This is a genomic window from Ruegeria sp. K11 (assembly GCF_056531905.1).
In genome coordinates, this window is the sequence record NZ_JBQFMP010000002.1 from 1 (window position 1) to 222,080 (window position 222,080).

Here is a 222,080-nt window from a genome sequence, read left to right on the forward strand (position 1 = left end):
CCGATGGCAGCAGATCGCAGCGGTCAAACGCGTTGGTGTTTTCGCGATACGTCACCTCATCATCGGCACCGCCGTCGATATAGTTGAAGATCGGCCCCGGCAGGCGGCGCTTGGCCAGTGTCCGGAAATCATGGAAGTTATGACAATCTTTAAGACGCATGTCTCCTCCTCCTCAATACGCGACGGATGGCAGCCAGGTGGCAAGCGTGGGCCACAGGAACACAAGCGCCAGTCCTGTCAGCTGCAGCAGCACAAAGGGGATGATCCCTTTGTAAATATGCGTCAGCTTGATCTCTGGCGGGCACACGCCCTTGAGGTAGAACAGGGCAAAGCCAACTGGCGGGGTCAGGAAACTGGTTTGCAGCGTCACAGCCACCAGGATCACGAACCAGACCAGCGCGGGTTCGTCCAGAACGCCAAAGCCCGGAATGTCGATGCCCAGCCCGTTCACGATGGGGCGCATCAGGGGCAGGACGATCAGCGTGATCTCAATCCAGTCCAGCACGAACCCAAGCAGAAAGACGATGAACAGGATGAACAGGATCGTGCCATTGGCGCCGAAACCGGTGGATTGCACCACATGTTCAATCAACTCGTCGCCGCCCAGTTCGCGCAACACGTATGAGAACACGGTCGCGCCAAGGAAGATCGCGAAGATGTAGGCGGTGGTGTTGAAAGTCGAGACCAGCACGTTCCACAGCTTGGCGAATGTCAGCTTACGATACCCAAGCGCCAGCAGAGTCGCACCCAATGCACCTATGCCTGAAGCTTCGGTTGGGGTCGTCAGACCCGCGAAGATCGAACCCAGTACCGCGAGGATCAGCAGCAGCGTCGGGATGACGGCGATCAGCACGTCTTTGACGGCAGCCCAATCCGGGGCTTTTGCGCCTTCGGGCACTGGGGCCGCGTCCCGCTTCACCAGCGCGAGGATGAAGATATAGGTCAAGTACAGCCCGCCGATGATGACACCGGGGAAGACGGCGGCCATGAAAAGGTCTCCGACAGACAGCGCCATCTGGTCAGCCATGATCACCAGCATGATCGAGGGTGGGATCAGGATACCCAGCGTACCCGAGGCCGAAACCACGCCCGCCGCCAGCGTCGGCTGGTACTTTTGCTGCATCATCGAGGGCAGCGACAGTACACCCAGCAGCACGACCGAAGCTCCGATGATGCCTGTCGAGGCCGCCAAAATGATCCCGATCAGTGTGACGGTGATCGCCAAACCGCCGCGTACCGTGCCAAACAGGCGCTGCATCGAGGACATCAGGCGTTCAGCCACGCCGCTTTCGTCCAGCATCAGGCCCATGAAGATGAACATCGGCAGGGCCACCAGAACTGCGTTGGACATGGTCGCGTAGACCCGGTTCACAACCGCGCCCAGCGTCAGATAGTCGAGCCCTGTAAAGGTGCTTTCCAGCCCGGTCCACAACATCAGGTCGTTGTCGAACAGATAGGCCAGCCCGCAATAGGCCACGCCAACACCGGCCAGCACCCAAGCCACCGGGTAACCGGTGAAGAGCAGCGCGATAAAGGTCAGGAACATCGCGATGACCAGCTTTTCCTCGGTCGTCTCGACCAGGAATGTCAGGCCAACGCAGACAGCAGCAAATACGGCCAGCACCAACAGAATGCGGCGCAGCGGCGCGCCTTCGCGTTCCGAGACAGGTCCGTAGATCAGCGCGTGCCCGTCATGGATCAGCCGCGCAAGGGCGGCTAGCGCCAGCAGCACAAAGCTGACCGGAATGACCGCCTTGAACGCCCAACGGGCCGGCAGACCGGTGGGGCTGTCCGAGCGTTCATTGACGCGGAAACTTTCGTAGAAATAATCATAGCCCTGATCGATCATCAGGTAGATGAACGGGGTCAGCAGGGTCAGAATGCCGATCACTTCGATCACACGTTGTGCCCGGCGGGAAAGCTGCATATGCAGCACGTCCACACGCACATGGCTGTCGGTGATCAGGGCATAAGAGATACCGATCATCGTGACGATGCCGTAGAAATGCCACTGGATTTCGTCCAGTTTGGGATAGTTCTGGCTGAACAGATAGCGCAACGAGACCTGACTGAAGATCGCGGCCATGAGCAACACGTTGGCCCACATCACCACATGCCCAACGGCCTTCACGCCCGTGTCTATGGCAACGGCAATCTTCTGGCGGTCTGTATCGGGGTGTTCCAGGAGGCCCTCATAGGCTTCGACCGGATCGTTGAGGTTGTTTTGCGTGGCCATGGGAAATCCTCGCTCGGTTGACCGGCGCGGGCGCGATCAAGATTTGGCAGGTTCAGTACCTGAGAAAACCGGGGCGGAGGAATTCTCCGCCCCGGACGTGTCAGCAGATCAGTTTACTGACGCGGAAGGAACGCGTTGGTTTTCCACAGGTCATAGCCTTCGCGGAACTGGGTCATGTCGTCCATGACCTTGGCAAAGAAGGCATCGTTTGCGGCTTCTTCAGCAGCAACTTCTTCCCAGGTCGTGCGGAAGGTATCCAGCATCTCGGGCGACCACTGCTTGATGGTGACGCCGTTGTTTTCAACGTTGTCGATCAGGGCAGCATGCTGAATGGCCTCGCCTTCGGCAAAGCTGTCGGTCATCGAAGCTTTGCACGCGTTCTCGATGATCGCCTTGTGCTGGTCGCTGGCTTCGTTCCAGACGTCCTTGTTGACCATCAGCTCAAACACAGTTGCCTGCTGGTGCCAGCCGGGGAAGTAGTTGTACTTGACCAGCTTGTGGAATCCCAGACGGGCGTCGATGGCAGGCATCGAGAACTCGGTCGCGTCAATCGCGCCTTTTTCCAGCGCCGGGAAGATCTCACCGCCCGGCAGCAGTGACGTGGCCACGCCCAGTTTCTGCATGACTTTGCCACCCAGGCCAAAGAAGCGCATCTTAAGGCCGTTCAGATCTTCGGGTGAGTTGATCTCGTTGGCGAACCAGCCCGAAGTTTCTGGGGCGATCACGGCGCAGGGAATGACGTGGACGTTGTAACCCGCCTGGTCGTACATCTCCTGATACAGCGACATGCCGTTGCCATAGTAGAGCCACGCCATGTATTCGCCGGCTTCCGGTCCAAACGGCACGGCCGAGAACAGCGGTGCGGCGGGGATTTTTCCGGCCCAGTAACCCGCAGTGGTGTAGCCTGAGTTGATCTTGCCGGTCGAGACGGCGTCGAGGATTTCGAACGGCGGAACAAGTTTGCCCGGCTCATAGACCTTCATCTTGAGCGTACCGCCGGACATCAGTTCCAGCTGTTCGGCCACGCGTGGGATGGGCGAACCCAGACCGGGCAGCTCGGTCGAGAACGCGATGGGCGTCTTGAGCAGCAATTTGTCCGCCGCAACGGCAGGGGCGGCGATGAGGCTGGCGGCCACGGCAAGGCTCGTCAGGGTCTTTTTCATGAATTCTCCTCCGGGGTCGTTCGAACGCTTGGGTCCGATCAATTCGTGACGCCAGGGCATCTGGCGCCTTGTCTGGTCAATAAAGTTTACCAAGATGATCAGTCAACAATTTAATTTACCACTGGCTCAGATTGTGATCGCCCAAGTTTTTAGGCATACGCACGAGGTTAACGCAGGCGTAATTTCCGAATTGTCGAAGTTTTCTCGAAAAAAATATTTAAAGACAGGTGGTTGTGGTTTGGAATTCGCCACGCCCTATCAGATTACTCGCGCTTGATTTCTTCTGAAATATGGTTATCTTTGTTTACCAGCGCGTGCACCCTTTCTTCCTCAATACGGTGACCTTTTATGACCCCAACAGCGATATTTGAACCGATCGGGCACGAATCGCTGGCGGATGCGGTGGTGGCCCAGATCGAGGACCTGATTGCGTCAGGCATCCTCAAACAAGGGCGCAAACTGCCGTCCGAGCGTGATTTGGCAGAGATGCTGCGCGTATCTCGCCCCAAACTGCGCGAGGCCCTGCATGTTCTGGAACAACGCGGTCTGGTGACGACACAACATGGCGAGGGGACATTTGTCGCAGCGTTGACAGGGCAGGCGATGCTGCCCGCATTGCTGGCCTTGTACGAGCGGCATGAACCTGCCTTTTTCGACTATCTTGAATACCGCCGCGAACAGGAGGGCTTTGCGGCCCGACTGGCCGCGCGCCGGGCCACCAAGGCGGACAAGAAACGGATTACCGATATTCTGGCCGAGAACGAACGGGCCTGGAACGAGAAGGATGCGATGGCCGCCCGTGAAGCCGATTTTGCGCTGCACGCGGCCATAGTGGACGCAAGCCAAAACGCAACGCTGATCCACATGATGGCCTCGATCTATGAACTGACGCGGCAGGGCGTATTCTACAATCGGGAGTTTCTTAAGACGATCGACGGAACCGGCGAAAGGTTGTTGCAGCAACATAAGGAACTTGGTGCGGCAGTTATTGCAGGCGATGAAGAACGTGCCGAACAAGCCGCATTCGACCATATCGACTTTGTAGAAGAATCCTTCCGCCTGGGTATCGAACAACGCCGCCGGGAAGCCATGGCCGAAAAACGCCGCCTGTTGTCTCAATAGATTTCCACGATACAGCGCCCGCAAGCCTGCGCAGGACCGGGGCGACCAAAATAGAAAGCCCTCCACCAGAGTTCCGGTGGAGGGCTTTTTTTGTTGAGAAAAGATTTCTCTTTCTTACCAGTCTTCGCGAACCACGACGCGGGTCTTGATCGGCAGCTTCATCGCAGCCAGGCGCAGAGCCTCGCGGGCGATGTCGTCATTGACGCCGTCGATCTCGAACATTACGCGGCCAGGCTTGACTTTGCAGGCCCAGCGATCGACCGAACCTTTACCTTTACCCATACGAACTTCGATCGGCTTGGCCGTGACCGGAGTGTCGGGGAAGATGCGGATCCAGACACGGCCCTGACGCTTCATGTGACGCGTCATGGCACGACGTGCAGCTTCGATCTGGCGTGCAGTTACACGCTCAGGCTCAAGAGCTTTCAGGCCGTAAGTGCCAAAGTTCAGATCAGAGCCGCCTTTGGCGAGACCCTTGATCCGGCCTTTGTGCATCTTGCGGAATTTAGTACGCTTTGGTTGAAGCATATCTTTCCCTCCTTAGCGACGACCGCCACCAGCACCACGAGGTGCAGGGCCGTCTTGGAGTTCCTGTGCTTTACGGTCACGTGCCTGCGGATCGTGCTCCATGATCTCACCTTTGAAGATCCAGACCTTGATCCCGATGATCCCGTACGGGGTCATCGCTTCGGCATGTGCGTAATCGATGTCGGCACGCAGGGTGTGCAGAGGCACGCGGCCTTCGCGGTACCACTCGGTCCGTGCGATTTCGGCGCCGCCCAGACGACCAGCGACGTTCACCCGGATACCCAGGGCGCCCATGCGCATGGCGTTCTGAACCGAGCGCTTCATTGCGCGACGGAACGAAACACGACGTTCCAGCTGCTGAGCGATGGACTCGGCAACCAGCTGCGCGTCAAGCTCGGGCTTGCGCACTTCGACGATGTTCAGGTGCAGTTCGCTGTCGGTCATCCGCGCAAGCTTTTTGCGCAGAACTTCGATGTCCGCACCTTTCTTGCCGATGATGACACCGGGACGAGCCGTGTGGATCGTAACGCGGCACTTCTTGTGCGGACGTTCGATGATCACACGGGCAACACCGGCCTGCTTGCACTCTTTGTTGATGAACTCACGGATCTTGAGGTCTTCCAGCAGAAGATCACCGTAGTCCTTGGTGTCGGCGTACCAGCGGCTGTCCCAGGTGCGGTTGACCTGCAGGCGCATGCCGATCGGATTGACTTTATGACCCATTAGGCTTGCTCCTCAACTTGACGCACCTTGATGGTGATCTCCGAGAACGGCTTCATGATCTTGCCGAAACGGCCACGGGCACGCGGGCGACCGCGCTTCATGACAAGGTTCTTGCCAACCCATGCTTCGGCGACGATCAGCTCGTCAACGTCCAGGTTGTGGTTGTTTTCGGCATTCGCGATTGCGGATTGCAGGCACTTCTTGACGTCCTGCGCGACACGCTTGTTCGAGAAAGTCAGGTCGGTCAGAGCCTTTTCGACTTTCTTGCCGCGGATCATTTGCGCAACCAGGTTCAGTTTCTGCGGGCTGGTGCGAAGCATACGGGTTTTCGCCATTGCTTCGTTTTCAGCCACGCGGCGGGGGTTCTTTTCCTTGCCCATGACTTACTTCCGCTTCGCTTTTTTGTCTGCGGCGTGGCCATAATAGGTACGGGTCGGCGAGTATTCACCGAACTTCTGACCGATCATGTCTTCCGAGACGTTGACGGGAATGTGCTTCTGGCCGTTGTACACACCAAAGGTCAGACCCACGAACTGGGGCAGAATGGTGGAACGACGCGACCAGATTTTGATGACTTCGTTGCGGCCCGACTCGCGCGCTGCTTCGGCTTTTTTCAGCACGTAAGCATCGACGAAAGGACCCTTCCAAACAGAGCGAGACATGGATTAACGTCCCTTCTTCTTGGCGTGCCGCGAGCGGATGATCAGCTTCTGGGACGCTTTGTTCTTGTTGCGGGTACGCTTACCCTTGGTGTCCTTACCCCACGGAGTAACCGGTGTACGGCCACCCGAGGTACGACCTTCACCACCACCGTGCGGGTGATCGATCGGGTTCATTGCAACACCACGAACCGACGGACGCACGCCCTTGTGGCGCATACGACCGGCTTTACCGAGGTTCTGGTTGCTGTTGTCGGGGTTGGACACGGCACCAACGGTGGCCATGCATTCCTGACGGACCATGCGCAGCTCGCCCGAGCTCAGACGGATCTGAGCGTAGCCGCCATCGCGACCAACGAATTGCGCGTAAGTACCGGCCGCACGTGCGATCTGACCGCCTTTGCCGGGCTTCATCTCGATGTTGTGGACGATGGTACCGATGGGCATGCCCGAGAACGGCATTGCGTTGCCCGGCTTGATGTCGGCCTTGGCGGATGCCACGACTTTGTCACCAACAGCCAGACGCTGCGGAGCCAGGATATATGCCTGCTCGCCGTCTTCGTATTTTACCAGTGCGATGAATGCGGTCCGGTTCGGATCATATTCGATCCGCTCGACGGTTGCCGCGACATCAAATTTGTTCCGTTTGAAGTCAACGATCCGGTAGAGACGCTTTGCGCCACCGCCGCGGCGGCGTGAAGTGATCCGTCCGGTGTTGTTCCGGCCGCCCGATTTGGTCAAACCCTCTGTGAGAGACTTGACCGGACGTCCTTTCCAAAGCTCCGAACGGTCGATCAGCACCAGCCCGCGCTGGCCCGGCGTCGTCGGCTTGTACGACTTGAGTGCCATGCTTTCTGTCTTCCGTTTAGCAAGTGCAGGGATTTCCCCGCTATGTGATAGGCCCCCGTAGGTGCCAAGGGTATAGGGCCCCGAAGGTCCCCGGTTACAAATATCAGAGGCCCCGGAACGAATCCGAGGCCGCAAGATTGGGAGCGTTTAGCAGTGTTGGGGGTGGGTGTCTATAGGGTTTATGAGCAAACCCAAGCAAGAAAAGATGTCCGCTCAATCAACACCGAACGAGCTAAAATCATTTTTGGAGATTTCTTCAAAAAGCTCGCTTACAATATCGGGATTGCCATCGCAAGCATCGCTCTCTGAAAGAAGAACCCTTACCAATACCCTTCCATCCACGAGAACTTCGATACTCGTTCCTTCTATGTGTTCCCTACCAACGAATCTCTCGGTTTTTCGCCTTACATACGAGCCGGTTTTCCGCCCGTCTGCGCCCCCTGCTTCAATCCACTTCGCTTCACGAATAGTCCGTTCCCCAGCAGATAAGACAATCAGAACTTTGCAGCCTTTAACATCTAGGGTCGCGCGCGCCGACGGGCTGGCCCCTAACTCAATCGCCAACGGAAACATTTGCCAAGGTATAAAATCAGATGGCGTTAGCCGAACGTGACCTGCCGTATTCTTTCCCTGCGATGGGATAAAAGCTGCAAGTGCCTCGGATTGCGCTTTCAGCAGCGCAACGAGTCTCTGCGTGGCGTCTTGATGCTGCCCGTAAGTTTCGGAACTGATGAGGTCATCAATCGTCATTCCAAGTATTGCTCGGCCGTACTCGTCAATGAGATCGAACCCCGCATCTATGGAGCTTTGGCTACGCGAACCGTTCACCGAAAACGCAAGAGCGTTACGAGAACATCCGCGTAAATCCACCGACACACGCATCAAACTCCAAGAGTCGGTCTCAAAAAATCGGAAAAGGGACGGCTTGACGCGCCCATCGGATATCCCCGTTTTCTTCAAGCCGACAGAATTGCAGAGTAACTCCGCATGTGCTGTTTCAAGAATGAAGCTCACTGAAAGAACCTGATGGTTCTTGCTACACGTCAAAAAAACAGCAGGTACAGCGCGGAGCATTGGGGCATCAAACTCTTCATTTTGAAAACTCCTTTTGCACGTCCAACCCTCGGCATATGGAAGACTAATAAATAGCTGCTCTTCCAAAATTGACGCAAGCGCAGCAGCCTCATTTGCCACGGCAGAAACCTCGTCTCTAGGCGCAAATCCCGCTTGACTTTCCTGTGCCATCGCACTGGTGAACAAGCCAGATATGAAGATCAGAAACACTGAAAAAACGGGCTTCAATACACTTCTCCGCACTTCACCTGCAATCTCATGAACACAGGCTTCCTAGCAGAACTCCGGAACTAAAAAAGCCCCCGCTTGCGCGGGGGCTCTTATCTCTCTCCGAAGACAGAGCCGATCAGAGACCGGTGCTCACGTCGATGGTGTTGCCCTCTTCCAGGGTCACATATGCTTTTTGACGTATTTCCGACGACCCGGCTGGCCGACGCGCCCTCCGCCAAAGTTGGATGGCATTGCTTAATTCTTGGTCCTTGCTGGCCATGGTCGCCGTGTTTCGTGCTGGGGAGGGGGCCGTTCGGAACCTGCGCGCAACAAGTTCTGGCCCAAAGTCCACGCTTGGGCTATGCCCGGCCCATGGCACAGATTGAATCACTCTTCGTTACCCGTCTTTATCGCGCGTCTCTGTCCGAGTTCGATCCCAAGATCGATGCGGAGGAACTGGAAAGTTCTTGCCTTGTCATTGCCGAGGATGACGAGGCCGGGCAGGAATGGTGCGAAGAGAACGGCTATCCCGGTTATACCAGCTATGCCTCGCTGACCGATCTGCCCTGGCGCTTCCCGATCTTCGCCGATCTGGTTGCGGCGCTGGACCAGCACGTCGCGGCCTTTGCCAAGGATCTGGAGTTCGATCTGGGTGAGGGAGAGTTGAAGCTGGAAGACCTCTGGATCAACATCCTGCCCGAGGGCGGCATGCACTCCAGCCACCTGCATCCGCACAGCGTGATCTCGGGCACGACCTATGTGGCGATGCCCGAAGGGGCGAGTGCGCTGAAGCTGGAAGACCCCCGCTCAGGCCGCATGATGGCAGCGCCGACGCGAGTGAAGGGCGGGCGGCGGGATTTGCAGCCGTTCATCTATATGAAACCGCAGGTGGGTGATGTTCTGCTGTGGGAAAGCTGGCTACGCCATGAGGTGCCGATGAACATGGCCGAGGACGAGAGGATTTCGGTGAGTTTTAACTATAAGTGGGAGTAAGCCCCTATCCGCGCAGCGGCAATCGCTCCGGTGGAGTGATTGAGGGGGCTAACGGGCGGAGCCTTGCGCGTCAGTAACAAGACAACGTTAACGAACTCTTCATCACTTTGGCCTAAGTGTTACGATCTTGCGAATGCGATGAACGCCGTCCATATTATAGCTATGTCGAGGAAAGTTTTATGGCTGCCAGCGCAAAGAAAACATCTGTAAAGGGCGGGTACATATCCCGTAGCGCTGAAACCGGGCGCTTTGTCAGCGTGAAGTCGTCATCGGGTGTCAAATGGGCCGCGCCAAAGTCGGTATCGGTGGTCAAGGAGGCTTCGAAAAAACGCCACTCAGCGTTGAAGCGTTTGGCCGATCGGTAGAACGCATTACCGCGTGACCCTCGCAGACGCAATCGCTGCGCATGATGAGGCACTGACTTATGGAGGTCGCGACGGAGTAACGAGCCTTGACCTCATCGAGTCGGCTCTGGGGCGACCGTATTCGGGATATCACCGTTCTATTTCTCGCAAGGCGGCAGCGCTTTTGCAAAGTATGGTGGGCAACCACGGCTTTGTGGATGGTAACAAGCGCACTGCATGGTTGCTGGTGGAAATTCTCATAGAAAGAAGCGGGTATTTTCTGGATGTCAGTGATGATGAGCCAATCGACGATCTTGTTGTTGCGGTTGCCGCAAGAGAAATGGATTTCGTTGACTTGCATCTCTGGTTCAAGGCGCGGCTGATCGCAAATTCCTGACATGCGCTGAAAGCGTTTCGGCCAGTACCAAACTTCCTCTTGCCACCCACCCCCCAAACCCTTATACGGCGGCATCCTGCGGTCTCCCGGCGTTGTCGGGCGATTCGTATGTCTATCATTCATCCACCAGGTCAAAGGTGACCCTGTAAGGGGGCCTTCTGGTGTTTTGAGCAAAGGAAAAAGGCGATGAACGCCCAAGAACTGCGTGACAAGACCCCGGACCAGCTCCGCGAGGAACTGGCCAACCTGAAGAAAGAAAGCTTTAACCTGCGCTTTCAACAGGCAACCGGTCAGCTGGAAAACACAGCCGGCATCAAAGCGGCCCGCCGCAATGCTGCCCGTGTCAAAACCATTCTGAACGAAAAGGCCGCTGCAGCGGCATCCGAGGAGTAATCAGATGCCCAAGCGTATCCTGCAAGGCACCGTGACCAGCGACGCCAACGAACAGACCGTAACCGTATCCGTCGAGCGCCGCTTTACGCATCCGGTTCTGAAGAAAACCATCCGTAAGTCCAAGAAATACCGGGCTCACGATGAAAAGAACGCCTTCAAGGTCGGCGATACAGTCCGCATCATCGAATGCGCGCCGAAATCGAAGACGAAACGTTGGGAGGTTCTGGAGGCGTAAGCCCCCGGGACTTTTCCATTTGTCGAAACCCTGGGGGATTTAACAAGACCAGCCCCCACAGGTCGGGAGAAACCACATGATCCAGATGCAGACCAATCTGGATGTCGCTGACAACTCCGGCGCACGCCGAGTTCAGTGCATCAAGGTCCTGGGTGGTTCCAAGCGTAAATACGCCTCCGTTGGCGACATCATTGTCGTCTCGGTGAAGGAAGCCATCCCGCGCGGCCGCGTAAAGAAAGGTGACGTCCGCAAGGCCGTCGTCGTACGCACCGCCAAAGAAGTCCGTCGCGAAGACGGCACCGCGATCCGTTTTGATCGCAACGCCGCCGTCATCCTGAACAACAACAACGAGCCCGTCGGTACCCGTATCTTTGGCCCCGTTGTTCGCGAACTGCGCGGCAAGAACTTCATGAAAATCATCTCGCTGGCTCCGGAGGTGCTATAATCATGGCTGCTAAACTCCGCAAAGGCGACAAGGTCGTCGTGCTGGCCGGCAAGGACAAGGGCAAAGAGGGAACCATTTCCTCGGTTGACCCCAAAGCCGGTAAAGCTGTTGTCGACGGCATCAACATCGCCATCCGCCACACCCGCCAGACCCAGAACAGCCAGGGTGGCCGCCTGCCTCAGGCAAACCCGATCGAGCTGTCGAACCTGGCTCTGCTGGACGCAAACGGCAAAGCAACCCGCGTTGGCTTCCGCATGGAAGGTGACAAGAAGGTGCGTTTCGCCAAGACCACAGGGGACGTGATCGATGCTTGATACCGCAACCTACACCCCGCGTCTGAAGGCTCAGTACGTTGAAACCATCCGTGCCGCTCTGAAAGAAGAGTTCGGCTATAAGAACGACATGCAGCTGCCCAAGCTGGAAAAAATCGTTCTGAACATCGGTTGTGGTGCTGAGGCTGTCAAAGACTCGAAGAAAGCGAAAGCTGCTGTCGAGGATCTGACTGCGATTGCCGGTCAGCAGGCCGTGTCCACCAAGGCGAAGAAGTCGATCGCGGGTTTCCGCGTCCGTGAAGACATGCCGCTGGGTGCGAAAGTGACCCTGCGCGGTGACCGGATGTACGAATTCCTGGATCGTCTGATCACCATCGCGATGCCGCGTATTCGTGACTTCCGCGGTGTGAAACCGTCTTTCGATGGTCGTGGCAACTTTGCCATGGGCATGAAAGAGCACATCGTGTTCCCCGAGATTGACTTCGACAAGGTCGATGAAGTCTGGGGCCTGGATATCGTAATTGCCACCACAGCGAAGACCGACGCTGAAGCGAAGAGCCTGTTGAAAGCGTTCAACATGCCGTTCAACGCGTAAGCGCCGGAAGGATAGAGACATGGCTAAAAAAGCAATGATCGAACGCGAAAAGAAGCGCGAACGCCTGGTGGCCAAATATGCCGCAAAGCGTGCCGAGCTGAAAGAAATCGCGAATGACGAGAGCCGCCCGATGGAAGAGCGTTTCAAAGCGCGTCTGAAACTGGCGAAACTGCCGCGCAACAGCTCGGCAACCCGTCTGCACAACCGCTGTCAGCTGACCGGTCGTCCCCACGCTTACTACCGTAAGCTGAAGGTCAGCCGTATCGCGCTGCGCGAGCTGGGTTCTGCTGGTCAGATCCCCGGCATGGTGAAATCGAGCTGGTAAGGGAGACATAGATATGAATGATCCTATCGGCGATATGCTCACCCGTATCCGCAACGCGCAAATGCGCGGCAAGTCCACCGTTTCCACCCCCGCATCCAAACTGCGCGGCTGGGTTCTGGACGTGCTGGCGGACGAAGGTTACATCCGTGGCTACGAAGCGACGACCGGTGAAAACGGTCATCCGGCCATCGAAATCAGCCTGAAATACTACGAAGGCACCCCTGTTATTCGCGAGTTGAAGCGGGTCTCGAAGCCCGGTCGCCGCGTCTACATGGGCGTCAATGACATCCCGCAGGTCCGTCAGGGTCTGGGCGTGTCGATTGTCAGCACTCCGAAAGGTGTGATGTCGGACGCAAACGCTCGCTCCAACAACGTTGGCGGCGAAGTGCTCTGCACCGTCTTCTAAGGAGGTCTGCAATGTCTCGTATTGGTAAAAAACCGGTCGAGCTGCCCAGCGGCGTTTCCGCCTCTGTGTCGGGTCAGACCATCGAAGTGAAAGGTCCGAAAGGCACCCGCAGCTTCACCGCAACCGATGACGTCACGCTGTCGGTCGAAGACAATGTCGTGCAAATCAACCCTCGTGGCATGTCCAAGCGTGCCCGCCAGCAGTGGGGCATGAGCCGCACCATGGTTGCCAACCTGGTAACCGGTGTGACCGAAGGCTTCAAAAAAGAGCTGGAGATCCAGGGTGTTGGTTACCGGGCGCAGATGCAGGGCAACACCCTGAAGCTGAACCTGGGTTACAGCCACGATGTTGATTTCACTGCTCCGGAAGGTGTCACCATCACCGCGCCGAAGCAGACCGAGATCGTTGTGGAAGGTATCGACCAGCAGCAGGTGGGCGAAGTCGCGGCCAAAATCCGCGAATGGCGCCGTCCCGAGCCGTACAAAGGCAAGGGCATCCGCTACAAGGGCGAGTTCATCTTCCGCAAGGAAGGCAAGAAGAAGTAAGGACGCAAACAATGGCAAACAGCAAAAGAACCCTGTTTCTGAAGCGCCGCCTGCGCGTTCGGAACAAACTTCGCAAAGTCAACGCCGGCCGTGTACGCCTGTCGGTTCACCGTTCGAACAAGAACATCAGCGTTCAGCTGATCGACGACGTTCGTGGCGTGACCCTGGCCTCGGCCTCGACCCTGGAAAAGGATCTGGGCGTCGTTGGCAAGAACAACGTCGAAGCGGCCACCAAAGTGGGCGCGGCCATCGCCGAGCGTGCCAAGAAGGCAGGCGTCGAAGAGGCCTATTTCGATCGTGGCGGCTTCCTGTTCCACGGCAAGGTGAAGGCAGTTGCCGACGCCGCGCGTGAAGGTGGCCTGAAGATCTAAGACTTGCGGGCAGCTTTGCGGCTGCCCCGATGATCCGGGGGCCTCGGCAACAGTCGGGGCTCACTTGGATTGAAGAAAACGGCGTCACAACGCCACATGAGAAAAGGGATGCCAAATGGCAGAACGTGAAAACCGTCGGGGCCGTGGCCGCGACCGTGAAGAGGCACCGGAATTTGCCGATCGTCTGGTCGCAATCAACCGCGTGTCGAAAACCGTAAAAGGTGGTAAACGCTTTGGCTTCGCCGCTCTGGTGGTTGTCGGCGATCAGAAAGGCCGCGTCGGCTTTGGCAAGGGGAAAGCGAAAGAAGTACCCGAGGCCATCCGCAAGGCGACTGAACAAGCCAAGCGCCAAATGATCCGCGTTCAACTGCGCGAAGGTCGGACCCTGCACCACGACATCGAGGGCCGTCACGGCGCCGGTAAAGTGGTTATGCGCACCGCGCCAGAAGGTACTGGTATCATCGCCGGTGGTCCGATGCGTGCCGTGTTCGAAATGCTGGGCGTCAAGGACGTTGTGTCCAAGTCGCTGGGCTCGCAGAACCCGTACAACATGATCCGCGCCACCATCAACGGCCTGCAGAAAGAGCAGAGCCCGCGTTCGGTTGCACAGCGTCGTGGCAAAAAAGTTGCTGACATCCTGCCCAAGCGGGAAGAAGCACCGGCCGAAGCCGAAGCGTAAGGAGTAGCGAACAATGGCAAAAACCATCGTCGTCAAGCAGATCGGTTCCCCGATCCGCCGCCCCGCCGAACAGCGCGCAACCCTGATCGGTCTGGGCCTGAACAAGATGCACAAAACCCGCGAACTGGAAGACACGCCTTCGGTTCGCGGCATGGTCAACAAGATCCCGCATCTGGTTGAGATCATCGAAGAACGCGGCTAACCGCGGTTTCCTTGTAGAACTTGGAACGCCCTCGACGATGTCGGGGGCGTTTTTTTTGGACACGTTGGCGACATCTCCTCAGAAATTGATCCAAGTGGATTCAAAGACTAATAGAAAATCGTCAAGCGCATCATGTGAGACAATAGAATTTCTGAAATACCAACTTGGAGCGGAGTATTGGGTTCAGACCAGATTGTCGCCTTGATTAACTCAGGTCCAAGTCGATCACCGAAGTATTGATTGTTATAAAACAAAACGATCTCGGATATGGTTTGATCATCAATAACGTGACCCGCTCGAAATCCTGACAGAATGCCTGCCCTCATGCGAACGCGTTGGAAATCGAGACATCGACCTACACGTTGTATCACCAAGTTTGCACAAAAAACTCTACGTTCAGAAAGGTACCTGTCTTCAAAAGAGGTAAATCCACCAACCTCATAGGGTGAGATCACGGTGAGTTCCGCTTCCACTTCTCCGGCGCAAGTAATGCAGCGATACGTTAGTCTGTCTTCAGCGAAACTGAGTTTCCAATCGCTGTTATCTTGCATCTGGTCCATTACTGGCGAGTTAAGAAGTATGTCAAATCGACCTTCTTCAGCGAATGCTGATCCAATACTCAGCAAGACGATCAGCATCGAACCAGAAATTTTTGCTCTCACCGCGCCGCCTTGATTATTGGTCTAAGTAATAGTTTCTAAAAGAAAGTATGGCGCTGTCCTCAAGGCACTGCCTGATCGCGCCAACACTTATGTTGTAAGCGGCACCAAACCGGTTATTCCCTTCGCAACCCCAACAGGCACCGAACGCTTGTTACTCTCACTCAAAGACTGTCTCTATAACCCGTACTTTGCCGCCCAGCCCGCTGCCCGCTCTCCAAACAATTCAGCGGACTTACGAATTTCATCTGCGTAGGTATCTATCAGCCGCGCCTTGATATCGCCCTCGAGTGCGACCTGTGCCTTGCTGCCTTTGTCGTTGGGCGGCGAGACAAGATTGCTGTCCTTAGCCAGGCATTTGTCCAGCGACCAATCCGTCCCGGAGCCGTTTGCGCCCGTCACCGCAGCATGGATTTCGTCGCTGATCCCTTTGGGACTTGAGATAATCTCGTCCAGCGAGAACACACGCATGGCATCTTCGCCAAAAACACCGCTCCACACCTTATAAATCTCGGAAGGTTGCGAATTCAGCGGGGGTGAGACGGCTTCTTGGTCGATTATCTTTTGCCCGGCCGGCGTGGTCAGAAACGCAACCATACGGGCTTGTTGCTGTGAGGTTATCCTGAGCCAGTCCCTGCGTGTCTCTTTGCGCAGGCGCATGTTGATCGCAGACCATGCCCGGGAAATGGGATCGCGCAACAACAGGACGATCTTGGCCTGCGGCACAAGCGCATGAACGCGCTGAACCTGAGACACATCAAGCCGCGAATACCCGGGAGTTATGTCGCCGGTGATTGTCCCATCGGGTTTCAGAGAAAACATGTCCAGGTAATCGGCATCCCGACAGCCGTTTTTCAGGTATTGTTGACTCTTGTACAAAAATTGCAGGTCGCGCTCATCGACTTTTCGCTCGCAGTCCCGCACGCGGCGCGTGTTCAACAGCGACAGCCGGACACCGCCCGCAGACAGCGCGTCAAACAGCTTTTGCTGGCGTTCGTGGCGTTTTGCAATCTCACTGCCATCGAAATGGTGAAACTCCTTGACCAGAGGCATCCAATACCGGCCGTCCAGTGCGAGGATTTGCTGCAGAGTCCGCGTTCCGGCCTTTTGCAACCCGATACACAAGAAATCCGGCCCTGCCGCCTGTGATGACCAACCTGCCAAATTCTGCTCCGCGTTTCTTTAGGAGGGACACTTCCAAGCTCATCTAACTACGTATGACCCCTGCAGGCAATCGCTCTTGCGATCACGTTCCGACTTGGTGCCGGTGGCGCCGGGCCTTACGCGCGGATGGCCGGACAGGCGTATACAAGGCCAGTTCCTCCCGTGAAAGCTATGCAAGATTACGCAGGCAACTTGTGGGCAGCCATTCGCCCAACGCATAGCGGCTAGACGGATTTCAACGTTGTTGGCGATATCCGTTGCGCCTATCTGAGCCGTGTCCCGATACGGAACAGAACAGCAAAGACCGGGGAATTCGCCTCGGTAGCAGAAAGGACTAAAGATATGGCACATGTAGCAACACACACCCATGGCGGTCTGACCCTGAACGACCGCATCGTCGCGTTCATCTCGAAGGTGAAAGCCAACCACGCGCTGCGGGTTGAATACAACCGGACTTATTCGGAGCTTCAGAATCTCAGCGACCGCGAACTGAACGACATTGGCGTCCGTCGCTGTGACATTGGGGATATTGTTCGCAATCACGTCTACTGCGCTTAAACCCAATTGTCGGAACCTGACCCGTGAGGCGCCTCAGGCGCCTCTTTTGGGTTCTGGTCGCACCACCCTGCCGGATCGCCACCGATTCCGTTGCAATAAGAAACCTTGCAACCAAAAGCCCAACGCTGTAGAGCGCTCCGGTGGCATTGCGCCATGAGAATCAAAACCAAGAAATGCCGTGTCTGACCCATCACGCTTCGGGGTCATTTCCGGCGAAGGAGAAGCGATATGAAACTGCACGAATTGCGCGACAATCCTGGCGCAGCACCGAAACGCACCCGCGTTGGCCGCGGTCCGGGTTCCGGCAAAGGTAAAATGGGTGGCCGTGGTATCAAAGGCCAGAAATCCCGTTCGGGTGTGGCCATCAATGGCTATGAAGGCGGCCAGATGCCGCTGTACCAGCGCCTGCCCAAGCGTGGCTTCAACAAGCCGAACCGCAAGGCATTCGCCGTTATCAACCTCGGTCTGATCCAGAAATTCGTCGACGCTGGCAAGCTGGACGCCAACGCTGCGATCACCGAGGATGCACTGGTTGCCTCCGGTCTGGTGCGTCGCAAGCTGGACGGTGTCCGCGTACTGGCCAAGGGCGAAATCAGCGCCAAAGTGAACCTGGAAGTGACCGGTGCTTCGAAAGCTGCTGTTGAGGCAGTCGAAAAAGCGGGCGGTTCGCTGACGGTCACAAAAGCTGCTGCGGCAGAGTAAGCGCTTGTGAGCGGGCTCCGACCCGCTTACATAGACCTCAGAGTTTTCCAAGACGCCGCCCGAGCCGGAAAACGGTTCCGGGCGGTGTTTGCATAAGAGAGACCGATTTATGGTATCAGCAGCAGAACAAATGGCAGCCAACACAAGCTGGGCTGCCCTTGGTAAAGCCACCGATCTGCGCAACCGCATCCTGTTCACGCTGGCCTTGCTGATCGTCTATCGTCTGGGCACCTTCATTCCGGTGCCGGGCATTGACGGGCAGGCCCTGCGCGAGTTCATGGAACAAGCGGGGCAGGGCATCGGCGGCATGGTTTCGATGTTCACCGGCGGGGCGCTGGGGCGGATGGGTATCTTTGCCCTTGGTATCATGCCCTACATCTCGGCCTCGATCATCGTGCAGCTGCTGACCTCGATGGTTCCCGCGCTCGAACAGCTCAAGAAAGAGGGCGAGCAGGGGCGCAAGAAGATCAACCAATACACCCGTTTCGGCACCGTGGCCTTGGCGACCGTACAGGCCTATGGTCTGGCTGTGTCGCTGGAATCGGGCGATCTGGCCACCGATCCGGGCCTGTTCTTCCGCATGTCGACCATGATCACGCTGGTTGGTGGCACCATGTTCCTGATGTGGCTGGGTGAGCAGATCACCGCGCGCGGCATCGGCAACGGTATCTCTCTGATCATCTTCGTCGGCATCATCGCCGAGGTTCCGGCGGCGCTGGCGCAGTTCTTCGCCTCTGGCCGTTCCGGTGCGATCAGCCCCGCCGTGATCGTGGGTGTGATCATCATGGTCATCGCCGTGATCACCTTCGTGGTGTTCATGGAACGGGCCCTGCGCAAGATCCATATCCAGTACCCGCGCCGTCAGGCCGGTATGAAAGTCTATGAAGGCGGCTCCAGCCACTTGCCGGTCAAGGTCAACCCCGCGGGCGTTATCCCGGCGATCTTTGCCAGCTCGCTGCTGTTGCTGCCGGTGACGATCTCGACCTTCTCGTCGGGCGCGACCAATGGCCCGATCATGTCGTGGCTGCTGGCCAACTTTGGCCCCGGACAGCCGCTCTACCTGCTGTTCTTCGCCTCGATGATCGTGTTCTTTGCGTATTTCTACACGTTCAATGTCTCGTTCAAACCGGACGATGTGGCGGACAACCTGAAAAAGCAGAACGGTTTTGTGCCGGGTATCCGTCCGGGCAAGAAAACCGCCGAATATCTGGAATACGTGGTCAACCGCGTGCTGGTTCTGGGTTCTGCCTATCTGGCCGCCGTCTGCCTGCTGCCGGAAATTCTGCGCGGCCAGTTCGCCATCCCGTTCTATTTCGGCGGCACCTCGGTTCTGATTATCGTCTCGGTGACCATGGACACGATCCAACAGGTCCAAAGTCACTTGCTGGCGCATCAATATGAGGGGCTGATCGAAAAGTCCCAGCTGCGCGGCAAAAGCAAGAAACGCGGCAGAAAGGCACCGACCCGTCGATGAACATCATTCTTCTCGGCCCCCCGGGGGCAGGCAAAGGTACGCAGGCGCGGCATCTGGTTGACACCCGCGGCATGGTGCAGCTCAGCACCGGAGATATGCTGCGCGCCGCCAAGACCAGCGGCACCGAGATGGGCAACCGCGTGGCCGAGGTGATGGCAAAGGGGCAACTGGTCACGGATGAAATCGTGATCGGCCTGATCGAAGAGAAGCTGACCTCGGAAACCGGCGCGGGCTTCATCTTTGACGGTTTCCCCCGCACGCTGGCACAGGCCGATGCGCTGGCCGCCCTGCTGACCAAGCTGGGCCAGTCCCTGCATACGGTGATCGAGATGCGGGTGGATGACGACGCACTGGTCGACCGGATCACCGCGCGGTCGACCTGCGGCGGCTGTGGTGAGGTCTATAACGACAACACCAAGCCTATCCCGGCCGATGGCAAATGCACCAATTGCGGCAAGGAAAATGACTTTGTCCGTCGCGCCGACGACAACGAAGACAGCCTGCGCACGCGGTTGATGGAATACTACAAGAAGACCTCGCCGCTGATTGGATACTACTACGCCAAGGGTGATCTGCGCCCGGTGAACGGGCTGGCGGATATCAAAGAGGTCACAGCGTCGATCGAGGCGGTTCTTGGCTAAACGTCAGGTATTTTGTGTTCTGGAATGACTACAACAAAGCTTCTGCTGCGTTCTTGGCTGGGCTTGTTGCCGGCCTTGTCGGCGGACTGTTGTTGGGCGGTTTCGCCGTGATGAGCATGGATAGCCTTAATGCTCACATGGACTTTTGCAACGACCAAACCAGCAAGCACTTCATCTTCGATCAATACGTCAGAGAGAAGGTTTGCTGGCCAGATTGAATATGGGCTTGACGGCGTTGCCAAAAGCCCATATCGACCCCCATCCCTAAAGGGAATCAAGACCGCGTGCGGGATTCGTCCCAACCGCCCCGACCACCTCGAATAATGCTGGACCCTCTGGCCACACTGCCACGGTCAAGCGTTGTGAAAAAAGGTTCTGGAGTTACGGAACCGCAACGAAAAGGAAAGTGACACGTGGCACGTATTGCCGGCGTAAACATCCCGACTGCAAAGCGGGTACCAATCGCCCTCACATATATCACCGGTATCGGCAACACCTCGGCCAAAGCGATCTGCGAAGCCGTGGGCATTGAAGCGCACCGTCGCGTCAACGAACTGTCCGACGCCGAAGTTCTGGCCATCCGTGAACACATCGACGCGAACTTCACCGTTGAAGGTGATCTGCGTCGTGAAGTTCAGATGAACGTCAAGCGTCTGATGGACCTGGGCTGCTATCGCGGTCTGCGTCACCGCCGCAACCTGCCGGTTCGCGGTCAGCGCACCCACACCAATGCTCGTACCCGCAAAGGCCCCGCAAAGGCCATCGCTGGTAAGAAGAAATAAGGGAGGGTCTGACCGATGGCACGTGACAAGACTCGCGTTAAGCGCAAAGAGCGCAAGAACATCGCATCGGGCGTTGCCCATGTGAATTCGACCTTCAACAACACCAAGATCCTGATCTCGGACGTACAGGGCAACGCCATCTCGTGGTCGTCTGCCGGTACCATGGGCTTCAAGGGTTCGCGGAAGTCGACGCCTTATGCGGCTCAGATGGCTGCAGAAGACGCAGGCAAGAAGGCGCAGGAACATGGCGTCAAGACGCTGGAAGTCGAAGTTCAGGGCCCCGGTTCGGGTCGTGAATCGGCTCTGCGCGCGCTGGCTGCCGTGGGCTTCAACATCACGTCGATCCGCGACGTGACCCCGATCGCTCACAACGGCTGCCGCCCGCCGAAGCGCCGCCGCGTCTAAGCGATTTCGAATTTGGCTGGGGCCCGTGTTTTTGCACGGCCCCAGCACGTCATTTTGAACCTCGGGCGTCTGCACCTTGTTGGTCATGGGGCGCGGACAGGAATGGAGGGATTACATGATCCACAAGAATTGGGCAGAATTGATCAAGCCGACCCAACTGGACGGCAAGCCGGGCAACGATCCGGCACGTCAGGCAACCCTGGTCGCTGAACCGCTGGAGCGTGGCTTTGGTCTGACCCTGGGCAACGCCCTGCGTCGCGTTCTGATGAGCAGCCTGCAAGGCGCGGCCATCACCAGTGTTCAGATCGACAACGTGCTGCACGAGTTCTCGTCCGTCGCGGGCGTGCGTGAAGACGTCACCGACATCATCCTGAACCTCAAGGGCGTGTCGCTGCGCATGGAAGTCGAAGGCCCCAAGCGCCTGTCGATCAATGCCAAAGGTCCCGCAGTTGTCACCGCTGGCGACATCAGCGAAAGCGCCGGTATCGAGGTTCTGAACCGCGATCACGTCATCTGTCACCTGGACGATGGCGCCGACCTGTTCATGGAACTGACCGTCAACACTGGCAAAGGCTACGTTTCGGCTGAAAAGAACAAGCCCGAAGACGCGCCCATCGGCCTGATCCCGATCGACGCGATCTATTCGCCGGTCAAAAAGGTTGCCTATGACGTTCAGCCGACCCGTGAAGGTCAGGTTCTGGACTATGACAAGCTGACCCTGAAAATCGACACCGACGGTTCGATCACGCCCGAGGATGCGCTGGCCTATGCCGCGCGTATCCTGCAGGACCAGCTGTCGATCTTCGTCAACTTTGACGAGCCGGAATCGGCTGGCCGTCAGGACGAGGATGACGGTCTGGAGTTCAACCCGCTGCTGCTGAAGAAAGTCGACGAGCTGGAACTGTCGGTCCGTTCGGCAAACTGCCTGAAGAACGACAACATCGTTTATATCGGCGATCTGATCCAGAAGACCGAAGCCGAGATGCTGCGCACCCCGAACTTCGGCCGCAAGTCGCTGAACGAGATCAAAGAAGTGCTGTCCGGTATGGGTCTGCACCTCGGCATGGACGTCGAGGATTGGCCGCCCGACAACATCGAAGATCTGGCGAAGAAATTCGAAGACGCGTTCTAAACGCGTCTTCCTCAATGCCCGGGCTGCCGGGGAATACACGGGCGATGATGCCCCAAGGAGAGCCGGTGACACGCATCGCCGGCCAGACAAAGCAAAAACGCAAGATAGGAATTGAACAATGCGTCACGCACGTGGTTATCGCCGCCTGAACCGTACTCATGAGCACCGCAAGGCGCTCTTTGCGAACATGGCTGGCTCGCTCATCGAACATGAGCAGATCAAGACAACTCTGCCCAAGGCAAAAGAACTGCGCCCGATCATCGAGAAGCTGGTCACTCTGGGCAAGCGCGGCGACCTACATGCCCGCCGTCAGGCCGCAGCACAGCTGAAAGAAGACAAAGACGTCGCCAAGCTGTTCGAAGTTCTGGGCCCCCGCTACGCCGAGCGTCAGGGCGGTTACGTCCGCATCCTGAAAGCCGGTTTCCGCTATGGTGACATGGCCCCGATGGCGATCATCGAATTCGTGGATCGGGACGCCGACGCCAAAGGCGCAGCCGACAAGGCCCGCGTTGCTGCCGAAGAGGCTGCAGAAGAATAAGATCAGGGACAGTGCTGATCAGAAACCTCCGTTCGGGCAACCGGGCGGAGGTTTTCTTTTGGCGCATCGCCTGCTTGCAATCGGGTGGCGCGGCCCGCATATCTGGGCTGATCCAAATCCCCGGAGCCCCCATGATACGCGCCTTTCTGACCCTGATTTTTTTCGCAATTGCGACCCAAGGCAGCGCCCAGACGCGAGTGCCGCAGTCGCAAGCCGAAATCAGCCTCGGCTTCGCCCCGGTGGTCAAACAGGCCTCGCCTGCCGTGGTGAATATCTATGCCAAGATCGTGCGCGAGGGGCGGGCTAATCCGCTGTTTTCAGACCCGTTCTTTCAGGATTTCTTTGGTCGAGGGTTTAACGAACCGCGAAAGCGCGTGCAAAACTCGTTGGGGTCGGGGGTGATCCTTTCGGCAGATGGCTATGTGGTTTCGAATTATCATGTGGTCGGTACGGCCACCGAAATCCGTGTGGTGACGACGGACCGGCGCGAATACTCGGCACAGGTGGTGCTAGGGGACAAGGAAAGCGATATTGCGATCCTGCGGCTGGAAGAGGCCGAAGACCTGCCGTTTCTGACGCTGCGCGACTCGGATCATGTTGAAGTGGGCGAACTGGCGCTGGCCATCGGCAACCCGTTTGGCGTGGGCCAAACCGTGTCGTCGGGCATCATTTCAGGGCTGGCGCGCACTGGGACAGCGACCGGCAACGCGCGCGGGTATTTCATTCAGACGGACGCGGCGATCAATCCGGGAAATTCGGGCGGTGCTCTGATCGATGTGAACGGTGATCTGATCGGGATCAACACCTCGATCCTGACACGTTCGGGCGGGTCAAACGGAATCGGGTTTGCCATCCCGGCCAATCTGGTGGCCGAGTTTCTGCGGCAGGCGCAGGCGGGCAATGACAGTTTCATCAGCCCCTGGGCCGGTATGTCCGGCCAACACATGAGCGCGGATATCGCGGAGTCCCTTGGGCTTGTCTTCCCCATGGGGGTCGTGATCTCCAACCTGCATCCGCTCAGCCCTTTGACAGCGGCGGGTCTGCGGGTCGGAGACGTGGTGACGCATGTGGATGGGGATGAGGTGAATTCGCCCGCCGAGATGAAATTCCGAATGTCCATCGCGGGCGTTGGCGGGACCTCGGTCCTGACCCGGTTGCGCGGAGATGACAGCGCGGATGTCGATGTGGCGCTGATCAGGGCTCCGGACACGCCCGCTGCGGATGAGACGATTTTGGATGACCGTACCGTAATGCCGGGGTTGGCTGTATCGCGGATCAATCCTGCGGTGATCCTGAAGCTGCAGCTGTCCTTGTCGCAGACCGGTGTCGTTGTGGTGGATACCGGGCGCTATGGCGGTCGATCCGGGTTACGTGTCGGCGATGTTGTCAGCCGCATCAATGGGGCCGAGATCAGCGATCCTGCGGATGTGGTCGACGCCCTGACAAACCCGGGGCGCAGTCTTCAGTTTGACCTGCAACGCAAAGGTCGGCCTGTATCATTGCGGTTCAGGTTGTAACCCTTGGCGGACCTGTTCGATACCGGCGCATCCCAGCCAGCCGCTGCACCGCACCGTCCCCTGGCGGATCGGCTACGGCCGCAAGCGCTGTCCGAGGTGATCGGGCAGGCACAGGTTCTGGGACCGGATGCACCTTTGGGCGTCATGCTGACCTCGGGCAGCTTGTCGAGCCTGATTTTCTGGGGGCCGCCGGGGGTGGGAAAGACGACCATCGCGCGTCTTCTGGCGCAAGAGACGGACCTGCATTTCGTCCAGATCAGCGCGATTTTTACTGGTGTTCCCGATCTGAAGAAGGTATTCGAGGCGGCGAAAATCCGGCGTCAGAACGGGCAGGGGACTCTGCTGTTCGTGGATGAGATACACCGCTTCAACAAGGCGCAGCAGGACGGGTTCCTGCCTCATATGGAGGATGGCACCATCCTTCTGGTGGGGGCCACCACGGAAAACCCTTCGTTCGAGTTGAACGCGGCTCTGCTCAGCCGGTCGCAGGTGCTGGTGCTGGAACGGCTCAGCCTTGATGACCTGGAGCGCCTGACCCAACGCGCTGAGACAGAGCTTGAGCAGACTCTGCATTTGACGACAGCAGCACGTGAGGCCCTGCAGGAGATGGCGGATGGTGACGGGCGCGCTCTGCTTAACCTGATCGAACAGGTGGCGGCCTGGTCCGTCAAAGACCCGCTGGGCCCGGACGACCTGTCGACACGTCTGATGCGACGCGCCGCAAAATACGACAAGTCGGGTGAGGAGCATTACAACCTGATCTCGGCGCTGCATAAATCGGTGCGGGGATCTGACCCGGATGCGGCGCTTTACTGGTTTGCGCGGATGCTAACCGGCGGGGAAGACCCGCGCTTTCTGGCGCGCCGCCTGACCCGCATGGCGGTCGAAGATATCGGCTTGGCGGACCCGCAGGCGCAGGCGATTTGCCTGCAGGGTTGGGAAACCTACGAACGGTTGGGATCGCCCGAGGGCGAACTGGCGCTGGCGCAGGCGGTTGTGTATCTGGCATTGGCTCCGAAATCGAACGGTGCCTATGTGGGGTATAAAGCGGCGATGAAGCTGGCCAAGCAGTCGGGCAGCGAACCCCCGCCCAAGCATATCCTGAACGCCCCGACATCGCTGATGAAAGATCAGGGATATGGCGCAGGCTATGCTTATGATCATGACGCTGAAGATGGGTTTTCCGGTCAGAATTATTTTCCCGATGGGATGAAACGGCCCGATCTTTATCAGCCGGTGGAACGTGGGTTCGAGCGTGAGTTGAAAAAGCGGCTGGAGTATTTTGCCAAACTTCGCGCGCAGCGAAACCGGCAGTAAGGTCGGCTTGACTCTTGCAGTTGGGCACGCCACAGACGCGCATGTTTTCAAAGGCACTTACTCGGACGCGATGCGCAGGGTCCACCTGTGTGGCGCGGAGGATATCGATATGAGCGGCGTACAGATGATCACCGTGGCAGACGGGGACGGAGACCAGCGGGTGGACCGCTGGCTGCGCCGTCTGTTCCCGCATGTCAGCCAGGGCCGTATCGAAAAGATGTGCCGAAAGGGTGAATTGCGGGTGGATGGCGGCCGGGTGAAAGCCGCGACCCGGCTTGAGGCCGGTCAGGTTGTGCGGGTGCCCCCTTTGCCCAATGCCGATCACAAACCCGCAGAGATGACACGTCGCGTCTCGGATGCGGATGCGAAGATGATCCGGTCCTGCGTGATCTATCGCGATGACCACGTTCTGGCGCTGAACAAACCGCATGGCCTGCCGGTTCAGGGCGGCAGCGGCCAGACGCGCCATGTGGACGGATTGTCCGACGCTTTGCGGTTCGGGTACGAGGAAAATCCGCGTCTGGTGCATCGCCTCGACAAGGATACATCTGGTGTTCTGCTGATGGCCCGCACGCGCGAGGCCGCCAAGGGCCTGACCGCAGCTTTCCGGCACCGGGACACGCGCAAGATTTACTGGGCATTGGTCGCGGGCGTCCCGACCCCTTATCTGGGCGAGATCAAGACCGGTCTGGTCAAAGCCAGTGGTCACGGCAAGCAGGGCGAGGGCGAAAAGATGATCGCCCTGCACCTGAACGAGATCGATGAGACGCCGGGAGCCAAGCGGGCACATACGCTCTATGCCACGCTGTACCGTGTTGCAGGTCGTGCCGCCTGGGTCGCGATGGAGCCGATCACTGGCCGGACGCATCAGTTGCGGGCACATATGGCCGCGATCGGGCATCCGATTGTGGGCGACGGCAAATATGGCGGTTCGGGGCAAGAGAACCTTGGCGACGGCTGGGGCGCGCAATTGGGCGGCATCATCAGTAAAAAGCTGCACCTGCATGCGCGTCAGGCTTCGTTCCAGCACCCAGTGACGCGCAAGACAATCACAGTCACCGCACCTCTGCCCGATCATATGAAACACAGCTGGGACACGTTTGGCTGGACGGAAGATCTGGCCACAGATGACCCGTTCGAGGCTCTGCAATGAGCGCACCCCTGCGTCTGGTGCTGTTCGATGTTGACGGCACTCTGGTCGACAGCCAGGGCAGCATTGTCGCGGCAATGACGGCCGGTTTCGACGCGCTTTCCCTGCCGGTGCCCGACCGCAAGGCCATTTTGTCCATCGTTGGATTGTCTCTGCCCAAGGCCATATCGCAGCTTGCGCCCGAACGGTCTGAGGCGGATCAGTCCAGACTGGTCGAGGCATACAAACAGGCCTACCACGCCCAACGTCTGCAGGACGGGGTTGCCAGCACTCCGCTTTATCCCGGCGCGCGTCAGACGATTGAAGCGCTGCATGCCATACCCGAGGTGCTGTTGGGCGTGGCCACCGGCAAATCGCAGCGCGGGCTGGATGCGCTGATTGAAGGTCATGGGCTGGAGCGATATTTCATCACCCGTCAGGTCGCTGATCATCATCCGTCGAAGCCGCATCCATCGATGATTGAAGCAGCGCGCAACGAAACCGGCGTGGATGCTGCGCAAACCGCCATGATCGGCGATACCCGGTTTGACATGGAGATGGCAGCCGCCGCCGGTGTGGCGGGAATCGGCGTGACCTGGGGGTATCATCCGCGTTCAGCATTGGACGCGGCGACGACCATTATCGAATCTTTTGATCAGCTGCACGGCGCGCTTGGCGACATCTGGACCTGAACATATGAGTGAATGGAAACCGAAACGATTTTGGACTGAAAGCACCGTTGTTGAAACCGATGGGGGCTATACCGTCGCACTGGACGGTCGTCTGGTAAAAACACCGGCCAAGGCGGATCTGATTGTCCCAAGCCGGACCATGGCACAGGAAATTGCCGCCGAATGGGACGCACAACAAGAGGTGGTTGATCCAGTTGTGATGCCCTTCACGCGTTCGGCCAATGCCGCAATCGACAAGGTGCGTCATCAGCACGCCGAGGTTGCGGATATGCTGGCCGACTATGGAGATTCGGATTTATTGTGCTATCGCGCAACGCATCCACAGGAGTTGCAGCAACGGCAGGCTGACCAATGGGACCCGGCTTTGGAATGGGCGGCCGAGGAGCTGTCGGCGCGTTTGCTGCCTGTTGCAGGTGTTTTGCACCAGCCACAACCAAAGGCAGCGCTGGCTTTGCTCAGAAAACGGGTTCATGCGCTCAACGATTTCCAGATGGCCGCCTTTCACGATCTGGTCAGCTTGTCTGGATCTTTGATCCTGGGATTTGCCGCCGCCCAAAACTGGCGCACAGCCGACGAAATCTGGCGCATTTCCAGATTGGACGAACTTTGGCAGATTGAACAATGGGGCCATGACGACGATGCCCACGCTGCCGCCGAGGTCAAACACGCAGCGTTTCTGCACGCCAAACGATTCTTTGACATCTCGGTTTGAGCCTTACTTACGGCTTTTTCAAAACTTGGCACGGTGATCTGCCAGCAGACTCATCGTTTTCGCTGATCCGGCCCTTGACGTTTGTTTATGAATGCGACCAAACTCAAGCCCACTAAAGGGGAGACACCTTTGGGGTAACCTTTCCGGTGCCAAAGGTGCCGGACAGAACCGCCTCTGGACAGGGGTGGACAATCAGGAAGAGGTAAAAATGAAAAAATCCGTAATCTTGGGCGTGGCAACGATTGCTGGCCTGGCTGCTGGCGCGGCTGCGGCGGGGACTGTTGACGATGTCAAAGCACGCGGCAAGCTGAACTGCGGTGTGACCACTGGTCTGGTCGGCTTTGCTGCACCCGACGCCAATGGCGAATGGCAAGGCTTTGATGTCTCGCTGTGCCGCGCTGTTGCAGCTGCCGTTCTGGGCGACGCAAACGCAGTTGAATTTGTACCGACCACCGGTAAGACCCGCTTTACCGCGCTTGCATCCGGCGAAATCGACATGCTGGCCCGCAACACCACCTGGACCTTCAGCCGCGACGTCGACCTAAAGTTCGAATTCACCGGTATCAACTACTATGATGGTCAGGGTTTCCTGGCACCTAAGGCCTTGGGTGTAAGCTCGGCCAAGGAACTGGACGGGGCAACCGTCTGTGTTCAGACCGGTACCACAACCGAGCTGAACCTGGCGGATTTCTTCCGTTCGAACAACATCAGCTACGAGCCGGTTCCGGTGGAAACCAATGCCGAAGGGCAGCAGCAGTATCTGGCCGGTGCCTGTGACGTTTACACCACCGACGCGTCCGGTCTGGCCGCGACCCGCGCTACCTTCGAGAACCCGGGCGATCACGTCATTCTGCCCGAAATCATCTCGAAAGAGCCGCTGGGCCCGCTGGTTCGTCACGGCGACCATGAATGGGGTGATGTTGTCCGCTGGACTCTGAACGCACTTGTTGCGGCAGAAGAGCTGGGCGTAACATCGGTGAACCTGGAAGAAATGTCCGGAAACGCTGATGCCAATCCTGAGATCAAGCGTCTTTTGGGTGCTGAAGGCACGCTGGGCGAAATGCTGGGCCTGGATGCCGACTGGGCCGCGCGTGCGATCGCCGCGGATGGCAACTATGGTGAAATCTTCGCGAAGAACATCGGTGAAGAGACCCCGATTGGTCTTGCGCGCGGTCTGAACGCGCAATGGACCGATGGCGGTCTTCTGTACGCACCGCCGTTCCGCTAAGACATCCAAAGAAGAGGGCGCGGCTTACCCCGCGCCCTCTTTCTCATCATAATGCTGCGGATAGCTCATGAGCGGGGAAAACCTCGCCGGTAACGAAGCGTCCGAAAAGCACGGGGATTCCAAAATATGTCAACTATGACTGACCCACCGAAAGCTGACTTTCGGTTGTCTATGCTCATAAACGACACCCGCTATCGTTCACTGACATTCCAAGTGATTGCGGCCGTCGTTATTGCGCTTTCCATCTGGTATCTTGGCAACAACCTGATCCAGAACCTCAGAGCCGCCGGTCTTAACATTTCCTATACCTTTCTGGGTGATCCCGCCGGGTACGATATCAACCAGGTTCTGATTGACTACGACAGCCAGTCGTCGCATGCGCGCGCTGCTGTGGTTGGGCTTCTGAATACTCTGCTGGTGGCGTTTCTCGCTTGCATCACCGCCACGTTTTTCGGAGTGATCGCGGGCGTATTGCGTCTGTCGAACAACTGGCTCGTTTCAAAACTGATGTCGGTGTATGTCGAGATTTTCCGGAATATTCCGGTACTGATCTGGATCATTATCATTTTCACCATCATGACGGCAGTGATGCCGGGTCCGCGCGATTTCCGGGGTGACAATCCGACGTCAAGCATGGTTCTGGACCTTTTCGCTTTCACCAACCGTGGTGTGTATATTCCGCGACCGGACTTCGCCAACGGGTTCTTCAGCTCGACCTTCCTGAACTGGATCGTGGTTCTTGCAGTGCTTGTCGGGTCTTGGTTCGTCTCGAAAGAAATCGAAAAACGAGCCACGCAGAAGCAAGAGGCAACGGGTGAACGTCCGAAAACCATGTTGCCCAAATTGGCTGTTTGGCTGGGCCCCCTTGTCATCGTGATGTTCCTGATGGGGCTGACTTGGAATATTCCCGAACTGAAAGGCTTTAACTTCAGCGGCGGGATCAAGGTCGGCGGCCCGCTGATTGCACTATGGTTTGCGTTGTCGATCTATACCGGCGCGTTTATCGCGGAAAACGTGCGGGCAGGTATTCAGGCGATCAGCAAAGGTCAGACCGAGGCTGCTGCTGCGCTGGGTCTTCGTCCCGGTCGGATCATGAACCTTGTGATCCTGCCTCAGGCCCTGCGGGTGATCATCCCGCCGCTGATTTCACAGTATCTGAACATCACCAAGAACTCGTCTCTGGCGATTGCGGTGGGCTATGCTGACATCACTGCGACCCTGGGTGGTATCACGCTGAACCAGACCGGTCGCGCGATCGAATGTGTTCTGTTGCTGATGCTGTTTTATCTGACAGCCTCGCTGCTGATCTCGATGGTGATGAACGTCTATAACGCGTCCGTCAAGTTGAAGGAGCGCTGAGCCATGGCTGATCAAACAACCAATCCGATCGCATTCGTGGCCGATGGCACCATCCCGCCGTCTCCGCCACCTGCAAATGAAACGGGTATCGTCAAATGGCTGCGCGAGAACCTGTTCTCGGGCGTGACAAACACGATCCTGACCCTTGCCTCGCTGGTGCTGATCTACCTCATTCTGAAGAACACCTTACCGTGGATTCTGAATGGGGTTTGGAATGCGAACTCTCTGGCGGAATGCCGTGAGATTCTCGCGGGCAAGACCGGCGCGTGTTTCGCGGTTCTAACGGAACGCTGGCCGCAGCTGATCTATGGGTTCAAATACCCGGTCGATGCCTATTGGCGCCCCAATCTGGCCTTTGTGCTGATGCTTGTTGCGATTGCACCGGTCCTGTTCTTTGACCTGCCGCGCAAACTGCTGATTTTTACAGCACTCTATCCCTTTGTCGCCTTCTGGCTGATTTGGGGCGGCACGATCTTTGTGCCCATCGTTGCGTTGCTTGGCTGTGTTGCAGCCGGTGCTGTTTTCCAGAAATTCGGCAAGAACAGTTTTGCTGCCGGGTTCTTTGGGGCCATCATCGTTGCGCTGGTTGTCTGGAAGCTCGGCGGAGCTTTGATCCCCGAGAATGCGTCCGAAAGCGCATGGCTTTCCGCTGTTCCCAGCCGCGATCTTGGGGGCTTCATGCTCAACATGATGCTGGGGCTGACCTGCGTGTCACTGTCTGTGCCGTTAGGCATTGCATTGGCGCTGGGCCGTCAGTCGAACATGCCGCTGATCAAATGGGTTTGTGTCATCTTCATCGAATTCATCCGCGGCGTGCCTCTGATCACGCTGCTGTTCGTGGCTTCGGTGATGTTGTCGTACTTCTTCCCGCCCGACAGCACGGTCGATCTGTTCCTGCGCGTTGTGATCATGATCACCATGTTCTCGGCCGCCTATATCGCCGAGGTGATCCGCGGCGGTCTGGCAGCGCTTCCACGTGGACAGTACGAGGCAGCAGATAGTCTGGGTCTGGATTACCCGCAGGCGATGCGTCTGATCATCCTGCCGCAGGCTCTGAAGATTTCGATCCCGGGTATCGTGAACGTGGCCGTGGGCCTCTTCAAGGATACCACACTGGTTTCGGTCATCTCGATGTTCGATCTGGTGGGCATGATCCGGGGCCCCATCCTGGCGTCAACCGAATGGAACGGCGTCTATTGGGAGCTTCTGGGCTTTGCCGCGCTTCTGTTCTTCGTCGTCTGTTACGGCATTTCTCAATATTCCCAGTGGCTCGAGCGTCGCCTTGCCACGGATCACCATTAAGGAGTTCAACATATGTCTGAACTTGCAGTAGAACGCGATATTGACCGCTCGAAGATGCAGGTGAGCGACGAGGTCGCCATCGAAATCAACGGCATGAACAAGTGGTACGGATCCTTCCACGTGCTGCGCGACATCAATCTGACCGTCAATCAGGGCGAACGGATCGTGATCGCGGGTCCGTCTGGGTCGGGCAAATCCACCCTGATCCGCTGCCTGAACGCGCTGGAGGAACACCAGCAGGGCACGATCGTTGTGGATGGGACAGAGTTGTCTAATGACCTCAAGAACATCGACAAGATCCGGTCCGAGGTTGGCATGGTGTTCCAGCACTTCAACCTGTTCCCGCATCTGACCATTCTGGAAAACTGCACGCTGGCCCCGATCTGGGTGCGCAAGACGCCCAAGAAAGAGGCCGAAGAGCGCGCGATGCATTTCCTTGAAAAGGTGAAAATCCCGGATCAGGCGCTGAAATATCCCGGCCAGTTGTCCGGTGGTCAGCAGCAGCGTGTGGCAATCGCCCGCTCGCTCTGCATGATGCCGCGGATCATGTTGTTCGATGAACCGACCTCGGCGCTGGACCCCGAGATGATCAAAGAGGTGCTCGACACCATGATCGAACTGGCCGAGGAAGGCATGACCATGCTGTGCGTGACGCACGAGATGGGCTTTGCCCGTCAGGTCGCCAACCGCGTGATCTTTATGGATGCCGGTCAGATCGTGGAACAGAACGAACCGGAAGAGTTCTTCAACAACCCGCAAAGCGAGCGGACCAAGCTGTTCCTCAGCCAGATCCTGGGTCACTGAACCGGACTGACATTGACATGGAAGGGGCGGGAGTTTTCCCGCCTTTTTCTATTCCAGTAACTCGCGTGGAATAGCGAAGCCCTGAACCTCACCGCTGCGCCATTCCAAGCCCGCCCAATCCGTGATGTCGAACTGGATCACCGTCGTCGCGCAGGTCGGATAGTCAAAGAACCGGTCGTGGTCCGGGGCCTGCCGCACCAGTCGTTCCGCGAACTTTGCAATACCGAGGTTGTGGCCCAGCATCAGCACGGTCTGTCCGGTGGCCTGTCGCAACTGCGTCAGCATGGCCTGAGCACTCGCATGGTACAGGTTTTGGTGAAACGAGACTTTATCGGCCTGTAATCCCATTCGATCCCATGTCTCGCGCGTGCGCGCAGATGTTGAGCTTTGGACCTCATCCGGTAGCCAGTAATTTTCCCGCAGCCACGCGCCGATTACAGGAGCGGATTTTCGGCCGCGTTTGTTGAGCGGCCGGTCATGATCGCCAAGGGCGGGGTCGTCCCAACTGGATTTCGCGTGGCGGGTCAGGATCAGGGTGCGGGTCACGACGGATGAAACGCCTTCATATGATGGGCGGATTGCTCCGGATCGCGCCCGGCCCCGGCGCTGAGCGGGCAGGCAAGGCGGGCAAGGCAGCCCCCCGTCATACAGGTCTGCCCCTCATCCGTGTCCAGATGGCCATGGCAGGCGGCCACATCATAAAAACTGTGCGTATTAAGGGCGCTGATCGGGCAGGCCGTGGCGCAAGGCGCCGGGCAGGTGGAGCAGGGCGATGCGGTTGCGACCTCGGGCACTGCGAATTCTTCGGTGAAATGCAGCGCGCCACGATAGGAAATCAGCATGCCCACCGTGTCATGCACCAGCGCGCCCACGGGGCTGCTGAAGCTACGTCCAGATTTGAGCGCCCAGTCGATGAAGGGCGCATAGGGCGGCCCGCCAAAGGGGAAATGCGCCTGCGCGCCAAGCTCTTGCGCCATCTGTCCGATCACCCGCGTTGACCAGCGATCCACCGGATCAGGTCCTTGCCATTCCGGGGCGGCCTTTAGGGCCGGCCAGAACGCGCCCGCAGTGCCCAGCAGAATAAGCGTGCCGCTATCCAACTGCTTGGTTTCGGTCGTGCGAGGATGCAAAGCCCCCATAACGATCAGGCCGACAGACTGAGCCGCTTGTTCAACGCGAGCGAATTCGGGGCTTGGGTTTGCTGGGGTGTTCGTTTGATCCATGCCACGCCCTCCGCGCCAGTCAGTCGGGTCGGATCAGCGAACCCGCACCGTGCTCGGTAAACAATTCCAGCAGCACGGCATTGGGCGCACGCCCATCGAGGATCACAACCGCTCTCACACCGCTGTGCAGGGCATCCAGAGCGGTTTCCGTCTTGGGGATCATGCCGCCTGCAATGGTGCCTTCCAGCGTCATCTCGCGGATTTGCCCGGCTTTCAGCTCGGTCACCACTTCCCCTGCAGCATTCTTGACACCCGACACATCGGTGAGCAACAGCAGGCGATCCGCCTTCAATGCCGAGGCAATCGCCCCCGCAGCCGTGTCGCCATTGACGTTGAATGTCTCTCCATCCCGGCCAGCACCCAAAGGCGCAATCACCGGGATCACGTCGTGCGAGAACAAGTCATGCAGCACCTTGGGGTTCATCTGCGACGGAGAGCCAACGAAGCCCAGCGACGGATCGGTCTGGTCGCAGATCATCAGGTTGGCATCCTTGCCCGACAGCCCCACAGCAGACCCACCCTGACCGTTGATCGCCTGCACGATGCGCTTGTTCACAAGGCCGGACAGGACCATCTCGACCACTTCAACGGTGGCTTTGTCGGTCACGCGCTTGCCGCCTACAAATTCGGATTGGATGTCCAGTTTGTCCAGCATCGCGTTGATCATCGGCCCGCCGCCATGAACCACCACCGGGTTCACACCCACCTGACGCATCAGCACCACGTCGCGGGCAAAGCTCTCCATCGCTTCGTCGCTGCCCATGGCGTGCCCGCCCAGCTTGATGACGACAATCGCGCCATCGTAGCGCTGCAGATAAGGCAACGCGCTGTTGAGTGTGGCTGCGGTGGCGATCCAGTCCCGGTTCATGTCTCTTGTCTTCATGGCTAAGGTCCCTCTGGCCCACCGTGTTAGGGCGTTTGGGCGGTGCTGCCAAGGGCCAAGCTATTCCAGATGCGCGATAATCGAGCGAAGGGTCGGGATGCCATCCCCTTTTTCGGACGAGGTCAGCACGATCTCTGGGAAGGCCGCGGGGTGTTTCGACAGTGCCCCGCGCACCTGACCCAGCACCTTGTCGCGATCCTTGGCCTTGACCTTGTCGGCCTTGGTCAGCACGACCTGAAAGGTTACGGCGCTGGTGTCGAGCAGCTTCATGATCTCGGCATCGACCGGCTTTACCCCATGGCGCGCATCGATCAGGACGAAGGCCCGACGCAGGGTCTGACGGCCGCTCAGATACTGTTTTAACAGCCGCTGCCACTTTTCCACCACCTTGACCGGCGCGTTCGCATAGCCATAGCCGGGCAGGTCGACCAGATAGAGCTCGGGTCCCTGGGTGAAAAAGTTGATCTCTTGCGTGCGGCCTGGCGTGTTCGAGGCGCGTGCCAGCCCCTTGGTGCCGGTCAGCGCATTGATCAGGCTGGATTTGCCCACGTTTGACCGGCCTGCAAAGCAGACTTCCAGCCGATCCGGGGCGGGCAGACCATCCATGGCCACGACGCCTTTGACGAACTCGGATTCACCCGCAAACAGCTTTCGCCCGGTTTCTTTGGCCAGCGCGTCGGGGTCTTCGGCCAAGGGGAAGGGCAGCGTGGTCATAGTACCTGCACCTTGTCACCAGTTCGTACGGTTCCGCCTTCCAGCACTTCGGCATAGACACCAAAATCCTGATGGCTCCAGCTATTGAGCGCGCCCAAAGTATCCGCGTCACGCTCGCCCGTTTCGGGGCTGGCAGTCGTCGCAAGACAACGTGTGATACGCTCACGGACGTGGAACACGGCTTCGCCGATGCGGATATCGCGGTCCAGCCAGTCGAACTCTTCCCACAAAGGCAGGCCATCGAACCAGATGTTGCCGCGCCAGCGGGCGATGGACAGGTCGCGCCCCAGCTTTTGCTCAACCGCCCGGTGCGAGGCCATGTTGCACAGGCTGATCGACGGAAAATCGCTGTCCGTCATGCCGCGCCCGGGGACGCGGATAATGCGGGCCGAGGCCGCGCGGTCAGCGGGCATCAAGGGTTGGACCCAGTCCAGAAACGCATCCTGCTGGGTATCAGGCTGGAAACTCAGATCGGGTCGGTTGGGATGGTGCAGTGTGACGCTGTCGCCTTGTAGCTCTGCCGAGATTGCCATCAACTGAGGGGCCTTCGCGCCCCGACTGAAATTGGGGCAGGGCACCCATGCTGATCCATCTGCCTTGGATGCCTCATGCGCAACGGCCCAAACACGATCCCCGGGCATGGTCTGCCCGGGGGTCATGGTAACGTGATCAAGGCTTTCGCGCCCGTGACTTTTGATCGGGTGCCGCCACAGGCTGGTGACTGCGCCGCTCATTTGCCGTCTGTCTTTGGTGTTTTCTTGAAGCCGGATTTGATGTTGCCAAACACATCCGGCGTATATCCTTGGCTGCGCATGATCAGATATTGCTGCGTGAAGGTGATCGTGTTGTTCGCAATCCAGTAGACCACCAGCCCGCTGGCAAAGCTGCCCAGCATGAACATGAAGACCCACGGCATCCACGCGAAAATCATCGCCTGCGTCGGATCGGTTGGTGCCGGGTTCAGTTTTTGCTGCAACCACATCGAGATGCCCAACAGGATTGGCAGAATGCCCAGGAAAATCAGCGCGAGGAAGGTTTCGGGCTGCGGACCGGCCCAGGGTAGCAGGCCAAAGAAGTTCATGATCGACGTCGGGTCAGGCGCGCTGAGGTCCTGGAACGGACCGAACCACGGGGCCTGACGCAGTTCGATGGTGACGAAAATCACCTTGTACAGTGAGAAGAAGATCGGGATCTGCATCAAGATCGGCAAACAGCCTGCGGCCGGGTTCACCTTTTCTTTCTTGTACAGTTCCATCATCCCCTGCTGCATCTTCTGGCGGTCGTCGCCAGCGGCCTCTTTCAGGGCTTCCATCTGCGGCTGAAGTTCCTTCATCTTCGCCATCGAGACGTAGGATTTGAACGCCAGCGGGAACAGGATCGCCTTGATGATCAGGGTCAGGCCGATGATCGACCAGCCCATGTTGCCGATCAGGACATTGATGTTATGCAACAGCCAAAAGATCGGTTTGGTCAGGAAGAAAAACCAGCCCCAATCGATGCTGTCGATGAATTTCTGAACGCCGTCTGCCTGATATTCGCGAATGGCCTCCCATTCTTTGGCGCCGGCGAACAGGCGTGTGGTGACCTGCTCGGTGGCGCCCGGCGCGACGGTCAACGTCGGCAGAACCGTCTCAGTCTGGTAGATTTTCCGGCGCGAGTCATATTTGGCGGCAGCCTTGAACGCCGATCCGGGTTCGGGAATCAACGTGGTCATCCAATAGTGGTCTGTGAAGCCGATCCAGCCATCTTGCTTGACCTGATACACTTCTGCCTGCGCCCGCTCGTTGGGGTCGATATCGAAATCGCGAACATCACCATAGTCGACCTCGGTCAAAGTGCCATCGGACATGCCGATGACGCCCTCGTGCAGGATAAAAAAGTTCTTCAGACCGGGCAGGTCGCCATCTTCTCCGACCCCGTGCCGGGCAAGGATGCCGTAAGGTGCCATGGCAACTTCGGACCCCGTTGCGTTTTCAACCGATTGCGTGACGGTGAACATATAGTCGGCATCGACCTCGATCGTGCGGCGGAAGGTCAGACCCTTGCCATTATCCCATGCCAGCGTGACCGGTGTATCCACACCCAAAGCTTCGCCTTGTTCGAGCGACCAGATTGTATTGGGGCCGGGCACGTCCTCACCAACCAGGCCCGCACCCGGAGCCCAGCCGTATAGGGCATAATAGGCGGATTCAGAGCCGACCGGCGACAGCAATTCCACGACGGGTGCGCCTTCGGCAATCGAGGTTTTGTAGTCCTTCAGAAACAGCTCATCGATCCGGCCACCAGACAGGGACAGGCTGCCCGACAGGCGCGGCGTGTCAATCTGCACACGTGGTGCCTGCGCTTCGGCCTCAACCTCTTCCGCGGCGACGGTTGCTTCGCCGACCGAACCGGCGTCAGCCGCGCTGGGGGTTTGCAGCGCTTCGCCTTCTGCTGCACTGATTTCGGCCTGATCCGGCACAGGGGTTTGCTCTGGCGGTGGGAACAAAACGAACCATACGAGGATCACCAGAAAACTGAGCACGGTTGCGAGGATGAGGTTCTTGTTCTGATCGTCCATCTGGGACAGCCACCTTGAGCAGGGAAACACACCCGGTGGGTTCAACAGAGTGCAGCCCGAAAGGTCAAGTGGATTCGCCTTCGATTTGACCAGGACATGATGATCGAATGGCGGATTTAGTGTATTTATCCGGTTTTTCGCCCGATTTTCGGCGCATTCTTGATATTGTTGCGATGCGCGGCGATCCAGTCCTGCGTTTTGTCAAACGGCATGGGTTTACCGATGCCGAAGCCCTGGACGTGGTTACACCCCAATTGCGCCATCAATGCATGCTCGCCCGGGGATTCCACCCCTTCGGCCAGAGTTTCCAGATTCAGTCTTTCCGCCATAGTCAGAATTGCGCTAACCAGTTGCTGCTGGCCGGGGTCCTGATCCGATTTAGCAACAAATGTACGATCGATCTTCAGGCGGGACACATTGAAACGCTTGATGGAAGCAATCGAAGCATGTCCGGTGCCAAAATCATCCAGATCAATACAACTGCCCAAACTGGCCAAGCCGGTGACGTTTCGCGTTATGACATCCTCGGGCCCGCGCGAGAATACCGTCTCGAGGATTTCAACCGCCAACCTGTCCGGGGTCAGATCGAATTGATCCAGTTCCCATTTCAGCCGGTCGATCAGGCCGGGATTTCGCAATTCGTTGGACGAAAAGTTCACGCCAATCCGAGGCACGCGTTGCCCGGCGGCATCCCAGGCGCACATTGCCTCGAACGCGTGGTGACGCATGGCCTGACCCAGCCGGTCCATCAATTCCGCCTGTTCAGCAAAGGGAAGAAACACACCGGGCGCAAGCACACCCTTGGTCGGATGTTCCCACCGGGCCAATGCTTCGAAACCGGTGATGTCGCCAGTATCGGTCGAGATTTGGGGTTGAAACCAAGGCCGGATCTGGCCGTTGTCCAGTGCGGTTTCAAATTCCTTGCGCAGGTTGACGCGCACCATTGATCTGCGCCGTGTGTCAGAGGAATACGCGCGAATGGTGGAGGGCCCGCTTCGTTGCGCTTCGCACAAAGCCGCTGTTGCCGCATCAATCCATTCTGCAGCCTCGGTGTCAGGCAAGAGCGACTTTTGACAAAATCCGACGCAGCACGTGAGGTAGACACTGGTGCCGTTCACCATGACAGGCTCTTCAATTACGCTGTGGATGCGGCCAGCCATCTGGATACAGGCCTCAAGGTCCAGATTGGGCGACGGGGCCAGGCCGATCAGGAATTTGTTCCGTCCGATCTGGGTAAACAGGTCCTGGTTGCGGATGATCGAAAGAATGCGCTCGCCGAATTGTACTGTCAGATGATTGGCGGCGGCGTGGCCATGAAGGTCCATAACTTCCGCGTAATCATCCAGCGCTACGGCAACACAGGCGGCGTCTTCGCCCTTATGCTGCGCCGCGGTTTGCAGACCCTGCAATTCGGCTTCGAACACGTCGTTGGGGACCTGTCCACTGGGGCCAATGCCCGAACTTGTGGCGGTATAAGATCGCCCGGCCCAAAGGCCCGTGATCGCTGCCGCCAGTGGCAATCCCAATGCCGTGCCCAACAACGCGACCTCGCCCCCCAGCCAAAAGGCGCCCAGACAGATCGCAGGCACAAATGCCAAGGCCTGCGGTCCTGACAGGACGACGCGCGATGTGTTCACAATACCTGCGACAGAGATTGGTTTCCGCATGGGTTCCGACGGCCTTTGACTTGGGCGGGGATCGCTCGGGTCAACCGTAGGTCAGCATTCTGAGTCAGTCGTTAACGCAGCCGTGGAATTTCTTCCGAATTTTCGTCTATTTGACTCGGACTTATCGCCAGGTTGGCAAAATCGAATAGTTTCGGGTCAAGCAGATGCGAGGGCCGGGCGTTGGTCAAAGCCCGGAACATCACCTGTCGCCGCCCGGGCGCGTTCTTTTCCCACTGGTCAAGGATTTGCTTGACCTGTTGCCGCTGCAAGCCATCCTGGCTGCCGCACAGATCGCAGGGAATGATCGGATAATTCATCGCCTTGGCGAATTTCTCGCAATCGGCCTCGGCCACATGCGCCAGCGGGCGGAATACGAACAGATCGCCTTCTTCATTCACCAGTTTTGGTGGCATGGTTGCCAGCCGACCCCCGTGGAAGAGGTTCATGAAGAAGGTTTCCAGAATGTCATCACGATGATGGCCCAGAACCACGGCGCTGCAGCCCTCTTCGCGGGCAATCCGGTACAAATTGCCTCGACGCAAGCGCGAACAGAGCGCGCAATAGGTCCGGCCTTGCGGAACCTTGTCGACAACGATCGAATAGGTGTCCTGATATTCAATGCGATGCGGGACCTGCATACGTTCCAGAAATTCCGGCAGCACGGTTGCGGGAAACCCAGGCTGACCCTGGTCCAGATTGCAGGCCAGCAGATCGACGGGCAGCAGCCCACGCCATTTCAACTCATGCAACACAGCCAGCAGAGTATAGCTGTCCTTGCCCCCGGACAGACAAACCAGCCATCGCGGCGGCTTGGCGTCTTTGTCATGGGCAGACGGATCGACCATCCCGTATTGTTCGATGGCTTCGCGGGTCTGGCGCACGATGCGTTTGCGCAGCTTCTTGAACTCGGTGGTCGAAGGGGCGCCCGCAAAGAGCGGGTGAATATCATCAGCGTCGTCAAACATGGGCCGTGGTTACAGCGGTCGGCACCTACGGGCAAGCGTGATTGGCGGATTTTGGAGCATCGGGAAGCTGTGTTAAAACATCGCCATTCATCAAGGAGCTTATTATGGACTATGCCTTTGTTGCCCGCGGCAAAAGCGGAAATGGGTTTTCGAACGAACCGGCGGCCAGCCATTTTCTGGAAATCCCGGAAAACGCGCCTGATATGGAATTGTCGCATAAGATCACGAAACGGGAGTGGCGTGAAAAGGTTATGATTGCCGCGCAGGGCGGCGCACCCAACCCGAACACCGAAGGTGATATCGTGTTCTATGTGCATGGGTTCAATAATTCGCAGGCCGAGGTTCTGGTACGGCACCGTAAGATCAAAGCGGGGCTTGAAGCCCATGGATTTCGCGGCGTGGTTGTCAGTTTTGACTGGCCCAGCGCCGATTCCGCGCTGAATTATCTGGAAGATCGCATGGACGCAAAACAATCGGCCTTTCGTCTGGTCAAGGACGGTGTTGCGATGTTCTCTGAGATGCAAAAGCCGGATTGTCGGATTGATCTGCACGTTCTGGCGCATTCCATGGGCAGCTACGTGGTCAGAGAAGCATTTGACGACGCTGATGATCGCGCCCGGATTGCCAGCAAAAGCTGGTCGGTCAGTCAGGTGATGCTGGTTGCCGCGGATCTTTCGGTTGCATCGCTGGATCCAGACAGTTCAAAATCCTCGTCGCTGTACCGGCACTGCGTGCGGCTGACGAATTACTACAACACGATGGATGATGTGCTGTCGATCTCGGCAGTCAAGCGCATCGGGGTAGCACCGCGCGTGGGGCGCAATGGGATGAACAGACCGCTGCACAGCAAGGCGGCCAATGTCTATTGCGGCGCGCGGTTCAAGGAAGGCGGCTTTGACGACGGCATAAACGCGGGCCACACGTTCTATTTCGACGATCCGATGTTTCTGGAGGATGTGTTCCACACCATTTCCGGCAAACTGGATCGAGAGGAAATCCCGACCAGAGGGATTACGACGCGGGGAAACCTGTCGTTGAAGCCGGGCTGACCTTTGGGGTCATGAATTCCGGCGCGGCTTAGTGTTCTGGCTTTGAGTCCGGCACAGGATCATACCCGTCGCCGCCCCAGGGATGGCACCGACCGATTCGCCGGGCGGCCAGCCATGCGCCTTTGATGGCCCCATGCTTTTCCAGCGCTTCCAGCGCATAAGCCGAGCAGGTTGGCTGATACCGGCAGTTGAATCCCACCCAGGGACTGAACACCAGCCGGTAGGCGCGCACGGGCAGGGCGAACAGATGCGACAACCACGTCATGAGCGGCCTTGATGCACCTTGCGCAGGGCATAGCGCAGGTCGTCCAGCAACGCGTCGAAAGTACGGTTTGCAGTGGCCTCGGCACGCCCGATCAGAACATAATCCCAACCATCGCGGCCCGAAACAGGCAACACGGCCCGCGCCGCTTCGCGCAAACGTCGTTTGGCCCGATTTCGCGCGACTGCATTTCCAACTTTCTTGGAGCAGGTAAAACCGACGCGGATGCCCTCCGCTTCGGTCGGAGCACGTTTGCGGGCCTGCACCATCATCGACGATGTACCCTGCCTGCGCGCGCGCGCTGCCTTCAGGAAATCCGAGCGCTTGCGAAGAACAATCAATGTTTTGGGTGCGCAAACAGAAGCCGCCGGGGGCATTTCCCCGGGTTGGTTTATACCATCCTCAGGGGCCTCCGGCGGCGTCATGTTCATAACCTGAAAGGTCGAGCGGTTTACGCGCTCAGCGATTTGCGGCCACGTGCGCGGCGCGCGTTCAGGATTTTGCGGCCGGCTTTGGTAGCCATGCGCGCGCGGAAACCGTGGCGGCGTTTGCGAACCAGGTTCGAAGGCTGATAGGTGCGTTTCATCGCTCCGTCTCCATTCAATAGCGGTGGGGTGCGGCGCGGATTCGCCTGGCCCGAGTATTCGAAGCCCGTCCTCTACTGGGTGGCGGGGGGTAAGTCAAACCCCTAGGTGGGGGTTTTGCCCGCTTTTGCAACAATTCTGTAACCGCGTAGGTCAAAAAGTTTCAAAATGAGCGTTTTGCTGGCCCCGACACTCACATTCCCTGCCGTAAACATCAACGCGGCGTGAGGTCCCTGTTGCCGCGCCGCCAGACATCGCATGTTGGGTGCAGATGAAACGCACAAAACCGGACAGCCCCATGAGCGATGCAACTCAGGCCCCGCGCAACGGACTTGCGCGTCATATTCCTTTGATGGTGATCCTTGCGGTTGCCGTGCTGGGATTTTTCACACTGGGCGACTACCTGACATTTGAGACGCTGCGGGACAACCGCGAAGCGCTTTTGGCATGGCGGGACGCAAATTATTGGGCGATGGTCGGTGCCTTTGTCGCGATCTATATCGTGATCGTTGCGTTTTCGCTGCCTGGTGCGGCCGTGGCCTCAATGACCGGCGGGTTCTTGTTCGGGTTGTTCGCCGGAACTGTGTTCAACGTCTTTGCCGCCACCATTGGTGCGTCGGCTATCTTTCTGGCGGCGCGTTGGGGATTGGGCGAATCCCTAACCGCGCGGCTCGAATCTTCGGAGGGCACCGTCAAAAAGCTCAAGGACGGGCTGCGCGAGAACGAGATCTCGGTGCTCTTTCTGTTGCGACTTGTTCCGGTGGTTCCGTTCTTTGTTGCAAATCTTGTGCCTGCGCTTGTGGGTGTAAGGTTCCGCAATTTTCTGATCACGACCGCGCTGGGCATTATCCCCGGCGGCATCGTCTATACCTGGATAGGTGTTGGTCTGGGCGGTGTTTTCGACCGAGGTGAGACGCCGGATGTCTCTCTCCTGTGGGAGCCGTTTGTCATCGGGCCAATCATCGGCTTGTGTGTGCTGGCCGCGTTGCCCATTGTGATCAAAACTCTGCGTGGCCGAAAGGACGGCTGACCTCATGCAAGAACTCAAGACCGATATCCTGGTGATTGGCGCCGGGTCAGGGGGGCTGTCCGTTGCGGCGGGTGCCAGCCAGATGGGCGCAAAGGTGATCCTGCTGGAAGGCCACAAGATGGGCGGCGATTGCCTGAACTTCGGGTGCGTGCCGTCCAAGGCGCTGATCGCCAGCGGCAAGGCGGCGTATGGTCAGGCCCACGCCTCGGCGCTGGGGATTGCGGACGTGATGCCTCAGGTGGACTACGCCGCGGCCAAGGACCATGTGCATGATGTCATCGCGCAGATCGAACCGATGGACAGTCAGGAACGGTTCGAAGGGTTCGGCGTCAAGGTGATCCGCGAATACGGCAGCTTTGTCTCTCCGACGCAGGTGCAGGCGGGTGATACTCTGATCACCGCGCGCCGTGTCGTGATTGCAACCGGTTCGTCGCCGCTGGTTCCACCGATCCCCGGTCTGGATCAGGTGCCGTATTATACAAACGAGACGATTTTTGACCTGCGCGACAAACCTGACCATCTGTTGATCATCGGCGGTGGCCCGATTGGCATGGAAATGGCGCAGGCGCATATTCGGCTGGGCTGCAAGGTCACTGTCATCGAAGGTCTGCAGGCGCTGGGCAAAGACGATCCCGAAGCCGCCGCAGTCGTTTTGGATATCCTTCGCGCCGAAGGGGTCGAGATTCACGAACAGGCCATGGTCGCCCAGATTCGCGGGTCGGACGGCAAGATCGACGTCGTTACGGAAACGGGGCAGATTTACTCTGGCTCGCATCTTCTGCTGGCAGCAGGGCGCAAGGCGAATACCGACCGGCTCAACCTCGAGGCCGCCGGGATCGAGCCGACGCGAACCGGTATCAAGGTTGATGACACGTTGCGGACGACAAACCGCAAAGTCTATGCCATCGGCGATGTTGCCGGAGGGCTGCAATTCACCCATGTGGCCGGATACCACGCGGGGATCATCATCCGGTCTGCCCTGTTCGGCCTGCCGTCCAAGGCGAAAACCGCGCATATCCCCTGGGCGACCTATACCGACCCCGAATTGGCGCAAGTGGGACTGACCGAGGCGCAGGCGCGTGCTCAGCATGGCGACAGGGTCGAAGTCGCGCGGTTTGAGTATCACCACAATGATCGCGCAATTTCCGAGCGTAAGACGAAAGGCTTCATTAAGGTCATGGTCGTAAAAGGCCGCCCTGTCGGGGCTACAATCGTAGGTCACCAGGCGGGCGAACTGATCAACTTGTGGTCGCTGGCGTTGGCCAATAACCTGAAGATGGGTCAGATCGCCGCAATGGTTTCGCCCTATCCGACGATCGGAGAGCTTAACAAACGCGTGGCGGGTGCCTATTTCTCGCCAAGGCTGTTTGAGAATCAAACAGTTAAACGAGTGGTCGGGTTGGTCCAGCGCTGGATGCCCTGACCTGAGGAGGAGCGCAAAGTGAACTCGCTTTCGGGCCGATTTCTGATCCTGACCACGGTCTTCGTCATGTTGGCCGAGGTTTTGATCTTTGTGCCGTCGATTGCACGCTTTCGCGAAGATTTCCTGCTGAACAGGCTGGAACGGGCGCAAATCGCCTCGTTGGCTTTGCTGGCCGATGACATGCTGGCCGATGATCTTGAGGCTGAATTGCTGGCCAATGCGGGTGTCTACAATGTGGTTCTGCGCCGGGATGAGGTGCGTCAGCTGATGCTGTCCTCGGCTATTCCCGACCAGATCACCAAAACCTATGACCTGCGGGATGCCAGTCCCTGGGTGCTGATCCGGGACGCCACGATTCGTCTGTTTACGCCGGGAAATGAAATCATTCGCGTCATCGGTGCCCCGGTGAAAGAGGCCGGTTTGTTGATCGAGGTGACGACCGACAGTGATCCGTTGCGCTCGGCGATGACCGATTACGGGCTGCGCATTCTGTTTTTGTCTTTTGTCATTTCGATCATCACCGCGTTCTTCCTGTTCCTGGCTGTACGGGTCGTTCTGGTGAAGCCGATCAAGGGCGTGGTCGGCTATATGCAGCGCTATGCCAGCGCGCCCGAGGATGCCCGCGGCATCATCTCGCCCAATTCCAAAGTGACCGAACTGCGCGAGGCCGAAGAGGCGCTGCAGACCTTGCAGACCGATCTGACGCAGGCCTTGAAACAACGCGAGCGCTTGGCACAGTTGGGAGGGGCCGTGGCCAAGGTCAGCCACGATCTGCGTAACATTCTGACTTCGGCCCAGCTGTTCACGGACCGGATTGAGGCCAGCAATGACCCGTTGGTGAACCGTATGGCGCCAAAGCTGGTCAACTCGATCACCCGCGCGGTGTCCCTTTGCGAAAGCACTTTGGCTTTTGGGCGGGCCGAAGAACCCGCGCCGACCCTGACGATGGTTCCGGTTCGCGACGTCGCATCAGACGTGGTTGCCAGCGAGCAGCTCGCGGTTGCCGACGCTTGCGTCGAGCTGATCAATGACGTGCCCGAGGATCTGGTTGCCCGCGCCGACCCCGAGCAACTGTTCCGTGTGATCATGAACCTTGTACGCAATGCCCGACAAGCGCTGGTGGCCGCAGGCAAACCGGGCAGGATCACGGTTTCGGCCGTCGAGCACGAGGCGGATTGGCGCATCGAGATCAGCGACACCGGCCCCGGCCTGCCTCCTAAGGCCCGCGAGAATCTGTTTACCCCGTTTCAAGGCGGTGTCCGCAAAGGCGGCTCGGGCCTCGGCCTTGCGATTTCTCAGGAACTGGTGCGCGGTCATGGCGGCGATCTGCTGCTGAAAGACACGGGCCCTAAGGGTACGACCTTTGAAATAAGGCTTCCCAGAGGCGACGGGACTTTTTGAATTATTTTTGCAGAATCCGCTTGCACGCACCCGGCCCCGGGTCTACATAGCGCCTCACCAACGCGGACCGATAGCTCAGCTGGATAGAGTACTTGACTACGAATCAAGGGGTCGGGGGTTCGAATCCTCCTCGGTCCGCCACTTGGTAAATTCATTTGAAATCAGAATCTTGGCCAGCTGCTGCGAAGATCTGCCTTGGCTGTCAAGAAGCCCGTTCCCTAGGCATCGCCAAGACACACTCGGTTCTTCGCGCAAAGGATGATCGACTGCTTTGCCGCCCGAATGTGATCTGGGAAATTCTCCGTAAGATAAATGGCGCGCAGACGACGCCCGATTTCCGAGGCTAATCCGTGGAACCAGTTGTGAGCAGGCGATTGAAGCGACATATCGCCTGTTCACCCATCATCCAAGATCAACCGTTTGACCAAGTCGCAGTGACTCTTGCGCGGCCAGTCCCATTCTGACGGCCCATACCCCATCGCTTAGAGACACGTCAGGGGCGGAGCGTTCACCGCGCACCAGATCCAGAAAACCCTGATGCTGGAAATAGGTCGAGCCATTGTGATCGCCGGCCGCCAATAATTTGGGGTCGACGGGGATGTCGCGGGTCACAGGGCCCTTGGGGTCGCGCGGGCTGATGATCAGTTGCGGCACAGGGGGCGTGCCCAGATGTTCGGGCCAGAACCGACCGGGGCCGGGGATCAGTGCTTCGACCTTGGCATCGGGTCCGATGGCGCTGAGTTCTTCCTGATACCGCGCGCCCTCGGCGAACATGCAAAGCTCCAGCATGGCGCGCGCGCCCGAGGCGAACTCGGCGATGACATAGCCGTTGTCCAGAATGTCGGGGGTCTCTCCGTCATAGGTCTCGTCCAGATGGTTAACCGACTGATCGCCGATTGCGGTGATCCGCACCGGATCAGAATTCAGGATGAGACGCATGAGATCGAAGAAATGGCAGCACTTTTCGACAAATGTTCCGCCGGTGTTGCGGCTGAACCGGTTCCAGTTGCCGACCTTTTCAAGAAATGGAAAACGATGTTCGCGGATGGACAGCATCTTGATACCGCCGGTCGTGTCTTGTGCCTCGGCGATCAACGCCGCGATGGGCGGCATATAGCGGTATTCCATCGCAACCCAGATCGGGTGAGGGTAGGTCTTGTCCAATTCTGCCAGGCGATCCGCGTCAGCCGCATCGGTGAAGAGCGGTTTTTCGACCAGCAAGGGCAAGGGGCGGGTGGCTGCGATTTCCGTCACCTGGCGGACATGCAGATGGTTCGGGCTGGCAATGACGATGCAATCCAGGTCCTCAACTCGCAGCAGTGCCTGAATGTCAGGAACGATCAATGCATCCGGGGCAATCTGCGCGGCCTTTTCAGCCATACCCGGATCTGGCTCGACAATGGCTGCGACATGGGTTCCTTCCAGCAAGGCAATGTTGTGCAGGTGCTCTTGCCCCATCATGCCGCATCCGATCAGCCCGTAGTTGATGGTCCGGGTCATGCGCGTTTCCTTTTACTTCAGACGTTGGACGTAGGTGGCCCGATCCGGATCGAACCAGGTTCTTGAGAATTCGACGGGCTCTGGCCTTTCCGACCAGCTGAACCGTTCAATAAATCCGGCTGTTTCACCGGCCTGTTTGGTAAAGCCAGGTGGGGTCCAGTCGGGCAGACGGGCAACCGAAACCCTGTCTTCGGCCCGCGTGATCCAGAAGCCCAGTTGTTGCTGGTAATAACGGTACAGCGAGTCGGACAGCAGCGCCCGGTTGATCTGTCCGGCCGATTCGTCCAGCCAGATTTCCTCGACCGCGATGATTGTGTCATTCAGATAGCGCATGCGGCGCACCCGTGATCCGCGATGTGTCGCTCCAAATTGCGGCAGGTCAGCGGTCTTTCCCAACTGGTCGACCGACAGGATATCCGCGCGGGGCAGGCCCCCGCCTTCGGGCAGCTCCAGCCGAAACATGGCATAGACGCTGTTCTGGGTTCCGGTCTCGCGAATGTAGTTTCCCGAGCCCTGAATGCGCTCCAGCATCCCTTTTTTCTCAAGCTCGGCCAGCGATTTTCGCAGGGTCCCGACCGAGACATTCAGGTTGGCCGCCATGTCCCTTTCCGGTGGCAAACGTTCGCCATCGATCAGACGCCCGGCAGCGATGTCGCGGATCAGAAGTTCCGCGATCTGAACATAGATCGGCAAGGCGTTGGGATTGCGGTGGGTTGTTGCCATCAGAGCGCGCTTCACTGAGTCGCAGAAATAATTGATACACTATTGATCTACATCAATGTGCTTGCTACGCAAGAGGAAAGTCAAAAGATGCACGGAGAACGAATCAAATGACCATCGTCCCCATCACATCGCCCGATCTGGATGCGGCGGAAGTGTCTTGGTTCGCGGCGCTGTGTTCGGACGATTATCAGTTTCTGGGTGTGCCCGATGGCGATTTGCGGTCAAGCTGGGACCATTGTTCTGGCATCGTGAAAGAGGCCGAGGCGCAGGGCTTTCGCAACATCCTCTGCCCCTCTTCCTATCAGGTCGGTCAGGACACGCTGAGCTTTGTGGCAGGCTGTGCGCCGATCACCGACAAGATCAACCTTTTGGCCGCCGTGCGCTGTGGCGAGATGCAGCCGATCATGCTGGCGCGCACCATCGCGACATTGGATCACATGCTGAAAGGAAGGCTGACGGTGAATATCATTTCGTCGGATTTCCCGGGCGAAAAAGCCGAAAGCGCCTATCGTTACCAGCGGTCACGCGAAGTGGTCGAGATTCTGAAACAGGCATGGACGCAGGACGAGATCAATCATTTCGGTGAGGTCTACAATTTCTCGGGTCTGACGACAGATCCTGCCAAACCTTATCAGACTGGCGGTCCCTTGTTGTATTTCGGAGGCTATTCGCCGTCCGCACTGGAGCTGTGCGGCGAGCATTGTGACGTCTATCTGATGTGGCCCGAGACCAAGGATCAACTGGCCGAGCGGATGAAAGCGGTCCATGCGGTTGCCGAGAATTACAACCGCACGCTGGATTACGGTCTACGCGTCCACATGATCGTCCGCGATACCGAGGCCGAGGCGCAGGAATATGCGGACTATATCGTATCGAAACTGGACGACGAATATGGCCGCGCCATTCGCGAGCGGGCTTTGGATGCCACCTCGCTGGGTGTGGCGCACCAGTCCAAGAACCGGGATCTGGCGGATGAGTATGGCTATGTCGAACCCGGGCTTTGGACCGGTGTCGGGCGGGCGCGGTCAGGATGCGGTGCAGCCCTCGTCGGCTCCACGGATCAGGTCATGAGCAAGATTGAAGAATACCAGAAGATGGGCATTCGCGCTTTCATCTTCTCGGGCTATCCGCATGTCGATGAGGCCCGCCATTTCGGCGCGCGCGTGCTGCCGAACCTGAAAACATGTTCCCTGCCACAGGCTTACGGGCGAGTCCCCGCTGACGTGCCGGCGACACCGTTGGGCAACGGGGTGCGCCGCTGATGCAACGTGTAGCGCTTTCCGACACTTTGGACCTGAGCCGCCTTGTCTATGGCATGTGGCGCTTGGGCGATGACCACGACACGTCGGCCGGACATGTCGAAGCAAAGATTCACGCCTGTCTGGATCAGGGCATCACCACCTTCGATCAGGCGGACATCTACGGTGATTACAACGCCGAGGCCGTGCTGGGCGCTGCCCTTCGGGCCAACCCTGCATTGCGCACGAAAATGGAGATCGTGACCAAATGCGATATCGTCGCGCCTTGCGGGCGCTATGCGCATGCCAGGGTCAAATACTATGATACGTCACGCGCGCATATCCTGAACTCGGTCGAGACATCGCTGACCGAAATGGCGATCGACCATATCGATCTGCTGCTGCTGCATCGCCCCGATCCGTTCATGGATCATCACGAAACCGGTGCTACGCTGGATGATGTTGTGGCCAGTGGCAAGGTCCGCGCGGTGGGCGTGTCGAATTTCCGCCCCTGGGATTGGGAATTGCTGCAATCGGGCATGAAAACCCGGCTGGTGACAAACCAGATCGAAGTGTCGCTGGGCCAGATCAGCCCTTTCACCAATGGCGATCTGGCCTTTCACCAGCGGCACGGACATCCGGTTATGGCGTGGTCGCCGCTGGGTGGCGGCGTGCTGATGGCGGGAAACCCGCCAGTCGGTGTCGTGGCGGATGAGATTGCGGCGGATTTCGGCGTTGACCGCGCCGCTGTCGCCATTGCGTTTCTGATGGCGCACCCGGCTGGCATCCTGCCGGTTCTGGGCACCAATAATCTGGACCGGATCAAACGCATTTCCGATGCGCTCAAAGTCAATCTGGATCGCGAAAGCTGGTTCCGCCTGTATGAGGCGGCGCTGGGACTAGAGGTACCATGATGAATGCCATTTCAAAGATGACACCGCACACATTCGTCCCGCACAAGGATGACACGCGTCGTTTGCGCGACGCCTTTGGCCGCTTTGCCACCGGCGTTACCATCGTCACTTGCGACAGCGAAGACGGGCCGATCTGCATTACGGCCAACAGTTTCTCATCCCTGTCGCTGGACCCGCCTTTGGTGATGTGGGCCGGTGATCGCAACTCGCGCCGGTTCCCGTATTTCCACAAAGCCAGCCATTTCAGCGTGCATGTCCTGTCAGCCGAACAGGCCGAGCTGTGTTTTGGCTGCTCGAAAAATGCTCATGCCTTGCGCGAGATCGAGCATGAGCGCTGTGTGAATGGCACGCCGCTGCTGCCGGACTGCCTTGCGCGGTTCGAATGCGAACAACATGCGTATCACAATGCGGGCGATCACGTTATCGTCGTGGGTAAAGTTCTGAAGGCCAGCATGTGGGACGGAGACGCGCTGACCTTTTACGCCGGTAAACTCGGCCAATTCGCGCAGCCCTAAGCGCGATTTGACGACCGCGGGGCCAAACCTGCGGCTGAACAAGGGAGGATCCGCATGGGCGGACTGGCGTCGGCGTTAGCGCCGATTGCATTCGTGAACGAAACCGTGCTGCGTTTTGGCCGCGCGGTTGGCGTCGTTGCGATTGCATTGATGGTGATCGCAATCCTGATTCAGGTGTTCTTTCGATATGTTCTGGGCAACGCTTTGCCATGGCCCGATGAAGCGGCCCGGTTCTGCATGTTGTGGATGACCGGTCTTATGGCCCCGACGGCGTTTCGCCGTGGCGGGTTCGTGGCCATAGACATGGTGCCGATGATGTTGCCCAAGGCAATCGGGCAGGTGTTGATGCTGTTCCTGCTATTCGTTTCGCTGGCGGTTTTGCTGGTTGCGGTGACTATCGGTTGGTCCGAAGTGACCGGCTTTGGCGGAAAATTCGCAACCGCCGCGCTGTATCTGCCGACCTCATTTGGTTTCGACGAATGGTTTCGCATCCCGCGCAGCTGGATGATGGCGTCTTTGCTTGTCGGCGTCGTCCTGCTGATTTCGGTCAATGTCGAGTTGATCCTGCGGTCGATCGTGACCCTGATGGGCGGTGGGGATCTGCTGCCTGAAATCGCGGATGCGCCGGTGGGGGCTGAATAAATGTTGATATGGTTCCTGCCCACTTTCCTAATTTTCCTGATGATCGGCCTGCCGGTCTTTTTCGCCTTGCTGGCGGCGCCCGGTATTCTGCTGTGGCTGAACGGCCAGACCAACGACATCACGCTGCTCTATCGCAATGTCTATAACGGCATGGACAGCTTTCCGCTGATGGCAATCCCCTTCTTTATGCTGGCCGGAGAGTTGATGAACCGCGGCGGCATCACCATTCGATTGGTCGAGTTCAGCCAGGCCCTGATGGGCCACCTGCGGGGCGGCCTTGCGCATGTGAACGTGCTGAGCTCCATCCTGTTCGCGGGGCTTTCGGGTTCGGCGGTGGCGGATACCTCGGCGCTGGGGTCGATGCTGATCCCGGCGATGGAGAAACAGGGCTATACCCGCAAATTCGCCGCCGCGATCACCGCGGCCAGTTCGGTAATCGGGCCGATCATTCCGCCCTCGGGCATCATGATCATCTATGCCTATGTCATGGGCGAAAGCGTGGCGGCCCTGTTCCTTGCCGGCATCGTGCCCGGCGTGATGGTGGGCGTCGGGTTGATGCTGATGATCAAGGTCATGGCCGACAAGTACGATTTCCCTGTCGCCAGCCGCAAATACACATGGGGCGAGCGGCGTCAGGCCAGCCTCAAGGCGTTCTTCCCGCTGCTGACCCCTGTCATCATTCTGGGCGGTATTCTGGGTGGTGTCTTCACGCCGACCGAGGCGGCCGCGGTCGCCGTTGCCTATGCGTTCATCATCGGATTTTTCGTTCTGCGGACGCTCACTTTCAAGGAAGTCCCGGAAATTCTCAGCAATGCGGGACTGACCTCGGCGGTGGTTCTGCTGCTGGTGGGGGCGGCGATGGCGTTCAAGACGGTGGTCAGCCTCAGCCATGCGCCGGAACAACTGGCTGCGCTGATCCTCGGTCTGTCGGAAAACCCGCTGATCCTGCTGTTCCTGATCAACCTGCTGCTGTTCGTTGTCGGCATGTTTCTGGATGCAGGTCCCGCGATCATCATTCTGGGCCCGATCCTGGGGCCAATCTTCACCAGCCTGGGTGTGGACCCGATCCATTTCGCCATTATCATGAGCGTCAACCTGACCGTTGGCCTTGCGACGCCACCAATGGGGCTTGTGCTGTTCGTGGCGGCCGCCGTGTCGCGTGAGAAAGTGGAAACCATAGCCAAGGCGATCCTGCCGTTCCTGGCTGTCGAAATCATAGTGATCTTTTTGATCACCTATGTCCCCGCAATATCCATGACGATCCCGAGGATAACGGGATTTGCAAACTGAACTGAGTATCACAGGGAGGAAACGAATGCTCAGAAGATTTATGAAAACCGCCGCGGTGGCGACCTCGCTTGTGGCCGTATCGGCCCTGGCGGCGACGGCTGCCGACTTTACGTTGCGCGCGACCGCGAACTCGAATGAGAACGACGAAGACTATGATGGTCTGATCGTGTTCAAGAACTATGTCGAGGCCGCGTCGAACGGCGCGATCGAGGTGGAGCTATTCATCGGGACGCAGCTGTGTTCAAACGGTGCGGAATGTCTGCAGGGTGTGGCCGAAGGTCAGATCGATATCGTGATCCAGACCTCGGGCGGGACATCTGGTATTTTCCCCTTTGTTCAGGTGCTTGATCTGCCTTACCTGATGTCGGATGACCGGGTGGCCGAGGCAGCGCTTGCCAACGGATCGCCCTTTGTCACCAAGATGCAAGAGATGGTCGCCGAAAACTCGGGCGGCGCGTTGCGTCTGATGACCATCGGGAACACCGGCGGATGGCGCAATTTTGCCAACACCCAGCGCCGCATCCAAAGCCCGGGCGATATGGAAGGGCTCAAGATCCGGACCGTGGTCGCGGACCTGCCGCAGGAGCTGGTCAAGGCTCTTGGCGCGGCCCCGACCCCGATCCCGTGGCCTGAACTGTTCACCTCGTTCCAAACCGGCGTGGTTGAGGGCTCCAAAAACGGCATTACCGACATCATGAGCATGAAGTTCCCCGATGCCGGTCTGAAATATGTCACTCTGGACGGGCACGCGTATATGGGCGCGCTGTGGTTCATGAACAACGAAAAGTTCCTGTCGCTGCCGCCGGAACTGCGCAGTGTCGTGGTCGACGGGTTCTATCAGCTGCAGCAGGCGACATTCGCGTCGCCCAAGCGCAAGTCGATTCAGGCCTATGAAGAGTTCGTGGCTGAAGGTGGCGATCTTTATGTGCCGACACCGGAAGAAAAAGCAGCGTTCAAAGAAGCGGCCGCTCCGGTTTACGATTGGTTCAAATCCAATGTGGATGGCGGAGAAGCGGCCTTTGATGCGCTGGTTGCAGCCGTGACCGAAGCGGAAGAGTCAATTGCGGCCACCCGCGCTGCCGAAACACAGTAAGGCGGCTTAATCAAAAAGACGTCGCGCGCGGATCACACCGCGCGCGATTTACCCAAAATCCCATTACAACATTCAAACCCTGCGCCAATGAGGCTCACATGCTCGACCAGACCGATGCATTCCGTCGCCAAGGCTACTTGGTATTTGAAAATGCGCTGAGCGACGATGAACTGCAGATGCTTCGCGGCACCTGCGACACACTGTTAGAGGAACCCGCCCACGACGGCGGAGGAGACTTGCACAAGATCGGCCTCGGTGACGCGCGCCGTTTTCTGCGGCACCGGCATCCGGATTTTCCGCCGTTGGAGGATTTCCTGCTGGGCGACAAGATCGCCGACATCACCAGAGCCTGCGGGATTGAGGACGCGATGCTGTTCAATGAACAATTCGTGGTCAAGGGTGCGGGCAAAGGCGCGAGTTTTGCGTGGCATCAGGATGGCGCATATGTCGGATTTGACCACGTCCCTTACCTTACTGTTTGGATCGCAGTGGACGATGCAACCGAACAGAACGGCTGTGTCTACATTCTGCCTCGCGACCTAGATGCGCAGCCGGATCTGGACCGCCACGAATGGCAGGAAGGCAGCAATGAGCTGAACGGCTATTTCGGTGACGAAACAGGCACGCCCATGACCTGCAAGGCTGGCACCATCGTGGCCTTCTCAAGCCTGACGCTTCACAGCTCGGGCGCGAATTCGACGACCGATCCGAGGCGGGCTTTCGTGTGCCAATACTCCTCGGGCCCGATCATTGACCCCGAAACCAACGCACCAAAGCGATTTGCCAAACCGCTACGGGCCTGAGGCATCAGCGGAACGGATACATCCACGGGCGGTAATCATTGACCAGCACATGAGCTCTTGCAATTTCTTCAGGCGTCATCTTCTTGACCACCTCTTCAAGGCTGATCGCCGCGTCAGGGTCGCCACCGATGGCGCTGAGCGTGTACCACATGTAGGCCCGGACCAGATCGGGCGCGGGCATGCCAAGGCCCAGTTCATAATACCAGCCCACCCCGGACTGCGCCCCGGGATGCCCTTTGAGCGACGCGCGCAGATACCATTCGAACGCCCGCTCATAATCCTGTTCAACCCCAAGGCCCAACCCGTACATCACGCCGATCAGCTCTTCGGCCTCGGCATTGCCGGACCGGGCGGCTGGCAGCAATTCCTGACGCGCGGCCTCAAACTCTCCGGCTTCCATAAGGTCGCGCGCCTCTTCCAGCTCGGCCAACGCCGGGGTCGCAAAAAGGCAAAGGGCAAATACAAGCTGGCGCATGGGGCGATGGCTCTCCTCTGGGTCGGTACGGCGGTGGCGCAGGACGTGCCGCGCGCGCTGACCGATGATGACTTCATCTCCTTTGATAGGGAACAGGCCGCCATCGGTCATCAACTGTTTTACGATCCGATCCTGTCGGGGAACAACAACATCGCCTGCGCCCATTGCCATCACCCGGATTTCGGCACATCAGACGGGCTGTCGCTGGGCATCGGCGAAGGCGGGCAGGGGCTGGGGCCGGATCGCACACCAGGGGTCGGAGAGGACAGAATCCGCAAGCGCATCCCCCGGAACTCGCCCGGGTTGTGGAACCTTGGCGCCAAGGAAATCCACACGATTTTCCACGATGGCCGCCTGAGCGTCTCGGATGTTTACGGCAACGGGTTCAACTCGCCCGCGCAGGAATGGTTGCCCGAGGGGCTGAATTCGCTGCTGGCCGCGCAGGCGTTGTTCCCGCTGACCTCGCAGTTCGAAATGGCCGGGAATGTCGGCGAAAATCAGGTCACGGGCGCGGTGCATGACCGGATCGACCGGGGCTGGCCCATTCTGGCCAAGCGTGTCCGCACCGATCCGCGATACGGGCCCGCCATGGTTGACGCCTTTGCCGAGGTCGACACCACCGAAGACATCACCATCACGCAGATCGCGAACGCGCTGGCGGCTTTCATGGCAATCGAGTGGCGCAGCACCGACAGCCCGTTCGATCAGTATCTGGCCGGAGACGGGGATGCCCTGTTGCCGGAGCAAAAAGAGGGGATGGAGCTGTTCTATGGCAAGGCGCAATGTTCCACCTGCCATTCTGGGTCACTGCTGTCGGATCAGGATTTTCACGCCTTGTCCCTGCCGCCGTTCGGGCCCGGACGCACGCGGCAATGGGACCCATACGTCCGTGACGTGGGTCGAATGGGGGAAAGCAACCGGCTGGAGGATGCCTATCGTTTCCGCACGCCGATGTTGCGCAACGTCGCGCTGACCGCACCTTATGGCCATAATGGCGCATTTCCTGATCTCGAAAGCATGATCCGACATCATCTGAGCCCCACCGAAAGCCTGAGCGGCTGGACGCAGGACATGGCGCGTCTGCCAAAAGTTCCCTGGCTGGAGAAGGTGGATTTTATCGTCTGGCAGGACAAGCCCGAATTGCAGCGACAGCTAGACAAGATCGATATCCAACCGCTCAGCCTGTCGGATCAGGAAATCGATAACCTTGTTGCCTTCATGCATGCGCTCACAGGCACCGGTGTTGATCATCCGCCATTTGGCGTGCCGGATACGTTCTCTCCCTGAAGGCGGACTGTGCAGGCGACGGCTCGTCATCCGCACGTCAAAAAGGAATGGTGTATTCGGCTCGACGATATACACAGATGACGCGTTGCGCCGATCAAAACTGACGCTCCGGCGAAATCCCAAGCGCGCGTCGCCGGCGGGACCGAAAGAGGATTGCAGCATTGGTTTTTCGCTCAATTGCCCCTAAACCTCGGGCACGCGTCAGCCGGTCCGGAACATCCGGTGCCATGTGCGCGAAGCCCGCTCTGGCCCTCACCAACTGAGAAGATTCATGCGCTATCACAACAAAACATACGACCAACTGCAGATCGGTGACAGCGCCGAGCTTTCTCGGATTTGTACCGAGGACGACTTTTTCGTCTTTGCCTCGAACTCGGGCAACCACAACCCGCTGCACCTGTCGACCGAAGACGGCGACGGGGATTCCGTGAATGAGGCGATCGCTCCGGCATTGTTTATCGGTGCTCTGATCTCGGCGGTGCTGGGAAACATTCTTCCCGGCGCTGGCACGCTTTACAAATCGCAGAATCTTGAATTCGGCAATCGTGCCCATGCGGGCGAGGAATTGTTGGCCCGGGTCGAAGTGATCGAAAAGCGCCAAGATCGCGAAGTACTTATGGACACCCGCGTCACACGGCCCAGTGATGGCGCGGTTATCGTGACCGGGCAAGCGGTGGTGATCGCGCCGGAAAAAGAGCTGTTCTTTCGGGAAATCGAGCTGCCCGGCCTCGTTGTCCAGCGTCATCGTCATTTCGACGCATTGCTTGAACGATCCCGCCCGTTGGATGCGGTGCCCACAGCCGTCGTCGCGCCGGAAGAGCCGAACTCGCTGGGCGGCGCGCTGCTGGCGGCACAAGAAACGATCATTGACCCGATCCTGATCGGTGATCCCGACAAGATTGCCGCAGCTGCGCGGGAAACCGGGATGGAACTGGGTGACATCGAGATCATCCCGGTCAGCGGTCATTTCGATGCGGCCAACACGGCGGTGGATCTGGTGGCAGATGGCCGGGCGCAAGCGCTGATGAAAGGGCATTTGCACACGGATGACCTGTTGCGCGCAGCCTTGCGGCGCGACCGGGGTCTGCGCGCGGGGCGGCGGTTTACTCATGTGTTCGTGATGGATGTTCCGGGCCAGCCGCACCCGTTGCTGGTGACCGATGCCGCCATCAATATCGAGCCTGACCTGGAGACCAAGATCGACATCACCCAGAACGCCATCGATGTGGCGATCTCGATCGGGATCGGCGCGCCCAAAGTGGGTGTGTTGTCGGCCGTTGAAACGGTGAACCCTTCGATCCGGTCATCAATTGATGCAGCCCTGTTGTCGAAAATGGCCGAACGCGGGCAGATCAAAGGTGGGCTGGTAGATGGCCCGCTGGCCATGGACAACGCAGTCAGCCTGGCGGCGGCCCGCACCAAGGGGATCGTGTCCGAAGTGGCGGGGCGCGCGGATATTCTGGTCGTACCCAATCTGGACGCTGGCAATATGCTGGCCAAACAGCTGACCTATATTGCCCATGCAGAAGGCGCGGGTGTTGTGCTTGGGGCAAAGGTTCCGATCATTCTCAACAGCCGTGCGGATGATGACAAGGCCCGTTTGGCCTCATGCGCGGTTGCGGCGCTGCACGCGGCGCGTTTGTCCGGGACGATTTGATGACGCATATCATAACCCTGAACGCTGGGTCTTCTTCGCTGAAGTTCGGGTTGTTTTCAACGATTGGCGCAGACCCCGAACCCGTCTGCACCGGCCTGGTCGAGCGGATTGGCAGCTCTGACGCGCGTATCAAGGCGCGAATGGCCGATGACACTGTTCTGACGGATGAGGTCTCGGATGTGGTCCGAGACCACACCGACGCGCTGGACCGGGTTCTGTCCCTGCTGCAAAGCGCTTTTCCCGGCGCTCGGATCGGCGCGGTCGGGCATCGGATCGTACATGGTGGACCTGACAATGACCGCCCATTGGTTCTGACAACGGAAACTCTGTCTGCGCTTCGGCAACTGGAGCCGTTTGCACCTTTGCATCAACCTTATAACCTTGCCGGAGCCATGGCCGCGATCAAGCGGTTTCCCGATGCCGCTCAGGTGGCTTGTTTCGACACGGCGTTTCACCGCAATCACCCCTGGGTCAACGATACATTTGCTTTGCCGACCGAGTATTACGACATGGGTGTCCGGCGGTACGGCTTTCACGGGTTAAGCTATGACTATATCGCTGGTCATCTGGCGCAAACCGAACCCGCGCTGCATCGTGGCCGCGTGGTGGTGGCGCATCTGGGCAACGGGGCGTCCATGTGTGGAATGAAGGCGGGACAATCCATCGGTTCCAGCATGGGGTTCTCGGCGCTGGATGGGTTGCCAATGGGTACACGGTGCGGGCAGCTTGATCCGGGTGTGATGCTGTTTCTGATGGATCAGAAAGGAATGGGTCCGTCCGAGATTTCGGATCTGCTGTATCGGCAATCAGGTTTGTTGGGCCTGTCGAGCCTGTCCAACGACATGCGTACTCTGGAGCAAGCCAACACGCCCGCAGCGCAACGGGCCATCGCTTATTTCACGTTTCGTGCGCGACGCGAGGTAGGTGCACTGGCCGCTGTTCTTGGCGGTCTGGATGCGCTGGTCTTTACCGGAGGGATTGGAGAGAACTCGGTTCTGGTGCGGGAACAGATTTGCAGCGATATGGGATGGCTGGGCCTGGATTTGGACGCTGAGGCCAATGCCGGAAATGCCCGCGTGATCTCGACCGGAGAATCCCAGGTGCAGGTAATGGTGATCCCCACCAATGAAGAGCTTGTGATCGCCAGGGCTGCGGCTGAACTGGTCGTCTGAGTCATCGCAGATCGACGCGCAAGGATCGCGATGACACCAAAAAACCCACCCACTACGGGAAACCCCCAATTTCGTGATCAGGCGTGATTCGTTAACTTCTGGTTAATGAATGGGCCAATGAGCCACTACCACTTTCATTAATTTCCCCCGAAAGAGGGGCTGGCTTCTACCCCCTCAGCCGGCCCCTCTAACCTTTTAGGGGCCTTCGATCTCATTGGGTCTGCCGAACGATATCCTGCACCAGTCGGGGCAACAGGGCGCTGTCGTCGTAACTGACCGTATGGGGAATCTGGTCGATGGGGGACTTTCGGTAGCCCTGGGTGAATAGAAGAAATGGCACCTGCGCACGGTGTGCGGTTTCAGCATCCACCTCGCTGTCGCCCACAAAAATGCGTGGCCCCGCCGAAGGCAGTGCGTCAAAACTGGCGAATAGGTGATTGGGGTCGGGTTTTCGGGTCTGCAATGAATCTCCGCCAATTACAGAGTCAAAGTACCCGGACAGGTTCAGAGCGGTCAGGATATGCCGTGCCGGGTCTTCCGGTTTGTTTGTGCAAACACCCAGCACACACCCCATATCGCGCAACTGCGAAAGTGCTTCAGGAACGCCGGGATAAACGACCGTATTCTCACTGGAAGATGCGTTGTAATGCGCCAATGTGGTTTGCGTCAGGACCTCGTGCCTGTCCATCGGCAAGCCACAGTGCACGATTGTGCGCTCGACCAGTTTGGGCAGGCCGTTGCCTACGAAGTGTTGCACCGTTTCGCGGGGCAGGGGGGTCATCCCCTCGCCGGCGAGCATGCGATTCACGGCACCGGCAAGATCAGCGAGGCTGTCGATCAGAGTTCCGTCCAGATCAAAAACTACAACGGCGGTCATCTGGCGGTTTCCTTCCATGTTAACAACCTCAAAGCCTTAAAATGCTGCGGATTTGGGCGCAACTGATACTTAAATCCATTGGTCTGGTTTCTCTGGCTTGACAAATCTTAGTGTTTTTATCAGATTATTGTTCACGACCAATCAGCCACCCCTGTTCAGGGTCAGCCAGATCGATGAAATCAAAAGAAAACCGGCCCATATGCCTAATACGTTCTGGAGATGACCCGATGAACATGCAGACACCGACCCGCACAGACAGCTACGCAGTTTCCATGCTGCCCGCGCACAAGGCCGAAGACCTGACTAAGGGCGGAAATCTGGCCCATATCGCGCTGGGCGATCAGCTGTATACTCTGCGCATCACCCGCGCCGGTAAATTGATCCTCACGAAATGAGTGCGTCATCAGCCCGCGGCGGCGCGCCGGTGGGCCATTTGGCAGACCTTGGACCGGTCGAGGCAGCCGCTGTCATGTGTCTGCGGATGTGGAGCGCAGGTGCCAGCGGACGAGAACAGGCAGCGCGGGATTTCGACATCGCCTTCGGCTCTGCTCAGGGTCAGGCCGTGATGCTGACGCTCGAGCGGTTGTGTATGCTATGTGCCCATCATGGTCGGCGTCCCCTTATCAGCCACGGAATGCGTTGTAACTGTCTGGGAGCGGACGAAAACTGTTTCGCCCAGATGATTGCTGCCGCGGCCGAGGGTGCGCGGGAAGATGCGATGATGATGGCCACTTTGATCGTGCGGCCGGATTTTGCACCCGCGCTTGCCTCGCTTTCACAAGAACTTGGCCTGACGCTGCACCGCATGACAACTGCCATTCCCATACCGACGACTGGGCACCACACCCCAAACCTGGTGTTCCACTAATCGGTAAAAGCCAGAATCCCGGCGTTTCTTGCGTCGGGGTTCTGGTGAATCAGCAACATCCGCAGCCAGGGGTATGTTGTGCGTGGTCGCCGTTGTGCTCGGGCGCGTAATCGCCGACTTCTGTCAATACCGACTCAAGCGCCCACAAGATCATGTCGATGTCCTCGGCGTCGATTGTCAAAGGCGGCCGGATTTTCAGAATATTGTCCTTTGGCCCCTCACTTCCGATCAGAATGCGATGATCCCGCATACGGTTCTTGACATAGCTGCAGATCTCAGTGCCTTCGGACCCGTCCGGGTTGACAAGTTCAACCCCCACGAACAGACCCATGCCCCGCACATCACCGACGCAATCAAAATCGGCTTCGATCTTGCGCAGCCCTTCCATCAGCCGCGCGCCCATGACCGTTGCGTTGTCCTGCAGTCCTTCGTCATCAACAATGTCCAGAACCTCTTTCCCGATGCGACAGGACAAGGTCGAACCGCCAAAGGTCGAGAAGAACTCGATCCCATTGTCAAAGCTTTTCGCGATTTCCCTGGTGGTGACCAGCACGCCCAACGGGTGCCCGTTGCCGATAGGTTTTCCCAGAACCACAATGTCAGGCAGCGCGCCCTGATGTTCAAAACCGAAATAGTGCTGACCCAATCGGCCAAGCCCTGTTTGTACCTCATCGGCGATGCAGACCCCGCCCGCTGCACGAATCTTATCGTAAACTGCGGGCAGATACCCTTTTGGAGGGATGATCTGCCCACCGACCGAGGGGAAGGTCTCGGCAATGAATCCAGCGACGCCGTGGCCTTTTTCCTGCAGCGCGGCAATGGCCGGGTCGACAAAATTCGCGAATTTTGTGGCGCGCTCGGGATCATCTCGCCGAAACGATCCACGGTAGTCATCCGCCACTTCGACAAGTTCGACCCAATCTGCCTGACCGATTCCACCGGGTTTGTTGAACTTATAAGCCGAGATGGCAACGGCCGCATTGGTGTTGCCGTGATAGCCATGATCCGGGGTCACGATTCCCTTGGCCCCGGTATGCGCTCGAGCCAGCCGCAAGGCCAGTTCATTTGCTTCGGTTCCGGAATTGACGAAGAAACAGACCTGCAGGTGATCCGGCATTTTCGACAGAATCCTGTCGGCAAATGCCGTTTGCGCCGGATGCAGATACCGCGTGTTCGAATTCATTCTTTTCAATTGTTCGGCGGCGACCGCCTGAATACGCGGATGTGCATGACCGACATGTGGCACATTGTTATAGGCATCCAGATATGGGCGGCCCCATTCGTCAAACAGATGGTGTTTCCACCCGCGCACCAGCATGACCGGATCGTCATAGGTCAGGCTCAGATTGCCACCAAAGTGCTCCTGTCTTCCCTTCAGGATCGCCTCTTTATCCGTGGGCCGATAGAACACTTTGTCATCGGGCAGATTTAGCATCGCAGCCGGATTCGGGCAGACCGCCTGCCACAGCTCGACCTCATCCGGGTCGCCCACACCGGGCCAGTCGTTTTGCATGCCGTCCGTTGTCAGAGCTAACTGGAAGTGCACATGTGGGGCCCAGCCGCCATTCTGCGATGCATTCCCAAGCCGCGCAAAAGCCGCACCCTGAGCCACGGGGTCACCGGGCTTCAGCCGGTCGCAAACTTCCGGGTCAAGATGCCCATAAAGGGAATAGAACGCATCACCCTCCGGGGTCTCATGATGCAAAATGACGACGCCGCCATAATCCAGATGCGCGTCACGATTTTCAATCGCTTCGACCCGCCCGCTCATCGGTGCGTGCAGCACCGTTCCCGCCGGGGCAAACACGTCCACCGCCAAATGCACCGTGCGCCTGTCCGAAGCCTTCCAAGGCCCTTTGCGGAACCCCGGCTCAGCGTAGATCAACCGGGGTTCGTTGTAATACCCCAGCCACAGACCTTCCCCAAATTCTGCACCTACACGCGCGGCCTCCGTCAGCGGCATGTGAAACGGGTTCTGCGGCCAGGTACAGTTTTCCACAGACAGCGATCCCATCGGTGCATCGCTCAGGTCCTGATCAAACATCTGGGCGAACCGCCCGCGATGAGCTGACAAATAGCTGTGAATTCGCGCAGCCCCCTCCGTCACAGGCAGACCGCAGGCCACCCGCAAGCGCGCGGACATCAGGCCACCATTGACCGCGCCGTTTTCCAGAAACCGCCAGGCCGGGGCCTGGCTGATGGTGATATAGGGATCGTCCGGGTTGTCTTGCGCCATCAGTGTCGAGTTCACAACCGAGACCGCCAACCGCATCCGCAGCAAGGGCCAGATCAGATCGACCTCGTCCGCAGTCAGGCGATTGGCAGCATGATACCCTTGCACAAGGCAGGCCAGTGCGCGTTCGGGCTTGGGATGATCCAGAACAATATACGCCGCGGCAATGGCCAGATCACAAACGCGCGGCGCTGCGCACATATCCCCCAGATCGATCAGCCCCGAGACGCTCTGACGCTCATCCAAAGCGCCTTCGACAAGAATGTTGTAGTCATTTGCGTCATTGTGGATCGCCTGTTTGGGCAACGCCGCAAGTCGCCCCTGAATGCGCTCATAGTCCGATACGATCTGCGCCAACAGATTACGCTGTTCGGCGTTTTCAATGACCCGGAGTTCCGGGCCCACCCAGCCTGCTTGGGTCAAATCCCATTTGAACACGCCGCGATGCAAATGCGGATGCGAAAACTGCTCCAATACGCGACCGGTTGCGCCGAGAACCCGGCCAAGCTTCAGGATCAGTGCGTCCGTCTTGCGTGGCGTTTTCGCGTAGCACGTGCCCGGTAGCCGTTGCAGCAGCCAAACCAGCCGAGGTTGCCCGTGTTCGTCAGCGATCTCGACCAGTTGCGCCCCTTTCAAATCGCGCATGACTTTTGGCAGGGGCAGTCCCGGGGCCTGCGTCAAGATATGATCCAATGCGCTGATCTGCAGATCGACCAACCCCTGATCGCAACCGGGCCGCATGACTTTCAGAACGTAATCCTGGCCATTCCGGGCCTCGACCAGAAAGTTCAGATCAAATTCGCCATCCAGCCGCGTCAACCGCGCCGCAAGGCCCCAATGCTGATGCAGGGCATGCGCCCAAAACGACGTCAATTCACTCATGCAACCCCTTTCCCGGCTGCGACCGGGATCCACTTCATCTGGCCAAAAATATCCTCGGGGGGAATCGCGCCTTGCGCGATGGGGGGCAGAAAGCCCCCCTTTGACTTCAGCCCATCGCGCGCAGACGTTTGATCAACGAAGATGTATCCCAGCGCCCGCCGCCCAATTTTTGCACGTCCTTATAGAACTGATCGACCAGAGCCGTCAGCGGAAGTGACGCGGTGGTTTCGTCCGCTGTATCCAGGCAAATCCCAAGATCCTTGCGCATCCAGTCCACGGCGAATCCGTGTTCGAAATGATCGTCCAGCATGGTTTCGTAGCGATTTGCCATCTGCCAACTGCCGGCAGCACCCTGGCTGATAACCTCAACCACGGCCCGGCCATCCAACCCGGCTTTCTCGGCAAAATGCAATGCTTCGCTGAGGCCCTGAACCACTCCGGCAATAGCAATCTGGTTGCACATCTTGGTCATCTGGCCCGCCCCGCTGTCACCGATGCGCCGGCAGATCTTCGAATAGACCTGCATCACCGGTTCGGCGGCATCATAAGCTGCCTGTTCCCCGCCGCACATGATCGACAAAACGGCGTTCTCGGCCCCGGCCTGCCCGCCCGAGATCGGGGCATCCACGAAATTCAGCCCGGCATCTTTTGCCGTCTCAAACAGCTCGCGCGTCACTTTTGCCGACACGGTTGTATGATCGACAAAAATCGCCCCTTCGGCCATGCCGTGAAAAGCACCCTCATCGCCCGTACAAACCATGCGCAGATCGTCGTCATTGCCGACGCAGGCCATTACAAAATCAGCCCCCTGCGCCGCCTGCTTGGGCGTAGGCGCCATTGCCCCGCCGTGCTCGGTCACCCATTTCTCTGCTTTGGCCGTGGTGCGGTTGTAAACCGTAACCTGATGGCCTGCCGCCTGAAGATGTCCGGCCATGGGATACCCCATGACGCCCAAGCCCAGAAATGCGATTTTTGCCATTGTTGCGTTCCTCTCCGCTGTCCAGCCCTGCGCCGGGTTGCGCGGGTCGCCGGATTGTTTAGCAGAGACAAAGCAAAGCGCGGCCCAAAGGGCAACCCCAGCTTACGACTTGCGGCTCAGATCCTTCAGGATCGGACAATCGGGCCGGTCATCTCCGGCGCAGGCGTCAACCAGATGGCTCAGCGTATCGCGCATGGATTGCAGATCTGCGATCTTGGCGTCGATCTGACCCAGATGATCCCGCGCCACACGTTTTACATCTGCGCTGGCACGGGTTTCATCCTCATAAAGCGCCATCAGGGTGCGGCAATCCTCGATGGTGAAGCCCAAGGCCCGGGCGCGGCCCAGAAAGTTCAGCTTGTGCACATCCTGCGCCCGGAACCGACGATAGCCATTGTCGTCGCGCAGGGGTTTGATCAAGTCGATCTCCTCATAATAGCGGATTGTCTTGGCCGGCAGGCCGGTCTGGGCGGCGACATCTCCGATATTCATGCAGTTGCCTCTTGTACGGATGCGGTCGCGCCGTTTTCGGCTGCGCTGGCCTGTACACGGCGCAGCCGCAGGGCGTTGGTTACGACAAAGACGCTGGACAATGCCATGGCTCCAGCCGCCAGAGCTGGCGAAAGCATATGCCCACCAAACGGATAGAGGACGCCCGCCGCCACCGGGATCAACAGGGTATTGTAGCCAAAGGCCCAGCCCAGATTCTGCCTGATGTTGCGCATGGTTCTGCGGCTGATCTCGATCGCATTGGCCACTCCGCGCAGATCGCCGGACATCAAAACAACATCGGCTGTTTCGATGGCCACGTCCGTGCCGGTGCCAATCGCGATGCCGGTGTCCGCCGTTGCCAGCGCGGGCGCGTCATTGATGCCGTCGCCCACAAAGGCCAGTGTGCCAAAATCCTTTTGCAATGCATTTATGGCAGCCACTTTGCCATCCGGCAGAACCTCAGATGTGACGTGGTCAATGCCCAGACGATCGGCCAGCGCCCGTGCCGTGCGCGCGTTATCTCCGGTGATCATCGCCAGTTTGAGCCCCATCTGATGCAGGCGGGTCAAAGCCTCCTCTGTGCCGGGCTTGATCAGGTCCGAGACAGTCAGTACCGCCGCCGCCACGTTGTCGATGGCCACATAGACAGGTGTCGCGCCCTCGGCCGCGCGCTGGTCTGCCGCCGGTTTGAGTTGCGACAGATCGAGCCCGTGCTGCTCCATCAACCGGTCAGAGCCGATCAAAACTTCATGACCTTCGACCGAGGCGGTCAATCCAAGCCCGGTCAGTGACTCGAAAGCGTCGATGCCAGGCAATTCGGACGGCCCGGCCCGGGTTATCGCCCGGGCGATGGGGTGTTCTGAGCGCGCTTCGGCGGCTGCGGCAAGGCGCAGAACCCGGGCATGATCAAAGCCGCTGGTCAAAATGACGTCGTCCAGCTCAGGGCGGCCCCGAGTGAGGGTGCCGGTTTTGTCCAGTGCAACGACCCTGGCCTGTTGCAACTGTTGCAACGCGTCGCCCTTGCGAAAAAGCACTCCAAGTTCAGCGGCGCGGCCGGTTCCGACCATGATCGAGGTCGGCGTGGCCAGCCCCATCGCGCAGGGGCAGGCGATGATCAGCACCGAAACGCCAGCAACCAAGGCCAGCGGCAGGGCAGGCGCGGGCCCAAAGGTCAGCCAGATCAGAACGGTCAAAAGGGCCGTTCCGATAACCGCCGGGACAAAATAGAAGGTAAGCCGGTCCACCACCCCCTGAATCGGCAGCTTCGCGCCCTGCGCCTGTTCAACCAGCGAGATGACTTGCGCCAGCACCGTATCGGCCCCCACCCGGGTTGCACGCATACGAAGCGCACCGGTGCCATTCACCGTTCCGCCGACGACCGGATCCCCGGCGGATTTGCCAACCGGAACGGGTTCACCGGTGATCATGCTCTCGTCGATGTAAGAGGCGCCGTCCAGAACGTCTCCGTCCACCGGAGCGCGTTCGCCCGGACGGATTTGAAGAACGTCGCCGACGGTGATGTCAGAGATCGGGCGGTCCACGATCTGTCCATCCCGCTCAACCCGGGCAGTTTTGGGTTGCAGCCCCACCAATTTGCGGATGGCGGCTCCGGTCCGGCCTTTGGCACGGGCTTCCATAAACCGGCCCAGAAGGATCAGTACGACAATGACCGCGGCTGCTTCGAAATACACATTTGCAGTGCCCGCAGGCAGCGCGTTGGGTGCAAAGGTGGCGACTACCGAATACAGATACGCCGCGCCTGTTCCCATTGCGACCAGCGCGTTCATATCGGGAGCACCCCGCAGTAGCGACGGTATGCCTTTGGAATAGAACTGACGTCCGGGGCCAAGAAGCAACGCCGAGGTCAAAGCAAACTGGATCAGGTGGCTCAGCTGACTGCCCAATGTGGCCTGGACCCAATGGTGGAATGCAGGCACCATATGACCGCCCATCTCCAGCACAAACACCGGCAGAGCCAATACAGCCGCAAGGATGGTGGCACGCCGCAGGGATGTGATTTCTGTTTCCCGCATGTCTGTTTCAACTGTCGCACTATCCTGAGCGACCACGTGCGCGGGATAGCCCGCGCTCGTCAGTAAGCTGGCAATTGCGGCGGGGTCGGTCGCCGCGTCCAGATAGGTCACATGCGCCTTGCCGGTCGCCAGATTGACCTGCGCGGAAACGACACTGGCCTCGTTGGTTAACAGTCGCTCGATGCGGGCCACGCATGACGCACAGCTGATGCCGTCAACCTCCAGAATCGCTGTGTGTGTGACCGCACGGTATCCCGCTGCCTCCAGCACGCTGACTAGATCGGGACAAGCCCCGTCATAGACCACCTGAGCCGTCTCGGTGGCCAGATTGACCGAAGCCCCGGTCACGCCTTCCACGGAAGCCAGTGCCGTCTCAACCCGGCCCACGCATGAGGCGCACCCCATGCCGTTGATCCTGATCCGAACCTGTTGATCCTGTGCCATGCGTGTCTTCCCGGCTATGAAATACACACCTCAAATAAGGGTTCCAGTCACGGGAAGGTCAAGGGATTAGGCGCGACCTGCGACCATATGTTTGCCGCGGTTTTGCGCGAACTGTGGATGGCGCGGCTTCAGGGGGATTTCAACGCGTTCAGTTCTTGTAGCAAGCGTTTGTTTTCGGCCTGCAAATGCGCAAGTTGTTGGCCCAGCTTGTTCAAATGCGGGCGCAATTCCGCCTCGGTAAAGCGCGGTGTGATATGGCGCGGGCAATTCCAGTCCAGTGCTTCAACAGTCAGAAAAGCCGCGCGTTCAGCCGGAGTGTCTGTGCCTTGAGGGGCAAGCCCTGCCGCAGCATCGACGCCTTCTGCAAAGGTCATGCGTCCCAGAACCTTCAACCGTCTTTGATTGGCATAATCCATCAGAATCAGCGCAACCCGGTCGTTGCCATCCAGATTCCCACGCGAAATATATTGCTTGTTTCCCGTCAGATCCGCATACGCGATTGTGCGCGGGTCCAGCACCTTCAGGAAACCGACAGGTCCGCCGCGATATTGTACATAGGGCCATCCGGTTTCGGACACGGTGGCCTGATAGAAGCCGTCGCACGCGTGAATGAAGGCTTCTTCGGCGGGTCCGATTTCATGGCCAACACGCGTGTCGCCGTCGAGAGCTTTTGCATAGGTGCCAGATGACCCCTGACGTTCCTGGTGCGCGCGGACAGAGGGTGTAAATGTCAGTTCTGCAAAGGCGCGGGGCATAGGAATTCCTTTCGCGGGTCACTTGGGTTTTGGCGGCGGGCGGCACAACCACAGGCCAGTCTAGGGGAAAAGTGTCCTTTCCGGAAAGCACAAGAACAAAAGCGTGAAGCCGGGGCCTTTGCCCGATCGATTTATGAGATTACGCAGCGTTCTTTTGCGCGACGATCCCTGACGCATTGGCAGTCCGATCCGCCACACGTAGCGTTGCGCCAACGGTTTCGGAGGGTTTGAGATGTCTCTGTTCACAAGCACAGCCGCATGGGTCACCGACGAACATCGCATGTTCGCTGATATGGCCGGGCGGTTCATGGATGATGCACTTGTGCCCAAAGTGGAAGCCTGGGTGGCAAATGGCGTCGTGGATCGTGATTTCTGGCGACAGGCAGGTCAGACGGGGCTGATGGCAGGGTCGATTTCCGAAGACTATGGTGGCGTTGGCGGAGGGATGGGGTTCGACTCGATCACACTGTACGAACAAGCCGCGCGCGGAGATATCGGATGGGGCTACGGCATTCAATCCATCGTCACGCATTACCTTTCGGCCTATGGCAGCGAGGAACAAAAGCAAAAATGGCTGCCGGGTCTCGCCTCGGGCGAGATCGTTGGGGCGATCGCAATGACCGAACCGGGGACCGGGTCCGATCTCCAGTCGGTGCGCACCACGGCTGAGAAGGACGGAAATTCCTACCGCCTCAACGGCTCCAAGATATTCATCACCAATGGCCAGACGGCGGATCTGGTCATCGTGGTTGCGAAAACCGACAAGTCGCAGGGCTCCAGGGGGATATCCCTGATCGTCGTCGAAGTGGATCAGGCAGACGGCTTTCGCCGGGGGCGCAATCTCAAAAAGCTGGGCATGAAGGGCAATGACACGGCCGAGTTGTTTTTTGAGGACGTGAAGGTCCCGATGACGAACCTGATCGGTCCGGACGAGGGGCAGGGTTTCTACCAGTTGATGAAGCAGTTGCCATGGGAGCGTCTGACGATCGGGATCATGGCGCTGGGCGCGATTGACTTCGCGATTGCCGAGACCGTCCGATACACGCAGGAGCGCAAAGCGTTTGGTCAGCGCGTGATGGATTTTCAGAACACGCGGTTCAAACTGGCCGAGTGCAAGACCAAGGCCGAGGTGTTGCGGAGTTTCGTCAACGATTGCATCGGCAAGTTGGAGGCCGGAGAGCTGGATGCGGCGACAGCTTCGATGGTGAAGTACTGGGGTTCGGAGGTGCAGAACGAGATCATGCACGAATGCCTGCAGCTCTTTGGCGGTTATGGCTTCATGATGGAGTATCCGATCGCGCGGCTCTATGCGGATGCGCGGGTGCAGATGATCTATGGCGGCACCAATGAGGTGATGAAAGAGCTCATCGCCCGTTCGCTGGACGTCTGAGGCAAAGCGCTCCCGCCCGTCGTCGACATTCCTTGCGGAACGTCTCCTCCCGTTGGGCCGGGCAGCTTTCTGTCGTTTCCGGATTTGCTCATCTGCAGCCCACCTGCCATGATCGCCGCAACTGGTCTGATGAGAAGGAGCCCGCCCTTGGCCGCGTCGAACAAATCCCGCATATGCGCCTTACTCAAAAGCATTGAAACCGGTGATACCGGTCCGGTCTCGATTGTGAACGAGGCGCGCTATATCCAGCACAACCCGCAGACTCATGAAGGCAGCGAAGGCTTGGCGGCGCTGTTCAAACGCCTGTCCGAGACCTCTCCGCGCGTGAACATTGCCCGCGCGTTCGAAGACGGGGCCTTTGTCTTTGCCCATACCGAGTATGATTTCTCGCGCCGCAATATCGGGTTCGAGGTGTTCCGGTTTGAGGATGGTCAGGCGGTGGAGCATTGGGACAATATTCAGCCCCGCCAAGGCCCCAATGCCGCGGGCCATAGCATGGTTGATGGGATGACAGAGGCGGGCGACCTCGCCCTGACCGAGCAAAACCGCGCCTTCGTGCGGTCGTTTGTCGAAACGGCTCTGATCGCGGGTGATCTGGATCAGATCGCGGCCTGCATTGATGCGGAGACCTATGTCGAGCATAACCCGCGCCTGTCCGATGACGTCAGTGCCCTGCGTGCTGAATTGTCGGATGCCAATACGGTGAACTACCAGCGTCTGCATCGTGTGCTGGCCGAGGGTGATTTTGTCTTAACCGTCTGCGAAGGTGCATTTCAGGGCCGACACAGCGCATTCTATGATCTGTTCCGCGTCGCAGACGGCAAGATTGTCGAGCACTGGGATACGGTCGAGGCCATCGCTCCGCGCGCGCAATGGAAAAACGACAATGGCAAGTTTTGACCTATCCTGATGCCAGTTGGTCCTGCAGCCAATCTTTGAAGGATTTCAGCGGCTCGGGCATGGCACGGTCGGTGGGCCAGACCAGATAATAGTCACCCAGACTGACGGGCGGCCCCTGCCAGGCGGTCACCAGGCGCCCCGTTTCCAGATCATCGTGCACCAGATACGAGGGTAGCAAACTCACGCCCAGCCCGTGGATGGTCGCCTGTATCATGGTGGAAAACTGGTCAAACAGCATTCCTCGCAGGCCCGAGACCAGCGCACCCTGCATTTCAAACCATCTCTCCCAAGCGTCCGGGCGCGAGTCGAGATGCAGCAGGGGGGCGCTACGCAAGGCGTCCAGTGTCTCATGCGCGGTCTCTTTCAACCCCGGCGCACAAACCGGCAGAACCTGTTCTCGCATGATCGGCAGGTAGTGGACGCCGGCCCAGTCCTTCTGGCCGAAATGGATGGCTGCATCAAACGGTTCAGCCGAGAAATCGAACGGTTTCAGCCGGGTGCCCAGATTGACCGTGACCTCGGGGTGGCGGCGCGCAAAATCCTGCAACCGGGGGGCCAGCCAATGCATGCCAAAGGCGGGTAGTATCGACAGATCAAGCGATCCACCCGCCGGGTTTGCCTTGAGCGTTAGCGCGGCTTGCGCCAGATCCTGCACCGCAGATCTTGCGATTTGCACATACACTTTGGCCGCAGGCGTCAAATGCAGCCGCATCTGGCTGCGCTCGATCAGTTGAACGCCCAGCTGATCCTCCATCGTTTTTAGCTGGCGGCTGATGGCGCTTTGCGTCAAGGATAACTCTTCCGCCGCAGCCGAGGCGCTGCCGAGCCTGTCCACGGCCTCGAGCGCCAGCAGGGATGAGATCGAGGGCAGGAAGCGGCGTGGCGCGATCATATGACAAATCCTCATATCTTTTACATGCAATAGCACTGGTTTTTTCCAGCGACCAGAGACATGAGTGCAAGATGGCCCCTGTGCCCGTGCCTCTGGCGACCTTGAAATCCATGGCGTGGCACGTGACAAATCCGTCAAAGGCCGATGACACAGACCACATAAGGCAAGCCCCATGGACCGCGCCCAGATCGTACATGAGAACTTCCTGACCCGCGTAGCGCGCCGCGACCTGCCCGAAGGTGCGCCGCCGCGGCCGGGGCTGAGCGATACGGATGCGGTGTCGTTGTTTCGCTCGCAGGTGCTGAGCCGGGCCTTGGACAGGACCAGCCGCGCCATGCAGAAGGCAGGGCAGGGGTTCTATACGATCGGGTCTTCGGGGCATGAAGGCATGGCGGCTGTTGCCCACGCGCTGCGCCCGACGGATATCGCTTTTCTGCACTACCGCGATGCAGCCTTCCAGATCGCCCGCGCCGAACAGGTTCCGGGCCAGCAGATCGCCTGGGACATGCTGCTGAGTTTCGCCTGCTCGAAAGAAGACCCGACCTCGGGCGGGCGCCACAAGGTTCTGGGATCAAAGGCGCTGACCATCCCGCCGCAAACCTCGACCATTGCCAGCCATCTGCCCAAAGCGGTCGGTGCGGCCTATAGCCTGGGCGCGGCACGGCGGCATGATCCGGAGCATCGCGAATTGCCCGAAGACGGGATTGCAATGTGTTCCTTTGGCGATGCCTCTGCCAACCATTCCACTGCGCAAGGTGCGATCAACACGGCCGGCTGGACCAGTGTGCAATCGACGCCGCTGCCGCTGCTGTTTGTCTGCGAGGACAACGGCATCGGGATCTCGGTCAAAACGCCGAAAGGGTGGATTCAGGCCTCGATGGAGCATCGGCCCGGGATCAAATATTTTCAGGCCAATGGTCTGGATATCTATGAGACGTTTGCCGTGGCGCAGCAGGCTGCCGATTACGTCCGCACGCGCCGCAAACCGGCCTTCCTGCATCTGAAAACTGTGCGCCTTTATGGTCATGCCGGGGCGGATGTGCCCACAACCTATCTGCCTAAATCCGAGGTCGAGGCGGATGAGGCCAATGATCCCCTGCTGCATTCCGTGCGGCTGCTGGATCAGGCCGGAGCGCTGGCTCCGGATCAGGCGCTGAAAATCTACGAAGAGACCTGTGCGCGGACCGACCGCGTCGCGGCTGAGGCGGCCTCGCGTCCGCATCTTGCCAATGCAACCGAGGTTATGGCCAGCCTGATCCCGCCCAAACGCGCTTGCCGCCCGACCAACGGACCCAGCGCTGAGGCGCGGGCCAGGGCCTTTGGCGGCGATATGCGCGCGATGGATGAGCCGCAGCCCATGAGCCGCCTGATCAACTGGGCGCTGACCGATCTGATGCTGGAACATGGCGAGGTCGTCTGTATGGGCGAGGATGTGGGCCGCAAGGGCGGCGTCTATGGCGTGACGCAGAAGCTGCAGCAGCGCTTTGGCCCGGACCGGGTGATCGACACCTTGCTGGACGAGCAATCCATTCTGGGCCTCGCCATCGGCATGGGCCATAACGGGTTCATTCCGATCCCCGAGATCCAGTTCCTCGCCTATCTGCACAACGCCGAGGATCAGATAAGGGGTGAGGCGGCGACCTTACCCTTCTTCTCGAACGGCCAGTTCACCAACCCGATGGTGCTGCGGATCGCGGGATTGGGATATCAGAAGGGCTTTGGCGGGCATTTTCACAACGACAATTCTCTGGCGGTTCTGCGGGATATTCCCGGCGTCATCATCGCCTGCCCATCGACCGGAGCGGATGCGGCGCAGATGTTGCGCGAATGTGCGCGGCTGGCGCGTGAGGAGCAGCGGGTCGTGGTGTTTCTGGAACCCATCGCGCTCTATCCCATGCGCGATCTGCACGCGTCGCAGGATGCGGGGTGGATGAACCGCTATCCTTCACCGGATCAGCGCATTACGTTGGGCGAGGTGGGCGTGCATGGGGACGGCACCGATCTGGCCATCGTGACCTATGGAAACGGGCATTACCTGTCACAACAGGCATTGCCCGAGTTACAGGCGGCAGGCCTGAAGACACGGATCATCGACCTGCGCTGGCTGGCCCCTATGCCGGTCGAGGCTCTGCGCGAAGCCACCAAAACATGCGCGCATGTTTTGATTGTTGACGAATGCCGTCGCACCGGAAGTCAGTCCGAGGCGCTGATGACTTTCTTCGACGAAGAAAGTCCCGCCACTCCAACCGCCCGTGTGGTGGCCGAGGATTGTTTCATCGCAACCGGCCCGGCCTATGCCGCGCCGTTGCCGTCGAAAGACGGCATTGTCGCCGCCGCGCTCAAACTGACCGGAGGCGCCGCATGACCCGTACCGCCGTTGTGATCTGCCCGGGCCGGGGCACGTATAACAAGCCCGAACTGGGTTATCTGCACCGTCACCACGCCGACCGGATGCAGATGTTCCACGACTTCGACGCCATCCGCAGTGAGGCTGGCCAGGAGCCTGTTACCTCTCTGGACAGCGCCAACCGCTTCACCGTCAGCAAGTATTCGCGTGGCGATGTGGCCTCGCCCCTGATCTACGCGGCATCCCTGGCCGATGCGCAGGCGCTGGCGAGTGACATTGAGGTGGTCGCTGTAACCGGCAACTCGATGGGCTGGTATATCGCATTGGCTGCCGGGGGCGCGTTGTCGCCCGAGAACGGGTTCCGTGTGGTGAACACGATGGGCACGCTGATGCAGGAGCATCTGATCGGCGGGCAGCTTGTGTATCCGTTTACGAATGACGACTGGGTCAGTGATCCTGCTCATAAGGCCGACCTGCTGGCCGAAGTGGACGGGATCAATCAGGCCGAAGGCCACGCTCTGGCGCTGTCGATTGATCTGGGCGGGATGCTGGTTCTGGCGGGCAATAAGGACGGGCTCAAAGCTTTCGAGGCGTCTCAGCCAAATGTGCAGGACCGCTTTCCCATGCGCTTGGCCAACCACGCCGCGTTCCACACCGCCCTGCAGGCTCCGGTCGCGGCAGAGGGGCGGGCGCGGCTGGGCGCTGAGCTGTTCGCTCAGCCCGAGCACCCCCTGATCGATGGGCGCGGCAAGATCTGGTGGCCCGGTGCGACGGACACGCAGGCTCTGTGGGACTATACTCTGGGCCATCAGGTGACCGAGTCCTATAATTTTACCCGCGCGATCCAGACCGCGGCGCGCGAGTTCGCACCTGATCTGTTCATCGTCACCGGCCCCGGTGCGACGCTGAGCGGAGCCGTGGCCCAATCGTTGGTCCTGTCGAACTGGCGTGGTATGGGCGGCAAGTCCGCCTTTCAGGCCCGGCAGGAGACGCAGCCGTTCCTGATCGCCATGGGCCGAGACGATCAGCGCGCGCTTGCAACCGCCTGATCGCTGGCCCTATTGGACTGTGACCACGTAGGGAGTCTGACGTGAGCGACCACAACAATTCCCTTTGGCTGAATACCTGCCGCGAGCAAGTGGACAGCCATGCTTTGACTCGCGACGTAACCGTCGATCTCGCGGTCATCGGCGGCGGCTATACCGGTTGTTCCGCCGCCTTGACAGCGGCGCAGGCAGGGGCCTCGGTCTGCCTGCTTGAGGCCAAGGAGATCGGGCACGGAGGGTCAGGCCGCAATGTGGGGCTGGCCAATGCCGGCCTTTGGTTGCCTCCTGCGGAGATACGGGCGCATCTGGGCGATGAGGTCGGAAACCGTCTGATCAAACTTTTGGCTGCTGCCCCGGGGGATGTGTTCGATCTGATCGACGCGCATGGGATCGCTTGCGAACCTGTCCGAAGCGGCACCCTGCATTGCGCGCATTCTGCCGCTGGACTGCGCGACCTGCAGGCCCGCCATACGCAACTCAGCGCCGCAGGCGCGCCTGTTGAATTGCTGTCGCCGGATCAGACCCGGACCCGCACGGGCAGTGCAGCGTTTCATGGGGCGTTGTTCGATCCGCGCGCTGGAACCATTCAGCCTTTGGCATATGTGAGTGGCCTTGCGCGGGCTGCGCAAGAGGCCGGGGCGAAGATCTGCACGCAAAGCCCGGTTCAGGCCATGCAGCGCGACGGTGAGGGCTGGGTTCTGGAAACACCACAGGGCACGGTGCGTGCCAGATCGGTCATCCAAGCCACCAACGCCTATCATCAGAGCCTATCCGAAACGGCCCCCGTTTACGTCCCGGTCTACTACTTCCAATACGCAACCGCGCCTCTGACCGACAACCTGCGGGCTAGCATACTGCCGGGCGGAGAGGGCTGCTGGGATACCGGCCTGATCATGACGTCGTTCCGTGTGGATCAGCAGGGTCGATTCATTTTGGGCGCGATGGGAGATTTGGGTCATGCGGGCAGCACAGCGCATACGGCGTGGATCAAACGCAAGCTGGCGGTGCTTTACCCGCAACTCGCCGATCAGCCCTTTGAGCAAGGCTGGCATGGGCGCATCGCTATGACCTCGGACCATATCCCCAAGATAACAAGGATCGGGCCGAACGCGCTGTCGGTCCACGGCTATTCCGGCCGTGGCATCGGACCGGGCACGGTGTTTGGCCGCCTATGCGCGCAGAGCCTGTTGCAGGACGACCCCGCGCTGTTGCCGGTTCCGGCGGTCGAGGGTTACAGCGAACGCTGGACCGGACTGCGCCGCGCCTATTTCGAGACCGGCGCGGCGCTGACGCATTTCGTCAAGGCGCGGTTCTGAACCTCAGACCGACCGGGTGATGCCACCATCAACCCGGATGTTCTGCCCGGTGATATACCCGCCGCCTTCCGAAGCCAGCATTGCCACGACCGAGGCAATCTCATCATAGCTGCGCCCGTAGCGCCCCATCGGGATGCGGGCGCGGAATTCCTCTTTCTCGGGCAGGCTATCGATGAAGCCGGGCAGGACGTTATTCATGCGGATGTTGTCAGTGGCGTATTTGTCCGAGAACAGCTTGGTGAACGCCGCCAGCCCCGCGCGGAACACGCCCGAGGTCGGAAACACCGGATCGGGCTCGAACGCGGCGAAGGTCGAGATATTGATGATCGACCCGCCGCCCTGCGCCTGCATGATCGGGGTGACCAGCCGTGTGGGGCGCACGGCGTTCATGAAATAGACATCCATGCCAGCGTGCCAGTCATCATCGGTCAACTCCAGCACCGGGGCGCGCGGCCCGTGGCCTGCCGAGTTCACCAAGACGTCGATCCGCCCCCAATGGGCCATCGCCGCATCGACCAGCTTTTGCAGGTCGTCCGTGGACTGGTTCGACCCGGTGATGCCCACGCCGCCCAGTTCGTGGGCAAGCGCCTCACCCTTGCCGGACGAGGACAGGATGCCGACCTTGAACCCATCCGCCGCCAACCTGCGCGCACTGTCCGCCCCCATGCCGCTGCCGCCTGCGGTGATCAAAGCTACTTTTCCCATCTCGGTGATCCTTTGTGTTGTCTGGCGGTAAGATGGGGTGGTGCGACCCGTTTGACCAATCAGTTCTGCTGCGCTAAAGATGTAGAAAATCTACTGTCTTTGTGATGCCCGCACTCCCGCCACTCAACGCGATACGCGCCTTTGAGGCCTCGGCCCGGCATCTGAATTTCCGCCTCGCCGCCGAGGAGCTGGGCGTTACTCAGGGCGCTGTTGCCCAACAGGTGCGCGGACTTGAGGCTCGACTGGGCACACCGTTGTTCGAACGTCTGCCGCGCGGTTTGCGCCTGACTGAGGCCGGGCGCAGGTTCCACGCGCCCCTGCGCCGGGCGTTCCGGCTGATTGAAGAGGCTGTTGATGATCTCTCGGGTCAGCGTCAGATCACCATCTCGGTCACGCCCAGTTTTGCATCAAAATGGCTGGTGCCGCGTTTGAATGATTTTGTAATGCTCTATCCCGATATCTCGGTGCAGATCGACGCGCGCGAGCGGTTGGCCGATTTCCGGTCGGACGGCGTTGATATCGCAGTGCGCCAAAGTCGGGCGCCTCTGTCGCAGGGGCTGACCTCTACCCCATTGTTTTCAAATGAGTTCGTTGTTGTGGGCAACCCGGGTCTGGCCGCGCAGGTATCCAAGCCAGGCGATTTGATGCAGCATGTACTGCTCAGCGACACACATGGGCTATGGCCGCTGTTTCTGGACCGTGCTGGCGTCGAGGGGCGGCCCCGAATGATGAGTTTCAGCCAGACCAGTCTTGCGATTGATGCCGCAATCGCCGGGCAGGGTTTTGCGCTGGCCCACGCGCCGCTGGTGTCGTCAGAACTGGCCTCGGGGCGGCTGGTGCAACCGCTGTCCGAAGTGCTGGTCGATGACCTGAGCTTTTTCATCGTCATGCCACAGAAGCCGCGGCAGCCGGACCTGGTGAACCAGATGCGCGACTGGTTGCTGTCTCAAGTCTGAAGCGCTGTGGTAATGACCTCGATCCGTTCCCGCAGCCAACGATGCGCCGGATCGTTGGCCGAGCGCTGATGCCAGACCATATAGATCGACACCGGCTCGCATCTGAACGGCAGGGGGGCGCAATCCAGCATGGCCAGCGGCCCGCGTTTCATCAGCGCGGTATCGGTCGAAATCAGAGTGCTGTCTTTCACAAAGGGCGGGATGGCGTTGAAATGCGGCAGGGTCACGACGGGCGGTCTGATCTGGCTTTGATCCACGCCACGCATCACGGCGCGGGCGTTGCGGCCATCGGCAAAACGCACCTCGACATGGTCGCTGTTGCAATAGGTTTGCCAATCCGGCGGCGGGTCGCGTCGGGCTGCGTCATAGAACACCATCAACGGGCTGGTGATCAGCCGTTTCTGAAAGATATCCGGCCCGTCCGGGGGCAGCGGCGTCACCATCAACTGACACCGATCGCTGCGCAACAGGTCCGGGTCGGGCACGCCCGAGGGGATGAACTCCAGCCGCAGGCGCACACCCTCGGCGCGGGTTGTGCGAAGCAGGTCGGGAAAGATCAACTCGCGCGGCATGTCGTTGGTGGCGATCTGAACGTCGATCTGCTCGGATAGCGGATCAAAGGGTCGCCCCTGCGTCAGTGCCCGCATCCCGTCCAATACCTGCTGCACCGGCTCTTTCAGTGACAGCGCGCGTTCGGTCGGGGTCAGGCCCTGACCGGATCGCACAAACAGCGGATCGCCCAGCACCTGCCGCAGTTTACCCAGCGTGTGGCTGATCGCCGATTGTGTCACGCCCAGCCGGTCGGCGGCTTTTGAAACCGAGCTTTCTTCGAGTATCGTCAGGAACACCCGCAGGACCTTGCCGTCAAGATCGGTGAAATCAGTTTTGCTCATGCCGTATATGACTATTCATGAATGGATTTGGTGACATTGCAGGTTTAGATGGTCGGTAGCAAGCAGGAGGCGCGCGATGGGGATCCGTTTTTTCTCGGACAAGAACCGGCCGGTTCATATGGGGTCTTACCCGTTGGAGCGGTTGGCCCGGCAGGACGGGATGCCTGATCTGACACGCGTTGCGTCGATGCCGCCGCTCAGCTTTCAGCGACCGGATCAACCCCAAAGCATTGTGAATGCGATGGGTGAGTTTCAGGCGATGATGGACGCCATCCGCGACGGGTTTGTGAACCCTGCGATGGCCGAGATTCCGGCAGACCCGCAGGAACGCGCGGATCACCTTAAGGCGTTTGGTTATTTCAACGATGCGTCGATGATGGGGTGTGGGCCTTTGCCAGCCGAGGCGATGCTGCCCGAGCCGCGCCGCAACCCCGATATCGACCGGTTGGCGCATGCCCTGAAGACACGTCAAACCAAGACGCTGGCCTCGGGTATCGACGTGATCATGGCGGACCTGAAGGAAAGCATGGAGGCCGCGCCGCGCCCGATGGATAGCCATCGCCATGCGATTGTCTTCCTCTATGAACACAATCGCGACCCTGATCCGGCGGAGCCCGGGGCCGAGTGGATCATGGATGCACAGGACCATCGCGCCTGTCTGCTGGCCACCGAGAACGCAGTGGTCATTGCCAACTATATCCGGCTGTTGGGCTTCGATGCGCGCGCCCATACGGCAATGTCGTCCGAGGTCGATCTGGGCAAGCTGGCCATTGCGGCGGGGCTGGCCTCGGTCGAGGATGGCGCGGTTGTGGTGCCCTGGTTGGGTCAGCGGTTCGGTCTGGCCGCTGTGACCACCGAGATGGAGATTGCGCATGATCGCCCCCTGTGCCCGATGGCCGACCAGCCGTGGTTCCGCACGCAAGGTCCGGCGTGGTGGCTGGGCGCGGGCTTTGCCAAGAACGCGCTGAACCGGGATGCCTATGCCAAGCGGCGATACGTGGACGGGGCGCATCCGTTTGAAAAACTGAAACGGGTCGAACAGCCGACCACCTATATCGACGAGGAAAACGTCGCCCGCGTGCCAAAACGTGCGGATATGTTCGCCCGTGCGCAGTTCGGCGATATGGGCAAGGCACTGCAGGACGGGGCCAAGGGCGGGCACTATGCCCGCAAGGCCGCGCCCAGCTTTGCGCAACGGCGTGCGTTGGGGGCGTTTGTGCTGCTGCAGGACGGCGACAGTGCCGAGGTTAAACGGCCCACCGATGCGCAGCGCAATGCCGCCAATATCAAGGCCGCGACCTATTTCCTTGGGGTGGATGCGGTGGGCCTCAGCCGGTGTCCCGAGTGGAGTTGGTATTCCCACGACGCCACCGGCGAAGAGATCATCCCGCCCCATGATCAGGCGATCAGCATGATCATCGATCAGGGCTATGAGACCATGGAGGGGGCCAGTGGAGATGACTGGATTAGCGTCGCTCAATCCATGCGTGCTTATCTGCGTTTTTCGCTGCTGGGGGGCGTGATCGCGCAGCAGATCCGCAACCTCGGCTACAAGGCCAAGGCGCATACGGTTATGGATGGCGAGGTGCTGCAGCCTCCGCTGTTATTGCTGTCCGGCTTGGGCGAAGTCAGCCGGATAGGAGAGGTGATCCTGAACCCCTATCTCGGCCCGCGTCTGAAATCGGGTGTGGTGACGACCGACATGCCGATGGCGCATGACAAGCCGATTGATTTCGGCCTGCAGACGTTTTGCGAAAGCTGTAACAAATGCGCCCGCGAGTGCCCCTCGGGGGCGATCACCGCCGGGCCGAAGCTGATGTTCAATGGCTATGAAATCTGGAAGTCCGACAGCCAGAAATGCGCTACTTACCGGATCACCACGCCGGGTGGGGCGATGTGCGGACGCTGTATGAAAACCTGCCCGTGGAATCTGGAGGGTATCTTTAAGGAACGTCCCTTCCGGTGGGCCGCGATGAATATCCCCTCAGCGGCCCCGGCATTGGCAAAGCTGGACGATGCGGTTGGCAATGGCGGGCTCAACGATGTCAAGAAATGGTGGTGGGATATCGAGTTGCGGGCGGACGGGGCTTATCGGCCCTCAGTCCATCCGCTGAACCGACGCGATCTGCAAACCGATCTGGACCTGAAATACGAAGATCAAACGCTGGCCGTCTATCCCGCGCCGCTTGCGCCGCACCCGTGGCCATACCCGTTCCACATGGACCGCGAGGCCGGGATCGCCGCTTATGAGGCGATGGTCACGGCGGATGACTACAAGGCGCGTAAGGACGCGGGGGATATGTCGGTCATTCACCGCTATCAGATCGCCGGTGACGCGCCGGTGATGCGGGTGGAACTGACCAAGGTCGACAAGATGACCTCGGATGTCACGAAATACGAGTTCTCGACACTGGACGGCGCGCCGCTGCCAGAATGGACGGCTGGCGCGCATCTGGACGTGCTGGTTGCGCCCGAGTTTCTGCGGCAATATTCGATGTCCGGTGATCCCTCGGATCGCGCGACCTATCAGATTGGCGTGCTGCGCGAAGATGAGGGGCGCGGTGGTTCGGCCCTGTTGCATCGGATCTTTGACGAAGGGCGCAAGGTTTTCATCTCGAAACCGATCAACCATTTCGAGCTGGATGAGACCGCCACCAAAACCTTTCTGATGGGCGGCGGCATCGGCATCACGCCGATGATCGCCTTTGCCCATCGATTGCACGCCTTGGGCAAACCGTTCGAGATGCATTACTCGGCCAGCACGCGTGCGGGTGCAGGATATCTGGGCGATCTTGCGGCGATGCCCTGGTCTGACCGCGTGCACTACCATTTTTCGGATGAAGGTACGCGCGCTGATCTGGACGCAATCCTGCAAGGGTATCAGCCCGGCTGGCATGTTTACACCTGCGGGCCGGACCGGTTCATGGACGGGGTCATGCAGGCGGCTGAGGCGCAGGGCTTTCCGGAAGGGGCCCGGCATCTGGAGTATTTTTCGGTTCCTGAACAGCCGGACTATGAAAATCATCCGTTTACCCTGCGCCTCGCCCGTTCGGGGCGCGAGTTGCACGTTCCGGCGGACAAAGACGCCGCTCAGGTGCTGAATGAAGCCGGTATTCATGTGGACGTGAAATGCGCTGATGGCATTTGCGGGGTCTGCAAATGTGGCGTGGTATCAGGCGAAATAGAGCATCGGGATTTTGTGCTGTCCAACAAGCAACGCGAAGGCGCGATCATTCTGTGTCAAAGCCGGGCGGCGGAATCGGATGGCATGATCGAGATTGACCTCTGATTGATATCTGGAAACGATAACGCTGATCACAAAAATTGGTCGTTCCACCCATGGACGCGGTAGGGTTGCTGCACTAACGTCCACTGCGATCCCTAATGAATCCTGATCGACAGGTGCGAGGTATTTTCATGGATTATCACAGCCCCGCCAGCTTTGCCGAAGCCTCGGCGCTGGCCGCAAACGCAACGGGTATCACGCGGTTTCTGGCTGGTGGAACCGATGTTCTGGTGCAACTGCGCTCGGAACTGGTGACGCCAGATACGCTGATCGACATCAAGAAGATCGACGGCGTCAGCGACATCGCCCGGAATGCTGATGGCAGTTGGACGCTGGGCGTCGCCGTGACCGGCGCCGAGATGAGTGAACATGCTGATCTGAGCCGCGACTGGCCCGGATTGGTCGAGGCGATGGACCTGATTGGCTCGACCCAGATACAGGGTCGGGCGACCCTGACCGGTAACCTGTGCAATGGCTCTCCGGCGGCGGACTCGGTTCCAGCGATGGTGGCCGCTGGTGTGACTTTGACGGTCACGGGTCCCGATGGCGCGCGTTCGGTCGCGGTTGAGGATATCCCGACCGGCCCCGGCAAAACATCGTTGGCCAAGGGCGAGTTGATCTCGGCTGTGAATGTTCCGGCGCGCGGTGACAATGCGGGCGATGCGTACCTGCGTTTCATTCCGCGCACTGAGATGGATATCGCCGTAGTCGGCGTTGGCGTTAGCCTGCGTCTGGACGGCGACACGGTGAGCGAAGCCCGCGTCTCGTTGGGGGCCGTCGCGCCAACCGTCTTGCTGGTTGAGGACTGTGCCAAGGCGATCATCGGCAGCACGCTGGATGATGCCGCGCTGGATGCGCTGGCCGCCGCGGCCTCGGCCGCCTGCAACCCGATCGACGACAAACGCGGCACCATCGCCTTCCGCACCGAAGTGGCCGGGGTGCTGGCCAAACGCGCCGCAAAAATCGCCTATGCCCGCGCGAAGGGAGAGTAAGCCATGAGCAAGTTCCACGTATCCACCACCGTCAACGGCGACGCGGTCGAATACCTCTGTGATCCGCGCGAAACCCTGCTGGATTGTCTGCGCGACAAGCTGAACCTGACCGGCGCGAAAGAGGGCTGCGGCACCGGCGATTGCGGAGCCTGTTCCGTCAGCGTCGATGGCCGTCTGGTCTGTTCCTGCCTGATGCTGGGGGTCGAGGCCGAGGGTAAGCAGATCGAAACCGTCGAAGGGATTGCCGACGGCGACGTTCTGCATCCGTTGCAAAAGAAGATGATCGAATATGCAGCCCTGCAATGCGGCATCTGCACCCCGGGTATTCTGGTGGCGGCCAAATCGCTGCTTGAGAAAAACCCCAACCCGACCGAAGAGGAAACCCGGTATTGGCTGGCAGGTAACCTGTGCCGCTGCACCGGATACGACAAGATCATTCGCGCCGTGATGGATACGGCGGCTGAAATGCGGGAGGCGTCATAATGGCTCTGGACGATCGCAAATCCGAATTCACCTTTGTCGGCACACGGCCCGACCGCCCCGATGGTTTGGACAAGGTCACAGGCCGCGCCAAATTCGGGGCCGATGCCTATGCGCCCGGTATGTTGCACGGTGCCATCCTGCGCTCACCCCATGCTCATGCGCGGATCGTGAAGATCGACACCTCGAAGGCCGAAGCCCACAAGGACGTCAAAGCCGTCGTCACCCGTGCCGATTTTGCCGATGTGCCGTTCTTTCCCGGTCTGGATGGCGAATTCTGGAGCGTTCTGGAAAACGTCATGGCGGGCGAAAAGGCGCTTTATGACGGTCACGCGATTGCCGCCGTGGCTGCGACTTCGGCGCTGGCTGCCCGCGACGCGCTGAAACTGATCGAGGTCGAATACGAAGCCCTGCCCCATGTCACAGATGTGGACAAGGCGATGGCCCCGGATGCGCCGGTGATCCGCGAAGGCGCGGCAGACTATTCGGTGCCCGAAGGGATGCATCCCAACGTCGTGCGCTATCACGAAAGCGGACACGGCGATGTCGAGGCCGGGTTCGCCGAGGCCGATCTGGTCATCGAAGACAGCTTTACGACCGAGGCCACCCATCAGGGTTACATCGAACCCCACGCCTGCCTGGGATCACTGGGCGCTGATGGCAAGGGTGAGCTGTGGTGCTGCACTCAAGGGCACTGGATCGTGCAGAAGACCTGCGCGGCACTTCTGGGGATCGAAACCTCGCAACTGCGCGTCACCGCCTCCGAGATCGGCGGCGGGTTCGGCGGCAAGACCACTGTGTTCATCGAGCCGGTGTCTCTGGCGCTGAGCCGCAAGGCCAACCGTCCGGTCAAGATCGTGATGTCCCGCTCCGAGGTGTTCCGGGCGACCGGCCCGACCTCGTCGGCGTCGATGGATATCAAGATCGGTATGAAGAAAGACGGCACGATCACGGCAGCCGAGGGCACATTTCGCCTTCAAGGCGGCGCTTTCCCCGGTGCCCCCGGTGATTTAACCGCAATGTGTGCCTTCGCGCCCTACAACCTGACCAATGTGCGGCAGGTGGGATATGATGTGCTGGCCAACCGTCCGAAACAGGCGGCGTATCGCGCGCCCGGCGCGCCGATGGGGGCCTTTGCGGTCGAATCCGTTCTGGATGAGCTGTGCAACAAGCTGGGTCTCGACCCGGTGGATGTGCGCTTGAAGAACGCCGCGCATGAGGGCACCAAGGCCAGCTATGGCCCAACCTACGAACGCATCGGTCTGGTCGAAACACTGGAAGCGGCCAAAGCGCATCCGCATTATTCTGCTCCGTTGAAACCGGGGCAGGGGCGCGGCATTTCCTGCGGTTTCTGGTTCAACCATGGCGGCGAGACATCCGTGTCGTTGGCCCTGTCTCAGGACGGCTCGGCGCAGGTCATGGTCGGTACGCCTGATATTGGCGGCTCGCGCGCATCAATGGCGCTGATGGCGGCTGAGGTGCTGGGTATTCCCTACGAGAACATCCGCGTCACCGTCGCGGATACGGCGACTCTGGGCTATAACGATGTCAGCCACGGCAGCCGTGTGACTTATGCCTCGGGTCTGGCCACCATCAAGGCGGCCAAACATGCGGTGGAACGTCTGTGTGAACGCGCGGCGACCAAATGGGGTATTCCTGTGGATGCGGTGAAATGGGAAAACGGCTGCGCGGTGCCTTCGGGCCCCAATGCAGGTGATTTTGATCCGCTGCCATTGGCCGATATCACGGCGAATATGGGCGCGACCGGAGGGCCCATCTCGGGTCATTTCGAAGCTACGCCTGAAGGCGCGGGCGTGTCCTTCGGCACCCATATCGTCGATGCCGAAGTCGATCCGGAAACGGGCAAGACCAGCATCACCCGTTACACGGTCATTCAGGACGCTGGCAAAGCAATCCACCCGACCTATGTCGAGGGTCAGTTTCAGGGCGGTGCCGCGCAAGGCATCGGCTGGGCGCTGAACGAAGAATACATCTATGGCGAGGATGGTCGGTTGCAGAATTCGATTTTCCTCGACTATCGCGTTCCCGTTGCCAGCGACCTGCCGATGATCGACACGGTGATTGTCGAGGTTCCGAACCCAGGCCATCCATTCGGTGTGCGCGGCGTGGGCGAGACGGGCATTGTGCCTCCATTGGCCGCCATTGCCAACGCGGTGTCCAATGCTGCAGGTGTGCGAATGAAGCAATTGCCGATGTCCCCGCCGCGCATTCTGGCGGCGCTCAAGGACAATGGTTGAGGTTCACCTATGGTCTGGCCTCCGGTCTCTGACCGGGGGCCAGCAGGTGGTGGCGGTCGAGGCCCGGACCACGGGCGAGATGTTGCAGGAGCTGGTTCGTGCGCATCCGCAACTTCAGGCCCCGATAGATGCAGGCGTGTCCATCGCCATCAATGGTCGTGTCATCGCCACTGGACTAACCGAACCGATCCCGGAGGGCAGCGAGGTCTATCTGATGCAACGCCTGCGGGGCGGTTAGCCGGTTTTCAGTACCGGTGGTAGCGATTGGATTTATAGCGGTAATGATGTCCGCGATATGATTTGCCTTTGTATTTGGAGCGGCCAAACTTGGAGTATGGGGTGTAGTATCCCTTCTGTTTCTTCACAGGTTTGACTTTGTGCTTCTTCGATTTGTGCTTTTTGAATGAGCCGTATTTGAACTTGTAGCTGAATTTGCTTTTGATGCTGCTCGCCTTGACGACGGGCACCTTAGCGACCGCCGTGGTGGGTAGGTCTTGCGGTACAATGCCAAAGTGGCGGTGAATCTGTGGCGTTCCACTCGCATCCTGCACTGCAACGGCAGGAACTGATTTAAAGCCTGTGTCATGAATGATGGGCTGATCGTCGTGCTGTGTCGCATGTCCTGCGACACCGCTGGCAAGCAAAATTGCGGTGGCCAGCAGATGAGCTGTTTTGATCCGTTTCATCATGCCTCCTTAATCTGACCCGTTTGGGGCCTGAAACCAAGGTGGGGATTATGGCGCAAATTCCCCAATAAACCCTGATAACAGGTCAGCTATGTCGCGAGAGGGGTGCCCGTTGTCTGTCGATCCAAAAGCGCAGTATTCACAAAACGATTCTTCCGTGGCCGTTAACTGTTTTGGTAAAAGAACGACAGTTTTCGGCTGACTCCACCGGGCGGGGGCGGGAAGGGGGCGGCTGCCCGGACCTGATCTTTGGCGGCGCGGTCGATCTCGCGCGAGCCTGAACTGTCGATGATATCGACCCATGCCAGCGACCCGTCCGGGCTGATCTCAAAAAACACGCGGGCAAAGCCGCGCGATGACACAAAAATGGTAGGCGCCCGGTTCAAGTGAACCAGAACACGCCCCGCGTAATTGGTCCGGTCCGAATTTCCGGTGCTCCGTCCGCCCGAACTGTTGCCGGTATTGCCACCAATAAAGGTATCGACACCCTCGCGCCGATAGGTGGTCAGTGGCGATTCAATCACCTGACTGGGAAAGCGCAGGCTGGCAAATTCATCGGACCCGTTGGGTGCGCCCGCCCGTTCCGTCGAAGGAGGACGCTCGGGCAGACGAGGGCGCAGTGAGGCCGTCACAGCCTGTTCCGTCGCTTCGGCGTCTTCCTGGGGCTCCACGATCTCGGGCTCGACCTGTGTCTGCTCAAGCGGCACTACGGGGATGGTCGCTTCGGGTGTCGGTGTCACGACCGGAGCAGGCAAGGCCGCGATCTGTTGCGCAGGCTCGGCAACCGGGTTGTCCTGCGCCGTGTCGATGGGTTCGGTGGTCTCGACGCTCGTTCCCTGCGGAACTTCAGTGACAGTGTCGGGCTCAACTGGGGGTGTTTCCGACACATCGTCGCTTGCAGCGCCGTCCCCGTCCGTCGGATCCACCGCTTGCGTTTCTTCAGCCTCGGAAGTGACCGGTTGCACCACATCGCTTTCCCCGAAATCCGGCGAGGGAACATTTTGCGGGTTTTCGGCGGCGACCAGCGCCTCGCTGACGGGGATTTCCGCCGGTTCGGGTTCCGGCTGCGGCGCCTCTTCCACCGGCGGCTCGGGGGCTTCGGCTGTTTCAGGCTCGACCGGCTCGGGGGCGGTATCTGCCAGATCTTCAAACGCGCTGCCGAGCTCAACAGCGTCGGAATTGCCGGTGTTCGACGCCTCTTCGGATCGGGGCGTCGCGGTCATTGTCAGGCCGTAAACATGTGCCACGACCGATAGCAATACGGCCAGCATGGCAACAAAGACCGACCCGCGTATCATTGCAGCGCCTTTTCGGTCACCAGAAACACCGACGCTGCCCCATTGCGGCGAAGCTCGCTGGTCACCTCGATCAGGCGCGGACCCGGAACATCCCGGTCGGGAACAATGCGGACGGGCCCGGTTTCATGATCCGCCATATAGGCCAGCGGGTCCGTCTGTACCCCGCGAAAGCTCAGCGTGCCGTCTTTGTGCAGGACCAGTGCGTCCGGCGGCTCTCGGCCGTCCAGATCATCTGTGCTGACAAGCTCCAGTTCGGGATCCAAAGGCACAGCGACGGTTCCGGCAATCAGAAAGAAAACGAGCATCAGAAACACGACGTTGATCAATGCAATCGTCGAATCGCGTTTGCGCCGTTTTTGCGTCTGACGGATCATCGGCTCATTCCAACACCAGTACGCTCAGACCCTCGCGCCCGCGCAACCTGACCAGCAGGTCAACAACCCGTTGGGCGGATGTGTCAGGGTCTAGACTGACCAGAACCTGTCCTTGCGTGAGCTCATCCGCCAGCGCGTCAAGCTCCAACGGAGCGCCGTTCAGCGTCAGGCGCTCGGCCCCAAGCTGTACGAACACACGCTCGGCGGGTTCGTCCGAGGTTGCGGTTCCGGCGGTCGCGTTGCTCAGCTCGATTTCGGCAAATCTTGAGAATGTCGATGTCAGCATGAAGAACAGCAACAACAGGAAAATGACATCGATGAGAGGGGTCATCGACAGGGGCCGTCGAACAAACGGGGCCCTGTTACGCATGGCTCGGCGTGGCTGTGGCGGGCTGCATCTCGGCCGCAGTTATGGTCTGGCCCGGCACCAGAATGGTGCGCAACGCCTTGTCGGCGAACACCCGTTCACGTGCGGTTCGGCTTTCAAACCATGACAATACCATAGAAGTCGGCATGGCCACCGCAAGCCCCACTGCCGTCGTTACCAGTGCCACCCAGATGCCGCCCGCCAACAGCGACGGATCAACCGATGATCCGGCGGATTGCAGGCTTTGGAAGGCTTCGATCATGCCCAGAACTGTCCCGAACAACCCCAGCAGCGGGGCCAGCTGCGCGACGGTGTCCAGCAGGCGAAAGCCGCGTTCAAGGCCCGCAAGCGCAAGCCCGGCCTCGGCATCCAGCCGGTCATTCAGGCCCGGTGTCTGCGGCGCGTCCATCGCGGCTGCCACCAGCGGCGCAAGATAGCTGTGGCTATCCGACAGGCGCGCGCGGGCGGTCTGGCGATCGCCTGCGTCCCACGCGTCCAGCGCCTGGGACAGAACACGGTGCCGCCCGACCCCCGAGGCCGCAAATTGCCAGAGTTTGTAAAGCGTGACCGCCAGCGTCAGAACTGACATCACGATGAGGATAGCAACAACCGGCCCGCCCAGGGCCAGAATTTCGCGCAGGGCGTCCAAAAAGCTCATCCGATCAGCTCCACTTTGACCCGGCTGCGCAGGGTAAGCGCTTCGCGGCAGACCGAGCTGTCGGCCCCGCCGACGATGCAGGTGCTGGCCCCGTTGATCAGGGTCTGCCCGACGGCGTCGCAGGACATGCCCGCAAGATCAAACTGCCGAACGCGAGGCCGGTCCGCTGGCAAATCGCGAAAGTCGAACAGCGACAGGCTGACCACACTGCCGGCGGCGTCGAATATCACGGTTTCGAACACGGCCTTGTCGATGGATGTGCCCGTGTCGTTTCGGGCCAGAAAGGTCAGGCGGCAGGCCCCGTTGACATCCTGCACAGTGTTCAGCTCAAGATTGAGACCCGGTGGCGACGCCTCCTGCGCGTGAAGGATTGCGGGGAACGCACCTGCAAGGAGGGCGAAAAGAGCGAGGCGGCGAAACAACATACGAAAGGCTCCGGTTGGCTCTGCGCTAGATGTGGATGGTTGCCGGGCTTGGCAACCTCTGTAACCGACATATCCCAGTCCCTGTGACGGTGAAAGGGTCACAGACGGCAATGTGAAGGCTGCGTGCGCAGGCACTTGCCGATAAACCTAGCGTTTTTCTGATAGCTGAATAGGGACGTGGGCACAGCCGTCGCTTTCCCGCGCCTAAAATCTCACGCAGAGTAACGTCGCGATCACCCCGTCAAATGGGCCGATCATTCGCCATTTTTCCGATGCCAGCCGTAGGCGGGTGCAACCCGTTTGATCTGGCCGGTCTATTGTATCGGCGGGCGGCATGTACGCGCGCGACCGTTAAAGCCGCGCGCCCTGTCCCTCAATATGCCGCTGGAAAATCAGCTGGATGGTGCTTGAGTCTCAGATGTTCCCGCAGGTTCCGACATTTGGGTCTCGCGCGCGTATTCATTGTCAAATGCCATGACGGGTGGGCTTGGCTTGTTGTTGAACATCAATCGGAACACATCCGGGCGCGAATAGTGGCCACAGGGGTCTGCGGCGGCTTTGCCAATGGCGATCATGTTCAGATCGATATCTGCGATGACCAGCCCTTCCTGGTCCGGAGCAAGGTCTTCGCCCAGCGGGGACCCATCCGGCCCGAAGATGCGGGCATAACCCCCGCCGGGCTTCAGCAATTGCTGCTTGACCGGAGTGTCACACAGAAATTCGATCATTTTATCCGACACGGTGGCGCAGGCTGCCAGCACGAAACATTGACCCTCCACGGCGTACATCCGGCTGGCGGCCGTGTTCACCTCGGGTCCCAACGCGTAAGCACCGCCTTCGTAGACCGAGAAACTGGGCCAGGCAGCAACGTGGATCTGTTCGTTCTGGGCATACATCGCGTATTTGTTCAACGGTTGGATATGTTCCCAGCAGCACAGCGCACCGACCCGGCCAAGCTCTGTGTCATACACGACCATGTCGCTGCCATCACCCTCACCATAAACGGTGCGTTCCACATGAGTGGGTTTCAGCTTGCGACGGCGCGAGATAACCTCGCCATCCGAGCCATAGTGCCACTGCCCCATGTAAAGCGTGCCGCCCACATTCCACGACAGGCCCATGACGACATGAATGCTGTTGTCTTTTGCAGCTTTGGCCAGCCGCTTGTCCTGTTCGCTGCCCGCAACCATCGAGTTGGCCACATATTGCGGAACAAGCGGCATATACATCGCGGTGGCGTCCAGCCAGATGTACCACGGGTAGCCCGGCAACCAAGTTTCAGGAAACGCGATAATTTTCGCGCCTTGGGCAGCGGCGTCTTCGATCAGTTTGATCGCCTTGTCGACACCCGCGTCCAAATCCAGAAACTCGGGCGCTGCCTGAACCGCGGCGGCCTTGAACGGTGCAATCATCTTGATGTCCTCCCACCTTCAATCTGTCAGGTGGGAGTTTGCCATATCACGGATTTGCCCGGGTTTCAGTTCGGGCGGAAAAAGCACTCAGATTGAGCGGTGGAGCGGTCGGTTCTGCCGTTCACAAGGCCTGACCTAGTCCCTTTGATACATCGATTCATAGATCGGTGTCAGCGTTTTGTCCTCGAACAGAGACGAGACACTGGTGCCGTTCCAGATATTCAGGATTGCCTGCGTGAAGATCGGCGCAGTCGGCACGATACGGATGTTCTTGGCTTGCGCGACTTCTTTGGTGGGCAAAATCGTGTCGGACAGGACCAGCGATTTCATCACCGAACTGGTGACACGTTCGACTGCGGGTCCGCTCATGACGCCATGGGTGATATAGGAATGAACTTCCTTCGCTCCGTTATCCATCAGCACCTGTGCCGCTTTGCACAGGGTTCCGGCAGTGTCGCAGATGTCGTCGATGATCAGGCAGATCTTGTCCTTCACGTCGCCGATTACCGTCATCTCGGCCACTTCGCCCGCTTTCTCGCGACGTTTGTCCACGATTGACAAGGGTGCGTTGATCCGCTTCGCCAATTCGCGTGCGCGGGCGACACCGCCTACATCCGGTGAGACCACCATAATCTCGTCCATTTGGCCCTTGAACTGGTTTTTCACGTCCAGCGCAAAGATCGGCGAGGCATAAAGATTGTCGACCGGCATATCGAAAAAGCCCTGAATCTGGGCCGCGTGCAGATCCATGGTCAGGATACGCTCGATCCCGGCTCCGGTCAGCATGTTGGCAACCAGTTTGGCACTGATCGGCGTGCGCGCTTTGGTGCGCCGATCCTGACGGGCATAACCGAAATACGGGATCACGGCAGTGATGCGCTGGGCCGACGATCTGCGCAACGCGTCGGCGATGATCAGAAGTTCCATCAGGTTGTCATTGGCCGGGTTCGAGGTCGGCTGGACGATGAACATATCCTCGCCGCGCACATTCTCGAAAACCTCGACGAAAATCTCGCCGTCATTGAACCGTTCAACCCGTGCATCGACCAATCCCTGATCGACGCCACGATACAGGCTCATACGGCGGGCAATGGTTTCGGCAAGCGGAAGATTGGCGTTCCCAGCGATAAGCTTGGGTTCGTTGAGTGTCGGCATCGGCTGATATCCCCGGGCAGCAAAGGCTAATGTGACAGATTCGTGATGTTGACACCGCTTAGCATGGCCTTACCGTCCCGCAAAGATAACGAAGCGGAGAAAGTGAAGATGGCCCATATCGACTATTATTTTGCGACAATCTCGCCATATACCTACCTTGCGGGAACCCGGCTTGAGGAGGTCGCGGCCAAACACGGTGCCACGATCACCTACAAACCGCTGGATATCATGGGATTGTTCGCACGCACCGGCGGCACCGCGCCGAAGGACCGGCATGTGTCGCGGGTCGAGTACCGGGCGCAGGAATTGCAGCGTCAGGCAAAGAACCTGGGGATGGAATTCAACATTCAACCGGCGCATTGGCCCACCAATATGGCCCCATCTTCCTATGCCGTGATCGCGGCGGCCAGGGACGGGTCGGGCGATGTGGGTGAGCTTGTGCATTCCCTGCTGCGCGCCTGCTGGGCCGAAGAAAAAGACATCGCTGAGGATACCGTGATCCGGGATTGTCTCAGCCAGGCCGGCTTTGATCCAAACCTTGCTGATAGTGGTTTGCTGGAGGGCGCGGAAACCTATGCCGCCAATCTGGAAGAGGCCGTGGATCGCGGCGCTTTTGGTGCGCCGTTCTATATCACCGAGGACGGTCAGCGTTTTTGGGGGCAGGACAAGCTGCAGGATCTGGATCGTCATCTGACCGAAACTAAGGCCTGACGATCTGTATGGACGTCCCTGACGCACCGTTCGTCAGAACATTGGGACAGGGCGGGCGCACGGCGCTTGCCCTGCATTGCACATTGGCGCATTCCGGCGCCTGGGTCGGTCTGGCCACCGCGATGCGGGATCAGGTCACACTCATCGCGCCGGATATGCCGTCTCATGGGCGAAGCCGGGATTGGGACGGGCAGGGCGACGTTTTAGACCTCATTACCGCTCAATTCGCTGCGCATCTGAATGAACCCATGGATGTTATCGGGCATTCATTCGGCGCGGTGGTGGCCCTTTCGCTTGCGATTAGGCACCCTGACCTGATCCGCACCCTGACCCTGATCGAGCCGGTCTTTTTCGCAATCGCCGCCGCCGACGCGCCAGAGCTTATGGCGCAACATGATGCCGATGCCCGGCCTTATATTGAGGCGTTGGAGAGGGCAGATATGACACTTGCCGCCAGACTGTTCAACCGAATGTGGAGCGCAGGCGACAGCCCGCGCTGGTCCGGTCTGTCCGACAGAACCCGCGCCGCGATGTCGCGAGGCATGGCCATCGTGCCAGCGGTCGATAAAGTTTTGTTCAAGGATCACAAAGGTATGCTCAACCCCGGGGTTTTTGATCGCATAACCATGCCGGTCCTGATTCTGCACGGCAGCCTGACGCACCCGGACATCCCCGCAATCTGTCAGGGTCTTGGCCGCCGTCTACTCAAAGCGCACGTGGCAACCATTGCCGGCGCGGGACATATGCTGCCGATTTCGCACCCGGTGCTTGCGGCAGAAAAGATCCGGAATGTCTGGGCCACCCGCCCCCCTTCTTCTGTTTAAAAATACCTCGGGGGAGACGCGGCTTGCCGCGGCGGGGGCAGAGCCCCCATACCGCTCACAACAAAGCTATAAAGCGGTCGATTTCGTCTGTCGCAAGCGACCAGTCACAGACCATTCGACAGGTCAGCAATTCATCCTCATCCGCACCTTCCAATGACCCGCCCCACAGATGATAGGCCACGCCAGCATCATGCAGCACCTTGTGCTGGCGGCGCGGCAGGTCAGCAAATACGATGTTGGCCTGCGGCTCATGTGCGAATTTTGCCCCGGCCGCGCGCAGACCCTCAACAAGTCTTGCACAATTGGCATTGGCTTTGCGCGCGGATCTCAGCCACAGATCATCGCGCAGATAAGCAGCCATCTGCGCCGACAGATACCGGTGTTTTGAAAACAGATGCGCCGCCCGCTTGCGCCGCAACTCAAACTCCCAGGCCTTGCTTTGATCGAAGAACACAACGGCCTCGACCCCCATCAACCCATTCTTGGTGCCGCCGAAACTCACCGCATCGACGCCTGCTTTCCATGTCATCTCCGCCGCCGAGCAATTCAGCGTCACCAGAGCGTTTGCAAATCGCGCACCGTCCAGATGCACCGGCAGGCCATAGTCCTTGGCGACGCCACAGACGGCTTGTAACTCGGACAGGGAATAGACCGATCCGCGTTCGGTCACTTGTGTAATCGATACCGGGCCACGCTGAGGTCCATGCACACCGCGGGTTTCTTCCGCCAATATGCAACCGCGCAAGGCGTCCGGGTCCATCTTGTCTCTGCCCGGAACCAACGTAAGCTTGGCGCCGCTGTAAAACTCAGGCGCGTTACACTCATCTTCATGAATATGGGATACCGGCGAACAGAATACAGTCTCCCACGGCTGAGCCAGCGTCGCCAAAACCAGTGAGTTGGCTGCTGTTCCCGTCGCCACCAGATATACAGCGGCGTCCGGTGCCTCGAATATCGTCCGAATGCGCTCCCGCACCTCATCCATCAGCGTGTCGGCACCGTAAGCCATCTGATAGCCCGAGTTGGCCTCGGTCAGTGCGGCCAGCACTTCGGGATGAACAGGCCCGGAATTGTCAGAGGCAAAGTGCATCAGAACGGCTCCTCAATGATATAGTCTTCCCATTCTTCCATGGGAGTTTCGAACTCGGACACCGTGCGTCCCTGAACCGAGACCCCGGCGGCGTGCACACTGTCCGGCGTACCAGATATCAACGGATGCCAGTCGTAAAGCGGTTTCCCCTCCCACAGCAACCGATAGGCGCAGGTTTGGGGCAACCAATAGGCGTGGTTGTCGATGTTATCGGGCTTCATCACGATGCATTCCGGCACGAACTGGTGACGGATGTCGTATTGGGTGCAGCGACAGGACTCGTCATCCAGCAAACGGCAGGCCACACAGGTCAGTGCAACCTCACCCGAGTCCTCGTCTTCCAGTTTGTTAAGGCAGCATTTTCCGCAGCCGTCGCACAGCGCTTCCCATTCCTGCTGGTTCATCTTTCGCAGGGGTTTGCGTTCCCAGAAGCGAGGGCTCAGACCGGTGCGGTCGATCGGGTCACGTGTCATGACGCGGCCAGTATCGCGCGCGCCTTGACACAGTCGGCATCCATTTGCGCGACCAGCCCGCCCAGCCCGTCAAAGGTCTGTTCCGGGCGCAGGTATTCGACCAGACCAACCGAAAGTGTCGCGCCATAAAGATCGCCAGAGAAATCGAAAAGGAACGTCTCGATATTGGGCACTTCACCCTGAAACATCGGTCGGGTTCCGATCGACGCCGCCCCTTGGTAGCTGCCCTGATGGGGCCCATCCAATACATCGACCAGAACGGCATAGACGCCATATTTGGGCGGATGCAGCCCTTCGATGGACATGTTCGCAGTGGGATAGCCCAGTTCACGTCCCATCTGCTCGCCACCAATCACTTTGCCTTCGATCCGGTGCCAATGCCCCAGCATCGACGCCGCATCGCGCGGGCGGCCTTCGGAAAGTGCGGTGCGGATTGCGGTGGAAGACACAACATTCAAGGACCGCTCCATCAAGGGCGCAATTGTCACCCCAAACCCCATGTCCTGTCCAAACCGGGCCATATCCTGCGCAGTTCCGCTGCGGCCTTTGCCAAAGCAGAAGTCTGAACCGACCACAACATGCGACAACCCCAACCCGCTACAAATCACGTTTCGGGCAAATTCCTGCGGCGTGAGCCCCGCCAGAGCAGCGTTGAACGGTAATTCATAAAGCTTCTGAACGCCCAGCTTCTCAAGTCGGTGCGCCCGTGCATTGCCCCGCATCAACCGGAAGGGCGGGGTCTCGGGGGCAAAAAACTCGCGCGGATGCGGTTCAAATGTCATCACTCCCAAAGGCGCATCAGGGGCTGCGATGCGGGCCAGATCGATGACGGATTGGTGCCCGATGTGAACGCCATCGAAATTCCCGATCGCGACGCTTGCGCCACGGTCTTCAGGGTCGACAAACTGAAAATCCCGGATGATTTGCATAAGCCTGTGGGTAGCCGGGCTATGCAACGAGTTCAAGGCCTTCTCAGGCCATCGGACTTAGTCGAACTTGCGGGATGGGGCCAATACCATAGCTTCGCCCACCAGCACTTTTTTACCTCCGACGGCACAATGGCAATCCAGCTTCACGCGCCGCTTGGAAAAGTCGATGTCGATCACCTTGACTTCGGCATAAACCATGTCCCCGGGACGTACGGGCGCCAGGAATTTCAACGACTGGCCCATGTAAACCGTTCCATGTCCCGGCAGTTGTTCACCGATGACGGCCGAGATCAGCCCCGCGGTCAGCATCCCATGCGCGATGCGGCCTTCAAAGATCGTGTCGCGGGCGTAATCATCATCCAGATGCACTGGGTTCCGGTCGGTCGAAACCTGCGCGAACATCTCTATATCTTCGTCCGTCACCACTTTGCGCAAGTGGCGGGTCATGCCCATTTCGATGTCTTCGATGCAGATCGTGCCGCGCGGAAGATTGTCCAACATGTCACCCTCACTCAGATTGCAATGAGCAACAAAAAGTCATTAGTTGCCCATATTGGGTAACTTTATTACTTTGCAACTGCAGAAAATCAAGAGTTTTCTGACTACCGCAAGCGACCAATCGTGTAGGTCGGATTGATATTCTCTCTTTCGATATAGGAGGTTAAGGAGTCGTGGTGCGGGTGGTGCGACGTTTTGGTCTCGGCGGCGGCCAGCCCGCCAGAGATGAAAAGAGAATCAATCCCTTCGCCCATACCCCCCAGAATGTCCGTGTGTGGCCCGTCGCCGATCACCAGAATATCGTCATCAGAGATATCATGGCCCAATTCCTGCAACCTGCGCCGCGCCAGATCGTAGATCGGTGGATGTGGCTTGCCGAAATACAGGCTCTCGCCACCCATCTCGGTGTAAAGCCGCGCCAGAGCCCCGGCGCACCATTCCCGTACCTCGCCGCGATCAACGACAATATCGGGGTTGGCACAAAGCAGCTTCATGCCTTTTTGCTTTGCGTACAGGAAATCAGCACGATTGATTTCTGGGTCAGCCATGGGATCAAAGGGGCCGCAACAGACGATCCCTTCGGCCTGGTCCAGCGGGACACGCTCAATCCGGATCGGATGATGTAGCAGCTTCAGGGGTTCAAAAAAACCGGCGTCCCGAGTCCATTCTCCCATGAAATAGACCTTTTCGCCCACCGCACCCCGAAACATGGCGGACCTTGCAGAATCCCCGCTGGTGGCAATGGTGTCATAGGCATCCACCGGTACGCCGAACTGCTGCAATTGCTCGCTCACACCAGCTCTCGGTTTCGGAGAATTGGTAACCAGAACCACGATTCCACCTGCGCGGCGATAGTCTTGCAAGGCCGCCACAGCCTCGGGATAGGCTGTGATGCCGTTGTGAACACAACCCCAAAGATCAACAAAAAGCGCTTTGTAGCGGTTGGAAATTTCGGACAGCGCGTGAATGATCTGAGTCATGTTTGGCCTCTGTTGACGCGGAAGCAATATCCCATCAGCCTATGACAGAGGACGTCCGGTTTGGCCAGTAGGGGGCTTTGCCCCCCGCCGCCCTGCGGGCGACTCCCCCAGGATATTTTGGGCCAGATGAAGCAGGGAATCCTTCATTCATCTGGCTTCAAATATCCCGGAGCGCGAGGCAGAGCCTCGCAAAAAGTTGCGCCCGAACCGGGCACTGTTGATCGGGATCAGACCTTAAGGTTGGGGATGATCTGTTTTTTCCGGCTCATGATACCCGGCAGAACCACGGCGTCACCTTCGACTGATGCGCCAAAGCTTTTCTCGGCGACGGATTTTACCAGATCATTGGGCACCAGCAGTGTCGCCTCTTCGTTCAGGATGTCGACAACGAACAGAAGAACCTGATCCACGCCATCTTCTTTGGCAACATCCACCATCGATTCTGCCAGGCTGTCTTTGCGGTCCAGCACAACGCCCGGGGCAGTGGTTTCCAGAACTGAGACGCGGAACTTGGTGCCGTCGACTTCGTATTCTTTGCTGTCCATGCGGATCAGTTCCGCGTCCGAGAATGTCGAGACGTCGGACTTGGCCGCAAACATCTCAGCGGCATAAGTTGGAATATCGAGCTCAAGCTCAGCGGCCAGTTTCTCGGCAACAGTGCGGTCGTGGGCAGTTGTGGTCGGAGACCGGAATTCCAGCGTATCGGACAGGATGCATGTCAGGGCCGCGCCTTTGATGGCGTCGGGCATTTTCGCGACATCAGCGCCGATCATGTCGATCATGATGGTTGCGGTGCAGGCCAGCGGGCGCACGGTGATATCGATCGGTCCTTTGGTTTCCAGCCCACCGACCAGTTTGTGGTGGTCGATGATGGCGCGGATGTCGGCATTGTTGATGTTGTCGGGCAGTTCGGCGGGGTTGTTGGTGTCAACGATAACAACAGCCGTATCTTCGGCCAGGTCCGAGATGATGCGGGGCTTTGGCAGGTCCCATTCCTGCAGCATAAAAGCGGCTTCTGTGTTGGGCTCGCCCAGCAATACAGGCTCGGTCGTCTGACCTTTGATTTCATTCAGATACCAGGACCACAGGATCGGGGACCCAGTGGAATCGGTGTCGGGGGATTTGTGGCCAAATACGAGAGTTGTCATGTCAGCGTCCTGAGGAAGGTAGATTTGCGCGCCTTATAGGGACGTCTGGCACGGATGTCACCTGTACTTGCGCCCCCTGCGACGAAGGGTGTTTTTTTAACTGTTGCGCTCAGAAGGGTGCGCGTTGCAGGTCGTACCCGGCATGCCGCAACAGGTTCAGCAATCCGTGGTCTCCGGCCAGATGCCCGGCCCCGACAGCGATCACAGCCGTCTGATTCTGAATTTCCAGAATGTGGGCCATCCAGTTGTTGTTGCGTTGCACCAGCAATTGCTGTTCGAAGCCGTCCCATTCGGCGTCAAATTCGGCCTGGGTCAGTCCGGACTGCCCGGCCCCTTGCAGGCGGACCAGTTGAATGATCTCGGCGTGTTTCTCTTCGAGATAGGCGTTTGCCATTGTCGCCAGCTGATCCTCGCCAGCCTGCAGAGCTCCGGCCAGACGGATCAGCGATTGCACCTGATCCTCCAGCGAATGGCTGTCGAACATAGCCATCAGATCATCGATCTGTTCCAGCGAGCGCTGCGGGATACCGCGCGCTTTGGCCAGTTCGGTCAGGCGGGCATCCATACCGCGATCCGCTTCCGGGTTTTGCATCATGCAAGGTGGGATACCCAGCATCATGCTGAGAAACCAGGGACGCATTTTGGCGGCCATCCAGCCCGGTATGCCGCGCTCGGCCAAAGTGGCGGACAGGGCAGCCCAGTCCTTTTCGGGCATCATGTCGATCAGGGTAGGGCCCGAGGTGATCATGACTGGGCTGAGATCCTTGGCCAGTCCCTGTTCAAAATCGGCCATCTGTTCCTGGGTCACTTCGAAATAGAATGTGTCAGCCGTACCAAGAACGGGGGCGAGCCGCTCAACAACCGCATCCATGCGCGCGTCGTTGGTGTGGAGCGTTCCGACCAGATGCAAGACCGTGTCGCCTTTACGCGCCACCCAGTGATTGCCCTCGGGAAACGGGATGTCGGTCAGTGCGGCTTGCAACTCGGCGTGTTCATCCGGCGTCATGTCCAGTCGCAGGTCGCGCCCTTCGCAAGCGGCGTGCACGCAGACCGGTAAAACAAGAAAGATAAAGCTGAGTAGAAAACGCATGCGGATATCCCGGCAACATCAGGTTTGCTTAAACATTGCCCGGCCCCGTGCCGGGGTTCAAGGCCAGTCTGTCATCAGGGTCGCTGGCATTTCCCGCCAAATGGCCTAGCATGGCCGCATGGAGCGTGAGCAGGATCTATATCCGCCCATCAAGGCGCTGTTAGAACGCCAGGGCTACACTGTCAAAGGCGAGGTCGGCGCCGCTGATATTGTCGCCGTCCGGGGTGAAGATGAGCCGGTGATCGTAGAATTGAAGCTCCGGTTCTCGTTGGCTTTGTTTCATCAGGCGATCGCGCGTCTGAAATTGACGGATCAGGTATATATCGGTGTATGCAAGCCCAAAGGGCGCTCGGCGCGCCGGGCGCTCAGGGACAATCTGGCGCTCTGCCGCAGGTTGGGCCTGGGCCTGATTACCGTGCGCGCCGATGGTGTTGTCGAGGTGCAGTGCGACCCCGGTCCGTTTGCGCCGCGCAAAAGTAAAGAAAAGGCGGCGCGATTGCTGCGCGCGTTCGAGCGCCTTGAGGGCGATCCCAACGCGGGCGGCGCGACACGGCACGGAATTGTCACCGCCTACCGTCAGGATGCATTGAAATGCGCGGCTCATCTTGCGGAAAGCGGTGCCTGCAGGGGGGCGGATGTCGCCCGCGCGACGGGCGTTTCCGTAGCTACCCGTTTGATGCGCGAGAACCACTACGGGTGGTTCGAAAAAGTGGAAAAGGGCGTCTATGCTCTGTCAGATGCAGGGTCGGAAGGCTTGAAACACTGGGCCTATAGCTGGGACCAGCCCGACGAGACCGGTTTATAAAAATATTTCTATCACAGCTTGTTGACTCGGCACTTTCCACCCCCTAGCTATGCGTCGTTATCACTCGGCAAGCATGAGTGCTAACGCCTCGCCGGTTGGCGAGGGGAGGATAAACAAACTTTGAGCCCAAGGAGCTGCAAAGATGGCATTGAAACCGCTTCATGACCGTGTGCTGGTTCGTCGCGTAGAAAGCGAAGAGAAAACCGCTGGTGGTCTGATCATTCCCGATAGCGCAAAAGAAAAGCCCAGCGAAGGCGAAGTCGTTGCAACCGGCGAAGGCGCACGCAAGGACAGCGGCGAACTGATCGCAATGGCTGTAAAAGCCGGCGACAAGATCCTGTTCGGCAAATGGTCGGGCACCGAGGTTCAGGTTGGCGGCGAAGAGCTGCTGATGATGAAAGAAAGCGACATCATGGGGATCATCGAGTAAGCGCACCCGCTTTCTCTGATCTTCATTCCAATACATTTTCTCAAGGAGAAACGACATGGCTGCAAAGGACGTCAAGTTCGACACCGATGCCCGTAACCGCATGCTGGCAGGCGTAAATGTTCTGGCCGATGCTGTTAAAGTGACCCTGGGCCCCAAAGGCCGCAACGTGGTTCTGGACAAATCCTTCGGCGCACCGCGCATCACCAAAGATGGTGTTTCGGTTGCCAAGGAAATCGAACTGGAAGACAAGTTCGAAAACATGGGCGCGCAGATGGTGAAAGAAGTCGCCAGCCGCACCAACGACGAAGCCGGTGACGGCACCACCACCGCGACCGTTCTGGCACAAGCCATCGTTCGCGAAGGTCTGAAGCAGGTTGCTGCTGGCCTGAACCCGATGGACCTGAAGCGCGGCATCGACCTGGCGACCGCCAAGGTTGTTGAAGGCATCAAGTCGGCTTCGCGTGAAGTCAAAGACTCGGCCGAAGTTGCTCAGGTTGGCACCATCTCGGCCAACGGCGAAGCTGAAATCGGCCAGCAGATCGCAGACGCGATGCAGAAGGTTGGCAACGAAGGCGTCATCACCGTCGAAGAAAACAAAGGTCTGGAAACCGAGACCGATGTTGTCGAAGGTATGCAGTTCGACCGTGGCTACCTGTCGCCTTACTTCGTCACCAACGCAGACAAGATGATCGCAGAACTCGACGACTGCATGATCCTGCTGCACGAAAAGAAACTGTCCTCGCTGCAGCCGATGGTTCCGCTGCTCGAGCAGGTGATCCAGTCGCAAAAGCCGCTGCTGATCATCGCGGAAGACGTTGAAGGCGAAGCGCTGGCGACTCTGGTTGTCAACAAACTGCGCGGCGGCCTGAAAATTGCCGCTGTCAAAGCACCGGGCTTCGGCGATCGCCGCAAAGCCATGCTGCAGGACATCGCGATCCTGACCGGCGGTCAGGTCATCTCGGAAGATCTGGGCATGAAGCTCGAGTCCGTGACCATGGACATGCTGGGCACCGCCAAAAAAATCGAAATCACCAAAGACGAAACCACCATCGTCGACGGTGCTGGCGAGAAAGCCGAGATCGAAGCACGTGTTGCTCAGATCCGCACTCAGATCGAAGAAACCTCGTCGGACTACGACCGTGAGAAGCTGCAAGAGCGCGTTGCCAAACTGGCAGGCGGTGTTGCCGTTATCCGCGTCGGCGGCATGACCGAAGTTGAAGTGAAAGAGCGTAAGGACCGTGTGGACGATGCTCTGAACGCAACGCGCGCTGCTGTGCAGGAAGGCGTTGTTGTGGGCGGCGGTGTTGCTCTGGTTCAGGCCGGTAAAGCACTGGACGATCTGGAAGGCGCAAATGCGGACCAGAACGCAGGCATCAACATCGTGCGCAAGGCCATCGAATCGCCGCTGCGCCAGATCGCCGAGAACGCGGGTGTTGACGGTGCGGTTGTTGCGGGCAAGGTCCGCGAGTCTTCGGACGCAGCCTTTGGTTTCAACGCGCAGACCGAAGAATATGGCGACATGTTCTCGTTCGGCGTGATTGACCCAGCCAAAGTTGTCCGTACCGCTCTGGAAGACGCAGCCTCGGTTGCTGGCCTGCTGGTCACCACCGAAGCCATGGTTGCCGACAAGCCCGCCAAAGAAGGCGCGGCACCTGCCGGCGGCATGCCCGACATGGGCGGCATGGGCGGCATGATGTAAGCACGGCGAATTTCCGTCAGGAAATTCTGCCGATCCCGACAGGCGCGTGGCCAATATGGCCACGCTGCCGAGAGGGACGCCATGAAGCTTGTTGATGGGGTCGCCTTCGGGCGGCCCCGTTTCGTTTGGCCCGTTTTACATGGAATGCCCGCTGCGCGGTCATGCCTCCGGCAGGAGTATTTTTGAAAAGATGAAGAGTTGGGTGGGCTCAGAGGAATGTGAGTGTGCAAAACGTCCGGAAACGGATATGGGGCTGATATGAGGTTATTTCTTCTCACCACCCTGACGATGTGCGCCTTTGCTGCGAATTCTATTTTGAACCGTCTGGCCGTTGAAAGCGGTGCTAGTGATCCGGCGGGGTTTGCAGTTGTACGCGTGCTTGCGGGTGCCTTGGTTCTGGCTGGATTGGTCGCGCTGCGGGCGGGGTCTTTGCCTGTGCGAAGCCGGCGTCGGATTGCAGGGGCCGGATCTTTGTCCTTGTATATGATCGGCTTTTCCATTGCGTATTTGACGCTGGACGCTGGTCTGGGCGCGCTGATCCTGTTTGGCGTGGTCCAGATCACGATGTTCGCTGTGACATCGACGACGGGGAACGCTCCTGATCTGCGTCAGGTCGCCGGTGCAACGATTGCTCTGGCAGGGTTGGCCTGGGTTCTTTGGCCTACGGGTGACGTACAGGTCAATCCGGCGGGGGCTGCGTTGATGTGTGCGGCTGGGATCGGCTGGGCCATCTACTCTCTGGTGGGACGGTCCGAGCCGGATGCGCTGGCCGGGACAGCGGCCAATTTCGTTGTAGCGTTGCCGGTGACGGCTTTGGCATTATTGTTGTTCGGCGGAGATTGGCACATGACTGCTGCCGGGTATCTTTGGGCGGGTCTGTCGGGCGGTGTGACATCGGGCATGGGATATGCGCTGTGGTATCGGGTGCTGCCCCAACTGGCACCAACCACAGCGGCGGTGGTGCAGTTGAGCGTTCCGGTAATAGCCATCGCTGGCGGTGTCATTCTATTGGGAGAAACTGCCAGCGTGCGGCTGATCCTTGGGGCAACACTCGTTCTTGGCGGTATTGCGCTGGCCGTTCTGCGGTTGCGGGCGCAGTAGGGGTTTCATCACATTTGGTTTAGACTTATCTGGCGGGTATGAGATTTCTGCTTGCCCTCTTTCTGTTTTGCACGCCCTTTGCGGCCCATGCGAAATGCGTTGTGCTTTTGCACGGCCTGGCGCGGACTGACGCTTCATTTGCGGTCATGGACCAACTGTTCAAGGCGCATGGGTACCAGGTGGTGCGTCCGGGGTATCCCTCGACTGATCTTCCGATTCCGGAACTGGCAGATCAGACCTTGCCCGAAGCATTTGCCGAGTGCGGCGATGACAAGATCAATGTCGTAGCGCACTCGATGGGCGGTATTCTGTTGCGTTATTGGTTGCAGGATAACCATCCTGAGAACCTGGGCCGTGTGGTCATGCTCGGGCCGCCAAACCAGGGCAGCCAATTGGTGGATGAGCTGAGCGCCTTTGAAGTGTTCGGAATGCTGAATGGCCCCGCCGGTCTGGCCTTGGGCACGGGCCCCGAAGGTATTCCACGCCAATTGCCGCCGGTCGATTTCGAGCTTGGTGTTATCGCGGGCGAGCACTCACTGAACCTGCTGTTTTCGTCGCTGATCGACGGCAAGGATGACGGTAAGGTTTCGGTCGAGTCCACCAAGGTTGATGGGATGAAAGACCACATCGTCATGCCTGTCACCCATACTTTCATGATGAACAATCCGCGCGTGATGGCGCAGGCGTTGCACTTCATCGAATTTGGCCGTTTTGACCCTCAGATCACATGGTTGGACGGGGTGTTGGATATCATCGACGAAATCTGCATCGGTCAGGATTGCTCGGAACCCGTGTCGGAGCCGTCTCAGTGACCGGCTTGAGCCTGACACTAACGGGCGCGGATGCGTTGTTGCCCGGGCACGGCTTGACTGGGGCTTCTGTTTCCCTGGCTGATGGTGTGTTTCAGACCGCTCCGGCAGGGCGGCAGATTGACCTCTCTGGCTATCTTGTTCTGCCTGGTATCATTGACCTGCACGGCGATGGTTTCGAACGCCATATCGCACCGCGCCGTGGGGCTATGAAACAGATGGACGAAGGCATCTTATCCGTCGAGGCTGAACTGGCCGCAAACGGCATCACAACCGCAGTTCTGGCGCAGTTCTACAGCTGGGAAGGCGGCGTGCGCGGGCCTGACTTTGCCGGGCAGGTCTTTGGTGCTATTGCTGCGGTCAAGGATCAGGTGGTCACCGATCTGAGGCCTCAGCTCAGGTTCGAGACGCATATGTTGGGCGACTATTCCCGCTTACCTGAACGGATCGCTGAATGGCAGGTTCCATACGTCGTCTTCAACGATCACCTGCCGCATGAACGGCTGGCCGAGGGGCGCAAACCGCCCCGGCTGACAGGGCAGGCTCTGAAGGCCGGTCGTAACCCTGATCGTCACTTTGAGATGCTGCTTTCCATGCACAGACAACGGGATGAAGTGCCCGCCGCTCTGGATAAACTCTGCGCCAGGCTGGCCGGACAGGGTATTCGAATGGGCAGCCATGATGATGCCACTGCTCAAACCCGTGATATTTGGCGTAAACGTGGTGTGCAAATTTCGGAATTCCCGGAAACTCTCGAGGCGGCCGAAGCCGCGCGCGCGTCCGGGGATCATATCATCCTCGGCTCTCCCAACGTCGTGCGCGGGGGATCCCACAAAGGCAATGTCAGCGCATTGGACTTGATTGCCATGGGGCTGTGTGATGCCCTGGCCTCGGATTATCACTACCCCAGTCCGCGCCGCGCGGCACTCCTGCTGGCCAATTCCGGCCTTCTGGATTTTGAAGCGGCGTGGGCGCTGGTTTCTTCGGGGCCCGCACGTGTACTGGGCCTGTCGGATCGGGGTAGCATTTCTCCGGGCAAGCGCGCTGACCTTGTCATACTGGATGCCTCCAGCCACCGCGTTGCAGCCACTCTGTCCGCAGGTTGCGTCAGCTACATGTCCGGGGACATCGCGGCCCGTTTCGTCAGCTAGCCACAATCATCCCGCTTCATCTTTTCCCAAATACTCCCGCCGGAGGCATTGCGCGGCACGCGCAATTTTCCTCAGCGCACGATGCGGTTGAAATGCCCCATCTTGCGCCCAGGCTTGATCTCGGACTTACCATAGAGATGCAGGGCGACATCACGTTCGGTCGCCAGCACCGGCACCCGCGCCATATCGGCGCCGATCAGGTTTTCCATAACCACGTCGGTATGCCGCTGGCCATCGCCCAAAGGCCATCCGGCGACGGCGCGGATGTGCTGCTCGAACTGGTCCACCACGCAGCCATTCTGTGTCCAGTGCCCCGAATTATGCACCCGCGGTGCGATCTCGTTCACGATCAGACCCTGCGGTGTCACAAAAAGTTCGACTCCCATGACACCCACATAATTCAGCGCATTCAGGATGTTGGCAGCCAACAAAACCGCATCTGTACGCTGGGCGGGTGCCAAGCGGGCCGGAACCGTCGTGGTGTGCAAGATACCGTCTCGATGCACGTTCTCGCCGGGATCAAAGCAGGCGACCTGACCGTCCAGCCCCCGGGCTGCGATGATCGAGATCTCGTGACTGAAGTTCACAAAGCCTTCCAGAACGGCTGGTGCCCCAGACATATCCCTTAGGGCCGTTGCTGCATCTTCTGGCGACCGCAGCCGCACCTGCCCCTTGCCATCATACCCGAACCGACGGGTTTTCAGAATCGCGGGCGTTCCGATTTCTTCGATTGCCGCGTTCAGGCTGTCCAGATCGGTGATATCTGCAAACGGTGCTGTGGTCAGGCCCAAACTCTCGAGAAAGGTTTTTTCGGTCAGCCTATCCTGACTGACACGCAACGCCTCGCGGCCGGGGCGGATTGGTCGATGCGCTTCCAGCAGATCAAGCGCCTCGGTCGGGATGTTTTCGAACTCGTAGGTGATGACATCGACCGAGTCAGCGAAAGCTTTCAAAGCCTCAGCATCATCATAAGCTGCCGTCGTCAAACGATGGGCCACCTGTCCGGCTGGTGGATTTGCGCCGGGTTCGTAAATATGCGTTGCAAAGCCCAATCGAGCGGCAGCTACGGACAGCATCCGCCCCAGTTGACCACCGCCCAGAATTCCAATCGTTGCACCAGGGGCGAGAATGTCGGTCATCGTGCTGTCTCCAATCGCTTGCCGATGGCTGTCAGGGCAGTACGCAGCGCGTCATGAGCCTGACCAGACCGCAGGCCCTCAGTCATCTGCAGGCTTAACGTGCCGTCAGTTGCCAGCGCATCGCGTTCGGTGGCCAACCGTCCGGCTGTTCCGGTCTTCATGGTGGCCAGAAACCCTGCCAAAAGTTGCGTGGTGTAAAATTCGGCCCCATCTGCATCCCCGGTCTGCTCGGCCAGCCAGCCTGCGCCGGTTGCCATCAGGTCCAGCATACCGGGAACCATCGCGCAAATCGCAAAATGCGCGTTCAATGCCGCCTCGTCGGCGACTTTGATGACCGGGTTTTCCGGCGCGAAAAGATCTGCCAGCAAGCCATCATTCCCGAATGCAGCCAACGGGCATCCGCCCTGTTGTAAGAACCCCAACGGAATTGTCTGTACGAAATCCGTGACCGGAGCGCAGAGCGACGCCAATTGCGCGGTCGACACTGAGGCCATGACCGAGATGATGCGCTGATCGGCACGAAACCGTAACGGGTGTAGAACGTCCTCTGCCACTTGAGGGCGCAGACACAGGATCACGATGTCAGAGGTATCGATGACCGCCCGCGGCCCGGCAACCTGTACGCCCAGTTCCGCCTGCAGTGCCGCCGATATCTCGGCATTCCGCTCGGTCACGGCAACCGTGAAACCCTTTGCCACCAGATGCCGGACCATCGGAGCCGCGATATGTCCGGTTCCGATAACGCCGATCCGGTTCATCCCTGCGGCTCCTGAGGGATCGACGCGGACAACGCGTCGCGCCACGCCTCCAAACGTTGCGCCAGTGCACCGTCCTGCAACGCCAGAATGCCGGCGGCCATCAGGCCCGCATTCGCCCCGCCAGCCGCGCCAATTGCCATAGTGGCGACTGGAAAGCCCTTGGGCATTTGTACAATGGAATACAGCGAGTCGACCCCCGACAGCGCCCGGGTCTGCACCGGAACACCAATCACCGGAACCCGCGTTTTCGATGCCATCATGCCCGGCAAATGCGCGGCCCCACCGGCACCGGCAATGATCACCTGCAACCCCCGCGACACGGCGGTTTTTCCATAGTCCCACAAACGATCCGGAGTGCGGTGCGCGGAAACGATGCGTTTTTCAAACGCAACATCCAATTCATCCAGAATATCCGCGGCTTCCTTCATCGTGGGCCAGTCCGATTGACTGCCCATGATGATCCCCACTTTCACGTCGCTCATTCGCTTGCATCCCTGCCTTCGGAAAGAGCGCGCACTATAGCCAAATCCGACTTCGTGGCAATGAGGTATAGTCGTGTCTTCCGCCTATTGGCCCGCGGCTGTGGACGCATCAATCAACCATCTATACAGCGCGAACCCTAAAGCGCCTAAGCACGACAGCAACATGGCTTTTTTCAATGCAGAATGTGTAAAATACAGGAAGCTCGAAATTGGAACCCAGCTGCCAGGGTCACCTCGCAATGCTACATGGTTCTGTTCACCTGCGCCTCTATAAGAAACCACCGCATCGCCGATGATCAAATGAACTGCGATCGACGCCAGTAAAACGCCCCAAAACACAATGAAAAAGGTGTTTGGCGCTCAATCTCGCAGGGCTTTAGGTTAAAGGCTCCACATCTTTCAGGCGATGATGTCAGGGGTCAGACGGTCTTCGATCAAACGAATGATGTCCTTGAGCCGCAGTTTTTGCTTTTTCAAACGTTTGACGGTCAGTTGATCTGCCGTTCCGGTCGATTGCAGTGCTGCGATGGCTTCATCCAGATCACGGTGCTGGCGGCGAAAAACCTCCAATTCAACCCGCAGAACTTCGTCTGTTTTCATCGAAATATCAGTGGGGGCGTTCATCGGCGACTCGGGCTTGTTGTGGTGCTTGTCACACAAGATAGTGTGTCAGGGTTTATCCCGCCAGACCTTGTGGACATCCTGCCATATTCCCATATTCTATTCTACGTGGTTGCCGAGAACGGGGCCGCAAAACACGTCGCTTTGACAATAAAGGACGAACACAAGTGTCGAAACTTACCTTGGGCTCATACCCGCATCTTTTGGGGTTCGAGCAATTGGAACGTCTTCTGGAACGGTCTGCAAAGGCCGGAAATGAAGGATACCCGCCTTATAATATCGAGCAGACCTCGGATTTTTCCTATCGCATCACCTTGGCCGTGGCCGGGTTCGCGGAAGAAGACCTGTCGATCACCATCGAGGATCGCCAACTGGTCATCCGGGGGCGTCAACGCGACGACAGCGAGGGGCGCATATTCCTGCATCGCGGCATCGCGGCGCGTCAGTTCCAGCGCATGTTCGTGCTGGCTGACGGGGTCGAAGTGGGCGAGGCGATCATGGAAAACGGTCTTCTGCATGTGGACCTGACCCGCGCCGTACCTGAAACCGTGGTGCAAACGATCAATATCAAGAAGGGGTAAGAGCAATGAATACACCGATTGAAATCAACGCCGAAGGCGACCGGATCGTTTATGTCAAGAAAGTAGAAGTAGCCGATCTGCCGTGGGAAGTGCGCGAGCAGGCAGGCGATTTGGATGAGCTGTACGCCGTCCATGATTCGGACGGTCAGCAACTGGCGCTTGTCGCCGACCGCAAGCTGGCGTTCAATCTTGCGCGTGAGCATGATTTCTCGCCGGTGGCCGTGCACTGACACGGCCCCGCTATTTTCCTCGTGACATCTTCAGCCCACCGGGCAAGCTATGCGAACCTGTAACGGATCGCATGGTGGAGGGCGCGCGGAATGAGCTGGTTCGACTTTGATTGGGTAGACGCTTTTACGGATCGGGCGTTCGGCGGCAATGGGTGCGCTGTGGTGCATGGCGGTGCCAGCTTGTCCCAGGATACCTGCATGGCTTATGTGCGCGAAACCTCTCTGGTTGAATGCACATTTACCGGCCCTTCCCAAGTGGCCGACGTCCGCGTGCGGTACTTTCTGGCCAGCCGTGAGATTCCCTTCGCCGGACATCCCACCATCGCAACGGTCGCGGCAATGCGGTCGCGTGGTCTGTTTCAGGGCAACGCGCTGACGCTGGAAACCGGGGCCGGGATCGTCACGATCAATTTGAACGGTAACCAGATCGAGATGACACAGGTGGCCCCGCAATTTGGTGCTTTGGTTCCGGTAGATTTGGTCGCATCCACGATTGGACTGCCTGAAGACGCAATAGTGTCTCCTCCGCAATTTGTTTCAACCGGTCTGCCATTCTGTATCACCGTCTTGCGGGATCACGACGCGCTACGTGCCGCCAGACTGGCGGAGGACCCGCTGCGGGAATTGGCCGCAAAGGCCGGTTTTTCGGGTTCCGACATGGCCGAACCGTTCCTTGTGACGCTGAAAGGCGCAACCGAGGCGGGGGATACCTTCTCGCGGCTTCTGCTCGCGCCGCCCAGCCCGCCAGAGGACCCGTTTACCGGCTCTGCGACCGGAGCGATGGCAGCGTATTTGTGGAAATACGGGCTGATGCCAAAAGATTCTTTCGTCGCGGAACAGGGCCATGACATGGGGCGTCCCGGACAGGCGATCGTCTCACGCGTCGGGCCGCCGGATGCGATGACAGGGATCAAGGTCGCAGGGCGCGGACACATCCTGATGCGCGGGCAGGTTGACCTCCCGGATTGAGGCATTCCGAGCGCAGACAAAAAAGGCCCCCGGAGTTCCGAGGGCCTGTGTGTTTTTGAAATCTGAAATCAGGACCCGGCGATCAGGCCCATGCTTTCCAGTTTCAGCAGAACCTGATGGGCGCAGTTGTCGACCTCGACATTCTCGGTCTCGACGCTCAGTTCAGGGTTCGCGGGAACATCATACGGGTCCGAAATACCGGTGAATTCCTTGATCTTGCCTTCGCGGGCCAGCTTATACAGGCCTTTGCGGTCGCGGCGTTCGCATTCCTCGATACTGGTGGCCACGTGGACCTCGCAAAAGGCACCGAACTGTTCGATGTCTTCACGTACCGCACGCCGGGTCGAAGCATAGGGCGCGATCGGAGCACAGATGGCAATGCCGCCGTTCTTGGTGATTTCAGACGCCACATAACCGATGCGACGGATGTTCAGATCGCGGTGCTCTTTCGAAAAGCCCAGCTCGGAAGACAGGTTTTTCCGCACGATGTCGCCATCCAGCAGCGTCACGGGACGGCCACCCATTTCCATCAGCTTGACCATCAGAGCGTTGGCGATGGTGGATTTGCCCGAGCCCGAGAAACCGGTGAAGAACACGGTAAAACCCTGCTGGCTGCGTGGCGGTTTGGTCTTGCGCAGCTCGGTCACGACCTCTGGGAAGCTGAACCATTCGGGGATTTCCAGACCTTCGGCCAGACGGCGACGCAGTTCGGTGCCCGAGATGTTCAGGATCGTGACGTTATCCTTGTCTTCGATCTCGTCATTGGGTTCGTACTGGGCGCGTTCCTGCACGTAGACCATGTGTTTAAAATCGACCATTTCGATGCCGATTTCATCCTGGAATTTGCGGAACAGGTCCTGCGCGTCGTAGGGACCATAGAAGTCCTCACCAGCCGAGTTCTTGCCAGGGCCAGCATGGTCACGACCGACGATGAAATGTGTGCAGCCATGGTTGGCGCGGATCAGGCCGTGCCAGACCGCCTCGCGCGGGCCAGCCATGCGCATTGCCAGGTTCAGAAGGCTCATCGAAGTGGTTGAGGCAGGGTATTTGTCCAGAACCGCCTCGTAGCAGCGCACGCGGGTGAAGTGATCGACGTCGCCGGGTTTGGTCATGCCGACAACAGGGTGGATCAGCAGGTTGGCCTGGGCTTCCTTGGCTGCGCGGAAGGTCAGCTCCTGATGCGCGCGGTGCAGTGGGTTGCGGGTCTGGAAAGCCACGATGCGACGCCAGCCCAGCTTGCGGAAATACGCGCGCAGCTCGTTGGGCGTGTCGCGACGGGCGCGGAAGTCATAATGCACCGGCTGCTGGATGCCGACCACGGGGCCGCCCAGATAGACCTTACCTGCGACATTGTGCAGATAGTTTACGGCCGGATGCGCGTCATCATCCGCGCCGAACACTTTTTCTGCCTCGCGGGCTTTGTCAGGCGTCCAGCGGTCGGTCACGGTCATGGTGCCCAGAATCACGCCCTCTTGGTCGCGCAGGGCGATATCCTGACCCAGCTCGATCTTGTCGGCGAAGTCTTCGCTGACGTCCAGCGTGATCGGCATCGGCCAAAGTGTTCCATCAGCCAGTCGCATGTTTTCGACAACGTTGTCGTAGTCGGCTTCGCTCAGGAACCCTTTCAACGGGTTGAACCCGCCATTCATCAGCAATTCCAGATCGCAAATCTGACGGGGGCTGAGATCCCAGCTGGTCAGATCGGCGGCTTCGACCTTCAGCTTTTGGGCAGATTCGTATGAGACATACAATTCAGGAATAGGGGCGAGATTGGCTAGCATCGTCATCGGAATACTCGTGTCACTGTGTCGTTTTGATAGTGAATGTCGGGTGTTTGCAGGGCATGTGCCCCGGTAAATGTCAGATGTCCAGAGGCGGACGAAAACAAAGGACGATATGCGGCGTTTTCGACCGAAATGGAAGGAAATTTCACCGATTGTCCGATTTGGAAACCAAAATCCCGGATTTGGTGCGCATTGGCCCTGATTAAGCGACCTCTTCCTCGGCTTGGAAGCGATCTGCCAGAGTCGCCGCGCGCCGGACAGGCAGAGCCGCGACAGGTTGTGAGACGCCCCGCAGGGTAAAGTCGCGCAGATCGTTCATCCCGGATGTCACGCCCGCAGCCAGCAACAGGTCTTGGGAAACCAGAAGCTCGACGCTCAGCGCCTTGGTTTCCGCTTCAAGACGGCTGGCCACGTTGACCGCGTCTCCGATGATGGTGCGTGGGGCGTGCTTGTCCGCGCCGATCTCGCCCAGCACCAGATCACCCAGATGCAACCCCATGCCGATGCGAATGGCGGGGCTGCCCTCGGCGGCGAGCTGTTTGTTGAAAAGCTCCAATGCGCGCCCGATTGCGACAGCGGCGGCCAGCCCGGCACGGGCCGAGCTGACCTCGTCTTTGGTTTCAAACATCGCCAGCAGCCCGTCGCCCATATATTTGTCGACGATACCGCCATGTTCGATGATGGCCGGGACAATCGCGTCAAAGAAACGGTTCAGCAGGAACACGATATCATAGGGCAGTTGACCCGCCGTGCGGGCCGTGAACCCGCGCATGTCCAGAAACAGAACGGCCAGCTTACGCTCCTCGCCCTGGCTGGCATGTGCACGACCGCGCAGCCCATCCGGGCGAAACACGCGGTAGATCGTGACCGGATCCATCGGACGCACCTGACAAGCCAGTCGCATACCTTGCGGGGCACCAACGGCGGACAGGCTGCGGGCCTCGATCTCGCTGGGGGGATGCAGATGATCCGCGCCTTCTTCGACGATCACCCGGCATGTCGTGCAGCGTCCCTTGCCCCCACACAGGGCCGTATGCGGGATGCCATTGGCATTCGACATCTCAAGCAGGGTCATCCCCTTTTCCGAGATGATCTCGGGCCCGTTCACATAGCTCACCCGAACAGAATGCCGTCGCCGCCACAGTTTTCGCCCCACGTAAATCAGGGCCGTCAGGGCAAGGGCAGCCCAAAACGCCGTCATCGCGTGGTCTTTGACGGTAAACAAATTTGCTGCGGCGTCGGGTGAGGGCCAGTTGTAATGCTCGATGTACTGCGCACGCAGCGCCGGGTCGGCAAAATCTGCCCAAATGCGCCGCCCCTCGGTCAAAAGACCCGCCAGCGCGAAAGCTGGAATAAACACGGACACGCCGATAAGGTAGGGCACCGTCTTTTGCCACCAATCGGTTAGCCGCAGCCACATATGCAGGCCAATACAACCGTGAACCCAAACGACGAGCAACAGAAGGCTTTGCATCCAGATGGCGGTGCTGGGCCACATCTGAAGGATGATATATCCCATTTCGTCATTGACGCCGAAAACCTCATGCGCATAGCGGGTCTGCACCAGATGTGAGATCAGCTGGATCGGGATCAGCAACCCCAAAACGACTTGCAGCCCCCGACTGAACGGCATGCGCAGGGTGCGGCTTTGTGCGATCGACACAAAGGCCAAGCCAGCGTGAACCAGTAATGCCGCATAGAGGATGATCGCACCCAGATTGTGACGGGTCACAACGTGCCTGCCGTCCTGCATCCCGTGCAGCAGATCGGTATGAAACAGGCCAAGGCCAATATTGATGAAATGGAAAAACGAAAAGACGAACAGCACAAGGCCGCTTGCGATTCTCAGCCGGCTGACCCATCCGCCACGCCAAAGAGTGTTATTCAATAAAATCACCTGCTTTGCACTTTGTCGTGTGTGATCCTGATACGGCTGCGCCAAGCGGTCAAGGCAGGGGCCGTCACCTTTCAGCGACCCAGTCGTGGGGATCACTTTCGGCGCAGATCAGGCCAGTGCATGCGCTGAACAATACCAGATGGCTGAGGTCAGGACGGGATCGTGAGCTGTAAATCAACCCGTCCGAACCGGAATCGCGGGCCTGATCGGAATACTGCCACGTTGGGGACAGGCGACCGGATTCCCGAATGTCCTGCCAGACGATCGATACCTCGGTGCGACCGCGAAAATCCATCAGTCTTGCGCCTGACACCCTCAGCCGCTGGATAACACGAACAGGATCGCTGGCCGAGACGTAGCGTTTGATGGCAATCCCGGCGCCCTCGGCGCTAAGCGATGCATAGATCGCGAACTGGCCTGAATGATGAAAGCGACCTTCGGGCGCGCGGGCAGGGGCCAGCGGTGTGTCAGCTTGTGTGCGGAACAGAATTCTCCAGACCGGGCCAGAGAATTCCGTGATCATGTCAGTCGTTCTCGGCCAGGAACCGTTCGGCATCCAATGCCGCCATGCATCCCATTCCGGCACTGGTGACGGCCTGACGATAGACATGGTCTGTCAGGTCACCGGCGGCAAACACGCCCGGCACCGAGGTTTCGGTGGTTCCCGGTTTGGTGACGACATACCCGCCCATATGGGTTTCCAGTGTGTCCTTGACCAACTCGTTCGCCGGCGCATGGCCGATGGCGACGAAGACGCCTTTGCAGGGGATTTCTCTAATCTCACCGGTTTTGACGTGTTTGACTCGGACACCTTCCACACCCAGCGGTGCGTCGGTACCGACGACCTCTTCCAACTGATGGAACCACAAGGGTTCAATTTTCTCGTTCTTCAGCAGCCGGTCCTGCAGGATTTTTTCAGCCCGCAATTCATCGCGGCGGTGGATCAGAGTCACTTTGCTGGCGAAATTGGTCAGGAACAGTGCTTCTTCCACAGCCGTGTTGCCACCGCCGATCACGACGATTTCTTGCCCACGATAAAAGAAACCGTCGCAGGTGGCGCAGGCAGACACGCCGAAGCCTTTGAATTTCTCTTCCGAGGGCAAACCCAGCCATTTCGCACGCGCGCCGGTGGCCAGAATGACGGCATCGGCGGTGTACACTGTGCCACTGTCACCCGTTGCAGTGAACGGGCGCTGGCTCAGGTCCAGATCATTGATGATATCGCCGATGACCTCACAGCCCATTGCCTTGGCATGGTCCTGCATCCGCACCATCAGATCGGGGCCTTGTACTTCGGTGTCACCGGGCCAGTTCTCGACCTCGGTTGTGGTGGTCAATTGGCCACCGGGTTCGATGCCCTGGACCAGAATGGGCTCCAGCATGGCGCGGCTTGCGTAAACGCCAGCCGTGTATCCGGCTGGTCCCGATCCGATGATCAGAACCTTGGTATGTCTTGTGTCGGCCATGGTACCCCCAACTCGATCTGCCTTGCGGGCATGTTTGCCCGGTGCGGATGGATATAGCGATGGCAAGGCGGGGCTTAAAGCCCCTTCCTGCGGCTCGTTGACTTTCATGCGGGAGGCAAATGAAACGGCGAAATCCGTCAGTGAAATAAAGAATATTGCGCGGCTGTGAAATATAATTGCGTCTGTAACCGCTGCTGCTATAACAACTGAAAAAAACAGGAGCTCCCAATGGTCACGACCCGGCTGGATGAAATTGACCGCAAAATTCTGGCGGAATTGCAGGCGGATGGTCGGATGACCAATGTTGAGCTTGCAAAGCGCGTCGGAATCTCAGCGCCCCCGTGTTTGCGTCGCGTGCGTACTTTAGAGGAATCCGGGTATATTCGCGGCTACCACGCCGAGGTAAATGCCCGCGAACTGGGGTTCGAGGTTCAGGTCTTTGCGATGGTCGGGCTTGAAAGCCAGGCGGAATCCGAACTCAGCGCGTTCGAAGACCGTTGTCGCGATTGGCCGCTGGTCCGCGAATGCCATATGCTGAACGGCGAGGTCGACTTCATCCTGAAATGCGTCGCCCCTGACTTGTCCAGCTTTCAGCAATTTCTGACGGGCGAATTGCTGACCACGCCAAACGTGGCCAGCGTCAAGACGTCGCTTGTTATCCGAGGCGCAAAAGACGAGCCAGGCGTACCATTTGACGTATTGGAAGAGCGGATGAACCGGTCGGCCTGAGGCCAACTGACTGAACACCGGTCGCTGATGGTGGCAATATCGCGACCACCATCAGGAAAAACACCCAACATAGTAATATCTGCATGATGCCCCCACATTTGCAGCAATAGTTACAAAATCACGCTAGAATCGCGTCCACCTCTCCATCTCCGGCGCGCGGCATCAGCAGCGGGCCAAAATCATTTAGCGATTCTACATGTGAGAATAGATTCAAATAGATGGATCGCAAAGAGTGACTGATCATCCGAACCGCATTTATACCGGGATGATAGGTCTCAAATTGCAGTCCATCGACCCGAATAACCGCATGGCGCTTGAGACAGATGTGAAACAACTCGACCGGTGTCGGCGGCAGGGTTTCAATCACGCTCATTCCATCCTGAAACTCACGGACCGGGGTCAGCATCGGTGCGCCATCGTTGAGATGTCGCAGATGCGCAGGTGTTCCCAGCAATCGCGCGGCAGGGCCCGCGATGACGCCTGACATCGGCTTTTGCATGCCAAACGTGTCGGCCATGATCCGGGTCAGCGGTCGGGTCCGACCACGCGAATCCTCGCGTCCCGGAATCAGCGTGACCGAGCCTTTCCAGACCACGGTTTCAGATCCGCCATCCTGCGTCAGCACCTGATCGCCGGGAAGCAGATCCTCGATTGCCATCGGCCCTTGTGGTGTTTCAACAAGTGAGCCACGGGTGAAGGCGCAGAACGCGTCTTCAAACATCGGCAAGGCCGGTGCAATATGACGCGTCTGGGACACTTCCCCATTGGCCAGCAGCGTTGACACTTCATAGCGCCGCAACTGCGCCTTTGATTTGGTTGCCGGTCTCGGCGCGTCGCGTAATATTACGGACGTCTCGACCGCATTTCTGGCCGCACGGGCCAGAGAATTTGGAATAGTCATCGACTTTCCACCCCTCTAATAACCAACAAGGCGGGTTGAACCCCCGTGCATTCCGCCTGATGGATGTGTTCTTTGCCTTTAATAAACAGGGCAATCGCAGGGCAGTCGTCGAACAGACGCCGCGCCGCGAAAGAAAACAGCTGCATTTTGGTCAAAACCATGACCCCCCAGACAAACTCGTTAATCGCAGGCGAAAAATGCCTGCGCAGACACACTTCGAAAAAACTGCCGCAAACCCATCTGCGACGTCACATATCAACCCTCGAAGCAACGGCTGACATGGATCTTGCCCCTTGAAGCCGGCAGCTGGCCTCGCGGGATTTCTGCGTCAGCGTCGTGCCGCCAACCGGCGCGCAACTCTGACAGAGCGACTTGAAACACGTTTCCAGGGCATTTCTGGTTCCTGAGCCTTTACAGTGGCCACAACTGCGCAAAGAAAGCGTGATTTCGTCTTCATTGTTTCTGTCCTGCTCATCTGGGGCCTTGAGGCCCTTGTTCCCGTTATCATCTATTCCTGATGCCGGTTTGCGGCGCGGATAAGGCTGATCCGAGATGAATTGAGGACAAATTGAAGGTTTTATTTTCCTTTTTGTTAAGAAAATCAGCCGAAACGCATGCAAACAGCAGGTAAACGTCTGAGATTCGTTGATAATTTGAAACGATTCTAATTCAGGTAAACACAATAAATGTGGCGGAAAGTGGGCAGAACTGCCTTAATTCGGGCCAGATTTACAATCTGATGGCTGAAATCAGACGGCCGTAATCGGCCTCTTTCGCGTGTGTTGCGCGGCGGTAGGAATAGAACCTGTCCGGGTCGGAATACGTACAGTGCCGCGTCCATTCTGCCTGCCCGATACCTGCCTCGCGAAGCCTGTGCAGTCCAAAGGCGGGCAGGTCGAATTGCAGCCTGTCAGTGTTGCCATTTGCAAAGAAACGGGCGTTTTCCGGCGCGTTCATCAGGAAGTCATCCAGAAACTCGGGACCCACCTCATAAGCGCGTTGCGAGATTGTCGGGCCGATAACGGCGACCGTGTTTGCGCGGCTTGCGCCCAGGGCTTCCATGGCCTCCAGCGTGGCCTCAAGAACACCGTCCAGCGCGCCTCTCCAACCCGCATGTGCGGCCCCGATCACATTAGCGTCAGGATCGGAAAACAGAACGGGCTGGCAGTCGGCTGTCAGAATGGTCAGCGCCAATCCCGGTGTGTTTGTGACAACAGCGTCGGCCTTGGGCTTTTCACCATTAACAGGCGCGTCAATGGTCAGGACAGTGGGGGAATGGACCTGATGCACGCCAACCAGCGCGTCATGGGGTACATCCATGGCATCCGCGACCCGACGCCGATTCAGCGCGACGGCCTCGGTCAGGTCAGACGATCCCAGACCGCAATTCAAGCCCGAAAATATCCCGGAAGAGGCCCCGCCGCGACGGGTGAAAAAGCCGTGGCGCACCGGCGACAAGATCTCTGAGGTCAGAATTTCCAGTGTCATGCTTCCAGTCCCGGCGGTGGTGAGGCGTATGATGGGTAGAGGCCCAGCACTTTGAACAGGTTTCCCATTTCCTCTGGATGCGTCAACCGGCGATGTGCTGCGATCAGCGTTTCAAGCACGGGACCGCCCAGGGGTTTCGCCAAAGCCTGTGCTCGGGCCGTGATCCCGAGGCGTTCCAGAAATACCCCTTGCGGGGTCAGCCGAGAATGCCTGCAGCCGGCGGCGCGCGCCGCGGTTGCCAGAGGTTCGAAATCCACATGCGCGGTCAGATCCGCACACCCGGGGGAAGACAGTGGGTCTGTGGGTTCATGGGCGCGCATTGCCTGAAACGTGTCGCCCAGAGAGCGCCAGTCGCCATAGTCGACAATCAACCCCGCCCCGCCATGCGTGGCGATCCGACCGGCGACCACTGTCAGAATTGGAATGGCGGCGGCACATAGTTCGACCAGATCGCCGTCATTTGTATCCTGCAGCCGGTCGTTCAGTGCCACCTGAGTTGTGCGGGGACCCAGTCCAAAGGTGAGAGCCGCACCCTCTGCGCCGATCAAACGCTCACGCCAACCCGAGCCATCGCGCAGGAACTGGCGTATGGGCAGGGCGTCAAAGAACTCGTTCGCGACCAGAAACAATGGTGCATCGGGCAAGTCAGTGACAGACTCGACCCAGCGAGGCGCGTGACCCTTCAACGTCCGGGCCTGAATATCGCGCAGAGTTGGTGATGCCTCGAACAGCACGATGTCGGCTGCATCGTGAAACCCCGCGACGCCGCGCGTCGCGCGCAGGATATCCGCCATCAGGGTACCGCGACCGGGCCCCAGTTCGGCAAGGGTGAAAGGCGTGGGACGACCCTGATCCACCCAGCTTTGCGCAAGGCTGAGCCCGATCAACTCGCCAAACATCTGGCTGATTTCCGGAGCGGTGACAAAGTCGCCCTGCGCCCCCAAGGGGTCCCGGGTCGTGTAATACCCGTGAACCGGATGCAGCAGACATTCGGTCATGTAATCGGCCACGCTCATCGGGCCGTCTTGGGCGATGAGTTTCAGCAGATGGTCGGTCAAGGTCATTTGGCTGACCGTGCGCGCAGGGCAAACCACAGGCCCAACCCGATCATGGGCAATGACAACACTTGTCCCATGGTCAGGCCGTAGCCGCCAATGTGCCAGGCCAGACCAAGCGGATTGCCGGGCGCGACGAACTGGGCATCCGGTTGCCGGAAGAATTCGACAATGAAACGTGAAGCTCCGTATCCGGCCAAAAATACGCCCATCACCAGACCGGGGCGTTTGAACGCGCCGCGCCGATATACCAGCCACAGCACAAGCGCGCCTAGAAAAACGCCTTCCAACGCCGCTTCGTACAGTTGCGAGGGGTGGCGCGCGCATAGGCCGACGATGTCTGGACAATCCTGCGCCGCCGCACCGGGGAAAATCACGGCCCATGGTACATCACTGGGACGACCCCATAGTTCTGCATTGATGAAATTCGCCAGACGTCCCAGCAACAACCCCGGCGGAACAGTATGTGCAATCAAGTCAGCCAGCGACAGGGCCGGGATCTGGTGGCGTCTTGCGTAAAGGTATGACGCAATCACCACACCCAACAAGCCACCATGAAACGCCATGCCTCCTTGCCAGACCTTCAGGATCTCAAGTGGGTAGGTCAGGTAATAGGCGGGTTGATAGAACAGAACAAATCCCAAACGGCCGCCCAGGATAACGCCCAGAATGATCCAAGTCAGCAAATCTTCAAGCTGATCGGCCTTCATCGGGGCTGCTTGCCCCGGCCACAAGGCCGGCCGGTTCAACGCCATGACACCCATCCGCCATGCAATCAGAATGCCGGCGATATACGCCAGCGCGTACCACCTGAGCGCGAACTCCATCCCCATAAGCGAGATCGAGAACAATTCGGGCGACAGATCGGGGAAATTCAGAACAGCCTGCATGTGCGTCTCATTGCCCGGGCTTTGCAGGACAAGTCAACCTTGAGCCTGCGCCGATCTTTCCCCATATAGAGACCAACCGCGAAATCGGAGAAAGCCCATGCAAACCCGCAACAAGATTCTGGATGATGTTTCCCAACTGATGACCAACGCCATGGGCGTGGCGCAAGGCGCGCGGGAAGAAGCCGAAAATGCGATGAAATCCATGATCGACCGCTGGCTGGCCGATCGCGATTTTGTCACGCGTGAGGAATTTGATGCCGTTCGCGCGATGGCGCAGAAAGCCCGCGAAGAAAATGCGGCGCTTGAAGCGCGCATCGCCGCGCTTGAGGCAAAACTGGACAAATAACACCAGATTTCAGCTTTGTAGGAAAATTCACGCACCGTCCAGTCCGTGCCCCGGGTTGGACGGTGTCGTGCATTTTGCTGCTTCCCGGGCTTTAATCAAGACAAAGCTGCAAGGGACGCCGATATTTTGAGCTCCGTTGCCATTCGTCCACAACTTATTGCTGTTATCCCCAATAAATAGGGTTGTCACAGCGCGCCTCGCATCGCACCATATTTAGTACAGGCCTAAGGGGGAAGCCCGGCTTGTAGTGCAGGCAACTAGCGCTGGGGCGCTGCCAGCCCCAAATTGCTAGAGATTAGTGAGGTGGCATTATGGCCCTTTCCGAGCAGTTTCTCGAAGAAGATCTTCATCCGATTGATATTGTTGAACACTTGGCCGAGCACCATGATTGGGATTTCGACCGGATCGGAGATGACCAGATTGCCATGGCTGTGGAAGGGCAGTGGCGCACATACTCGATCACTCTGGCCTGGTCCAATTTTGACGAAACTCTGCGCATGGTGTGTTCGTTCGAGATGGAGCCTCCGTCCGAGCGCGAAACCGAGTTGTATGAGCTGCTGAACCGGATGAACGATCAGTGCTGGGCCGGGGCGTTCACCTATTGGGCGAACCAGAAACTTATGGTCTATCGCTATGGTCTGGTTTTGGCGGGTGGTCAGATGGCCAGCCCGGAACAGATCGATACGATGATCAACGCCGCCGTACTGAGCGCCGAGCGCTATTACCCCGCAATTCAACTGGTGACCTGGGGCAACCGCACCCCCGAAGACGCAATGCAAGTCGCCATTGCAGAGGCCTACGGCCGCGCGTAAAGCTTTGCCCCGAACCAAAGGGGAGGGGCAATCATGGATATGTCGCGCGTCGCGGAACAGGGGCTGGTTCTTCTGGGATGCGGCAAGATGGGATCGGCCATGCTCGCCGGATGGCTCGAGCATGGCCTTTCTGCCTCGTCTGTCTGGGTGATTGACCCGTACCCGTCGGATTGGCTGAAGGCGTTGGGCGTCAACATCAACACGCCGTTGCCCGAATCCCCTGCAGTGGTGCTTGTCGCGGTTAAACCGCAGATGATGGGAGACGCTCTGCCTGCCATCGCGGCGCTGGGCGGCGGTGACAGCCTGTTCATTTCGGTTGCGGCGGGGACGTCGATTGCGACATTCGAATCCGTGTTGGGCGCTGATACCCCGATTGTGCGCGCGATGCCGAACACTCCGGCAGCGATTCGGCAAGGGATCACGGCCCTCATTGGCAACGCTGTGGCCTCGGACGCGGATGTGGCTTTGGCCCAAACACTTTTGTCCGCAATCGGGGAGACCGTACGGCTGAGTGACGAGGGGCAGATGGATGCGGTTACCGGGGTCAGTGGCTCCGGGCCGGCATATGTTTTTCACCTGATCGAAACGCTGGCCGCCGCCGGTGAGGCGCAGGGTTTGCCGCAAGCCCTGGCAATGAAACTGGCCAAATCGACAGTGGCCGGGGCAGGGGCTTTGGCGATGACTTCCGAGGATGATCCGGCGCAATTGCGCGTCAACGTCACCTCGCCCAATGGCACAACGCAAGCCGCGCTTGAGGTGCTGATGGATGAGAAAGACGGATTTCCTGATTTGCTGAATCGCGCCGTCAAAGCGGCCACTGACCGATCCAAGGAGCTGTCCCGTGAGTGACATTACATTTGACGACTTTCTAAAGGTCGATATCCGTGTGGGCGAGGTCCTGCGCGCCGAACCCTATCCCGAGGCCCGCAAACCCGCGATCAAGATGTGGATCGATTTTGGGGATGAGATTGGCGAGCGCAAAACCTCGGCGCAGGTCACCGCCCATTACGATCCGGTCTCGCTGGTGGGCAAGCAGGTGATGGCGGTGGTGAATTTCCCGCCGCGCCAGATCGGCAGGTTCATGTCCGAGGTTCTGGTGCTGGGTCTGCCCGACGAAAATGGCGAGATCGTGCTGATTGGCCCGGATTCCCGGGTTCCAACCGGCGGGCGGATGCACTGATGAAGCTGTTGATTGCCCGCCCGATGACCGCCGCAGTCGAGGCCCGCGCTCGTGCCGAGTTCGACGTCGAATTCCGGACCGAGACACAGCCGATGACGCAGGATGAGATGCGCCGAGCGCTGTCCGAATTCGATGTGGTGGTTCCGACCCTCGGCGACCTCTTCTCGGCGCAGGTCTTTGCGGACGTGGCCGCGCCCCGGTGCAAACTGCTGGCCAATTTCGGTGTTGGCTACAACCACATTGATGTGGACGCGGCGCGCGCCTCTGGCGTTGCCGTCACCAACACGCCCGGAGCGGTGACGGACGCGACAGCCGACGTCGCCATGACTCTGCTGCTGACGACGGCCCGCCGCGCCGGTGAAGGCGAGCGGTTGGTGCGTGCGGGCAACTGGCAAGGATGGCACCCGACGCAAATGCTGGGTCATCACGTCACGGGTAAACGCGTTGGCATCGTGGGCATGGGGCGGATCGGGCAGGCCATTGCCCGGCGCTGCCACTATGGATTCGGGATGCAGGTGGCCTATCAATCGCGCAGTGCAAAAGATCTGGACTTTGCCGCCACCTTTGTGCCCGACCTGACCGCGCTGGCGGCATCGGTTGATTTCATGGTTCTTGCCGTTCCCGGTGGCGCTGAGACGCGGCATCTGATCAGTACCCGGGTGTTTGAGGCCATGACGCCGTCGTCGATACTGATCAACATCGCCCGGGGTGAGGTTGTGGACGAATCCGCGCTGATCGTTGCGTTGCAGACCAATCAGATTGCAGGGGCCGGGCTGGATGTCTACGAGTTCGAACCCGCCGTGCCGCAGGCGTTGATGGATATGGAAAACGTGACGTTGCTGCCGCATCTGGGAACCGCGACCGAGGAGGTGCGGACAGATATGGGCCATATGGCGCTGGACAACGTCGCGGCCTTTGTCGCAGGCCGCCCGCTGCCCAACCCGGTCTAGCCGCCCATCGCCTCGCGCCAGTGTTTGCGGCAGAGCGAGACATAGGTCTCGTTCCCGCCAATCTGAACCTGCGCGCCTTCGGTGATGGTGCGGCCATGTTCGTTTTGCCGAATCACCATTGTCGCCTTGCGCCCGCATTCGCAGATGGTGCGGACCTCGCGCATCTCATCGGCCAGCGCCAACAGCGCGGCTGAGCCGGGAAACAGGCGACCCTGAAAGTCCACGCGCAATCCATAGGCCAGCACGGGCAGTTTCAGGTCGTCGACCACGCGGGCCAGTTGCCAGACCTGATCTTCGGTCAGAAACTGCGCTTCATCCACAAATACGCAGGCCAGGTTGCCTTGCGACTGGCGGGCATCGATCATGGCAAAGACATCATCCGTGGCGGTGAACGTGTCCGCCTCGGCCGAGATACCGATGCGGGACGCGATCCGACCCACGCCCGCGCGCCCGTCCAGCGCAGCGGTCATCAGATAGGTGTCCATCCCCCGCTCGCGGTAGTTGTGCGAGGCTTGCAGCAACACGGTCGATTTGCCCGCGTTCATGGTCGAATAGTTGAAGTAGAGTTTTGCCATACGCGGGGTCTAATTCCCCCGGCAAGGAGGGGCAAGCACAGGATGAACAGAGAGGAGTGACGCCGCCATCACGGTCATAAAGGCCGAGCAGATGCTCTTGGGGATGGATAGCCTTCTGTCCGCGACAGCGACGTCGTTGGCCTAGATATGGCCAGGACACAGCAAGGCGAAAAATCTGCCTTACGATTACTCATTACCGGCACGAACGGCCGCCACTCACTCACAAAACCCTCGCATATCTGAGGGATAGTTCATTTATGGTCTTTCAATTACAGTACGGATATGGGAAATTTCTCTACCCTTTCCCCGGCAGGGACAGGCCCAGGGAAGGTGCGCAGGTAACAAAGGGAGCACTATGGCAGATATCGGGGCCTATCTGAAGAAGCACACCGAAGCATTGGTCAAGGATGTTGGAATCGAAGCAGCGTGCGAGATTACCGGAAAATCCAAAGCGACCTTGGGGCGGTATTATTCCGACAATGACGAGCATGCCGACCGGTTCATGCCCGTTGATGCTGTTGCGCGACTGGAGAACGCGGCGAACTATCCGCATGTGACTTCGGCGCTTGCGGATTTGCAGAATATTACGCTGTCATATGATGGCCGGAATTCCGATACGCCACGCACGGGTGGGGTGAATTCGGACGTCATTGCGCTCAGCCAGCGGTTCGCCATGTTGATGACGGAATATCAGGCCGCGATCGAAGACGGGATCATCACGGTCAACGAGGCCAAGCGTCTGCTGAAGGAAACCAGCATGCTGCAACAGGTTCTGATCGAGATGAAGTTGCATCTGGAAGAAGAAAGCGTCAGCTAGCGCACCGGTCATAGGGCATTTGCCGAGCTGCAGGCACAGCTCAGCTATAAGTGATCGATCCAAATTGTGGACGTAGCGCTGGCGGGCTTATCTTTTCCCTTTGCCGCCGTCCTTTCCACCTTTTCCGTCGCCGCCTTTGCCGGGCTTGCCATCGCCACCTTTATCGCCGCCTTTGCCGGGTTTGCCATCGCCACCTTTGCCACCACCCTTGCCGGGTTTGCCATCGCCGCCCTTACCGCCACCATCGCCTGGCTCGTTGCCACCGCCATTGCCTGGCCCTGTTCCTCCATTGCCGGGATCAGTTCCACTGTCACCCGGGGTGTCACTATTGTCGCCGGATGAACCATCGCTGCCGTTCGACTGGCTTCCGCCGCCGTTTGACCCGGACCCCGATGACAGGTCGCTGCTGCGGTCTTCGCCGCGTTCTGCCGTCTGTATCGAGGCTGTCGGCACGTCAGACAAAAGGTTTGCCAACCCCTGACACTGGGCGGCGGTCGCCCCAAGAATTGTGTCAAAGTCCGTACGGTTTTGCAGATGAGTCACAAACCCCTTTGTCACACGCGAACATCCGCATAACGCGGAATAGTCGCCGTCATCTGCCGCCGCGCGGGCCATATTGGCTGTACAGATTTCGGGTTCGGCCATCGCGCCGGTGGCCGCGATGGAGAAAACTGGCACGATGGCCAAAGCGGGCAGGATGTTGCGGGTGTGTCTGTGCATCGCAAAGTGCTCCTCGTATCAGGTTATGCAGATGCGTTGCGCATCCGCGACCGATATGAGGACCGCGATTAAACGGCAGATTTGCGAAGCCTGAATTTTTCTTTAGGTTGTCTACGCCGTCAAACCCGGGGGTGGGCGGTGAAATACGCTCAGACGCGCCGTTTTACGATCACCGACCCCACCGAATAGCCGGCGCCAAACGAACAAATCAGCCCGACATCGCCTTCCTGCAGATCATCAGAGTGCTTTGAAAAGGCAATGATGGACCCTGCGGATGAGGTGTTGGCGTAATCTTGCAGGATGTTGGGTTGTTCGCCGGGTTCCGGTTCGCGTCCCAGAACCTTTTTGCCGATGAAATCGTTCATGGTCTTGTTCGCCTGATGCAGCCATAGACGTTTCAGATCATCGCTTACGACCCCTTCGGCGGCCATGTGATCGCTGATATGCTTGCTGACCATCGGCAGCACTTCTTTGAACACTTTGCGCCCGTTTTGCATGAATTGCATATCGCGGCGATCCACCACACCGTCCGGGCGCGAGCGGCGCAAGAAGCCGTTATTGTTACGGATATTGTTGGAAAACGCCGTGGCGCAGCGGGTCGAGAGGATCTCGAAATACGGACCTTTGGCATCTTCTACCCGCTCGATCAGAGTAGCCGTCGCGACATCGCCAAAGATGAAGTGACAATCCCGGTCACGCCACTCCAGATGGCCCGAGCAGATCTCGGGGTTGACCACCAGTGCCGACCGGACCGAACCGGACCGGATCATGTCAGCGGCTGCCTGAATACCGAATGTTGCCGAAGAACACGCCACATTCATGTCAAACCCAAAGCCGTCGATCCCAAGCGCCTGCTGGATTTCGATGGCAATCGCGGGATAGGCGCGTTCGTGGTTCGAGGCGGCGCAAATCACCAGATCAACTTCGTCGGCCGACCGTCCGGCCTGCGCGAGTGCCTTTTTGCAGGCATCCACGGCCATCTCGGTCATGATCCCCGGTTCGTCATCGCTGCGCTGGCGCAGAGTGGGGTGCATAATCTCGGGATTCAGGACGCCTTCCTTGTCCATGACAAACCGGTTTTCGATACCCGAAGCCTTGACGATAAACTCTTCCGAGGAATGCTGCAAAGGCTCGAGCTGCCCGGCCGAGATCGCTTTGGCGTTTTCGGTATTCACCCGGTCGGCATAGGCGTTGAACGCCTTGACCAGCTCGGCATTGGTGATGATGTTTTCGGGCGTATAGACACCGGAACCGGTGATGGCGGGGGTAAACATGGCGGGTCCTGATTTCGTGATCTGCACAAAATGCAGCCCCGGCCAGATTTGATCAAGATGTATTGACCTAAGGGAATGCAAGCGGCGCGCAGCTTTGCACCGCTTGCTGCAATTGATTGCGCGCCAGACGGGGCGGCCAAATCATCCTTGCAGAGATTTGACCTCGACATCGCCTTCAGCCTGCGCCTTGATCGCCAGCGCAGCGGCGTTCGACCCTGCGGCGGTGGTGAAGTAGGGGATTTTGTCATACAGCGCGATGGACCGGATGGCCTTGCTGTCCTCAACCGCCTGCGCGCCTTCGGTGGTGTTCATCACCAGTTGCACCTGACCGTCTTTCAGCATGTCCACCACGTCCGGGCGGCCCTCATAGACCTTGTTGACCACCTCACAGGCGACGCCCTGTTCTTCCAGCCAGCTTTGCGTGCCGCGGGTTGCGACCAGCGTAAAGCCTTGTTCAATCAGCACCTTGGCAGCCTCAAGCATCGCATTGCCCTTGTCCGCATCCTTGATCGAGATGAACGCACGCCCCGAGGATGGCAACACCATGCCGGCCCCCATCTGCGCCTTGAGGAAGGCGCGCGGGAAGTCGCGATCCCAGCCCATCACCTCGCCGGTCGAACGCATCTCGGGGCCCAGAATGGTATCGACGCCGGGGAAGCGGGCAAAGGGCATCACCGCCTCTTTGACCGAGAACCACGGCATGTCCGGGTCGGCCAGTGTCATCTGATCGGCGATCTTGGTGTCTTTGCCTTCCTGGTAAGCGGGGCGCATCGGGAAGGCCGACAGCTTCTCTCCGGCCATCACGCGCGCAGCGATTGAGGCGATCGCACTGTCGGTTGCCTTGGCCACGAACGGCACGGTGCGGCTGGCGCGGGGGTTCACCTCAATCAGGTAAATCTCATCATCCTTGATCGCGAATTGCACGTTCATCAGGCCCACAACGTTGAGCGCCTTGGCCAGTTTGAAGGCCTGATCCTTGATCTGCGCGATGATCTCTTGCGACAGGGAATAAGGCGGCAGCGAACAGGCGCTATCGCCCGAATGCACACCGGCCTCTTCAATGTGCTGCATGATGCCCGCGACATGCACGTCGGTGCCGTCGCACAGCGCATCCACGTCCAGTTCCACCGCACCGGCCAGATAGCTGTCGAGCAGCACAGGGCTGTCGCCCGAGACCACCACGGCCTCGTTGATGTAACGCCGCAGCTGATCCATATCGCGCACGATCTCCATCGCGCGGCCGCCCAGAACGTAAGAGGGGCGGATGACCAGCGGGAAGCCGATCTCTTCGGCGATCTCAAGCGCCTGTTCGTCGGTCGAGGCGATCCCGTTCTTGGGTTGTTTCAGGCCCAGATCGTTGACCAGAGCCTGAAAGCGTTCACGGTCTTCGGCGAGGTCAATCGCGTCCGGAGTGGTGCCCAGGATCGGGATGCCTTCGGCCTCAAGCGCGTTGGCCAGTTTCAGCGGGGTTTGACCGCCGAACTGAACGATCACACCGTGCAGCGTGCCGTTTTCTTGCTCTTTCGACAGGATTTCCATGACATGTTCAAAGGTCAGCGGCTCAAAATACAAACGGTCCGAGGTGTCATAGTCGGTGCTGACAGTCTCGGGGTTGCAGTTGATCATGATGGTTTCATAACCAGCTTCGGTCAGCGCGAAACAGGCGTGGCAGCAGCAATAGTCGAACTCGATCCCTTGCCCGATCCGGTTGGGGCCACCACCGAGGATGACGACCTTTTTGCGATCCGAGGGGCGCGCCTCGCATTCGACCTCGCCCATCATCGGGGCCTCATAGGTCGAGTACATATAGGGCGTCTGCGCTTCGAACTCGGCGGCGCAGGTGTCGATGCGTTTGAAGACAGCGTGAACACCCAGATTGCGGCGGGCGCGGCGAACGTTGTCTTCGTCACGGCCCGTCAGGTTGCCCAGACGCGCGTCGGTGAAGCCCAGCATTTTCAGCTTGCGGATGCCGTCCTCGGTCACCGGTAGGCCGTCTTTGCGGACCTGACGCTCGGCGTCGATGATCTCGCGAATGCGGGCCAGGAACCACGGATCGAACTTGGTGACGCCGAAAATTTCGTCGTCGGTCAGGCCGTGACGCATGGCCTGAGCAATCGTGCGCAGACGGTCGGGAGTCTGCTGGCTGATCGCCTTGATCACGGCGGCCTTATCGTCGGCCTCTTCCCAGACACCTGCATTCAGGCCTGGAATTTCGATCTCATCAAACCCTGTCAGGCCCGATTCCATTGAGGCCAACGCCTTCTGCATCGATTCGTGGATGGTGCGACCAATAGACATCGCCTCACCCACCGATTTCATCGCAGTGGTCAGGTAGGGTTCAGAGCCGGGGAATTTCTCGAAGGCGAATTTCGGGATCTTGGTGACGACATAGTCAATGGTCGGCTCGAACGAGGCGGGCGTGACCTTGGTGATGTCATTGTCCAACTCGTCCAGCGTATACCCCACGGCCAGTTTCGCGGCGATCTTGGCAATCGGGAAACCGGTCGCTTTGGACGCCAGCGCGGACGAGCGCGACACGCGCGGGTTCATCTCGATCACGACCATGCGGCCATCGACCGGGTTGATCGCCCATTGCACGTTGGACCCGCCGGTTTCAACGCCGATCTCGCGCAGTACCGCAATCGAATGGTTGCGCATGATCTGGTATTCTTTGTCGGTCAGCGTGAGCGCTGGGGCGACGGTGATCGAGTCACCCGTGTGCACGCCCATCGGATCGACGTTTTCAATGGAACAGACGATGATGGCGTTGTCAGCGGTGTCACGCACCACCTCCATCTCGTATTCTTTCCAGCCCAACAGGCTTTCGTCGATCAGGATCTGACCCACGGGTGAGGCATCCATGCCCGAGCGGCAAATATGGATATAATCCTCACGGTTATACGCCACGCCGCCGCCCGTGCCGCCCAGCGTAAAGGCGGGGCGGATGATGGCGGGCAAGCCCACGGTTTCAAGCGTGTCCAAGGCCAGCGCCACACCTGCGTCGAGATCTTTCTTGCCGTCTTCATCCTTGGGCGCGGTCACGATCTCGGCCTTGGGGTTTTCGATGCCCAGCCGGTCCATCGCCTCGCGGAACAGGGCGCGGTCTTCGGCCATTTCGATGGCGTCGCGCTTGGCGCCGATCATCTCGACGCCGAACTTGTCCAGCACGCCCATCTCTTCCAGCGCCAGCGAGGTGTTCAGACCGGTCTGCCCGCCCATCGTCGGCAGCAGAGCGTCGGGGCGCTCTTTCTCGATGATCTTGGCGACCACCTCGGGCGTGATCGGTTCAATATAAGTGGCATCGGCCAGACCCGGATCGGTCATAATCGTCGCGGGGTTCGAGTTGACCAGAATGACCCGGTAGCCTTCCTCGCGCAGCGCCTTGCAGGCCTGAGCGCCGGAATAGTCGAATTCGCAGGCTTGGCCGATGACAATGGGGCCTGCCCCGATGATCATGATCGACTGAATGTCGGTTCTTCTCGGCATGGCTTGGTCCCTTCACTTTTCCGCGAGTCAGGGCACCATCCCGGCACCCAAATTGTCCTGCGTTATAGGGACCGCGCGAAAAGGTGCAAGGGGGATCGGAAACAGGGGTGAAATTGCCGCTTTCTCCTCTTTCCCCTGCTGTCACAATCTCTATATCGCGGAGCGTGGCAAATGGGGATGCAAGTGCGGATTCGTTTCGATCAGGGACCGGCCGGGCGTGGCACCGGGTTTCAACAGCCCACGCAGATGATCTGCGCGGATCGGGCCGAGGATGTGCCCGACGCTTTGGCAGCGCTGGATCAGGCCCGCGCTGATGGGGCCTGGCTGGCCGGTTACGCAAGCTATGAGCTGGGATATGTGTTGGAACCGCGCCTGTCCGCGCGTTTGCCCGCGCAGCGTCGCCTGCCTTTGCTGTGCTTTGGCGTTTATGATGCGCCGGACCGGGTGGCGTTGCCCGCGCCCGGTGGTGAGGTGACTGAACTTCGGCCCCGTTGGGATCAGGCCCGCTATGACACTGCGTTTCAGGCGGTGCATGCGGCGATCGGGGCAGGAGATATCTATCAGGCCAATCTGACCTTTCCGATTGATCTGAGAATGGCGGGTGACAGCGCCGCTTTATATGCCTTACTCGCCGCCGGTCAGCCCGTGGGTCATGGCGCGCTGGTGCAGCAGGACGGGCTGCCGGACCTGCTCAGCCGTTCGCCCGAATTGTTCTTTCGCACCGATGCTGAGGGTCGGATCGAAACCCGCCCGATGAAAGGCACTCAGCCCCGTTCCGAGGACCCAGTTGAGGATGAGCGCCGTCGCGCTTTCCTGTCGTCGGACGAAAAGAACCGGGCCGAGAACCTGATGATCGTCGATCTTTTGCGCAACGATATCAGCCGGGTGGCGCTGCCGGGCTCGGTCACGGTGCCCGAACTGTTCAAGGTCGAAACCTACGCCACGGTGCACCAGATGGTGTCGCAGGTCGCCGCGCAATTGCACAAGGGGGCCGGGTTGTCGGACATCCTGACGGCTCTGTTCCCGTGCGGATCAATCACCGGCGCGCCCAAAATCCGCGCGATGGAAATCCTGTCCGATCTGGAGCCATGGCCCCGCGACATCTATTGCGGCACAATCGGATGGGCCGCGCCGGATGGCCGGTGGGAATTCAACGTGGCCATCCGCACAATGATGGTCGAAAACGGTGCTGCCACGCTGAATGTGGGCGGCGGCGTCGTCTGGGACAGCACCGCCCCTTCGGAATATGAGGAGGCGCTATGGAAAGCGCGCTTTGCCCGCCAGCCGAGCCTGATTTCCGCCTGATCGAAACCCTGGCCTTGCGGCCAGAGTGCGGATTTGTCCGGCTGGATCGGCACCTGAACCGGATGGCGGCGTCGGCTGAGGCGTTCGGGATCGCTTTTGACCGCGACAGGGCGATTGATGCCTTGAATGCGGTTCTGGGCGCTGGCCCGCTGCGGTGTCGGCTGACACTGGACCGGGGCGGGCAGTTTGATCTGACAACCGGCGATCTGACGGCGAACCCGCCCCTCTGGCGGCTGGGGATCGCCGGACAGCGGCTGTCTTCGGCAGATATCTGGCTGCAACACAAGACAACCCGCCGCGCCGTTTATGACACCGCGCGGGCGAACTTGCCCGACGGAGTCGATGAACTGGTGTTCCTGAACGAACGGGATGAGCTGTGTGAGGGCACGATCACCACCCTCTTCATCGAAACACCAGATGGCCAGCATCTGACCCCGCCGCTGTCCAGCGGGTTGTTGCCGGGTGTCCTGCGGCAGGAATTTCTGGACACAAATCAAGGGGCCGAGGCTGTTCTGACCTTGACCGATCTCCGAAATGCGAAAACCATCCATATGGGCAATTCCCTGCGTGGGATGATCCGGGCGGAGTTGGCAGAGCAGTGACCAAACAGGACGAATGGCTGGAACGCGCGGCGGTGCGCCCTCGGCTATGGCTGGAATTTGTGCTGTTTTTCGTCGCTGTGCCGGTGCTGATCGCGGTCCTGTTTCCGCCGGACTGGATGTTCCCCTCACTATTTGCCTTCACCGGGTTGGGCATCGTTTTGTTGCACAACACGCCCGGCTTTTCCTGGGCAGAACTGCGTTATGGCTGGCGCAACTGGTCGTGGATTGAGGTTCTGGTGTTCACAATTGCGATGGTGGCGGTGTGCTCGGCGCTGGTGATGATGACCCGCCCGGACGCTGCCTTTGCGCTGCTGCGCTACCGGCCCGAGCTGCTGATGGTGATCTGGATCGGCTATCCGCTGGCCTCGGCCCTGCCGCAGGAGTTGCTGTTTCGCGTGCTGTTTTTCCGCCGCTACCACGGCATTCTGCCAGACGGGCGCTGGGCCTATATGCTGAATGCCGCCCTGTTTTCATTGGCGCATCTGATGTATTGGAGCTGGCTTGTCGCCGTGATGACCTTCGCCGGAGGGCTGTTGTTTGCATGGGCGTACCGCCGGCGCGGTTCGTTCTTCTACGCCGTTCTTCTGCACGCGATTGCCGGGAACATCATCTTTGCTGCGGGTCTGGGCATCTATTTCTATTCCGGCAATGTGCAAAGGCCGTTTTGACGGCCCGACCTGCCTTGACTTTCCGGGCCTGACGGGGTGTATCGGCGCGATGAATTCTGCGCCCGAAGGGATATAACCGATGCACGCCTATCGCAGCCACACCTGCGCCGCCTTGACCGCCGCCAATGTCGGTGAAACCGTCCGCCTGTCGGGTTGGGTGCATCGGGTCCGCGACCACGGCGGCGTATTGTTCATCGACCTGCGTGACCATTTCGGCGTGACGCAGGTGCTGTGCGATGGTGACAGCGCCGCCTTTGCCGAATTGGAGAAGGTGCGATCCGAGTGGTGCATCCGCATCGACGGTACTGTCAAAGCCCGTGACGCAGATCTGGTGAACCCGAAACTGCCCACCGGCGAGATTGAGGTTTACGTGCGTGAGTTGGAGGTGCTGGGCGCGTCCGATGAACTGCCGCTGATGGTGTTCGGCGATCAGGAATATCCCGAGGAAACCCGCCTGCGCTATCGCTATCTGGACCTGCGCCGCGAGGCGATGCAGCAGAACATGACCCTGCGCTCGGACGTTGTGGCCTCGATGCGCCGACGCATGTGGGGTCAGGGTTTCCGCGAATATCAGACGCCGATCATCACAGCCTCGTCGCCCGAAGGCGCGCGTGACTTTCTGGTGCCCTCGCGTCTGCACCCGGGCAAGTTCTATGCGCTGCCGCAGGCCCCGCAGCAGTTCAAACAGCTGATCATGGTGTCGGGCTTTGACAAGTATTTCCAGATCGCGCCCTGTTTCCGCGACGAAGACCCGCGCGCTGACCGCTCGCCCACCGATTTCTACCAGCTTGACCTTGAGATGTCGTTTGTCGAGCAGCAGGACGTGTTCGACACAATCCAGCCCGTTCTGACCGGTGTGTTCGAGGAATTCGGCGGTGGCCGGAAAGTCGATCAGGAGTGGCCGCAGATATCATACAAAGACTCGGCCCTTTGGTATGGTACTGACAAGCCCGATCTGCGGAACCCTATTAAAATGCAAGTGGTCTCCGACCACTTCCGCGATTCTGGCTTCGCGATTTTCGCGAAGCTGTTGGAGCAGGACGGCACCGAAATTCGCGCGATCCCCGCGCCAAGCGGTGGCAGCCGTAAGTTCTGCGACCGCATGAACGCATTCGCCCAGAAAGAAGGCCTGCCCGGCATGGGTTACATCTTCTGGCGCGATCAGGGGCAGGGGATGGAGGCCGCCGGGCCGTTGGCCAAGAACATCGGGCTTGAGCGGACCGAAGCGATCCGTCAGCAACTGGGGCTGGGCGTTGGCGATGCGGCGTTTTTCCTGGGTGGCAAGCCAAAAGCCTTTGAAAAGGTCGCCGGTAAGGCGCGGGATGTGATCGGCGAAGAACTTGGCCTCACCGAAAAAGATCGCTTTGCCTTCGCCTGGATCGTGGATTTCCCGATCTATGAGCAGGACGAAGAAACTGGCGCGATTGACTTTGAACACAACCCGTTCTCGATGCCGCAAGGTGGGATGGAGGCGCTGAACGGCAATCCGCTGGACGTGCGCGGATATCAGTACGACCTGGCCTGCAATGGGTACGAGTTGGTCTCGGGTGCGATCCGGAACCACAAACCCGAAATCATGCTTAAAGCGTTTGAACTGGCAGGCTATGGCGCGGATGAGGTGAAATCCCGCTTTGGAGCCCTGTTCAATGCCTTCCATTATGGCGCGCCGCCGCATGGTGGCTGTGCAGCGGGTATTGACCGCATCGTAATGCTGTTGGCGGATGAGGCCAACATCCGCGAGGTCATGATGTTCCCCATGAACCAGCGCGCCGAGGATCTGATGATGGACGCGCCTTCTGATCCGACCTCGGATCAGTTGATGGAACTGGGGCTTCGGCTCATCCCTCAGGACTGATGCTGTATCGCCCGCATTGCGCGGGCGATTTTCATTTGCGGGTGTTCCACCGATCCGTGTCGACATGTCGGTCGGCGCAACAGTGCGCGGCTGTGCTAATCCCAAAACTCTGTCGTCTTGTGGCGCCTGACGCGGATCGCTTTGGCGGCGTGGCGGGTCTGGCGATAACACCAGACGCACAGAACGGAAGCGGTGACAAAGTAGGCAATGACCATTTCAGATCGCCTCTTGCCGTTCCAACCGGTTCTGTACCAACCCGGCTAAACGCGCGGCCTGTGCCGTGACCGGTGCCCCCCGAGCACGCGAGTGGGCCAGTTGTCGCACGGCTTCGGCAAGGGTGCCGTCCTGAGCGTCCCGAGCGACACCGCTCAAGAATTGGACGGCATAGTCCAGGCTGCGGGGAATCGTCGGGCCAGCCAGAACATCCGCGATATGGGCCATGTCGTCCTGATAGGCCAGTGGGTCGGGGTTGATGGTTTCGTCGCGTACTGTGTCCAACCCGCCGGGGCGGCGATCCTCGGGCAGCAGTTCCAGGATGGATGTCTGAAAGTAGGACAATGAGGTCAGGGGTTTGGCCAGAAACCCGTCCGCACCGGCAAAAAGAGCTTCCTCCCGGGCGTCGTCGTCGCCTGAAAGGCCAAGAATGACCTCGATCCGGGGGGTGGCTTCGGACAGTTCACCGATCAGATCGGCACCCGATCCATCGGGTAGGCCCAGATCAACGATAAGGACGGATGGGCGGTAAATCTGCAGATGCCTGCGCGCCGATGCCAGGCAATCTGCCCGGCGAATGCGCGCGCCGCTGTGAAGGCACATCAACCGGATTGCATCGCAAGCATACCGGCTGTCTTCCACAACGAGAATGGTCTGGCCCAGCAGGGGGCGCAGTTTTGTCGCAACGGGTGGCGCGGGGGAAAACGGTCCCGAATCGTCCATGGCAGAGCTCCTATTCAGCAGATGCCTCACGCTAGGAACATCTGGCTAACACCGCGTTAACGACGATTTGGCGCACTTGTCCTTTGTGCAAACTGACCCCATAACCGCTGCAGCGCAGAACAAAGGAGAGTTCCATGATCGGTCGCCTGAACCATGTTGCCATCGCAGTTCCAGATCTTGAGGCCGCATCCGCGCAATACCAAACCGCGCTGGGGGCCAAGGTTGGTGCGCCGCAGGATGAACCTGATCATGGTGTAACAGTGGTGTTCATCGAACTGCCAAACACCAAGATCGAACTGCTGTATCCGCTGGGCGATGACAGTCCGATCAACGGATTTCTGGAGAAAAACCCTTCGGGCGGGATTCATCACGTGTGCTATGAGGTCGAGGATATCATCGCCGCGCGTGATCACCTGAAAGAAACCGGTGCACGGGTTTTGGGATCTGGCGAACCCAAGATTGGCGCGCACGGGAAACCCGTTTTGTTCCTCCATCCCAAAGACTTCAACGGTTGCCTGGTCGAACTGGAACAGGTCTGAACGCGGAGGGGCTGTCATGACGATCACCGCCGGTCTGGTTCTATTTGCGGTTATCTGGTTTCTGACTCTGCTGGTCGTCTTGCCGGTGCGCATCAAGACTCAAGGCGATCTGGGCGAGATCGTTCCGGGCACCCATGCCGGTGCGCCGGAAGTGCATCACATGAAGAAAAAGCTCTGGATCACCACCGGCATTACCGTTGTGCTTTGGGCCATCATCGCGGGCATCATTATTTCCGGTGTGATCTCGGTACGGGATTTCGACTGGCTCAACCAGTTGCCACCGCGCGAATGATGCTCAGGGCGCGGACAATTTGTGATAGATATGGGTGAAGGTTGCGGCCCCGATGATCGGGATCACTAGGTTCACCAGAGGCACGGACAAAGGGATCGCCATCAGCGTGCCAGCCAGCCATATGGTTCCTGAGTGCTTTGCCCGCAGCTTGCGGGCCGCGTCCCGTCCGATACGGCGCATGGCGGCCAGTGTGAAATACTCGCGGCCCAGCAGAAACCCGTTCATCGCCCAGAAGATAAACGGCGCAAGAGGTGTGAAGATCGCATAGAGGACCAACGCGCAGAGGTTGGCGGCGATCAACACGCCCATAAAGCCGATCGCATCCCGCAGCCCGTCGCTGAAGGGAATGCCCGGAACACCGGGCAACGCGGGATAATGCCGGTCTTCGACCGCTTGCGCGACCTCATCGAGAAACATCGAGGTGATGGCAGACGCCACAGGTACCATCAAAAAAACCGGCAGGATCAGCACCAGAAAGATGCCCGAATAGTTGAGGACATCGTTCAGCCACGGAACAGCGCCCACAAAAGGCAGCGAAATCTCGTTTCCCGACAGCCGGTTGATCAGCCAGATCGCTGCGGCACAGGCCACGACCAGCAGAAGGATCGTGAAGCCGACACCGCGCAGCAAAACCGCGCGGAATCTGGGATCTCCGACCTGGCCCAGCGCCGCGAAAAAGGCATTCAGGATGATCATTCACTGACCCATTCGGTCAGCGCCGCAATATCGGGCCGGGGGCGTTCAGGCGGCGCGACACCTTCGGTCGCGATATGGATAAAGCCCGCGATTCGTTCGTTTTCGGCCAATCCGAATGCTGTCTTGCCAAATTCCGGGTCATGGGATTGCCAGCCGGACAGCCAGTTGGCCCCCCATCCCGCTGCCAGTGCCGCGTTCAGTAAGGCCAGACATACAGCTCCGGCAGAATAGGTTTGTTCGATGGCCGGAACCTTGGGGGACGGCTTTTGAACCTCGATCACCGCAACGGCCAGATGACCCATGTCGAACTGGCTGCGGTCTTTGGCAAGCTCTTCCGGTGTTCTGCCCAGGGCCTGCCCTCGGGTCTGTGTCAACTCCGATAGTCTGCGCATTGCGCCTTTTTCGATCACGATGAACCGCCACGGCTCCAGCTTGCCGTGATCCGGGCTGCGTGCAGCGGCGGTCAACAGCGGCAGCAGGTCCTCGCGCCCGGGCGCGGGTGCCACAAGGGTCTTTGCCGGACGCGAGCGCCGGTTCTGCAGAAATTCCAACGCGGCAGGGCTTTTCAGGGACATATGTTAACTTCCTTCACATGGGCATAGGTGTATGTCGGTCAGAGGAGGCTGAGTTTCAAGGGCAAACGGAATGCGAGAGGGTTGATTTCCAATATGACACCAACGTGGTTTCCGGGCGGGCGCCACTTTGGTATAAGGGGGGCGTCAGGAGCCGTCCGGGTCAGTCTCGCGAATTTGATAAACACCCTCGGGCAAATCCAGTGCGGCCGCCAGATCGCGCACCTGCTCGGGTGAGAGGGTGATCTTCTGCATCGTGTCGGTGCGCGGGTCCCATTGCTCAATCGTGACACATTCGGCGAAGCTATTGATCACAATATCTTCTTGCAGGGGTTTCTGGCCCTCATCCACCAATGTGATGACCGTCGAGTCAAATTCGTGCTCAATCGAAAACATGTGATCAGAGTGACCGGCTGCAGAGGGTATTGCAACCCATGGAACGTGCATTCGGCTGTGGTCGCGGTGAATTTGCCGGGTTATGTTGATGTGCTGCCGGACTTGCGGAAAGGAATTGGAATGCGTGGTCTTGCCCTGTTTCTGGTTTTGCTTCTGGCGGCATGTGACTCCGCCTCGGTAATTGCCGTTCCGGCCGCCAAATGGGAGCCGGGTTCAACCGGATTGCAACCCACCGCAAAAACCTTCGAAGACGTCAGCCGCGCCGTCGGACCTGCCGCCAGCGCGGAATGCCGCCGCCGGAGCAAAACGTCCAATTGCGACTTTGTCATTCTCGTGGATCTGAACCCACGCGCGCCCGCGAATGCGTTTCAGACCCTGGACAAGAACGGGCGACCCTTGATCATCTTCACGCAACCGATGATCCAAACGGCGCAAAATGCGGATGAGCTTGCCTTTGTCATGAGCCATGAGGCTGCGCATCACATTCTGGGGCATATCGCACGTCAGGCGGACAATGCCAGCGAAAGCGCGCGCATCTTTGGTGAGCTGGCCCGCGAACAGGGGGAGGATTCCGCAGGGATCGAACGCGCACAAGCTCTTGGGGCCGAGGTCGGCGTGCAAACCTATTCCAAGCAGTTCGAGCTGGAAGCGGATGAGCTGGGAACAATCATCACAAATGTGGCCGGATACAGCCCATTGATCGGGCTGGAGTTCTTTCAGCGTATCCCGGATCCGGGGGATCGTTTCCTGGCCTCGCACCCGCCCAATGCGCAGCGGGTCGAGATTGTCTTGCAAACCGCGTCCCGGCTGGGACTGACCCGATGACACAGCTCACCCGTTTGGGCGTGGTGCTGAGCGATCGGGGCTCAAAATATGCTGTTTCGGGGGCTCCGGTGCGCAGCCGCAATGATATTAATGTGGTGCTTGACGCGCTGAAATCCGAAAAAGCTTATGCCAAGGCGACACACAACACCTGGGCGGCCATCCTGCCAACAGGCGCTCTCAAGGCGGATGACGGCGAATCCGGGGCGGCCATGGTCATTCTGCGGATGATGGAACGCGCGGGTCTGTCAGATCACGTGGTCATCGTGACGCGATGGTATGGCGGCAAGAAGTTGGGTGGAGACCGGTTCCGACGGGTTCAGGACGCCACTCGCGCCTACCTGGATCACCTGTCCGGGGCGGATTGACCTGCATCAAGGGCTTGAATCCTGAAATACGCTAGCGTCCATCCCAAGCGCCAATGGGAGAGGATGCCTGATGACAGATCGTGAAACACTGCGCCGCCATGCGGCTCTTATGGATCGGATGGCCGAGACGCTGGGTGTAGACCTGCAGGAGGCTACAATTACGGGCTCTTTGCGGTTTGACGAAATCTCGGATGCGGTTCTGCGCTGCGTTGACTGTCCGAATCCCGGCCATTGCGAAAACTTTCTGGCACAGAACGAAAGGGTCGAACACACCCCGGAATACTGTCGGAATCAGGACTTGTTGAAACGGCTTGCACCGTAGGAGTAATGGCACCATGCAGCAACTTGGACAGATCATGACACATCTGCGGCTGGTTTTGCGCATGGGCCGGGCGACCGGGGCGGATATCGTCGATGCACATCGTTCCGGTCAGCTGAGCCAAGAGGAATGGGCCGAAATGATCCAGTATTGCCGCGGATGTGAGTGGGCCAGTTCCTGCCCGGACTGGCTGGACGAAAACGACGTTGCCGAGGCCGCGCCAAAGCTCTGTTGCAACCGTGCCCGGTTTGCAAAGCTCAAGACAAAACGCACAAAGGTGAACTGATGCCAAAAGATGTTTTGGGAGAGATTGAAAAGCACTTCTGGTTAACGCGGTCGGTGGCCCGGTGTCTAGGCGTTTCCCTGACCGAAGCCATGGCCGAAGGTAAGCTATCCGCCGAGGATTATGCCCATATGGTCACGCATTGTCGCGCAGCGCATTGCTGCGACAAATGTCAGGCCTGGCTGGCAACGCAGCAGGTCAAGCCGCAAGAGGCTCCGGCATTTTGCGCCAATGCCGAAACCCTCAACGCATTGATGTGATTGTACTACAGTTTCGCGTGTGACCCATCACACAGCGGCGGGGTCGCGCTGTGTTTGCATCCACAAAAGAACACCTTCTTGTCGGTCTCGGCGGTGTATTTCACAGGCTCGAACCCGGTTCCTTTATGAGAACCATCGCAGAACGGTTGGCGTTGGGATTTTCCGCAGGCGCACCAGAAATAGCTTTTACCCTCGGTGACTTCGACCGGATACGGGGTTTTCTGGGCAATAATAGGCGCGTCTGACATCTGGCTTCTCCGTCTGTGGCTGGTCTTAGCTGGCAAATTAGAGTTTTGCCGCTGAAAGGAAAGGACGCGCAACAGGATAGTCCAACTGGCAGCGCTTTGCCTTTGCTCACAGATTTGTGATCAACTTGGTTGCCAGACCGCAATCTTGGTCTTATCCTGAGACTGGCCCCGAAAAACTGGGCAATATCAGAAAAGTAATAAAGGACTGAAGGACATGAAGCTGAAATTCGCTGCTATCTGCGCCACCGCCGTTGTATTGACCGCCTGCTCGCAGCAGGAAGAGCCTACCCCGGTATTCATTCAGCCGGACTATGACAAATTCGGCACGCCAAGCTGCGCGGCGGGCTATGAACTGGCAACGACCGAGGCCGGCCAGACCGTGTGTAATCCGGTCACGCAATAACAATTCTCAAGGTCGGTCCCTTTGCGGGGCTGACCTGCCTTCGATAGGGAAGACCGCCTTTTGGGCGGTTTTTTCTTGCGTTTCGGCAGCAGGTCGGGAACGTGCCTTTCTCAACCGCCCGAGACAGGAGACCACATGCGTAATTTCTTTACCCGACTGAGAGATCGCACCCGCTGGAGCTGGCAAGGCCTGATGGCCACATGGAGGCAGGAATACTCCTTTCGCGTCTGGGCCTGGGCCAATCTGATCTCGGCGATACTGGTGATTCTGTTACCAGTCGAGCCGGTTTTGCGTGTCTTGATTCTGGTCCTGGGAATCCTGGTTCTGGTTGCAGAGCTGTTCAACACGGCCATTGAGCGGGCCGTGGATCATACGTCGACGGAACGTAGTGAGTTGGCCAGACAGGCCAAAGACGCCGCGAGTGCCGCAGTTGCCCTGACCGCCATTGCGGCAGGTGTGGCTTGGGTGGTTGTTTTGATTGAGGCGGCAATATAATGGGCACGCAACACTCGATTTCCAGCGCCGAGCAGTAAGCGTGTTAAACGTACACGATACGCAAAAACGGTTTGGCACTGGTCGGGTTAGATCATTCAGGAAGTGGACAAGATCGTGTTCTCAAAACTTTCCCCGAAAAACACCGGGAGCTGGTCTTTTGGCACCAAGAAAAAAGCGGCTTTGAAGCGTACGGTGTTTTTTCATATTCCTAAGTGTGGGGGTTCCAGCGTTAGGGCGGCACTTAGAAAAGCCTATATCAAGGCGGGGGCACGTCGACATAAGGCAGAGTTCCATTTGGACACAAAGGCCAGCAAGGCCGCCTCTGACATCATGCAGCAATCTATGATGCTGCACCGTGAGCATGTGTTTTTTTATTCATTCATGCAAAACAGGTACCCGCTTTATACGGGCCACTTCCCGTTTTCCGAAGCCGCCGTGCGGGCAAAACAGGACAACGATGTTTTTCTAACGCTTATCCGCCATCCAATCGATCGGTTACTGTCGGCGTACTACTACAATCGGTACAAAGAGAAAAACCGCGAACATTTCGGGATAGATGTAAGCATAGAGGAATGGCTTGAGAGCATGGCGGGCGCAGGAAGCGGGGGAAGTTACGCCAGCTTTTTCACCGGAAGCACTCAGATTGTGCGCGAGAGCAGCGATACCTCTCAGGATATTGCACGAAAGAGGACTGCCAAAGCCATTGAACATTTGCGGAGCTTTGACGTCATAGGGGACACAGCGAACATGTCGGAGTTTGCTCAAAAGGTTTCCGAAAAGACGGGTCTATCGGTCGAAGTCGAGTATCTTCGAAAATCACCAAAAGCGGGATATCCCAAATACGATGACCAACCTCAACACGTAAAAAGCTTGTTGGATCAAGTCTGCGAACAGGATTTGAGAATCTATGAGGCGGCGACCAGAGATCACCCTTCGAGTGCTTAAAGTAAAAAGCCCTTTCAGCGCCCGTTTATAGGGTCAAAGCTGACAGCTGCGGTCTGTTCGGCTACTTCTGATCAATTGTGCCCCACAGATCATAATCGCTCGCCTCATCCACCTCGACCGTGACGATATCGCCGGGTTTCAGGGTTTCGAACCCTTCGTCGATGAACAGGTTGCCGTCTATCTCGGGTGCGTCGGCCTTGGTACGGCAGGTTGCGGCTTCGTCGTCGACACTGTCCACGATGACATCCAGCGCCTGACCGACCTTGGCGGCCAGCTTTGTTTCTGAGATCGTCTGCGCTTTCTCCATGAACCGTTCCCAGCGCTCCTGTTTGACTTCGGCCGGTACATGGTCGGGCAAGTCATTTGACCGCGCACCTTTGACGTCTTCGTATTGAAAGCACCCGATCCGATCCAACTGTGCCTCATCCATCCAGTCGAGCAGGGTCTGGAACTCGGTCTCGGTTTCTCCGGGATAACCAACGATGAAGGTGGATCGTAGCGTGATATCCGGGCAGATTGCCCGCCAGGCGGCAATCTCGTCCAGTGTCCGCGCTGCCGCGGCCGGGCGGGCCATGCGTTTCAGAACATCCGTGTGGGCGTGCTGGAAGGGAATGTCCAGATAGGGCAGAACATTGCAGCCTGCATCGGCCATCAGGGGGATCAGCTCGCGCACATGCGGGTAGGGGTAGACGTAGTGCAGGCGGACCCAGGCATCCATTTGCCCCAACTCGCGCGCCAGGTCGGTGATATGGCTGCGCACTTCGCGATCTTTCCACGGGTTCACATCATATTTGCGGTCCAACCCATAGGCCGAGGTGTCTTGCGAGATCACCAGCAACTCGCGGACGCCGTTGTCGACCAGCTTCTCAGCTTCACGCAGGATGGCATGGGCCGGACGGCTGGCCAGTTTGCCGCGCATGTCGGGGATGATGCAGAACTTGCACTTGTGGTTACAGCCTTCGGAGATTTTCAGATAGCTGTAATGGCGCGGCGTCAGCTTCACACCGGATGCGGGTAGAAGATCGACAAACGGGTTTGGATCGGGTGGCACGGCGGCATGCACCGCGTCCAGAACCTGTTCATATTGATGCGGGCCGGTGACTGCCAGAATGCGCGGATGATGCTCTCGGATATAGTCGGGTTCAGCCCCCAGACACCCGGTTACGATGACCTTGCCGTTTTCAACCAGAGCTTCGCCGATGGCCTCAAGCGACTCGGCCTTGGCGCTGTCCAGAAACCCGCAGGTATTCACGATCACGGCATCGGCCCCTGCATAATCGGGCGAAATCCCGTATCCTTCTGCACGCAAGCGGGTCAAGATCCGCTCACTGTCGACCAGAGCTTTGGGGCAGCCCAAAGACACCATGCCCAGCGTCGGCTGGCCGCGCCGGGGCGTATCGGAAATCCGGGCCGCTGGGGCCAGGTCGGGGCGAAGGTTGGGCGGGTTCGTACTCATGGCGCGGCATATAGAGGGGAAAGCTTTCCCTTGCAAATGCCGTGCGCTCAGGGCTGACTTGCATCAGAGCATTCAAGCCGGAAAGGCGCAGGCATAATATGAAGTGGTTGATACGTATCCTGTTCGTTGTGGTGGCAGTGATTGGTCTGGTGATCGGTGCGCTGCTGTTGATGCCGGGCGACAAGCTTGGCGCGATTCTTGCCGAGCAGGTGAAGGCGCAAACCGGTCGTGAGCTGACCTTGTCCGGCGACGTCAACCTGTCTTTCTGGCCCGTCTTGGGTATGGAAACCGGCCCAGTCACCTTTGGCAACGCGCCCTGGGCCGGACCCGAGCCGATGCTGAGCGCCCAAAGCCTGGCCGTTGGGGTGGATGCCGCTGCCTTGATGCAGGGTGATCTGAAAATCAAACGTATCGTGGCCGAAGACCCGGTGCTGCGCCTGGAGCTGACAGATGGCCGCGGAAACTGGGAGATGACCCCGGCCGCCGGTTCGTCTGCATCCGCACCTGCGGCGGGTGGGACGGCGTCGTCTCAGACGGAAAGCGCCACTGTCACTTTGGATCAGCTTGAGCTGACACGCGCGCGCCTGATCTACGTTGAGGACGGGGCAACCAGTATGGATTTCGCAAATGTCGACCTGTCGGCGCGCTGGCCCGATGTGTCGGCCCCGATGGAGATGCAGGCCCACATGCCGGTGTCCGGTGGCGCGGTGGATGTGGATATGACAATCCCCGACCTTCCCGCTTTTGCCTCGGGCGTGGTCACCCCGCTTGAGGCAACCCTGACGGCTCCAGGTGGGTCGGTCCGGTTTTCTGGCCGCGTCAACCTGATCGGTGAGATGGACGGGCAGATGACGGTGTCCACGCAAGACACACACAAGATGCTGACAGCTTTCGGTCAGGGCGACATATCGGTCCCGGACGGGTTGGGCCGCACCGCCGAGGTGACCGGGGCCATGACTTACACCCGGGATGGCCTGATCTCGCTGCGGGATATGACAGTTCAATTGGACGACAATCGCCTGACGGGTGAGGCGGATGTTCAGATCGCCAGCGTGCCCCGGATCACCGCCCGTGTGAATGCGGGCGATCTTGATCTGTCGCACGCCGCAGGGTCCGGCAGCGGTGGCGACGGCGAGGGTAGTCGCAGTTCTTCGTCAAAGAGCGCTGGATGGTCCAAGGCCCCCATCGACGCTTCGGCGCTGTCACTGGCCAATGGCACGGTCCGGTTGCAAGCCAACTCGATTGCGGTGCCGGGACTGACCCTTGGCCCAAGCGATCTGACGCTGGAACTGGACCGGTCACGCGCGGTTCTGAAAATGCATCCGGCAACTCTGTTCTCGGGCCAGTTGAACGGGCAGGTGGTCGCGAATAACCGCAACGGCCTGTCTGTTGGCGGCAAGCTGGCGATAGATGACATCAATATTCAACAGGCACTGACGAATTTGGCCGGTGTCGAAAGGCTGTCGGGAACCGGGTCCGGAGCATTCGAATTTCTGGGGGTTGGCCAGTCCGAGGATCAAATCATGCGGTCGCTCAGCGGAAAAGGAAAGGTCAACGTTGGAAAGGGCGTGATATCTGGCTTTGATCTTGATCGGTTGATGGGACGCGGGGCTTTGTCCGGGGGAACCACAGTGTTCAACAGCCTGACGGCGAGTTTTACCATCAAGGATGGGAACCTGAGAAACCGGGACTTGTTGATGCAACTGGACAACTTCCGCGCCGACGGCAAGGGGCGCGTGGGATTGGGCGCGCGCGATATTGATTATCTGTTTACGCCTGTCGCCCTGCGCGCAAATTCGGGCGAAGGCATCGCCGTACCGGTTGAGATCAAAGGACCGTGGAGCAATCCGTCGATCAAACCGGATTTGTCAAAGGTCATCGAGGCTGCCGCCGAGGGCAAGCTGAAAGAGATTGAAGATGACGCGAAGGACAAGGTGCTCAGGAAGGTCGGGAAAGAACTTGATACCACTGTGGAAAGCACCGAAGACGCCGAAAAGGCACTTAAGAAAAAGCTGGAGAAAGAGGCCAAGAAAAGCCTGTTGAAGCTTTTGGGCGCGGATTGAGATCGTCAGTGGGGCTGCACTAGACTGCAGCCCCTGCAAGCAAGATCAGATGGTCTGGTCGTAATCACCGACACCGGGTTCAGTGCGGATCACCGCGTCGATATCGGCAAAGATCGCCCGCATTTCCCCCTCGCTTTCGCTGCTTTCGCATACAACCACAAGATTCGGAGTGTTCGAAGACGCCCGGACCAAACCCCAGCTTCCATTGTCCAGGATGACGCGCGCCCCGTTGACGGTGACGACCTCTTTGATCGCGCGACCCGCGAATGTCTCGCCTGCATCGGCCTTGGCGACCAGCTTGTCCACCAGACGGCCGAGAATGTCGTATTTCTCGGTATCAGACGCATAGGGCGACATCGTCGGTGTCGACCAGGTTTTTGGCAGCGCCTTGCGCAGATCGGACATGCTTTGATCCGGGTTGCGATCCATTAGCTTGCAGATCTCAACTGCGACCCGCATACCGCAATCGTAGCCACGCCCGATCGGTTCGGCCAGGAAGTAGTGCCCGGATTTTTCAAATCCTGCCAGCGCACCGATTTCTTTGACCCGGCGCTTCATGTGGCTGTGACCGGTTTTCCAGTAGTCTGCCTTTACCCCATTGGCTTGCAGATCCGGGTCGCTGGCGAACAGGCCAGTGGATTTCACGTCCGCCACAAAGGTCGAGCCGGGATACAGCTTGGCCAGATCACGGGCCATGATGACGCCAACCTTGTCCGCAAAAATCTCTTCGCCTTCGTCATCCACCACGCCGCAGCGGTCACCATCGCCGTCAAACCCAAGCGCCAGATCGGCACCGCTGGATTTGACCGAATTGGCCATGTCGTGCAGCATTTCCATTGCTTCGGGGTTCGGGTTGTAATGCGGAAAAGTGTAATCCAGTTCAGTATGGCTGGGTACAACTTCGACGCCCATGCGCTCGAAAATCTCGGGCGCGAAGGCGGATGCTGTGCCGTTTCCGGTGGCACAGACGACCTTGAGCGGGCGCGACATTCTGAAATCGCCGACCAGATCGTCGATATAGGCCTCTTTTACGCCATCGACGAACTCATACGATCCACCCGTGCGGGCGACGCCTTCGCCGTTCAGCACAATATCGCGCAGTTCGGACATCTCGTCAGGACCATGAGTCAGAGGGCGGTCAAAGCCCATTTTGACGCCGGTCCAGCCGTTGGGGTTATGGCTCGCGGTCACCATTGCCACAGCTGGCACATCCAGATGGAACTGCGCGAAATAGGCCATCGGGCTGAGCGCGGGGCCAATATCCTTGACCTGAATACCCGCCTGCATCAGGCCGACAATCAGTGCGTTTTTGATCGACAGCGAATAGTCGCGATAATCGTTGCCCACGGCGATCACAGGGGCGATCCCGCGTTTGCGCATCTGGGTGCCCAGCCCCAGACCAAGGGCGGTCATGCCGGGCAGGTTGATTTCATCAGGATATTTCCAACGCGCGTCATATTCACGAAACCCGGTGGGCTTGATCATAGGGTCGCGCAGAAAGCTCCAGGTGTTCGGGGTCACCTCGGGAAGGGGTTTCATCATTACAAATCTCAATCGTTAAATTTGAATCGGATTCTCTTTGGCCAGCGCATCAAAGCGCATCAATGTGTCAATAAGATGGGGCATATCACCGATTGGGATCATATTCGGCCCATCAGACGGCGCATTGTCCGGGTCCTGATGTGTTTCAATAAACAGTGCCCCAACGCCCAGCGACACCGCAGCGCGGGCCATCACCGGAGCAAATTCACGTTGACCGCCGGACGAGCCACCCTGACCTCCGGGTTGCTGCACGGAATGCGTGGCGTCCATCACCACCGGATAGCCGGTTTTGGCCATTTGCGGCAGCGACCGCATATCGGCCACCAGCGTGTTGTAGCCAAACGAGGTGCCGCGCTCGGTCAGCAGGATGTTGTGGTTTCCCGTGCTTTCGATCTTGGTGACGATGTTGGGCATCTCCCACGGGGCCAGAAACTGCCCTTTCTTGACGTTGACAACAGCGCCCGAATTGCCTGCAGCCAGCAGCATATCCGTCTGGCGGCACAGAAACGCCGGAATTTGGAGAACGTCAGCTGCCTCGGCGGCGATGGCGCATTGGGCCTCGGTATGGACATCGGTCAGCACCGGAATGCCCATTGTTTTGCGAATGTCGTCCAGGACCTTCAGCCCGGCATCGAGTCCCATGCCCCGCTTGCCCGACAACGAAGTCCGGTTCGCCTTGTCATATGACGCTTTGAAAACGTATTGCGCGCCTGCGGCATCGCAGGCCTCTTTCATTTTGCCTGCGATCATCTGCGCATGATCGGCGGTTTCCAGTTGGCAGGGACCGGCAATGATGGTCAGCGGAAGGTCGTTGCCGACGGTCAAGTCGGCGATTTTTACATGTTTCATATGTCTTACGAAGATACCTGTTCACGAAGGACCGACGCGGTAAGCGAGATCAACAGGTAGATACCAGCAAACAACAGGAATGCCAAAATCGTATTTTCGAACTTGCGCGGATAACTGGCATCTTCGCTGGGCACAGGATTCACTGATACTGTCAGATAGCGCACTTTGCGGTTGGCCTCGGTCCGGGTGGTTTCCATTTGCTGCATTGCGGTTTGCAGCATCATGTCCCGGGCCGCCAGATCAGCCTGGGCCATCTGGATTCGCACGCTCAGACGGGCCAGCGAGTTTTCGCCAGCCGAGGCATCCAACATCTCAGAGTTCAGTTCGGCGAGGACAACTTCCAGCCGTTGGATATCCGCGCGGACACCTTCGACTTTGGCCTCGTTCGGGCGCAGGTTGTCGAGAAGCGCTGCGAGTTGCAGTTCTTTGTCTTGCAACTCCACTTCGTATTGATCGATTCGCGCCCGCAGGCTGGCAATGACGCTTTGCGGGTCCAGAACGGCGCCCTGCATCTGTAGCTCAATCAACGCCTCCTGGGCTTTGCGCCGTTCCTCCTGCGCCGCCTCAAAGCTTTGCAGAGCGTCCCGCATCTGATCTTCACGTTTCAATTCGGTCAGACCATTGATGGTTTCTTCGGCGTACGAGATCAGCCTGTTGGAAAAATCGACCGCAATCTCGGGGCTGGGCGCCGCAACCTCCATACGGATGATTCCGTCGCTTGGATCGTATCCGATGGTAACCATGCGTTTGTACAGCTTGTGGGTCTCTTCCAGGCTGGCATCGGTGGATAGCCGCTGAATCGGGTCGATCCAATCCTGCTTGAAAATCTCGGCAAAGCCAGTGTCCCGCTCCAGTCGCTCCAGCGCGTCCTTGGATTCCAGAAACTCCTGCGTGGCGACCGAATCCTGCGCCGTGGCAAATTGCGTGCCTGCCAGCAGGCCGCCGAACGAGGCCCCGCCACCATCCGCCTGTAGAATCGAGAAGGCGGAGTCGCTGGCATACATCGGCGTTGCCACGCGGTAGAAATAGTAACCAACAACAAGCGTCGGCAGGATTACAAAGACCGCAAGCCGGGCAAACAAGGCCAGAACCTTGCGGCGGCGACGTTTGGCAATGTCTTTCTGGATCTGACCGATCTCATACTCGCGCCGCTGTGCCGGGCTAAGCTCGGGGCCGGGCAGGTTTTTCGAGACATCCGCAGCGGGCAGTGGCAATTGGGTCCTGACGCTGTCCCTGGCCTGGGCGGCTTCGCCCTGTTCGGGCGTGTCATTCGCCGCCAGTTCCAGAAGGTTCGAGCGCTGAAACGGATCGATTCCCTTTTTTCGCAGCAGTCGGACGGCATCATAGTCCGAGGTCGCCGCCAACCCGTTTTTCTGGGCCAGTCTTCGGGCCACACGCAATTGACGACCGGTCAGCCCTTCGCGCTTGATCGCATCCAGTTCTTCGCCCGGTTTGTTGCCGCCATCCACGCCCTGAGTTTCGCGCCGAATGCGCGCAACCGCCTCGGAGCGGGCCTTGGCGGTGCCTTCGCTTGGCGGCTCATCACCGAGATTGTATTTTCTAGCCTTGGGTTTGGTAGTCATATAGCTGTTTTGCCTCTTCCAAGGTTTCAAACATGTAAAGATGCCCGTCCAGCAGAACCGCCGCCTGCCGCGCGAATTTTTCCAGCACTTTCGGGTTGTGGGATACGATGACCAGCGTTGTGGTGCGCAATCTTTCCTGCAGGATTGCACCGGCTTTTTTATTGAATTCGACATCGGTTGACGAGGGCATACCTTCATCAATCAGATACATGTCGAAATCCAGCGCCAGCATCAGGGCAAAGGTAAATCGTCCGCGCATACCTGACGAATAGGTGCCGAGCGGCTGATTGAAATACTCGCCCAGATTGCACAGCCACTTGCAATAGGCTTCGACATAATCCGGGTCCATACCATAGATCTTGGCGATGTAACGCGCGTTTTCCAGCGCGGATAGACGCTTGGCCACACCACCGGTAAAGCCCATGGGAAAGGACACGCGGCAATCGCGGCGGATCACCCCTTCGTCCGGTTTTTCCAGCCCGGCCATCATGTTGATCAGCGTGGTCTTGCCTGTGCCATTGGGGGCCAGAACTCCCAGCGAGGTGCCCAGTTCGACGCGAAACGACACCTGATCCAGAATCACTTTGCGGCGACTTCCGGTCCAGAAAGACTTGCTGACGTTTTCGAATTCCAGCATGCGCGGCCTGTATTTATCTCGTTTCGCGGCGGCTTGAATTTGTTGGTGCTACCGGTCTTTGTTGGCCACATTATGTCGAAATATGAAACAAATGATCAATGCACATTGGGTGAGGCCACGCGGATGTGTTGCCCGTCGGGAGGCAGAAGCGGTTCTTGATCGGAACTCAATGGTCCTTATCTTGATCCCAAACCATTGAGAAAGGCCAAGGATCCGATGTCATCCCTGATCGAGGAAATCAAATCCTGTCGTCTTTGCTCCGAGAAATTCGCCACAACCTTCACCGCACATGAACCGCGTCCGGTGGTCTGGTTTCAGCCCGGAGCCCGGGTGCTGGTTGCCGGTCAGGCTCCGGGGGCCAGAGTGCACGAGTCCGGGCGACCCTTTACTGATCCCTCCGGGGACCGTTTGCGGGACTGGTTAGGGTTGGATGAGGCGCAGTTTTATGATCGGTCCCGGGTCTCGATCGTACCGATGGCCTTCTGCTTTCCGGGCTATAACGAACGAAAGGCGGATTTGCCGCCGCCACCGATCTGCGGTCGGACATGGCATGACAAGGTGATGGACATGATCGGAGATGTTCCGCTGACCGTGTTGGTCGGCGGGCATGCGCACAAGTACCATCTGGGCGCAAAAACGTCGGTGACCGAGACTGTCAGCCGCTGGCGGGACCATGCGCCGCGGGTCTTTGCCTTGCCTCATCCGTCATGGCGCAATACGGCTTGGCTGAAGAAAAATCCGTGGTTCGAGGCCGATCTTTTGCCGGTTCTGCGCGCGCGGGTGCAAGAGGTGATGAATGACTGAAGCGACGGCGCTGGACACAGCTCATGCCGCGATGGAGGCCGCGCCTCAGGACGATGCCGCGCGCTTGCGGTTCTTCGAAAGGTTGGCAGACAGCGAACTGTTCCTGATGCTGACCGAAGAAGCACAGGGCGAGAACATTTCGCCTGAGCTGTTCGAGGTGGCGGACGGACGTTTCGTCCTGGCCTTTGATCTGGAGGAACGGTTGGCGCGGTTCGCTGGTCGCCCCGTTCCATATGTGGCGCTGTCTGGCCGGGTACTGTCATCTATGTTGGCCGGGCAGGGGATCGGCTTGGGACTGAACCTGGACGCTGCACCATCCTCGATGCTGATCCCGGCCGAGGCTTTGGGTTGGTTGGCCAGCACGTTGCAAAACGGACCGGAAGAGGTGCAGCAGAAGCTTTCGGAGTTTCACGCACCCTCAGACCTGCCTGAGACGCTGCTTAAGGCACTGGACACCAAACTTGCGACAGCGGTCGGGTTGGCGACGGCTGCTTTTCTGGTTGGGACGAAATCCGCAGCAGGCGGGCAGGGTCATCTGCTTGGCTTTGTCGGAGCGGTCGAGGCCGCGAAACCCGCGCTGGCCCGGGCGGTGTCAGAAGCCCTGACGTTTTCGGGGATCGAGGCAGCGGCCCTGGATGTCGGGTTTTTCGATGCTGATGATCCGGCATCCGCACTTTTGGCCAAGGTCGGATTACGGTTCGATCTGCCGCAACCCGCCCCAACCGCGATACAGCCCGTGACGCCGGGTATGGACCCGGCAAAGCCGCCGGTCCTGAGGTAGCCCCCGGACCGACGAAAGGCCATCTATTCAGTCGGCTGGTTCCAGCTTGTCCTGCGTGCGGTGTTCAAAATCGCTGGCGTCGTGGCGCTCGTGCAGTTGTGTATGGGGTTCGCCAAAGGCGCGGTTGACCATTCGGCCACGGCCGACGGCAGGGCGGGCGTCGATCGCTTTGGCCCACCGCATGACGTTCTTGTAGGTTTCCACGTCCAGGAACTCGGCGGCGTCGTACAAGCGCCCCAGAACCAACTGACCATACCAGGGCCAGATCGCAATATCGGCGATGGTATAATCTTCGCCCGCGATATAGGTCTTTTCGGCCAGTTCGCGGTCCAGCACGTCCAACTGTCGCTTGGTTTCCATGGTAAAGCGGTTGATCGGGTATTCCCATTTTTCCGGTGCATAGGCGTAGAAATGCCCAAACCCGCCGCCCAGATAGGGTGCGCTGCCCATTTGCCAGAAGACCCAGTTCATCACCTCGGTCCGCTCGGGGCCGCTTTCGGGTAAGAATGCCCCAAACTTCTCTGCCAGGTGGAACAGGATCGAAGCGCTTTCAAACACCCTTGTGGGTGTATCGCCCGAATGATCCCACAAGGCCGGGATTTTGGAATTCGGATTGCCCTCGACAAAGCCCGAACTGAACTGGTCACCTTCGCCGATATTGATCAGCCAAGCGTCATATTCCGCATCTTCATGGCCCAAAGCAAGAAGCTCCTCGAGCATCACGGTGACTTTGACGCCATTGGGTGTGGCCAGGGAATAAAGTTGCAGTGGATGCTTGCCTTTAGGCAGGTCTTTGTCATGAGTTGCCCCTGCAATCGGACGGTTGATATTGGCAAAACGTCCGCCGCTTTCGCTGTCCCAGGTCCAGACCTTCGGTGGGGTATAGGTGGTGTCGTCGCTCATCTCGTGCCTTTCTTTCAATTCCCATGGCGCTGGGCCGCTGAGATCACAGCTAATATTGCAAAACGTAAAGTCCAACCCCGAATGACAGGGCGAGACTGTAACATTCCGCCGGATTTGCCTCACGTTTGCTGGTTGTATGTCACAGCGCCGCGAGGGGGCCTACGCGCGGGGGTAAAATCACTTATTCTCTGGTCAGCCCCTTCGCAGGGTGCATCGAAACCAGCATGGATATGAGGATCGATTACATGAAACGCTTTGCACTGACCTTCGCCGCAGCACTGGCGCTGGCCGTTCCCGCCTTTGCAGGTGACCAGTATGTCGATGGCACCGGATTCGCCGTCTCGGGCTACGATGTTGTTGCATATCGCAGTCTGGATCAGGCACCTGTGGGCAAGGCTCAACCGGCCGCTGTGCGGGGTCGCTCCGACATCACGGCCGAGTACAACGGATCGACCTGGGCATTCTCGACCGAAGAAAATCGCGACAAGTTCCTTGAGAACCCGGCCTATTACGCACCGCAATATGACGGGCACTGTGCCTACGGTGTCTCGCGCGGCGGCAAGGTCCCGGCAAACCCGAACCTGTGGCGGATCGTGGACGACAAGCTGTATCTGAACATCACCGATGTGGTTGTCGGCTTCTTCGAAGAAGATATCCCGGGCAACATCAATCTGGCTGAAGGCAACTGGCCGGGTATCGAGCCCGCAAAGGCATCGACTGCGGTCATTCCAAAGTTCACCTCGAAAGGCCCGATCAGCAACTAATCCGCTGGCGAAAAACAAAACCCGGCCAATCTGGCCGGGTTTTTTGCGTTTGAATTTTGCTCAGCTGGCCAGCCAGAATTCGTCCCGGACAAACTGATCGGCGTCAAAGCGGATTTTCACGCTTTTGGCGCCAGGAAACCGGCGCGCGCGGATGGCATCGGGTACGACAATCTCGCCCGAGCCTGCGCTTTTGGACTGGAACGAAAGTATCTCTGCTTCGGACCGCCGGTCGCTGGCCAAAACCGTCGTGGGCAAAGCCACCCGATTCGGGCCTTCACATACCGGCGTTGGCACGAAATAGGTCAGGTTGCGTCCGAAGCAGCCAATGGCTTCGGGGATATGATCCGAATCTCGGCTGCAATTGCCCTTCTTGGGTGTAGTTGTCTTGCCCGTGTCATCCGACAGCGCCAGGTCCGGGTCCAGCAGCGTGCGGCAAGCTTCGATATCATCCGCGGCAATGTCGATGACACGCTTTTTCAGACGCGGGCGGCGTGGCGAAGGCGCAGTTTCAGGAGCTTTGTGGGTAAGCCCCTCTTTCCGCAAAAAGTCATAGGCGGTTTTTGCTTCGGAAAACTCCGAGCAATCCCCGCTTTTGTGATCGGGATGGCCGTGAAATGCGATTTTGCGCCAGGCATCACGAATGTCGTTCGCAGTGGCGCTGTGATCGAGGCCGAGAACCTGCAACGCATCGGTCCGGGCCCTAACTCTGTCTATTTGTTCCATAACGCGGAAAACTCTTAAAAATTACACTAACGCCAGTTTGATCTTCGCCATGGTTTTGTCAAATTTCACCGGGAATTGGGCGCGCTCGCGTGTACAGTGTCGAAGCGCGGGCAAAAATTGTTGCGGAATGGGGAAATGTTGCGCAGGGCCGCCCCTGTCGGGTTCGGCCTTCGGGAAAAAACGTTCCCGAAGGCCTTTATGTCAGGCGACGTTCTGCAATTCGGCGCGTGGGGTGATGCCCAGCGCAAAACACACGTCCCGCGTAAGTTCGGGGCGGTTGAGCGTGTAAAAATGCAGCTTGTCCACTCCGCCCTCAATCAGGTCCGAGCAGAGCTCGGTGCAAAGTGCAGTTGCCAGCAGTTCTTCGCGATCATCGCGCAGCGCCTTGTCAAAGGCATTTTCGACCCAGTCGGGGATTCGGGTGCCACAGCGCCGGGCAAAGTTGCGGGCGCCTTTCCAGTTTTCAATCGGCAGGATGCCCGGCACGATCGGCTTGTCGATCCCGGCCTTTTCGCAGGCGTCGCGGAAGCGAAAGAAGGTTTCGGCCTCGAAAAAGAACTGGGTCAGGGCTTCGTCTGCGCCCGCGTCCAGCTTTGCTTTCAGCCAATCCACATCGGTACGCGCGTTTTGGGCCTCGGGGTGAATGTCGGGATAAGCACCGACGCGGATGTTGAATTGCCCGGTTTCCGCCAGCGCCGAGATCAGTTCGACCGAACTGGCAAAGCCATCGGGATGGGGAGCAAAACGGTCTTCACCCTTTGGTGGATCACCGCGCAGGGCCACGATGTCGCGAACTCCGGCTTTCGCAAACGTGTCCGCGATTTCTAGTGTTTCTTCGCGGGTTGCATCGACGCAGGTCAGGTGCGCCGCAACCGGCAAGCCCGAGGATTTGTGCAGGGTCGCCACCGCCTCGCGTGTCAGTTCGCGGGTGGTGCCACCAGCCCCGTAGGTCACCGACACAAAACGGGGCTCCAGCGGGGCCAGGGTCTGCACTGTATCCCACAGGCGAAACGAGGCCTCGAGCGTCTTTGGGGGAAAGAACTCAAATGAAATTTCAGGTTTGGACATCGTCGCCTCTCGAATTTGAATATGTCCTCTTGTGCCATTCGATCCATTGTGAGACAAACTCATATTCTTCAAGAACAACATGAGTTCAATTAAATGCACATCGAATTCCGCCATCTCCGCACGATCAAAGCCATTCATGAATGCGGCGGTCTGGCGCGCGCGGCGGACCAGTTGAACATCACCCAGTCCGCGCTGAGCCATCAGATCAAGGGGCTTGAGGATCAGGCCGGAGTCGAGCTGTTTTTGCGCCGCTCGAAACCGATGAAGCTGTCGGCAGCGGGTTTGCGCTTGTTGCGGCTGGCGGAACAGATTCTGCCACAGGTTGAAGCAGCGCAGCAGGAGTTTTCATCGCTGCGGGACGGGCGCACGGGCCGGATGCATATTGCGATTGAATGCCACGCTTGTTTCGAATGGTTGTTTCCGGTTCTCGAATCCTTCCGCAAGTCCTGGGGGGATGTGGATGTGGATATCCGGCCGGGCCTTGCCTTTGATGCGCTGCCCGCTTTGCAGAAGGAAGAGGTTGATCTGGTTGTCTCGTCCGACCCAGAAGACCTGCCTGGGGTCGAGTTCATCAAGCTTTTTGACTATGACGCTGTGTTCGTGGCGGCCTCGGCGCATCCGCTGGCGCAAAAGGAGTTTATCGAAGCCGAGGATTTTCGCGGTCAGACATTGATCACATATCCCGTTGAACGGACGCGTCTGGACGTCTTCAGTCAGTTGCTGATCCCCGCGCGAGTCGAACCTGCTGCAATTCGGCAGGTTGAGCTGACGGCTGTGATCCTGCTGCTAGTCGCCTCGAACCGGGGTATATCTGTTCTGCCGGATTGGGTTGTGCGCGAGGTCAAATACAACTCGGACTATGTGACACGTCCGCTGACAAAGGACGGGGTCACCCGTAGCCTCTATGCGGCGGTGCGTCGCGAGGATCTGGAAAAACCCTTTGTTCAGGAGCTAATCGAACTGGCGGGAACCGAGGCACGCAAGCTGCAGGAAGAATAGCGCAACGCGCAGGGCTGCCATGCGCATCATTCCTCTTGGCAAGGCTGCATTGCCCCAGTATACGCGCGGTTTGACCGGACAGGAGCCTATGGAAAATGGTTGGCAGTGCAAATCTCAACATCATGATCAAAGCCGCGCGCAAGGCGGGGCGGTCGCTGGTCAAGGACTTTCGTGAAGTCGAGAACCTGCAGGTGTCAATGAAGGGCGCGGGCGATTTCGTTTCCAAGGCCGATATCGCCGCCGAAGAAATCCTGAAAGAGGAACTGCTGGGCGCCCGCCCGACCTATGGCTGGCTGGGCGAAGAGGGCGGTGGTCAGGACGGCGAAGACCCGACCCGGCGCTGGATTGTCGATCCGTTGGACGGCACCACCAACTTTCTGCACGGTCTGCCGCATTGGGCGATCTCGATTGCGCTGGAACACAAGGGCAAGATCGTTGCCGGGGTGATCTATGACCCCGCCAAGGACGAGATGTTCTTTGCCGAAAAGGGCGAAGGCGCGTGGATGAACGACACCCGCATTCGCGTTTCGGGTCGTCACCGCATGATCGAATCGATCTTTGCAACCGGACTGCCTTTTGGTGGCCGTCCGGACCTGCCCGAAGTGTTGCAGGACCTCGCGCGTCTAATGCCAGCATGTGCCGGTGTGCGTCGCTGGGGTGCTGCGGCGCTGGATATGGCCTATGTGGCCGCCGGTCGTTACGAAGGGTACTGGGAACGCCGTCTGAATGCCTGGGACATCGCCGCGGGGATCATCATCGTGAAAGAGGCCGGAGGCTTTGTGCAGTCCGTGAACTCCGAAGGCAACGTGCTGGAAGACGGCAACGTGCTATGTTCGAACGAGCCGATCTTTGACCAGTTCGCCAAAGTTATCCGCAACTGATTTCCAGTCGAGAACCACACAAGCGCGCCCCGTCCGAGGCGCTTTTTTAGCTCAGAGCATTGCCCGCTGCGCCAGCCCGGCCTCGTCAGCCAGCCGTGCCGCGACGGCTGCAACCGCAAGATCCTGTAACCCGACACCTGTGCCGTCAAACAAGGTGATCTGATCCTCGGAAATCCGTCCGGGATGGTCACCGTTGATCACGGCACCGACGGGGGTAATCTGCTCCTCGGTCAGCGAACTGTCAGCGACGGCATGCTGGGCTTCGCCAATGGTGACGGATTGCGCGACCTCATCGGTAAATACGCTGGCCGCGGCGACCAGCGCCGGGTCGACCTCTTGCTTGCCCTTAGTATCGGTTCCCATGCAGGCCAGATGCGTGCCGGGTTTGATCCAGTCTTTCATCAACAGCGGTTCAAAGGCCGAGGTGATGGTTATGATCACATCCGCCTGCGCGCCCAGTTCCTGCGGGGTGACTGCCTCGAACCCCAGGCCGATCTCTTCTGCAACAGCCGCCAGACGGGGCAGCATCTCGGGGTGCGGGTTCCAGGCGATGACCTTTTCGAATGCGCGCTGCTCGGCGGCGGCGCGCAGTTGAAACGTCGATTGATGCCCGGCACCGACCATGCCCAGAACTTTGGCACCCGCGCGCGCCAGATGCGCAATCGACACCGCCGAAGACGCAGCTGTCCGCAATGCCGTCAGGTAGTTGCCCCCGACCAAGGCAGACAAACGCCCGCTGTCGGGATCAAACAGAAACACGGTAGATTGATGGTTGGTCAGGCCGCGATCCATATTGCCCGGCCAATACCCGCCTGATTTGACGCCCAGCACCTGCCCATCGTTGTCAAAGCCCGATTTGAACCCGTAAAGCGCATCGGCATGGCCCAGAGCCTCGCGGATGACGGGAAAGTTCCGGGCCCCGCCGCGCGCCATCGCGCCGAACACCGCCTGCACCGCGTCAAAAGCTTGCTCCCGTCCGACCAGCTGTTCGCACAGGTCTTCGCCTACAATCAGCAGGCCCTCTTGCGTTGCCATAGCATCCCTCATAGCTCAGTAAGCCTTGCCGCGAGCCGAGACCGGCCACAGGGTTTCAACCTTGCCGTTCCGCACGCCGACATACCAGTCGTGGACATTGCAGGTGGGATCACAATGTCCGGGCACCAGCCGCAGCTTGTCGTTGACCTTCAGCACGCCATCCGGGTCGCCGATCACACCATGCTCGTCCGAGCATTTGAGGTATTCCACGTCGTCGCGCCCGAAGATGAACGGCAGGCCGCTATCGACCGATTGCGCCTTGAGCCCGGCGTCACAAATTGCCTTGTCGGGCTTGGCATGGCTCATGACACTGGTCAGGATGAACAGGGCGTTTTCCCATTCTCCCTGATCGATCCGCTTTCCGTCCTTGTCCAGAATACGCCCGTAATCCGCATCCATGAAGGCGTAAGAGCCGCATTGCAGTTCATTGTAAACGCCCGAGTTACTTTCGAAATAATACGACCCCGTGCCACCGCCCGAGACCAGTTTGCATTTGATGCCTTCCGATTCCAGCCCGTCCACCGCGTCTTGCACCATCGCGATGGCGGTATCGAGCTTCTCTTTCCGCGCCTCGTAGCTGTCGAGATGCTGCATCGCGCCCTGATACGCCTGGATACCGGTGAACTTCAGATTGGGTGCGGCCACAACTGCCTTGGCGATTTCGATGACAACAGACGTGGTCGTCACACCGCAGCGACCGGCACCGCAGTCAATTTCCACAAGCACCTCAAACTTGGTGTCATGCCGAACCGCCGCTTCAGACAGGTCAGCGACATTGTCCACATCATCCACGCAAACGATAGTGCGCGCACCCAGCAGGGGCAGACGCGCCAGACGGTCGATCTTGGCCGGGTCGCGCACCTGGTTTGAGACCAGAATGTCCTGAATACCACCGCGGGCAAACACCTCGGCCTCTGACACTTTCTGGCAGCATACTCCAACCGCGCCGCCCAATTGTTCCTGCAGCTTCGCGACATCGACGGATTTGTGCATCTTCCCATGGACCCGGTGGCGCATCCCGTGGGCTTTGGCATAGTCGCCCATCTTCTTGATATTCCGCTCCAGCGCGTCCAGATCAAGGATCAGACAGGGGGTCTGAATGTCGCTTTCCTTCATGCCGATGCTGGCGGGGATGTCAAAGCCGACTTCAAGCCCGTGGAAATTTGCTGATTTATTCATGTTGTTTCTCCTGCGGCTGCCATCCAGGGCAGCTTATCCAGATCCACATTGCCGCCGGTCACGATAACGCCGACGCGTTTGCCCCGAAACACGTCCGGGTTTTTCAGAATTGTCGCCAGAGGCACCGCCGAGGATGGCTCACTCACCACGCGCAGATGTTTCCACACCAGCTTCATCGCCGCGATGATCTCGGCGTCTGAGGCGGTGAATATGTCGGTCACATGGTTTGAGACGAAATGCCATGTGTTCTCTTTCAAAGGCACCAGCAACCCGTCGGCGATGGTTTTGGGTGCGTCATCGGCGATGATATGCCCAGCCTTGAACGAGCGATACGCGTCGTCGGCCTGTTCCGGTTCAGCCGCATAGATCGCCGTTTCCGGGGCCAGATTCGAGACCGTCAAACAGGTGCCCGAGACCATGCCGCCGCCGCCGATCGGGGCGATCACCGCATCCAGCCCGCCGGTTTGCTCCAAAAGCTCTGCCGAACAGGTGGCCTGCCCTGCAATCACTCTGAGATCGTTATAAGGATGCACAAACTCCCCGCCGGTCCTAGCCTGCACATCGGCAAACGTGGCCTCGCGGGACGAGGTCGATGGTTCGCACTCTGTGATGATGCCGCCATAACGGCGCACGGCGTCTTTCTTGGCCTGAGGCGCAGTGCGCGGCATGACCACGTTGCAAGGGATGCCGCGACGGCCAGCGGCGTAAGACAGGGACAGCGCGTGGTTGCCGCTGGAATGGGTACACACACCTTTGGCCGCCTTGGCGTCGTCCAGACCGAGCACGGCGTTGCAGGCCCCCCGGACCTTGAAGGCGCCGGCCTCCTGAAAGTTTTCACATTTGAAAAACAACTGCGCTCCGGTCATCTGGTTCAAATAATCCGATACCATGACAGGCGTGCGCCTGATATGCGGTCTGATCCGGTCATGCGCGGCACGCATATCCGCAATCGTCAGCTGGTCGGCTGGGGTATGATCCAACATATTCACCTTCCTCATGCTGCGGCTTTGGCCCGGTCGGACGGACCGGTGCGATAATATTCCTGCGCCGCGGCCACACCGCTGCCCAGTGTGATGGGATAGTTCAGATCGGCCATCGCCATCTCAATGGCGCTCAGTCCGGACAGAACCATGACATCCGTCAGACTGCCCAGATGCCCGATCCGGAAGGCCTTGCCGTTCAACTGGCCCAGCCCGATGCCAAAGGACACACCGTAGGCGTTAAAGGCGTGATCGGTCAGCACGTTGCTGTCAAACCCGTCGGGTACATAGATCGCGCTGACGGTGTCCGAGTAGAGATCCGGCGCGTCCGCGACCAACTCCAGCCCCCAGGCCGCAACCGCACGGCGGACGCCTTCGGCCAGCCGGTGATGGCGGGCATAGACGGCGTCCAACCCTTCCTCGAACAGCATCTTCAGGCTTTCGCGCATCCCATAGATCAGTTGCAGCGGTGGGGTGTAGGGAAACCCGCCCGAGGTGTTGGCGGCCATCATGTCGCGGAAATCAAAGAAGGTGCGCTGCAGTTTTGCTGCCTCCATCGCATCCAATGCCTTGGGGCTGACGCACAGGATCGCCATGCCAGTGGCCAGCATGAAGCCCTTTTGCGACCCCGACACCGCGATATCCACGCCCCACCGGTCAAACTCGAACGGCATGGAGGCCAGAGAACTGACACAATCCACGAACAGCATCGCCGGGTGGTCCGCTGCAGTCATGGCCTGTCGTACCGCGTTGATGTCCGAACACACGCCTGTCGCGGTTTCATTGTGGGTGACCAGAACAGCGCGAATGCTATGCGTTGTGTCCTCGGTCAGGATAGCCTGAAACTGGTCCGCAGGTGCGCCGCTTCCCCAGGGACAATCGACGATCCGCACGTCCAGACCGTGACGCTGACACATATCGATCCAACGGTGGCTGAATACACCGTACCGGGCCACCAGTACTGTGTCGCCGGGGCTGAGTGTGTTGGTGATGGCAGCCTCCCATCCGCCGGTGCCGCTGGAGGGGAAAGTGATGATCTGACCTTGGGTAGTGCCAAACACCGCCTTTGTGTCTTCCAGGACCGGGGCAAAGGTTTCAACGAAATCGGGCGCGCGGTGGTCCTGTGTCTGGACCTGCATGGCCAGTCGCAATCTGTCAGGGATGTTGGTGGGACCGGGAATGAAGACCGGGTTTTGATTGGACATCGCAAGTTCCTCCGCTTTGGATCAGTGTCCGTGATCGCGCGTCGAGATGCAATTTTCTTGAAAAATGTTTTCATTTTTGTAATTTAATTATTAGGATCATGATTTCAGGGCATTTTCCGTTTTTCATTCTTGTTCAAACAAAAAGTGCAAACCGAAAAACTCTCTCGGACAAAAGGGGCAGATGACCGATGGAACCAACAAAAAGGCCGCGCGGCAGACCCAAATCCCTGTTCAAGGAAAGCTCGGCCGGGACCATGCAATCGCTGGATCGCGCGTTGGGCGTTCTGACCACCGTCGCCCGTCTGGATCGCACCGCACTCAGCGATCTGGCGCGCGAGGTGGATGTGCCCACGGCGACCACGCACCGCATTCTGGTGACCTTGCAGAAGCATGGATTTGTGTCCTTCGACGAAGAGCGTCAGGATTGGATGATCGGGATCGAGGCCTATCGCACCGGGGCATCGTTCCTGCGGCATAACAATGTGATTGAGGTGGGGCGTCCCGTCCTGCGGCGGCTGATGCAGGAGAGTGGTGAAACCGCCAATCTGGCGGTACCTGATGGGGCCGAGGTGGTATTTGTCGGTCAGGTCGAGACGACGAACCCGATCCGCGCGTTTTTCCCGCCGGGAGCCCGGACGCCGATGTATGCGTCGGGAACGGGCAAGGCGATACTGGCGGCGATGACACAGGACGCCCAAACCAAAGCGCTGCGCATGACCGAGCCAAGGGCATTCACCGAACACACGCTGGTTCCGGGCGCGGCGTTGCAGCGCGACCTGGCCCAGAGCCGAGCGCGCGGGTGGTCTCATGACCGCGAAGAGCGGTATCAGGGTATGTCCTGTATCGGCGCGGCGATTTTCAATGACAGGGCAGAACCGCGCGCGGGGATTTCCGTGTCCGGCCCAACGGTCCGCTTTGGGTCGGATCGGGCTGAGGAACTGGGCGCTTTGGTATCAACTGCCGCGCAAGAGATCACGCGGCTCAGCGGTGGGCTGTTACCGACGGGGTACGCGGGGGATGCGGGAATGTGACAGCTTGTATTTGTGTTCGGGATGGGGCGGATGCCCGCGGGTTCGGCTCCAATAGTTGACACCGCCGCGTCGCAGCCACAGCGGGATGCATAGGATCAGGCCGACAAAGAACCCACCCGTATGCGCCCAATAGGCCACGCCGCCCTGATCTGGGTCGCTGGCCAGACTGCCAAAGAACTGCATACCCAGCCAGACGCCCAGCATGATAAAGGCCGGAATGGTAAAGATGCGGAAGTAAACGATCAGGATCAACAGGATATCCACGCGCGCCTTCGGAAACAGCAACAGATAGCCGCCCATCACCCCGGCAATTGCCCCGGATGCACCAATGGTGGGGACCGTCGAATGTGGTCCTGTGACCACGTGAATCAGCCCCGCTCCGATCCCGGCCACAAGATAGAACAACAGGAAGGGCAGGTGGCCCATCTCATCTTCCAGGTTGTCGCCGAAAATCCACAGAAATAGCATGTTTCCGGCCAGATGCATCCACCCGCCATGCAGGAACATTGAGGTCACCAGAGTCTCGAACGCGTATCCGCCGGTGATCCGCGCGGGGATGACGGCAAAGTTGTCATAAAGCCACCCGATCAGACGCACATTCCCCATCTCTAAAGCGTAGCTGAGAAATATCAGGATGTTCGCCGCAAGCAGCAGATAGACGACATAGGGCGTGCGCCCTGACGGGTTATGATCACGGATCGGAAACATGGCGCGACGCTGGGCGTTCAGCGGCCCAGCGTCAAGGTCCGTTTACGCCGCACCGCCCAACAATGCGGCATTGCCACCGGCGGCTGTGGTGTCGACGCATACGTGGCGCTCGCCCAGAACGCGCGCGCGATCCGGCAGTCCGGGAACCAGCGGCAGGATCGGTCCTGCCCGACGGGCCAGATGCAGCTCGATCTCGCGCGCGGTGGCGTCATCGCCCCACCAAAGCACAGCTGAGATGCCGGTCACGTTCTCCAGCCGGTGCAGATCAAGCGCGCCGGTCGTCCGTATGGCGGTGCCGCCCAGGGCCTCGACCGCCTCGGCCTGAGCACTTGTGGCGTCCGGTCCCGGTCCCAAGCACAGCAGGGGCGCGCGGGGAGCCTCGCTCAGCCGGTTCGATTCGCCGGTCGGCCCGGGAAGTGAGCGCGATTGAGGGGCCGCAGGTTCGCCAGTCGGGGCAGGCAGATCCCGCATTGTGGTCTCCCATTTATCATCGGTTGTTTGCCGGTCCGGTGCGCAGAACCGCGCCATATAGTTCGGCCCGCCGGCCTTGGGTCCGGTGCCGGACAGCCCTTCGCCCCCGAAGGGTTGTGACCCCACAATGGCCCCGATCTGGTTGCGATTGACATAGATGTTGCCCGCGTGAACCGCCTCGGTGACGTGCTGGACGCGGTCGTCGATGCGGGTGTGCAGCCCGAAGGTCAGGCCGAATCCTGTGGCGTTTATGTCGGCAATCACCTGATCAATCTCGGATGCTTTGAACCGGGCGACATGCAGGACGGGACCGAAAATCTCACGCTCCAGCGCGGCGATGCCGGGGATTTCGATCAAAGTCGGCACGACAAACGTGCCTTCGGGCGGGGATGGCATCTCTTTCAAAACGCGTCGCTCTGCCCGCGCTGTTGAGATATGGTCCGCGATGCCTTGCCAGGCGTCCCGATCGATGACCGGTCCGCAATCGGTCGAGATCAGCCACGGTTCGCCGACCTGAAGCGCATCCATCGCCCCCATGAGCATCGTCAGCAGGTCGTCTGCAATATCCTCTTGCACGTAAAGGCAGCGCAGCGCCGAGCATCGCTGACCCGCCGATTGAAACGCGCTTTCGATGATGGATTGAACCGCCTGTTCGGGCAGGGCTGTGCTGTCGACGATCATGGCATTCAATCCGCCGGTTTCGGCGATCAGGGGCGTGCCGGGTCCCAGGTTGGCCGCCATCGCCGCTCGGATTTTCCGGGCAGTGGCCGTCGAACCTGTGAACGCCACGCCGGACACGCGTGGGTCTGAAGTCAACGCTGCCCCAACCGCAGGCCCGCCGGGCAGCAGTTGCAGCGCGTCTCGCGGAACGCCTGCTTCGTGCAGCAACTGTACCGCGCGATGCGCGATCAGAGGTGTTTGCGGCGCGGGTTTGGCCAGAACGGCGTTGCCGGTGGCCAGAGCGGCCGCAATCTGACCGGTGAAAATCGCTAGCGGAAAATTCCACGGGCTGATGCAGGTGAACGTGCCTGCCGGGTTTGCGTCGGGAATATTGGCCGCGTAGTAGCGTAGGAAATCAACCGCCTCGCGCAGCTCGGCCACCGCATCCGGCAGGGACTTCCCCGCCTCGCGGGCCAGAAGCGCAAAGATCTCGCCAAAATGCGCCTCGTAAAGGTCAGCTGCGGTGTTCAGAACGCGCGCGCGCTGGGCTGCATCTGCTTGCCATGGTGCGGCCGAGGCCAGCGCAAGTTCCAAATCCTGCGCGCTGGCCGGGGCAACTGCGCCGGGCCTGTCCTGCGGGTTGGCTGGGTTTATCACCGGGTGATCAGCGTCGGGCGTCGGCGCGCCAGACAACAACGGTTGAGCTTTCCAGCGATGGGCACGAAACCCGTCCCGCGCAGCATCGATCCGGTCCAGTGTCGGTGTGTGGCGCAGGTCAAAACCGCGCGAGTTGGGGCGCTCGGGCTGGAACAGCTGGGGACCGGTCGGCAAATGGTGCGGTGGTTCGAGAATGGTTCGGAACGGATCGGCGGCCACCTCCTCTGGCGGAACTGCTTCGTCCACGATCTGATTCACGAATGACGAGTTGGCGCCATTTTCCAACAGACGCCGCACCAGATAAGCCAGCAGGTCGCGATGCGCACCCACCGGCGCATAGATACGACAACGTGTCCCGGCTTGTGCCTTGACCAGCTGATGCAAGGTTTCGCCCATGCCGTGCAGACGCTGGAATTCGAAGGGTTGCGCATCGGCCATGTGAAGGATCGCGCTGACCGTATGGGCGTTGTGGGTGGCAAACTGGGGGTAAATCCGGTCGGTCATGCTCAGCAGTTTGCGTGCATTTGCGATGTAGGAAATATCGGTCGCCGCCTTGCGGGTGAACACCGGAAAACCATCGACGCCTTCGACCTGCGCGCGCTTGATCTCGGTGTCCCAATAAGCCCCTTTGACCAGCCGGACCATCAGCTTGCGATCATGGCGTTCGGCCATGTCATACAGCGAGTCCAGCACGATCCCGGCACGTGGGCCGTAAGCCTGCACCACGATTCCGAACCCGTCCCAACCTGCCAGTGCGGGTTCGGCCATAACGTCTTCGATCACTTGCAGAGAAAGCGACAGGCGATCAGCTTCTTCTGCATCGACATTCAGCCCCATCCCGGCTGCCTTTGCCAGCAGGCACAACGCGCGCAGACGCGGGACAAGCTCCTCCATGACCCGTTGTTCCTGTGCAAGTTCGTAGCGGGCATGCAGGGCGGACAGTTTTACGGAAATACCCGGGTTGGCGCGGATGTCGTCATGGGTGCACGCATCGGCGATGGCGGCAATGGCGCGGGAATAGGACAGGTGATACCGGGCGGCATCCGCCTCGGTGCGCGCGGCCTCGCCCAGCATGTCGTAGGAGTAGGTGTAGCCCTTCGTTTCCATCCCGGCAGCGCGGTCCATGGCCGAGTGTATCGTCTCGCCCAGAACGAACTGGCGGCCCATTTCCTTCATCGCGCGCGCAACCGCGGTGCGGATCACCGGCTCGCCCAATCGCTTGATCGCGCCACGCAGAGCGCTGACCGGAGAGGACTTGGCTTCGTCCAGTACTTTGCCTGTCAGCATCAGCGCCCAGGTCGAGGCATTGACCAGCGAGGACGAAGACTGACCCAGATGTCTGCCCCAATCAGAGGGTGCGATCTTGTCCTCGATCAGCGCGTCGATGGTGTCGGCATCGGGGACACGCAGCAGCGCCTCGGCCAGACACATCAGGGCGACGCCTTCGTCGGTCGACAGGCCATATTCGGACAGGAAAACTTCCATCATGCCCGGCGATGTGCTGGATCGGATATCGCGCACCAATTGCGCCGCCGCCGCGCAGATCGCCGTACGGTCCGTGTCGGAAAGGCTGGCCTGCGTGATCAGATGATCCAGAACGTCGGACTGATCCGCATAGGTTTGGGTGTCGATATGGGTGCGCAGGCAGTGTGTCATGTGTCCTCCGGGCTTTCAGAGAGTATATCGTCGATTTTCAGGGACAATCGTCTTACATTGAGGCATTGAAAGGCGAATGACCTGAAGTTTTGAGGTTTTGAAATGCAAATGAACTGTCCCGATCTGGATCGGTTTGATCAGGCGATCCTGTCGATTCTGTCCGAGGAGGGGCGTATCCCGATCGCGGATCTGGCCCGGCGCATCGGCTTGTCGAAATCCCCTACGCAGGCGCGGGTCAAACGACTGGAGGTCGAAGGGATCATCACCGGGTATCGCGCGCTGCTTGATCCGATCCGTCTTGGGCTTGACCACGTCGCCTTTGTCGAGGTCCGCCTGACGGACACGCGCGAGAAAGCGCTGGCCGAATTCAACGCGGCGGTCCGCAAAATCGCCGAGATCGAACAAGCCCATATGATTGCGTCAAATTTCGACTACTTGCTGAAAATTCGCACCGGCTCGATGACAGAATACCGCGCGGTTCTGGCCGAGAAGCTCTCGTCCTTGCCGCATGTGGCCAGCACCTCAACATTCGTGGCGATGGAGGCGGTGAAGGAAACCGGTTTGTCCGGTGCGTTGGATGGGGTGGGTTGACGAAAGGATGAGACGGGCCACCATAGGTGCATGAAAATCGTAGCCATCGCTTTTGGTCTGTGTGCTGCATGCAGCGTTCCTGCTGTCGCCGCAGACTGCCCTGCCGCGCCGGATCACTCGGATCAGGTGTCCGAGATCATCGCGCGGATACAAGGTGCGGAAGATGAACAGGCGGCGCGTGTTCTATCCAGCGAGCTGTGGGAATTGTGGACCGATGCGCCGGACGACAATGCACAACAGGCCCTGGATCGTGGGGTTACTCGCCTCAGAGCAGGTGATTTTGCGGGCGCTGTTGAAGACTTTGACAAGCTGATCGCCTATTGCCCGGCTTATGCAGAAGGATACAACCAACGCGCCTTTGCGAATTTTCTGCAAAAGGATTTTGGCGCTGCCCTGCCGGATCTGGACAAAGCAATCGAACTGTCACCGGATCATGTTGCAGCCATCAGCGGTCGGGCGCTGACCTTACTGGGACTTCAACGGCTGGATGAGGCGCGCGATGCGCTGATACAAGCCCTGGAATTGAATCCCTGGCTGTCCGAACGGCACCTTATGGCCCCAGGTGGGCCGTTGGATATACCCGGCGAGGATATTTGACAAAAAAGCCCCCGAACCAGAAAGGACGGGGGCTTTTGGGTGTGTTTTCTTACCCGACCAGACCGTTATCGGCGCGCTTGATCGTGATGATGGCCGAGCGTGGCGTGCCGCCATCGGGCCAGTTGCTGCCCGGGTGCTGGATGCCGACAAACATGGTGCGCAGGTCGCTGGACCACGCAAGCCCGGTCACTTCACAACCATTCGGGCCGGTCATGAAACGCACGATTTCGCCGGTGACCGGATCACCAACCAGCATCTGGTTGTTGCCGTTGCCTGCAAAGTCTTCCTCGTTGTCGTCATTGCCGTCCGTTTGGATCCAGACCAGACCCGTCGAGTCGATGGCCATGCCGTCGGGCGAGTTGAACAGGTTGCCTTCGTTCACATTCGAGGACCCGGCATTGGCATCGGAATGCACGGTCGGGTTGCCCGCCATGACATACAAATCCCAGTCAAAGCCGGTCGCGGCGTGATCGTCATTTGCCGGCCGCCAGCGCACGATCTGGCCGTAATTGTTGGCGTCGCGCGGATTCGGACCATTGGCCGAGGTGTCATCGCCACCGGCGTTGGGCTTCACGCCCCGGTTCTTGTTGTTGGTCAGGCAGCAATAGGCCTCGACCGCAACCGGGCTGGAGGCAACCCATTCGGGGCGGTCCATGGTGGTGCCGCCGGCCTTCGAGGCCGCCATACGTGTGAAGACCGCAATGTCTGCAGCGTCCATGCCTGTGGTTTCAGGGGTCAGCGCCAACCACTCGCCAGACATGTCGTCGTTGAACTTGGCGACATACAAGGTGCCGTCATTCAGCAGGCTCTGAGTTTCCGCGCCCGGCTGATACGTGCCGTTCGAGACGAACTTATACAGGTACTCGCCGCGTTCATCGTCGCCCATATACACGACCACACGACCATCGGCGGCCAAAGTGACCTCGGCATTTTCGTGTTTGAAACGACCCAGACCGGTGTGCTTGACCGGAGTGCTGTCGGGCTTGGTCGGATCGATTTCGACGACCCATCCGACCCGGTGCGGCTCGTTGGGGTTTTTCGAGGTGTCGAAGCGGGGGTCGAACAGTTCGTAACCATTCCAGCTTTCGGCTCTCACACCATATCGTTTGAAGCCATCCGCAACCTTTTGGTCATAGCTGGCGTTTTCGTCCGACGAGCCGAAATAGCCGTTAAAGTTCTCTTCGCAGGTCAGGTAGGTTCCCCAGGGCGTTTTGCCTGCACCACAGTTGTTCATGGTGCCCAGTGAAGACGTGCCCGTCGGATCGGCTTCGGTCTTGAGCAGATCGTGACCGGCCGCAGGGCCGACAAGCGTCATCGGCGTGTTGTGGTGAATACGGCGGTTGAAGGGGCTGTCCTTGACCACGGACCAACCCTCGGCACCCTCAGTGATTTCCATAACAGTAACACCCTGAAGATTCTGCAGCTTCAGAACGTCACCGGCATTGGCCGGAACGCCTTCTTGCGCGGCAGGCAGGTTGATCTTGCCGTTCGGGTATTCATGGTTGATCGCGATCAGTTCATGACCCTGGAAGGAAAAGGTCTCCATCCCGTCGGTGTTTTCGCCAAAGACGCGGTCGGACTTCTCGACAGGCCCGCCATCGGTGACGTCGTACCCGTCTGCATCCGAAAACAACGGATCGCCCCAACGCATGAGCATCTTCCACTCGTACCCTTCCGGCACGTGAACGGTGCCATCGGTTTGCGCCGCAATCGGTGTGAACGCAAAGCGCGATGCATTTGCCGCCTGTGCCGAGGTCGAGCTCAGCAGACCCGTGCCCATCGCAGCAGCACCCGAGCCAAAGGCAACGACGCCGGCAAGGAAACCGCGACGCGAGATGGCGCTTTCTACAACGCGGTCAAAGTCGTTTTCTTCGGGACGGGGAAAATGCAGTTCGTCCCAATCGTCCGGGGAAAGGGTGTTTGGATCTACGTCTTTCATGGATGGCTCCTGGCTTTCAGAGGGTAGTTCACGGAATGCATGTAAGAGGCGTATGTGACAGTTGGTTAACAGGTAGATGAATGATCACGACAGTACACACGCCCGTTCATTCTTGTGGTCAATCCCGCGCTGATCAAGGTTTTTATAGGGCGCAGAGCCGAGGCGAGCCGTCCGACCGGCCAATCCTGACCGTGCAGATTGCGTCAGCAACTCGGTCGATAACTATTTTGTGATGAGGTATCGAAACCCCCGTGGGCGCTCGCCGCAGGGGGCCGTAAAAATGCACTCTTTCGATCCCGAACGCGGCTTGACGATCTACTTTACGTATTCTAAGACCACTCTCGCTGAGCGGGCGTCGTATACTGGCTATTACCTCAGCCTTCCAAGCTGATGAAGCGGGTTCGATTCCCGCCGCCCGCTCCAGATCAGCCCGAAAATTCTGCGTCAAAAGGCCCTTGAAGGGTGCCATTTCGTGCCACGCGCTTGACCGCGCGGGTCGCGGAGGTCAAGAAGCTGACACTCAAGTGCGAACACGACGTAAGGGCCAGTCATGGCAAGAACCGCCTCAGCCAGTCCATCAGCAAAACCCGCGCCTGGTGCCGCCGAAGAGCGCGCGCGGTCCAAGAAAATCGGCGTTTTGGCGTCTCTTTGGCCGTTTATGAAGCCTTACCGGCTGCTGATGATCGGCGCCACACTGGCGCTGATCCTGACTGCCAGCATGACGTTGACCCTGCCATTGGCTGTACGCCGTGTGGTCGATAATTTCCGGATCGAAGACGGCGAATTGCTGGATTGGTACTTTCTGGCAGCGCTTGGAATTGCCGCGATTCTGGCCATCGGCACCGGCATCCGCTACGCGTTGGTCACCCGGCTGGGCGAACGTGTGGTCGCCGATATCCGTAAGGCCGTGTTTGACCGTGTCATTGGGATGAGCCCCGAGTTTTATGAACGTATCATGACCGGAGAGGTTCTGAGCCGGATCACCACGGACACCACATTGATTCAATCTGTGCTGGGATCATCGGTCTCGATCGCGCTGCGCAATATGCTGCTGTTCTTCGGCGGACTGGTTCTGATGCTGCTGACGTCGGCCAAGCTGACCGGGCTGGTGTTGTTGCTGATTCCGCTGGTGATCGTCCCAATTCTGGTTCTGGGCCGCCGCCTGCGCGTCATCAGCCGGGAAAATCAGGACTGGATCGCCGCCTCGTCGGGCAACGCGGGCGAAGCGTTGGGCGCGGTGCAGACGGTTCAGGCCTTTACCCACGAACAGGCAAGCCGCAAACAGTTCGGAGATATGACAGAAACTTCGTACGAAGTTTCTCTGCGCCGCATCCAGACGCGCGCCATCTTGACGGTGATCGTGATCTTTCTGGTGTTCTCGGGGATCGTGGGTGTTTTGTGGATGGGGGCCAACGACGTCCGTAACGGAGTGATGACCGAGGGCGTTCTGATCCAGTTCGTGATATATTCGATCATCATGGCAGGCTCGGTCGCGGCCCTGTCGGAAATCTGGAGTGAGCTGCAGCGAGCTGCCGGTGCGACCGAGCGATTGGTGGAATTGCTGAATGCCCAGGATACCGTAAACGACCCCGCGCATTCCAAAGCGTTGCCAAGCCCCGTGCGGGGTGACATCCGGTTTGACGACGTGACCTTCCATTACCCCGCGCGCCCCGATGTGGTGGCGCTGGATCACATGTCGATTCAGGTGAGCCCGGGTGAAACCGTGGCCTTTGTGGGCCCGTCGGGGGCTGGTAAGACGACTGTCATTCAGATGATCCAGCGGTTCTACGATCCCGATTCCGGGCAGGTCAGTCTGGACGGCATCAATCTGCGTGACCTCGATCGCGCCGAGTTTCGCCGACACGTGGCGCTTGTCCCTCAGGACCCGACTATTTTTGCGACCTCGGCGCGCGAGAACATTCGGTTCGGTCGTCTGGATGCCACTGATGCCGAAGTGGAAGCTGCTGCCCGCGCCGCCGCCGCGCATGATTTCATCTCGGCCTTGCCGGAAGGGTATGACAGTTTCGTCGGTGAACGGGGGGTGATGTTGTCGGGCGGGCAGAAACAGCGCATCGCCATCGCCCGCGCGATTTTGCGGGACGCGCCTGTGCTGTTGCTGGACGAGGCGACCTCGGCGCTTGATGCGGAAAGCGAGCGGGCTGTTCAGGGGGCCGTGGATCAGATGCGGGCAGGGCGGACCACGTTGATCGTGGCCCACCGTCTGGCGACCGTGAAGAAGGCGGACCGGATTGTGGTTATGGATGCGGGTCAGATCGTGGCACAGGGCACGCATGACGACCTTGTTTCACAGGGGGGGTTGTATGCCCGTCTGGCGCGTCTGCAGTTCACCGACGGTGTTGCCGCCGAATAGCCTGACGCAAGGGAAATTTCTTTCCTCCGTAGCGTAATTGTGTTTTTCGCTTCCCGGGCCACTAACCCGTTGCTTGAACCTGCGCGGATTTGCTCCCATCCTATTGGGGAAATGCTCGCGAGACGTGCGGGACAAAAGGGAGGAAACGCATGGCCTTTGTGGGAATTGACGACAAGGTAAAGCTTGAGCAGGAAATGCCGTGGGCGGACCGGGATGTCCCGGTAACGTTTCACCAGTTATTGTCGCGGACAGCTGGCAGATACCCCAATAGCAACGCAATCAGCTTTCAGCTGTTGTCCGGCCCCACCGACAAGGCCGAAACGCTGACATGGTCCGAGTTGCTGGGCAAGGTCAATCAGGCGGCGAACCTGTTCCGGTCATTGGGTGTCGGTGAAAAGGATGTGGTGGCCTACATCCTGCCCAACTGTAACGAGACGCTGATCACCATGATGGGTGGTGCCGTGGCGGGGATCGTGAATCCAATCAATCCGCTGCTGGAGCCCGAGCAGATCTCGGCCATCCTGCGCGAGACCGGCGCCAAGGTGGTTGTGACGCTCAAATCCTTTCCCAAGACGGATGTCGCGCAAAAGGTGGAAGAAGCCGTTCGCCATGCGCCCAAGGTCAATACGATTCTTGAAATCGACCTGAACAGTTATCTGACCCCGCCAAAGTCGTGGCTGGTGCCATTCCTGCGCCCCAAGATGGGTGACAAGGAACATCTGGCGCATGCGGACTATAAGAATTTCAACGCAGAACTTGCAAAACAGCCGACCACGCTGACGTTTGAAGACAGCAAGGAAGACCGCGTTGCCTGCTATTTCCACACCGGTGGCACCACCGGAATGCCCAAAGTCGCGCAGCACAAGTACTCGGGCCTGATCTACAATGGCTGGCTGGGCGACACACTGCTCTTCTCGGAAGAGGATGTTGTGATGTGCCCGCTGCCGATGTTCCACGTCTTTGCGGTGCATGTGATTGTCATGGCCGCCGTGTCCTCGGGCGCGCATGTGGTGTTCCCGACGCCGGCAGGATATCGCGGCGACGGGGTGTTCGACAATTTCTGGAAGCTGATTGAACGCTGGAAAGTGACCTTTATCATCACCGTGCCCACAGCAATCGCCGCCAAGATGCAGCGCCCGGTGGATGCCGATATCTCAAGCGTCAAAACGGCCTTCTCCGGCTCTGCCCCCTTGCCGGTCGAGCTGTTTCGTCGGTTCGAAGAGGCAACTGGCGTGACCATCGTCGAAGGGTATGGCCTGACCGAGGCGACCTGTCTGGTGTCCTGCAACCCGGTGGATGGTGAGAAGAAGATCGGATCGATCGGGATTCCGTTCCCCTATACGGATGTCAAAATTCTGCAGGATGGGCCCGACGGACCGGTTGAACCTGGCGCCAACGAGATCGGCGAGATCTGTATCTCGAACCCCGGAGTTTTTGCGGGCAACACCTATACCGAAGCGGACAAGAACGAGAACCTGTATCATTTCGAGAAATACCTGCGCACAGGAGATCTGGGCCGGTTTGACGAAGATGGTTACTTGTGGATCACAGGCCGCGCCAAGGACCTTATCATCCGAGGCGGTCACAATATCGATCCTGCCGAAATCGAAGAGGCGCTGCTGGGACATGATGCTGTGGCTTTTGCCGGTGCGATTGGTCAGCCGGATGCCTATGCGGGCGAGGTGCCCTGCGCCTTTGTCGAGCTGGTCGAAGGGGCCAGTGTGACCGAGAAAGAGCTGATGGAATACTGCGACGTGCATGTGCATGAACGGGCGGCTCAGCCCAAGCACATGACCATCCTGGGCGAGTTGCCAAAGACTGCCGTGGGCAAGGTATTCAAGCCGGAACTGCGCAAACAGGCGATCACGCGTGTCTATAACGGAGCTTTGGAAAAGGCGGGTGTCGCGGCGCGTGTGGTTTCTGTGACCGACGACAAAAAGCGGGGGCTTGTCGCGCAGCTTGACGCGAACGGGTCTTCCGAGGACGATGTCAGCAAAGTGCTGGGATCATTCACCCGGCCATGGGAATGGGTTGCCTGACCGGGAGGGGACATGGATTATGAACGCCTGATTGATGAAGAAACCTGGGCGTTCATAAGACGAACCGCCGAAAGCTATCCTGATGATGCGGTTGATCTTCCTGTCGAGGATCAACGCCGTGTTTACAATGCGATGTGCCAGGGGTTTCGCCAGCCCCGCCCTTCGGCGGTCGAGGTGGAAGACAGGCAGGCCGATGGCGTGCCTGTTCGCGTTTATACCGCAGGCGATCCGACCCGGTCTGTCATTTACCTGCATGGCGGTGGTTTTGTCGTGGGAGGGTTGGACAGTCACGATGACGTTTGTGCCGAGATTTGTGCGCAGACCGGGTACAGGGTGATTGCCGTTGATTACCGTCTGTGCCCCGAACACCTCCATCCGGCGCAATTTCAGGATGCGTGGACAGCAGTGAACTGGGTTGCCGGGACCTTTGGCGATCCGATGGTTCTGGCCGGAGACAGCGCCGGAGGGAACCTGGCTGCGGCCGTTTCACATTATGCACGTGGACGGCTGGAGGCCCCTTTGGGACAGGTGCTCATCTATCCCGGTTTGGGCGGCGACCGTTCTGTAGGCTCGTATCTAGAACATACCCATGCGCCTCTGTTGACGCTGGAAGATATCGTTTTCTATGAAAAGTTGCGTTGCGGCGAAACAGTGCCGCAGGGCGATCCGACTTTTGCGCCGCTTGAAGACAACGATTTTTCTGGTCTGCCGCCGACTGTGGTAGTCACGGCCGAGTGTGACCCTTTGCGGGATGACGGACCTGCCTATTGCGCAAAAATAACCGATGCTGGGGGGCAGGCGCATTGCATCACCGAAGCGGGCCTTGTGCATGGGTATCTGAGGGCCCGGACCTCGGTCAAACGTGCTGCCGACAGTTTCGAGCGAATATCGGTCGCCATCGAGGCCTTGGGCCAGCAGATTTGGCCCTATGACTAAGCTACCGTAGGAACGGTTGGGCTTTCATCGACTCTGCTACCGGCGCGCCCATCCGGGTCAGGATCGTGGGTGCCAATTGCAACTGGTCAATCACCACATCTGCCTCGGGACCTTCCGCACCACCAAAATAATACAGCGCGGTTTCCTGCTGCAGAGCGCTGCGCCCGCCATGGTGGCCGCGCTCGTCCTGACCGTGGTCGGCGGTCACGATGACGTCGTACCCCAACTGTCGCCATCGGGGAATGAAGGGGGCCAGCATCTCGTCCATGACGAAACAGGCATGGTCCATCTCTTGGCAGTCATGAAAGAAACGATGCCCCATGCTGTCCAGCGTGCAGGTGTGCAGTATGCCATAGTCCAGTCCAAAGCGCAGGCACAGGTTGGTCAGCGTGGCGAACAGATCCACGTCGCATGGCGTCATCTGGTTCGCCGCGTTGTACCCGGTCATCGAGTGGAACCGGCCATGGTTGATGGTTTTACTCTGGGGTTCGTCATATTCCACGTCGCGCACATAATCGAACGGGTGACGATTGAAGAATTGCGACCAATAGCTGTGGGTGACGGCCCCGGTCACGCCCCCGGCCTCGCGCACCTGACTGAACACATCCTTGTGGCTCAGGCGGAAGACATTGCCATTGCCGGTGCAGCCATGTTCCTGCGGCGAGACCCCGGTGTGGATCGAGGCATAGCAACTGGCCGAGGTCGAGGGCAGCACCGCGCGCAACTTCCAGACCCGCGCCTCACCATTGTCGACCCAACCTTCGAGATTGCCGAACAACCGACGGAAATTGCGCAATGGGACACCGTCGAGGATGATGAGAAGAAGTTTGCGGTCCATCGCTTGGCCTCTCTGAATTCGTACGTGCCGGGACCCTATGGGATTCGTTGCCCGAGGGATGCCTGTTCACGTCCGGGATAGCAAAATCCCGACACGGTTGCGCCGGGATCTCGAAGTTTCCTGAAACTGGCGCACGTGGCAGTCAGTTCCCGGCGCTTTCCATCTTGCGATGGGCGACGACCTCTTCCAGCCATCCCAACTGCATCTCGGGAACCGAACTGAGCAGCAGGTCGGTATAATCGTCAAACGGCGGGCTCAGCACCTGCGATTTTGAACCGTACCGCGCTACGCGCCCCTGATACATCACCGCGATGCTGTCGCTGATCGCGCGCACCGTGGCCAGATCGTGTGTGATGAACAGATAGGCCACATCCTCGATCTTCTGCAGGTCCAGCAGCAGTTTCAGGATGCCATCCGCCACCAGCGGGTCCAGCGCCGAGGTGACCTCATCGCAGATGATCATCTTGGGCTTGGCCGCGAGCGACCGCGCGATGCAGACACGCTGTTTCTGACCACCCGACAGCTCTGCCGGATAGCGATCCATGAACGTCTCGCCCAGTTCGATCTCATCCAGCAGTTCGATGATCCGCTTGCGCTTTTCGGCGCCGCGCATGTTGAAGTAGAACTCCAGCGGGCGACCGATGATCGTGCCAACGGTCTGGCGTGGGTTCATCGCGACATCGGCCATCTGATAGATCATCTGCAACTCGCGCAGATCCTCGCGGGTGCGGCCCTTGAGATCGGGGCTGAGCTTGCGCCCGGCAAAGGTGATCTCACCATCGCGCGGCGGCAGCAGGCCAGTGATCACCCGCGCCAATGTGGACTTGCCCGAACCGGATTCGCCCACCACCGCCAGCGTCTGCCCCGGATGAAGCTCGACATTGACGTTGTGCAGCACATCGAAATTCAGCCCCTTGTAGCGCGCCGTGATGCCGTCGACCTGCAGCACCGGTTCGGGCGTGGGCTGTTTTTCCTCGTGCTCGATGGACCGGACCGAGACCAATGCCTGTGTGTACTCTTCCTGCGGATTGTTGATGATCTGGTCCGTGGTGCCGTATTCGACCGTGTCACCCATTTTCAGAACCATGATGTCATCGCTGACCTGCGCCACAACGGCAAGGTCGTGGGTGATATAGAGCGCGGCAACACCGGTATCGGCGATGGCCTCTTTGATGGCCATCAGAACGTCGATCTGCGTGGTCACGTCCAGCGCCGTGGTGGGTTCGTCGAACACCACAAGATCGGGTTCAGGACACAGCGCAAGCGCCGTCATGCAGCGTTGCAACTGGCCGCCCGAAACCTGATGCGGGTACCGCTCACCGATATTGTCCGGGTCGGGCAGGCCAAGTTTGGCGAACAGTTCACGCGCGCGGGCCTCGGCCTCTTTGCGGCTGAACTTTTTCTGTTCGACCGCAGCCTCGACCACCTGATCCATGATCTTTTTGGCCGGGTTGAACGACGCGGCAGCGGATTGGGACACATAGGTGACCTCACCCCCACGCAGCTTGCGGATATCCTTGAGAGATGTCTTCAGGATATCGCGCCCGCTCACCCAAACCTCGCCGCCGGTGATCTTAACGCCACCCCGGCCATAGGCCATCGAGGCCAGACCGATGGTGGATTTCCCGGCGCCGGATTCGCCAATAAGCCCCAGCACCTTGCCGCGTTCGAGGTCAAAGCTGACCCCGTGCACGATCTCGATGTCATGGGGTTTCTCACCCGGCGGATAGACGGTCGCGCCGATCTTGAGGTCGCGGACCTTGAGAAGGGTATCACTCATCCCCGGCCTCCTTTCAGCGATGTGGTACGGTTCAGAACCCAGTCAGCCACCAGATTGACCGAGATCGCCAAAGTTGCGATGGCCACGGCGGGCAACAGGGCGGCGGGAATGCCGTAGACGATGCCTTCCTTGTTTTCTTTCACGATGCCGCCCCAATCGGCCTCGGGCGGTTGTACGCCAAGGCCAAGGAACGACAGGGTCGAGACGAACAGAACGGCGAAGATAAATCGCAGGCCCATTTCGGCCACCAGTGGCGACAGGGCGTTTGGCAGGATTTCGCGGAAGATGATCCAGCCGGTTTTCTCGCCCCGTAGACGCGCGGCTTCGACATAATCCATGACGGTGATGTCGACAGCCACGGCGCGGGCCAGACGATAGACGCGGGTCGAATCCAGCAGGCCCATGACCACGATCAGGATCGGCACGGTCACCGGCATCACCGACAGGACCACAAGGGCAAAGATCAGCGTCGGGATTGACATGATCAGATCGACAAATCGGGACAGCACCTGATCGACCCAGCCGCCCATCACGGCGGCAAAGAAGCCAAGGACCGAGCCGGTCACAAACGATAGGATCGTCGCGGCCGTTGCGATGAAGATGGTGGTGCGCCCGCCATAGATCATCCGGCTGAGAAGATCGCGTCCGATATTGTCGGTGCCCAGCCAGAAATTTGATTCAGTGAAACCGGCAGGGGCGATCCCAAGCATGATTTCGATCTTCGAGGGTTCCCAGACATCGCCAACCACCTCGGCCATGCCGTAAGGCGCGATGAGCGGCGCGAGCAGCGCCATGAGAAAGTAGAGGGCCGTGAGGAACAACCCGATCATTGCAGAAATAGGAATGTTCTTCATTTCGGATGCCTCAGACGCGGGTTGGCCAGGATCGAAACGATGTCGGCGATCATGTTGAGGCCGATATAGACGGCGGCGAAAACCAGCCCGCAGGCCTGTACCACCGGAACGTCGCGTTTTGCCACGTGGTCCACCAAATACTGCCCCATGCCGGGATAGACAAAGACCACCTCGATCACCACGACGCCCACCACCAGATAGGCGAGGTTCAGCATCACGACGTTAACGATGGGCGCGATGGCGTTCGGAAAGGCATGGCGCGCAATTACCTGAAACCCGGTCAGACCTTTGAGTTCGGCTGTTTCGATATAGGCCGATTGCATCACGTTCAGAATCGCCGCGCGGGTCATGCGCATCATGTGCGCCAGAACCACCAGCGTCAGCACCATGACAGGCAGCGCGATGGCCTGAAGCTTCTGCAGCAGGCTCATATGATCGCCGATCATCGCGACCGAGGGGAACCAGCCCAGTTTCACGGCGATGAAATACATCAGCAGATAGCCGATCAGGAATTCAGGGATCGAGATCGAGGCAAGGGTCACAGCCGAGATCAGCTTGTCGGGCCAGCGATCTTTGTACCGCACCGCGATCAGACCCAGCAGGATGGCAAGCGGCACCGAAATAATGGCGGCCCAGAAGGCCAGAAACAGGGTATTCGACATGCGTTGACCGATACTCTCGGCAATGTCACGACCATTGGTCAGCGCAGTTCCCAGATCGCCTTGCAACGCGGCGAACAGCCAGTCGAAATAGCGGGACACAGCGGGTTCGTTCAGGCCCAGTTCTGCACGCAGATTGGCGAGCGCTTCGGGGGTTGCGGACTGGCCAAGGATCGATTGGGCCACGTCGCCGGGCAGGATAAGCGTACCGGCGAAAATCAGCACCGATACGGCCAACAAAAGCAAAAGGCCCAGCGCAACGCGCTGGACCACAAGTTTCATCGCGATTCCCATATCAGGCAGCAACCCACATGGTCATCGGAGCGTAGAAGTTATTCAGGTCAAAGCCGGGGTGGTTCTCGACCCAACCGTCCAATTCGACTGAAAATGCGTCGATAAAGTCATTGAACATCGGGCAGATCAGCCCGCCTTCGTTTTGGACGATGGTGCCCATATCCGCGTACATCTGCTTGCGCTTGTTGTTGTCAAGCTCTCCACGCGCAGCAAACAGCAACTGATCGAACTGTTCGTTGAAGAAACGGGTGTCGTTCCAGTCTGCCGAAGACAGATACGCAGTCGAATACATCGAGTCTTGTGTGGGGCGTCCGCTCCAATAGCTGGTGCAGAAAGGCTGGGCGTTCCACACTTCTGACCAATACCCGTCATTGGGCTCGCGCTTGATCTCGATGTTGATGCCTGCGGTCGCGCAGGATTGTTGGAACAGTGCCGCTGCATCCGGCGCTCCTGGGAACGAGTTGTCCGAGGTTCGTAAAAGGATCGAGCCGTCAAAACCGGATTCCTTAAGATGGAACTTGGCCTTGTCCGGATCATATTGGCGCTGCTCCAACGCGGTGAACAGAGGATAAGATGCGTTAACCGGAATATCGTTGCCGATCGAGCCATAGCCGAACAGAATCTTGTCGACCATTTCCTGACGGTTCATGGCGTATTTCAGCGCCAGCCGCAGGTCTTTGTTGTCGAACGGCGCAGTATTGCAGTGCATGATAAATACATAGTGGCCGGGGCCAGCGGTGGTCTGCACGTTGATATTGGGTGCACGTTCAACCAGCTTCGCTGTCCGCGGCGGGACACGGTTGATCATGTGCACCTGTCCGGATTGCAGCGCCGCCACCCGCGCGGTGTCGTCGTTGATGACGATTAACTCGATAGTGTCGGCATGACCGATGGAATCGTCCCAATAGTTAGGATTCTTTTCGCCGACAAAACGCACGCCCGGCTCGACATCTTTCAGAATGTAGGGTCCAGTGCCGATCGCAGCGGTCGGATCATCCTTGCCGCCGTTGGGTTGGATCATCAAGTGATAATCGGTCAGTAAGAATGGCAGGTCGGCATTCGGCTCGCTCAATTCGATGATGAATTGATTACCTTCGGCGCGCATATTCTGGATGCCGCGCATAATGCCCAGGGCCCCGGATTTGGTGTCTTCGCCGGAGTGTCGTTCCATCGTGGCCAATACGTCGTCAGCCGTCAATTCCTTACCATTTGAGAAGCTGACGCCCGAGCGAATGGTGAAGGTCCAGACACGTGCGTCGTCGGATGCTTCGAACTCTTCAGCCAAGCGGTTCGACAGTCCACCTCCTGGTGCCAGTTCCAGCAGAGGCTCGCCCCAAAGGCGCAGAACCTGTGTCGCGGTCGAGTTTGCAGCAACCGCCGGGTCCAGGCTGTCGGAAGACCCGCCGCCTTGAATTCCAACGCGGATGGTGCCGCCTTTGACGGGTCCTGCTGCACGTGCGGCCGTTGCAAAGACGCTACCTGCCATGGCGACGGACACACCCAGGGCCGCCGCCCTGCCCATGAATTCACGGCGCGACATTTTCCCCGTCGCGACCAGTTTAGACATGTGAGTGAGTTGATCGTTCATCCAGTAATCTCCCAGTTGTATGGATGTTCTGCCCGTTGTCGGGCTTTTTATTGACGCATGAGTCAACGTTGGCGCATTTCGGTCCACCGGGCAAGGTCTAATGTCCTGTCACCCGGGGTCGGAATTCACATCTGGTTGCGTGGTACCTTGTCCTCCAGATTTTTTGAGAACACCAATTCTTCGTTCTCAAAGGCGCTTACTGATGCTCTGAGGTAAAAGTGGGTTTTGTCTGACCACATCTCGCAACTGGTTTGGGTGCGCAATTTATGCGCATCGCGCTCCAACTCTTGCGTCCATTGACAAGACCCACGGGCGGTCAGCGGATCGTCGGGATGAATGGACCACATCTCGGAAGCCGTGCTGCCATTGATCAAACCGTGATCTTCGTCCTGCACTTTGCCAAAGTCGTCTTCGATAATCAGGTGTACGGTTCCGGTGTTCATATCCACCTCAACGCGCCGCACGTTTTTGGCATCGTGTAACTGCGTCACCGACCGGGGCTCGGCCGAATCCGGAGGCGCAAAGTGGCACTCGTCCGATGTCGCCGCATCGCGGGTGGGAAGGGTGATCTGCCCGCCGGTCAGATGCAGTTCGGTGCTTTCGGGTGACGGCCAGATCAGCGGCCAATAGGCGCTTGAGATGGCAACCCTCAGGCGGTGACCCTTGGGCACACGATAGGCGATGTGGTCCAGATCAAGCGCTACATCATATACCTGACCCGGCTTTAACGGGGTGGGTTGGGCGTGGCTGTCACGATGGGTCAGGTTCAGCACGCCATAGGTTATCCGGGTAGATGCGCCATCGGGATGCAGATGATTCAGGCGCACGGCCACTTGTGCCTGCGGGGTGTCGGCGCTGATCTTCAGCTGGATGCGTGGGGCACCCACAATGTCCAGATCACCTTCAAGCGGCGCACCGTCGAAACAGGCGGACAATGCGTCGTCGCCGCGCTGATCTCCGGGCATGTCCGGGCCCAGCCAGATTGCGCAATACTCGCCGCTTTCCATTCCACAATTGTGTGGCGAGCGAATGCGGGTATTCAGCGGGCCGTCACTGCCAAGCCCAGTGTCCGTCAATGCAAAGATTTGACACGGGATATGCGAGGTGGCCCCCGAGTCCTCGGCGATCCAGTGCCCCGATCGCTCGGCGTACCAGCGGGCAGGCCTGACACCGTCCATCAAATACGCGCGGTAGTCGGGGTCATTTTCGACACCGGTCTCTATCCCTTTCAGCCAGCGGTCCCACCAGCGCAAGGCTTCCTGCAGGAACCCTATGCGGGGCTCGGGTACGGCGAAATGGGGGTACTTATGCACCCAGGGTCCAACGATCCCCTTGACCGGAGCGCTCAGGCCTTCAACCAGCCAGGGCACCGTGTTCTTGTAAGCATCACCCCATCCGCCCACGGCCAGAGTTGCGGCTTGGATCGCGCTGAAATCTTCGCAGACCGAGCCATGTTGCCAATACGCGTCCCGCGCCTGATGACGCAGCCAGACCGAGGGCAAGAACGGCTCATTCTCCAACCGATCCAGCCAGATTTCGCGCCAGTCCGGTCTCAATTCCGGGTCCGGCGCGCGGGAAGAATAGGACCACATCGTCGCGCCCCAGCCCAGGTTCTCATTGAGCAGGCAGCCACCTTTGTAATGGATATCATCCGCATATCGGTCTGCAGTAGAGCAGAGCGTGATGATCGCCTTCAACGCCTCGGGGCGCATTGCGGCGACCTGCAGCGCGTTGAAGCCGCCCCAGCTGATCCCCATCATGCCGACCGCACCCGTGCACCACGGCTGATCCGCCAGCCACCGGATCACTTCCACGGCATCGTCCAGCTCTTGCTGGGTGTATTCGTCCTCCATCGTCCCTTCGCTGTCGCCATTGCCGCGCATGTCGACGCGGATGCAGGCATAGCCGCGCCGGGCAAACCAGGGGTGGGTCAGCGCATCCCGCGTGGTGGTGCCATCGCGCTTGCGATAGGGCAGGTATTCCAGAATGGCCGGGACAGGGTTTGCTTCGGCATCCCTTGGTTTCCAGACGCGGGCCGAAAGGCGGCACCAATCGGGCATGTGGATACCCATATCCGGCAGGTCTTCGATGTCCCGCAGGGAATTGGCGTTAAGCGTCATGGTCTGAACGGCCTTTCACTCTGAGGAACACAACCGCCGCGCTATCTTCGGATCGCGACAATCAGGTCCATTACGTTTGTTCCGGTCGGGCCTGTGACCAGTAGCGCGTCAGCCTGTTCCAGAAAGCTTCCGCTATCGGCGCGGGCCAAAGCCTGTTCTGCCCCGTCGTCCCATGTGCTGCCATCCACAATGGCCCCCGCAGCCTCGGTCGGTCCGTCCGTCCCGTCTGTTCCGCCCACGATCAGAGTGATCCCGTCGCACCCGGCGATCTCGCGGGCCAGCGCGAGGCCCAGCGCCTGATTGCGCCCCCCACGTCCCGGGTTTTCCGGAAGAACCACGGTGGGTTCGCCGCCAAAGATCATGGCGCCCGGTGCCATGTCCCGCAGGCGCGGACCCAGCTTGGCAGCGATGGCCAGGAAGTCGTCGTGCAGCGATTCCTCTTTCGCCAACAGCGCGAGGCCACGATCCGCTGCCGATTTCGCCGCTGCCGACCGCGCGATGGCGTTGGAGGCGACGATCCGGGTTGTCGCCTGATAGTCGTGATTTTCAGGCAATGCGCCGATCCCCGAGCCGATGACGGCAATATCATCTCCGGGCACGTCCGAGATCGCCAGTACCGTGACCTGCCGGCCGTTGAAAAATGACAAAAGCCCGCCGCCCTTGATCCGCGACAGCCGCCGCCGCTGGGCGTTCATCGCGGTGATGTCCAAACCTTCGGACAGCAAGCTTTTGTTCAGGGCGGCGAGGTCGCTCAGTTCCGCGCCCGCGACCAGATCCTCGGCCAGAGAAGACGCCCCGCCAGAAACCAGCAGCAACAGATGGGCTTCGGCACCTAACGCTTCGACCGCTTCGCGCAGGGCTTTGCCGGCGGTCAGACTGCGTGCGTCTGGAACCGGATGCGATGCCTCGATGACCCGCGTGCCCGAGGGCAGATCATCAGCGTGGCCATCCTTGGTGACGATCAGGGCCGGAACCGGGCCAAACTGGTCCAGCGCGGCCTGCGCCATTGCAGCTGCGGCTTTGCCTACGGCCAGAACGCAGTCGGGTTTCTCCACCGTGCCAAGTGCGTTTTGGGTTGCGGTATAGCCATCGACAGCCGCCACTCCGGCGCGCCAGATTTCCAGGGCGTGTGTTTTGTCTTGCATCAGCTTTCCATCCAGATTGTGACCGGCCCGTCATTAATAAGCTCGACCGCCATGTCGGCCCCGAAAGCACCGGTTTCGACCGGTATCCCCAGCGCCTTCAGGTCGATGACAAACCGATTGTAAAGCCGTTCGCCCTCGGCCGCGGGGGCTGCGCCGGAAAATCCGGGCCGGTTTCCGCGCGACGTGTCAGCCGCCAGAGTGAATTGACTGACCACCAGTGCCGAACCACCGATATCCCTGATCGATCGGTTCATCTTACCAGCCTCATCCTTGAAAATCCTGAGTTTCGAGATTTTCTCGGCCAATTGACCCGCTTGTGCGTCGTCATCGCCCTGCATCGCGCAGACAAGGATCATCAGACCCGGCCCGGTTTTGCCAATCACCGCCCCGCCGGTTGAAACCGAGGCACCGGAAACTCTTTGCAACAGCGCACGCATTTTGTGGGGTTCGCCCTTTATTGTTTCAACAGATTAATCGCGCCAGTCGATGATTTCGTCCAAACCGGCGCGGTCGGTGCGAAACCCGTTGGCGGGATGGTCCGTGTCCGAATACCCAAACGAGATCGCGCACAGGATCAGTCGATCGTCCCCAATGCCGAAATACCGGTGAAGGAATGGTCCGTAACTGGCCACCGCTGCCTGTGGGATGGTTGCAACCCCCAGCGCTTGTGCAGCCAGCGAAAATGCGGTCACAAAGCCTCCGCAATCCATCGCGCCATAGGGGCCTAGCTCGGACGGGCTGGAAATGATCGCGCAATGTGGCGCACCAAACAGCGAGAAATTCTCCATCATCTGCTGCGCCGATGCTGCCCGGTCACCTTTTGCAACCCCGACCGCATCATAAAGAGACCACCCGCATGCCCTGCGTCTGTCGGCGTAGACACCGGAATATCCGGTCGGAAAGGGCAGATCCGGCGCGGGTGCGCCATGGCTTGCTTCATCCATCAGGGCCTGCCGAAACCGGTCCGTTTCGGCTTGGTCGGTGATGACGACCTGCCAGGGTTGTGCATTACACCAGCTGGGAACATGCCGGGCGCTGCGCACGATCTGTTCGATGATGTCCCGAGGCACCGGATCAGGTCGGAACGCGCGACACGAATGCCGCTGTTTCAGCAGGTCATCTAGAACAGAGAGTGTCACAGTGTGCCCCATCAGTTTCGGGGAAAATGAACGCCGAAGCCAGATTAGGCAAGACGTGATTATCCGTCACTGGCCGGTTGCGGCCAGATACCCGACACCGGCGGCCACCAACAGACCGACGCACACGGCCAAGGTGATCTTGATCGCCGACCAGGGCCGTTCGCCCTGAACCCGGCCCGTCCGTCCATTGATGACGAAGCGATAGCTTTGCCCGCGATACTTGTAGGCGGCCATCCAGACCGGCAGCAGGATGTGTTTGAACGTGATATCGCGCATATCGGTTTCAACGGCGTGGATCCGCTGCCGGTCGCCGCCAATATCGAACCTTACATCCCGTTCAATCACCCGCGCCATATGCGCCCTTGCTTCCTGATACCCGTCCTGCAGATCGACAGTGTAGGCTTCGGCCCTGAACCCGGCCAGATATTCCGGCTGATAGGGTTCAAGGGCCGCCAGGTCCCAGGGCTCCAGCGCATCGGTGTAGCTTTTGGGCAAGGACCGCGAGGCCAGAACCAGAACATCATCAAAAAACCGCGCGACCCGGCCCGATTTCGGGGACCACCGCACCTTGGCCACCTGTTGCTGCACGCGCTTGCCGTCGCGCGTGACCGTGCGGGTTTCATAATAGACAACGCCACGTTCCCCTCGGTAGGCGGATTTCGTATCCGCATCGAAGGTCCAGTACGGAACGTAAATCCCCTGCATCTTTCGTCCCTTGCGGGCGTAATCCTTCAGCCCGTTCGGCGCAAACCACAACCGGCCCAACCAGTCTTCCATGGCTTTATGTGCCGCGCGCTCATCGACGCCAAAAGGCAACACGCCGCGTGGCTTGATATGACGGCTGATCCCGGTATCGGTCACAACCGGTGTGGCGCAGAACGGGCATTCGGCGGCATGAGTGTTGGGGTCAAACTCAACCTGCGCGGCACAGTTCGGGCAGGTCAGAACGCGCGTTTCTTCAATTTCGGTCTCGGGCAAGGTATCCGACTGTGCCGCGTCGAAATCCAGCTCGCGCAGACTGGCCCTGCCCCATGGGCCAGAGCCAATCTGTTCTGAATGCCCGCAATGATTACAGGTGAGCGTGCCGTTGCCGGGATCAAACCGGTAATCTGCGCCACATTGCTCGCAGGGGAAACGGTGTTCGCTTGATGTCATGAAACAGCCTTGCTGATTGAGACTTTGAAACAATCACACCCCCGGAGGCGGAGGCGGCAAGATCGTGAACAACTGCGCCAGCTCCTGCACCTCTCCGGCCTTTTTCCAGCCGTCCTGACCGGCGGTCCAGACATGGGTGTCGCGGGTCAGTTGCCCTTCGGTCGCCATACGCCCCATCTTGGCCTTCGAGAACGGCCCGCTGGTCTGCCTATTCACCGCGATATGCCAGACATGCTCAACGGGCGGAGGAGGAGGCGGTGCCGTATGTGCCGCGGGTTGCGGGTCAGCGGGGGCGGGACCGCCCCAGGGGCCGCTCGGCTGACCCGCTGCCATGTTCGACATCTGCTGCGCCATTGCCATCCCCATGCCCATGCCAAGACCGGCCCCCATGCCACCGCCCTGACCGGGGTTATTGGCCGCCGCCGTCATCGCCTCGGCTGCGGAGTATTGGGTAAACTTGCCCAGATCTCCGGCCAGCCCCATCGACGTGCGCTTGTCCAGCGCCGCTTCGACTGCAGGCGGCAACGAGATGTTCTCGATATAAAATTCGGGCATCTCTAACCCGTACCCATCCAGAACGGGCGAAACTTCGGCGGCGATCAGCTTGCCCAGATCGGCAGTGTTCGCGGCCATGTCCAGAACCGGGATACCTGATCCGGCAATGACGCGGCTGAACTCCTGCACAATGATGTTGCGGATCTGAAAGCTGATCTCGTCCATGGTGAACTCACCATCGGTGCCGACGATCTCGACCAGGAATTTCGCCGCATCTTTCACCCGCACCGTATAGGTGCCGAATGCCCGAATACGTGTCGGGCCGAACTCGGGGTCGCGCAGCATGATCGGGTTCTTGGTGCCCCATTTCAGGTCATTGAACCGGGTCGTGTTGACGAAGTAGATCTCGGATTTGAAGGGCGACTGGAACCCGTGATCCCAATGCTGCAACGTCGTCAGGATCGGCATGTTGTTGGTCTCAAGCATATAGAGACCCGGCGTGAACACGTCCGCCAGTTGCCCCTCATGCACAAACACCGCCGACTGGCCTTCGCGCACGGTCAGCTTGGCGCCGTATTTGATCTCGTGACCCTCACGCTCGAAACGCCAGACCATGGTGTCGCGGGTGTCGTCGACCCAATGAATGACGTCGATGAATTCTCCGGTCAGAAAATCGAATATTCCCATTGGGGTTCTCCTGTTCACGGGGTCAGAGCGGCTGACCCATCATTTCTCGGGTGATGATGCGCACCACGGGGCGGGCCTGCTCGACAGTTGTGCCGGGTTCGAGACGCGGATCGTACAGCATGCTCAGCAGCTTTTCGTCATGACTGGTCAAAAGCGCAAATTCGTCATCGTCGTTGAAAATCGACGGGCGCGCGGCGGGGCTGTCATTCGGCAGACCCAGACCTTGCGCGATTTCTTCGTGTATGCAGCTGAGGCGCACAAGATCCGGCAGTTCTGCGCGGATCAGCGCAACCGCGCGCACATAGACATTAGGCGAGTTGCTTGTCGCGGAGGCGAAGACAAAACAATCGAACGAGGCGCGCGGGTTGGCAATCAGTTCCAGCGCGGATTGCCCGATATTCGGAACAAGTTGCTTGACGCGCGAGACCAGATAACTTGCGTCATCCTTTCCGGCAAAGAACACGTGAAAGTTCCCGTTCCGGCTGACGGTCGAGATCGGATGGTCTGTCAGTTTTGCCAGTCTTTTGGCATAGGCGGTGACGCGGGCCTTGTCTTCGTCGCGCACGTTCGGCGGGACCGAGGGGCCAAATTCCGGCTGGATGCGCACTGGTCCCGTCCAGCGGCTCAGCTGTCCATCGGTCTGACGGGAACCGATAGCAATCGCGTCATCGGGATACTCGCTGTAAAACGCGATGGTTTCGAAATTGCGGGCCAGATCGTCGGCCTCGTAGGGCGTGTCCGGCCCGCCGCCATCAATCCGCAGCAATCCACGGGTCAGCAGGTCAGTTTGAATGCGATCATAGAACCGGGCCAGATCCTGACTGGCGGCCGAGGCCGGAACATAGGCATTGGCTGCAGTTTGCGAGGGCGTCGGCCGGGCCTCGGGTATGATCGAGGTGACCGGCGCAGTTTCGCAGGCGGCCAGGCCCAGCAGGCCGACCACCGCAAGAGCTGATCTGAACTTCCCCGCAGGGATCACCAATCTGTCCTCAGCCCGGTACTGCCGTTCCGGCATTGTCCCCAATCCCGTCCTGCCGTGCCTTGGCAGAGGCCAGCGTGTCGCGCAATTCAGCTTCCATCTTCTGCAATTCCTGTTCGGCGGCCGCACGTTTGGCTTTGCCTTCATCGGCAATCGCAAGACTTTCGTTGATCGTGCCGATCAGGTCCGCATTGGCCTGTTTGACGGCCTCGATGTCGAACACACCGCGTTCCATTTCTTCGCGGATCATCTTGTTCGACTCGCGCAGATTGGCGGCGTTTGCAGTCAGCAGTTCGTTGGTCAGATCATTGGCGTCACGCACCGCCGAGGCCGCTTCGGCGCTGCGTTGAATGGTGACCGCCTGTGCCAGCTGCGTTTCCCACAGAGGCACGGTATTGACCAACGTCGAGTTGATCTTGGTTACCAGAGACTTGTCATTTTCCTGCACCAGCCGGATCGACGGCAGCGATTGCATGGTCACCTGCCGTGTCAGCTTCAGGTCGTGCACCCGGCGCTCCAGATCATCTCGTGCGGCACGCAGGTCGCGCAATTCCTGCGCCTTCATCACCTGGTTTTCTTCGGGGGCAGCCTGAACCTCGGCCTCTTTTTCGGGGATGTCGTGGCTGTCCAGCTCGGTCAGCTTTTCTTCGCCCGCCGCGATATAAAGCGCCAGTTCGTCATAAAACCCCAGCGTCTTTTCATACAGCACATCCAATGACTTGATGTCTTTCAACAGCGTATGTTCGTGGCTTAGCAGGTCATCGGTGATACGGTCTATCTGGCCCTGAACTTCTTCGAATTGCGCGGTAAATTTGGCAAAGGGCGCTGCTTTGCCCATCAGCTTTTCCCACCAGCTGCGTTCGCGCCTTACATCCAGTTCGCTGATGGAAAACCCGCGGATCGTCGTGACGATGTTGCGCAGGCTGTCGCCAGCCGGTCCCACATCCTTGTTGCGCACATCAGCCAACATGGCCTGGCTGATCTCCTGCAGTTCAGCTTGCGCGGAAGAGCCGAAGGACACGATCGAGTTGGTGTTGCCCATGTCGATCTCATCCATGCGTTTGCGGATTTCTGCCCCCACGGGTTCATCGGCTTCCTCCAACGCAACCACGGCTGTACTTGGCTCGGGCAGGGTGACTGCTGTCACTTCCTGAACCAGAGCTTCGGCCTCGACCGCTTTGTTTTTGATATCTTCGGACATGGGGGCAATCCTCACTCAAATAATGGCCGGTCAATCCAACCGGACGCCTTCGCGCTGCAATCTTTCGCGCAGCACGTCAATTTCAACCGTCAGATCACTGCGGTCATCCAAAAGCAGCTTGCGGGTTCGGGCTGCGAAATTCTGTTCGAGATCGTCCAGCAGGGCCGTGTAATCGGCCATCGCCTGACTGTCGCGGGTGCGCGCATAAACATCCGCAAACTTGACCGTCGCATCGCGGGCGCCCTGCAGGTAAACCGTCAGGTACTTGCGGGCACCGGCCAGGTCCCGGGGGTCTTCCTCGACCGTGCGAAACAGATCACGGGCGGTATTCTGAAACCGCTCCACACGCGCTTCGATCTTGCGATCACCCGCGCGTTTGATTGCATCGCTCATTTCGGTCAGGCGGGATTCTGCATCTTCCACAACCCGCGCGACGCGATCCTGCTGGAAGGTATCGACGCCCTCCATGCCTTTGTCTTTCAACGGATCGAGCCCGAAGGAAACAGAGTGCAATACGGTCGCGGCCGCGCCGAACAGCAGCGGGGCCAACAGGCTGGCCTGTGCGACAGCGTCTGCATCCAGATACTCGGTTCGGTAAGAGGCCAAAGCAGCGCCAAGCCCGGTCAGCACACTGGCGAATATCTTGCGCGGAAACGCCGGGCGGCGGGCTGTCCGGCGCGCATGATACGCCGCCTCGGCGCGCAATCCTTCGCGCAACAAAAAGGCTGCGGCAGTCAGCAAACCGGCAGCCACCAGCCCGATGGTCATACCAACTGCGCCATCGTTGAGGGATAAAAACACCAGAGGAATTGCGGGCAGAAACAGAATGTTCGCGCGCGCGCCTGCAGGTTCGACACGTGCACCGTCAAACTGCCCCCGCGGTTGTGCATCGGGCTCCGAGTTGTCGCCCTGCGGGCTGAATTTGCCGCCATAGCGTTTGGCCATGACCCTACAGCCCTCCCAACACGCCAGTGCAAAGGCCAAACAATAGCAAAAGCAAGACCACATAGGTCAGTTTCTGCACTCCGGTCCCGGACATATCGCCCCCTGGTTTGACCACATTCACGAAAAATTTAGGGTATCAGGGGGCGCGGTGCTAGGGGAAAGGTTGCCTAACCTGCGTCACTTGCGAGGTTTCTTGCCGATCGGCGCGCGATTTCGATGCGGGCGCGACGGGCGCTTTGCGGATGAGGTTGGTTTTTCCTCGGCATCCAGCCCCAATTGATCGCGCATAACGCGGCGGCGGATTTCCTCGACCTCGCCGGGTTTCAGATTGCCCAGCTGAAATGGACCGTAAGACACCCGCAGCAGACGGTTCACCACGTATCCGATATCTTCGATGGCGCGACGAATCTCGCGGTTTTTGCCTTCGCGCAGGCCGATGGTCAGCCAGGCGTTGGCCCCTTGTTGACGATCCAGCGAGACTGTCATGGGCTGAAACCGTTCGCCCCCGATCACCAAACCTTTGCGCAGCGGTTCAAAATCTTCATCCTTGGGTCGACCGTTCACCCGGACGCGATACTTGCGCAGCCAGCCGGTCGCGGGCAGTTCCAGCTTGCGCTTGATGCCACCATCATTTGTCAGCAGCAGCAACCCTTCGGAATTCAGATCCAGCCGCCCGACGCTCATCACCCGGGGCATGTCTTCGGGCAGTTTGTCGAAAATCGTCTCGCGCCCTTTTTCATCGCGCGCGGTTGTCACCAGACCCGAAGGTTTGTGATACAGCCAAAGCCGCGCGGGCTCGGGCTCAGATACCGGTTTGCCGTCCACGGTGATCCTGTCCTTGGGCGTGACGTTCAGCGCGGGGCTGGTGATGGCCTTGCCATTCACGGTGACACGACCTGCTTCTATCATGCGTTCAGCCTCGCGGCGCGAGGCGACACCGGCACGGGCCAGTACTTTGGCGATCCGGTCGCCGGGTGGGGGAGTGTTGCTCATCCCCGGGCCATAGCGCATCCGCGCGGCTTGCGAAAGGCAGGTTTCTGGGGCAGTCAGAAGCATGGAGTTCAGATCGCATATGAAACTGGCGCTGGAACAGGCGCAGGCCGCAGCCGACCGTGGCGAGGTGCCGGTTGGAGCCGTAATCGTGGCGCCGGGCGGGCGAATTGTCGCCATGGCTGGCAATCGCACGCGGGAACTGAATGATCCAACGGCGCACGCCGAGATTCTGGCCTTGCGTGCCGCATGTGCCGAGGCCGGATCAGAGCGCCTGCCGGATCACGATCTTTACGTGACTCTGGAACCTTGCGCGATGTGCGCCGCAGCCCTGGCCGCAGCGCGCATACGGCGGATTTATTATGGTGCATCCGATCCGAAATCGGGCGGGGTTGCCCATGGTGCGCGCGTATTCTCGCATCCTCAGTCCCATCACCGTCCCGAAATCTACGACGGGATCGCCGCTGATGAGGCCGCCGCCATGCTGCGCGCTTTTTTTGCTGCGCAGCGTGCGTGACTCAGGCCGCTTTCACCACCATTTCGCGCGGGATATCGGCCAGAGCGGAACCTCCATCCGGTGTCACCACGAAGCTTTCAGTAATGGCCAAACCCCAGTCCGGCGTCCAAAGGCCGGGCATCAGGTGAAACGTCATGTTTTCTTGCAGAATTGTCTGATCGCCGGGCCGCAAACTCATGGTGCGTTCCCCCCAATCTGGCGGATAGCTGAGGCCGATGGGATATCCGGTTCGGTTGGCCTTGACGTAGCCCGCCTTGGCGAAGCTGTCATAGACGCACTGCGCCACGTCCTCGCAAACAGCGCCGGGGCGCGCGGCGGTCAGGGCATCGTCGATGGCGGTCAAAACAGCGGTTTCAGCGCGCCGAATGTCCTGCGGCGGTTCGCCCAGAAACAGGCTGCGGCTGGCCGGGCAGTGATAGCGCCTGAAACAACCGGAAATTTCAAAATATGTCGCCTCGCCGCGCTTCAAAGGCCGGTCGTTCCATGTGATGTGCGAGGCGGAGGCCTCGGTCCCCGAAGGCGCAATGGGCACGATTGCCGGGTAATCCCCGGGCAGATCGGGCAGACCCGCCACACCGGCGGCCTGAACCTCGGCCACCAGTTGGTTCTTGGGCATCCCTTCGCGAAAGGCCGCGCGTAATACTGAATGCATATGGCCAGTCAGACTCCCAGCTTTGCGCATCATCGCGATCTCGGTGTCGCTTTTGACTGCCCGCTGCCAGTTCACAAGGCCCGTTGCATCGATCAAAGCCTTGGCCCCGAAGGCGCGTTCCAGAATGCGGTGGCTGGCGGCAGAGTAGTAGTAGTTGTCCATTTCGACGCCCAGACCAGAGGTCCATCCGCGTGCGCGCAGCAACCCAACCAGCGAGTCGACGGGGTGGTGCTCGGAGTGTTGCACATGCTCTTCGGGCCAGTCATGCAGGTCGGACGCCTCAAGCCAGGTTGTCTGTGCCGCCCCCGCCTTGTCTTGCGTGCGACCCCACCACAGCGGCGCACCGCTGGCAGGCAGGATCACCATCTGCGGAACATAAAAGCTCCATCCATCATACCCGGTCAGCCAGGCCATGTTTGACGGGTCGGTGACCAGCAGAGTGTTAATCCCGTGCCGGTCCATCCCGGCACGGGTTTTGGCAATGCGCTGGGCGTATTCCTGCGCAGAAAAGTCAGATGCAGGCATCAGAGTGTGATCGCCTGCATCACCTCCGGTTCGATCACATCGACGCCGGGCAAACCGTTGATCAAAGGTTGTGCCGACTGTTCGAGGATCGGAAAGGTTTTGTAATGGCAGGGAATCACGGTTTTGAAGTCAAAGTAACGCTTGGCTGCATAGGCCGCGCCCGTCATATCCATGGTGAAATGTCCGCCTGCCGACAGAATTCCGATATCGGGTTTGTAGTAATCACCCATCCAGTCCATGTCGGCCATGATATCGGTGTCGCCTGACACATAAAGCATGTGCCCTTCGGCTGCGATCATATACCCGACCTCGGTCCCGCCAGACCGCAGCCCGTCAGGCGTGGAAAAGGTCGAGCTGTGGGACGCGGGGACCATCGACACTTTGACGCCGTTCAGGTCAACCGTACCGCCTTTGTTGAAGCCGACCGTTTCAATGCCCTCGGCTTCGGCCCAATACCCCATCAGATCATATTGTCCGACGACCGGCACCTTCAGGTGTTTGGCCAGCGGAAGGACATCGGCTACGTGATCAAAATGCGTATGGGTCAGCAGAATATACGTTGCTCCATCAACCGCATCGTCGTGCCGGTCCTCGGGCAGGACAGGATTGCCGGTCAGCCATGGATCGATCAGCAAAACCTGCCCCGCGGTTTCGATCCGAAAACTACCGTGACCCAGCCATATGATGTTCATCAACATTCCCTCCCAGAATTCGCTTGGAGACAGCCTAGCATCCGCTATGTAAAAATCCATGGACTGGACCAGAGAAATTGACGGCTATTGTGAGCGGCTGTCCCCCCACTATTGGGCCGAGCCGATCAATGCGGTGACCAACGCGGCGTTTCTGATTGCGGCGTACATCATGTGGCAGCGGGTGCGGGGGCAGGGGATGCCGCTGGCCTCTCTTCTGGTCGCCATACTGGCCATTATCGGTGTTGGCAGCTTCCTGTTCCACACACATGCGCAGGTCTGGGCGGCCATCGCGGACACAACGCCGATTCTGCTGTTCATTCTTGTCTACATTTTTGCCATCAACCGCGACGTCTGGGGGATGAGGGCCAGCTACGCCCTGATCGGATCCCTGCTGTTCGTGCCCTATGCGGTGGCCACGGTTCCGCTGTTCCGGTTCGTGCCGGGGCTGGGCGGGTCATCCGCCTACGCACCGGTTCCGCTGTTGATCCTGATTTACGCGTTTCTGCTGCGGCACCGGGATCCCGCTCTGGCCCGGGGAATGGCGGTAGGGGCCGCCATTCTGATTGCGTCCATCACCTTTCGATCCACGGACATACCCCTGTGCGACCAGCTTCCATTAGGCACGCATTTCATGTGGCACATCCTGAATGCCATCATGTTGGGATGGATGATCGAGGTCTACCGGCGGTTCCTGATCCGGGGCTCTCAGTCGCGAAATGCCGCCGCCAGATGATCGGGCAGATCAAATTCTGACAGAACGCGCGCGCGCCCCCCGGCTGACATCTTGCGTGCGGTCTTTTCCACAATGCTTTGGATTTTCTCGTCGGAATGCTTGGCCGCGAAAGGCGCGAAATACCATTTGAGGAAGACAAAGCAGATCACATCCTCAAGCGCCTGCACCTCGTCGTCGCGCTTGATGCCCTGCTTGCGCAGCATCCGCTCGGCGGCCTCCAACTGATCTGCGCCGTATTCCGCCTGTTCCATCAACCCGCGAACAACTTCGGCGTGGTAGACGCCCTGCGCCTTGCGCCACGCCAGGTATCCGGCGCGTCCTTCGGGGTATTCGGTGCGCTTCAGCTTCCAGCGTTCTACGTGCTGACCCCGCGCGGCGATTTGCAGCGCGTCCGAGGCGTCGGGAAACAGCCGGTTCAATTCGGCACTCATCCGTTGGCCATAAAGCAAGGCCGCGGGCTGGCCGTCTTCAAGGGTGGGGTCTTGTGTATTGGCCGCATCAATTGCGTCCAGAACTGCTTGCTTGCGCGCGTCCATTCTCTGCTCCGTAGGTTTGCCGATCTGAAACCGGCTTGGTCTTGCAGAACCATGGTAGCGACTCGACGCCGTCAGCGCAGCAGCCATTTGCAGAAATTCCGGGTCGGGTGAGGAGTCCCCGACCCGGATACAGGGCGAGGGGTCAGTTGCCCTGTTGCGTGATGCTCTTTGTGGCTGGTTCCGAGACCGTTTCGGGGATGTTCAGGTCTCGTACAAGGCTGTTCATGGTTGGCCCGAACGCGTGGGCCTGTGCCGCGAATACAGTTGTGGCCAATACAAAGGCTGTCATGAACGTTTTCATAGTCTTAACTCCGATAGTGGCTGTGCCATGGCTATGAAATGAACTGTTCGGTGTAGTTTTTCAAGGCAAAAAATGAACTAATCAGTTTACTTTTTTGCATATAGGCTATGCAAAAATGAATGGCACTTTTGACGCCTTTTTGCGGTGGGTCGGCGTGACCGACAGGGCCGCGTTCGACCATGGTCTTGCGAGTGCTGCCCCGGACAGGTAAACGCCCCCTAAGCGTATATGAGGGTTACCGATGTCGATTGACCAAAGCACCGCCGCCAAGGTGGCCAAACTGGCCCGGATCAAGGTCGAGGATGATGCGCTGCCGGCGCTGGCATCCGAATTCAACACCATTCTTGGCTTCATCGAGCAACTCAACGAAGTGGATGTTGAAGGCGTCGAGCCGATGGTCTCGGTCGAGCCGATGCGCCTGAAGCGGCGCGAGGATGTGGTCACCGACGGAAACCAGCAGGACAAGGTTTTGGCCAACGCCCCCGACGCGCGCGAAGGGTTCTTTGCCGTCCCCAAAGTGGTGGAGTAAGACATGAGCGATCTGAACAAACTGGGCCTGGCCGAGGCCCGCGACGCGCTGCGTAAGGGTGATGTGACCTCGGTCGAGCTGACCGAATCCTGTCTCAAGGCAATTGACGACGCCGATGCGCTCAACGCATTTGTCCACAAAACACCCGAGCTTGCGCTGGAACGCGCCAGGGCTGCGGATGGGCGGATCAAGGCGGGCGACGCACCGTCGATGTGCGGCCTGCCAATCGGCATCAAGGACCTGTTCTGCACCAAGGGCGTGCCCTCGCAGGCGGCCTCGAAAATTCTGGACGGGTTCAAGCCGGAATACGAATCCACGGTTTCTCAGCAACTGGCCGATGCCGGTGCAGTGATGCTGGGCAAGCTGAACATGGACGAATTCGCGATGGGCTCGTCCAACGAAACCTCAACCTACGGCAATGCCGTCAGCCCGTGGCGGCGCGGCAATGATGATGCGCAACTGACGCCGGGTGGGTCTTCGGGTGGGTCCGCTTCGGCTGTGGCCGCCGACCTGTGTCTGGCTGCAACCGGCACCGACACCGGCGGCTCGATCCGCCAACCCGCCGCTTTTGTGGGCATCACCGGCATCAAGCCGACCTATGGCCGCTGTTCGCGCTGGGGCATCATCGCGTTTGCCTCCTCGCTCGATCAGGCCGGGCCGATGACCAAGAACGTGCGCGACGCGGCGATCATGCTGGAAACCATGTGTGGCCACGATGCCAAGGATTCGACCAGCGCCGAACTGGCGGTGCCGAATTTCGAAGCGATGCTGACCGGTGATATCAAGGGCAAGAAAATCGGTATCCCCAAGGAATACCGCATGGACGGCATGCCCGCCGAGATCGAAAAGCTGTGGTCCGACGGGGCCGCGATGCTGAAAGACGCAGGCGCCGAGATCGTCGATATCTCGCTGCCGCACACCAAATACGCGCTGCCCGCCTACTACGTGATTGCGCCTGCCGAGGCGTCCTCGAACCTCGCCCGCTATGACGGTGTCCGCTACGGCCGCCGCGCGCATCTGGCGCAGGGTGACGGCATTACCGAGATGTACGAGAAGACCCGCGCCGAGGGGTTCGGGCATGAGGTCCAGCGCCGTGTGATGATCGGCACCTATGTGCTGTCGGCAGGTTTCTACGACGCTTATTACAACCGCGCCCGCCGTGTCCGCACCCTGATCAAGAAAGACTTTGAGGATGTGTTTGCCGCCGGAATCGATGCGATCCTGACCCCGGCCACGCCTTCGGCTTCCTTCGGTCTGGGCGAAATGACCGAGGCCGATCCGGTTCAGATGTACCTCAACGACGTGTTCACCGTGACGGTGAACCTCGCGGGCTTGCCGGGTATCTCGGTGCCCGCGGGTCTGGACAAACAGGGTTTGCCGCTGGGTTTGCAGCTGATCGGGCGTCCTTGGGAAGAGGGCGACTTGCTCAACACCGCTTATGCGCTCGAAAATGCGGCCGGGTTTGTGGCCAAGCCCGGTAAATGGTGGTAAGCCTCGGGTCAGGCAAGACAACGAAAAGCGGAGCAGCCCTATGCGCAAATTGCTTCTGATTTCTGCCCTTGGCGCGGTTGCAGCCTGTGAAACGGTCGCCCCGGTCGAAGGCACCGGATTCAACACACCGCAGTATCAGGCGCAGCGCGAGGCGCAGCTTGCCGGGCAGGGCTATGCCGGCAACCCGTTCGGGCCACCGCAGCCGGTGTCCGAACTTCCCCTGACCGCCAGCGGAGAGCTTCAGCCCGCAACCTCAGACAGCGCCGCAGATATCGCCAACCAGACAGCGGCGGCGCTGGCCAGTACGTCCGGGCAACCCGCTCCTGCCGTGCCTGCGCCCAATACCGCCTCGATTTCCGACGAACAGGACTTCGCCGCAGTTTCCAACCGTCGCAGCATCGAGTCGGACGCCGCCCGGATCGCGGAAAATCGCCAGACCTATGAGGTTGTCGCCCCCACCGCCGTGCCCGAACGCGGCACGGATGGTCAACCGAACATCGTGCAATACGCGCTGAGTACGTCGAACCCGGTCGGGACACCTCTATACAGCCGCGCCGGGTTCAACCTTCAGGCCAAGGCCGACCGCAATTGCGCCCGTTTCCCATCCCCGGATCAGGCCCAGATCGAGTTCCTTTCGACAGGCGGCCCGCAACGGGACCGCAAAGGGCTGGACCCCGATGGAGACGGGTATGCCTGCAGTTGGGACCCGAGCCCGTTCCGTAGTGCCGTCAGCAACTGACGCTTTGCAACCGGTCTGGCATCCGTCGCCCAATTTCGGCCCGCGCCGGGATGGGCTGATCCCGACGCTGATCGTGATCCATTATACCGCGATGAACAGCGCATTGGCCGCGCTAGAGCGGTTATGTGACCCGTCTCACGAAGTTTCGGCTCATTACCTGATCGGTTCGGATGGCACGCTTTGGCAGATGGTGCGGGAAGCAGACCGTGCCTGGCATGCCGGGGTAGGGGAGTGGTGCGGGCACAGTGATATCAACTCACGTTCAATTGGAATCGAGCTCGACAATCGCGGCGATCATCCGTTCGCCGAGGCTCAGATGGCTACCCTTGAAGCCCTGCTTTTAGACATTCAAAACAGGTGGCGCATCCATGAAAGCGGTGTCATCGGCCATTCCGACATGGCACCGGGCCGCAAGATCGATCCCGGCCCCCGGTTCGATTGGCAGAGACTGGAACGCCAGAACCTGGCTCAAAATCGCGGCTCCGAAACCGCGTATCAAAACGCACCGATGCACAGTTTCCGCGTTTTGGCGCAAAAGGTCGGTTTCACTTCCGAAACCGACGACGCAACCCTGTTGGCCGCGGTCCGGCTCAGATTCCGTCCCTGGGCAAAGGGCCCTCTCGAACCGGCAGATTTCACCCCTTTGCGGCATACAAGACCTTAGACCCGATCCGCTCTTCATCTGGCCAAAAATATCCCGGGGTTGAATTGGCCGTAGGCCAAGAAGGGGCTGGCCCCTTCCCGCCCTCTGCACCCTTGACGTCGCCGGGCACAGGGCCTACCCACGCCCACGCGCGGAGGGCCGGATGGCCGTCGGGGCTACGGCCCCGGAGGAAAGTCCGGACTCCACAGAACAACGGTGCCGGGTAACGCCCGGGCGGGGCAACCCGACGGAAAGCGCCACAGAAATCAGACCGCCCAACCAACTCGGGCAGCGCCCGACGCGGCTGGGTAAGGGTGAAACGGTGGGGTAAGAGCCCACCGCGCCGCTGGCAACAGCGGTGGCACGGCAAGCCCCACCGGGAGCAATGCCAAATAGGGTCCCCGCGCGGGCCGGTCGGCGTCAGCCGATACCGCCGCTAGGCCTGTTCTGGCCAAGAGGGACCGGGTTGGCAGCTTGAGCCGCGCAGCAATGCACGGCCCAGATGAATGGTCATCGAAGGGGGCAACCCCGGAACAGGATCCGGCTTACAGGCCCTCCGCGCATATCTGTCGATCAGGTCGGGGTCAAAACCCCACCGAAAATCACCCATGTCCCCGCAACCATCAGCCCGATTCCGGTCGTCGGAACCAGCCAGCGGGCCTGCGGCAACAGCTTCTCGAGACCGACATACAGCGCGATCCCGACAATCCACCACAGGTTCATCACACCGCCCACAAACAGCAAAAGCATCAATGCCCAGCAACAACCGAGACAATATGCACCATGCATGGCCCCCAGGCGAAATGCTCCAAAAGCCCCGGGACGGTGATGATCCGTCAAAAAGCGGGCGGGGCTGCGGCAATGACGCAAACACGCGGATTTCAGGCTGGAGAGCTGATAGAGCCCTGCCGCCAGCATTACGCCGCCAGCGAAAACCTTGGACCGGATCGTCATCATCGGGCCGTCCGACAGCCCGATCAACTCCAGCCCCCATTGACCAGCGGTTGCGAGAATGCTGAACAGAGCCCAAGCCACCAGATACCCGCTCAGAAACACAAGACTCAGGCGCGCTGCGCGATGCTTGTCCGGGCCCACCCTCTTGATCGCGGCGTATAGCAGAACCGCCGGAGCGGCACTTGGCGTCATCATCGCAATCATCATGACCCACCACATCAGGAAGATCAGTACGGCGTAGGATGCGCTCCACGACACGCCACCTGGCATTTGCATAGGGGCGCCAATCGGCCCGGCCATGCGCGTCATGTCCAGCGCGGACATGTTCATCCCCACACCCGTCACAGTATACCAGGACGCGCCCAACACGATCAGCAGAACGCAAAACAGGACGATCCGCCTGTCTTGCCGCATCAGGGTGTCGACCGCGCTGACAGACGGCTGGATGGTCTCTCTGGTCATGCTTTCAAAGCCTTAAGCGCCAAGAACGCCGTGCCTCGAGATATTGAGATGCGCCAGATGTGCGTGCGTGGCATCGAATTGCAGATCGATGGCCCCACCCTTTGTTCTTGCGGTGCCTGACGCTGATTCCGCGTGGCGATATTCAAACCCGTTGGGCAACTGGATCGAGGCTCGATGCGGCGCGCCCGTTACGATATGCGGGATCGGGTTGACCTCAAGGTCGAAAATGCCTGTCACACTGGCGTAGCCGGTGCGCTCTTCGCGGCTCCATTTCAGTTCGATGGGACGGTACAGCGTTTCGTGCTTGGTCGGCGCCATGGCGCTGTAGACAAACCAGAAAGTGGCCATCTCATCCGTATCCTTGCCGGTCATAATCGCTTCGATGGCCGCTCGTTGATCGGGGCTTGCTGCTTCGTCGATGATCAATTGCATCTGCCCGTTGCCCTCGTGAATTGGCCCCGGCCAGTGATACACCCCGGCGGCGCGCACACCTGCCAGATCTGTGTCGCCATGATGGCCGTCCTGAATATCATAGACGACTACCGCCGCGCAGTTGCCATGTGTCGGAAGAACACTGAACTGACACGGACAACCGAAATTGCAGTTGCAATTGGCCAGCTCTTCGCCGTGAATTTCCCATTCTGTCATGATTGCCCCCAGAAAAGTTCCACTTAAAACATACTGCTAAGTGATAAGCTGGCCTGAGAATTGTGCCTCGCGCATCGAGCTTGTAATCGGTCTCTTGGTAGGGTGCGCTGGGGGCAGGCTATCACGAAACCGTGATCTTGCCAAATCGGGACCCGGTGACGCGTGCTGACGTGGGCAGGAATTGTCGAGATTGGCGACCGATTCCGGTTGACTCGGGCGCGCGAGCGGGTAAAAGCGCACGCTCATAAGGATTCAACCGAAAGGCCCCTGCCTTTTCGGACGCAGGAGATAACCATGGCGAAGCCGACGACAATCAAGATCCGTCTGAACTCGACCGCGGGCACGGGCCACTTCTACGTGACCAAGAAAAACGCGCGCACCATGACCGAGAAAATGACCATTCGTAAATACGACCCGGTCGCTCGGAAACATGTCGAGTATAAAGAAGGCAAGATCAAGTAATCTACCTTCGGACATGAAATGCGAAAGGGATCTTGCCAGCGCAAGGTCCCTTTTTTCATGTGTCGTGAGGTGAGAGATATGCGCCAAATCGGCTGTCCAAGCCGATTCCGGGCGTTGCAGAGGCGCATCAGCGCGGCAGGCATTCTGCCGCCGGACGGCTTGCTTTTTTCAGCATCGTACCGCTACGCTTGAGCTAACCGTTCCAAAATGTTGATCGTCATGAAAAAAATCATCTTGCCCGCTCTCGCCGTTTTGACGTTGTCAGCCTGCGAGGATCCATTCAACCGTGAAGGCGTCGGTTTTACCGGTATTGATGGTGAGCCGCGCGTTGCAACTGACCGTAATGGCGCCGCTGCAATCCTGCCGCCCGCTACGAATATCCCTGCAGAGTTGGCCGCACTGCCCACGGTTCCTGTGACAACGGATCAGGTCGACCCCGAGAAAGTGGCCCGCGTGGCCATTGAAAACGGCGGACGTTCCGACACGGACGCCGTCTTGGTCTCCGGTCAGGATACCAGCCTGTTCCTGAGTACAGTCCGCGTGAACGGTACCTTGTATGGTGTTCTCAGAACGCCCGAAGGCGAGACCAAGGTCGACAATTCGGTCGGAGCGGCGTTTGGGCAGAACGCAGAGCAGTTTACCGGATGCCTGCCAGCGGGAGATGTGTTCCGTAAAGGATCGTCCCGGCGCAGCTCGGGCTTTGCGGTTCCTTTGAACTGTAGCTGACGATCCGATAGCTTAACCCGTCATCAGCCCCCGCCGATTGGTGGGGGCTTTTTCGTTGCTGATCAGGTGACGGTGTTCAACAAAAAAGGGCGGGTCAAAACTGACCCGCCCTTTCAGGGATATATACAAGTTCGTGTTATTCGCGGCTGCCGAACAGTTGCAGCAGGAACATGAACATGTTGATAAAGTCCAGATACAGGCTCAGCGCGCCCATGATTGCGGCTTTGCCCAGCCACTCCTGATCGCCGGAATGTGCCATCTGCAGGTACGTGGTCTTGATGTTCTGCGTGTCATAAGCCGTCAGACCTGCGAAGATCAGAACACCCAGCACCGAGATAGCGAAGGCAACTGCCGAAGATGCGATGAAGATGTTGACGATCGAAGCCACGATCAGGCCAATCACACCCATGATCAGGAATGTGCCCATCGCGGACAGATCCTTTTTGGTGGTGTAGCCGTACAGCGACAGACCGGCAAAGGCGATGGCGGTGATCAGGAACACCTGAATGATCGACTGGCCGGTGAAGACCAGGAAAATCCAGCTGATTGAAACGCCCATGACGGCAGCAAAGGTGTAGAACACGGTTTGCGCACCGGCAGCGGACAGGCGGTTGATCGCAGCGCCGAAGCCAAAGACAAAGGCCAGCGGGGCAAACATGATGACCCATTTCAGCGGCGACGCGAACAGCGAGTAGCCAAGCTGAGTCAGGTATTTACCGCCACCCAGTTCAGCAACCGCCGACGACGGATCGGTTGTTGTTGCCAGACCCGAAATGGCCCAGGCCGCGGCAAATGTAATCAGCATGCCTACGGACATCGTGCCGTAGACCTTGTTCATATGGGCGCGCAGGCCCTCATCAATCTCGGCAGCGCGCGCACCGGCCGCTGTCCGGATCGTGTCGAATTGTGCCATAAAGGGTCTCCCTCCATTATTCTGCTCTCAGCCCACTGATACGGGCTGGTTTCCTCAGCAAATATCGGAGAGTGCGCCTCGTGTTTCAAGGGTTTTACGCCTAAAACTCAGCAAAACTGTCAGTAAATTCGGCGGCTATGGCGTTCATGCCGCCGAATCGTGGACATTTGCCATTTAATACAGCTGTTTGTGCCAGTTTTCGGGGGCATCCCAAAATGGGCGGGCGGCTTCTGAGCGGGCCTGTTGGCGGGTGACACCGATGTCGTCCAATGCGCGGTCTTCAAGCTTGGCCAACTGTCGTCGTTGCCGTGCCAGACGCAAAAGTGCCCAAAGCCCCGGGCGTGCGCGGCGGGCGGCGGTGCAGCGTCTTGTGATCTCGATATGGGTCATGTGTTTTGCCCTTTCCTGAGTTATCGATGAGATATCGCGTTTCAATCAATTTCCTTGATCTATATGCGTGATGATGACATATTTTGAAAATGAATGTTTTTGAACTGTCTCATAAAGGATCGTGAAGATGCGAAATCTTGATATCACCACCTTGCGGTCCTTTGTGGCTGTGGCGGATCACGGCGGGGTTACACGGGCGGCGGGGTTTCTGCACCTGACGCAATCTGCGGTGTCCATGCAGCTCAAGCGCCTTGAAGAGCTTCTGGATCTGGAATTGCTTGATCGTAGCGGGCGGACAATCGCCTTGACCGCCGCCGGAGAGCAACTGCTGGTCTATGCCCGCCGTATGGTTGCGTTGAACGATGAGGTGATTTCGAAGCTGACCGATCAGGCCTTCGAGGGCGAGGTTGTGCTGGGGGTGCCCCATGATATCGTCTATCCGGCGGTACCGCGCGTCTTGCAACGCTTTAACGCCGATTTTCCGCGCGTCCGCGTGCAACTGGTATCGTCTTATTCCCTGCAATTGAAAGAGATGTTCAAGCGCGGCGAATGCGACCTGATCCTGACGACAGAAGCTTCGGATGGCGAGGGGGCTGAGACCGTGGCTGAATTGCCGCTGCGCTGGATCGGTGCATCGGGTGGCTCGGCCTGGCGCAAAGACCCGCTTCCGCTGGCACTGGGGCGGCGCTGTTTGTTCCGCCCGCAGGTCATCGCGGCGCTGGATGCGGCGGGCATTCCGTGGGAGCTGTCAGTGGAAACCGAAAATGACCGAACCATCGAAGCCACCGTCAGCGCAGACCTGGCTGTTCACGCCATGCTGGACGGAACCGAAGCTGCGCATCTTGAGCAGATCGATTCAAGCGGCCATTTGCCCGAGCTTCCGGCGCACAAGATCAACCTTTATGGCGCTGGCGATGGCCGGGGCGAGGTTGTCGAGGCACTGGCACAGCTTGTGCGCCAGAATTTCCGGATGCTGGGCACCCCTCCGCTCAAGGCGGTTGCGGGGTGATCGGGTCTACATCGTGATCACGATCTTGCCGGTAGATTTCCGCGCCCGTAGCAGTTCAAGCCCCTGTGCGACGTCGGACAGGGGCAGGGTGTGGCTAATGTGCGGTTTGATCCGGCCCTCGACATGCCAGCGAAACAGGGTTTCAAAGCTGTCACGTACGACCTCGGGCCGGAAGGTGAGATACCCTCCGATGTAGAACCCGATCACCGTTAGATTCTTGACCAGCAGATGATTGGCAGGGATTTGCGGGACGTCGCCACCGGCAAACCCGATCGGCAGCAGCCGGCCTTCGGGGTTGGTCGCGCGGAAGGCAGCCTTGAACACGTCGCCGCCAATTGCGTCATACACCACATCCGCGCCGCCCAGCGATAACACGCGGTCCCGCAGGTCATCTTGCGCGTCAATCAGGTGATCTGCTCCAGCCTGCTGAGCGACAGCCAGCTTTTCAGGCCCGCGCGCCTGGGCAATGACTGTTGCACCCATCAATTTACCGATTTCGACAGCCGTCAGGCCAACACCCCCCGCAGCCCCCGTCACCAGTAGAGTTTCGCCGGGTTGTAAACGGGCGCGGTGGTCCAGCGCAATATGGCTGGTACCATAGGCGATCTGAATGGACGCGGCGTCCTCAAAACTCATCGATTCGGGGATCGGAATAACCCGGTCACCATCAAAAACACCGTACTCCGCCAGCCCGCCCTGACCGGAATAGACCGCAACCCGGTCGCCTGGACTGATATGAGTAACGGCCGCGCCGACCTCATCGACGATCCCGGCAACTTCCATCCCCAGTGTGAACGGCGCCTCGGGCGTGTCCTGATAGGTTCCTTTCTGCATCAGCAAGTCCGCAAAGTTCAGGCCACAGGCCCGAATTTGCAGGCGCACCTGATCCGGACCCGTCGGGGGCAGGTCGACAGAACGCAGGTCGGGGGCGACCCCTTTGGCTGATACGCGATAGGCCTGCATGTGGCTCTCCGGATTTTTGGGTATTGGTGAACGGGTGTCCCGTGTTGTCAATTCCCGGTCAGGGTTCCGTAAGGTCATCTTTCAAAGGGGATACGCGAATCCTGAATGTATAGCTGCATAAAGCAGCATATTTCAGCACAACCGCAATCCAATGCCGCCCACAACCGATTCAACCCGCTTGAAAAAATTATTATTTGCGGCAATAGTAGCCCATGGTGCTGTTCGGGGGAGGCACGATCCGAAGTTAGGGAGTTCTTAAGCAGCAACCCGCTAGCCTGGCGGTGATGGCTGCTGTCGCGTTCCCGAACAGTTGTTTGTGTTAAAGGAGATCACCAATGACTCATCACGTCGATGTTCATGTGGGCAAACGCGTCCGGCATCGCCGCTGGCTGATTGGCATGACCCAACAGCAGCTGGCGCAGCAAGTTGGTATCAAGTTTCAACAGATTCAGAAATACGAAACAGGTGCCAACCGGATCAGCGCGTCTCGCCTTTGGGACATCGCCGAAGCATTGGACGTTCCGGTCAGCTTCTTTTTCGAAGGTCTGGAAGAAACGGAAAAGTCCGACTCGGACAAAAAATCCGTGCCCGCAGATTTGATGGGCGACAAAGAGGCACTGGATCTTGTCCGCTCTTATTACGCGATTCCCGAGAACCAGCGCCGCCGCCTGTTCGAACTGGCGCGTGTTCTCAGTGACGTCGCCTGATCGAATCGGCTTGACACAGCAGGGCTGGGATCGCACGGGTTGCCTATGCAAAATGCCCCTCTGACCGATTTGGAAGTTGCAGAAGAAATGGCCGACGCGGCGCGTGCGGCCATTCTTCCTTTTTTTCGCCAATCAAACCTGGCAACAGACAACAAACTGGAAACCGGCTTTGATCCGGTAACCGTGGCGGATCGCGATGCCGAACAAGCCATGCGTGCCGTTCTGGCCCGTCACCGGCCCGAGGACGGGATTCTGGGCGAGGAATTCGGCCAGACAGAAGGAATCAGTGGACGTGTCTGGGTCTTGGATCCCATTGACGGCACGCGTGGTTTCATCAGCGGGACACCAACATGGGGCGTCCTGATCGCGTTGGGTGACGCATCCGGCCCGTTTCTGGGTGTGATTGACCAGCCCTATATTGGCGAACGTTTTGTGGGGCAAGACGGGCAAGCCTTCGCCGTTGGCCCTCATGGGCGCAACACTCTGACCACGCGAGCCACAGAGTCTCTGAACCAAGCCATTGTTTTCACCACGTTTCCAGAGGTTGGCTCTCAGGCCGAGGGCGACGGGTTTCGCGCTGTGTCACAGCAAGCAAAACTGACCCGATACGGTATGGATTGCTATGCTTATGCCTTGTTGGCGGCAGGGCAGGTTGATCTTGTAATCGAAGCTGGTCTGAAGGCCTACGACATCCAGGCCCCTATCGCTGTCATCCAGGCGGCAGGCGGCATTGTTACCGATTGGCAGGGCAACCCGACGCATGAGGGCGGGCGCGTGCTGGCCGCCGCAAATGCCGCGCTCCACGCAGAGGCGCTGAACATCCTGCAGCGCTATTGACCCGGTTGCTCTGATGCGCGCTCTGTCCTAGTCTCAACCCGGCTGGTTCTTGAGCCCGTTTTCCACCAGCCGAACACTCCATGCATGAGGCGGGCAGTTGCAGGAGTGGTTGATATGCCTGAAATACTGATCAAAAACGCCGACGTCATTCTGACCATGGATGATACGCGGCAGGAACTTGCAGGGGCTGACCTGTTGATCCGCGAAGGCCAGATTGCCCGGATCGGGCAGGGGCTGACGACAGATGGCATTGTGCATGATGCCGCGGGTTGTGTGGTGACACCGGGGCTAGTGAACACCCACCACCATCTTTATCAGACCCTGACGCGGGCGGTTCCAGGCGGGCAGGACGCCCTGCTGTTCGGGTGGTTGAAAACGCTTTATCCGATATGGGCGCGTTTTGGCCCGGAAGAGATTTTCGTGTCGGCCCAGATCGGTCTGGCCGAGCTTGCGCTGTCGGGATGCACGCTCAGCTCGGACCATCTGTACCTTTATCCCAATGGCGCAAGGCTGGAGGACACAATCGCCGCAGCCGCCGAGATTGGATTGCGCTTTCATCCCACAAGGGGTGCGATGAGCATCGGAGAAAGCGACGGAGGCCTGCCACCGGATTCACTGGTTGAGCGGGAAGAGACGATCCTCGAAGACATGATCCGCGTGGTCGACGCGTTTCACGACCCGTCCGAAGGGGCGATGTGCCGGGTCGGGCTTGCACCCTGTTCGCCGTTTTCGGTCAGCCGGGATTTGATGCGCGATACCGCTTTGCTGGCACGCGACAAAGGCGTGATGCTTCACGCACATCTGGCCGAAAACGACGAAGATATCGCATATTCTAACGCCCGGTTTGGCTGCCGCCCGGGGCAATATGCCGAAGATCTGGGGTGGACGGGCTCAGATGTCTGGCACGCCCATTGTGTCAAACTCGACGGGGTCGAGATTGATCTTTTTGCCCGTTCTCAAACTGGTGTTGCGCATTGTCCCTGTTCGAATTGCCGGCTGGGATCGGGAATCGCGCCCGTTCGGGCGATGCGGGATCGTGGTGTGACGGTTGGTCTGGGCGCGGATGGCTCGGCCAGCAACGATAACGGTTCTCTGATCCTCGAAGCACGCCAAGCGATGCTTCTGCAGCGTGTGGCGAACGGTGCCGATGCCATGTCGTCGCGCGAAGCGCTCGAGATTGCGACCCGAGGCGGCGCCGATGTGCTGAACCGACCTGATTGCGGCAGGCTGGAACCCGGAAAACGCGCCGATATTGCCGTTTGGGATGTACGCAGCATCGAAAGCGCAGGCAGCTGGGATAAGGCAGCGCTGCTTTTGGCGGGCCCGATGCGGGTCAAGCACCTGTTTGTCGAAGGCTGTCAGATCGTCAGCGACGGCCATATCACAACGCTGGACCTGCCAAAGCTGATCGAACGTCAAACCAAACTGGCCAGGGCTTTGCAAAGCTGACCTGCGCCCTTCTTCTGTTCAAAAATACCTCCGCCGGAGGCATGCGCCGCAAGGCGCATTCCTTTAACCGTGAACGCGGTTGCCGCCAATCCAGACCTCGGAAATCGCGCGATCGTCGCCCATCATTATGGTCGGGAATATCGCTTCCCACACATCTTCTGCGCAGGCTTCACGCTGGGCAATCGCGGGGGTCGAGGCAAGGTCCAATACCACCAGATCTGCCTCCATCCCCGGAACCGCGTTGCCGATGCAATCATCCATTCGCAACGATCGTGCCGATCCCACGGTACCAAGCCACAGCAATTGTGCCGCGTGTAACGGCGCTCCGCGCAATTGTCCGATCTCATACGCTGCCGCCATTGTCCGCAGCATCGAGAAACTGGAGCCTCCGCCCGTGTCGGTCGCCAATCCGACCCGGTGCCCGTCCTGAACCAATCCGGTCATGTCAAACAGGCCCGAGCCGATGAAGGTATTCGAGGTCGGGCAATGGATCAGTGCCGCATCCATCTCGCGCAGGCGGTCGCGTTCCCGAGATTCCAGATGGATGACATGACCATATACGCCGTTTGACCGCAAAAGACCGAACTTCTCGTAAGTGTCCAGATAGTCCCGCGCATCCGGAAACAGCTCTCGCACCCAGGCGATTTCATCTGTTTGCTCGCTCAGATGGGTCTGCATCAGGCAATGCGGATACTCGGCCCAGAGTGCACCCATTGCCTCAAGCTGCTCAGGTGTGGAGGTGGGCGAAAAGCGCGGCGTAATCGCATAGGACAGCCGGTCGGTCCCGTGCCATTTCTCCAACAGGGCCAGTGATTGGTCATAGGCCGATTGGGAGGTATCGCGTAGCCCTTCGGGCGCGTTGCGGTCCATGCAGGTCTTGCCAGCAACCACGCGTTGGTTGCGCTGCTGTGCGGCCTCGAAAAAGGCATCCACGCTTTCGGGATGGATGGTGCAGAAACTGCACATCGTCGTGGTGCCATGCGCCGCTGTCAGGTTCAGATAGCGGTTGGCAATCTCTGAGGCATAGTCGCGATCCCCGAATTTCATCTCTTCGGGGAACGTATAGGTGTTCAGCCAGTCAATCAGCCGCTTGCCCCAGCTGGCGATCATGGCGGTCTGCGGGTAGTGCACATGCGCGTCCACGAACCCGGCCATGATGATGTGCTGACCATGATCTACCACATCTGCGCCGGGATTCGCCTTGCCCAGACCGTCCGCATCACCAACCGCCGAGATGCGTCCGCCTTCGATCAGAACCGCTTCGCTAAAAGTGACCGCCTCGGTCGGCTCTCCTTCGAACGGAGAACCGTTGAAACTCAGGACGCGCCCTTTCAGAAGCGTTTTTTGCGCCATTTTCTGTCATCTCCGCCTGTATGGGACTTTGAAACAGCATAAGGGGGCGGAACTTGTCGGTAAATCGCCGAATTGTCATTGTTTTCCGGTAGCTGCTTCTTCTAATTAGTGGTCAATGACGGAATGAACGGGGGCAGATATGACGACAGGCTTTGATGAACCCGTGACCGAAGCACCCAATGAAGACGACGTTTATGCGCTGGACCGAAAGACCGTAGCGGCCATTCTTTACGCGGTCGACATTGATGACCGCGATAAGCTGAACGAGCTGATGGAGCCGTTGCACCCGGCCGACATCGCCGACCTTCTGGAACAGATCAACCCATTTGACCGGTCGCGCCTGATCCGCCTTTACGACAAGGAATTCGATGGCGATATCCTGTCGGAATTGGATGAGGCCGTTCGGGAAGAGGTCATCAACGTCCTGCGCCCCGATGTTCTGGCCGAAGCCGTGCGCGAAATGGAAAGCGACGATGTCGTCGACCTGCTGGAAGATCTGGAAGAACCACAGCAAGAGGCGATTCTGGACGTTCTGGAGGATTCCGAGCGGATCGCTGCGGAGCAGGCACTGTCTTACCCGGAAAACTCGGCCGGTCGCCTCATGCAGCGCGAGGTCGTCATGGCGCCCGAACATTGGTCGGTGGGGCAGGCCATCGACTTCATGCGCGCCAATGAAGATTTGCCCGAGCAGTTTTATCACATTATCCTTGTTGATCCGAGGTTGAAACCTGTCGCTCAGGTTGCGCTGGGCAAGCTGATGGCGGCGCGGCGGCAAACGCTGTTGCGTGCTATCGCGGAAGAGGAATTTCACACCATCCCCGTCGATCAGGACGAAGAAGATGTGGCCTATGCTTTCAACCAATATCACCTGATCTCGGCCCCCGTCGTGGATGCAGACGGGCGGCTGGTCGGTGTGATCACCATTGACGATGCCATGGTGGTTCTGGACGAAGAGCACGAAGAAGACATCCTGCGGCTGGCCGGGGTCAGTGACGAAAGCTCGCTGTCCGACAGCGTCGCCGCCACCAGCAGACGGCGTTTGCCCTGGCTTGCGGTGAACCTGTGTACGGCGATATGTGCCTCGCTGGTGATCTCGCAGTTCGAGGCGGCGATTGATCAGCTTGTGGCATTGGCCATCCTGATGCCGATTGTGGCCTCGATGGGGGGTAATGCGGGCACGCAATCGCTGACGGTGGCCGTGCGGGCGCTGGCCACGCGTGATCTGACGGAGTCGAACGTGATGCGCGTGATCCGGCGGGAATTGCTGGTCGGAATGCTAAACGGGCTGTGTTTCGCCATTGTTCTGGGGACGGTGGGGATGCTGTGGTTCGATTCTCCGTTACTGGGGGTCGTGATCGGAACAGCCTTGGTCGTGAATATGATCATCGCGGGCTTTGCAGGTACGGTAGTACCGGTTGTGCTGGACCGTTTGGGCGTTGACCCTGCGCTGGCATCGGGAACCTTTGTGACAACCACAACGGATGTCATGGGGTTCTTCATCTTTCTGGGGCTTGCCAGCGTGGTGCTACTGTGACCGATCTGACTGAAATCAAGGCCGCCGCACGCAAGTTGGCGTTTGCGCGCCGCAAGACCGCCTTTGACGCGCGCCTGCCCGGCGCTGCCGGGCGTCTGTCCGAAGTTCTGGCAGGCCATCGGGGCGTGCCATTGTCGGGCTATATGCCGATCCGAACCGAAATTGACCCGCTGCCTGCGATGGCCGAAGCCTCGGCGTACGGACCGGTCGGCGTTCCGGTCATTCAGGCCGCAGGACAACCGTTGAAATTCTCGCGCTGGTCTCCCGAAGGATTGCTGAAAGATGGCCCCTTCGGTGCAAAGGTGCCCGAGGTCGATGATTATTTCGACCCTGAAATTCTGATCGTTCCGCTTGTCGCGTTTGATGCGAAGGGTGGGCGACTTGGGTATGGGGGTGGATTTTACGACCGCACGCTGGAAAGGTTGCGTGCCATACGTCCGACATTGGCCATCGGCTTTGCCTTTGACGCGCAGGAGGCGGACGACCTGCCACTGGAACCCACGGATCAACCACTGGACATGGTGATTACCGAAAGCCGGGTTATGACCTTTTAGCGATGATCAGCCGGTGTGGTTCTCGCGGAAATAGTCCCAGGCATCGACGTTGCGACCGTCCGGTAAGGTGCAAACGCCCGTCTGCCCGTCGGCGCCATCACGGATTTCGTAGGTGCCGCCGCTTTCGACGCAGAAAGTGGCCGCCGGGTTGGCGAGTTCAGTGGATTGTTCGGGCACCGGATCACATGCAGCCAGAAGGGGCAGTGCGGCGGCGGGTAGTATGAAACGGTGCATGAAACTCTCCTTTGGGAAACACTTTTGACGGTTTATGAACCGAGTTTAATCACTTGTGCTTGTCTGGCGCCACACTTAGGACGGATTGCATGAGAATACTATTTCTGGGTGACGTCATGGGCCGCGCGGGACGTGCGGCCGTTCAGCAGCATCTGCCGCGTCTGCGCGACGAATGGCGTCTGGATTTTGTTGTGATCAATGGCGAGAACGCGTCGAACGGGATGGGGTTGACCGGCGATCACGCCAAACTGTTGCTGGATGCCGGGGCCGACTGTCTGACATTGGGCGATCATGCGTTCGACCAGAAAGATATGTTGCAGTTCATCGAATCCGAGCCGCGCATCGTGCGCCCCGTGAACTTTGCCAAGGGCGCGCCGGGGCGAGGGCATCGCCTGTATACCGCACCGGGCGGGCGCAAGATTCTGGTGGTTCAGGTGCTGGGGCAAGTGTTCATGAAACGGCCCTTTGACGATCCGTTTTCCGCCATTGAGCCGATCCTGAAATCCCATCCTCGTGGCGGGCAGGCCCAGGCCATCCTTGTCGATATGCATTGCGAGGCAACCTCGGAGAAAATGGCCATGGGCCACTACTGCGACAAGCGCGCCAGCCTTGTCGTTGGAACGCATACGCATGTGCCAACCGCAGATGCGCAGATTCTGCCCGGAGGTACAGCCTATCTGACCGATGCCGGGATGTGCGGCGATTACGACTCGGTCATCGGCATGGACAAGGTCGAGCCGATGCGCCGCTTTATCACCGGAATGCCCAAGGCGCGGTTCACGCCGGCAAATGGTGAGGCGACGCTGAGCGGTGTCTTCGTTGAGACCGATGATCGCACCGGACAGGCCAAATCTGTGCAAATGATACGCGTTGGCGGGCGTTTGCAGCAGGCCGGCCCGCTGTAAGGTGATGTCGGGCTTGCTCTGCCGCGTGCAATGCGTGAAACTGCCTGTCGGGCGCGTGTGCCAGGCCAGGGTTCGGACAGAATACCAAGAATGCAATTCCTTCAACTGACAGAAACCGGCAGCGCGATTTTGGCGCTGATGATCGTCGCGGGCATGTTCATCATGTTCCTGCGCGAGGTTTACCCGACCGAGGTTGTGGCTATTGGCGGTGTCGCCCTGATGCTGGTGACCGGCATCCTGCCGTATCAAGACGCTCTGACAGTCCTGTCGAATCCGGCGCCATGGACCATTGCCGCGATGTTCATCATCATGGGCGCTTTGGTGCGGACCGGAGCGCTTGATGCCTTCACCTCGACCGCGCAGAAGCAGGCGCAGGTCAACCCGCGCATCGCCATCGGCCTGTTGATGGGGTTCGTGGTTCTGGCGTCTGCGGTTGTATCCAATACACCGGTTGTGGTGGTGATGATTCCGGTTTTCGTGCAAATCGCGCGCACTCTGAATGTTCCTGCCTCAAAGCTGCTGATCCCGCTCAGCTACGCGGCCATTCTGGGCGGCACGCTGACCCTGATCGGGACCTCGACGAACCTGCTGGTGGACGGTGTGGCCCGCGCGCAGGGCATGACGCCATTCACGATTTTCGAGGTCACGCCTCTGGGTATCGCACTGGTGATTTATGGCATGGTCTATCTGCGTTACATCGCGCCGCGCCTGCTGCCCGACCGGGACAGCATGGCCACCTTGCTCAGCGACCGCTCCAAGATGAAGTTCTTTACCGAGGCCGTGATTCCACCGGAAAGCAACCTGATCGGGCGCGAGGTGACAGGGGTGCAGTTGTTCAAACGCCCCGGCGTGCGGTTGATTGACGTGATCCGGGGCGATGAATCGCTGCGCCGCAACCTGAAAGGTGTGGAACTTCAACTTGGGGACCGCGTCGTTCTGCGCACCGAGATGACCGAATTGCTGAGCCTGCAAAGCAATAAAGAGCTCAAGCGCGTCGATCAGGTTTCGGCGGTCGAGACCAAGACGGTCGAGGTTCTGATCACGCCGGGGTGTCGGATGGTCGGGCGCTCGCTGGGTACAATGCGCCTGCGCCGCCGCTATGGCGTGTATGTGCTGGCCGTGCATCGGCGGAACCAGAATATCGGGCGGCAACTGGATGCACTGGTCGTGCGCGTGGGTGATACCTTACTGCTCGAAGGGTCTCCTGCCGACATTCAGAAATTGGCAGCGGATATGGAAATGGTTGATGTGACACAGCCGTCAGCCCGTGCCTTTCGTCGCAGCCACGCCCCGGTTGCCATCGGTGCGCTTGTTGGGATCGTTGCGCTGGCGGCCATGGGTGTGGCCCCGATCCTGCTGTTGTCGGTGCTGGCGGTGGCTGTGGTGCTGTTGACCCGCTGCATTGATGCCGATGAGGCGTTTTCCTTTGTCGAAGGCCGCTTGCTGGCGCTGATCTTTTCGATGCTGGCCATCGGAGCGGCGCTGGATAAATCGGGCGCGGTGTCGCTGATTGTCGAGGCCATAGCACCGGGTCTCAGCGTCTTGCCACCCTTCCTGATCATCTGGGCGGTGTACCTGTTGACCTCGGTTCTGACCGAGCTTGTGTCGAACAACGCCGTGGCTGTGGTTGTCACGCCCATCGCCATCGGATTGGCGCAGGCTGTCGGGATCGATCCGCGACCGTTGGTCGTGGCGGTGATGGTGGCCGCGTCGGCCTCGTTTGCGACGCCGATCGGGTATCAGACGAACATGATGGTATACGGCCCCGGAGGGTACAGATTTACGGATTTCCTCAAGGTGGGCGTGCCGTTGAATCTGACAGTGGGACTGTTGGCCTCATTGTTGATCCCGCTGATCTGGCCGCTGTAGCGGCTGGCACGAATTTGCCGACACGGGATTTGGGGGGCTTGTAAATGCCGATCCAGCCACAATCTTTTCATCAAACACGGATGTGAAAGGATGGGATCATGCCTTTTCCAAAACTCGGTCAAGCGATCATAGCAGCTGCTGTTCTGGTGGCGTTGCTGGGCAGTCAAAGCCATGCAGGGACGGTGACGGGAACCGCCACCTACCGCGAACAGATTGCTGTGCCCGAAGGTGCCACGCTTTATGTCCAGTTACAGGATATCTCACTGGCGGATGTACCCGCAGTCACGCTGGCATCCCAGCGTTATGCGCTGAGCGCGGTGCCTGCAGAGTTCGAGCTGACTTATGATGAGGCATTGATCCGGGATGGTTTGACCTATTCCGTCAGCGCAGCAATCTATAGCGGAAGACAGCTGTTGTTCATTACTGACACGGTGCATCCGGTGCTGACAAACGGGGCCGGAGAAACAGCTGATTTGCTGCTGGTGCAGGTGGGCGGTGAAAACCAACCGGGCCTGGGTGATACCAATTGGACCGCCATCGGCATCAATGCCGACACACTGACCACCGACCGACCGCCGCAGCTGTCCTTTGCACAAGACGGCGCGTTCAGCGGTACGGGCGGATGCAACCGGTTCATGGGGCAGGCCCGGCTGTCGGGCACCATGCTGGAGTTTCCCGATAACATGGCGGCCACCCTGATGGCCTGCGCCCCTGAACTTGAAAAAGTTGAAAGGCAGTTCTTCGCCGCTTTGCAGACCGTTGCGACCTACGCGGTTGCGGGTGACAGCCTTGCGATGCTGGACGCTTCGGGCGAGCCGGTTCTGAAATTCATTCGCACGCCCTGATCAGGCCACGGCGCGCGACCGACCGGCATTGCGGCCCGAAAAGATGCAGCCGCCCAGAAACGTGCCTTCCAGCGCGTTATAGCCGTGATACCCGCCGCCGCCAAACCCCGCGACCTCACCGGCGGCAAACAGGCCGGGGACGACCTGACCATCCGCGCCGATCATCTGGCTGTCCAGATTGGTTTGCAGCCCACCCAGAGTCTTGCGGGTCAGCACATGTAGCTTGATGGCGATCAGCGGGCCATTGGCCGGGTCCAGAAACTTGTGCGGTTTCGCGGTGCGGATCAGCCGGTCACCACGATAGTTGCGCGCAGCCAGTATGGCCGCCATTTGGGCGTCCTTGGTGAATGGATTATCCACCTGCGAATCCCGCGCCTCGATCTGAGCGCGCAGATGAGCTTCGTCGATCTGGGCCTCGCCCATCTGGTTCATGCCGCGTACCAGCTCGCTGAGGGTGTTGGCAACGATGAAGTCCTCGCCATGCTGTTTGAACGCCTCGACCGGTGCCGTTGCTTTTGATCCGGTCAGAACCCGCTGGAACAACACCTCGCGCCAACCCCCATTCGTCATGTCAGGATTCTGCTCGGACCCGGACAGTGCAAATTCTTTCTTGATCACTTTCTGGGTCAGCACGAACCAGCTGTATTCATACCCGGTTTTCAGGATCTCCTTAAGCGTTCCCAGCGTGTCAAAACCCGGCAGGCAGGGCGGTTTCATCCGGTTGCCGCGTGCGTCAAACCACATCGAACTGGGGCCGGGCAGAATGCGAATGCCATGAGACGGCCAGATCGGATCCCAGTTTCGCACGCCTTCGGTGTAATGCCACATCCGGTCGCCGTTGATCACATGCCCGCCAGCCTTTTCGCTGATCGCGATCATGCGGCCGTCGACGTGAAAGGGCACGCCTGCCACCATTTCCTTTGGCGGCTCGCCCAGCCGGTCGCGGGGCCAGTTCTTGCGCACCATTTGAAAATTGCCACCAATCCCACCTGAAGTCACAATGATCGAAGGGGCGTAAACTTCGAATTCACCGACCTCATCGCGGTTGGTGCGGCCCCCCTGTTTGGCAGTGTCATCTGCCAGCACCTCGCCCGAGACGCCCTTGGCACAGCCGTTTTGCATGATGATATGGCTGACCTGATGGCGAAATTTCAGCTGGATCAGACCGGTGTCGACATGGCCGCGAACGCGGCGGATGAAGTGTTCAAGTACGCCGGGTCCGGTGCCCCATGTGATGTGAAAGCGCGGCACGGAATTGCCGTGCCCATCCGCATAGGAGCCGCCGCGTTCTGCCCATCCGACGATGGGAAACCAGCGCAGGCCCATCTCGTGCAGCCAGGGACGCATTTCTCCGGCGGCGAACTCGATATACGCCTCGGCCCATTTGCGCGGCCATGCATCTTCCGCACGGTCAAATTGCGCGCTACCCATCCAGTCGCGCATGGCCAGATCATGGCTGTCGCGGATGCCCATGCGCCGCTGTTCGGGGGTATCGACCATGAACAGTCCGCCGAGACTCCAGAACGCTTGCCCGCCCAGAAAATGCGCAGGTTCCTGATCCAGAACAATGACTTTCTTGCCCCGATCGCTTAGTTCAGCGGCTGCGGTCAGACCCGCCAGCCCGGCGCCGACAATGATTGCGTCTGCTGTATTGTTGCTCATCAATAGTCCTTTCAGCGGCGGCGGAACCAAAGGATGAACGGCAGCGCCACGGCATACATTGTTATGCCGTAGACGGCGGATGGCAGGGCCAGCGGGCTGAACCCGCTTTCGGTCCCGGTCATCAGCGCGGCCAGTGTAATCCCGAGCGTCGAGTTCTGAATACCGGTCTCAATCGAGACGGTCTTACTTTCATTCCACGACAGATTTGCAACCCGCGCCAGCCCCAATCCAATCAGCAGCAAGGCAAGGTTCAGGGTGATCAGCCCGGCCCCCATGATGCCGAGGTTATCGACAAACAATTGCCAGTTCCCCGCCAGCGCGGCAAGAACGACCAGAACAAACAGCGTGGTTGCCAGTTTCGACAAGCCTGCCTCGATCCGGTCGGCGAAACCGGGGGCAAAATGCCGGGTGCTGACTCCGATGGCCACCGGCAGCGTGGTGATCAGGAACAGGGCGATGGCCAATCCGGTGATCGAAACCTCGGGTGCTTGCGAACCCATGAAATGTGCGACAGACCAGGCCGCCAGAATGGGCACGGTGATGAGCGAGAGCAGGCTGATGACCGCGGTCAGACTGACCGACAGGGCAACATCGGCCTTGGCAAGCTTTGACAGGATATTGCTGGTCACCCCGCCGGGGCAAAAGCTGAGCAGCATGAACCCCACCGCGATCTCGGGGGGCAGGGCAAACAGCTTGACCGTGATGAACGCCGCAACCGGCAGCAGCACGACCTGACACAACGCGCCAATGGCAAAAGGGTAGCGCCGGCTTAGGACACGGCGGAAATCGGCGACCTCAAGCCCGATGCCCAGAGACAGCATAATGATTGCCAACGACAGCGGCAGGCCGACATTGATTAGCAGGTCCAAGAACAACTCCTCCCAAAGCCGTTCGGAACAGCCTATGCCAGTGGTCGTGGATCAGGCAACCGCTCCGTTGGGTCAGCCGTAGCGTTGTGCAAATCGGCGCAGGATCTCGCCCGGTTGGGTGACGTCGGCGGCGTGGCACATATCGATCAGGCCTTGCGCATCTTCGGGCCGAAAATAGCCGTGATCCTTGTAGATATGGATGCGTTCTTCGAAATCATGCGCGTCCGCCTCGGGATGGAACTGCGTGGCATAGACGTTCTGTCCCCAACGGATCATCTGGAACGGGCAGGGGTCTGAGGCCACCAGATGGATGCAGCCGTCCGGCAGGGATTGCACCGCTTCTTTGTGGCCGACAAAGGCCTCGAATTCCGGCTGCAGCCCAGCAGTGAGCGGGTCTTGCGCGCCTTCGTCGGTCAGGCGGCAATCGGATGGGCCAACCGGTTCGCCATATTGCCGCTTGCTGACGTCGCCACCCAGATGCGCGGTCAGGATTCCCAAGCCATAACAGCAACCCATGAATGGATGATCCTGCGCGGTGATCTGAGGCATCAGCCCCATGATCGCGCCTTCGATCTTTGCGTCCAGCGCAGATTTGCTGGCCGGGTCGTCGCTGACGCAACCGGGTCCGCCGCCGACGATGACACCGGCGTAATCGGTGACGTCCAGCCCCTCGGGCAGGTCTTCGCAATCCAACCGGATGCGGTGGGTCTGCGCGGGGCTGAGGCCGGTTTTGTCCAGAATCGAGGCGTACTCGGCATCCGAGGCATCGGTTTCCGGGCGCAGTTGCAGGATCAGAAAGCGTTTCATGCGCTGCCTTTACCCGTCAAAGCGGCCAGAACACAAGGATTGAGGGGATCGAGACCGCGATGATCAAAATCTCCAGCGGCAGGCCCATGCGCCAGTAATCGCCGAAATGATAGCCTCCGGGACCAAGCACCAGCGTGTTGTTCTTGTGCCCGATCGGCGTCAGGAACGCCGCCGAGGCCGCTACGGCCACCGTCATCAGGAACGGGTCGGGTGAAACCTCAAGCGTACGCGCCATTTGGATGCCGACGGGGGCGGCGACGATGGCGGTTGCGGTGTTGTTCAGCACATCCGACAGGGTCATGGTGACCACCATCAGCACGGTCAGGATGGCCCATGCGGGCAGGCCGTTGG

At 59.1% G+C, this 222,080-nt stretch carries 233 protein-coding genes, 2 tRNA genes, 1 other RNA gene and 2 pseudogenes (1 of these 238 running past the window's edge); 122 read left to right on the top strand and 116 right to left on the bottom strand.

The features are described 5' to 3' along the window. The 3 genes from ACR0K4_RS02710 to ACR0K4_RS02720 form a co-directional block, all read right to left on the bottom strand. The coding region (locus tag ACR0K4_RS02710; RefSeq protein ID WP_480521652.1) for an alpha-hydroxy-acid oxidizing protein at positions 1–160 on the bottom strand (160 nt) is incomplete at its 3' end. 12 nt (positions 161–172) lie between these two features. Next, on the bottom strand, positions 173–2,236 hold the full coding sequence (locus ACR0K4_RS02715) for a TRAP transporter large permease subunit (RefSeq protein ID WP_480852717.1): 2,064 nt from the start codon (positions 2,234–2,236) through the stop codon (positions 173–175). Positions 2,237–2,349: 113 nt separating this feature from the next. Then, positions 2,350–3,399, bottom strand: coding sequence for a TRAP transporter substrate-binding protein (locus ACR0K4_RS02720; protein WP_480852718.1), 1,050 nt, complete (start codon positions 3,397–3,399; stop codon positions 2,350–2,352). A gap of 348 nt (positions 3,400–3,747) precedes the next feature. On the opposite strand from ACR0K4_RS02720, the gene ACR0K4_RS02725 reads away from it, so the two are divergent. Next, positions 3,748–4,521, top strand: coding sequence for a FadR/GntR family transcriptional regulator (locus tag ACR0K4_RS02725; protein ID WP_480852719.1), 774 nt, complete (start codon positions 3,748–3,750; stop codon positions 4,519–4,521). 114 nt (positions 4,522–4,635) lie between these two features. Here ACR0K4_RS02725 and rplP read toward each other — a convergent pair whose 3' ends face one another. The 7 genes and pseudogenes from rplP to ACR0K4_RS02760 form a co-directional block, all read right to left on the bottom strand. Next, a complete protein-coding gene (rplP, locus tag ACR0K4_RS02730; RefSeq protein ID WP_058283513.1) occupies positions 4,636–5,049 on the bottom strand; it encodes a 50S ribosomal protein L16 in 414 nt (137 codons plus the stop codon). A 12-nt stretch (positions 5,050–5,061) separates the two neighbouring features. Beyond that, complete coding sequence (gene rpsC / locus ACR0K4_RS02735) at positions 5,062–5,772, bottom strand: 30S ribosomal protein S3 (protein ID WP_008758042.1); 711 nt, start codon at positions 5,770–5,772, stop codon at positions 5,062–5,064. Further along, entirely contained in the window at positions 5,772–6,152 is a 381-nt protein-coding gene (rplV, locus tag ACR0K4_RS02740; protein ID WP_039538267.1) for a 50S ribosomal protein L22, read from the bottom strand. The genes rpsC and rplV overlap by 1 nt, the downstream gene beginning before the upstream one ends. Positions 6,153–6,155: 3 nt before the next feature. Further along, positions 6,156–6,434: a 30S ribosomal protein S19 gene (rpsS, locus tag ACR0K4_RS02745; protein WP_005980699.1), complete on the bottom strand. Its 279-nt coding sequence runs from the start codon at positions 6,432–6,434 to the stop codon at positions 6,156–6,158. Positions 6,435–6,437: 3 nt separating this feature from the next. Beyond that, entirely contained in the window at positions 6,438–7,280 is an 843-nt protein-coding gene (rplB, locus tag ACR0K4_RS02750) for a 50S ribosomal protein L2 (RefSeq protein ID WP_008757664.1), read from the bottom strand. Positions 7,281–7,493: 213 nt separating this feature from the next. Next, positions 7,494–8,582, bottom strand: a complete 1,089-nt coding sequence (locus ACR0K4_RS02755) for a hypothetical protein (protein ID WP_480852720.1) — start codon at positions 8,580–8,582, stop codon at positions 7,494–7,496. A 118-nt stretch (positions 8,583–8,700) separates the two neighbouring features. Further along, a pseudogene (locus ACR0K4_RS02760) lies at positions 8,701–8,786 on the bottom strand (50S ribosomal protein L23); the annotation flags it as partial. A 150-nt stretch (positions 8,787–8,936) separates the two neighbouring features. On the opposite strand from ACR0K4_RS02760, the gene ACR0K4_RS02765 reads away from it, so the two are divergent. From ACR0K4_RS02765 to rpmD, 13 genes are all read left to right on the top strand, one after another. Next, positions 8,937–9,557 (top strand): 2OG-Fe(II) oxygenase family protein, encoded by a 621-nt coding sequence (locus tag ACR0K4_RS02765; protein WP_480852721.1) that lies wholly within the window; start codon positions 8,937–8,939, stop codon positions 9,555–9,557. A gap of 378 nt (positions 9,558–9,935) precedes the next feature. Continuing rightward, a complete protein-coding gene (locus ACR0K4_RS02770; RefSeq protein ID WP_480852722.1) occupies positions 9,936–10,298 on the top strand; it encodes a type II toxin-antitoxin system death-on-curing family toxin in 363 nt (120 codons plus the stop codon). Positions 10,299–10,484: 186 nt separating this feature from the next. After that, positions 10,485–10,691 (top strand): 50S ribosomal protein L29, encoded by a 207-nt coding sequence (gene rpmC / locus ACR0K4_RS02775; RefSeq protein WP_010437082.1) that lies wholly within the window; start codon positions 10,485–10,487, stop codon positions 10,689–10,691. Between the two features lie 4 nt (positions 10,692–10,695). After that, the gene (rpsQ, locus tag ACR0K4_RS02780; RefSeq protein ID WP_068340771.1) at positions 10,696–10,926 is read left to right on the top strand and encodes a 30S ribosomal protein S17; all 231 of its coding nucleotides are present in this window, start codon (positions 10,696–10,698) and stop codon (positions 10,924–10,926) included. Between the two features lie 76 nt (positions 10,927–11,002). Further along, positions 11,003–11,371 carry a 50S ribosomal protein L14 gene (gene rplN / locus ACR0K4_RS02785; RefSeq protein WP_008757934.1) on the top strand — a complete coding sequence of 123 codons (369 nt, stop codon included), beginning with the start codon at positions 11,003–11,005 and terminating at the stop codon, positions 11,369–11,371. A 2-nt stretch (positions 11,372–11,373) separates the two neighbouring features. After that, complete coding sequence (gene rplX, locus ACR0K4_RS02790; RefSeq protein ID WP_170749559.1) at positions 11,374–11,685, top strand: 50S ribosomal protein L24; 312 nt, start codon at positions 11,374–11,376, stop codon at positions 11,683–11,685. Continuing rightward, entirely contained in the window at positions 11,678–12,238 is a 561-nt protein-coding gene (rplE, locus tag ACR0K4_RS02795; protein ID WP_480852723.1) for a 50S ribosomal protein L5, read from the top strand. The genes rplX and rplE overlap by 8 nt, the downstream gene beginning before the upstream one ends. Before the next feature lie 19 nt (positions 12,239–12,257). After that, positions 12,258–12,563, top strand: a complete 306-nt coding sequence (rpsN, locus tag ACR0K4_RS02800; RefSeq protein WP_068340744.1) for a 30S ribosomal protein S14 — start codon at positions 12,258–12,260, stop codon at positions 12,561–12,563. 13 nt (positions 12,564–12,576) lie between these two features. Continuing rightward, entirely contained in the window at positions 12,577–12,969 is a 393-nt protein-coding gene (gene rpsH / locus ACR0K4_RS02805; RefSeq protein WP_010437099.1) for a 30S ribosomal protein S8, read from the top strand. An 11-nt stretch (positions 12,970–12,980) separates the two neighbouring features. Next, positions 12,981–13,514 (top strand): 50S ribosomal protein L6, encoded by a 534-nt coding sequence (gene rplF, locus ACR0K4_RS02810; RefSeq protein WP_170440485.1) that lies wholly within the window; start codon positions 12,981–12,983, stop codon positions 13,512–13,514. An 11-nt stretch (positions 13,515–13,525) separates the two neighbouring features. After that, a complete protein-coding gene (gene rplR, locus ACR0K4_RS02815) occupies positions 13,526–13,885 on the top strand; it encodes a 50S ribosomal protein L18 (protein WP_039523386.1) in 360 nt (119 codons plus the stop codon). Positions 13,886–14,000: 115 nt separating this feature from the next. After that, positions 14,001–14,564: a 30S ribosomal protein S5 gene (gene rpsE / locus ACR0K4_RS02820; RefSeq protein WP_480852724.1), complete on the top strand. Its 564-nt coding sequence runs from the start codon at positions 14,001–14,003 to the stop codon at positions 14,562–14,564. A gap of 13 nt (positions 14,565–14,577) precedes the next feature. After that, positions 14,578–14,766, top strand: a complete 189-nt coding sequence (gene rpmD, locus ACR0K4_RS02825) for a 50S ribosomal protein L30 (RefSeq protein ID WP_008757946.1) — start codon at positions 14,578–14,580, stop codon at positions 14,764–14,766. Positions 14,767–14,873: 107 nt separating this feature from the next. Here rpmD and ACR0K4_RS02830 read toward each other — a convergent pair whose 3' ends face one another. After that, entirely contained in the window at positions 14,874–15,428 is a 555-nt protein-coding gene (locus tag ACR0K4_RS02830) for a hypothetical protein (RefSeq protein ID WP_480852725.1), read from the bottom strand. 174 nt (positions 15,429–15,602) lie between these two features. Further along, complete coding sequence (locus ACR0K4_RS02835; RefSeq protein WP_480852726.1) at positions 15,603–16,589, bottom strand: sulfotransferase; 987 nt, start codon at positions 16,587–16,589, stop codon at positions 15,603–15,605. Positions 16,590–16,931: 342 nt separating this feature from the next. Here ACR0K4_RS02835 and ACR0K4_RS02840 point away from each other — a divergent pair, with 342 nt between their 5' ends. From ACR0K4_RS02840 to ACR0K4_RS02920, 17 genes are all read left to right on the top strand, one after another. Then, complete coding sequence (locus tag ACR0K4_RS02840; RefSeq protein WP_480521638.1) at positions 16,932–17,147, top strand: DUF1127 domain-containing protein; 216 nt, start codon at positions 16,932–16,934, stop codon at positions 17,145–17,147. Between the two features lie 228 nt (positions 17,148–17,375). After that, positions 17,376–17,849: a 50S ribosomal protein L15 gene (gene rplO / locus ACR0K4_RS02845; RefSeq protein WP_480852727.1), complete on the top strand. Its 474-nt coding sequence runs from the start codon at positions 17,376–17,378 to the stop codon at positions 17,847–17,849. Positions 17,850–17,958: 109 nt separating this feature from the next. Further along, entirely contained in the window at positions 17,959–19,323 is a 1,365-nt protein-coding gene (gene secY, locus ACR0K4_RS02850; RefSeq protein WP_480532620.1) for a preprotein translocase subunit SecY, read from the top strand. Next, positions 19,320–19,964 carry an adenylate kinase gene (locus ACR0K4_RS02855; RefSeq protein WP_480852728.1) on the top strand — a complete coding sequence of 215 codons (645 nt, stop codon included), beginning with the start codon at positions 19,320–19,322 and terminating at the stop codon, positions 19,962–19,964. The genes secY and ACR0K4_RS02855 overlap by 4 nt, the downstream gene beginning before the upstream one ends. A gap of 413 nt (positions 19,965–20,377) precedes the next feature. Continuing rightward, entirely contained in the window at positions 20,378–20,746 is a 369-nt protein-coding gene (gene rpsM / locus ACR0K4_RS02860; protein WP_008757392.1) for a 30S ribosomal protein S13, read from the top strand. A gap of 15 nt (positions 20,747–20,761) precedes the next feature. Then, positions 20,762–21,151 (top strand): 30S ribosomal protein S11, encoded by a 390-nt coding sequence (gene rpsK, locus ACR0K4_RS02865; RefSeq protein WP_008757289.1) that lies wholly within the window; start codon positions 20,762–20,764, stop codon positions 21,149–21,151. 115 nt (positions 21,152–21,266) lie between these two features. Continuing rightward, positions 21,267–22,283 carry a DNA-directed RNA polymerase subunit alpha gene (locus ACR0K4_RS02870; RefSeq protein ID WP_480521635.1) on the top strand — a complete coding sequence of 339 codons (1,017 nt, stop codon included), beginning with the start codon at positions 21,267–21,269 and terminating at the stop codon, positions 22,281–22,283. A gap of 118 nt (positions 22,284–22,401) precedes the next feature. After that, complete coding sequence (gene rplQ / locus ACR0K4_RS02875; protein WP_480521634.1) at positions 22,402–22,821, top strand: 50S ribosomal protein L17; 420 nt, start codon at positions 22,402–22,404, stop codon at positions 22,819–22,821. A 131-nt stretch (positions 22,822–22,952) separates the two neighbouring features. After that, positions 22,953–24,338, top strand: a complete 1,386-nt coding sequence (locus ACR0K4_RS02880; protein ID WP_480852729.1) for a trypsin-like peptidase domain-containing protein — start codon at positions 22,953–22,955, stop codon at positions 24,336–24,338. A gap of 3 nt (positions 24,339–24,341) precedes the next feature. After that, entirely contained in the window at positions 24,342–25,655 is a 1,314-nt protein-coding gene (locus ACR0K4_RS02885; RefSeq protein WP_480852730.1) for a replication-associated recombination protein A, read from the top strand. A 109-nt stretch (positions 25,656–25,764) separates the two neighbouring features. Further along, positions 25,765–26,808 (top strand): RluA family pseudouridine synthase, encoded by a 1,044-nt coding sequence (locus tag ACR0K4_RS02890; RefSeq protein ID WP_480521631.1) that lies wholly within the window; start codon positions 25,765–25,767, stop codon positions 26,806–26,808. Further along, positions 26,805–27,476 (top strand): HAD-IA family hydrolase, encoded by a 672-nt coding sequence (locus ACR0K4_RS02895; protein WP_480852731.1) that lies wholly within the window; start codon positions 26,805–26,807, stop codon positions 27,474–27,476. The genes ACR0K4_RS02890 and ACR0K4_RS02895 overlap by 4 nt, the downstream gene beginning before the upstream one ends. 4 nt (positions 27,477–27,480) lie before the next feature. After that, positions 27,481–28,188 carry an ATP12 family chaperone protein gene (locus ACR0K4_RS02900; protein WP_480852732.1) on the top strand — a complete coding sequence of 236 codons (708 nt, stop codon included), beginning with the start codon at positions 27,481–27,483 and terminating at the stop codon, positions 28,186–28,188. Positions 28,189–28,396: 208 nt separating this feature from the next. Further along, a complete protein-coding gene (locus tag ACR0K4_RS02905; RefSeq protein ID WP_480521628.1) occupies positions 28,397–29,416 on the top strand; it encodes an amino acid ABC transporter substrate-binding protein in 1,020 nt (339 codons plus the stop codon). Positions 29,417–29,542: 126 nt separating this feature from the next. Then, positions 29,543–30,775 carry an amino acid ABC transporter permease gene (locus ACR0K4_RS02910; RefSeq protein WP_480852733.1) on the top strand — a complete coding sequence of 411 codons (1,233 nt, stop codon included), beginning with the start codon at positions 29,543–29,545 and terminating at the stop codon, positions 30,773–30,775. 3 nt (positions 30,776–30,778) lie between these two features. Further along, positions 30,779–32,077: an amino acid ABC transporter permease gene (locus ACR0K4_RS02915; protein WP_480521626.1), complete on the top strand. Its 1,299-nt coding sequence runs from the start codon at positions 30,779–30,781 to the stop codon at positions 32,075–32,077. A 12-nt stretch (positions 32,078–32,089) separates the two neighbouring features. After that, a complete protein-coding gene (locus ACR0K4_RS02920) occupies positions 32,090–32,881 on the top strand; it encodes an amino acid ABC transporter ATP-binding protein (RefSeq protein ID WP_480521625.1) in 792 nt (263 codons plus the stop codon). A gap of 48 nt (positions 32,882–32,929) precedes the next feature. On the opposite strand, the gene ACR0K4_RS02925 is transcribed toward ACR0K4_RS02920, so the two are convergent. The 8 genes from ACR0K4_RS02925 to ttcA form a co-directional block, all read right to left on the bottom strand. After that, complete coding sequence (locus ACR0K4_RS02925) at positions 32,930–33,427, bottom strand: SixA phosphatase family protein (protein WP_480852734.1); 498 nt, start codon at positions 33,425–33,427, stop codon at positions 32,930–32,932. Beyond that, positions 33,424–34,104, bottom strand: coding sequence for a ferredoxin (locus ACR0K4_RS02930; protein WP_480852735.1), 681 nt, complete (start codon positions 34,102–34,104; stop codon positions 33,424–33,426). Before ACR0K4_RS02930 ends, ACR0K4_RS02925 begins: the two co-directional genes overlap by 4 nt. Before the next feature lie 19 nt (positions 34,105–34,123). Further along, a complete protein-coding gene (gene argB, locus ACR0K4_RS02935; protein ID WP_480521622.1) occupies positions 34,124–34,987 on the bottom strand; it encodes an acetylglutamate kinase in 864 nt (287 codons plus the stop codon). Positions 34,988–35,047: 60 nt separating this feature from the next. Then, the gene (gene yihA, locus ACR0K4_RS02940; RefSeq protein WP_480852736.1) at positions 35,048–35,701 is read right to left on the bottom strand and encodes a ribosome biogenesis GTP-binding protein YihA/YsxC; all 654 of its coding nucleotides are present in this window, start codon (positions 35,699–35,701) and stop codon (positions 35,048–35,050) included. Beyond that, entirely contained in the window at positions 35,698–36,435 is a 738-nt protein-coding gene (locus ACR0K4_RS02945; RefSeq protein WP_480852737.1) for an MOSC domain-containing protein, read from the bottom strand. Before ACR0K4_RS02945 ends, yihA begins: the two co-directional genes overlap by 4 nt. Further along, positions 36,432–38,261 (bottom strand): membrane protein insertase YidC, encoded by a 1,830-nt coding sequence (gene yidC / locus ACR0K4_RS02950; RefSeq protein WP_480852739.1) that lies wholly within the window; start codon positions 38,259–38,261, stop codon positions 36,432–36,434. Before yidC ends, ACR0K4_RS02945 begins: the two co-directional genes overlap by 4 nt. 125 nt (positions 38,262–38,386) lie before the next feature. Then, a complete protein-coding gene (locus ACR0K4_RS02955) occupies positions 38,387–39,928 on the bottom strand; it encodes a putative bifunctional diguanylate cyclase/phosphodiesterase (protein WP_480852741.1) in 1,542 nt (513 codons plus the stop codon). A gap of 71 nt (positions 39,929–39,999) precedes the next feature. After that, positions 40,000–40,893 carry a tRNA 2-thiocytidine(32) synthetase TtcA gene (gene ttcA / locus ACR0K4_RS02960; RefSeq protein ID WP_480852743.1) on the bottom strand — a complete coding sequence of 298 codons (894 nt, stop codon included), beginning with the start codon at positions 40,891–40,893 and terminating at the stop codon, positions 40,000–40,002. A 104-nt stretch (positions 40,894–40,997) separates the two neighbouring features. Between ttcA and ACR0K4_RS02965 the strand changes: the two genes are divergently transcribed. Then, on the top strand, positions 40,998–41,942 hold the full coding sequence (locus ACR0K4_RS02965; protein ID WP_480852744.1) for an alpha/beta hydrolase: 945 nt from the start codon (positions 40,998–41,000) through the stop codon (positions 41,940–41,942). A 28-nt stretch (positions 41,943–41,970) separates the two neighbouring features. Here the strand turns inward: ACR0K4_RS02965 and yidD are convergent, their stop codons facing one another. Genes yidD through rpmH form a run of 3 tightly spaced genes read right to left on the bottom strand, consistent with a single transcriptional unit; the run spans position 41,971 to position 42,790 of the window. After that, positions 41,971–42,207, bottom strand: a complete 237-nt coding sequence (yidD, locus tag ACR0K4_RS02970; protein ID WP_480852746.1) for a membrane protein insertion efficiency factor YidD — start codon at positions 42,205–42,207, stop codon at positions 41,971–41,973. Next, the gene (rnpA, locus tag ACR0K4_RS02975; RefSeq protein WP_480852748.1) at positions 42,204–42,629 is read right to left on the bottom strand and encodes a ribonuclease P protein component; all 426 of its coding nucleotides are present in this window, start codon (positions 42,627–42,629) and stop codon (positions 42,204–42,206) included. Before rnpA ends, yidD begins: the two co-directional genes overlap by 4 nt. Before the next feature lie 26 nt (positions 42,630–42,655). Beyond that, complete coding sequence (rpmH, locus tag ACR0K4_RS02980) at positions 42,656–42,790, bottom strand: 50S ribosomal protein L34 (protein ID WP_005980833.1); 135 nt, start codon at positions 42,788–42,790, stop codon at positions 42,656–42,658. 296 nt (positions 42,791–43,086) lie between these two features. Here rpmH and ACR0K4_RS02985 point away from each other — a divergent pair, with 296 nt between their 5' ends. The 4 genes from ACR0K4_RS02985 (at position 43,087) to ACR0K4_RS03000 (ending at position 46,783) form a co-directional block, all read left to right on the top strand. Next, on the top strand, positions 43,087–43,818 hold the full coding sequence (locus ACR0K4_RS02985) for a TVP38/TMEM64 family protein (RefSeq protein ID WP_480521613.1): 732 nt from the start codon (positions 43,087–43,089) through the stop codon (positions 43,816–43,818). Positions 43,819–43,822: 4 nt separating this feature from the next. Further along, a complete protein-coding gene (locus ACR0K4_RS02990) occupies positions 43,823–45,241 on the top strand; it encodes a dihydrolipoyl dehydrogenase family protein (protein WP_480852750.1) in 1,419 nt (472 codons plus the stop codon). A gap of 18 nt (positions 45,242–45,259) precedes the next feature. Then, on the top strand, positions 45,260–46,642 hold the full coding sequence (locus tag ACR0K4_RS02995) for a sensor histidine kinase (protein WP_480852752.1): 1,383 nt from the start codon (positions 45,260–45,262) through the stop codon (positions 46,640–46,642). Positions 46,643–46,706: 64 nt separating this feature from the next. After that, positions 46,707–46,783 (top strand) — tRNA-Arg (locus tag ACR0K4_RS03000). 261 nt (positions 46,784–47,044) lie between these two features. Here the strand turns inward: ACR0K4_RS03000 and ACR0K4_RS03005 are convergent. Both ACR0K4_RS03005 and ACR0K4_RS03010 read right to left on the bottom strand, forming a co-directional pair. After that, the gene (locus tag ACR0K4_RS03005; RefSeq protein ID WP_480852754.1) at positions 47,045–48,142 is read right to left on the bottom strand and encodes a Gfo/Idh/MocA family protein; all 1,098 of its coding nucleotides are present in this window, start codon (positions 48,140–48,142) and stop codon (positions 47,045–47,047) included. Positions 48,143–48,154: 12 nt separating this feature from the next. Further along, positions 48,155–48,865, bottom strand: coding sequence for a GntR family transcriptional regulator (locus ACR0K4_RS03010; protein WP_480852755.1), 711 nt, complete (start codon positions 48,863–48,865; stop codon positions 48,155–48,157). Positions 48,866–48,972: 107 nt separating this feature from the next. On the opposite strand from ACR0K4_RS03010, the gene ACR0K4_RS03015 reads away from it, so the two are divergent. The 7 genes from ACR0K4_RS03015 to ACR0K4_RS03045 all read left to right on the top strand — a co-directional run bounded on the left by ACR0K4_RS03015 (position 48,973) and on the right by ACR0K4_RS03045 (position 55,360). Beyond that, positions 48,973–50,127, top strand: a complete 1,155-nt coding sequence (locus ACR0K4_RS03015; RefSeq protein WP_480852757.1) for an LLM class flavin-dependent oxidoreductase — start codon at positions 48,973–48,975, stop codon at positions 50,125–50,127. Continuing rightward, positions 50,127–51,017: an aldo/keto reductase gene (locus ACR0K4_RS03020; RefSeq protein ID WP_480852759.1), complete on the top strand. Its 891-nt coding sequence runs from the start codon at positions 50,127–50,129 to the stop codon at positions 51,015–51,017. The genes ACR0K4_RS03015 and ACR0K4_RS03020 overlap by 1 nt, the downstream gene beginning before the upstream one ends. After that, positions 51,017–51,532, top strand: a complete 516-nt coding sequence (locus ACR0K4_RS03025) for a flavin reductase family protein (RefSeq protein ID WP_480521651.1) — start codon at positions 51,017–51,019, stop codon at positions 51,530–51,532. Before ACR0K4_RS03020 ends, ACR0K4_RS03025 begins: the two co-directional genes overlap by 1 nt. A 54-nt stretch (positions 51,533–51,586) precedes the next feature. Then, a complete protein-coding gene (locus ACR0K4_RS03030; RefSeq protein WP_480852760.1) occupies positions 51,587–52,174 on the top strand; it encodes a TRAP transporter small permease in 588 nt (195 codons plus the stop codon). Further along, positions 52,175–53,464: a TRAP transporter large permease gene (locus ACR0K4_RS03035; RefSeq protein ID WP_480852761.1), complete on the top strand. Its 1,290-nt coding sequence runs from the start codon at positions 52,175–52,177 to the stop codon at positions 53,462–53,464. Positions 53,465–53,489: 25 nt separating this feature from the next. Further along, on the top strand, positions 53,490–54,557 hold the full coding sequence (gene dctP / locus ACR0K4_RS03040) for a TRAP transporter substrate-binding protein DctP (RefSeq protein WP_480852762.1): 1,068 nt from the start codon (positions 53,490–53,492) through the stop codon (positions 54,555–54,557). Between the two features lie 98 nt (positions 54,558–54,655). Further along, entirely contained in the window at positions 54,656–55,360 is a 705-nt protein-coding gene (locus ACR0K4_RS03045; protein WP_480852763.1) for a phytanoyl-CoA dioxygenase family protein, read from the top strand. 4 nt (positions 55,361–55,364) lie between these two features. Here the strand turns inward: ACR0K4_RS03045 and ACR0K4_RS03050 are convergent, their stop codons facing one another. Further along, positions 55,365–55,835: a tetratricopeptide repeat protein gene (locus tag ACR0K4_RS03050; RefSeq protein WP_480521602.1), complete on the bottom strand. Its 471-nt coding sequence runs from the start codon at positions 55,833–55,835 to the stop codon at positions 55,365–55,367. 6 nt (positions 55,836–55,841) lie between these two features. Here ACR0K4_RS03050 and ACR0K4_RS03055 point away from each other — a divergent pair, with 6 nt between their 5' ends. From ACR0K4_RS03055 to ACR0K4_RS03065, 3 genes are all read left to right on the top strand, one after another. Next, complete coding sequence (locus ACR0K4_RS03055; protein WP_480852764.1) at positions 55,842–57,122, top strand: cytochrome-c peroxidase; 1,281 nt, start codon at positions 55,842–55,844, stop codon at positions 57,120–57,122. Positions 57,123–57,393: 271 nt separating this feature from the next. After that, positions 57,394–58,779 (top strand): bifunctional enoyl-CoA hydratase/phosphate acetyltransferase, encoded by a 1,386-nt coding sequence (locus tag ACR0K4_RS03060; RefSeq protein ID WP_480852765.1) that lies wholly within the window; start codon positions 57,394–57,396, stop codon positions 58,777–58,779. Next, a complete protein-coding gene (locus ACR0K4_RS03065) occupies positions 58,779–59,951 on the top strand; it encodes an acetate/propionate family kinase (RefSeq protein WP_480852767.1) in 1,173 nt (390 codons plus the stop codon). The genes ACR0K4_RS03060 and ACR0K4_RS03065 overlap by 1 nt, the downstream gene beginning before the upstream one ends. Before the next feature lie 211 nt (positions 59,952–60,162). Here ACR0K4_RS03065 and gph read toward each other — a convergent pair whose 3' ends face one another. After that, entirely contained in the window at positions 60,163–60,828 is a 666-nt protein-coding gene (gene gph, locus ACR0K4_RS03070) for a phosphoglycolate phosphatase (protein WP_480852768.1), read from the bottom strand. 227 nt (positions 60,829–61,055) lie between these two features. Here gph and hemP point away from each other — a divergent pair, with 227 nt between their 5' ends. Together hemP and ACR0K4_RS03080 are read left to right on the top strand one after the other, a co-directional pair. Further along, positions 61,056–61,223 (top strand): hemin uptake protein HemP, encoded by a 168-nt coding sequence (gene hemP, locus ACR0K4_RS03075; protein ID WP_480852769.1) that lies wholly within the window; start codon positions 61,056–61,058, stop codon positions 61,221–61,223. Next, positions 61,220–61,696 carry a hypothetical protein gene (locus tag ACR0K4_RS03080; protein WP_480852770.1) on the top strand — a complete coding sequence of 159 codons (477 nt, stop codon included), beginning with the start codon at positions 61,220–61,222 and terminating at the stop codon, positions 61,694–61,696. Before hemP ends, ACR0K4_RS03080 begins: the two co-directional genes overlap by 4 nt. Positions 61,697–61,745: 49 nt before the next feature. Here the strand turns inward: ACR0K4_RS03080 and ACR0K4_RS03085 are convergent, their stop codons facing one another. The 5 genes and pseudogenes from ACR0K4_RS03085 to ACR0K4_RS03105 all read right to left on the bottom strand — a co-directional run bounded on the left by ACR0K4_RS03085 (position 61,746) and on the right by ACR0K4_RS03105 (position 69,514). Continuing rightward, positions 61,746–64,811, bottom strand: coding sequence for an aminotransferase class III-fold pyridoxal phosphate-dependent enzyme (locus ACR0K4_RS03085; protein ID WP_480852771.1), 3,066 nt, complete (start codon positions 64,809–64,811; stop codon positions 61,746–61,748). A gap of 106 nt (positions 64,812–64,917) precedes the next feature. Continuing rightward, a pseudogene (locus tag ACR0K4_RS03090) lies at positions 64,918–65,796 on the bottom strand (NAD(P)-dependent oxidoreductase); the annotation flags it as partial. A 96-nt stretch (positions 65,797–65,892) separates the two neighbouring features. Then, complete coding sequence (cueR, locus tag ACR0K4_RS03095; protein WP_480521594.1) at positions 65,893–66,282, bottom strand: Cu(I)-responsive transcriptional regulator; 390 nt, start codon at positions 66,280–66,282, stop codon at positions 65,893–65,895. Then, positions 66,279–68,759 carry a heavy metal translocating P-type ATPase gene (locus ACR0K4_RS03100; RefSeq protein ID WP_480852773.1) on the bottom strand — a complete coding sequence of 827 codons (2,481 nt, stop codon included), beginning with the start codon at positions 68,757–68,759 and terminating at the stop codon, positions 66,279–66,281. Before ACR0K4_RS03100 ends, cueR begins: the two co-directional genes overlap by 4 nt. A 128-nt stretch (positions 68,760–68,887) precedes the next feature. Further along, entirely contained in the window at positions 68,888–69,514 is a 627-nt protein-coding gene (locus tag ACR0K4_RS03105; RefSeq protein ID WP_480852774.1) for a pyridoxamine 5'-phosphate oxidase family protein, read from the bottom strand. Positions 69,515–69,746: 232 nt separating this feature from the next. On the opposite strand from ACR0K4_RS03105, the gene ACR0K4_RS03110 reads away from it, so the two are divergent. Beyond that, the gene (locus tag ACR0K4_RS03110; RefSeq protein WP_480852775.1) at positions 69,747–70,904 is read left to right on the top strand and encodes an acyl-CoA dehydrogenase family protein; all 1,158 of its coding nucleotides are present in this window, start codon (positions 69,747–69,749) and stop codon (positions 70,902–70,904) included. Positions 70,905–71,051: 147 nt separating this feature from the next. Beyond that, complete coding sequence (locus ACR0K4_RS03115; RefSeq protein WP_480521590.1) at positions 71,052–71,804, top strand: nuclear transport factor 2 family protein; 753 nt, start codon at positions 71,052–71,054, stop codon at positions 71,802–71,804. 1 nt (position 71,805) lies between these two features. Here the strand turns inward: ACR0K4_RS03115 and ACR0K4_RS03120 are convergent, their stop codons facing one another. Then, positions 71,806–72,696, bottom strand: a complete 891-nt coding sequence (locus tag ACR0K4_RS03120; protein ID WP_480852776.1) for a LysR substrate-binding domain-containing protein — start codon at positions 72,694–72,696, stop codon at positions 71,806–71,808. Between the two features lie 172 nt (positions 72,697–72,868). On the opposite strand from ACR0K4_RS03120, the gene ACR0K4_RS03125 reads away from it, so the two are divergent. Genes ACR0K4_RS03125 through ACR0K4_RS03135 form a run of 3 tightly spaced genes read left to right on the top strand, consistent with a single transcriptional unit; the run spans position 72,869 to position 77,405 of the window. Next, a complete protein-coding gene (locus ACR0K4_RS03125; protein ID WP_480852777.1) occupies positions 72,869–75,061 on the top strand; it encodes a dehydrogenase E1 component subunit alpha/beta in 2,193 nt (730 codons plus the stop codon). Next, positions 75,058–76,092, top strand: coding sequence for an ACP S-malonyltransferase (locus ACR0K4_RS03130; protein ID WP_480852778.1), 1,035 nt, complete (start codon positions 75,058–75,060; stop codon positions 76,090–76,092). Before ACR0K4_RS03125 ends, ACR0K4_RS03130 begins: the two co-directional genes overlap by 4 nt. A 41-nt stretch (positions 76,093–76,133) precedes the next feature. Then, positions 76,134–77,405 carry an NAD(P)/FAD-dependent oxidoreductase gene (locus ACR0K4_RS03135; protein WP_480852779.1) on the top strand — a complete coding sequence of 424 codons (1,272 nt, stop codon included), beginning with the start codon at positions 76,134–76,136 and terminating at the stop codon, positions 77,403–77,405. Positions 77,406–77,408: 3 nt separating this feature from the next. Here ACR0K4_RS03135 and ACR0K4_RS03140 read toward each other — a convergent pair whose 3' ends face one another. Continuing rightward, complete coding sequence (locus tag ACR0K4_RS03140; RefSeq protein ID WP_480852780.1) at positions 77,409–78,110, bottom strand: SDR family oxidoreductase; 702 nt, start codon at positions 78,108–78,110, stop codon at positions 77,409–77,411. Positions 78,111–78,214: 104 nt separating this feature from the next. On the opposite strand from ACR0K4_RS03140, the gene ACR0K4_RS03145 reads away from it, so the two are divergent. Continuing rightward, positions 78,215–79,066, top strand: coding sequence for a LysR substrate-binding domain-containing protein (locus tag ACR0K4_RS03145; RefSeq protein ID WP_480852781.1), 852 nt, complete (start codon positions 78,215–78,217; stop codon positions 79,064–79,066). On the opposite strand, the gene ACR0K4_RS03150 is transcribed toward ACR0K4_RS03145, so the two are convergent. Continuing rightward, entirely contained in the window at positions 79,057–79,959 is a 903-nt protein-coding gene (locus ACR0K4_RS03150; RefSeq protein WP_480852782.1) for a LysR family transcriptional regulator, read from the bottom strand. The genes ACR0K4_RS03145 and ACR0K4_RS03150 overlap by 10 nt on opposite strands. 76 nt (positions 79,960–80,035) lie before the next feature. On the opposite strand from ACR0K4_RS03150, the gene ACR0K4_RS03155 reads away from it, so the two are divergent. From ACR0K4_RS03155 to ACR0K4_RS03175, 5 genes are all read left to right on the top strand, one after another. Then, the gene (locus ACR0K4_RS03155; protein ID WP_480852783.1) at positions 80,036–83,248 is read left to right on the top strand and encodes a reductive dehalogenase; all 3,213 of its coding nucleotides are present in this window, start codon (positions 80,036–80,038) and stop codon (positions 83,246–83,248) included. 128 nt (positions 83,249–83,376) lie between these two features. Then, a complete protein-coding gene (locus ACR0K4_RS03160; RefSeq protein WP_480852784.1) occupies positions 83,377–84,237 on the top strand; it encodes an FAD binding domain-containing protein in 861 nt (286 codons plus the stop codon). Between the two features lie 3 nt (positions 84,238–84,240). Continuing rightward, on the top strand, positions 84,241–84,720 hold the full coding sequence (locus tag ACR0K4_RS03165) for a (2Fe-2S)-binding protein (protein ID WP_170408211.1): 480 nt from the start codon (positions 84,241–84,243) through the stop codon (positions 84,718–84,720). Next, positions 84,720–86,975, top strand: a complete 2,256-nt coding sequence (locus ACR0K4_RS03170) for a xanthine dehydrogenase family protein molybdopterin-binding subunit (protein ID WP_480852785.1) — start codon at positions 84,720–84,722, stop codon at positions 86,973–86,975. Before ACR0K4_RS03165 ends, ACR0K4_RS03170 begins: the two co-directional genes overlap by 1 nt. Next, positions 86,968–87,213 carry a MoaD/ThiS family protein gene (locus tag ACR0K4_RS03175; RefSeq protein ID WP_480521569.1) on the top strand — a complete coding sequence of 82 codons (246 nt, stop codon included), beginning with the start codon at positions 86,968–86,970 and terminating at the stop codon, positions 87,211–87,213. The genes ACR0K4_RS03170 and ACR0K4_RS03175 overlap by 8 nt, the downstream gene beginning before the upstream one ends. Before the next feature lie 7 nt (positions 87,214–87,220). Here ACR0K4_RS03175 and ACR0K4_RS03180 read toward each other — a convergent pair whose 3' ends face one another. The 8 genes from ACR0K4_RS03180 to ACR0K4_RS03215 all read right to left on the bottom strand — a co-directional run bounded on the left by ACR0K4_RS03180 (position 87,221) and on the right by ACR0K4_RS03215 (position 93,350). Continuing rightward, complete coding sequence (locus ACR0K4_RS03180; RefSeq protein ID WP_480521567.1) at positions 87,221–87,661, bottom strand: hypothetical protein; 441 nt, start codon at positions 87,659–87,661, stop codon at positions 87,221–87,223. 164 nt (positions 87,662–87,825) lie between these two features. Continuing rightward, entirely contained in the window at positions 87,826–88,959 is a 1,134-nt protein-coding gene (locus ACR0K4_RS03185; protein ID WP_480852786.1) for an energy transducer TonB family protein, read from the bottom strand. Next, positions 88,956–89,333: an ExbD/TolR family protein gene (locus tag ACR0K4_RS03190; protein WP_480521563.1), complete on the bottom strand. Its 378-nt coding sequence runs from the start codon at positions 89,331–89,333 to the stop codon at positions 88,956–88,958. Before ACR0K4_RS03190 ends, ACR0K4_RS03185 begins: the two co-directional genes overlap by 4 nt. A gap of 4 nt (positions 89,334–89,337) precedes the next feature. Continuing rightward, complete coding sequence (locus tag ACR0K4_RS03195; RefSeq protein WP_480852787.1) at positions 89,338–89,664, bottom strand: ExbD/TolR family protein; 327 nt, start codon at positions 89,662–89,664, stop codon at positions 89,338–89,340. 31 nt (positions 89,665–89,695) lie between these two features. Continuing rightward, positions 89,696–90,358 (bottom strand): MotA/TolQ/ExbB proton channel family protein, encoded by a 663-nt coding sequence (locus tag ACR0K4_RS03200; protein WP_480521560.1) that lies wholly within the window; start codon positions 90,356–90,358, stop codon positions 89,696–89,698. Beyond that, the gene (locus ACR0K4_RS03205; protein WP_480852788.1) at positions 90,355–90,783 is read right to left on the bottom strand and encodes a hypothetical protein; all 429 of its coding nucleotides are present in this window, start codon (positions 90,781–90,783) and stop codon (positions 90,355–90,357) included. Before ACR0K4_RS03205 ends, ACR0K4_RS03200 begins: the two co-directional genes overlap by 4 nt. Positions 90,784–91,175: 392 nt before the next feature. Further along, positions 91,176–92,195: a carbon-nitrogen hydrolase family protein gene (locus tag ACR0K4_RS03210; RefSeq protein ID WP_480852789.1), complete on the bottom strand. Its 1,020-nt coding sequence runs from the start codon at positions 92,193–92,195 to the stop codon at positions 91,176–91,178. 135 nt (positions 92,196–92,330) lie between these two features. Further along, positions 92,331–93,350, bottom strand: a complete 1,020-nt coding sequence (locus tag ACR0K4_RS03215) for a ribose-phosphate pyrophosphokinase (RefSeq protein WP_480852790.1) — start codon at positions 93,348–93,350, stop codon at positions 92,331–92,333. A 108-nt stretch (positions 93,351–93,458) separates the two neighbouring features. Here ACR0K4_RS03215 and ACR0K4_RS03220 point away from each other — a divergent pair, with 108 nt between their 5' ends. Together ACR0K4_RS03220 and ACR0K4_RS03225 are read left to right on the top strand one after the other, a co-directional pair. Beyond that, positions 93,459–94,061: a DsbA family protein gene (locus tag ACR0K4_RS03220; protein WP_480852791.1), complete on the top strand. Its 603-nt coding sequence runs from the start codon at positions 93,459–93,461 to the stop codon at positions 94,059–94,061. 8 nt (positions 94,062–94,069) lie between these two features. Next, the gene (locus ACR0K4_RS03225) at positions 94,070–94,885 is read left to right on the top strand and encodes an alpha/beta fold hydrolase (RefSeq protein WP_480852792.1); all 816 of its coding nucleotides are present in this window, start codon (positions 94,070–94,072) and stop codon (positions 94,883–94,885) included. A gap of 55 nt (positions 94,886–94,940) precedes the next feature. Here the strand turns inward: ACR0K4_RS03225 and ACR0K4_RS03230 are convergent, their stop codons facing one another. The 7 genes from ACR0K4_RS03230 to ACR0K4_RS03260 form a co-directional block, all read right to left on the bottom strand. After that, the gene (locus tag ACR0K4_RS03230; RefSeq protein WP_480852793.1) at positions 94,941–95,975 is read right to left on the bottom strand and encodes a threonine aldolase family protein; all 1,035 of its coding nucleotides are present in this window, start codon (positions 95,973–95,975) and stop codon (positions 94,941–94,943) included. After that, on the bottom strand, positions 95,975–96,448 hold the full coding sequence (locus ACR0K4_RS03235) for a YcgN family cysteine cluster protein (protein WP_480521547.1): 474 nt from the start codon (positions 96,446–96,448) through the stop codon (positions 95,975–95,977). The genes ACR0K4_RS03230 and ACR0K4_RS03235 overlap by 1 nt, the downstream gene beginning before the upstream one ends. Further along, positions 96,445–97,377: a bifunctional riboflavin kinase/FAD synthetase gene (locus ACR0K4_RS03240; RefSeq protein ID WP_480853107.1), complete on the bottom strand. Its 933-nt coding sequence runs from the start codon at positions 97,375–97,377 to the stop codon at positions 96,445–96,447. The genes ACR0K4_RS03235 and ACR0K4_RS03240 overlap by 4 nt, the downstream gene beginning before the upstream one ends. A 57-nt stretch (positions 97,378–97,434) precedes the next feature. After that, positions 97,435–97,878 carry a MaoC family dehydratase gene (locus ACR0K4_RS03245; protein WP_480521545.1) on the bottom strand — a complete coding sequence of 148 codons (444 nt, stop codon included), beginning with the start codon at positions 97,876–97,878 and terminating at the stop codon, positions 97,435–97,437. Between the two features lie 101 nt (positions 97,879–97,979). Next, the gene (locus tag ACR0K4_RS03250; RefSeq protein WP_480852794.1) at positions 97,980–98,855 is read right to left on the bottom strand and encodes a TIGR01459 family HAD-type hydrolase; all 876 of its coding nucleotides are present in this window, start codon (positions 98,853–98,855) and stop codon (positions 97,980–97,982) included. Positions 98,856–99,082: 227 nt separating this feature from the next. Further along, positions 99,083–100,003 (bottom strand): manganese-dependent inorganic pyrophosphatase, encoded by a 921-nt coding sequence (locus tag ACR0K4_RS03255; RefSeq protein WP_480852795.1) that lies wholly within the window; start codon positions 100,001–100,003, stop codon positions 99,083–99,085. A 109-nt stretch (positions 100,004–100,112) separates the two neighbouring features. Continuing rightward, a complete protein-coding gene (locus tag ACR0K4_RS03260; RefSeq protein WP_480852796.1) occupies positions 100,113–101,093 on the bottom strand; it encodes a TraB/GumN family protein in 981 nt (326 codons plus the stop codon). A gap of 118 nt (positions 101,094–101,211) precedes the next feature. Here ACR0K4_RS03260 and ACR0K4_RS03265 point away from each other — a divergent pair, with 118 nt between their 5' ends. The 6 genes from ACR0K4_RS03265 (at position 101,212) to ACR0K4_RS03290 (ending at position 107,088) form a co-directional block, all read left to right on the top strand. Next, positions 101,212–101,898, top strand: coding sequence for a DUF2161 domain-containing phosphodiesterase (locus ACR0K4_RS03265; RefSeq protein ID WP_480521537.1), 687 nt, complete (start codon positions 101,212–101,214; stop codon positions 101,896–101,898). Between the two features lie 142 nt (positions 101,899–102,040). Next, positions 102,041–102,328 carry a co-chaperone GroES gene (locus ACR0K4_RS03270; protein WP_480521535.1) on the top strand — a complete coding sequence of 96 codons (288 nt, stop codon included), beginning with the start codon at positions 102,041–102,043 and terminating at the stop codon, positions 102,326–102,328. A gap of 55 nt (positions 102,329–102,383) precedes the next feature. Further along, positions 102,384–104,027 (top strand): chaperonin GroEL, encoded by a 1,644-nt coding sequence (groL, locus tag ACR0K4_RS03275; protein ID WP_480521533.1) that lies wholly within the window; start codon positions 102,384–102,386, stop codon positions 104,025–104,027. A gap of 258 nt (positions 104,028–104,285) precedes the next feature. Beyond that, positions 104,286–105,128, top strand: coding sequence for a DMT family transporter (locus ACR0K4_RS03280; RefSeq protein WP_480852797.1), 843 nt, complete (start codon positions 104,286–104,288; stop codon positions 105,126–105,128). Between the two features lie 38 nt (positions 105,129–105,166). Beyond that, a complete protein-coding gene (locus ACR0K4_RS03285; protein WP_480852798.1) occupies positions 105,167–105,940 on the top strand; it encodes an esterase/lipase family protein in 774 nt (257 codons plus the stop codon). Then, complete coding sequence (locus ACR0K4_RS03290) at positions 105,937–107,088, top strand: alpha-D-ribose 1-methylphosphonate 5-triphosphate diphosphatase (RefSeq protein WP_480852799.1); 1,152 nt, start codon at positions 105,937–105,939, stop codon at positions 107,086–107,088. The genes ACR0K4_RS03285 and ACR0K4_RS03290 overlap by 4 nt, the downstream gene beginning before the upstream one ends. Positions 107,089–107,159: 71 nt before the next feature. Here ACR0K4_RS03290 and ACR0K4_RS03295 read toward each other — a convergent pair whose 3' ends face one another. The 4 genes from ACR0K4_RS03295 to ACR0K4_RS03310 form a co-directional block, all read right to left on the bottom strand. Then, positions 107,160–108,227: a 5-(carboxyamino)imidazole ribonucleotide synthase gene (locus ACR0K4_RS03295; protein ID WP_480852800.1), complete on the bottom strand. Its 1,068-nt coding sequence runs from the start codon at positions 108,225–108,227 to the stop codon at positions 107,160–107,162. Next, positions 108,224–108,985 (bottom strand): NAD(P)-binding domain-containing protein, encoded by a 762-nt coding sequence (locus ACR0K4_RS03300; RefSeq protein ID WP_480852801.1) that lies wholly within the window; start codon positions 108,983–108,985, stop codon positions 108,224–108,226. Before ACR0K4_RS03300 ends, ACR0K4_RS03295 begins: the two co-directional genes overlap by 4 nt. Next, positions 108,982–109,467, bottom strand: a complete 486-nt coding sequence (gene purE, locus ACR0K4_RS03305; protein WP_480521522.1) for a 5-(carboxyamino)imidazole ribonucleotide mutase — start codon at positions 109,465–109,467, stop codon at positions 108,982–108,984. Before purE ends, ACR0K4_RS03300 begins: the two co-directional genes overlap by 4 nt. 399 nt (positions 109,468–109,866) lie before the next feature. Next, positions 109,867–110,091, bottom strand: a complete 225-nt coding sequence (locus ACR0K4_RS03310; RefSeq protein ID WP_480521520.1) for a YdcH family protein — start codon at positions 110,089–110,091, stop codon at positions 109,867–109,869. A gap of 164 nt (positions 110,092–110,255) precedes the next feature. On the opposite strand from ACR0K4_RS03310, the gene ACR0K4_RS03315 reads away from it, so the two are divergent. From ACR0K4_RS03315 to ACR0K4_RS03325, 3 genes are all read left to right on the top strand, one after another. After that, positions 110,256–110,669 (top strand): Hsp20 family protein, encoded by a 414-nt coding sequence (locus ACR0K4_RS03315; protein WP_010441788.1) that lies wholly within the window; start codon positions 110,256–110,258, stop codon positions 110,667–110,669. 5 nt (positions 110,670–110,674) lie between these two features. After that, positions 110,675–110,899 (top strand): DUF1150 family protein, encoded by a 225-nt coding sequence (locus tag ACR0K4_RS03320; protein WP_480521518.1) that lies wholly within the window; start codon positions 110,675–110,677, stop codon positions 110,897–110,899. 90 nt (positions 110,900–110,989) lie between these two features. Further along, entirely contained in the window at positions 110,990–111,868 is an 879-nt protein-coding gene (locus ACR0K4_RS03325; RefSeq protein WP_480521516.1) for a PhzF family phenazine biosynthesis protein, read from the top strand. A 68-nt stretch (positions 111,869–111,936) separates the two neighbouring features. Here ACR0K4_RS03325 and ACR0K4_RS03330 read toward each other — a convergent pair whose 3' ends face one another. The 4 genes from ACR0K4_RS03330 to trxB all read right to left on the bottom strand — a co-directional run bounded on the left by ACR0K4_RS03330 (position 111,937) and on the right by trxB (position 117,015). Next, positions 111,937–113,655 carry a bifunctional sulfate adenylyltransferase/adenylylsulfate kinase gene (locus tag ACR0K4_RS03330; RefSeq protein WP_480521514.1) on the bottom strand — a complete coding sequence of 573 codons (1,719 nt, stop codon included), beginning with the start codon at positions 113,653–113,655 and terminating at the stop codon, positions 111,937–111,939. A 199-nt stretch (positions 113,656–113,854) separates the two neighbouring features. Then, the gene (locus tag ACR0K4_RS03335; protein WP_480521512.1) at positions 113,855–115,540 is read right to left on the bottom strand and encodes an adenylate/guanylate cyclase domain-containing protein; all 1,686 of its coding nucleotides are present in this window, start codon (positions 115,538–115,540) and stop codon (positions 113,855–113,857) included. Positions 115,541–115,613: 73 nt separating this feature from the next. Continuing rightward, positions 115,614–116,072: an RES family NAD+ phosphorylase gene (locus ACR0K4_RS03340; protein ID WP_480852803.1), complete on the bottom strand. Its 459-nt coding sequence runs from the start codon at positions 116,070–116,072 to the stop codon at positions 115,614–115,616. Position 116,073: 1 nt separating this feature from the next. Then, on the bottom strand, positions 116,074–117,015 hold the full coding sequence (gene trxB / locus ACR0K4_RS03345) for a thioredoxin-disulfide reductase (protein WP_480521508.1): 942 nt from the start codon (positions 117,013–117,015) through the stop codon (positions 116,074–116,076). A 228-nt stretch (positions 117,016–117,243) separates the two neighbouring features. Between trxB and ACR0K4_RS03350 the strand changes: the two genes are divergently transcribed. After that, entirely contained in the window at positions 117,244–117,744 is a 501-nt protein-coding gene (locus ACR0K4_RS03350) for an Lrp/AsnC family transcriptional regulator (RefSeq protein WP_480521506.1), read from the top strand. 118 nt (positions 117,745–117,862) lie between these two features. Here the strand turns inward: ACR0K4_RS03350 and ACR0K4_RS03355 are convergent, their stop codons facing one another. From ACR0K4_RS03355 to lgt, 4 genes are all read right to left on the bottom strand, one after another. Further along, complete coding sequence (locus ACR0K4_RS03355; RefSeq protein ID WP_480852804.1) at positions 117,863–118,645, bottom strand: Hint domain-containing protein; 783 nt, start codon at positions 118,643–118,645, stop codon at positions 117,863–117,865. Positions 118,646–119,374: 729 nt separating this feature from the next. Then, entirely contained in the window at positions 119,375–120,133 is a 759-nt protein-coding gene (gene pgeF / locus ACR0K4_RS03360) for a peptidoglycan editing factor PgeF (protein WP_480852805.1), read from the bottom strand. After that, the gene (locus ACR0K4_RS03365) at positions 120,130–121,197 is read right to left on the bottom strand and encodes a class I SAM-dependent methyltransferase (protein WP_480852806.1); all 1,068 of its coding nucleotides are present in this window, start codon (positions 121,195–121,197) and stop codon (positions 120,130–120,132) included. The genes pgeF and ACR0K4_RS03365 overlap by 4 nt, the downstream gene beginning before the upstream one ends. Then, positions 121,194–122,078: a prolipoprotein diacylglyceryl transferase gene (gene lgt / locus ACR0K4_RS03370; RefSeq protein ID WP_480852807.1), complete on the bottom strand. Its 885-nt coding sequence runs from the start codon at positions 122,076–122,078 to the stop codon at positions 121,194–121,196. The genes ACR0K4_RS03365 and lgt overlap by 4 nt, the downstream gene beginning before the upstream one ends. 97 nt (positions 122,079–122,175) lie before the next feature. On the opposite strand from lgt, the gene ACR0K4_RS03375 reads away from it, so the two are divergent. The 5 genes from ACR0K4_RS03375 (at position 122,176) to ACR0K4_RS03395 (ending at position 125,366) form a co-directional block, all read left to right on the top strand. Next, positions 122,176–122,424: an accessory factor UbiK family protein gene (locus ACR0K4_RS03375; protein ID WP_050604795.1), complete on the top strand. Its 249-nt coding sequence runs from the start codon at positions 122,176–122,178 to the stop codon at positions 122,422–122,424. A gap of 311 nt (positions 122,425–122,735) precedes the next feature. Then, positions 122,736–123,236, top strand: coding sequence for a type III secretion system chaperone family protein (locus ACR0K4_RS03380; protein ID WP_480852808.1), 501 nt, complete (start codon positions 122,736–122,738; stop codon positions 123,234–123,236). 33 nt (positions 123,237–123,269) lie between these two features. Continuing rightward, the gene (proC, locus tag ACR0K4_RS03385) at positions 123,270–124,085 is read left to right on the top strand and encodes a pyrroline-5-carboxylate reductase (protein ID WP_480852809.1); all 816 of its coding nucleotides are present in this window, start codon (positions 123,270–123,272) and stop codon (positions 124,083–124,085) included. After that, positions 124,078–124,416 (top strand): tRNA-binding protein, encoded by a 339-nt coding sequence (locus ACR0K4_RS03390; protein WP_480852811.1) that lies wholly within the window; start codon positions 124,078–124,080, stop codon positions 124,414–124,416. Before proC ends, ACR0K4_RS03390 begins: the two co-directional genes overlap by 8 nt. Then, the gene (locus ACR0K4_RS03395) at positions 124,416–125,366 is read left to right on the top strand and encodes a 2-hydroxyacid dehydrogenase (RefSeq protein WP_480852812.1); all 951 of its coding nucleotides are present in this window, start codon (positions 124,416–124,418) and stop codon (positions 125,364–125,366) included. Before ACR0K4_RS03390 ends, ACR0K4_RS03395 begins: the two co-directional genes overlap by 1 nt. On the opposite strand, the gene ACR0K4_RS03400 is transcribed toward ACR0K4_RS03395, so the two are convergent. Then, positions 125,363–125,941 (bottom strand): thymidine kinase, encoded by a 579-nt coding sequence (locus tag ACR0K4_RS03400; RefSeq protein ID WP_480852814.1) that lies wholly within the window; start codon positions 125,939–125,941, stop codon positions 125,363–125,365. The genes ACR0K4_RS03395 and ACR0K4_RS03400 overlap by 4 nt on opposite strands. A gap of 355 nt (positions 125,942–126,296) precedes the next feature. On the opposite strand from ACR0K4_RS03400, the gene ACR0K4_RS03405 reads away from it, so the two are divergent. Beyond that, positions 126,297–126,758, top strand: coding sequence for a hypothetical protein (locus ACR0K4_RS03405; protein ID WP_480521486.1), 462 nt, complete (start codon positions 126,297–126,299; stop codon positions 126,756–126,758). 87 nt (positions 126,759–126,845) lie between these two features. Here ACR0K4_RS03405 and ACR0K4_RS03410 read toward each other — a convergent pair whose 3' ends face one another. The 3 genes from ACR0K4_RS03410 to carB all read right to left on the bottom strand — a co-directional run bounded on the left by ACR0K4_RS03410 (position 126,846) and on the right by carB (position 132,238). After that, positions 126,846–127,478, bottom strand: coding sequence for a hypothetical protein (locus ACR0K4_RS03410; protein ID WP_480852815.1), 633 nt, complete (start codon positions 127,476–127,478; stop codon positions 126,846–126,848). A 149-nt stretch (positions 127,479–127,627) separates the two neighbouring features. Continuing rightward, positions 127,628–128,752: a beta-ketoacyl-ACP synthase III gene (locus ACR0K4_RS03415; RefSeq protein ID WP_480852816.1), complete on the bottom strand. Its 1,125-nt coding sequence runs from the start codon at positions 128,750–128,752 to the stop codon at positions 127,628–127,630. Positions 128,753–128,893: 141 nt separating this feature from the next. Next, positions 128,894–132,238 carry a carbamoyl-phosphate synthase large subunit gene (carB, locus tag ACR0K4_RS03420; RefSeq protein WP_480852817.1) on the bottom strand — a complete coding sequence of 1,115 codons (3,345 nt, stop codon included), beginning with the start codon at positions 132,236–132,238 and terminating at the stop codon, positions 128,894–128,896. Positions 132,239–132,415: 177 nt separating this feature from the next. On the opposite strand from carB, the gene ACR0K4_RS03425 reads away from it, so the two are divergent. The 4 genes from ACR0K4_RS03425 to aspS all read left to right on the top strand — a co-directional run bounded on the left by ACR0K4_RS03425 (position 132,416) and on the right by aspS (position 136,668). Further along, on the top strand, positions 132,416–133,543 hold the full coding sequence (locus ACR0K4_RS03425) for an aminodeoxychorismate synthase component I (RefSeq protein ID WP_480853108.1): 1,128 nt from the start codon (positions 132,416–132,418) through the stop codon (positions 133,541–133,543). Continuing rightward, the gene (locus ACR0K4_RS03430; protein WP_480852818.1) at positions 133,498–134,145 is read left to right on the top strand and encodes an aminotransferase class IV family protein; all 648 of its coding nucleotides are present in this window, start codon (positions 133,498–133,500) and stop codon (positions 134,143–134,145) included. Before ACR0K4_RS03425 ends, ACR0K4_RS03430 begins: the two co-directional genes overlap by 46 nt. Beyond that, the gene (locus ACR0K4_RS03435; RefSeq protein WP_480852819.1) at positions 134,142–134,813 is read left to right on the top strand and encodes a CPBP family intramembrane glutamic endopeptidase; all 672 of its coding nucleotides are present in this window, start codon (positions 134,142–134,144) and stop codon (positions 134,811–134,813) included. Before ACR0K4_RS03430 ends, ACR0K4_RS03435 begins: the two co-directional genes overlap by 4 nt. Positions 134,814–134,892: 79 nt before the next feature. Then, positions 134,893–136,668, top strand: a complete 1,776-nt coding sequence (gene aspS / locus ACR0K4_RS03440) for an aspartate--tRNA ligase (protein ID WP_480852820.1) — start codon at positions 134,893–134,895, stop codon at positions 136,666–136,668. A 216-nt stretch (positions 136,669–136,884) separates the two neighbouring features. On the opposite strand, the gene ACR0K4_RS03445 is transcribed toward aspS, so the two are convergent. After that, positions 136,885–137,604 carry a response regulator gene (locus tag ACR0K4_RS03445; protein ID WP_480521470.1) on the bottom strand — a complete coding sequence of 240 codons (720 nt, stop codon included), beginning with the start codon at positions 137,602–137,604 and terminating at the stop codon, positions 136,885–136,887. Between the two features lie 134 nt (positions 137,605–137,738). On the opposite strand from ACR0K4_RS03445, the gene mce reads away from it, so the two are divergent. Both mce and ACR0K4_RS03455 read left to right on the top strand, forming a co-directional pair. Beyond that, positions 137,739–138,143, top strand: coding sequence for a methylmalonyl-CoA epimerase (gene mce, locus ACR0K4_RS03450; RefSeq protein WP_480521468.1), 405 nt, complete (start codon positions 137,739–137,741; stop codon positions 138,141–138,143). Between the two features lie 16 nt (positions 138,144–138,159). Continuing rightward, complete coding sequence (locus ACR0K4_RS03455; RefSeq protein ID WP_480852821.1) at positions 138,160–138,435, top strand: DUF1467 family protein; 276 nt, start codon at positions 138,160–138,162, stop codon at positions 138,433–138,435. A 3-nt stretch (positions 138,436–138,438) separates the two neighbouring features. Here the strand turns inward: ACR0K4_RS03455 and ACR0K4_RS03460 are convergent, their stop codons facing one another. From ACR0K4_RS03460 to ACR0K4_RS03470, 3 genes are all read right to left on the bottom strand, one after another. Beyond that, positions 138,439–139,131: an EI24 domain-containing protein gene (locus ACR0K4_RS03460; RefSeq protein ID WP_480521464.1), complete on the bottom strand. Its 693-nt coding sequence runs from the start codon at positions 139,129–139,131 to the stop codon at positions 138,439–138,441. Then, positions 139,128–139,706, bottom strand: a complete 579-nt coding sequence (locus tag ACR0K4_RS03465) for a nitroreductase family protein (protein ID WP_480852822.1) — start codon at positions 139,704–139,706, stop codon at positions 139,128–139,130. Before ACR0K4_RS03465 ends, ACR0K4_RS03460 begins: the two co-directional genes overlap by 4 nt. Before the next feature lie 144 nt (positions 139,707–139,850). Continuing rightward, positions 139,851–140,099: a hypothetical protein gene (locus ACR0K4_RS03470; protein WP_480521460.1), complete on the bottom strand. Its 249-nt coding sequence runs from the start codon at positions 140,097–140,099 to the stop codon at positions 139,851–139,853. A gap of 120 nt (positions 140,100–140,219) precedes the next feature. Here ACR0K4_RS03470 and ACR0K4_RS03475 point away from each other — a divergent pair, with 120 nt between their 5' ends. The 5 genes from ACR0K4_RS03475 (at position 140,220) to ACR0K4_RS03495 (ending at position 142,151) form a co-directional block, all read left to right on the top strand. Then, positions 140,220–140,924, top strand: coding sequence for a M48 family metallopeptidase (locus ACR0K4_RS03475; RefSeq protein WP_480852823.1), 705 nt, complete (start codon positions 140,220–140,222; stop codon positions 140,922–140,924). Beyond that, positions 140,921–141,289, top strand: coding sequence for a YigZ family protein (locus ACR0K4_RS03480; RefSeq protein WP_480852824.1), 369 nt, complete (start codon positions 140,921–140,923; stop codon positions 141,287–141,289). The genes ACR0K4_RS03475 and ACR0K4_RS03480 overlap by 4 nt, the downstream gene beginning before the upstream one ends. Before the next feature lie 70 nt (positions 141,290–141,359). After that, on the top strand, positions 141,360–141,611 hold the full coding sequence (locus tag ACR0K4_RS03485; protein WP_480852825.1) for a DUF6455 family protein: 252 nt from the start codon (positions 141,360–141,362) through the stop codon (positions 141,609–141,611). Between the two features lie 13 nt (positions 141,612–141,624). Further along, positions 141,625–141,894, top strand: a complete 270-nt coding sequence (locus tag ACR0K4_RS03490; RefSeq protein WP_480521452.1) for a DUF6455 family protein — start codon at positions 141,625–141,627, stop codon at positions 141,892–141,894. Then, the gene (locus tag ACR0K4_RS03495) at positions 141,894–142,151 is read left to right on the top strand and encodes a DUF6455 family protein (RefSeq protein WP_480852826.1); all 258 of its coding nucleotides are present in this window, start codon (positions 141,894–141,896) and stop codon (positions 142,149–142,151) included. Before ACR0K4_RS03490 ends, ACR0K4_RS03495 begins: the two co-directional genes overlap by 1 nt. Positions 142,152–142,156: 5 nt before the next feature. On the opposite strand, the gene ACR0K4_RS03500 is transcribed toward ACR0K4_RS03495, so the two are convergent. Then, positions 142,157–142,399 carry a CDGSH iron-sulfur domain-containing protein gene (locus ACR0K4_RS03500; protein WP_480521448.1) on the bottom strand — a complete coding sequence of 81 codons (243 nt, stop codon included), beginning with the start codon at positions 142,397–142,399 and terminating at the stop codon, positions 142,157–142,159. A 214-nt stretch (positions 142,400–142,613) separates the two neighbouring features. Between ACR0K4_RS03500 and ACR0K4_RS03505 the strand changes: the two genes are divergently transcribed. From ACR0K4_RS03505 to ACR0K4_RS03515, 3 genes are all read left to right on the top strand, one after another. Beyond that, positions 142,614–142,802: a hypothetical protein gene (locus ACR0K4_RS03505; protein ID WP_480521446.1), complete on the top strand. Its 189-nt coding sequence runs from the start codon at positions 142,614–142,616 to the stop codon at positions 142,800–142,802. A gap of 135 nt (positions 142,803–142,937) precedes the next feature. Next, a complete protein-coding gene (locus tag ACR0K4_RS03510; protein ID WP_480852827.1) occupies positions 142,938–143,297 on the top strand; it encodes a diacylglycerol kinase in 360 nt (119 codons plus the stop codon). 114 nt (positions 143,298–143,411) lie between these two features. Then, the gene (locus tag ACR0K4_RS03515) at positions 143,412–144,242 is read left to right on the top strand and encodes a sulfotransferase family 2 domain-containing protein (protein WP_480852828.1); all 831 of its coding nucleotides are present in this window, start codon (positions 143,412–143,414) and stop codon (positions 144,240–144,242) included. A gap of 61 nt (positions 144,243–144,303) precedes the next feature. Here the strand turns inward: ACR0K4_RS03515 and rimO are convergent, their stop codons facing one another. Then, the gene (gene rimO, locus ACR0K4_RS03520) at positions 144,304–145,698 is read right to left on the bottom strand and encodes a 30S ribosomal protein S12 methylthiotransferase RimO (protein WP_480852829.1); all 1,395 of its coding nucleotides are present in this window, start codon (positions 145,696–145,698) and stop codon (positions 144,304–144,306) included. Positions 145,699–145,796: 98 nt separating this feature from the next. Between rimO and ACR0K4_RS03525 the strand changes: the two genes are divergently transcribed. After that, entirely contained in the window at positions 145,797–147,761 is a 1,965-nt protein-coding gene (locus tag ACR0K4_RS03525; protein WP_480852830.1) for an AsmA family protein, read from the top strand. Between the two features lie 45 nt (positions 147,762–147,806). Here ACR0K4_RS03525 and ACR0K4_RS03530 read toward each other — a convergent pair whose 3' ends face one another. The 4 genes from ACR0K4_RS03530 to ACR0K4_RS03545 are packed head-to-tail and all read right to left on the bottom strand — an operon-like array spanning position 147,807 to position 152,372. After that, on the bottom strand, positions 147,807–149,303 hold the full coding sequence (locus tag ACR0K4_RS03530) for a phosphomannomutase/phosphoglucomutase (RefSeq protein ID WP_480852831.1): 1,497 nt from the start codon (positions 149,301–149,303) through the stop codon (positions 147,807–147,809). Between the two features lie 15 nt (positions 149,304–149,318). Next, positions 149,319–150,152, bottom strand: coding sequence for a 3-deoxy-8-phosphooctulonate synthase (kdsA, locus tag ACR0K4_RS03535; RefSeq protein WP_480852832.1), 834 nt, complete (start codon positions 150,150–150,152; stop codon positions 149,319–149,321). Between the two features lie 5 nt (positions 150,153–150,157). Beyond that, positions 150,158–151,735, bottom strand: coding sequence for a KpsE/RkpR family capsule polysaccharide export protein (locus ACR0K4_RS03540; protein WP_480852833.1), 1,578 nt, complete (start codon positions 151,733–151,735; stop codon positions 150,158–150,160). Continuing rightward, positions 151,713–152,372: an ABC transporter ATP-binding protein gene (locus ACR0K4_RS03545; protein ID WP_480852834.1), complete on the bottom strand. Its 660-nt coding sequence runs from the start codon at positions 152,370–152,372 to the stop codon at positions 151,713–151,715. Before ACR0K4_RS03545 ends, ACR0K4_RS03540 begins: the two co-directional genes overlap by 23 nt. 216 nt (positions 152,373–152,588) lie before the next feature. On the opposite strand from ACR0K4_RS03545, the gene ACR0K4_RS03550 reads away from it, so the two are divergent. Together ACR0K4_RS03550 and ACR0K4_RS03555 are read left to right on the top strand one after the other, a co-directional pair. Beyond that, entirely contained in the window at positions 152,589–153,176 is a 588-nt protein-coding gene (locus ACR0K4_RS03550; protein WP_480852835.1) for a uracil-DNA glycosylase family protein, read from the top strand. Next, on the top strand, positions 153,169–153,957 hold the full coding sequence (locus ACR0K4_RS03555; RefSeq protein ID WP_480852836.1) for an SseB family protein: 789 nt from the start codon (positions 153,169–153,171) through the stop codon (positions 153,955–153,957). Before ACR0K4_RS03550 ends, ACR0K4_RS03555 begins: the two co-directional genes overlap by 8 nt. Before the next feature lie 27 nt (positions 153,958–153,984). Here ACR0K4_RS03555 and yghU read toward each other — a convergent pair whose 3' ends face one another. Next, positions 153,985–154,860 (bottom strand): glutathione-dependent disulfide-bond oxidoreductase, encoded by an 876-nt coding sequence (gene yghU, locus ACR0K4_RS03560; protein WP_480852837.1) that lies wholly within the window; start codon positions 154,858–154,860, stop codon positions 153,985–153,987. Positions 154,861–155,105: 245 nt separating this feature from the next. On the opposite strand from yghU, the gene ACR0K4_RS03565 reads away from it, so the two are divergent. Continuing rightward, a complete protein-coding gene (locus ACR0K4_RS03565; protein ID WP_480521422.1) occupies positions 155,106–155,624 on the top strand; it encodes a YHS domain-containing (seleno)protein in 519 nt (172 codons plus the stop codon). 60 nt (positions 155,625–155,684) lie between these two features. Here ACR0K4_RS03565 and ACR0K4_RS03570 read toward each other — a convergent pair whose 3' ends face one another. Together ACR0K4_RS03570 and metF are read right to left on the bottom strand one after the other, a co-directional pair. Beyond that, positions 155,685–156,347 carry a J domain-containing protein gene (locus ACR0K4_RS03570; protein ID WP_480521420.1) on the bottom strand — a complete coding sequence of 221 codons (663 nt, stop codon included), beginning with the start codon at positions 156,345–156,347 and terminating at the stop codon, positions 155,685–155,687. A gap of 201 nt (positions 156,348–156,548) precedes the next feature. Beyond that, positions 156,549–157,415, bottom strand: a complete 867-nt coding sequence (gene metF, locus ACR0K4_RS03575; RefSeq protein ID WP_480521419.1) for a methylenetetrahydrofolate reductase [NAD(P)H] — start codon at positions 157,413–157,415, stop codon at positions 156,549–156,551. 93 nt (positions 157,416–157,508) lie between these two features. Here metF and ACR0K4_RS03580 point away from each other — a divergent pair, with 93 nt between their 5' ends. Both ACR0K4_RS03580 and ACR0K4_RS03585 read left to right on the top strand, forming a co-directional pair. Then, positions 157,509–158,414, top strand: a complete 906-nt coding sequence (locus tag ACR0K4_RS03580; protein WP_480852838.1) for a LysR family transcriptional regulator — start codon at positions 157,509–157,511, stop codon at positions 158,412–158,414. Positions 158,415–158,509: 95 nt separating this feature from the next. Further along, positions 158,510–159,295, top strand: coding sequence for an inositol monophosphatase family protein (locus ACR0K4_RS03585; protein WP_480521415.1), 786 nt, complete (start codon positions 158,510–158,512; stop codon positions 159,293–159,295). Between the two features lie 51 nt (positions 159,296–159,346). On the opposite strand, the gene bhcD is transcribed toward ACR0K4_RS03585, so the two are convergent. From bhcD to bhcA, 4 genes are read right to left on the bottom strand one after another with little or no spacing between them, the layout of a single operon-like run. Then, positions 159,347–160,330 (bottom strand): iminosuccinate reductase BhcD, encoded by a 984-nt coding sequence (gene bhcD, locus ACR0K4_RS03590; protein WP_480852839.1) that lies wholly within the window; start codon positions 160,328–160,330, stop codon positions 159,347–159,349. A gap of 15 nt (positions 160,331–160,345) precedes the next feature. After that, positions 160,346–161,509, bottom strand: coding sequence for a 3-hydroxy-D-aspartate aldolase BhcC (bhcC, locus tag ACR0K4_RS03595; RefSeq protein ID WP_480852840.1), 1,164 nt, complete (start codon positions 161,507–161,509; stop codon positions 160,346–160,348). Further along, positions 161,506–162,492, bottom strand: coding sequence for a beta-hydroxyaspartate dehydratase BhcB (gene bhcB / locus ACR0K4_RS03600; RefSeq protein ID WP_480852841.1), 987 nt, complete (start codon positions 162,490–162,492; stop codon positions 161,506–161,508). The genes bhcC and bhcB overlap by 4 nt, the downstream gene beginning before the upstream one ends. 11 nt (positions 162,493–162,503) lie before the next feature. Then, entirely contained in the window at positions 162,504–163,694 is a 1,191-nt protein-coding gene (gene bhcA / locus ACR0K4_RS03605) for an L-aspartate--glyoxylate aminotransferase BhcA (protein ID WP_480852843.1), read from the bottom strand. A gap of 188 nt (positions 163,695–163,882) precedes the next feature. Here bhcA and ACR0K4_RS03610 point away from each other — a divergent pair, with 188 nt between their 5' ends. After that, on the top strand, positions 163,883–164,725 hold the full coding sequence (locus ACR0K4_RS03610) for an IclR family transcriptional regulator (protein WP_480852844.1): 843 nt from the start codon (positions 163,883–163,885) through the stop codon (positions 164,723–164,725). On the opposite strand, the gene ACR0K4_RS03615 is transcribed toward ACR0K4_RS03610, so the two are convergent. Together ACR0K4_RS03615 and putA are read right to left on the bottom strand one after the other, a co-directional pair. Continuing rightward, complete coding sequence (locus ACR0K4_RS03615) at positions 164,690–165,433, bottom strand: rhomboid family intramembrane serine protease (RefSeq protein WP_480852846.1); 744 nt, start codon at positions 165,431–165,433, stop codon at positions 164,690–164,692. The genes ACR0K4_RS03610 and ACR0K4_RS03615 overlap by 36 nt on opposite strands. A 42-nt stretch (positions 165,434–165,475) precedes the next feature. After that, the gene (gene putA / locus ACR0K4_RS03620) at positions 165,476–168,877 is read right to left on the bottom strand and encodes a bifunctional proline dehydrogenase/L-glutamate gamma-semialdehyde dehydrogenase PutA (RefSeq protein WP_480852847.1); all 3,402 of its coding nucleotides are present in this window, start codon (positions 168,875–168,877) and stop codon (positions 165,476–165,478) included. 102 nt (positions 168,878–168,979) lie between these two features. On the opposite strand from putA, the gene ACR0K4_RS03625 reads away from it, so the two are divergent. Continuing rightward, positions 168,980–169,468, top strand: a complete 489-nt coding sequence (locus tag ACR0K4_RS03625; RefSeq protein ID WP_480852848.1) for an Lrp/AsnC family transcriptional regulator — start codon at positions 168,980–168,982, stop codon at positions 169,466–169,468. Between the two features lie 30 nt (positions 169,469–169,498). Further along, positions 169,499–170,065: a tetratricopeptide repeat protein gene (locus ACR0K4_RS03630; protein ID WP_480852849.1), complete on the top strand. Its 567-nt coding sequence runs from the start codon at positions 169,499–169,501 to the stop codon at positions 170,063–170,065. 49 nt (positions 170,066–170,114) lie between these two features. On the opposite strand, the gene ACR0K4_RS03635 is transcribed toward ACR0K4_RS03630, so the two are convergent. Further along, positions 170,115–172,004: a PhoX family protein gene (locus ACR0K4_RS03635; RefSeq protein WP_480852850.1), complete on the bottom strand. Its 1,890-nt coding sequence runs from the start codon at positions 172,002–172,004 to the stop codon at positions 170,115–170,117. Positions 172,005–172,352: 348 nt separating this feature from the next. On the opposite strand from ACR0K4_RS03635, the gene ACR0K4_RS03640 reads away from it, so the two are divergent. The 4 genes from ACR0K4_RS03640 (at position 172,353) to ACR0K4_RS03655 (ending at position 177,350) form a co-directional block, all read left to right on the top strand. Then, positions 172,353–172,427: transfer RNA gene (locus ACR0K4_RS03640), tRNA-Gly, on the top strand. Positions 172,428–172,554: 127 nt separating this feature from the next. Then, positions 172,555–174,375, top strand: coding sequence for an ABC transporter transmembrane domain-containing protein (locus tag ACR0K4_RS03645; RefSeq protein WP_480852851.1), 1,821 nt, complete (start codon positions 172,555–172,557; stop codon positions 174,373–174,375). Between the two features lie 149 nt (positions 174,376–174,524). After that, positions 174,525–176,414: an acyl-CoA synthetase gene (locus tag ACR0K4_RS03650; protein ID WP_480852852.1), complete on the top strand. Its 1,890-nt coding sequence runs from the start codon at positions 174,525–174,527 to the stop codon at positions 176,412–176,414. 12 nt (positions 176,415–176,426) lie between these two features. Next, entirely contained in the window at positions 176,427–177,350 is a 924-nt protein-coding gene (locus tag ACR0K4_RS03655; protein WP_480852853.1) for an alpha/beta hydrolase, read from the top strand. Position 177,351: 1 nt separating this feature from the next. Here ACR0K4_RS03655 and ACR0K4_RS03660 read toward each other — a convergent pair whose 3' ends face one another. The 15 genes from ACR0K4_RS03660 to ACR0K4_RS03730 form a co-directional block, all read right to left on the bottom strand. Further along, on the bottom strand, positions 177,352–178,188 hold the full coding sequence (locus ACR0K4_RS03660; RefSeq protein ID WP_480852854.1) for an alkaline phosphatase family protein: 837 nt from the start codon (positions 178,186–178,188) through the stop codon (positions 177,352–177,354). Between the two features lie 142 nt (positions 178,189–178,330). Beyond that, a complete protein-coding gene (locus ACR0K4_RS03665) occupies positions 178,331–179,968 on the bottom strand; it encodes an ABC transporter ATP-binding protein (RefSeq protein ID WP_480852855.1) in 1,638 nt (545 codons plus the stop codon). Continuing rightward, entirely contained in the window at positions 179,965–180,822 is an 858-nt protein-coding gene (locus ACR0K4_RS03670; protein ID WP_480517282.1) for an ABC transporter permease, read from the bottom strand. The genes ACR0K4_RS03665 and ACR0K4_RS03670 overlap by 4 nt, the downstream gene beginning before the upstream one ends. Next, positions 180,819–181,775, bottom strand: a complete 957-nt coding sequence (locus ACR0K4_RS03675) for an ABC transporter permease (RefSeq protein ID WP_480517280.1) — start codon at positions 181,773–181,775, stop codon at positions 180,819–180,821. Before ACR0K4_RS03675 ends, ACR0K4_RS03670 begins: the two co-directional genes overlap by 4 nt. Before the next feature lies 1 nt (position 181,776). Beyond that, positions 181,777–183,363: an ABC transporter substrate-binding protein gene (locus ACR0K4_RS03680; RefSeq protein ID WP_480852856.1), complete on the bottom strand. Its 1,587-nt coding sequence runs from the start codon at positions 183,361–183,363 to the stop codon at positions 181,777–181,779. Positions 183,364–183,488: 125 nt separating this feature from the next. Beyond that, positions 183,489–185,483, bottom strand: a complete 1,995-nt coding sequence (locus ACR0K4_RS03685; protein ID WP_480852857.1) for a CocE/NonD family hydrolase — start codon at positions 185,481–185,483, stop codon at positions 183,489–183,491. Positions 185,484–185,524: 41 nt separating this feature from the next. Continuing rightward, positions 185,525–186,628 (bottom strand): glycerate kinase type-2 family protein, encoded by a 1,104-nt coding sequence (locus ACR0K4_RS03690; protein WP_480852858.1) that lies wholly within the window; start codon positions 186,626–186,628, stop codon positions 185,525–185,527. Further along, a complete protein-coding gene (gene dtd, locus ACR0K4_RS03695; protein ID WP_480852859.1) occupies positions 186,628–187,065 on the bottom strand; it encodes a D-aminoacyl-tRNA deacylase in 438 nt (145 codons plus the stop codon). The genes ACR0K4_RS03690 and dtd overlap by 1 nt, the downstream gene beginning before the upstream one ends. A gap of 33 nt (positions 187,066–187,098) precedes the next feature. Next, positions 187,099–187,779 (bottom strand): nitroreductase, encoded by a 681-nt coding sequence (locus tag ACR0K4_RS03700; protein WP_480852860.1) that lies wholly within the window; start codon positions 187,777–187,779, stop codon positions 187,099–187,101. A gap of 54 nt (positions 187,780–187,833) precedes the next feature. Beyond that, on the bottom strand, positions 187,834–188,922 hold the full coding sequence (locus ACR0K4_RS03705) for a TFIIB-type zinc finger domain-containing protein (RefSeq protein WP_480852861.1): 1,089 nt from the start codon (positions 188,920–188,922) through the stop codon (positions 187,834–187,836). 33 nt (positions 188,923–188,955) lie between these two features. After that, the gene (locus ACR0K4_RS03710) at positions 188,956–190,104 is read right to left on the bottom strand and encodes an SPFH domain-containing protein (RefSeq protein WP_480852862.1); all 1,149 of its coding nucleotides are present in this window, start codon (positions 190,102–190,104) and stop codon (positions 188,956–188,958) included. A gap of 22 nt (positions 190,105–190,126) precedes the next feature. Further along, entirely contained in the window at positions 190,127–191,119 is a 993-nt protein-coding gene (locus ACR0K4_RS03715; RefSeq protein WP_480852863.1) for a DUF2927 domain-containing protein, read from the bottom strand. Beyond that, complete coding sequence (locus tag ACR0K4_RS03720) at positions 191,094–192,284, bottom strand: toxic anion resistance protein (protein WP_480517262.1); 1,191 nt, start codon at positions 192,282–192,284, stop codon at positions 191,094–191,096. The genes ACR0K4_RS03715 and ACR0K4_RS03720 overlap by 26 nt, the downstream gene beginning before the upstream one ends. Before the next feature lie 30 nt (positions 192,285–192,314). Further along, positions 192,315–193,229: a 5-bromo-4-chloroindolyl phosphate hydrolysis family protein gene (locus ACR0K4_RS03725; protein WP_480852864.1), complete on the bottom strand. Its 915-nt coding sequence runs from the start codon at positions 193,227–193,229 to the stop codon at positions 192,315–192,317. A 177-nt stretch (positions 193,230–193,406) separates the two neighbouring features. After that, on the bottom strand, positions 193,407–194,222 hold the full coding sequence (locus ACR0K4_RS03730; RefSeq protein WP_480852865.1) for a pseudouridine synthase: 816 nt from the start codon (positions 194,220–194,222) through the stop codon (positions 193,407–193,409). 61 nt (positions 194,223–194,283) lie between these two features. Between ACR0K4_RS03730 and ACR0K4_RS03735 the strand changes: the two genes are divergently transcribed. After that, positions 194,284–194,736, top strand: coding sequence for a nucleoside deaminase (locus tag ACR0K4_RS03735; RefSeq protein WP_480517256.1), 453 nt, complete (start codon positions 194,284–194,286; stop codon positions 194,734–194,736). Between the two features lies 1 nt (position 194,737). On the opposite strand, the gene ACR0K4_RS03740 is transcribed toward ACR0K4_RS03735, so the two are convergent. Continuing rightward, positions 194,738–195,913 (bottom strand): M24 family metallopeptidase, encoded by a 1,176-nt coding sequence (locus ACR0K4_RS03740; protein WP_480852866.1) that lies wholly within the window; start codon positions 195,911–195,913, stop codon positions 194,738–194,740. Then, positions 195,913–196,605, bottom strand: coding sequence for a metal-dependent hydrolase (locus tag ACR0K4_RS03745; RefSeq protein WP_480852867.1), 693 nt, complete (start codon positions 196,603–196,605; stop codon positions 195,913–195,915). Before ACR0K4_RS03745 ends, ACR0K4_RS03740 begins: the two co-directional genes overlap by 1 nt. Before the next feature lie 58 nt (positions 196,606–196,663). Here ACR0K4_RS03745 and ACR0K4_RS03750 point away from each other — a divergent pair, with 58 nt between their 5' ends. Then, a complete protein-coding gene (locus ACR0K4_RS03750) occupies positions 196,664–197,338 on the top strand; it encodes a ceramidase domain-containing protein (RefSeq protein WP_480852868.1) in 675 nt (224 codons plus the stop codon). Here ACR0K4_RS03750 and ACR0K4_RS03755 read toward each other — a convergent pair. After that, positions 197,311–197,874, bottom strand: coding sequence for a DUF4202 domain-containing protein (locus ACR0K4_RS03755; protein ID WP_480517248.1), 564 nt, complete (start codon positions 197,872–197,874; stop codon positions 197,311–197,313). The genes ACR0K4_RS03750 and ACR0K4_RS03755 overlap by 28 nt on opposite strands. 142 nt (positions 197,875–198,016) lie before the next feature. After that, entirely contained in the window at positions 198,017–198,175 is a 159-nt protein-coding gene (locus ACR0K4_RS03760; protein WP_480517246.1) for a hypothetical protein, read from the bottom strand. A gap of 241 nt (positions 198,176–198,416) precedes the next feature. Between ACR0K4_RS03760 and gatC the strand changes: the two genes are divergently transcribed. The 5 genes from gatC to rnpB all read left to right on the top strand — a co-directional run bounded on the left by gatC (position 198,417) and on the right by rnpB (position 202,141). After that, entirely contained in the window at positions 198,417–198,704 is a 288-nt protein-coding gene (gene gatC / locus ACR0K4_RS03765) for an Asp-tRNA(Asn)/Glu-tRNA(Gln) amidotransferase subunit GatC (RefSeq protein WP_170325838.1), read from the top strand. Between the two features lie 3 nt (positions 198,705–198,707). After that, positions 198,708–200,195 carry an Asp-tRNA(Asn)/Glu-tRNA(Gln) amidotransferase subunit GatA gene (gene gatA, locus ACR0K4_RS03770; protein WP_480852870.1) on the top strand — a complete coding sequence of 496 codons (1,488 nt, stop codon included), beginning with the start codon at positions 198,708–198,710 and terminating at the stop codon, positions 200,193–200,195. 40 nt (positions 200,196–200,235) lie between these two features. Continuing rightward, entirely contained in the window at positions 200,236–200,934 is a 699-nt protein-coding gene (locus tag ACR0K4_RS03775) for a hypothetical protein (protein WP_480852871.1), read from the top strand. Further along, positions 200,885–201,598 carry an N-acetylmuramoyl-L-alanine amidase gene (locus tag ACR0K4_RS03780; protein ID WP_480852873.1) on the top strand — a complete coding sequence of 238 codons (714 nt, stop codon included), beginning with the start codon at positions 200,885–200,887 and terminating at the stop codon, positions 201,596–201,598. The genes ACR0K4_RS03775 and ACR0K4_RS03780 overlap by 50 nt, the downstream gene beginning before the upstream one ends. 130 nt (positions 201,599–201,728) lie before the next feature. Then, an RNA gene (gene rnpB, locus ACR0K4_RS03785) (RNase P RNA component class A) lies at positions 201,729–202,141 on the top strand. A gap of 9 nt (positions 202,142–202,150) precedes the next feature. Here the strand turns inward: rnpB and ACR0K4_RS03790 are convergent. Then, a complete protein-coding gene (locus tag ACR0K4_RS03790) occupies positions 202,151–202,993 on the bottom strand; it encodes a DUF2182 domain-containing protein (protein WP_480852874.1) in 843 nt (280 codons plus the stop codon). A gap of 12 nt (positions 202,994–203,005) precedes the next feature. Continuing rightward, positions 203,006–203,641, bottom strand: a complete 636-nt coding sequence (locus tag ACR0K4_RS03795) for a DUF1326 domain-containing protein (RefSeq protein ID WP_480852875.1) — start codon at positions 203,639–203,641, stop codon at positions 203,006–203,008. A gap of 294 nt (positions 203,642–203,935) precedes the next feature. Here ACR0K4_RS03795 and rpmG point away from each other — a divergent pair, with 294 nt between their 5' ends. Together rpmG and ACR0K4_RS03805 are read left to right on the top strand one after the other, a co-directional pair. After that, positions 203,936–204,103 (top strand): 50S ribosomal protein L33, encoded by a 168-nt coding sequence (gene rpmG, locus ACR0K4_RS03800; RefSeq protein ID WP_010441901.1) that lies wholly within the window; start codon positions 203,936–203,938, stop codon positions 204,101–204,103. A 219-nt stretch (positions 204,104–204,322) separates the two neighbouring features. Then, on the top strand, positions 204,323–204,829 hold the full coding sequence (locus ACR0K4_RS03805; RefSeq protein WP_480517234.1) for a membrane lipoprotein lipid attachment site-containing protein: 507 nt from the start codon (positions 204,323–204,325) through the stop codon (positions 204,827–204,829). Between the two features lie 136 nt (positions 204,830–204,965). On the opposite strand, the gene ACR0K4_RS03810 is transcribed toward ACR0K4_RS03805, so the two are convergent. Continuing rightward, the gene (locus ACR0K4_RS03810; RefSeq protein WP_480852877.1) at positions 204,966–205,742 is read right to left on the bottom strand and encodes a Bax inhibitor-1/YccA family protein; all 777 of its coding nucleotides are present in this window, start codon (positions 205,740–205,742) and stop codon (positions 204,966–204,968) included. A gap of 174 nt (positions 205,743–205,916) precedes the next feature. Then, positions 205,917–206,132, bottom strand: a complete 216-nt coding sequence (locus ACR0K4_RS03815) for a DUF1127 domain-containing protein (RefSeq protein WP_480517230.1) — start codon at positions 206,130–206,132, stop codon at positions 205,917–205,919. A gap of 127 nt (positions 206,133–206,259) precedes the next feature. Between ACR0K4_RS03815 and ACR0K4_RS03820 the strand changes: the two genes are divergently transcribed. Continuing rightward, positions 206,260–207,141: a LysR family transcriptional regulator gene (locus tag ACR0K4_RS03820; protein WP_480852879.1), complete on the top strand. Its 882-nt coding sequence runs from the start codon at positions 206,260–206,262 to the stop codon at positions 207,139–207,141. Between the two features lie 6 nt (positions 207,142–207,147). On the opposite strand, the gene ACR0K4_RS03825 is transcribed toward ACR0K4_RS03820, so the two are convergent. Next, the gene (locus ACR0K4_RS03825; RefSeq protein WP_480517226.1) at positions 207,148–208,104 is read right to left on the bottom strand and encodes an NADPH:quinone oxidoreductase family protein; all 957 of its coding nucleotides are present in this window, start codon (positions 208,102–208,104) and stop codon (positions 207,148–207,150) included. A 335-nt stretch (positions 208,105–208,439) separates the two neighbouring features. Between ACR0K4_RS03825 and ACR0K4_RS03830 the strand changes: the two genes are divergently transcribed. The 3 genes from ACR0K4_RS03830 to ACR0K4_RS03840 all read left to right on the top strand — a co-directional run bounded on the left by ACR0K4_RS03830 (position 208,440) and on the right by ACR0K4_RS03840 (position 211,097). Next, on the top strand, positions 208,440–208,811 hold the full coding sequence (locus tag ACR0K4_RS03830; RefSeq protein WP_480517224.1) for a helix-turn-helix domain-containing protein: 372 nt from the start codon (positions 208,440–208,442) through the stop codon (positions 208,809–208,811). Between the two features lie 45 nt (positions 208,812–208,856). Continuing rightward, a complete protein-coding gene (gene hisN / locus ACR0K4_RS03835) occupies positions 208,857–209,648 on the top strand; it encodes a histidinol-phosphatase (RefSeq protein WP_480517222.1) in 792 nt (263 codons plus the stop codon). A 114-nt stretch (positions 209,649–209,762) separates the two neighbouring features. Beyond that, positions 209,763–211,097 (top strand): 8-oxoguanine deaminase, encoded by a 1,335-nt coding sequence (locus ACR0K4_RS03840; protein ID WP_480852880.1) that lies wholly within the window; start codon positions 209,763–209,765, stop codon positions 211,095–211,097. A 63-nt stretch (positions 211,098–211,160) separates the two neighbouring features. On the opposite strand, the gene guaD is transcribed toward ACR0K4_RS03840, so the two are convergent. Further along, positions 211,161–212,450 carry a guanine deaminase gene (gene guaD, locus ACR0K4_RS03845; protein ID WP_480852881.1) on the bottom strand — a complete coding sequence of 430 codons (1,290 nt, stop codon included), beginning with the start codon at positions 212,448–212,450 and terminating at the stop codon, positions 211,161–211,163. A gap of 139 nt (positions 212,451–212,589) precedes the next feature. Here guaD and mgtE point away from each other — a divergent pair, with 139 nt between their 5' ends. After that, a complete protein-coding gene (mgtE, locus tag ACR0K4_RS03850) occupies positions 212,590–213,984 on the top strand; it encodes a magnesium transporter (RefSeq protein ID WP_480852882.1) in 1,395 nt (464 codons plus the stop codon). Next, the gene (locus tag ACR0K4_RS03855; protein ID WP_480852883.1) at positions 213,981–214,538 is read left to right on the top strand and encodes a 5-formyltetrahydrofolate cyclo-ligase; all 558 of its coding nucleotides are present in this window, start codon (positions 213,981–213,983) and stop codon (positions 214,536–214,538) included. Before mgtE ends, ACR0K4_RS03855 begins: the two co-directional genes overlap by 4 nt. Before the next feature lie 6 nt (positions 214,539–214,544). On the opposite strand, the gene ACR0K4_RS03860 is transcribed toward ACR0K4_RS03855, so the two are convergent. After that, positions 214,545–214,772 carry a putative hemolysin gene (locus ACR0K4_RS03860; protein ID WP_480852884.1) on the bottom strand — a complete coding sequence of 76 codons (228 nt, stop codon included), beginning with the start codon at positions 214,770–214,772 and terminating at the stop codon, positions 214,545–214,547. Between the two features lie 89 nt (positions 214,773–214,861). Here ACR0K4_RS03860 and ACR0K4_RS03865 point away from each other — a divergent pair, with 89 nt between their 5' ends. The 3 genes from ACR0K4_RS03865 (at position 214,862) to ACR0K4_RS03875 (ending at position 218,391) form a co-directional block, all read left to right on the top strand. Beyond that, positions 214,862–215,677, top strand: a complete 816-nt coding sequence (locus ACR0K4_RS03865; RefSeq protein WP_480517210.1) for a TIGR00282 family metallophosphoesterase — start codon at positions 214,862–214,864, stop codon at positions 215,675–215,677. A gap of 90 nt (positions 215,678–215,767) precedes the next feature. Then, entirely contained in the window at positions 215,768–217,546 is a 1,779-nt protein-coding gene (locus ACR0K4_RS03870) for an SLC13 family permease (RefSeq protein WP_480517208.1), read from the top strand. Between the two features lie 98 nt (positions 217,547–217,644). Beyond that, positions 217,645–218,391: a YbaY family lipoprotein gene (locus ACR0K4_RS03875; protein ID WP_480852885.1), complete on the top strand. Its 747-nt coding sequence runs from the start codon at positions 217,645–217,647 to the stop codon at positions 218,389–218,391. Here ACR0K4_RS03875 and ACR0K4_RS03880 read toward each other — a convergent pair whose 3' ends face one another. The 4 genes from ACR0K4_RS03880 to ACR0K4_RS03895 all read right to left on the bottom strand — a co-directional run. Continuing rightward, positions 218,392–220,053 carry an FAD-binding dehydrogenase gene (locus ACR0K4_RS03880; protein WP_480852886.1) on the bottom strand — a complete coding sequence of 554 codons (1,662 nt, stop codon included), beginning with the start codon at positions 220,051–220,053 and terminating at the stop codon, positions 218,392–218,394. Between the two features lie 11 nt (positions 220,054–220,064). Then, positions 220,065–220,922, bottom strand: a complete 858-nt coding sequence (locus tag ACR0K4_RS03885) for a bile acid:sodium symporter family protein (protein WP_480852887.1) — start codon at positions 220,920–220,922, stop codon at positions 220,065–220,067. A gap of 72 nt (positions 220,923–220,994) precedes the next feature. Next, a complete protein-coding gene (locus ACR0K4_RS03890; RefSeq protein WP_480852888.1) occupies positions 220,995–221,729 on the bottom strand; it encodes a glutamine amidotransferase in 735 nt (244 codons plus the stop codon). 16 nt (positions 221,730–221,745) lie between these two features. Beyond that, positions 221,746–222,080, bottom strand: the end of a protein-coding gene (locus ACR0K4_RS03895; protein WP_480852889.1) for an SLC13 family permease. Its footprint extends 1,438 nt past the window's final position; only the last 335 of its 1,773 coding nucleotides appear in the window; the start codon falls outside the window, past its right edge; the stop codon is at positions 221,746–221,748.

Excerpts from the sequence above, each read along its gene's own strand:
- ACR0K4_RS02715 (WP_480852717.1), bottom strand. The coding sequence starts at position 2,236 with ATGGCCACGCAAAACAACCTCAACGATCCGGTCGAAGCCTATGAGGGC.
- ACR0K4_RS02720 (WP_480852718.1), bottom strand. The coding sequence starts at position 3,399 with ATGAAAAAGACCCTGACGAGCCTTGCCGTGGCCGCCAGCCTCATCGCC.
- ACR0K4_RS02725 (WP_480852719.1), top strand. The coding sequence starts at position 3,748 with ATGACCCCAACAGCGATATTTGAACCGATCGGGCACGAATCGCTGGCG.
- rplP (WP_058283513.1), bottom strand. The coding sequence starts at position 5,049 with ATGCTTCAACCAAAGCGTACTAAATTCCGCAAGATGCACAAAGGCCGG.
- rpsC (WP_008758042.1), bottom strand. The coding sequence starts at position 5,772 with ATGGGTCATAAAGTCAATCCGATCGGCATGCGCCTGCAGGTCAACCGC.
- rplV (WP_039538267.1), bottom strand. The coding sequence starts at position 6,152 with ATGGGCAAGGAAAAGAACCCCCGCCGCGTGGCTGAAAACGAAGCAATG.
- rpsS (WP_005980699.1), bottom strand. The coding sequence starts at position 6,434 with ATGTCTCGCTCTGTTTGGAAGGGTCCTTTCGTCGATGCTTACGTGCTG.
- rplB (WP_008757664.1), bottom strand. The coding sequence starts at position 7,280 with ATGGCACTCAAGTCGTACAAGCCGACGACGCCGGGCCAGCGCGGGCTG.
- ACR0K4_RS02765 (WP_480852721.1), top strand. The coding sequence starts at position 8,937 with ATGGCACAGATTGAATCACTCTTCGTTACCCGTCTTTATCGCGCGTCT.
- rpmC (WP_010437082.1), top strand. The coding sequence starts at position 10,485 with ATGAACGCCCAAGAACTGCGTGACAAGACCCCGGACCAGCTCCGCGAG.
- rpsQ (WP_068340771.1), top strand. The coding sequence starts at position 10,696 with ATGCCCAAGCGTATCCTGCAAGGCACCGTGACCAGCGACGCCAACGAA.
- rplN (WP_008757934.1), top strand. The coding sequence starts at position 11,003 with ATGATCCAGATGCAGACCAATCTGGATGTCGCTGACAACTCCGGCGCA.
- rplX (WP_170749559.1), top strand. The coding sequence starts at position 11,374 with ATGGCTGCTAAACTCCGCAAAGGCGACAAGGTCGTCGTGCTGGCCGGC.
- rplE (WP_480852723.1), top strand. The coding sequence starts at position 11,678 with ATGCTTGATACCGCAACCTACACCCCGCGTCTGAAGGCTCAGTACGTT.
- rpsN (WP_068340744.1), top strand. The coding sequence starts at position 12,258 with ATGGCTAAAAAAGCAATGATCGAACGCGAAAAGAAGCGCGAACGCCTG.
- rpsH (WP_010437099.1), top strand. The coding sequence starts at position 12,577 with ATGAATGATCCTATCGGCGATATGCTCACCCGTATCCGCAACGCGCAA.
- rplF (WP_170440485.1), top strand. The coding sequence starts at position 12,981 with ATGTCTCGTATTGGTAAAAAACCGGTCGAGCTGCCCAGCGGCGTTTCC.
- rplR (WP_039523386.1), top strand. The coding sequence starts at position 13,526 with ATGGCAAACAGCAAAAGAACCCTGTTTCTGAAGCGCCGCCTGCGCGTT.
- rpsE (WP_480852724.1), top strand. The coding sequence starts at position 14,001 with ATGGCAGAACGTGAAAACCGTCGGGGCCGTGGCCGCGACCGTGAAGAG.
- rpmD (WP_008757946.1), top strand. The coding sequence starts at position 14,578 with ATGGCAAAAACCATCGTCGTCAAGCAGATCGGTTCCCCGATCCGCCGC.
- ACR0K4_RS02840 (WP_480521638.1), top strand. The coding sequence starts at position 16,932 with ATGGCACATGTAGCAACACACACCCATGGCGGTCTGACCCTGAACGAC.
- rplO (WP_480852727.1), top strand. The coding sequence starts at position 17,376 with ATGAAACTGCACGAATTGCGCGACAATCCTGGCGCAGCACCGAAACGC.
- secY (WP_480532620.1), top strand. The coding sequence starts at position 17,959 with ATGGTATCAGCAGCAGAACAAATGGCAGCCAACACAAGCTGGGCTGCC.
- ACR0K4_RS02855 (WP_480852728.1), top strand. The coding sequence starts at position 19,320 with ATGAACATCATTCTTCTCGGCCCCCCGGGGGCAGGCAAAGGTACGCAG.
- rpsK (WP_008757289.1), top strand. The coding sequence starts at position 20,762 with ATGGCACGTGACAAGACTCGCGTTAAGCGCAAAGAGCGCAAGAACATC.
- ACR0K4_RS02870 (WP_480521635.1), top strand. The coding sequence starts at position 21,267 with ATGATCCACAAGAATTGGGCAGAATTGATCAAGCCGACCCAACTGGAC.
- rplQ (WP_480521634.1), top strand. The coding sequence starts at position 22,402 with ATGCGTCACGCACGTGGTTATCGCCGCCTGAACCGTACTCATGAGCAC.
- ACR0K4_RS02880 (WP_480852729.1), top strand. The coding sequence starts at position 22,953 with ATGATACGCGCCTTTCTGACCCTGATTTTTTTCGCAATTGCGACCCAA.
- ACR0K4_RS02890 (WP_480521631.1), top strand. The coding sequence starts at position 25,765 with ATGAGCGGCGTACAGATGATCACCGTGGCAGACGGGGACGGAGACCAG.
- ACR0K4_RS02895 (WP_480852731.1), top strand. The coding sequence starts at position 26,805 with ATGAGCGCACCCCTGCGTCTGGTGCTGTTCGATGTTGACGGCACTCTG.
- ACR0K4_RS02900 (WP_480852732.1), top strand. The coding sequence starts at position 27,481 with ATGAGTGAATGGAAACCGAAACGATTTTGGACTGAAAGCACCGTTGTT.
- ACR0K4_RS02905 (WP_480521628.1), top strand. The coding sequence starts at position 28,397 with ATGAAAAAATCCGTAATCTTGGGCGTGGCAACGATTGCTGGCCTGGCT.
- ACR0K4_RS02910 (WP_480852733.1), top strand. The coding sequence starts at position 29,543 with ATGTCAACTATGACTGACCCACCGAAAGCTGACTTTCGGTTGTCTATG.
- ACR0K4_RS02915 (WP_480521626.1), top strand. The coding sequence starts at position 30,779 with ATGGCTGATCAAACAACCAATCCGATCGCATTCGTGGCCGATGGCACC.
- ACR0K4_RS02920 (WP_480521625.1), top strand. The coding sequence starts at position 32,090 with ATGTCTGAACTTGCAGTAGAACGCGATATTGACCGCTCGAAGATGCAG.
- ACR0K4_RS02930 (WP_480852735.1), bottom strand. The coding sequence starts at position 34,104 with ATGGATCAAACGAACACCCCAGCAAACCCAAGCCCCGAATTCGCTCGC.
- argB (WP_480521622.1), bottom strand. The coding sequence starts at position 34,987 with ATGAAGACAAGAGACATGAACCGGGACTGGATCGCCACCGCAGCCACA.
- yihA (WP_480852736.1), bottom strand. The coding sequence starts at position 35,701 with ATGACCACGCTGCCCTTCCCCTTGGCCGAAGACCCCGACGCGCTGGCC.
- ACR0K4_RS02945 (WP_480852737.1), bottom strand. The coding sequence starts at position 36,435 with ATGAGCGGCGCAGTCACCAGCCTGTGGCGGCACCCGATCAAAAGTCAC.
- yidC (WP_480852739.1), bottom strand. The coding sequence starts at position 38,261 with ATGGACGATCAGAACAAGAACCTCATCCTCGCAACCGTGCTCAGTTTT.
- ACR0K4_RS02955 (WP_480852741.1), bottom strand. The coding sequence starts at position 39,928 with ATGCGGAAACCAATCTCTGTCGCAGGTATTGTGAACACATCGCGCGTC.
- ttcA (WP_480852743.1), bottom strand. The coding sequence starts at position 40,893 with ATGTTTGACGACGCTGATGATATTCACCCGCTCTTTGCGGGCGCCCCT.
- ACR0K4_RS02965 (WP_480852744.1), top strand. The coding sequence starts at position 40,998 with ATGGACTATGCCTTTGTTGCCCGCGGCAAAAGCGGAAATGGGTTTTCG.
- yidD (WP_480852746.1), bottom strand. The coding sequence starts at position 42,207 with ATGACGTGGTTGTCGCATCTGTTCGCCCTGCCCGTGCGCGCCTACCGG.
- rnpA (WP_480852748.1), bottom strand. The coding sequence starts at position 42,629 with ATGACGCCGCCGGAGGCCCCTGAGGATGGTATAAACCAACCCGGGGAA.
- rpmH (WP_005980833.1), bottom strand. The coding sequence starts at position 42,790 with ATGAAACGCACCTATCAGCCTTCGAACCTGGTTCGCAAACGCCGCCAC.
- ACR0K4_RS02985 (WP_480521613.1), top strand. The coding sequence starts at position 43,087 with ATGAGCGATGCAACTCAGGCCCCGCGCAACGGACTTGCGCGTCATATT.
- ACR0K4_RS02990 (WP_480852750.1), top strand. The coding sequence starts at position 43,823 with ATGCAAGAACTCAAGACCGATATCCTGGTGATTGGCGCCGGGTCAGGG.
- ACR0K4_RS03005 (WP_480852754.1), bottom strand. The coding sequence starts at position 48,142 with ATGACCCGGACCATCAACTACGGGCTGATCGGATGCGGCATGATGGGG.
- ACR0K4_RS03010 (WP_480852755.1), bottom strand. The coding sequence starts at position 48,865 with ATGGCAACAACCCACCGCAATCCCAACGCCTTGCCGATCTATGTTCAG.
- ACR0K4_RS03015 (WP_480852757.1), top strand. The coding sequence starts at position 48,973 with ATGACCATCGTCCCCATCACATCGCCCGATCTGGATGCGGCGGAAGTG.
- ACR0K4_RS03020 (WP_480852759.1), top strand. The coding sequence starts at position 50,127 with ATGCAACGTGTAGCGCTTTCCGACACTTTGGACCTGAGCCGCCTTGTC.
- ACR0K4_RS03025 (WP_480521651.1), top strand. The coding sequence starts at position 51,017 with ATGAATGCCATTTCAAAGATGACACCGCACACATTCGTCCCGCACAAG.
- ACR0K4_RS03030 (WP_480852760.1), top strand. The coding sequence starts at position 51,587 with ATGGGCGGACTGGCGTCGGCGTTAGCGCCGATTGCATTCGTGAACGAA.
- ACR0K4_RS03035 (WP_480852761.1), top strand. The coding sequence starts at position 52,175 with ATGTTGATATGGTTCCTGCCCACTTTCCTAATTTTCCTGATGATCGGC.
- dctP (WP_480852762.1), top strand. The coding sequence starts at position 53,490 with ATGCTCAGAAGATTTATGAAAACCGCCGCGGTGGCGACCTCGCTTGTG.
- ACR0K4_RS03045 (WP_480852763.1), top strand. The coding sequence starts at position 54,656 with ATGCTCGACCAGACCGATGCATTCCGTCGCCAAGGCTACTTGGTATTT.
- ACR0K4_RS03050 (WP_480521602.1), bottom strand. The coding sequence starts at position 55,835 with ATGCGCCAGCTTGTATTTGCCCTTTGCCTTTTTGCGACCCCGGCGTTG.
- ACR0K4_RS03055 (WP_480852764.1), top strand. The coding sequence starts at position 55,842 with ATGGCTCTCCTCTGGGTCGGTACGGCGGTGGCGCAGGACGTGCCGCGC.
- ACR0K4_RS03060 (WP_480852765.1), top strand. The coding sequence starts at position 57,394 with ATGCGCTATCACAACAAAACATACGACCAACTGCAGATCGGTGACAGC.
- ACR0K4_RS03065 (WP_480852767.1), top strand. The coding sequence starts at position 58,779 with ATGACGCATATCATAACCCTGAACGCTGGGTCTTCTTCGCTGAAGTTC.
- gph (WP_480852768.1), bottom strand. The coding sequence starts at position 60,828 with ATGACCGCCGTTGTAGTTTTTGATCTGGACGGAACTCTGATCGACAGC.
- hemP (WP_480852769.1), top strand. The coding sequence starts at position 61,056 with ATGAACATGCAGACACCGACCCGCACAGACAGCTACGCAGTTTCCATG.
- ACR0K4_RS03080 (WP_480852770.1), top strand. The coding sequence starts at position 61,220 with ATGAGTGCGTCATCAGCCCGCGGCGGCGCGCCGGTGGGCCATTTGGCA.
- ACR0K4_RS03085 (WP_480852771.1), bottom strand. The coding sequence starts at position 64,811 with ATGAGTGAATTGACGTCGTTTTGGGCGCATGCCCTGCATCAGCATTGG.
- cueR (WP_480521594.1), bottom strand. The coding sequence starts at position 66,282 with ATGAATATCGGAGATGTCGCCGCCCAGACCGGCCTGCCGGCCAAGACA.
- ACR0K4_RS03100 (WP_480852773.1), bottom strand. The coding sequence starts at position 68,759 with ATGGCACAGGATCAACAGGTTCGGATCAGGATCAACGGCATGGGGTGC.
- ACR0K4_RS03105 (WP_480852774.1), bottom strand. The coding sequence starts at position 69,514 with ATGCCCCGCGCCTTTGCAGAACTGACATTTACACCCTCTGTCCGCGCG.
- ACR0K4_RS03110 (WP_480852775.1), top strand. The coding sequence starts at position 69,747 with ATGTCTCTGTTCACAAGCACAGCCGCATGGGTCACCGACGAACATCGC.
- ACR0K4_RS03120 (WP_480852776.1), bottom strand. The coding sequence starts at position 72,696 with ATGATCGCGCCACGCCGCTTCCTGCCCTCGATCTCATCCCTGCTGGCG.
- ACR0K4_RS03125 (WP_480852777.1), top strand. The coding sequence starts at position 72,869 with ATGGACCGCGCCCAGATCGTACATGAGAACTTCCTGACCCGCGTAGCG.
- ACR0K4_RS03130 (WP_480852778.1), top strand. The coding sequence starts at position 75,058 with ATGACCCGTACCGCCGTTGTGATCTGCCCGGGCCGGGGCACGTATAAC.
- ACR0K4_RS03140 (WP_480852780.1), bottom strand. The coding sequence starts at position 78,110 with ATGGGAAAAGTAGCTTTGATCACCGCAGGCGGCAGCGGCATGGGGGCG.
- ACR0K4_RS03145 (WP_480852781.1), top strand. The coding sequence starts at position 78,215 with ATGCCCGCACTCCCGCCACTCAACGCGATACGCGCCTTTGAGGCCTCG.
- ACR0K4_RS03150 (WP_480852782.1), bottom strand. The coding sequence starts at position 79,959 with ATGAGCAAAACTGATTTCACCGATCTTGACGGCAAGGTCCTGCGGGTG.
- ACR0K4_RS03155 (WP_480852783.1), top strand. The coding sequence starts at position 80,036 with ATGGGGATCCGTTTTTTCTCGGACAAGAACCGGCCGGTTCATATGGGG.
- ACR0K4_RS03160 (WP_480852784.1), top strand. The coding sequence starts at position 83,377 with ATGGATTATCACAGCCCCGCCAGCTTTGCCGAAGCCTCGGCGCTGGCC.
- ACR0K4_RS03165 (WP_170408211.1), top strand. The coding sequence starts at position 84,241 with ATGAGCAAGTTCCACGTATCCACCACCGTCAACGGCGACGCGGTCGAA.
- ACR0K4_RS03170 (WP_480852785.1), top strand. The coding sequence starts at position 84,720 with ATGGCTCTGGACGATCGCAAATCCGAATTCACCTTTGTCGGCACACGG.
- ACR0K4_RS03175 (WP_480521569.1), top strand. The coding sequence starts at position 86,968 with ATGGTTGAGGTTCACCTATGGTCTGGCCTCCGGTCTCTGACCGGGGGC.
- ACR0K4_RS03180 (WP_480521567.1), bottom strand. The coding sequence starts at position 87,661 with ATGAAACGGATCAAAACAGCTCATCTGCTGGCCACCGCAATTTTGCTT.
- ACR0K4_RS03185 (WP_480852786.1), bottom strand. The coding sequence starts at position 88,959 with ATGATACGCGGGTCGGTCTTTGTTGCCATGCTGGCCGTATTGCTATCG.
- ACR0K4_RS03190 (WP_480521563.1), bottom strand. The coding sequence starts at position 89,333 with ATGATCCGTCAGACGCAAAAACGGCGCAAACGCGATTCGACGATTGCA.
- ACR0K4_RS03195 (WP_480852787.1), bottom strand. The coding sequence starts at position 89,664 with ATGACCCCTCTCATCGATGTCATTTTCCTGTTGTTGCTGTTCTTCATG.
- ACR0K4_RS03200 (WP_480521560.1), bottom strand. The coding sequence starts at position 90,358 with ATGAGCTTTTTGGACGCCCTGCGCGAAATTCTGGCCCTGGGCGGGCCG.
- ACR0K4_RS03205 (WP_480852788.1), bottom strand. The coding sequence starts at position 90,783 with ATGTTGTTTCGCCGCCTCGCTCTTTTCGCCCTCCTTGCAGGTGCGTTC.
- ACR0K4_RS03210 (WP_480852789.1), bottom strand. The coding sequence starts at position 92,195 with ATGATTGCACCGTTCAAGGCCGCCGCGGTTCAGGCAGCGCCCGAGTTT.
- ACR0K4_RS03215 (WP_480852790.1), bottom strand. The coding sequence starts at position 93,350 with ATGCCGACACTCAACGAACCCAAGCTTATCGCTGGGAACGCCAATCTT.
- ACR0K4_RS03220 (WP_480852791.1), top strand. The coding sequence starts at position 93,459 with ATGGCCCATATCGACTATTATTTTGCGACAATCTCGCCATATACCTAC.
- ACR0K4_RS03225 (WP_480852792.1), top strand. The coding sequence starts at position 94,070 with ATGGACGTCCCTGACGCACCGTTCGTCAGAACATTGGGACAGGGCGGG.
- ACR0K4_RS03230 (WP_480852793.1), bottom strand. The coding sequence starts at position 95,975 with ATGCACTTTGCCTCTGACAATTCCGGGCCTGTTCATCCCGAAGTGCTG.
- ACR0K4_RS03235 (WP_480521547.1), bottom strand. The coding sequence starts at position 96,448 with ATGACACGTGACCCGATCGACCGCACCGGTCTGAGCCCTCGCTTCTGG.
- ACR0K4_RS03240 (WP_480853107.1), bottom strand. The coding sequence starts at position 97,377 with ATGCAAATCATCCGGGATTTTCAGTTTGTCGACCCTGAAGACCGTGGC.
- ACR0K4_RS03245 (WP_480521545.1), bottom strand. The coding sequence starts at position 97,878 with ATGTTGGACAATCTTCCGCGCGGCACGATCTGCATCGAAGACATCGAA.
- ACR0K4_RS03250 (WP_480852794.1), bottom strand. The coding sequence starts at position 98,855 with ATGACTCAGATCATTCACGCGCTGTCCGAAATTTCCAACCGCTACAAA.
- ACR0K4_RS03255 (WP_480852795.1), bottom strand. The coding sequence starts at position 100,003 with ATGACAACTCTCGTATTTGGCCACAAATCCCCCGACACCGATTCCACT.
- ACR0K4_RS03260 (WP_480852796.1), bottom strand. The coding sequence starts at position 101,093 with ATGCGTTTTCTACTCAGCTTTATCTTTCTTGTTTTACCGGTCTGCGTG.
- ACR0K4_RS03265 (WP_480521537.1), top strand. The coding sequence starts at position 101,212 with ATGGAGCGTGAGCAGGATCTATATCCGCCCATCAAGGCGCTGTTAGAA.
- ACR0K4_RS03270 (WP_480521535.1), top strand. The coding sequence starts at position 102,041 with ATGGCATTGAAACCGCTTCATGACCGTGTGCTGGTTCGTCGCGTAGAA.
- groL (WP_480521533.1), top strand. The coding sequence starts at position 102,384 with ATGGCTGCAAAGGACGTCAAGTTCGACACCGATGCCCGTAACCGCATG.
- ACR0K4_RS03280 (WP_480852797.1), top strand. The coding sequence starts at position 104,286 with ATGAGGTTATTTCTTCTCACCACCCTGACGATGTGCGCCTTTGCTGCG.
- ACR0K4_RS03285 (WP_480852798.1), top strand. The coding sequence starts at position 105,167 with ATGAGATTTCTGCTTGCCCTCTTTCTGTTTTGCACGCCCTTTGCGGCC.
- ACR0K4_RS03295 (WP_480852800.1), bottom strand. The coding sequence starts at position 108,227 with ATGACCGACATTCTCGCCCCTGGTGCAACGATTGGAATTCTGGGCGGT.
- ACR0K4_RS03300 (WP_480852801.1), bottom strand. The coding sequence starts at position 108,985 with ATGAACCGGATCGGCGTTATCGGAACCGGACATATCGCGGCTCCGATG.
- purE (WP_480521522.1), bottom strand. The coding sequence starts at position 109,467 with ATGAGCGACGTGAAAGTGGGGATCATCATGGGCAGTCAATCGGACTGG.
- ACR0K4_RS03310 (WP_480521520.1), bottom strand. The coding sequence starts at position 110,091 with ATGAACGCCCCCACTGATATTTCGATGAAAACAGACGAAGTTCTGCGG.
- ACR0K4_RS03320 (WP_480521518.1), top strand. The coding sequence starts at position 110,675 with ATGAATACACCGATTGAAATCAACGCCGAAGGCGACCGGATCGTTTAT.
- ACR0K4_RS03325 (WP_480521516.1), top strand. The coding sequence starts at position 110,990 with ATGAGCTGGTTCGACTTTGATTGGGTAGACGCTTTTACGGATCGGGCG.
- ACR0K4_RS03330 (WP_480521514.1), bottom strand. The coding sequence starts at position 113,655 with ATGACGATGCTAGCCAATCTCGCCCCTATTCCTGAATTGTATGTCTCA.
- ACR0K4_RS03340 (WP_480852803.1), bottom strand. The coding sequence starts at position 116,072 with ATGATCACGGAATTCTCTGGCCCGGTCTGGAGAATTCTGTTCCGCACA.
- trxB (WP_480521508.1), bottom strand. The coding sequence starts at position 117,015 with ATGGCCGACACAAGACATACCAAGGTTCTGATCATCGGATCGGGACCA.
- ACR0K4_RS03350 (WP_480521506.1), top strand. The coding sequence starts at position 117,244 with ATGGTCACGACCCGGCTGGATGAAATTGACCGCAAAATTCTGGCGGAA.
- ACR0K4_RS03355 (WP_480852804.1), bottom strand. The coding sequence starts at position 118,645 with ATGACTATTCCAAATTCTCTGGCCCGTGCGGCCAGAAATGCGGTCGAG.
- pgeF (WP_480852805.1), bottom strand. The coding sequence starts at position 120,133 with ATGACACTGGAAATTCTGACCTCAGAGATCTTGTCGCCGGTGCGCCAC.
- ACR0K4_RS03365 (WP_480852806.1), bottom strand. The coding sequence starts at position 121,197 with ATGACCTTGACCGACCATCTGCTGAAACTCATCGCCCAAGACGGCCCG.
- lgt (WP_480852807.1), bottom strand. The coding sequence starts at position 122,078 with ATGCAGGCTGTTCTGAATTTCCCCGATCTGTCGCCCGAATTGTTCTCG.
- ACR0K4_RS03375 (WP_050604795.1), top strand. The coding sequence starts at position 122,176 with ATGCAAACCCGCAACAAGATTCTGGATGATGTTTCCCAACTGATGACC.
- ACR0K4_RS03380 (WP_480852808.1), top strand. The coding sequence starts at position 122,736 with ATGGCCCTTTCCGAGCAGTTTCTCGAAGAAGATCTTCATCCGATTGAT.
- proC (WP_480852809.1), top strand. The coding sequence starts at position 123,270 with ATGGATATGTCGCGCGTCGCGGAACAGGGGCTGGTTCTTCTGGGATGC.
- ACR0K4_RS03395 (WP_480852812.1), top strand. The coding sequence starts at position 124,416 with ATGAAGCTGTTGATTGCCCGCCCGATGACCGCCGCAGTCGAGGCCCGC.
- ACR0K4_RS03400 (WP_480852814.1), bottom strand. The coding sequence starts at position 125,941 with ATGGCAAAACTCTACTTCAACTATTCGACCATGAACGCGGGCAAATCG.
- ACR0K4_RS03405 (WP_480521486.1), top strand. The coding sequence starts at position 126,297 with ATGGCAGATATCGGGGCCTATCTGAAGAAGCACACCGAAGCATTGGTC.
- ACR0K4_RS03410 (WP_480852815.1), bottom strand. The coding sequence starts at position 127,478 with ATGCACAGACACACCCGCAACATCCTGCCCGCTTTGGCCATCGTGCCA.
- ACR0K4_RS03415 (WP_480852816.1), bottom strand. The coding sequence starts at position 128,752 with ATGTTTACCCCCGCCATCACCGGTTCCGGTGTCTATACGCCCGAAAAC.
- carB (WP_480852817.1), bottom strand. The coding sequence starts at position 132,238 with ATGCCGAGAAGAACCGACATTCAGTCGATCATGATCATCGGGGCAGGC.
- ACR0K4_RS03425 (WP_480853108.1), top strand. The coding sequence starts at position 132,416 with ATGCAAGTGCGGATTCGTTTCGATCAGGGACCGGCCGGGCGTGGCACC.
- ACR0K4_RS03430 (WP_480852818.1), top strand. The coding sequence starts at position 133,498 with ATGGAAAGCGCGCTTTGCCCGCCAGCCGAGCCTGATTTCCGCCTGATC.
- aspS (WP_480852820.1), top strand. The coding sequence starts at position 134,893 with ATGCACGCCTATCGCAGCCACACCTGCGCCGCCTTGACCGCCGCCAAT.
- ACR0K4_RS03445 (WP_480521470.1), bottom strand. The coding sequence starts at position 137,604 with ATGGACGATTCGGGACCGTTTTCCCCCGCGCCACCCGTTGCGACAAAA.
- mce (WP_480521468.1), top strand. The coding sequence starts at position 137,739 with ATGATCGGTCGCCTGAACCATGTTGCCATCGCAGTTCCAGATCTTGAG.
- ACR0K4_RS03455 (WP_480852821.1), top strand. The coding sequence starts at position 138,160 with ATGACGATCACCGCCGGTCTGGTTCTATTTGCGGTTATCTGGTTTCTG.
- ACR0K4_RS03460 (WP_480521464.1), bottom strand. The coding sequence starts at position 139,131 with ATGATCATCCTGAATGCCTTTTTCGCGGCGCTGGGCCAGGTCGGAGAT.
- ACR0K4_RS03465 (WP_480852822.1), bottom strand. The coding sequence starts at position 139,706 with ATGTCCCTGAAAAGCCCTGCCGCGTTGGAATTTCTGCAGAACCGGCGC.
- ACR0K4_RS03470 (WP_480521460.1), bottom strand. The coding sequence starts at position 140,099 with ATGTTTTCGATTGAGCACGAATTTGACTCGACGGTCATCACATTGGTG.
- ACR0K4_RS03475 (WP_480852823.1), top strand. The coding sequence starts at position 140,220 with ATGCGTGGTCTTGCCCTGTTTCTGGTTTTGCTTCTGGCGGCATGTGAC.
- ACR0K4_RS03480 (WP_480852824.1), top strand. The coding sequence starts at position 140,921 with ATGACACAGCTCACCCGTTTGGGCGTGGTGCTGAGCGATCGGGGCTCA.
- ACR0K4_RS03485 (WP_480852825.1), top strand. The coding sequence starts at position 141,360 with ATGACAGATCGTGAAACACTGCGCCGCCATGCGGCTCTTATGGATCGG.
- ACR0K4_RS03490 (WP_480521452.1), top strand. The coding sequence starts at position 141,625 with ATGCAGCAACTTGGACAGATCATGACACATCTGCGGCTGGTTTTGCGC.
- ACR0K4_RS03495 (WP_480852826.1), top strand. The coding sequence starts at position 141,894 with ATGCCAAAAGATGTTTTGGGAGAGATTGAAAAGCACTTCTGGTTAACG.
- ACR0K4_RS03500 (WP_480521448.1), bottom strand. The coding sequence starts at position 142,399 with ATGTCAGACGCGCCTATTATTGCCCAGAAAACCCCGTATCCGGTCGAA.
- ACR0K4_RS03505 (WP_480521446.1), top strand. The coding sequence starts at position 142,614 with ATGAAGCTGAAATTCGCTGCTATCTGCGCCACCGCCGTTGTATTGACC.
- ACR0K4_RS03510 (WP_480852827.1), top strand. The coding sequence starts at position 142,938 with ATGCGTAATTTCTTTACCCGACTGAGAGATCGCACCCGCTGGAGCTGG.
- rimO (WP_480852829.1), bottom strand. The coding sequence starts at position 145,698 with ATGAGTACGAACCCGCCCAACCTTCGCCCCGACCTGGCCCCAGCGGCC.
- ACR0K4_RS03525 (WP_480852830.1), top strand. The coding sequence starts at position 145,797 with ATGAAGTGGTTGATACGTATCCTGTTCGTTGTGGTGGCAGTGATTGGT.
- ACR0K4_RS03530 (WP_480852831.1), bottom strand. The coding sequence starts at position 149,303 with ATGATGAAACCCCTTCCCGAGGTGACCCCGAACACCTGGAGCTTTCTG.
- kdsA (WP_480852832.1), bottom strand. The coding sequence starts at position 150,152 with ATGAAACATGTAAAAATCGCCGACTTGACCGTCGGCAACGACCTTCCG.
- ACR0K4_RS03540 (WP_480852833.1), bottom strand. The coding sequence starts at position 151,735 with ATGACTACCAAACCCAAGGCTAGAAAATACAATCTCGGTGATGAGCCG.
- ACR0K4_RS03545 (WP_480852834.1), bottom strand. The coding sequence starts at position 152,372 with ATGCTGGAATTCGAAAACGTCAGCAAGTCTTTCTGGACCGGAAGTCGC.
- ACR0K4_RS03550 (WP_480852835.1), top strand. The coding sequence starts at position 152,589 with ATGTCATCCCTGATCGAGGAAATCAAATCCTGTCGTCTTTGCTCCGAG.
- ACR0K4_RS03555 (WP_480852836.1), top strand. The coding sequence starts at position 153,169 with ATGACTGAAGCGACGGCGCTGGACACAGCTCATGCCGCGATGGAGGCC.
- yghU (WP_480852837.1), bottom strand. The coding sequence starts at position 154,860 with ATGAGCGACGACACCACCTATACCCCACCGAAGGTCTGGACCTGGGAC.
- ACR0K4_RS03565 (WP_480521422.1), top strand. The coding sequence starts at position 155,106 with ATGAAACGCTTTGCACTGACCTTCGCCGCAGCACTGGCGCTGGCCGTT.
- ACR0K4_RS03570 (WP_480521420.1), bottom strand. The coding sequence starts at position 156,347 with ATGGAACAAATAGACAGAGTTAGGGCCCGGACCGATGCGTTGCAGGTT.
- metF (WP_480521419.1), bottom strand. The coding sequence starts at position 157,415 with ATGTCCAAACCTGAAATTTCATTTGAGTTCTTTCCCCCAAAGACGCTC.
- ACR0K4_RS03580 (WP_480852838.1), top strand. The coding sequence starts at position 157,509 with ATGCACATCGAATTCCGCCATCTCCGCACGATCAAAGCCATTCATGAA.
- ACR0K4_RS03585 (WP_480521415.1), top strand. The coding sequence starts at position 158,510 with ATGGTTGGCAGTGCAAATCTCAACATCATGATCAAAGCCGCGCGCAAG.
- bhcD (WP_480852839.1), bottom strand. The coding sequence starts at position 160,330 with ATGGCAACGCAAGAGGGCCTGCTGATTGTAGGCGAAGACCTGTGCGAA.
- bhcC (WP_480852840.1), bottom strand. The coding sequence starts at position 161,509 with ATGAATAAATCAGCAAATTTCCACGGGCTTGAAGTCGGCTTTGACATC.
- bhcB (WP_480852841.1), bottom strand. The coding sequence starts at position 162,492 with ATGTTGGATCATACCCCAGCCGACCAGCTGACGATTGCGGATATGCGT.
- bhcA (WP_480852843.1), bottom strand. The coding sequence starts at position 163,694 with ATGTCCAATCAAAACCCGGTCTTCATTCCCGGTCCCACCAACATCCCT.
- ACR0K4_RS03610 (WP_480852844.1), top strand. The coding sequence starts at position 163,883 with ATGGAACCAACAAAAAGGCCGCGCGGCAGACCCAAATCCCTGTTCAAG.
- ACR0K4_RS03615 (WP_480852846.1), bottom strand. The coding sequence starts at position 165,433 with ATGTTTCCGATCCGTGATCATAACCCGTCAGGGCGCACGCCCTATGTC.
- putA (WP_480852847.1), bottom strand. The coding sequence starts at position 168,877 with ATGACACACTGCCTGCGCACCCATATCGACACCCAAACCTATGCGGAT.
- ACR0K4_RS03625 (WP_480852848.1), top strand. The coding sequence starts at position 168,980 with ATGCAAATGAACTGTCCCGATCTGGATCGGTTTGATCAGGCGATCCTG.
- ACR0K4_RS03630 (WP_480852849.1), top strand. The coding sequence starts at position 169,499 with ATGAAAATCGTAGCCATCGCTTTTGGTCTGTGTGCTGCATGCAGCGTT.
- ACR0K4_RS03635 (WP_480852850.1), bottom strand. The coding sequence starts at position 172,004 with ATGAAAGACGTAGATCCAAACACCCTTTCCCCGGACGATTGGGACGAA.
- ACR0K4_RS03645 (WP_480852851.1), top strand. The coding sequence starts at position 172,555 with ATGGCAAGAACCGCCTCAGCCAGTCCATCAGCAAAACCCGCGCCTGGT.
- ACR0K4_RS03650 (WP_480852852.1), top strand. The coding sequence starts at position 174,525 with ATGGCCTTTGTGGGAATTGACGACAAGGTAAAGCTTGAGCAGGAAATG.
- ACR0K4_RS03655 (WP_480852853.1), top strand. The coding sequence starts at position 176,427 with ATGGATTATGAACGCCTGATTGATGAAGAAACCTGGGCGTTCATAAGA.
- ACR0K4_RS03660 (WP_480852854.1), bottom strand. The coding sequence starts at position 178,188 with ATGGACCGCAAACTTCTTCTCATCATCCTCGACGGTGTCCCATTGCGC.
- ACR0K4_RS03665 (WP_480852855.1), bottom strand. The coding sequence starts at position 179,968 with ATGAGTGATACCCTTCTCAAGGTCCGCGACCTCAAGATCGGCGCGACC.
- ACR0K4_RS03670 (WP_480517282.1), bottom strand. The coding sequence starts at position 180,822 with ATGAAGAACATTCCTATTTCTGCAATGATCGGGTTGTTCCTCACGGCC.
- ACR0K4_RS03675 (WP_480517280.1), bottom strand. The coding sequence starts at position 181,775 with ATGGGAATCGCGATGAAACTTGTGGTCCAGCGCGTTGCGCTGGGCCTT.
- ACR0K4_RS03680 (WP_480852856.1), bottom strand. The coding sequence starts at position 183,363 with ATGAACGATCAACTCACTCACATGTCTAAACTGGTCGCGACGGGGAAA.
- ACR0K4_RS03685 (WP_480852857.1), bottom strand. The coding sequence starts at position 185,483 with ATGACGCTTAACGCCAATTCCCTGCGGGACATCGAAGACCTGCCGGAT.
- ACR0K4_RS03690 (WP_480852858.1), bottom strand. The coding sequence starts at position 186,628 with ATGCAAGACAAAACACACGCCCTGGAAATCTGGCGCGCCGGAGTGGCG.
- dtd (WP_480852859.1), bottom strand. The coding sequence starts at position 187,065 with ATGCGTGCGCTGTTGCAAAGAGTTTCCGGTGCCTCGGTTTCAACCGGC.
- ACR0K4_RS03700 (WP_480852860.1), bottom strand. The coding sequence starts at position 187,779 with ATGGGGCACACTGTGACACTCTCTGTTCTAGATGACCTGCTGAAACAG.
- ACR0K4_RS03705 (WP_480852861.1), bottom strand. The coding sequence starts at position 188,922 with ATGACATCAAGCGAACACCGTTTCCCCTGCGAGCAATGTGGCGCAGAT.
- ACR0K4_RS03710 (WP_480852862.1), bottom strand. The coding sequence starts at position 190,104 with ATGGGAATATTCGATTTTCTGACCGGAGAATTCATCGACGTCATTCAT.
- ACR0K4_RS03715 (WP_480852863.1), bottom strand. The coding sequence starts at position 191,119 with ATGCCGGAACGGCAGTACCGGGCTGAGGACAGATTGGTGATCCCTGCG.
- ACR0K4_RS03720 (WP_480517262.1), bottom strand. The coding sequence starts at position 192,284 with ATGTCCGAAGATATCAAAAACAAAGCGGTCGAGGCCGAAGCTCTGGTT.
- ACR0K4_RS03725 (WP_480852864.1), bottom strand. The coding sequence starts at position 193,229 with ATGGCCAAACGCTATGGCGGCAAATTCAGCCCGCAGGGCGACAACTCG.
- ACR0K4_RS03730 (WP_480852865.1), bottom strand. The coding sequence starts at position 194,222 with ATGAGCAACACTCCCCCACCCGGCGACCGGATCGCCAAAGTACTGGCC.
- ACR0K4_RS03735 (WP_480517256.1), top strand. The coding sequence starts at position 194,284 with ATGGAGTTCAGATCGCATATGAAACTGGCGCTGGAACAGGCGCAGGCC.
- ACR0K4_RS03740 (WP_480852866.1), bottom strand. The coding sequence starts at position 195,913 with ATGCCTGCATCTGACTTTTCTGCGCAGGAATACGCCCAGCGCATTGCC.
- ACR0K4_RS03745 (WP_480852867.1), bottom strand. The coding sequence starts at position 196,605 with ATGAACATCATATGGCTGGGTCACGGTAGTTTTCGGATCGAAACCGCG.
- ACR0K4_RS03750 (WP_480852868.1), top strand. The coding sequence starts at position 196,664 with ATGGACTGGACCAGAGAAATTGACGGCTATTGTGAGCGGCTGTCCCCC.
- ACR0K4_RS03755 (WP_480517248.1), bottom strand. The coding sequence starts at position 197,874 with ATGGACGCGCGCAAGCAAGCAGTTCTGGACGCAATTGATGCGGCCAAT.
- ACR0K4_RS03760 (WP_480517246.1), bottom strand. The coding sequence starts at position 198,175 with ATGAAAACGTTCATGACAGCCTTTGTATTGGCCACAACTGTATTCGCG.
- gatC (WP_170325838.1), top strand. The coding sequence starts at position 198,417 with ATGTCGATTGACCAAAGCACCGCCGCCAAGGTGGCCAAACTGGCCCGG.
- gatA (WP_480852870.1), top strand. The coding sequence starts at position 198,708 with ATGAGCGATCTGAACAAACTGGGCCTGGCCGAGGCCCGCGACGCGCTG.
- ACR0K4_RS03775 (WP_480852871.1), top strand. The coding sequence starts at position 200,236 with ATGCGCAAATTGCTTCTGATTTCTGCCCTTGGCGCGGTTGCAGCCTGT.
- ACR0K4_RS03780 (WP_480852873.1), top strand. The coding sequence starts at position 200,885 with ATGCCTGCAGTTGGGACCCGAGCCCGTTCCGTAGTGCCGTCAGCAACT.
- ACR0K4_RS03790 (WP_480852874.1), bottom strand. The coding sequence starts at position 202,993 with ATGACCAGAGAGACCATCCAGCCGTCTGTCAGCGCGGTCGACACCCTG.
- ACR0K4_RS03795 (WP_480852875.1), bottom strand. The coding sequence starts at position 203,641 with ATGACAGAATGGGAAATTCACGGCGAAGAGCTGGCCAATTGCAACTGC.
- rpmG (WP_010441901.1), top strand. The coding sequence starts at position 203,936 with ATGGCGAAGCCGACGACAATCAAGATCCGTCTGAACTCGACCGCGGGC.
- ACR0K4_RS03805 (WP_480517234.1), top strand. The coding sequence starts at position 204,323 with ATGAAAAAAATCATCTTGCCCGCTCTCGCCGTTTTGACGTTGTCAGCC.
- ACR0K4_RS03810 (WP_480852877.1), bottom strand. The coding sequence starts at position 205,742 with ATGGCACAATTCGACACGATCCGGACAGCGGCCGGTGCGCGCGCTGCC.
- ACR0K4_RS03815 (WP_480517230.1), bottom strand. The coding sequence starts at position 206,132 with ATGACCCATATCGAGATCACAAGACGCTGCACCGCCGCCCGCCGCGCA.
- ACR0K4_RS03820 (WP_480852879.1), top strand. The coding sequence starts at position 206,260 with ATGCGAAATCTTGATATCACCACCTTGCGGTCCTTTGTGGCTGTGGCG.
- ACR0K4_RS03825 (WP_480517226.1), bottom strand. The coding sequence starts at position 208,104 with ATGCAGGCCTATCGCGTATCAGCCAAAGGGGTCGCCCCCGACCTGCGT.
- ACR0K4_RS03830 (WP_480517224.1), top strand. The coding sequence starts at position 208,440 with ATGACTCATCACGTCGATGTTCATGTGGGCAAACGCGTCCGGCATCGC.
- hisN (WP_480517222.1), top strand. The coding sequence starts at position 208,857 with ATGCAAAATGCCCCTCTGACCGATTTGGAAGTTGCAGAAGAAATGGCC.
- ACR0K4_RS03840 (WP_480852880.1), top strand. The coding sequence starts at position 209,763 with ATGCCTGAAATACTGATCAAAAACGCCGACGTCATTCTGACCATGGAT.
- guaD (WP_480852881.1), bottom strand. The coding sequence starts at position 212,450 with ATGGCGCAAAAAACGCTTCTGAAAGGGCGCGTCCTGAGTTTCAACGGT.
- mgtE (WP_480852882.1), top strand. The coding sequence starts at position 212,590 with ATGACGACAGGCTTTGATGAACCCGTGACCGAAGCACCCAATGAAGAC.
- ACR0K4_RS03860 (WP_480852884.1), bottom strand. The coding sequence starts at position 214,772 with ATGCACCGTTTCATACTACCCGCCGCCGCACTGCCCCTTCTGGCTGCA.
- ACR0K4_RS03865 (WP_480517210.1), top strand. The coding sequence starts at position 214,862 with ATGAGAATACTATTTCTGGGTGACGTCATGGGCCGCGCGGGACGTGCG.
- ACR0K4_RS03870 (WP_480517208.1), top strand. The coding sequence starts at position 215,768 with ATGCAATTCCTTCAACTGACAGAAACCGGCAGCGCGATTTTGGCGCTG.
- ACR0K4_RS03875 (WP_480852885.1), top strand. The coding sequence starts at position 217,645 with ATGCCTTTTCCAAAACTCGGTCAAGCGATCATAGCAGCTGCTGTTCTG.
- ACR0K4_RS03880 (WP_480852886.1), bottom strand. The coding sequence starts at position 220,053 with ATGAGCAACAATACAGCAGACGCAATCATTGTCGGCGCCGGGCTGGCG.
- ACR0K4_RS03890 (WP_480852888.1), bottom strand. The coding sequence starts at position 221,729 with ATGAAACGCTTTCTGATCCTGCAACTGCGCCCGGAAACCGATGCCTCG.